This window comes from Thioclava nitratireducens, assembly GCF_001940525.2.
In the GTDB taxonomy this organism is placed as follows: domain Bacteria; phylum Pseudomonadota; class Alphaproteobacteria; order Rhodobacterales; family Rhodobacteraceae; genus Thioclava; species Thioclava nitratireducens.
The window spans coordinates 700,071-924,432 of record NZ_CP019437.1 but is presented as its reverse complement, the minus strand read 5'-3'; the positions used below and the strand labels follow the sequence as shown (position 1 = coordinate 924,432).

At 63.7% G+C, this 224,362-nt stretch carries 218 protein-coding genes, 2 tRNA genes, 1 pseudogene and 1 riboswitch (2 of these 222 only partly in view); of the genes and pseudogenes, 85 read left to right on the top strand and 136 right to left on the bottom strand.

Going from position 1 to position 224,362, the window contains the following annotated elements:
• The 13 genes from BMG03_RS04635 to BMG03_RS04580 form a co-directional block, all read right to left on the bottom strand.
• Positions 1–268: the start of a DUF6639 family protein gene (locus BMG03_RS04635; protein WP_157771549.1), read on the bottom strand. 404 nt of this gene lie to the left of the window's left edge; the window shows 268 of its 672 coding nt (coding positions 1–268); its start codon is at positions 266–268; its stop codon lies off the left edge, out of view.
• Between the two features lie 349 nt (positions 269–617).
• Positions 618–1,550 (bottom strand): TQO small subunit DoxD, encoded by a 933-nt coding sequence (locus BMG03_RS04630; protein ID WP_075777419.1) that lies wholly within the window; start codon positions 1,548–1,550, stop codon positions 618–620.
• Positions 1,551–2,024: 474 nt separating this feature from the next.
• Positions 2,025–2,462, bottom strand: coding sequence for a carboxyltransferase domain-containing protein (locus BMG03_RS04625; protein WP_077701111.1), 438 nt, complete (start codon positions 2,460–2,462; stop codon positions 2,025–2,027).
• Positions 2,443–2,598, bottom strand: coding sequence for a 5-oxoprolinase subunit B family protein (locus tag BMG03_RS20640; RefSeq protein ID WP_157771548.1), 156 nt, complete (start codon positions 2,596–2,598; stop codon positions 2,443–2,445). The genes BMG03_RS04625 and BMG03_RS20640 overlap by 20 nt, the downstream gene beginning before the upstream one ends.
• Positions 2,599–2,601: 3 nt before the next feature.
• On the bottom strand, positions 2,602–3,864 hold the full coding sequence (locus BMG03_RS04620; RefSeq protein ID WP_075777417.1) for an amidase family protein: 1,263 nt from the start codon (positions 3,862–3,864) through the stop codon (positions 2,602–2,604).
• Positions 3,861–4,535: a DUF2848 domain-containing protein gene (locus BMG03_RS04615; protein WP_075777416.1), complete on the bottom strand. Its 675-nt coding sequence runs from the start codon at positions 4,533–4,535 to the stop codon at positions 3,861–3,863. The genes BMG03_RS04620 and BMG03_RS04615 overlap by 4 nt, the downstream gene beginning before the upstream one ends.
• 11 nt (positions 4,536–4,546) lie before the next feature.
• Positions 4,547–5,830 carry a TRAP transporter large permease gene (locus BMG03_RS04610; protein ID WP_075777415.1) on the bottom strand — a complete coding sequence of 428 codons (1,284 nt, stop codon included), beginning with the start codon at positions 5,828–5,830 and terminating at the stop codon, positions 4,547–4,549.
• Positions 5,827–6,378 carry a TRAP transporter small permease subunit gene (locus BMG03_RS04605; RefSeq protein ID WP_075777414.1) on the bottom strand — a complete coding sequence of 184 codons (552 nt, stop codon included), beginning with the start codon at positions 6,376–6,378 and terminating at the stop codon, positions 5,827–5,829. The genes BMG03_RS04610 and BMG03_RS04605 overlap by 4 nt, the downstream gene beginning before the upstream one ends.
• 11 nt (positions 6,379–6,389) lie before the next feature.
• Positions 6,390–7,433: a TRAP transporter substrate-binding protein gene (locus tag BMG03_RS04600; protein ID WP_075777413.1), complete on the bottom strand. Its 1,044-nt coding sequence runs from the start codon at positions 7,431–7,433 to the stop codon at positions 6,390–6,392.
• Positions 7,434–7,477: 44 nt separating this feature from the next.
• Positions 7,478–8,293, bottom strand: coding sequence for a putative hydro-lyase (locus tag BMG03_RS04595; RefSeq protein WP_075777412.1), 816 nt, complete (start codon positions 8,291–8,293; stop codon positions 7,478–7,480).
• Positions 8,294–8,380: 87 nt separating this feature from the next.
• Positions 8,381–9,262 carry a LysR family transcriptional regulator gene (locus BMG03_RS04590; RefSeq protein WP_075777411.1) on the bottom strand — a complete coding sequence of 294 codons (882 nt, stop codon included), beginning with the start codon at positions 9,260–9,262 and terminating at the stop codon, positions 8,381–8,383.
• Positions 9,263–9,672: 410 nt separating this feature from the next.
• The gene (locus tag BMG03_RS04585) at positions 9,673–11,010 is read right to left on the bottom strand and encodes a serine hydrolase domain-containing protein (protein WP_075777410.1); all 1,338 of its coding nucleotides are present in this window, start codon (positions 11,008–11,010) and stop codon (positions 9,673–9,675) included.
• Positions 10,991–12,385 (bottom strand): alginate export family protein, encoded by a 1,395-nt coding sequence (locus BMG03_RS04580; protein ID WP_244270992.1) that lies wholly within the window; start codon positions 12,383–12,385, stop codon positions 10,991–10,993. Before BMG03_RS04580 ends, BMG03_RS04585 begins: the two co-directional genes overlap by 20 nt.
• Before the next feature lie 201 nt (positions 12,386–12,586).
• Here BMG03_RS04580 and BMG03_RS04575 point away from each other — a divergent pair, with 201 nt between their 5' ends.
• Positions 12,587–13,075: a helix-turn-helix domain-containing protein gene (locus BMG03_RS04575; RefSeq protein WP_075777408.1), complete on the top strand. Its 489-nt coding sequence runs from the start codon at positions 12,587–12,589 to the stop codon at positions 13,073–13,075.
• A 243-nt stretch (positions 13,076–13,318) separates the two neighbouring features.
• On the opposite strand, the gene BMG03_RS04570 is transcribed toward BMG03_RS04575, so the two are convergent.
• Both BMG03_RS04570 and BMG03_RS04565 read right to left on the bottom strand, forming a co-directional pair.
• Positions 13,319–14,398, bottom strand: coding sequence for a sensor histidine kinase (locus tag BMG03_RS04570; RefSeq protein ID WP_157771547.1), 1,080 nt, complete (start codon positions 14,396–14,398; stop codon positions 13,319–13,321).
• A gap of 4 nt (positions 14,399–14,402) precedes the next feature.
• Positions 14,403–15,845 (bottom strand): DUF7125 family protein, encoded by a 1,443-nt coding sequence (locus BMG03_RS04565; protein ID WP_075777406.1) that lies wholly within the window; start codon positions 15,843–15,845, stop codon positions 14,403–14,405.
• 579 nt (positions 15,846–16,424) lie between these two features.
• On the opposite strand from BMG03_RS04565, the gene BMG03_RS04555 reads away from it, so the two are divergent.
• On the top strand, positions 16,425–16,967 hold the full coding sequence (locus BMG03_RS04555; protein WP_075777404.1) for a phosphatase PAP2 family protein: 543 nt from the start codon (positions 16,425–16,427) through the stop codon (positions 16,965–16,967).
• A 144-nt stretch (positions 16,968–17,111) separates the two neighbouring features.
• Here the strand turns inward: BMG03_RS04555 and BMG03_RS04550 are convergent, their stop codons facing one another.
• A complete protein-coding gene (locus BMG03_RS04550; RefSeq protein ID WP_075777403.1) occupies positions 17,112–18,173 on the bottom strand; it encodes a dipeptidase in 1,062 nt (353 codons plus the stop codon).
• A 201-nt stretch (positions 18,174–18,374) separates the two neighbouring features.
• Here BMG03_RS04550 and BMG03_RS20635 point away from each other — a divergent pair, with 201 nt between their 5' ends.
• The gene (locus BMG03_RS20635; protein WP_157771546.1) at positions 18,375–18,626 is read left to right on the top strand and encodes an amidohydrolase family protein; all 252 of its coding nucleotides are present in this window, start codon (positions 18,375–18,377) and stop codon (positions 18,624–18,626) included.
• A 169-nt stretch (positions 18,627–18,795) separates the two neighbouring features.
• Here BMG03_RS20635 and BMG03_RS04545 read toward each other — a convergent pair whose 3' ends face one another.
• Together BMG03_RS04545 and BMG03_RS04540 are read right to left on the bottom strand one after the other, a co-directional pair.
• Positions 18,796–19,200, bottom strand: coding sequence for an amidase family protein (locus tag BMG03_RS04545; protein ID WP_077701110.1), 405 nt, complete (start codon positions 19,198–19,200; stop codon positions 18,796–18,798).
• A gap of 63 nt (positions 19,201–19,263) precedes the next feature.
• On the bottom strand, positions 19,264–20,163 hold the full coding sequence (locus tag BMG03_RS04540) for a LysR family transcriptional regulator (RefSeq protein WP_075777402.1): 900 nt from the start codon (positions 20,161–20,163) through the stop codon (positions 19,264–19,266).
• 104 nt (positions 20,164–20,267) lie between these two features.
• Between BMG03_RS04540 and BMG03_RS04535 the strand changes: the two genes are divergently transcribed.
• From BMG03_RS04535 to BMG03_RS04495, 9 genes are all read left to right on the top strand, one after another.
• Positions 20,268–21,443, top strand: a complete 1,176-nt coding sequence (locus tag BMG03_RS04535) for a cytochrome P450 (RefSeq protein WP_075777401.1) — start codon at positions 20,268–20,270, stop codon at positions 21,441–21,443.
• A 37-nt stretch (positions 21,444–21,480) separates the two neighbouring features.
• Entirely contained in the window at positions 21,481–21,804 is a 324-nt protein-coding gene (locus BMG03_RS04530; RefSeq protein ID WP_075777400.1) for a 2Fe-2S iron-sulfur cluster-binding protein, read from the top strand.
• On the top strand, positions 21,801–22,976 hold the full coding sequence (locus BMG03_RS04525; protein WP_075777399.1) for an NAD(P)/FAD-dependent oxidoreductase: 1,176 nt from the start codon (positions 21,801–21,803) through the stop codon (positions 22,974–22,976). Before BMG03_RS04530 ends, BMG03_RS04525 begins: the two co-directional genes overlap by 4 nt.
• A 63-nt stretch (positions 22,977–23,039) precedes the next feature.
• Complete coding sequence (locus BMG03_RS04520) at positions 23,040–24,029, top strand: TRAP transporter substrate-binding protein (RefSeq protein ID WP_075777398.1); 990 nt, start codon at positions 23,040–23,042, stop codon at positions 24,027–24,029.
• On the top strand, positions 24,029–24,541 hold the full coding sequence (locus tag BMG03_RS04515; RefSeq protein WP_075777397.1) for a TRAP transporter small permease: 513 nt from the start codon (positions 24,029–24,031) through the stop codon (positions 24,539–24,541). Before BMG03_RS04520 ends, BMG03_RS04515 begins: the two co-directional genes overlap by 1 nt.
• Entirely contained in the window at positions 24,538–25,836 is a 1,299-nt protein-coding gene (locus tag BMG03_RS04510) for a TRAP transporter large permease (RefSeq protein WP_075777396.1), read from the top strand. Before BMG03_RS04515 ends, BMG03_RS04510 begins: the two co-directional genes overlap by 4 nt.
• An 81-nt stretch (positions 25,837–25,917) precedes the next feature.
• A complete protein-coding gene (locus tag BMG03_RS04505; RefSeq protein ID WP_075777395.1) occupies positions 25,918–27,366 on the top strand; it encodes an aldehyde dehydrogenase in 1,449 nt (482 codons plus the stop codon).
• Between the two features lie 308 nt (positions 27,367–27,674).
• On the top strand, positions 27,675–28,394 hold the full coding sequence (locus BMG03_RS04500; RefSeq protein ID WP_075777394.1) for a response regulator transcription factor: 720 nt from the start codon (positions 27,675–27,677) through the stop codon (positions 28,392–28,394).
• A gap of 265 nt (positions 28,395–28,659) precedes the next feature.
• A complete protein-coding gene (locus BMG03_RS04495) occupies positions 28,660–31,110 on the top strand; it encodes a PAS domain-containing sensor histidine kinase (protein ID WP_075777393.1) in 2,451 nt (816 codons plus the stop codon).
• A 19-nt stretch (positions 31,111–31,129) separates the two neighbouring features.
• On the opposite strand, the gene BMG03_RS04490 is transcribed toward BMG03_RS04495, so the two are convergent.
• A complete protein-coding gene (locus tag BMG03_RS04490; RefSeq protein WP_075777392.1) occupies positions 31,130–31,555 on the bottom strand; it encodes a BLUF domain-containing protein in 426 nt (141 codons plus the stop codon).
• 131 nt (positions 31,556–31,686) lie between these two features.
• Positions 31,687–32,943 (bottom strand): RNA-guided endonuclease InsQ/TnpB family protein, encoded by a 1,257-nt coding sequence (locus BMG03_RS04485; RefSeq protein ID WP_075777391.1) that lies wholly within the window; start codon positions 32,941–32,943, stop codon positions 31,687–31,689.
• Between the two features lie 26 nt (positions 32,944–32,969).
• Here BMG03_RS04485 and tnpA point away from each other — a divergent pair, with 26 nt between their 5' ends.
• Entirely contained in the window at positions 32,970–33,374 is a 405-nt protein-coding gene (tnpA, locus tag BMG03_RS04480) for an IS200/IS605 family transposase (RefSeq protein WP_075777424.1), read from the top strand.
• Positions 33,375–33,443: 69 nt separating this feature from the next.
• On the opposite strand, the gene BMG03_RS04475 is transcribed toward tnpA, so the two are convergent.
• Both BMG03_RS04475 and BMG03_RS20515 read right to left on the bottom strand, forming a co-directional pair.
• A complete protein-coding gene (locus BMG03_RS04475; RefSeq protein ID WP_075777390.1) occupies positions 33,444–33,674 on the bottom strand; it encodes a hypothetical protein in 231 nt (76 codons plus the stop codon).
• Positions 33,674–34,462, bottom strand: a complete 789-nt coding sequence (locus BMG03_RS20515) for a peroxiredoxin (RefSeq protein WP_167733385.1) — start codon at positions 34,460–34,462, stop codon at positions 33,674–33,676. Before BMG03_RS20515 ends, BMG03_RS04475 begins: the two co-directional genes overlap by 1 nt.
• A 359-nt stretch (positions 34,463–34,821) precedes the next feature.
• Between BMG03_RS20515 and BMG03_RS04465 the strand changes: the two genes are divergently transcribed.
• On the top strand, positions 34,822–35,103 hold the full coding sequence (locus tag BMG03_RS04465; protein WP_075777389.1) for a glycine zipper 2TM domain-containing protein: 282 nt from the start codon (positions 34,822–34,824) through the stop codon (positions 35,101–35,103).
• Between the two features lie 42 nt (positions 35,104–35,145).
• Here the strand turns inward: BMG03_RS04465 and BMG03_RS04460 are convergent, their stop codons facing one another.
• The 6 genes from BMG03_RS04460 to BMG03_RS04435 form a co-directional block, all read right to left on the bottom strand.
• Positions 35,146–35,565, bottom strand: a complete 420-nt coding sequence (locus tag BMG03_RS04460) for a CBS domain-containing protein (protein WP_075777388.1) — start codon at positions 35,563–35,565, stop codon at positions 35,146–35,148.
• A gap of 392 nt (positions 35,566–35,957) precedes the next feature.
• On the bottom strand, positions 35,958–36,614 hold the full coding sequence (fsa, locus tag BMG03_RS04455) for a fructose-6-phosphate aldolase (RefSeq protein ID WP_075777387.1): 657 nt from the start codon (positions 36,612–36,614) through the stop codon (positions 35,958–35,960).
• A gap of 35 nt (positions 36,615–36,649) precedes the next feature.
• A complete protein-coding gene (locus BMG03_RS04450) occupies positions 36,650–37,294 on the bottom strand; it encodes a nucleoside/nucleotide kinase family protein (protein WP_077701106.1) in 645 nt (214 codons plus the stop codon).
• A gap of 3 nt (positions 37,295–37,297) precedes the next feature.
• Complete coding sequence (locus BMG03_RS04445) at positions 37,298–38,080, bottom strand: ATP-binding cassette domain-containing protein (RefSeq protein ID WP_075777669.1); 783 nt, start codon at positions 38,078–38,080, stop codon at positions 37,298–37,300.
• Positions 38,077–39,153, bottom strand: coding sequence for an ABC transporter permease (locus BMG03_RS04440; protein ID WP_075777671.1), 1,077 nt, complete (start codon positions 39,151–39,153; stop codon positions 38,077–38,079). The genes BMG03_RS04445 and BMG03_RS04440 overlap by 4 nt, the downstream gene beginning before the upstream one ends.
• Before the next feature lie 101 nt (positions 39,154–39,254).
• Positions 39,255–40,268 (bottom strand): sugar ABC transporter substrate-binding protein, encoded by a 1,014-nt coding sequence (locus BMG03_RS04435; RefSeq protein WP_077701105.1) that lies wholly within the window; start codon positions 40,266–40,268, stop codon positions 39,255–39,257.
• Between the two features lie 317 nt (positions 40,269–40,585).
• Between BMG03_RS04435 and BMG03_RS04430 the strand changes: the two genes are divergently transcribed.
• A complete protein-coding gene (locus tag BMG03_RS04430; protein ID WP_075777289.1) occupies positions 40,586–41,815 on the top strand; it encodes an ROK family transcriptional regulator in 1,230 nt (409 codons plus the stop codon).
• A gap of 219 nt (positions 41,816–42,034) precedes the next feature.
• Positions 42,035–43,129 carry an HPP family protein gene (locus BMG03_RS04425; RefSeq protein ID WP_075777288.1) on the top strand — a complete coding sequence of 365 codons (1,095 nt, stop codon included), beginning with the start codon at positions 42,035–42,037 and terminating at the stop codon, positions 43,127–43,129.
• A 67-nt stretch (positions 43,130–43,196) separates the two neighbouring features.
• On the opposite strand, the gene BMG03_RS04420 is transcribed toward BMG03_RS04425, so the two are convergent.
• Both BMG03_RS04420 and BMG03_RS04415 read right to left on the bottom strand, forming a co-directional pair.
• The gene (locus tag BMG03_RS04420; RefSeq protein ID WP_075777287.1) at positions 43,197–43,571 is read right to left on the bottom strand and encodes a group I truncated hemoglobin; all 375 of its coding nucleotides are present in this window, start codon (positions 43,569–43,571) and stop codon (positions 43,197–43,199) included.
• A 66-nt stretch (positions 43,572–43,637) separates the two neighbouring features.
• Positions 43,638–45,083, bottom strand: coding sequence for an FAD-binding oxidoreductase (locus BMG03_RS04415; protein ID WP_075777286.1), 1,446 nt, complete (start codon positions 45,081–45,083; stop codon positions 43,638–43,640).
• Positions 45,084–45,304: 221 nt separating this feature from the next.
• Here BMG03_RS04415 and BMG03_RS04410 point away from each other — a divergent pair, with 221 nt between their 5' ends.
• Positions 45,305–45,994 carry a winged helix-turn-helix transcriptional regulator gene (locus BMG03_RS04410; RefSeq protein WP_075777285.1) on the top strand — a complete coding sequence of 230 codons (690 nt, stop codon included), beginning with the start codon at positions 45,305–45,307 and terminating at the stop codon, positions 45,992–45,994.
• Between the two features lie 200 nt (positions 45,995–46,194).
• Positions 46,195–46,710 (top strand): plastocyanin/azurin family copper-binding protein, encoded by a 516-nt coding sequence (locus BMG03_RS04405; protein WP_077701104.1) that lies wholly within the window; start codon positions 46,195–46,197, stop codon positions 46,708–46,710.
• A gap of 88 nt (positions 46,711–46,798) precedes the next feature.
• Here the strand turns inward: BMG03_RS04405 and queF are convergent, their stop codons facing one another.
• Genes queF through queC form a run of 4 tightly spaced genes read right to left on the bottom strand, consistent with a single transcriptional unit; the run spans position 46,799 to position 49,041 of the window.
• On the bottom strand, positions 46,799–47,263 hold the full coding sequence (gene queF / locus BMG03_RS04400; RefSeq protein ID WP_075777284.1) for a preQ(1) synthase: 465 nt from the start codon (positions 47,261–47,263) through the stop codon (positions 46,799–46,801).
• Between the two features lie 16 nt (positions 47,264–47,279).
• Positions 47,280–47,990 carry a 7-carboxy-7-deazaguanine synthase QueE gene (gene queE, locus BMG03_RS04395; protein WP_075777283.1) on the bottom strand — a complete coding sequence of 237 codons (711 nt, stop codon included), beginning with the start codon at positions 47,988–47,990 and terminating at the stop codon, positions 47,280–47,282.
• Positions 47,987–48,340, bottom strand: coding sequence for a 6-carboxytetrahydropterin synthase QueD (gene queD / locus BMG03_RS04390; RefSeq protein ID WP_075777282.1), 354 nt, complete (start codon positions 48,338–48,340; stop codon positions 47,987–47,989). Before queD ends, queE begins: the two co-directional genes overlap by 4 nt.
• On the bottom strand, positions 48,340–49,041 hold the full coding sequence (queC, locus tag BMG03_RS04385) for a 7-cyano-7-deazaguanine synthase QueC (RefSeq protein ID WP_075777281.1): 702 nt from the start codon (positions 49,039–49,041) through the stop codon (positions 48,340–48,342). The genes queD and queC overlap by 1 nt, the downstream gene beginning before the upstream one ends.
• Before the next feature lie 878 nt (positions 49,042–49,919).
• On the opposite strand from queC, the gene bioB reads away from it, so the two are divergent.
• The 7 genes from bioB to BMG03_RS04350 are packed head-to-tail and all read left to right on the top strand — an operon-like array spanning position 49,920 to position 55,839.
• The gene (gene bioB / locus BMG03_RS04380; RefSeq protein WP_075777280.1) at positions 49,920–50,867 is read left to right on the top strand and encodes a biotin synthase BioB; all 948 of its coding nucleotides are present in this window, start codon (positions 49,920–49,922) and stop codon (positions 50,865–50,867) included.
• Positions 50,864–51,997: an 8-amino-7-oxononanoate synthase gene (locus BMG03_RS04375; RefSeq protein WP_075777279.1), complete on the top strand. Its 1,134-nt coding sequence runs from the start codon at positions 50,864–50,866 to the stop codon at positions 51,995–51,997. The genes bioB and BMG03_RS04375 overlap by 4 nt, the downstream gene beginning before the upstream one ends.
• On the top strand, positions 51,994–52,611 hold the full coding sequence (bioD, locus tag BMG03_RS04370; RefSeq protein ID WP_075777278.1) for a dethiobiotin synthase: 618 nt from the start codon (positions 51,994–51,996) through the stop codon (positions 52,609–52,611). Before BMG03_RS04375 ends, bioD begins: the two co-directional genes overlap by 4 nt.
• Positions 52,611–53,879 (top strand): adenosylmethionine--8-amino-7-oxononanoate transaminase, encoded by a 1,269-nt coding sequence (bioA, locus tag BMG03_RS04365; protein WP_075777277.1) that lies wholly within the window; start codon positions 52,611–52,613, stop codon positions 53,877–53,879. The genes bioD and bioA overlap by 1 nt, the downstream gene beginning before the upstream one ends.
• Positions 53,879–54,475 (top strand): pimeloyl-ACP methyl esterase BioG family protein, encoded by a 597-nt coding sequence (locus BMG03_RS04360; protein WP_075777276.1) that lies wholly within the window; start codon positions 53,879–53,881, stop codon positions 54,473–54,475. The genes bioA and BMG03_RS04360 overlap by 1 nt, the downstream gene beginning before the upstream one ends.
• Positions 54,472–55,200 carry a methyltransferase domain-containing protein gene (locus tag BMG03_RS04355; RefSeq protein ID WP_075777275.1) on the top strand — a complete coding sequence of 243 codons (729 nt, stop codon included), beginning with the start codon at positions 54,472–54,474 and terminating at the stop codon, positions 55,198–55,200. Before BMG03_RS04360 ends, BMG03_RS04355 begins: the two co-directional genes overlap by 4 nt.
• A gap of 36 nt (positions 55,201–55,236) precedes the next feature.
• A complete protein-coding gene (locus tag BMG03_RS04350) occupies positions 55,237–55,839 on the top strand; it encodes a GntR family transcriptional regulator (protein WP_075777274.1) in 603 nt (200 codons plus the stop codon).
• Positions 55,840–55,887: 48 nt separating this feature from the next.
• Here BMG03_RS04350 and BMG03_RS04345 read toward each other — a convergent pair whose 3' ends face one another.
• The 7 genes from BMG03_RS04345 to BMG03_RS04315 all read right to left on the bottom strand — a co-directional run bounded on the left by BMG03_RS04345 (position 55,888) and on the right by BMG03_RS04315 (position 63,827).
• On the bottom strand, positions 55,888–56,856 hold the full coding sequence (locus tag BMG03_RS04345) for a HesA/MoeB/ThiF family protein (RefSeq protein WP_075777273.1): 969 nt from the start codon (positions 56,854–56,856) through the stop codon (positions 55,888–55,890).
• Positions 56,853–57,446, bottom strand: a complete 594-nt coding sequence (locus BMG03_RS04340) for a thiamine phosphate synthase (protein ID WP_075777272.1) — start codon at positions 57,444–57,446, stop codon at positions 56,853–56,855. The genes BMG03_RS04345 and BMG03_RS04340 overlap by 4 nt, the downstream gene beginning before the upstream one ends.
• Positions 57,446–58,213 (bottom strand): thiazole synthase, encoded by a 768-nt coding sequence (locus BMG03_RS04335; protein WP_075777271.1) that lies wholly within the window; start codon positions 58,211–58,213, stop codon positions 57,446–57,448. The genes BMG03_RS04340 and BMG03_RS04335 overlap by 1 nt, the downstream gene beginning before the upstream one ends.
• Before the next feature lies 1 nt (position 58,214).
• Entirely contained in the window at positions 58,215–58,412 is a 198-nt protein-coding gene (gene thiS / locus BMG03_RS04330) for a sulfur carrier protein ThiS (RefSeq protein ID WP_075777270.1), read from the bottom strand.
• Positions 58,381–59,349, bottom strand: a complete 969-nt coding sequence (locus BMG03_RS04325) for an FAD-dependent oxidoreductase (RefSeq protein ID WP_075777269.1) — start codon at positions 59,347–59,349, stop codon at positions 58,381–58,383. The genes thiS and BMG03_RS04325 overlap by 32 nt, the downstream gene beginning before the upstream one ends.
• Positions 59,346–61,142, bottom strand: a complete 1,797-nt coding sequence (gene thiC / locus BMG03_RS04320) for a phosphomethylpyrimidine synthase ThiC (RefSeq protein ID WP_075777268.1) — start codon at positions 61,140–61,142, stop codon at positions 59,346–59,348. Before thiC ends, BMG03_RS04325 begins: the two co-directional genes overlap by 4 nt.
• Positions 61,143–61,256: 114 nt before the next feature.
• A riboswitch (TPP riboswitch) is annotated at positions 61,257–61,377 on the bottom strand.
• 83 nt (positions 61,378–61,460) lie between these two features.
• Positions 61,461–63,827: a S8 family peptidase gene (locus BMG03_RS04315; RefSeq protein WP_075777267.1), complete on the bottom strand. Its 2,367-nt coding sequence runs from the start codon at positions 63,825–63,827 to the stop codon at positions 61,461–61,463.
• Positions 63,828–64,260: 433 nt separating this feature from the next.
• Between BMG03_RS04315 and BMG03_RS04310 the strand changes: the two genes are divergently transcribed.
• The 4 genes from BMG03_RS04310 to BMG03_RS04295 all read left to right on the top strand — a co-directional run bounded on the left by BMG03_RS04310 (position 64,261) and on the right by BMG03_RS04295 (position 67,504).
• Positions 64,261–64,908 (top strand): 5-formyltetrahydrofolate cyclo-ligase, encoded by a 648-nt coding sequence (locus BMG03_RS04310; protein ID WP_075777266.1) that lies wholly within the window; start codon positions 64,261–64,263, stop codon positions 64,906–64,908.
• A gap of 175 nt (positions 64,909–65,083) precedes the next feature.
• Positions 65,084–65,509, top strand: a complete 426-nt coding sequence (locus BMG03_RS04305; protein ID WP_157771545.1) for a BLUF domain-containing protein — start codon at positions 65,084–65,086, stop codon at positions 65,507–65,509.
• A gap of 335 nt (positions 65,510–65,844) precedes the next feature.
• Positions 65,845–66,708 carry a glutathione-dependent disulfide-bond oxidoreductase gene (yghU, locus tag BMG03_RS04300; RefSeq protein WP_075777265.1) on the top strand — a complete coding sequence of 288 codons (864 nt, stop codon included), beginning with the start codon at positions 65,845–65,847 and terminating at the stop codon, positions 66,706–66,708.
• Between the two features lie 148 nt (positions 66,709–66,856).
• Positions 66,857–67,504, top strand: coding sequence for an exopolysaccharide biosynthesis protein (locus tag BMG03_RS04295; protein WP_077701101.1), 648 nt, complete (start codon positions 66,857–66,859; stop codon positions 67,502–67,504).
• Between the two features lie 61 nt (positions 67,505–67,565).
• On the opposite strand, the gene BMG03_RS04290 is transcribed toward BMG03_RS04295, so the two are convergent.
• The 3 genes from BMG03_RS04290 to BMG03_RS04280 form a co-directional block, all read right to left on the bottom strand.
• Positions 67,566–68,504, bottom strand: coding sequence for a cation diffusion facilitator family transporter (locus tag BMG03_RS04290; protein WP_075777264.1), 939 nt, complete (start codon positions 68,502–68,504; stop codon positions 67,566–67,568).
• A 287-nt stretch (positions 68,505–68,791) separates the two neighbouring features.
• Positions 68,792–71,158 (bottom strand): Tex family protein, encoded by a 2,367-nt coding sequence (locus BMG03_RS04285; protein WP_075777263.1) that lies wholly within the window; start codon positions 71,156–71,158, stop codon positions 68,792–68,794.
• 200 nt (positions 71,159–71,358) lie between these two features.
• Positions 71,359–72,579, bottom strand: a complete 1,221-nt coding sequence (locus BMG03_RS04280) for a M20 family metallo-hydrolase (protein WP_075777262.1) — start codon at positions 72,577–72,579, stop codon at positions 71,359–71,361.
• A 96-nt stretch (positions 72,580–72,675) separates the two neighbouring features.
• Between BMG03_RS04280 and BMG03_RS04275 the strand changes: the two genes are divergently transcribed.
• On the top strand, positions 72,676–73,431 hold the full coding sequence (locus BMG03_RS04275; RefSeq protein ID WP_075777261.1) for a FadR/GntR family transcriptional regulator: 756 nt from the start codon (positions 72,676–72,678) through the stop codon (positions 73,429–73,431).
• Positions 73,432–73,614: 183 nt separating this feature from the next.
• Here BMG03_RS04275 and BMG03_RS04270 read toward each other — a convergent pair whose 3' ends face one another.
• The gene (locus BMG03_RS04270) at positions 73,615–74,376 is read right to left on the bottom strand and encodes a DUF1028 domain-containing protein (protein ID WP_279627830.1); all 762 of its coding nucleotides are present in this window, start codon (positions 74,374–74,376) and stop codon (positions 73,615–73,617) included.
• A 47-nt stretch (positions 74,377–74,423) separates the two neighbouring features.
• Here BMG03_RS04270 and BMG03_RS04265 point away from each other — a divergent pair, with 47 nt between their 5' ends.
• The 4 genes from BMG03_RS04265 to BMG03_RS04250 all read left to right on the top strand — a co-directional run bounded on the left by BMG03_RS04265 (position 74,424) and on the right by BMG03_RS04250 (position 79,890).
• A complete protein-coding gene (locus BMG03_RS04265; RefSeq protein WP_075777259.1) occupies positions 74,424–76,013 on the top strand; it encodes an ABC transporter substrate-binding protein in 1,590 nt (529 codons plus the stop codon).
• Between the two features lie 78 nt (positions 76,014–76,091).
• Positions 76,092–77,039, top strand: coding sequence for an ABC transporter permease (locus BMG03_RS04260; protein WP_075777258.1), 948 nt, complete (start codon positions 76,092–76,094; stop codon positions 77,037–77,039).
• On the top strand, positions 77,036–78,922 hold the full coding sequence (locus BMG03_RS04255) for a dipeptide/oligopeptide/nickel ABC transporter permease/ATP-binding protein (RefSeq protein WP_075777257.1): 1,887 nt from the start codon (positions 77,036–77,038) through the stop codon (positions 78,920–78,922). The genes BMG03_RS04260 and BMG03_RS04255 overlap by 4 nt, the downstream gene beginning before the upstream one ends.
• The gene (locus BMG03_RS04250; protein ID WP_075777256.1) at positions 78,919–79,890 is read left to right on the top strand and encodes an ABC transporter ATP-binding protein; all 972 of its coding nucleotides are present in this window, start codon (positions 78,919–78,921) and stop codon (positions 79,888–79,890) included. Before BMG03_RS04255 ends, BMG03_RS04250 begins: the two co-directional genes overlap by 4 nt.
• Before the next feature lie 2 nt (positions 79,891–79,892).
• On the opposite strand, the gene BMG03_RS04245 is transcribed toward BMG03_RS04250, so the two are convergent.
• The 4 genes from BMG03_RS04245 to BMG03_RS04230 form a co-directional block, all read right to left on the bottom strand.
• Positions 79,893–80,984 (bottom strand): cellulase family glycosylhydrolase, encoded by a 1,092-nt coding sequence (locus tag BMG03_RS04245; protein ID WP_208858031.1) that lies wholly within the window; start codon positions 80,982–80,984, stop codon positions 79,893–79,895.
• A 72-nt stretch (positions 80,985–81,056) separates the two neighbouring features.
• On the bottom strand, positions 81,057–82,343 hold the full coding sequence (locus BMG03_RS04240; protein ID WP_075777255.1) for an extracellular solute-binding protein: 1,287 nt from the start codon (positions 82,341–82,343) through the stop codon (positions 81,057–81,059).
• A gap of 37 nt (positions 82,344–82,380) precedes the next feature.
• A complete protein-coding gene (locus tag BMG03_RS04235; protein WP_075777254.1) occupies positions 82,381–83,220 on the bottom strand; it encodes a carbohydrate ABC transporter permease in 840 nt (279 codons plus the stop codon).
• Positions 83,217–84,320, bottom strand: coding sequence for a carbohydrate ABC transporter permease (locus BMG03_RS04230; RefSeq protein ID WP_075777253.1), 1,104 nt, complete (start codon positions 84,318–84,320; stop codon positions 83,217–83,219). Before BMG03_RS04230 ends, BMG03_RS04235 begins: the two co-directional genes overlap by 4 nt.
• A gap of 152 nt (positions 84,321–84,472) precedes the next feature.
• Between BMG03_RS04230 and BMG03_RS04225 the strand changes: the two genes are divergently transcribed.
• The gene (locus BMG03_RS04225; protein WP_167733384.1) at positions 84,473–85,474 is read left to right on the top strand and encodes a LacI family DNA-binding transcriptional regulator; all 1,002 of its coding nucleotides are present in this window, start codon (positions 84,473–84,475) and stop codon (positions 85,472–85,474) included.
• A 199-nt stretch (positions 85,475–85,673) separates the two neighbouring features.
• Here BMG03_RS04225 and BMG03_RS04220 read toward each other — a convergent pair whose 3' ends face one another.
• The 8 genes from BMG03_RS04220 to BMG03_RS04185 all read right to left on the bottom strand — a co-directional run bounded on the left by BMG03_RS04220 (position 85,674) and on the right by BMG03_RS04185 (position 97,196).
• Entirely contained in the window at positions 85,674–85,877 is a 204-nt protein-coding gene (locus tag BMG03_RS04220; RefSeq protein WP_075777290.1) for a formate dehydrogenase subunit delta, read from the bottom strand.
• Positions 85,878–86,069: 192 nt separating this feature from the next.
• Complete coding sequence (gene fdhF / locus BMG03_RS04215) at positions 86,070–88,964, bottom strand: formate dehydrogenase subunit alpha (protein WP_075777251.1); 2,895 nt, start codon at positions 88,962–88,964, stop codon at positions 86,070–86,072.
• On the bottom strand, positions 88,961–90,469 hold the full coding sequence (locus tag BMG03_RS04210) for a formate dehydrogenase beta subunit (RefSeq protein ID WP_075777250.1): 1,509 nt from the start codon (positions 90,467–90,469) through the stop codon (positions 88,961–88,963). Before BMG03_RS04210 ends, fdhF begins: the two co-directional genes overlap by 4 nt.
• Positions 90,466–90,942, bottom strand: coding sequence for a formate dehydrogenase subunit gamma (locus BMG03_RS04205; RefSeq protein WP_075777249.1), 477 nt, complete (start codon positions 90,940–90,942; stop codon positions 90,466–90,468). The genes BMG03_RS04210 and BMG03_RS04205 overlap by 4 nt, the downstream gene beginning before the upstream one ends.
• An 89-nt stretch (positions 90,943–91,031) precedes the next feature.
• Positions 91,032–91,916, bottom strand: coding sequence for a LysR family transcriptional regulator (locus BMG03_RS04200; protein ID WP_075777248.1), 885 nt, complete (start codon positions 91,914–91,916; stop codon positions 91,032–91,034).
• Positions 91,917–91,984: 68 nt separating this feature from the next.
• A complete protein-coding gene (locus BMG03_RS04195; RefSeq protein WP_075777247.1) occupies positions 91,985–93,706 on the bottom strand; it encodes an OFA family MFS transporter in 1,722 nt (573 codons plus the stop codon).
• Positions 93,707–93,953: 247 nt separating this feature from the next.
• Positions 93,954–95,894, bottom strand: coding sequence for a sensor histidine kinase (locus BMG03_RS04190; protein ID WP_075777246.1), 1,941 nt, complete (start codon positions 95,892–95,894; stop codon positions 93,954–93,956).
• A gap of 3 nt (positions 95,895–95,897) precedes the next feature.
• Complete coding sequence (locus tag BMG03_RS04185; protein WP_244271022.1) at positions 95,898–97,196, bottom strand: sigma-54-dependent transcriptional regulator; 1,299 nt, start codon at positions 97,194–97,196, stop codon at positions 95,898–95,900.
• On the opposite strand from BMG03_RS04185, the gene BMG03_RS04180 reads away from it, so the two are divergent.
• Complete coding sequence (locus tag BMG03_RS04180; protein ID WP_244271036.1) at positions 97,077–98,081, top strand: hypothetical protein; 1,005 nt, start codon at positions 97,077–97,079, stop codon at positions 98,079–98,081. The genes BMG03_RS04185 and BMG03_RS04180 overlap by 120 nt on opposite strands.
• A gap of 1,010 nt (positions 98,082–99,091) precedes the next feature.
• A protein-coding gene (locus BMG03_RS04170; RefSeq protein ID WP_244270937.1) for an IS3 family transposase occupies positions 99,092–100,251 on the top strand; the annotation gives its coding sequence in 2 pieces (ribosomal slippage) (positions 99,092–99,341 and positions 99,341–100,251; 1,161 coding nt in all).
• A gap of 356 nt (positions 100,252–100,607) precedes the next feature.
• On the opposite strand, the gene BMG03_RS04165 is transcribed toward BMG03_RS04170, so the two are convergent.
• The 15 genes from BMG03_RS04165 to BMG03_RS20855 form a co-directional block, all read right to left on the bottom strand.
• On the bottom strand, positions 100,608–101,786 hold the full coding sequence (locus BMG03_RS04165; protein ID WP_075775997.1) for a DUF6538 domain-containing protein: 1,179 nt from the start codon (positions 101,784–101,786) through the stop codon (positions 100,608–100,610).
• Positions 101,787–101,847: 61 nt separating this feature from the next.
• Positions 101,848–101,923 (bottom strand) — tRNA-Phe (locus BMG03_RS04160).
• 99 nt (positions 101,924–102,022) lie between these two features.
• Positions 102,023–102,214 carry a DNA gyrase inhibitor YacG gene (locus BMG03_RS04155; RefSeq protein ID WP_075775996.1) on the bottom strand — a complete coding sequence of 64 codons (192 nt, stop codon included), beginning with the start codon at positions 102,212–102,214 and terminating at the stop codon, positions 102,023–102,025.
• Complete coding sequence (locus BMG03_RS04150) at positions 102,211–103,263, bottom strand: ribonuclease E/G (protein WP_075775995.1); 1,053 nt, start codon at positions 103,261–103,263, stop codon at positions 102,211–102,213. Before BMG03_RS04150 ends, BMG03_RS04155 begins: the two co-directional genes overlap by 4 nt.
• A complete protein-coding gene (locus BMG03_RS04145; protein ID WP_075775994.1) occupies positions 103,263–103,832 on the bottom strand; it encodes a Maf family protein in 570 nt (189 codons plus the stop codon). Before BMG03_RS04145 ends, BMG03_RS04150 begins: the two co-directional genes overlap by 1 nt.
• The gene (gene infA, locus BMG03_RS04140) at positions 103,829–104,047 is read right to left on the bottom strand and encodes a translation initiation factor IF-1 (RefSeq protein WP_010397442.1); all 219 of its coding nucleotides are present in this window, start codon (positions 104,045–104,047) and stop codon (positions 103,829–103,831) included. Before infA ends, BMG03_RS04145 begins: the two co-directional genes overlap by 4 nt.
• Before the next feature lie 82 nt (positions 104,048–104,129).
• Entirely contained in the window at positions 104,130–105,023 is an 894-nt protein-coding gene (locus BMG03_RS04135) for a carbon-nitrogen hydrolase family protein (RefSeq protein WP_075776028.1), read from the bottom strand.
• Between the two features lie 8 nt (positions 105,024–105,031).
• Positions 105,032–105,625, bottom strand: coding sequence for a GNAT family N-acetyltransferase (locus BMG03_RS04130; RefSeq protein ID WP_075775993.1), 594 nt, complete (start codon positions 105,623–105,625; stop codon positions 105,032–105,034).
• A complete protein-coding gene (locus tag BMG03_RS04125) occupies positions 105,625–106,032 on the bottom strand; it encodes a ketosteroid isomerase-related protein (RefSeq protein WP_075775992.1) in 408 nt (135 codons plus the stop codon). The genes BMG03_RS04130 and BMG03_RS04125 overlap by 1 nt, the downstream gene beginning before the upstream one ends.
• Positions 106,033–106,036: 4 nt before the next feature.
• Entirely contained in the window at positions 106,037–106,489 is a 453-nt protein-coding gene (locus BMG03_RS04120) for an arsenate-mycothiol transferase ArsC (protein ID WP_075775991.1), read from the bottom strand.
• 5 nt (positions 106,490–106,494) lie between these two features.
• Positions 106,495–106,971 (bottom strand): UPF0262 family protein, encoded by a 477-nt coding sequence (locus BMG03_RS04115; protein ID WP_075775990.1) that lies wholly within the window; start codon positions 106,969–106,971, stop codon positions 106,495–106,497.
• Positions 106,971–108,284: a histidinol dehydrogenase gene (gene hisD, locus BMG03_RS04110; RefSeq protein ID WP_075775989.1), complete on the bottom strand. Its 1,314-nt coding sequence runs from the start codon at positions 108,282–108,284 to the stop codon at positions 106,971–106,973. Before hisD ends, BMG03_RS04115 begins: the two co-directional genes overlap by 1 nt.
• Before the next feature lie 137 nt (positions 108,285–108,421).
• On the bottom strand, positions 108,422–108,901 hold the full coding sequence (locus BMG03_RS04105) for a DUF2948 family protein (protein ID WP_075775988.1): 480 nt from the start codon (positions 108,899–108,901) through the stop codon (positions 108,422–108,424).
• Between the two features lie 51 nt (positions 108,902–108,952).
• On the bottom strand, positions 108,953–110,221 hold the full coding sequence (gene murA, locus BMG03_RS04100) for a UDP-N-acetylglucosamine 1-carboxyvinyltransferase (protein WP_075775987.1): 1,269 nt from the start codon (positions 110,219–110,221) through the stop codon (positions 108,953–108,955).
• Position 110,222: 1 nt separating this feature from the next.
• The gene (locus tag BMG03_RS20855; RefSeq protein WP_167733383.1) at positions 110,223–110,393 is read right to left on the bottom strand and encodes a hypothetical protein; all 171 of its coding nucleotides are present in this window, start codon (positions 110,391–110,393) and stop codon (positions 110,223–110,225) included.
• Positions 110,394–110,511: 118 nt separating this feature from the next.
• Here BMG03_RS20855 and BMG03_RS04095 point away from each other — a divergent pair.
• Positions 110,512–110,586, top strand: a tRNA-Thr gene (locus tag BMG03_RS04095).
• A 78-nt stretch (positions 110,587–110,664) separates the two neighbouring features.
• Complete coding sequence (locus BMG03_RS04090; protein ID WP_075775986.1) at positions 110,665–112,200, top strand: DUF6538 domain-containing protein; 1,536 nt, start codon at positions 110,665–110,667, stop codon at positions 112,198–112,200.
• 77 nt (positions 112,201–112,277) lie between these two features.
• Here BMG03_RS04090 and BMG03_RS04085 read toward each other — a convergent pair whose 3' ends face one another.
• From BMG03_RS04085 to BMG03_RS04070, 4 genes are all read right to left on the bottom strand, one after another.
• Positions 112,278–112,877, bottom strand: a complete 600-nt coding sequence (locus BMG03_RS04085) for a recombination protein NinG (protein ID WP_075775985.1) — start codon at positions 112,875–112,877, stop codon at positions 112,278–112,280.
• 56 nt (positions 112,878–112,933) lie between these two features.
• Positions 112,934–113,461 (bottom strand): ribonuclease H family protein, encoded by a 528-nt coding sequence (locus tag BMG03_RS04080; protein ID WP_157771544.1) that lies wholly within the window; start codon positions 113,459–113,461, stop codon positions 112,934–112,936.
• 10 nt (positions 113,462–113,471) lie between these two features.
• Positions 113,472–113,927: a hypothetical protein gene (locus BMG03_RS04075; RefSeq protein WP_077701097.1), complete on the bottom strand. Its 456-nt coding sequence runs from the start codon at positions 113,925–113,927 to the stop codon at positions 113,472–113,474.
• 955 nt (positions 113,928–114,882) lie between these two features.
• A complete protein-coding gene (locus tag BMG03_RS04070; protein WP_075775983.1) occupies positions 114,883–115,464 on the bottom strand; it encodes a recombinase family protein in 582 nt (193 codons plus the stop codon).
• A gap of 406 nt (positions 115,465–115,870) precedes the next feature.
• Between BMG03_RS04070 and BMG03_RS04065 the strand changes: the two genes are divergently transcribed.
• The 4 genes from BMG03_RS04065 to BMG03_RS04050 all read left to right on the top strand — a co-directional run bounded on the left by BMG03_RS04065 (position 115,871) and on the right by BMG03_RS04050 (position 120,052).
• Positions 115,871–116,788: an STM4504/CBY_0614 family protein gene (locus BMG03_RS04065; protein WP_075775982.1), complete on the top strand. Its 918-nt coding sequence runs from the start codon at positions 115,871–115,873 to the stop codon at positions 116,786–116,788.
• A 576-nt stretch (positions 116,789–117,364) separates the two neighbouring features.
• On the top strand, positions 117,365–117,775 hold the full coding sequence (locus BMG03_RS04060) for an FMN-binding protein (RefSeq protein WP_075775981.1): 411 nt from the start codon (positions 117,365–117,367) through the stop codon (positions 117,773–117,775).
• A 31-nt stretch (positions 117,776–117,806) separates the two neighbouring features.
• A complete protein-coding gene (locus BMG03_RS04055) occupies positions 117,807–118,529 on the top strand; it encodes an FAD:protein FMN transferase (RefSeq protein ID WP_208858030.1) in 723 nt (240 codons plus the stop codon).
• On the top strand, positions 118,526–120,052 hold the full coding sequence (locus tag BMG03_RS04050; RefSeq protein WP_075775979.1) for a ferredoxin--NADP reductase: 1,527 nt from the start codon (positions 118,526–118,528) through the stop codon (positions 120,050–120,052). The genes BMG03_RS04055 and BMG03_RS04050 overlap by 4 nt, the downstream gene beginning before the upstream one ends.
• Here BMG03_RS04050 and BMG03_RS20630 read toward each other — a convergent pair.
• The 4 genes from BMG03_RS20630 to BMG03_RS04035 form a co-directional block, all read right to left on the bottom strand.
• Positions 120,025–120,342: a hypothetical protein gene (locus BMG03_RS20630; protein ID WP_157771543.1), complete on the bottom strand. Its 318-nt coding sequence runs from the start codon at positions 120,340–120,342 to the stop codon at positions 120,025–120,027. The genes BMG03_RS04050 and BMG03_RS20630 overlap by 28 nt on opposite strands.
• Positions 120,343–120,479: 137 nt before the next feature.
• Positions 120,480–120,845: a DUF1850 domain-containing protein gene (locus BMG03_RS04045; protein WP_075775978.1), complete on the bottom strand. Its 366-nt coding sequence runs from the start codon at positions 120,843–120,845 to the stop codon at positions 120,480–120,482.
• A complete protein-coding gene (locus BMG03_RS04040) occupies positions 120,842–122,923 on the bottom strand; it encodes a TRAP transporter permease (RefSeq protein WP_075775977.1) in 2,082 nt (693 codons plus the stop codon). The genes BMG03_RS04045 and BMG03_RS04040 overlap by 4 nt, the downstream gene beginning before the upstream one ends.
• 90 nt (positions 122,924–123,013) lie before the next feature.
• Complete coding sequence (locus tag BMG03_RS04035; RefSeq protein ID WP_075775976.1) at positions 123,014–123,964, bottom strand: TAXI family TRAP transporter solute-binding subunit; 951 nt, start codon at positions 123,962–123,964, stop codon at positions 123,014–123,016.
• Between the two features lie 312 nt (positions 123,965–124,276).
• Here BMG03_RS04035 and BMG03_RS04030 point away from each other — a divergent pair, with 312 nt between their 5' ends.
• Positions 124,277–125,299 carry an AbrB family transcriptional regulator gene (locus tag BMG03_RS04030; protein WP_244270988.1) on the top strand — a complete coding sequence of 341 codons (1,023 nt, stop codon included), beginning with the start codon at positions 124,277–124,279 and terminating at the stop codon, positions 125,297–125,299.
• Between the two features lie 5 nt (positions 125,300–125,304).
• Here BMG03_RS04030 and BMG03_RS04025 read toward each other — a convergent pair whose 3' ends face one another.
• The 5 genes from BMG03_RS04025 to BMG03_RS04005 all read right to left on the bottom strand — a co-directional run bounded on the left by BMG03_RS04025 (position 125,305) and on the right by BMG03_RS04005 (position 129,415).
• Complete coding sequence (locus tag BMG03_RS04025; protein WP_240504148.1) at positions 125,305–125,940, bottom strand: hypothetical protein; 636 nt, start codon at positions 125,938–125,940, stop codon at positions 125,305–125,307.
• A 46-nt stretch (positions 125,941–125,986) separates the two neighbouring features.
• The gene (locus tag BMG03_RS04020) at positions 125,987–126,121 is read right to left on the bottom strand and encodes an aa3-type cytochrome c oxidase subunit IV (RefSeq protein WP_075775975.1); all 135 of its coding nucleotides are present in this window, start codon (positions 126,119–126,121) and stop codon (positions 125,987–125,989) included.
• 62 nt (positions 126,122–126,183) lie between these two features.
• Positions 126,184–126,678: a DUF6173 family protein gene (locus tag BMG03_RS04015; RefSeq protein ID WP_075775974.1), complete on the bottom strand. Its 495-nt coding sequence runs from the start codon at positions 126,676–126,678 to the stop codon at positions 126,184–126,186.
• Positions 126,675–127,727 (bottom strand): MBL fold metallo-hydrolase, encoded by a 1,053-nt coding sequence (locus BMG03_RS04010; RefSeq protein ID WP_075775973.1) that lies wholly within the window; start codon positions 127,725–127,727, stop codon positions 126,675–126,677. Before BMG03_RS04010 ends, BMG03_RS04015 begins: the two co-directional genes overlap by 4 nt.
• On the bottom strand, positions 127,724–129,415 hold the full coding sequence (locus BMG03_RS04005) for an acyl-CoA dehydrogenase (protein WP_075775972.1): 1,692 nt from the start codon (positions 129,413–129,415) through the stop codon (positions 127,724–127,726). Before BMG03_RS04005 ends, BMG03_RS04010 begins: the two co-directional genes overlap by 4 nt.
• 114 nt (positions 129,416–129,529) lie before the next feature.
• Between BMG03_RS04005 and BMG03_RS04000 the strand changes: the two genes are divergently transcribed.
• The gene (locus tag BMG03_RS04000) at positions 129,530–130,492 is read left to right on the top strand and encodes an L-threonylcarbamoyladenylate synthase (protein WP_075775971.1); all 963 of its coding nucleotides are present in this window, start codon (positions 129,530–129,532) and stop codon (positions 130,490–130,492) included.
• A 76-nt stretch (positions 130,493–130,568) separates the two neighbouring features.
• On the opposite strand, the gene BMG03_RS03995 is transcribed toward BMG03_RS04000, so the two are convergent.
• On the bottom strand, positions 130,569–131,129 hold the full coding sequence (locus tag BMG03_RS03995; protein WP_075776024.1) for a YqgE/AlgH family protein: 561 nt from the start codon (positions 131,127–131,129) through the stop codon (positions 130,569–130,571).
• A gap of 174 nt (positions 131,130–131,303) precedes the next feature.
• Here BMG03_RS03995 and BMG03_RS03990 point away from each other — a divergent pair, with 174 nt between their 5' ends.
• Entirely contained in the window at positions 131,304–132,161 is an 858-nt protein-coding gene (locus tag BMG03_RS03990) for a protein-disulfide reductase DsbD domain-containing protein (protein ID WP_077701095.1), read from the top strand.
• A gap of 24 nt (positions 132,162–132,185) precedes the next feature.
• On the opposite strand, the gene BMG03_RS03985 is transcribed toward BMG03_RS03990, so the two are convergent.
• The 3 genes from BMG03_RS03985 to BMG03_RS03975 form a co-directional block, all read right to left on the bottom strand.
• Complete coding sequence (locus BMG03_RS03985; protein WP_075775970.1) at positions 132,186–135,554, bottom strand: efflux RND transporter permease subunit; 3,369 nt, start codon at positions 135,552–135,554, stop codon at positions 132,186–132,188.
• Between the two features lies 1 nt (position 135,555).
• Entirely contained in the window at positions 135,556–137,016 is a 1,461-nt protein-coding gene (locus BMG03_RS03980) for an efflux RND transporter periplasmic adaptor subunit (protein ID WP_075775969.1), read from the bottom strand.
• A gap of 163 nt (positions 137,017–137,179) precedes the next feature.
• Positions 137,180–138,004 carry a uracil-DNA glycosylase gene (locus BMG03_RS03975; protein WP_075775968.1) on the bottom strand — a complete coding sequence of 275 codons (825 nt, stop codon included), beginning with the start codon at positions 138,002–138,004 and terminating at the stop codon, positions 137,180–137,182.
• 98 nt (positions 138,005–138,102) lie between these two features.
• On the opposite strand from BMG03_RS03975, the gene BMG03_RS03970 reads away from it, so the two are divergent.
• From BMG03_RS03970 to plsY, 4 genes are read left to right on the top strand one after another with little or no spacing between them, the layout of a single operon-like run.
• Positions 138,103–139,068, top strand: a complete 966-nt coding sequence (locus tag BMG03_RS03970) for an aspartate carbamoyltransferase catalytic subunit (RefSeq protein WP_075775967.1) — start codon at positions 138,103–138,105, stop codon at positions 139,066–139,068.
• Complete coding sequence (locus tag BMG03_RS03965) at positions 139,061–139,546, top strand: hypothetical protein (RefSeq protein ID WP_077701094.1); 486 nt, start codon at positions 139,061–139,063, stop codon at positions 139,544–139,546. Before BMG03_RS03970 ends, BMG03_RS03965 begins: the two co-directional genes overlap by 8 nt.
• A gap of 10 nt (positions 139,547–139,556) precedes the next feature.
• Positions 139,557–140,837 (top strand): dihydroorotase, encoded by a 1,281-nt coding sequence (pyrC, locus tag BMG03_RS03960; protein ID WP_075775966.1) that lies wholly within the window; start codon positions 139,557–139,559, stop codon positions 140,835–140,837.
• A gap of 19 nt (positions 140,838–140,856) precedes the next feature.
• Positions 140,857–141,465, top strand: coding sequence for a glycerol-3-phosphate 1-O-acyltransferase PlsY (gene plsY, locus BMG03_RS03955; protein ID WP_075775965.1), 609 nt, complete (start codon positions 140,857–140,859; stop codon positions 141,463–141,465).
• Positions 141,466–141,471: 6 nt separating this feature from the next.
• Here the strand turns inward: plsY and BMG03_RS03950 are convergent, their stop codons facing one another.
• Complete coding sequence (locus BMG03_RS03950; protein ID WP_075775964.1) at positions 141,472–142,203, bottom strand: SDR family NAD(P)-dependent oxidoreductase; 732 nt, start codon at positions 142,201–142,203, stop codon at positions 141,472–141,474.
• A gap of 149 nt (positions 142,204–142,352) precedes the next feature.
• On the opposite strand from BMG03_RS03950, the gene argB reads away from it, so the two are divergent.
• The 4 genes from argB to BMG03_RS03930 all read left to right on the top strand — a co-directional run bounded on the left by argB (position 142,353) and on the right by BMG03_RS03930 (position 145,479).
• On the top strand, positions 142,353–143,231 hold the full coding sequence (gene argB / locus BMG03_RS03945; RefSeq protein ID WP_075775963.1) for an acetylglutamate kinase: 879 nt from the start codon (positions 142,353–142,355) through the stop codon (positions 143,229–143,231).
• The gene (locus BMG03_RS03940; protein WP_233243099.1) at positions 143,224–143,874 is read left to right on the top strand and encodes a ferredoxin; all 651 of its coding nucleotides are present in this window, start codon (positions 143,224–143,226) and stop codon (positions 143,872–143,874) included. The genes argB and BMG03_RS03940 overlap by 8 nt, the downstream gene beginning before the upstream one ends.
• Positions 143,871–144,389 carry a SixA phosphatase family protein gene (locus tag BMG03_RS03935; protein WP_075775961.1) on the top strand — a complete coding sequence of 173 codons (519 nt, stop codon included), beginning with the start codon at positions 143,871–143,873 and terminating at the stop codon, positions 144,387–144,389. The genes BMG03_RS03940 and BMG03_RS03935 overlap by 4 nt, the downstream gene beginning before the upstream one ends.
• Positions 144,390–144,495: 106 nt before the next feature.
• On the top strand, positions 144,496–145,479 hold the full coding sequence (locus BMG03_RS03930) for a malate dehydrogenase (RefSeq protein ID WP_075775960.1): 984 nt from the start codon (positions 144,496–144,498) through the stop codon (positions 145,477–145,479).
• Between the two features lie 131 nt (positions 145,480–145,610).
• Here BMG03_RS03930 and BMG03_RS03925 read toward each other — a convergent pair whose 3' ends face one another.
• The 18 genes from BMG03_RS03925 to rplO all read right to left on the bottom strand — a co-directional run bounded on the left by BMG03_RS03925 (position 145,611) and on the right by rplO (position 161,385).
• Complete coding sequence (locus BMG03_RS03925; protein ID WP_075775959.1) at positions 145,611–146,402, bottom strand: amino acid ABC transporter ATP-binding protein; 792 nt, start codon at positions 146,400–146,402, stop codon at positions 145,611–145,613.
• Between the two features lie 16 nt (positions 146,403–146,418).
• Positions 146,419–147,738, bottom strand: a complete 1,320-nt coding sequence (locus BMG03_RS03920; RefSeq protein ID WP_075775958.1) for an amino acid ABC transporter permease — start codon at positions 147,736–147,738, stop codon at positions 146,419–146,421.
• Position 147,739: 1 nt separating this feature from the next.
• A complete protein-coding gene (locus tag BMG03_RS03915) occupies positions 147,740–149,002 on the bottom strand; it encodes an amino acid ABC transporter permease (RefSeq protein ID WP_075775957.1) in 1,263 nt (420 codons plus the stop codon).
• A 137-nt stretch (positions 149,003–149,139) separates the two neighbouring features.
• Positions 149,140–150,156 carry an amino acid ABC transporter substrate-binding protein gene (locus BMG03_RS03910; protein WP_075775956.1) on the bottom strand — a complete coding sequence of 339 codons (1,017 nt, stop codon included), beginning with the start codon at positions 150,154–150,156 and terminating at the stop codon, positions 149,140–149,142.
• A gap of 218 nt (positions 150,157–150,374) precedes the next feature.
• The gene (locus BMG03_RS03905) at positions 150,375–151,085 is read right to left on the bottom strand and encodes an ATP12 family chaperone protein (protein WP_075775955.1); all 711 of its coding nucleotides are present in this window, start codon (positions 151,083–151,085) and stop codon (positions 150,375–150,377) included.
• Positions 151,082–151,747, bottom strand: coding sequence for an HAD-IA family hydrolase (locus BMG03_RS03900; RefSeq protein WP_075775954.1), 666 nt, complete (start codon positions 151,745–151,747; stop codon positions 151,082–151,084). The genes BMG03_RS03905 and BMG03_RS03900 overlap by 4 nt, the downstream gene beginning before the upstream one ends.
• Positions 151,744–152,784 (bottom strand): RluA family pseudouridine synthase, encoded by a 1,041-nt coding sequence (locus tag BMG03_RS03895; protein WP_075775953.1) that lies wholly within the window; start codon positions 152,782–152,784, stop codon positions 151,744–151,746. The genes BMG03_RS03900 and BMG03_RS03895 overlap by 4 nt, the downstream gene beginning before the upstream one ends.
• Positions 152,781–153,158, bottom strand: coding sequence for a fluoride efflux transporter CrcB (crcB, locus tag BMG03_RS03890; RefSeq protein ID WP_075775952.1), 378 nt, complete (start codon positions 153,156–153,158; stop codon positions 152,781–152,783). The genes BMG03_RS03895 and crcB overlap by 4 nt, the downstream gene beginning before the upstream one ends.
• Before the next feature lie 44 nt (positions 153,159–153,202).
• Entirely contained in the window at positions 153,203–154,519 is a 1,317-nt protein-coding gene (locus BMG03_RS03885; RefSeq protein ID WP_075775951.1) for a replication-associated recombination protein A, read from the bottom strand.
• 87 nt (positions 154,520–154,606) lie between these two features.
• Complete coding sequence (locus BMG03_RS03880; protein WP_075775950.1) at positions 154,607–155,197, bottom strand: acyl-homoserine-lactone synthase; 591 nt, start codon at positions 155,195–155,197, stop codon at positions 154,607–154,609.
• Between the two features lie 52 nt (positions 155,198–155,249).
• Positions 155,250–155,861, bottom strand: a complete 612-nt coding sequence (locus tag BMG03_RS03875; RefSeq protein ID WP_075775949.1) for a helix-turn-helix transcriptional regulator — start codon at positions 155,859–155,861, stop codon at positions 155,250–155,252.
• A gap of 245 nt (positions 155,862–156,106) precedes the next feature.
• Positions 156,107–156,526: a 50S ribosomal protein L17 gene (gene rplQ, locus BMG03_RS03870; RefSeq protein WP_075776021.1), complete on the bottom strand. Its 420-nt coding sequence runs from the start codon at positions 156,524–156,526 to the stop codon at positions 156,107–156,109.
• A 140-nt stretch (positions 156,527–156,666) separates the two neighbouring features.
• A complete protein-coding gene (locus BMG03_RS03865) occupies positions 156,667–157,683 on the bottom strand; it encodes a DNA-directed RNA polymerase subunit alpha (protein ID WP_075775948.1) in 1,017 nt (338 codons plus the stop codon).
• A gap of 120 nt (positions 157,684–157,803) precedes the next feature.
• Positions 157,804–158,193: a 30S ribosomal protein S11 gene (rpsK, locus tag BMG03_RS03860; protein WP_038076914.1), complete on the bottom strand. Its 390-nt coding sequence runs from the start codon at positions 158,191–158,193 to the stop codon at positions 157,804–157,806.
• A 15-nt stretch (positions 158,194–158,208) separates the two neighbouring features.
• Entirely contained in the window at positions 158,209–158,577 is a 369-nt protein-coding gene (gene rpsM / locus BMG03_RS03855; protein WP_075775947.1) for a 30S ribosomal protein S13, read from the bottom strand.
• Between the two features lie 185 nt (positions 158,578–158,762).
• A complete protein-coding gene (locus BMG03_RS03850) occupies positions 158,763–159,413 on the bottom strand; it encodes an adenylate kinase (protein WP_075775946.1) in 651 nt (216 codons plus the stop codon).
• A gap of 30 nt (positions 159,414–159,443) precedes the next feature.
• Complete coding sequence (gene secY / locus BMG03_RS03845) at positions 159,444–160,814, bottom strand: preprotein translocase subunit SecY (RefSeq protein ID WP_075775945.1); 1,371 nt, start codon at positions 160,812–160,814, stop codon at positions 159,444–159,446.
• Positions 160,815–160,917: 103 nt separating this feature from the next.
• Positions 160,918–161,385, bottom strand: a complete 468-nt coding sequence (gene rplO, locus BMG03_RS03840; protein ID WP_075775944.1) for a 50S ribosomal protein L15 — start codon at positions 161,383–161,385, stop codon at positions 160,918–160,920.
• Positions 161,386–161,643: 258 nt separating this feature from the next.
• On the opposite strand from rplO, the gene BMG03_RS03835 reads away from it, so the two are divergent.
• Both BMG03_RS03835 and BMG03_RS03830 read left to right on the top strand, forming a co-directional pair.
• A complete protein-coding gene (locus tag BMG03_RS03835) occupies positions 161,644–162,657 on the top strand; it encodes an SDR family NAD(P)-dependent oxidoreductase (protein ID WP_075775943.1) in 1,014 nt (337 codons plus the stop codon).
• Between the two features lie 84 nt (positions 162,658–162,741).
• Positions 162,742–163,920 carry an MFS transporter gene (locus tag BMG03_RS03830; protein ID WP_075775942.1) on the top strand — a complete coding sequence of 393 codons (1,179 nt, stop codon included), beginning with the start codon at positions 162,742–162,744 and terminating at the stop codon, positions 163,918–163,920.
• Here BMG03_RS03830 and BMG03_RS03825 read toward each other — a convergent pair.
• The 7 genes from BMG03_RS03825 to ectA all read right to left on the bottom strand — a co-directional run bounded on the left by BMG03_RS03825 (position 163,917) and on the right by ectA (position 172,754).
• Positions 163,917–166,202 carry an FdhF/YdeP family oxidoreductase gene (locus BMG03_RS03825; RefSeq protein WP_075775941.1) on the bottom strand — a complete coding sequence of 762 codons (2,286 nt, stop codon included), beginning with the start codon at positions 166,200–166,202 and terminating at the stop codon, positions 163,917–163,919. The two genes, BMG03_RS03830 and BMG03_RS03825, sit on opposite strands and share 4 nt — an antisense overlap.
• Before the next feature lie 192 nt (positions 166,203–166,394).
• Positions 166,395–167,408, bottom strand: coding sequence for a cytochrome d ubiquinol oxidase subunit II (gene cydB, locus BMG03_RS03820; protein WP_075775940.1), 1,014 nt, complete (start codon positions 167,406–167,408; stop codon positions 166,395–166,397).
• A complete protein-coding gene (locus BMG03_RS03815) occupies positions 167,405–168,823 on the bottom strand; it encodes a cytochrome ubiquinol oxidase subunit I (RefSeq protein WP_075775939.1) in 1,419 nt (472 codons plus the stop codon). Before BMG03_RS03815 ends, cydB begins: the two co-directional genes overlap by 4 nt.
• Before the next feature lie 170 nt (positions 168,824–168,993).
• On the bottom strand, positions 168,994–170,424 hold the full coding sequence (locus BMG03_RS03810; protein ID WP_075775938.1) for an aspartate kinase: 1,431 nt from the start codon (positions 170,422–170,424) through the stop codon (positions 168,994–168,996).
• Between the two features lie 10 nt (positions 170,425–170,434).
• Positions 170,435–170,836, bottom strand: a complete 402-nt coding sequence (locus tag BMG03_RS03805; protein WP_075775937.1) for an ectoine synthase — start codon at positions 170,834–170,836, stop codon at positions 170,435–170,437.
• A gap of 52 nt (positions 170,837–170,888) precedes the next feature.
• A complete protein-coding gene (gene ectB, locus BMG03_RS03800; RefSeq protein ID WP_075775936.1) occupies positions 170,889–172,175 on the bottom strand; it encodes a diaminobutyrate--2-oxoglutarate transaminase in 1,287 nt (428 codons plus the stop codon).
• A 48-nt stretch (positions 172,176–172,223) separates the two neighbouring features.
• Entirely contained in the window at positions 172,224–172,754 is a 531-nt protein-coding gene (ectA, locus tag BMG03_RS03795) for a diaminobutyrate acetyltransferase (RefSeq protein WP_075775935.1), read from the bottom strand.
• 253 nt (positions 172,755–173,007) lie between these two features.
• Here ectA and BMG03_RS03790 point away from each other — a divergent pair, with 253 nt between their 5' ends.
• Positions 173,008–173,487, top strand: coding sequence for a MarR family winged helix-turn-helix transcriptional regulator (locus BMG03_RS03790; protein ID WP_075775934.1), 480 nt, complete (start codon positions 173,008–173,010; stop codon positions 173,485–173,487).
• Here BMG03_RS03790 and BMG03_RS03785 read toward each other — a convergent pair whose 3' ends face one another.
• Together BMG03_RS03785 and BMG03_RS03780 are read right to left on the bottom strand one after the other, a co-directional pair.
• Positions 173,488–174,273, bottom strand: a complete 786-nt coding sequence (locus tag BMG03_RS03785) for a metallophosphoesterase family protein (protein WP_075775933.1) — start codon at positions 174,271–174,273, stop codon at positions 173,488–173,490.
• Positions 174,270–175,367, bottom strand: a complete 1,098-nt coding sequence (locus BMG03_RS03780) for a diacylglycerol/lipid kinase family protein (RefSeq protein WP_077701092.1) — start codon at positions 175,365–175,367, stop codon at positions 174,270–174,272. Before BMG03_RS03780 ends, BMG03_RS03785 begins: the two co-directional genes overlap by 4 nt.
• A 250-nt stretch (positions 175,368–175,617) precedes the next feature.
• Here BMG03_RS03780 and BMG03_RS03775 point away from each other — a divergent pair, with 250 nt between their 5' ends.
• The 3 genes from BMG03_RS03775 (at position 175,618) to BMG03_RS03765 (ending at position 178,722) form a co-directional block, all read left to right on the top strand.
• Complete coding sequence (locus BMG03_RS03775; protein WP_075775932.1) at positions 175,618–176,625, top strand: ABC transporter substrate-binding protein; 1,008 nt, start codon at positions 175,618–175,620, stop codon at positions 176,623–176,625.
• A 92-nt stretch (positions 176,626–176,717) separates the two neighbouring features.
• On the top strand, positions 176,718–177,629 hold the full coding sequence (locus BMG03_RS03770) for an ABC transporter permease (RefSeq protein ID WP_075775931.1): 912 nt from the start codon (positions 176,718–176,720) through the stop codon (positions 177,627–177,629).
• Positions 177,622–178,722: a quaternary amine ABC transporter ATP-binding protein gene (locus tag BMG03_RS03765; RefSeq protein WP_075775930.1), complete on the top strand. Its 1,101-nt coding sequence runs from the start codon at positions 177,622–177,624 to the stop codon at positions 178,720–178,722. Before BMG03_RS03770 ends, BMG03_RS03765 begins: the two co-directional genes overlap by 8 nt.
• Before the next feature lie 50 nt (positions 178,723–178,772).
• Here the strand turns inward: BMG03_RS03765 and BMG03_RS03760 are convergent, their stop codons facing one another.
• Complete coding sequence (locus tag BMG03_RS03760) at positions 178,773–179,075, bottom strand: hypothetical protein (RefSeq protein ID WP_075775929.1); 303 nt, start codon at positions 179,073–179,075, stop codon at positions 178,773–178,775.
• A 318-nt stretch (positions 179,076–179,393) separates the two neighbouring features.
• Between BMG03_RS03760 and BMG03_RS03755 the strand changes: the two genes are divergently transcribed.
• From BMG03_RS03755 to BMG03_RS03750, 3 genes are read left to right on the top strand one after another with little or no spacing between them, the layout of a single operon-like run.
• Positions 179,394–180,443: an efflux RND transporter periplasmic adaptor subunit gene (locus BMG03_RS03755; protein ID WP_244270987.1), complete on the top strand. Its 1,050-nt coding sequence runs from the start codon at positions 179,394–179,396 to the stop codon at positions 180,441–180,443.
• Positions 180,413–180,661 carry a hypothetical protein gene (locus BMG03_RS20975; RefSeq protein WP_244270986.1) on the top strand — a complete coding sequence of 83 codons (249 nt, stop codon included), beginning with the start codon at positions 180,413–180,415 and terminating at the stop codon, positions 180,659–180,661. The genes BMG03_RS03755 and BMG03_RS20975 overlap by 31 nt, the downstream gene beginning before the upstream one ends.
• 10 nt (positions 180,662–180,671) lie before the next feature.
• Positions 180,672–183,740, top strand: coding sequence for an efflux RND transporter permease subunit (locus tag BMG03_RS03750; protein WP_075775927.1), 3,069 nt, complete (start codon positions 180,672–180,674; stop codon positions 183,738–183,740).
• Between the two features lie 168 nt (positions 183,741–183,908).
• Here the strand turns inward: BMG03_RS03750 and ptsP are convergent, their stop codons facing one another.
• The 4 genes from ptsP to BMG03_RS03730 form a co-directional block, all read right to left on the bottom strand.
• Positions 183,909–186,152, bottom strand: coding sequence for a phosphoenolpyruvate--protein phosphotransferase (gene ptsP, locus BMG03_RS03745; RefSeq protein ID WP_075775926.1), 2,244 nt, complete (start codon positions 186,150–186,152; stop codon positions 183,909–183,911).
• Between the two features lie 40 nt (positions 186,153–186,192).
• Complete coding sequence (locus BMG03_RS03740) at positions 186,193–187,446, bottom strand: aspartate kinase (RefSeq protein WP_075775925.1); 1,254 nt, start codon at positions 187,444–187,446, stop codon at positions 186,193–186,195.
• A 156-nt stretch (positions 187,447–187,602) separates the two neighbouring features.
• Entirely contained in the window at positions 187,603–188,037 is a 435-nt protein-coding gene (locus tag BMG03_RS03735) for a DUF1178 family protein (protein WP_075775924.1), read from the bottom strand.
• Positions 188,038–188,104: 67 nt separating this feature from the next.
• Entirely contained in the window at positions 188,105–189,313 is a 1,209-nt protein-coding gene (locus BMG03_RS03730; protein WP_075776019.1) for a 3-deoxy-D-manno-octulosonic acid transferase, read from the bottom strand.
• A gap of 168 nt (positions 189,314–189,481) precedes the next feature.
• Here BMG03_RS03730 and BMG03_RS03725 point away from each other — a divergent pair, with 168 nt between their 5' ends.
• Entirely contained in the window at positions 189,482–191,077 is a 1,596-nt protein-coding gene (locus tag BMG03_RS03725; RefSeq protein WP_075775923.1) for a GMC family oxidoreductase, read from the top strand.
• A gap of 157 nt (positions 191,078–191,234) precedes the next feature.
• Here the strand turns inward: BMG03_RS03725 and BMG03_RS03720 are convergent, their stop codons facing one another.
• Together BMG03_RS03720 and BMG03_RS03715 are read right to left on the bottom strand one after the other, a co-directional pair.
• Positions 191,235–191,990: an EcsC family protein gene (locus tag BMG03_RS03720; protein ID WP_075775922.1), complete on the bottom strand. Its 756-nt coding sequence runs from the start codon at positions 191,988–191,990 to the stop codon at positions 191,235–191,237.
• Between the two features lie 48 nt (positions 191,991–192,038).
• On the bottom strand, positions 192,039–192,521 hold the full coding sequence (locus tag BMG03_RS03715) for a GNAT family N-acetyltransferase (RefSeq protein WP_075775921.1): 483 nt from the start codon (positions 192,519–192,521) through the stop codon (positions 192,039–192,041).
• Positions 192,522–192,593: 72 nt separating this feature from the next.
• Between BMG03_RS03715 and BMG03_RS03710 the strand changes: the two genes are divergently transcribed.
• Positions 192,594–193,193, top strand: coding sequence for a flavin reductase family protein (locus BMG03_RS03710; RefSeq protein ID WP_075775920.1), 600 nt, complete (start codon positions 192,594–192,596; stop codon positions 193,191–193,193).
• Here the strand turns inward: BMG03_RS03710 and BMG03_RS03705 are convergent.
• Positions 193,183–194,061, bottom strand: a complete 879-nt coding sequence (locus tag BMG03_RS03705) for a DMT family transporter (protein ID WP_075775919.1) — start codon at positions 194,059–194,061, stop codon at positions 193,183–193,185. The genes BMG03_RS03710 and BMG03_RS03705 overlap by 11 nt on opposite strands.
• A gap of 143 nt (positions 194,062–194,204) precedes the next feature.
• On the opposite strand from BMG03_RS03705, the gene BMG03_RS03700 reads away from it, so the two are divergent.
• Genes BMG03_RS03700 through BMG03_RS03690 form a run of 3 tightly spaced genes read left to right on the top strand, consistent with a single transcriptional unit; the run spans position 194,205 to position 196,031 of the window.
• Positions 194,205–195,077 (top strand): S-methyl-5'-thioadenosine phosphorylase, encoded by an 873-nt coding sequence (locus BMG03_RS03700; RefSeq protein ID WP_075775918.1) that lies wholly within the window; start codon positions 194,205–194,207, stop codon positions 195,075–195,077.
• A 7-nt stretch (positions 195,078–195,084) separates the two neighbouring features.
• Positions 195,085–195,612, top strand: coding sequence for an adenine phosphoribosyltransferase (locus tag BMG03_RS03695; protein WP_075775917.1), 528 nt, complete (start codon positions 195,085–195,087; stop codon positions 195,610–195,612).
• Positions 195,609–196,031, top strand: coding sequence for an NUDIX hydrolase (locus tag BMG03_RS03690; RefSeq protein WP_075775916.1), 423 nt, complete (start codon positions 195,609–195,611; stop codon positions 196,029–196,031). The genes BMG03_RS03695 and BMG03_RS03690 overlap by 4 nt, the downstream gene beginning before the upstream one ends.
• Positions 196,032–196,154: 123 nt before the next feature.
• Here BMG03_RS03690 and BMG03_RS03685 read toward each other — a convergent pair whose 3' ends face one another.
• The 10 genes from BMG03_RS03685 to coxB all read right to left on the bottom strand — a co-directional run bounded on the left by BMG03_RS03685 (position 196,155) and on the right by coxB (position 205,127).
• Positions 196,155–197,558: an FAD-binding oxidoreductase gene (locus tag BMG03_RS03685; protein ID WP_075775915.1), complete on the bottom strand. Its 1,404-nt coding sequence runs from the start codon at positions 197,556–197,558 to the stop codon at positions 196,155–196,157.
• 110 nt (positions 197,559–197,668) lie between these two features.
• Positions 197,669–198,253, bottom strand: coding sequence for a GNAT family N-acetyltransferase (locus BMG03_RS03680; protein WP_075775914.1), 585 nt, complete (start codon positions 198,251–198,253; stop codon positions 197,669–197,671).
• Positions 198,253–199,512 carry a M16 family metallopeptidase gene (locus BMG03_RS03675; RefSeq protein WP_075775913.1) on the bottom strand — a complete coding sequence of 420 codons (1,260 nt, stop codon included), beginning with the start codon at positions 199,510–199,512 and terminating at the stop codon, positions 198,253–198,255. The genes BMG03_RS03680 and BMG03_RS03675 overlap by 1 nt, the downstream gene beginning before the upstream one ends.
• Entirely contained in the window at positions 199,509–200,906 is a 1,398-nt protein-coding gene (gene thrC, locus BMG03_RS03670) for a threonine synthase (RefSeq protein WP_075775912.1), read from the bottom strand. Before thrC ends, BMG03_RS03675 begins: the two co-directional genes overlap by 4 nt.
• Before the next feature lie 9 nt (positions 200,907–200,915).
• Positions 200,916–201,596: an SURF1 family protein gene (locus tag BMG03_RS03665; RefSeq protein WP_075775911.1), complete on the bottom strand. Its 681-nt coding sequence runs from the start codon at positions 201,594–201,596 to the stop codon at positions 200,916–200,918.
• A gap of 73 nt (positions 201,597–201,669) precedes the next feature.
• Entirely contained in the window at positions 201,670–202,473 is an 804-nt protein-coding gene (locus BMG03_RS03660; RefSeq protein ID WP_075775910.1) for a cytochrome c oxidase subunit 3, read from the bottom strand.
• 17 nt (positions 202,474–202,490) lie between these two features.
• The gene (locus tag BMG03_RS03655) at positions 202,491–203,084 is read right to left on the bottom strand and encodes a cytochrome c oxidase assembly protein (protein WP_075775909.1); all 594 of its coding nucleotides are present in this window, start codon (positions 203,082–203,084) and stop codon (positions 202,491–202,493) included.
• Positions 203,081–203,275, bottom strand: coding sequence for a hypothetical protein (locus BMG03_RS03650; protein WP_075775908.1), 195 nt, complete (start codon positions 203,273–203,275; stop codon positions 203,081–203,083). The genes BMG03_RS03655 and BMG03_RS03650 overlap by 4 nt, the downstream gene beginning before the upstream one ends.
• 3 nt (positions 203,276–203,278) lie before the next feature.
• The gene (gene cyoE, locus BMG03_RS03645) at positions 203,279–204,214 is read right to left on the bottom strand and encodes a heme o synthase (RefSeq protein WP_075775907.1); all 936 of its coding nucleotides are present in this window, start codon (positions 204,212–204,214) and stop codon (positions 203,279–203,281) included.
• Positions 204,215–204,248: 34 nt separating this feature from the next.
• A complete protein-coding gene (gene coxB / locus BMG03_RS03640; RefSeq protein ID WP_088720363.1) occupies positions 204,249–205,127 on the bottom strand; it encodes a cytochrome c oxidase subunit II in 879 nt (292 codons plus the stop codon).
• A 168-nt stretch (positions 205,128–205,295) separates the two neighbouring features.
• On the opposite strand from coxB, the gene tldD reads away from it, so the two are divergent.
• From tldD to BMG03_RS03615, 5 genes are all read left to right on the top strand, one after another.
• Positions 205,296–206,720, top strand: coding sequence for a metalloprotease TldD (gene tldD, locus BMG03_RS03635; RefSeq protein WP_075775905.1), 1,425 nt, complete (start codon positions 205,296–205,298; stop codon positions 206,718–206,720).
• 198 nt (positions 206,721–206,918) lie between these two features.
• Positions 206,919–208,058, top strand: coding sequence for a DNA-processing protein DprA (gene dprA / locus BMG03_RS03630; protein ID WP_075775904.1), 1,140 nt, complete (start codon positions 206,919–206,921; stop codon positions 208,056–208,058).
• 101 nt (positions 208,059–208,159) lie between these two features.
• Entirely contained in the window at positions 208,160–210,763 is a 2,604-nt protein-coding gene (gene topA, locus BMG03_RS03625; protein ID WP_075775903.1) for a type I DNA topoisomerase, read from the top strand.
• A gap of 185 nt (positions 210,764–210,948) precedes the next feature.
• The gene (locus BMG03_RS03620) at positions 210,949–211,653 is read left to right on the top strand and encodes a CoA transferase subunit A (protein ID WP_075775902.1); all 705 of its coding nucleotides are present in this window, start codon (positions 210,949–210,951) and stop codon (positions 211,651–211,653) included.
• A gap of 3 nt (positions 211,654–211,656) precedes the next feature.
• Positions 211,657–212,286, top strand: a complete 630-nt coding sequence (locus BMG03_RS03615) for a CoA transferase subunit B (protein WP_075775901.1) — start codon at positions 211,657–211,659, stop codon at positions 212,284–212,286.
• Positions 212,287–212,321: 35 nt separating this feature from the next.
• On the opposite strand, the gene BMG03_RS03610 is transcribed toward BMG03_RS03615, so the two are convergent.
• Positions 212,322–213,212: a lytic transglycosylase domain-containing protein gene (locus tag BMG03_RS03610; protein ID WP_075776018.1), complete on the bottom strand. Its 891-nt coding sequence runs from the start codon at positions 213,210–213,212 to the stop codon at positions 212,322–212,324.
• A gap of 356 nt (positions 213,213–213,568) precedes the next feature.
• Between BMG03_RS03610 and BMG03_RS03605 the strand changes: the two genes are divergently transcribed.
• The 12 genes and pseudogenes from BMG03_RS03605 to BMG03_RS03550 all read left to right on the top strand — a co-directional run.
• Positions 213,569–213,820, top strand: a complete 252-nt coding sequence (locus BMG03_RS03605) for a hypothetical protein (protein ID WP_099049349.1) — start codon at positions 213,569–213,571, stop codon at positions 213,818–213,820.
• Between the two features lie 205 nt (positions 213,821–214,025).
• Positions 214,026–214,247 (top strand): hypothetical protein, encoded by a 222-nt coding sequence (locus tag BMG03_RS03600; protein WP_075775900.1) that lies wholly within the window; start codon positions 214,026–214,028, stop codon positions 214,245–214,247.
• A gap of 103 nt (positions 214,248–214,350) precedes the next feature.
• A complete protein-coding gene (gene cpaB / locus BMG03_RS03595; RefSeq protein ID WP_075775899.1) occupies positions 214,351–215,220 on the top strand; it encodes a Flp pilus assembly protein CpaB in 870 nt (289 codons plus the stop codon).
• A gap of 210 nt (positions 215,221–215,430) precedes the next feature.
• Positions 215,431–216,821 (top strand): annotated as a pseudogene (locus BMG03_RS03590) (type II and III secretion system protein family protein).
• A 17-nt stretch (positions 216,822–216,838) separates the two neighbouring features.
• Complete coding sequence (locus BMG03_RS03585; protein ID WP_075776016.1) at positions 216,839–217,486, top strand: OmpA family protein; 648 nt, start codon at positions 216,839–216,841, stop codon at positions 217,484–217,486.
• Between the two features lie 262 nt (positions 217,487–217,748).
• Positions 217,749–219,017, top strand: coding sequence for a CpaE/TadZ family protein (locus tag BMG03_RS03580; protein WP_075775897.1), 1,269 nt, complete (start codon positions 217,749–217,751; stop codon positions 219,015–219,017).
• A 150-nt stretch (positions 219,018–219,167) separates the two neighbouring features.
• A complete protein-coding gene (locus tag BMG03_RS03575) occupies positions 219,168–220,493 on the top strand; it encodes a TadA family conjugal transfer-associated ATPase (protein WP_244271021.1) in 1,326 nt (441 codons plus the stop codon).
• A gap of 12 nt (positions 220,494–220,505) precedes the next feature.
• Positions 220,506–221,465: a type II secretion system F family protein gene (locus BMG03_RS03570; RefSeq protein ID WP_075775895.1), complete on the top strand. Its 960-nt coding sequence runs from the start codon at positions 220,506–220,508 to the stop codon at positions 221,463–221,465.
• A 10-nt stretch (positions 221,466–221,475) separates the two neighbouring features.
• Positions 221,476–222,483: a type II secretion system F family protein gene (locus tag BMG03_RS03565; RefSeq protein WP_075775894.1), complete on the top strand. Its 1,008-nt coding sequence runs from the start codon at positions 221,476–221,478 to the stop codon at positions 222,481–222,483.
• Positions 222,484–222,487: 4 nt separating this feature from the next.
• The gene (locus tag BMG03_RS03560) at positions 222,488–223,057 is read left to right on the top strand and encodes a tetratricopeptide repeat protein (RefSeq protein ID WP_075775893.1); all 570 of its coding nucleotides are present in this window, start codon (positions 222,488–222,490) and stop codon (positions 223,055–223,057) included.
• Positions 223,058–223,084: 27 nt separating this feature from the next.
• A complete protein-coding gene (locus BMG03_RS03555) occupies positions 223,085–223,957 on the top strand; it encodes a tetratricopeptide repeat protein (RefSeq protein ID WP_075775892.1) in 873 nt (290 codons plus the stop codon).
• Positions 223,958–223,961: 4 nt separating this feature from the next.
• A protein-coding gene (locus BMG03_RS03550) for a prepilin peptidase (RefSeq protein WP_075775891.1) crosses the window boundary here: on the top strand, positions 223,962–224,362 show its 5' portion. The gene runs 100 nt beyond the window's last position; 401 of the gene's 501 nt are visible here — the first part of the coding sequence; the start codon lies at positions 223,962–223,964; the stop codon falls past the right edge of the window.

Genomic DNA, 224,362 nt, shown 5'->3' with positions numbered 1-224,362 from the left:
GGACGAACGCTTCGCCGCAATGGAATAGGCCGATGCAATCCTCGGGTAGGGTCTCATCGAACCGGATTGTCAGACCCTCGGGCACCATGACGTTGCAGGCGGCAAGCTTTGGGATCTCACGCGCGGCAATCCGGCAGATGCGATCCCGAGCCACTGGCGTCCCTCCTTCGACTGTCAGAGCCGCCGTCTGGCAAAGGGTGTTTTCCGCGCCAGCAATGCTTGCCGTGGCCACCAAAAGCCCGGCGATCAAACCGACAGACCTGTACACGTCGCCCTCCTTTGGTGACCCGTTGAAAGGGTATCACATCAGGCGCGCGACGGTTACCTCCCGATCCTAGTCTGCATTCACCGACGCCAGCGGAGGACAACTCCTTTTACCGGATACAGCGTTTCTGAGCTTTCGGCGCTGCGTATTCGCGATGTCGGAGATATCGGAGGTTGGAGCAACGCACCGTATAAAAGCCCGGAGCCCGATCGGTGTTGCTGTGCCTCGTTCATTATCGCCACACGGGGGTGATGCGGCTCGCCCCGGTTCGATGCGGCGAGAGCACACCGCGAATAGGAAGGCCGGTCCCAATCTCATGGGACCGGCAAGACAGGTTTTGAGGGCCACCAAGCTATTCGAACCGGACCATTGAAGGTTTGTTGTCGATCATGTTGATGACCGCCGTCTCAGCGCCATCAGGAAGGCGAATGTCGACCATCGCTCCGAGACGCATCTTAAGAACCCCATCAACGATACTTCCCGAGTTATGTGCCCAAGGTTCAAAATGGCTCTTTGCCACTTGTATCTGCTCCGGCGTTTCGACGACTTTCGTGCCATCCGCCTTGGTGAAAACGACAGAAGTCACGTAGGCCGCAGCGGGAGAGGGGCCCGCATCAACGTATAGTCGCGCTTGATCGGGCTTGCCGGGCACCTTGAGGGCCGAGATATGATAGACCTTGTCGCTCGTGCGCTTCTGGAGCTCGGAAATCCCAAAAAAGTAGCTATAGAAGCCGACCGTGAAGATAACCGAAAAGACGGTCAGTCCGATATTTAGCGAACGGCCGAAATATCGAGCGAAATCATCTCGTTTCAGCAAGCTGTCGAGCGAGTAAAGTCCCGTTCCGTAGATCATTACGCTGACAGAGATCGCGAGACCGAGGGCTGCCATCGTCCATTCGTCGAGGCATTCATACCCCATCCACCCGAAGATGAGCATCAGGGCCATATTGAGCAGGGCCGACCCCGTCGCCGCAACCCTGGTAAAGAGGCCGAAAATTAGCCCGAGGCCAACGAGAACTTCTGCCGTGGACATCATGTAAATCGACCATTCCGCGATCATCGGATGGTTCAATACCCAGTGTATCACAGGCTCAAGCGGTGAGCCGGGGGCGGCTTCAACCAGTTTGCTAGCGAGAGATGCAGGGCTCGTGATGTCATGCTTGGCTGGGACATTGATGAAGCGGCGCCATCCCCCCATCAGAAAGACAAACCCCATTGAGATCATCGCGGCGCGAAGGGCAAAGTCTCTGGCGAATTCTGACCTTGCTATCGGCTTCTTTTCCATCTCGTTTCCTACTCATTTGCGTGACCGCGGGTGGCGATCGGTTCTCTTATTTTTTTGCTCGCATAGGGCCGTCTATGGCTTCGCGTATACAGCCCGAAGTCGAAAAGGCCCTCGCATCGCCATCCCTACTCCAATGAAATTTCGCAGCGTTGACGCAGATCAAATCATGATCGTTTTCAATTATTTGCGCCTTCTTCCTTCTTGCCCCGTCACAAGATGAACCGTATGAAAACCGGGGTTCGGCTGTTTCGGCATGGGCGGACGAGTTTCGCGCTGAAAAATATGCCGATGGCCTGCCCGCGCACAAGAACAGCTCCGCAACGCTGGCGATTTAGCTCGCCGTAGAGGGCATCGGACTGGATGCATGTATGGGGCTATAGGTGAATAGCCTCGCGTTTCTTGGGGCGGATCAGTGAGATAGCCATAGACGCCCGCACGCAGCCCCCCCGATGCGCAGCAGCTGACCGGGCGTGATCAGGTGGGTTGCGCTCCAGCGCAGCAGCTCCTGATCAACGCTCGCGGCCGTCGGCGCGGATAATCTTGAGATTGCTCATCGCTGGATCTCGAATAGCGCGCCGCCCATCGCATCGCGGCATCTTCCAGCACCGCGACAAAAAGCGCACCAGCGGGCACCTGCGGGTTCAACTCGCTCATACGCGGCAGATCCCACGCCCCCCCCCGGACAAGCACCCCGATATACGGCTGCCCGGTAGCAAAACCGATGGTGAGAACCCTCAGGTCGCTGTCGCAGTTCTCGCGGATCGTCGCAGCTTCGCTCTGGCCCGTCGCCCTTGCGACATCTCTTAGTTGCCGGCAGTCGTCGCCACCAAAAGCGACCGGGATCGTCCCACGCCGCGCAGGGTCTGGCATTTCCAGCGGACCCTGCGCGATCTCATCGGCGAGCCGCTTCAACGCCCCCCAGCTGCTCGCGGTCTACACCCAGCGGATCGAAGCGCAGCAGCACCGAGACCAGCTTCGGAGCAATTTCCACGACCCCCGAGGGCGGGTCAGCCTCCAGCCGGTCCGCGAAACGACGCGTGGAGCGCATCACTCATCCCGCCACCTTCTCCGCGATGGCAAGCACACGCGCATCCGCCCCTTTCGGTGCTGCCAGCATCGTCATCGAATAGGCCGGATCCAAGCCTGGCGTCGGCATCGCGATCGCGCAGCCATCCACGAGGTTGATCAACGAGGTGTTACGCAGCATCTCGACATTGAGGCGATCGAATTCGGCTTCGACATCGGCAATGCTGGGCGGCAGGCGCATCAGTGTGGGCGCGAGCAGCGCATCGAAAGGCTCCATCAGCCGTTCGAAAAGCGTGACGATATCAGCGCGCGCGGCATAGGCTTTCTCGATTTGCTCAGGCGTAAGCGTGAGCGCGAAACGGATGCGCGACAGCACGCGCGGATCACCCACCACTTCGAGCTTTTCCAAATCGTCGCGGTAAATCTCGAGCGCTTCGACGGCGACGATAATCTTGTTGAGCACGACCGCCTTTGCGATTTCCGTCATGTCGACCGGCACGATCTCATGGCCGAGACCTGCGATCCGGGCTTTCTCCGCCTCGAACAGCGCCGCGACCTCGTCGGACAGACCATTGGTGAAGGCGCCTTCGGGCACCACGAAGCGCAGCGGGCCGTCTTCTGCCGCGGGAAGCGGCGCGCCTGCCATCACATCCATCATCTGCCGCAGCAAGCCAAGATCGCGCGCCATCGGCCCCGCCACGTCATAGGTCGGGGCGAGCGGATGCACCCCGGTATCGTCGATGAGCCCTTGGCTGGGCTTATAGCCCCAGATACCGTTCGCCGCCGCCGGGATGCGCAGCGAGCCGCCGGTATCCGTGCCGATCGCAGCATCGGTGATCCCGAGGCCCACGCAGACCGCCGCGCCCGAGCTTGAGCCTCCGGGCATCCCGCCCGCCACCAGCGCGCCCGAGGGGGTGCCGTGATGCGGGTTGAGACCCACCCCGGAATAGGCGAATTCGGACATCGAAGACCGCCCGAACATCAGCGCCCCCGCCGCCTTGAGCCGCGCGACCGAGACCGCATCCGCCTCTGCCGGCGCGCGGTCCTGCATCAGACGCGAGCCTGCGCTCGTGACCTGCCCGGCCTCGTCATAGAGATCTTTCACCGAAACCAGCGTGCCAAAAAGCGGCATCTCCTCGCCCGCTTCGTGACGCGCCTCTAGCGCCTCCGCCTCGGCACGGATTCGCGCCGGGGCGAACTCAGTGAAGATCGCGCGTCGCTCCGACTCTGGCAAAGCCTCGACCTTGGAGATGGCAGTTTCGACCTTGATGAGAAATGGTGATGTCATGCGACCTCCGGCAGATTGCGCGTCTCGTATTCATGGGTGATCGCGCGCCCGTTGCGCGGATCTTCCATCTGCATACGAAAACGGGTCGCCGGACGCACCCCTCCCTTCGCGCCGAACGTGCCGCAGAGCATCGCGACAGGGCCGTCATCGGCCAGATCGGCAAGACCGGCACCCGCAATCAGATCGGTCAGAGGGCGGATCGCGGCGAGCGTGCCTTCCTGATACGGCACCCACTCGCCCCCCTCTTCGATCCAGCTGCGCAGCACGATCTCTTCGAGGTGGTCGGAGACACTCTTCCACGACCACAGCTCGGACGCGCAGGGCTTGGCGCAGACCTGTTTCGACAGCGCTACCGAATGCGCTTCAAGCGCGCGGTCAGTATGGTCCGAGGCCAGCCCGAGATAGGTGCGGCCCTCGACAGCGACGATCAGCGGTTCGACCTCGCCCGAAGTCTCGTTCCCTACCGCCTCAAGCACCGGGGCTTGCGTCAGAAGCTGCGCCGCCACGCGATAGTAAAGCGGTGTGGCCGAAGGCGCGGGGACCCCAAGCGCCGCCAGTTCCTCGATGTGGTGGGCGATGGCATCGGCGTCGCGCCCGGTCCAGCCAGCGACGATGAGATGCGAGAGGTCCAGCGAAAGCGGCGCGCCTTCAGCGCGAAAATTGAGGGTCATGGGAACTCCTGTCAGAGAATGGACGGCAGCCAGAGCGCGAGCCCGGGAACCGCAATCAGCAATGCAATCATCGCGAGCATCACCAGCACGTAAGGAATGACGCCGAGGATCACCTCGTTCATCGAGCCCTTGCCGCGTGTGCTCTGCACCACGAAGAGGTTGAGACCGACCGGCGGCGTGATCAGCGCCATCTCGATCAGCACGATCATCAGCACACCGAACCAGACCTTGTCATAGCCCAGACCCGCGATGATCGGCACGATGATCGGGATCGTCGCGACCATCAGGGAAAGCGTCTCGATGAAGAAGCCCAGCACGAGATAGAGCAGAACAACCAGCAACAGCGTGCCAAGCGGCGGCAGACCGGTGTTTTCCAGCAGGTCGGTCAGTTGTCGCCCCAGCCCCGCCGAGGTCATCGCGAAGTTCAGGAAATAGGCGCCGGTGATCACCAGCATGATCATCGCCGAAATCCGGATTGTGCCATGCAGGGCCTCGCCGATGGTCGCGAGTCCCAGCCCGTTGCCCAGCGTGATTGCGATGAGGCTCGCGATCACCACGCCGATGGCCGCGGATTCCGTGGGCGTCGCCCAGCCCGCGTAGATCGAGCCGATGACGACGGTGAAGAGAATGATGATCGGGATCAGCTGGATCAGGCTGCGAAGGCGCTCACCCCAGGTGAAACTGCGCGACGGGCCGCCAAGCGCGGGGCGCGCCCGGCAGATCAGCGCCGTGACGACGACGAATGCAAGCGCCATCAGGAGGCCCGGCAGAAGCCCGGCGGAAAAAAGCTGCGGGATCGAGGTCTCGGTAAGGAAGCCGTAGACGATCAGGTTGATCGAGGGCGGGATCAGAATGCCCAAGGTGCCGCCCGCGGCGATCGCGCCTGAAAACAGCTTCGGATCATAGCCCAGCTTGTCGGCCTGCGGCATGGCGACGGTCGCCACTGTGGCGGCGGTTGCGACCGATGAGCCCGAGGTGGCCGAGAACATCGTCGCGGTGGCGATATTGGCGTGGATCAGCCCGCCGGGCAGCCAGCTCAGCCATTTGTCGAGCGCGGCATAGGTGCGCGCGGCCACGCCGCCCCGCACCAAGATTTCGCCTAGCAGGACAAACAGCGGAATCGCGATCAGGGTCGAGGAGGAAGAGGCCGACCAGATCACCTGCCCCAGCCCGCGCAGGAGCGGGAATGCGGAATAGAACTCACCCACGCCGATGCCGAGGATGAACAGCACGATACCAACGGGGATCGAGAGGGCCATCAGCCCCAGAAGAGAGAAAGCGACGGTCCAGATCATTGGTCGAGCTCCGATCCGAGGCCGATCGCATTGGCCAGCTCCGTGCGGTGCCCGGAGGCGAGATAGGCAATGCCGATCAGGCTCAGGGCGGTGGCGCTGAGCGCGAACCACGCCCAGCCCGCGAACCAGATGCCCTGCGGAATCCACAGCGGGGTTTCGAGGGGCGTATTGGCGCGCGAGCCGCGCTCGATCGTCTTTTGCAGGACCGGCCAACAATACCAGGCGATCAGCAGGACGACCCCGTTGGTGACGATCATCGCGAACAGGTCCATCAGTCCTTGCCCCACCGGCGCAAGACGTTGGCGGATCAGGTCGATGCGCACATGGGCGCGGTCGAGAAGCGCGCAGCCAAGCCCCCAGCTGGCGACCGCGGCCATCACGTAGCCGGAAATCTCGTCGGAGCCGCCCAGGCTGCCCCAGCCAGTCTTGCGACCGACCACGTCGACCAGCACGAAGAGCACGGTCGCCACCAGCGCCGCACCAAGGATCAGCGCGACGAGGCGGTTGGCGCGCCTGAGCGCGCCTTCCAATGTTGTGAGGAATTTCACGTCGGGCGCTCTCAGTTCGCGACCGGGACGGTCACGCCCACGGTCTTGCCGACGGTATCGTTCCAGCGCTTGGCCCATTCCGGACCGGCACGCTCGGCCCAATCGGGCAACACCTGCTTCTCGAGCGCGTCACGGGCGGTCTTCATGTCGGCATCGGTCGCCTCGACCAGCGTCATCGACGCCGGATCGCCCGATTTGCATTCACCGTCGCCCGTGAGGCAGGCGATGTCATTGGCGAGACCGCCTTCCGCCGCGGCCCAGGCCTTGTCTTCCAGACCGGTTTTCACCGCATCCTTCAGCTCGGTCCGCATCTCAGGCGACAGTTCGTCGTAACGATCCTTGTTCATCGCGATCACGACCGGATCCCAACCACCCAGCGGCAAGGTCATGAGATGGTCGGACACTTCCCACCAGCCGGCGGAATAGCCCGAACCTGCTCCGGTGACGGCACAATCGATCACGCCACGCTGCAACGAACCGGGAACTTCGGAGAAGGCGATGTTAACGCCCTCTGCACCAAGCGCCTCGAGAAGCTTGGTGGTCATCCGACCCGAGCCGCGCACCTTCTTGCCCTTGAGATCGGCGAGCGAATTGATCTCGCCTTTGCAGAACACGACCTGCGGCGGATAGGGCGCGATGCCCAGAAGCTCGGAGTTGAAGCGGTCATGCATGATGTCGACGACCATCGGGCGGGCCGCATCGACCATCGCCTTGGCCTCGTCGGCGGTCGTTGCGACCAGCGGCACGTCGAGCCCTTCCAGCTCGGGCGCATCGCCCACGGTGTAATCGGCGACCGTCTGGCCCACGTCGAACACGCCATCGCCCAGCATCCGGTAGACGTCGCCGCCGGCGATCCCCATCTGGTCGAAGCTGGTCAGCTGGGCCGAGAAATCGCCATTGGTCAGCTTCGGCAGTTCCTCGGTCCAGAACGGCGTGGTGAACTGCTTGTAGAGCGGCAGGCTCGACCAGCTCCCGACCACGGCAAGCTGTTCCTCGGCGAGGGCGGGCCCGGCCAGCAGCGCGGCCGTCATCGCGGTCATCATGATCTTTTTCATTGTTTAACTCCTGTTGGGTTTTCTTTTGGTTTTCGGTCGGCGCGTCAGACCGGATGGACTCCCGTCAGACGCCGTTCCGCGTGGCTTGCAGGGATGTCCGTGACCAGCATGTGGCCCGGCGCGTGGGTGATCGCGAGCCCCGGTTTCGCGGTCACGATCGCGGCTTGCGGGGTAACGCCACAGGCCCAGAAGACGGGGATATCGCCGGGCTCGATAACAGGCGGATCACCATAATCGGGCGCGTCGATATCCGCGATCCCGATTTGGCTCGGATCGCCCAGATGCACCGGCGCGCCATGGGCGAGCGGGAACCGCTGGCAGATCGAGATCGCCTCGATCGCGTCCGCCGCAGGCATCGCCCGCATGCTCACGACCAGCGGTCCCGAGAACTGCCCCGCGGGGCGCGTGGGCAACGAGGTGCGATACATCGGCACGTTACGATCGGCGGTGATGTGGCGCACCGGAAGCCCCGCGCGGATCAGCGCATCCTCGAAACTGAACGAGCAGCCAAGCGCGAAGGAGACCATGTCCTCGGTCCACAGATCGGCAATGTCGCTCGGCTCGTCCACCAATTCGCCGTCGCGCCAGACCCGGTAGCGCGGCACATCATGGCGCAGATCGATATCGCCGAGGCTGGGGAGCGACGGATCGCCCGGCTCGCCCACAGCCAGCAGAGGACAGGGGCGCGGGTTGGCCTGACAGTAGCGAAGGAATTCCGCCGCATCGGTTCCGCGCAGCATGACCAGGTTCGCCTGCAGCGCCTCGCCCCCCTGTCCCGCCGTCGGCGCGGTGAACCGCCCAGCGCGAATTTCGGCACGCAAAGCGGCTGGCGAAGCGATCACGGATTTCGGTGCGTTCATCTGGTCCTCCGGTTTGGATGATGATCCCGCGCCACGACCGATTAGATCAATAGTTCAATTTTCTTCATTATTGATGCTCTCACAGGATCATTCCCGCCCAGCTGCTACCGCCGCCTGCGTCACGGCACGACCGATTTCCTCATTGCGTTCAGCATCATAGCAGATCACGAACTCCAATGACGGCAGGCGCGCCTCGGGGGTGACGTCGATCTCACGCAGCATCGCGTGCGGCCAAGCCTCGACGATGGAGTGCGGAATCGTGCCAATCCCGAATCCCTGTTGCACCAAGTGCAGCACCGTCGCCAGCGAGGCCGATCCATGCACAGTCGCGGGCTTGCGCCGCCCGGGGCTGAGGGTCTCGATCACCTGCCGGTGCGGGCTCGTCGTCTTCGGGAAGGACACGATCGGCAAGGCGGTCAGGTCATCGATCTCCGCGGGCTGCGGCAGGGTGAAATGCGCAGGAGAGACGAACCAGCCCATCGTCACCGGCGGCAGCGGCGTCAGCGCGATCCCCCGGGGCGCCTGATCGCGCAGCATGATCACCACGTCGAGCGCATCGTCGCGCAGCGCCTGCCCCATCTGGTCCGATGTATCGACCGAAATCTCGAAGCGCAGCAGCGGGTGATCCTGCCGCAACGACGTCAGCATCCGGGGCAGGATCGTATGGGTCATCGTCTCCGCTACGCCGAGTCGCACGACCCCCGCCATCACGCCATGGGTCAGCTCACTCAGGATCCGATCGCGCTGCGCAATCAGAACCTCCGCCTCGTCGACAAGCCGCCGCCCCGTCGCGCTGAGCCGCACACCGCGTCCGTCGCGCTCGAAGATGGTGATCCCCATTCGGTCCTCGAGATGCCGGATCCGCCGCGAAATCGCCGATTGCGCGAGTCCCGTTGCATCGGACGCCGCGCGGAAGCCGCCGTAGCGCACCACGGAGCGGATGATCTCGATGTCGCGAAAACCGAACATGACGCGATGCTAAGCGGTGCCATGGCGCGACTGTCAAGCGCATCGGTCGAACGCGTGTCAGCAGGCGACCCGCTGATCTCGCGGATTTCGGTCAGTGGTGAGGGCGGCTCGCGATAAATCTCGGTGGTGCATTGGCAGCGCTCTGGAAGGGCGTAGCCTTCCGCGGCCACAACGGATCGTGCAGTTCCGCCTATCCTTGTTCGGGATCCGAGAGCGCACGACCCACCACCGGCGCACTTTCAACCAGCAGCGCGGTGTCACGCGCACTAGCAGTCCGCTGATCGAGCTGGTGGCTAAATCGGCTGACATGCCGCTTATTGGGCGGCTAGCCGTCATTCGTTGCGCGAGCTGCGAAGGTCCGCAGCGCGAAGAGTGCGCTCGATCCTGTGTCGTCAGCGCGACGAGCGGCGTCACCGTGTCATCAGATACTCCGCGACGGCCTGGTAGGCGGGAAGCGATGTGGGGTCGATGAAGCCGTTCTGGGCCTGCGGATAGGAGGCAAACCGCACCAGGACCATTTTGGCCGTCGGATCGACATAGATCGTCTGGCCATGAACCCCTCGCGCCGCAAACGCGCCGTGATCGTTGTGAAAGACCCACCATTGGCTCGTGTAGCTGCCATTCGGGATCGTCGGGAAGCCGCTGAACTTCGCGGGGTCTCCGCCCATGCGAATATGCTCCACCACCGAAGCGGGGAAGAGCCGTTTGCCGTTGAACTCGCCCGCGTCGAGCATGACCTGCCCGAGCCGGCCTAAGTCGCGCAAGCTTGCCGAAATGCCGCCCCCCGCGAAAGGCACGCCCTTGGCGTCGACCGTCTGATAGGCGTCCTGTTCCGCACCCATGGGCTGCCAGAGTCGTTCCGAGGCAAGCTCCGTCACCGACGTGTTCGTAACCCGGCTGATGATCCAGCCCAGCATGTCGGAATTGATCGTCTTGTAGTGGAACGCCGCACCATGTTCGCCGTCGGGCTTCACCTGCTGGAGATATTCCCAGTAGCCGTTGGGGCCGGTGTAGCCCTCGGGTTTGGGCAGCGGGCTCGCCGCGGCGGAGTATTGCCAGATATCGGCATTCGGATCGGAGTAATCCTCGGAGTATTTCACCCCGGTCGTCATATCCATCACCTGCCGGACGGTGGCGGTGGCAAAGGCGCTGTCACCGATCTCGGGGATGATGTCGCGCACCAGCAGCGTATCGTCGAGCTTGCCCTCGGCCACCAGAATTTCGCCCAGAAGCCCAGTGACGGATTTCGTCATCGACATCGCCGCGTGTTTCCCGGTCTCGTCGAGGCAGCCGAAATACCGTTCGTAGACGACCTCCCCTTCATGAAGGATCAAAATCCCGTCGGTGTAATTGGCATAGAGCGATTGCTCCCATGTCATCGCCGTGTCTGAGTTCAGGGGCGTGAAGCTCAGTGCGTCGATCTCCTGGCGCAGATCGGCGAAACGGGGCGGCGAGGGATAGCGCAGGGTGGACGGCGCCCCGAGGCCGCGGCTGATCTCCTCGGTCGGAAGAAATTCCCGTAGATGGCAGACCGACCAGCGCAGTTTCGGAAAGCTGAAGAAGTTGGAATCCGGCTGGGTGATCAGCTTGTCGGCGGGCGGCGGAAAGCCCTGCATCCAGCCCATGACCCGCGGGTCGGAATCCTGCGCGGAAAGCGGCGTCGATTGGGCGAAGACCGCAGATCCCAGACAGAGCGTCGTGACCAGGGTGGCAGTCTGCACGATCCGTTTAGAAATTGACGACGACATTGAGGAAGCCTCCGATCCAATTGGGCACCTTCCCCGGAACGGCGTTCTTGATCCCCTTGCCCGGGATCGAGACGCTGACCCCTGCGGTCAGGAAGGTGTTTCGGTTGATGATGCGGCTGTATTCGAGAAAGACGTCATCGGAGAGATGCGCGTTCGTGACGCCCGAGAGCACATTCGCCGTCGCACCTGTCGTATCGAGCCGGGTCGCCTGTCCGAACTGGATCGGGCTGTTCAACTCGTTCGCCCGGATATGTGCATAGCGGAGCGTCACGCTGTCCTGACGGGTCGGCTGAAGCTTCAGCGAGAGCCCATGCGCCTGAACGTTGGAATTAATGAACACCATCGAGGATTTCGACCCGGTCGCCCAGGCGCTTGGAGAGCCCTCGTAATAAAGCGGATCGAAGCGTTCGAGCCGGGCCGTGTTCGGATCGTCCCCGGAGAAACTCTGGTAGGAATAGGTCAGCGTCGGCGACCAGGACAAATCCGCGAAGGTATAGCCAAGCTGGACGCGCCCGGCCCAGGCGGCCAGATCAATCCGGTCATTCCACTCATAGGCAAAATCCGCCGAGGCGACCCAGTTCTCGAAAGCACCGGAAAACGGATTGGTGCGTGCATACAGGTTGAGAGCATTCGTTCCGTCGCGGGCGCCGGGCAGGATCACCGGCGCGCCAAGACCTCCGGGGGCCGCCTGGATATAGGCGGAGTCGGAATTGACCACATTGACATAGGTAAGCCCGAGATACCCCCCGCGCGGATCGTCAAAGCGCATATCCAGACCGGCGAGCCTGTTATGCCCGTCACTCGCGGGGCGCTCGTTCGGGTCGATATAGAACGCGGTTGCCGCGAACGCGCCTTGCGTGATCTCTCCGATCGCGGCCATTTCCCAGGCCTTGCGCGGCCCGAACTTCAGTGCACCACGCTCGAAACCGCTCGAGCCGCCGTTGGCGATCAGCATGCCGGTGCCGAGCTTCAATTCACGCGGGCCAAGCGAAAAATCGAAGCCCATACCCTCGGTTTGCTGCATACGCAGGCCGAGATAGGCTTCCTCGATCGTCGTGCGCCCGGTATCTCCATAGTCATAGGCGTCGGTGCCGAGAGTGTAAGACGCGACCGCCGAGAGCTTTCCGTAGAAGACTTGTCCGGAGTCGAGCGTCTTTTCAAAGCTCACACCGGGCTTGATGTAGAACTCGAGCCAATTCTTGTCCGCGTTGAAACCTGCACCAGGCGCGAAGCTGTCGGCGAAATCCCAGAAAAGGTTCTGCTCGCTGACCGCGTTCACACCTGCTTGCAGATGTGTGCGCACCGTTGTGCCGTTACCCTCGTAGAGTATCGTCGGATCTCGATCCTGTGCGCTGGCTGCTGTGATGGACGCCAAGGCGATAGATGTCGCCGTCAGGGCCGACGCAACTCCGCGTCGAGCACGAGCAGAAGAGACCTGGATATCAGCCTTCATTGCGCACCAACTCATACCCGCGGAACAAAGATCACACCGCTCAGTATTCACGCTACCGTGATCGCGTTATCCTTCAAGGGGAACAGCGCCCAAAATGGGCGAGGCAGCGATGAGGATGCGCAGATGCAGACCGGATCACGCAAGGAACGCGATTTCATTCGGGAGAATTTCGGGGAAATCTGGCCGGTGCATGTCTCAGCCTTCACACGTCTTCTGACGCAGTTTCGCGCACGTTTCGATGGCGATCTCGATCTGCTCCTCGTGCTGGCGGTCATCGGAGAGCGGACCCGGCCCGAGAACTGGAATCCGCAACTCGTGTCTTTGGAAGATCTCGCGACGCGCGCTGAGGATCGGCGATCTCAATATGCAATCAACATCCAGTCTATCGCGGATTACAGCGGCATCCCAAGAGAAACCGTGCGCCGAAAAGTTCTCGTCTTGCAGAGGAAGGGGTGGGTGCATCGGAGCGACGGCGGGAAACTATCGATTTCAGCGGATGCCGCCCCGGACCTCGCGGTTGCCACCGGGGATACGATCGCCTATCTCCAAAAAATCTTCTGCGCATTCGAAAACGCGCGCGATACTGGGAATGGAGCGGCCGCTATCGAGTGAGCCCCGCTGCACAGGGGTGACGCGAGTGGCCTCCGACCGCACGCAAGCGCCGACCTGACCGTCGTAGCGGCATGGTAGATCAGATTTCGACGGCTTCAGAGGTTTGTATGGTGGGTCTCCCAGTCCAACACGCCTACCTCGTCACCCTCCCGACCTTGGCGTCTCGACCGTGCGATCGCCGGATGCGGTCGTTACGAGGTGCGAACGGGGGCAAGGCCGTCGAAAGGACAACGGGCGCTCTCCCTAGTCGTCAACCCGAACGGTTTCGCTCAAAAGCGTGAAGTGGCGGGGGCTGAGTTTGGCATGCCAAGTGACCCCGTCGGGATCGTGACGCAGTTCGGTCTCTGCCTCACCGCGCAGGAAATTTTCGATGACCTGGGTGCCGAGCCCCTGACGCGAGGGCGGCTCGACCGGCGGACCATCGCGCTCCTCCCAGGAGAACGCGAGCGCTCCGCTGTCCGGAACCACGCGCCAGCGCACCGCGACCCAGCCGTCGGGAATCGAGAGCGCACCGTATTTAGCCGCATTGGTGGCCAGTTCATGGATCACCAGCGCAAGGTCGAAGGAGGGCTTTTCAGCCACGAGCACCGGAGGCCCCTCGGTCACGAGTTGTCCGGCAGCGCTGGTGTAGGGCGTCACGTGATCTCTGACCAAGGCATCGAGCGGACGGGCCGTGGTCCCTTCCTGCGCGAGTTTGACATGCGCATCGGTGAGCGCGCGGAGCCGACCCGAAAAGGTCTTAGAGAAACTTTCGAGATCGGCGGCGCGGCGCACCGTCATCGAGAATAGCGACTGCAGAACCGACAGGCTGTTACGCGTTCGGTGGCGTAGCTCGCTGAGCAGAAAGCGGCCCCGTTCCTCTTCCTGATAAAGCCGATCGATCAGGTCGCGGGTCTCGAACTGCCGCTGACGCGCTTCGGCCTGAGCTTCGAATACGCTTTGCAACACGGCGGCCTTGACCGGGCGCTCGAGAAGTATCGGCGGAGGCGCGTTTTCCTTGCGGTTGATGATCTGAATCGCGGGCGGAAGGCGGCTGATCTGACTGAGAAGAAACACCGACGGCAGCCGCGCCCACGCGGGTTCGGCCGCGAAAGTGGCGTTCAGAGCCTCACCGGTCTCACGGCCCGCGCCCTCCTGGCTAATGACGACAAAAAGAACGCCATCAGGGCCCTGCGCATTTAAGGCGGCGGCGAAGGCGCGCGCGGTGATGCAGGTCCGGGCGGTAAAGCCGCACCGCTCGACAACCCGCGCCAAGGCTCGGGCGTCGTCCTTGAGCGGCGCGAGGATCAGGACCGGCGGCATCTCGGAACAGGGCTCGGACATCGCTTCACTCTGCGCTGAGATCGGATGCATCTCTGGCACGCTGCTCGGCTTCCTCGGAAAGGGGAATGATTTCCACAGCGCCGGACCGGATGATCAGCTGTTCGATATTGCGCCGGTGTTCGCTGTGACGTTTCTTGAGCACGGCGATGGACCGTCGGATTTCCGAGTGCGCCTCGTATTGGCGCAGAAGGATAATGGAATCGGCGAGAAAACTGGCATCGATGGTCGTCCTAGGCGGCTCGCCCAAGAGGCCGTGCTGGGTCATGGTGATGATGACCAGAACTTCACGGCGGGTAAGATGCTGCAGCAGCGCCTGCATATGCGTCATCACATGGCTGCGCTCCGGCAGTGCCTCGAGGTAACCGCTGAGACTATCGATGACCACGACGCGGGCGCCGTCATCCACAGCGCTCAGCACCGCATTGGCGAACTCGCCCGGTGAGACCTCGGCGGGATCGAAGTGGCGTAACCTGAGGTGGTCGGTGTCCTCGTAACCCTCCACCTCAAGCCCGACGCCTGCGGAGCGGTTGCGCAGCACTTCGGGGCGCTCCTCGAAAAGGAACATGGCCGCAAGCAGTCCACGCTCGGATGCCGCGCGCGCCAACAGGGTAGCGATGGTCGACTTGCCGGTGCCGGACTGGCCCGAGATCAGCGTGGTGGTGCCGAATTCCAGCCCGCCGCCCAGAAGCTGAGCGAGCGGTTCGTGCGGCGGCTCAAGCCGGTCCTCAAGGGTGGCAGGTTGCGCCTCATGCGGGATGACACGCGGGAAAACCTCGAGCCCGCCAGTGTTAATGCGGAAATCATGCCATCCCTCCCGGAACGGGGCGCCGCGCAGCTTGACGATTGTCAGCCGCCGCTGCGTGATCCCGATGGGCGGCGTCGTGCTGTCGAGTTTGATGACGCCGTGGACCACGCCCTCGGCGTGACGTTCCCCATCCGGATGATCGAGATGGTCAATCAGCAACGCCGTGCAACCGCGCTCGCGCAAGTCGCTGCGGAGCGTGAGAAGCTCGCGCCGGTAAGCTGAATCGGTCGAGGAAAGCATTCGCAACTCCAGCAGGGAGTCGAACACGACAATTTCGGGGTCGGAGTTTTCAAGTTCGCCGCGCACCCCCTCCATCAATTCGACAAGATCGACCTCGTCGCTCTCGACCGAGATGCTCCGCTCGCCTCCGCCGAGTTCGGGCGTGTAGACCTTGACGCCGGACAGATCGAACCCGTGGGACTTCGCGATCATCTCGATTTCAGGCCGGGATTGCGCCACGCTGATAAAGAGCGCGCGCTTCCCGTCGGCAATCCCTTGGGCAAGGAAATGTAGCGCAAGGGTGGTCTTGCCGGTGCCGGGAGCCCCCTCGACGAGCATGATCCGCCCAGCGGGGTAGCCTCCCCTCAGAACTTCGTCGAGGCCGACAACCCCCGTGGACACTCTGCCGTCTTGATCAACCACTTTACCCCCTAACCCGCAGATCCAACGCCAATTCAGGTGGGCCGGCCAAGGCCGACGTCGCCTGATATAAATTGTTTCAAGACATTAAGGTTTCCATGCTGGATCAAAAAATCGCGTTTGGCAATGAAACGGCCCCGTTTGGCGTCCGGGGCTCGCCCTCCGAGACTCCTGCGCAGCCCGACGGAGACCAGCCTGATGCCGGAGCTTCATTCAGCCGCAACTGACGGCCGGTTGCTGCTGCGGTCCCGCCCACCTCGGAGGTTCGGTCCACAGCCATACGTCCTCAGCCGCCGCCCTTCGTGCCAGAGGAGGACGATCGTGATGAGGTTAACCACCGTCAGCAAGATCAGCCCGAGGAGGTGCGTTGACACCCACGGCGCTTCCTTGATCTCTTCTCGGGCCAGCATTTCGACCCAATTGAGGTTGGCCGTCCCCGAGACAAGGTAGAACACAAGTTCGCCAGCCATCTCGGTCAGCGCGTGCAATCCTCAGAGCGTGGCACTAAGCCTGAATGCTTGATGAACGCGGCGTCACGGACTTGCGGACCCGCGACCTGACCTTTTCGATGAAAGGCACGCAATGGACGCAGCGATTACTCACTGGATCAATTCCTTCGCGGGCCACAACGCCTTTGTCGATCAAGCAATGATCGCAATCACTCAAGCGGGTGTGCCGTTCATCGTGCTTGTGGTCGTCCTGCAATGGTGGAGCCGGGAAAACCGACAGCACCTGCGTCACGTAGCGATCTGCGCCGGGCTTGCTTTCCTTTTGGGCCTTGCGATCAATCAGGGCATCCTGCTCTTCCTCCACCGAGTGCGCCCATATGACGCCGGTGTCTCCAACCTTCTTATCGCCAAGAGCGCCGACTGGTCGTTTCCGTCCGACCACGCCACGGCCTCGATGTCAGTCGCCATGGCATTTGCGCTTCAGAGGCTTCCGCGGCGGGCGCTGGCATTCTTCGCGATGGCTTTCCTCATCTGTCTGTCGCGCATTTACGTCGGCACCCACTACGTCACCGACGTTCTGGGAGGCGCCGCCACCGGAATCGTGGCGGCAATCGTCGTCCGGGCGCTTTATCGAGAAAACAGCAAATTCGATCGTTTTGCGAAAAGCATCCTTTAGCGGGAAACACTGCTTTCTGCAGAGAAGTCGTTCACCTGTGGCGAAGCGAAAGCCCGCTTTCCGCCCGGTAGCGGCTTTCTCCGTATTGTTCTCTAATGTCGGTTCTCGTCTGCCGAAATTTCCACGCGTGGATAAAGTCAGCTCTCAGCCGCCCCAGGTTCTCTCGAGCAGCGCCAGCCAGTTGCCATGGGCGAGCCTCTCGATCAGCGGCGCGTCATAGCCATGCGCGCGCATCGCTTCGATCAAGCGCGGCAGCCCTTCCGCATCGCCCAGATCGGGCGGAATCGCCGCTCCGTCGAAATCCGAACCGAGCCCGACGCGGCTCTCGCCCAAGGTCTCGATCAGGTGATCGAGATGGCGCAGCATCGGGTCGAACCCCGCGAAAGGCTCACCCTTGCCGTCTTCGCGCAGAAACCCCAGCGCGTAGTTGAGGCCGACAATGCCGTCGCTCTCGCGGATCATGGCAAGCTGTCGGTCCGTAAGGTTGCGCGACGAGGGACAGATCGCATGCGCATTGGAATGGGTCGCGACCAGGGGCGCATCGGAAAGCGCTGCGACATCGTCGAAGCCTTTCTCGTTCAGATGGCTCAGGTCGATCATGATCTTCAGCCGGTTGCATTCCGTCACCAGCCGTTTGCCCGCCTCGGTCAGCCCGTCCCCGGTATCGGGCGAGGACGGAAACGCAAAGGGCACACCGTTGCCGAAGGCGGTCGGGCGCGACCAGACCGGGCCAAGCGAGCGCAGCCCCATCGCGTGCCAGACATGCAGCAGATCGAGATCGGGCCCGATCGCCTCCGCGCCTTCGAAATGCAGGATCGCGACGATCTTCTTTGCGGCCATCGCGTTGCGGATATCGGCGACAGAACGGCAGATTTTCAGGCTCCCCTCCCGCTCCATCCACATGAGGTGGCCGACCATCTTCATCGCAACGGGCAGTGCGTCCTCGAGCGGAATCTCCTTCGGCAAAGGCAGCGAAAAGGGGGGATTTCGCATGATGGCGTCCAAATCGGGATCGTCATGGGCGACTGGCGACGGAATGTAGACCGCGAAGAACCCGCCCGCGAAACCACCCGCACGCATCCGCGGCAGGTCGAGATGGCCCTCTCCGGTATCGCTTAGCCAAGTCGTCTCGCGGGCCTCCGGGGCGCGCAGCAGGCGCAGAAGGAAATCGTTATGGCCGTCGAAGACCGGAACCGGGGCGCTCATGTGAACTCATCCTCTTTCATTTGGCCTGTGAACGCTTCCGGTGGTTCACAGTGGCATATTTTGCGGCACGGAGGCTGCGAAGATCGGCACCTGGGAGTTCTTCCTCGACGCCCATGTTGATCCGCCGCCGGCCAGTTCTCCATTCATGGGAGATGTAAGCAAGTCGAATTGTTATCCGAAAGCGCAAGCTTGCACGCCGCGATGCCGGGAATTGATCAGGGTCCATTCCAAGAGGCGATCCGGCTGGGCGAGAACGCGCATATCTGGCTGAAGGACTCCGGCTCCGAGCGCAGTTCCGAGCTTGATCCGCCTTACGCGGATCCGGCGCCCTTCGCCGCCGAACTGGTCGAGCTTTACCCGAACCGAACGACCTCGGGCTCTGACTGGCGGCACCCGAGTTTCCGCGCAGCCCCACCCGATGATAGGTCTTGGTCGATACCCTTACCGATATAACCGCTAATGCCGCGCTCTTCCTCGCCTCCGACAAGGCGCGCTTCGTCACCGGCACCGAGATCGCGACCTATCAGCTTGGTGTGCTCGGCGCCGGGGTCATGAAGATCGAGGACCGAACGACCCCGATCAGGCGCGGATGCAAGGCAGCGATCCTCTCAAGGGGCGCTACTCAGCTGAAGGCGGGCGTATTGGAGCGCCCGAGGCTGACCGCCCCCGCGCCCAGCAGGTTCGCGACCACCGGGTTGTCGGTCTTCGCGATCAGGTCCTTCTGCGAGGTCAGCCCGTTCGTCGTCGCATAGCCGCGCTGGTCCACGATCACTTTGATCGTCACCGGCACCCCGGCCAGCGGCCCCGGATCCTCGCCGCGCGCGATGCGGGCATCGACCGCCTCCGCCGCGGCCAGCGTCTCCTCGGGCCGGCACTCGACAACCGCGTTGATCGCAGGGTTCACCGCCTCGAGCCGCGAAAGCCCCGCCTGCGCCACCTCGCGCGCGCTCACCTGACGCGACCGCACGAGCGCCGCGATTTGCGTGGCCCCCAAGGACCAGAGAGCGGGTTCTGCGGTGTCGTTCATGTCGGTAACTCCATCGTGGAAATTGAGGTTGTGCCGACCGATCCGGGCGCGCGCCCTTCGGGCCTAGCCGCGGCAGGTCTCCACGATCACCTCGCGCAGCCAGCGATGCATCGCGGAGTCGTTCTTGCGGGCGGTCCAGACGACCGACAGGTCGAACGGGCCGCGGAACGGGCTTTCGTTGAGAACCAGCCCCTCCATCGTGCGCCCCAATCGACTTGGCATCGTCGCCACGAGGTCGGACTGTCCGAGAAGCGAGGCGAGCCCTGCCGGGCTCGGCACCGTGATCGTGGGTCGCAGAGAATGGCCCGCTGCTTCGATCTCGTTGACATAGGCCGATTTCCAGCCGCCGCCGTAATTGATGTAGACATGGTTGAGCGCCAGATAGCTGTCGACATCGAGCGACCGCCCCGCCATCGGATGCCGCGGGTCCATGAAACAGGCATACTCTTCGGTATAAAGGCGGCGCGAATGAAAGCCGGATTCGCTGCGCGCGAAAGGGCCGACAAGAACGTCGGCTTCCCGGCGCAGAAGGCGCAAATGGCCGTCGCCCAACGCATTCACCACCTCGACCTCGAGATGCGGGGCCTGTTTGCGCAGCTCGGAGACGATCTTCGGGATCATCAGGATGCGCTCGTAATAGTTGCAGGCGATGGTGACCTTGGCGCGAGACTGCGCGGGATCGAACTCTTCAGGCTGCGCAACGTCGTCGAGCTTCTCGAGGATCTCGATTACTTGCTGGAGGATATGTTCGCAGCGCTCCGTCGAGACCTGCCGCCCGCCTTCGCGCACGAAAAGCGGATCCTGAAAATAGGCGCGCAGCTTGGCGATCGTGTAGCTCACCGCCGACTGGTTCACGTCGAGCTTTTCGGCCGCCGCCGTGAAGGAGCCCAGTTCATGGACCAGCCGCAGCGTCTCGAGCGCGGCGATGTCGAGCTTGCCGGGGGATGCGGTCGATTGCGGCATGATGTTCCATCAAATTATTTGATGGTATATACAAGATTCATCTTATTGTTATAAGAAAGACCGCGCCTTACGCATGTCCCCGGAGGAGATTTCGGGAGGACATCATGGCGCTCGCACCGCTGGACGAGGAGATTACGCTCGCGCAACTGACGACGGATCCCTATCCGATCTATCGCCGATTGCGCGCCGAGAGCCCGGTTCTGCGGGTCGCCTCGGCGGGTCGCACGTTCCTGACGACGGCGGAGCTGACCAAGAAGGTGAAGGACAATCCGGAGCTGTTCAGCAGCGACGATCCCAACACCCCGATGAAGCCCGCATTCCGCGCACATACCCTGATGCGCAAGGACGGCGAGGAGCATCTGCGCGAACGCATGGCGATGGCCCCGGCGCTCACGCCGAAGCGGATCCAGACCGATTGGGGGCCGCTCTACGAGAAATTCGCCGAGGAATATGTCGGTCGGTTGCCGCGCGGCGAGACGGTCGATCTGTTCTCCGAGCTATGCGGACCGCTGGCCGCGCGCATCCTCGCCCATGTGCTGGGCATCCCGGAGGCGAGCGACGCGCAGATGCAGCGCTGGTCGCAGCACCTGATAGACGGAGCGGGGAATTTCGGCTGGCAGCCCGAGCCTTTCGCCATCTCGGACAAAGCCAATGACGAGATGGACGCGCTGTTCACCGAGCTGCGCGAAAAGCGGATCGCGGAGCCGGACGGCTCGGCCTATTCGGTGATGCTCAACGCCGAAAACCCGATCCCGATGAGTCAGATCTGGGCCAATATCAAGATCGCGATCGGCGGCGGAATCAACGAGCCGCGCGACGCGCTGGCCACCATCATTTACGGGTTGCTGACCAATCCCGACCAGCTGGAGCAGGTTCGCGCCGAGGGCGCGTGGAGTAAGGCCTTCGAGGAAGGCGTGCGCTGGGTCGCCCCGATTCAGGTCAGTTCGCGGCTCGTGACGGAGGATACCGAGCTTGGCGGCTTCGAGATCCCGAAGGGCGACACGGTGATGACGATCCAGGCCTCGGCCAATCGCGACGAGAGCATCTACGAGAATGGCGAGGAGTATTTCGTCTTTCGCGACAAGAACCCCCATCAGGCTTTCGGCAACGGCCCTCATCACTGCGCAGGCGCCCATATCGCGCGGCGCACGGTGGGCAAGATCATCCTGCCGCTGCTGTTCGACCGCTTCCCCGACATGCGCCTGCCCGATCCCGACGCGGTGATCTGGCGCGGCTTCGGGTTCCGCGGCCCGATCAACCTGCCGGTGGAGCTGAACTGATCCGCGGTTGCGCGGACCGGAGAGAGGAGGAATTCCAATGATTAAAGTGACTTACGTCGCACAGGACGGCACGCGAACCAATATCGACGCCGATGAGGGCGATAGCGTGATGCATGCGGCGGTCTCGAACGATGTCGACGGGATCGTCGGCGAATGCGGCGGCTCGATGATGTGCGCGACCTGCCATTGCTATGTCGACGACGCATGGGCGGAGAAGGTCGGACCGCGCAGCGCGGGGGAGGACGACATGCTCGAAGGCGCGGCATCCGAAGTGACCGAGCGTTCGCGTCTGTCGTGCCAGATCAAGCTGACGCCCGAGCTCGACGGGCTCGTGGTCCATCTGCCCGAGGAACAGTTTTGACCCCCGGGACCGTCACCATAATCGGCGCGGGCCAAGGCGGCTTCCAAGCTGCGATCAGCCTGCGGCAGAACGGCTTCGAGGGCGCGATCACGCTGATCGGCGACGAGCCGGGCTTGCCCTATCAGCGTCCCCCGCTCTCGAAGGTCTATCTGCAGGACGGCAAGGCAGAGGCGCTCTACCTGCGCCCCGAAAGCTTCTTCGAGGCCAAGCGCATCGACTACCTCCCCGGAACGCGCGTGGAGGCCATCGACCGCGCGGCGCAGCGCCTCACTGTCCTGCGCGACGGGGCCGAGAAATCCCTGCCCTATGACCATCTGATCCTCGCCACCGGCACCCGCAATCTGCGCCCGCCGATCGAGGGGATCGCACATGCCTGCGATCTGCGCACGCTGACCGACGCGCAGCGTCTGCGCGAGAAGCTGGACCAACCGGCCCGGATCGCGGTGATCGGCGGCGGCTTCATCGGGCTGGAATTCGCGGCCGTGGCGCGCAAGCTCGGCCATGAGGTCGCGGTCATCGAGGCCGCTCCGCGCCTGATGGCCCGCGCGGTCTCGCAGCGGATGTCGGACCATTTCGCCGACCTGCATCGCGGCTGGGGCACTGCGCTTCATCTGGGCCAGCCTGCCGTGGCGGTGGAGCCCGCGGGCGTGACGCTGGCCGATGGCACGGGGGTCACCGCGGATTTCGTGCTGGTCGCGGCGGGCGTTCGCCCGAACGTGGAGCTGGCCGAGGCGGCGGGGCTCGCCATCGACAATGGCGTGAAAACCGATGCCCGGCTGCAGACCTCGGATCCCGCGATTTCGGCGCTCGGCGACTGCGCGAGCTTCCCCGATCCGCGGGGCCGCGGGCATATCCGGCTCGAGAGCGTGCAGGCCGCCACCGATCACGCGCGGCTGATCGCGAAACGCCTCGCGAAGGGCGACACCGATCCCTATGGCGCGCTGCCGTGGTTCTGGTCGGATCAGGGCGCGTGCAAGCTGCAGATCGCGGGCTACGCGACACCCGACGCGGCGGAGGAGGAGATCGCCGCGGGGATCGTGGGCCGTTTCGACGAACGCGGGCTTGCCGCGATCGAGACCATCGACAACGCGCGGGCCCATATGCGGGCACGCAAGCTCATCGCGTCGCCCGAGCCGGTGACGCGCGCGGATCTGGAGGAGATCGCCGCCTAGCGCGGCACATGAACAACAGGCCCCGGGAGGAGGGGCTCAAACGGTCCAACGGGAGGAGAGACCATGAAACACACGACCCTTAGCGTCGCCACCGCCATCGCGGTCGGGGCAACCATCAGCATCGCGACCGCCGCCGGCGCGCAGGAGCTGAAATACGCGAACTGGGCGCCGCCGACCCATACGATCAACGCAGCCCAGATCGAGCCCCTGGCCAAGGCGCTCTCGGAAGGCACCGACGGGGCGGTAACGCTGCGCGGCTATCACGGCGGCGAACTGGGCGCGGGCCCGGCCGATCAATACGTGCGCGTGCTGCAGGGCACCGCCGATATGGGCTGGGGGCTGCAGGGCTATACCTCGTCGCAATTCCCCAAGAGCCTGATCGCGGAACTGCCGGGTGCGCTGCCGCTCGACGCGCCGGGCTACAAGGCGCTGTGGCAGGCCTTCGACACGATCAAGGGCGAATATCCGCAGACCGAGGTGATCGCGCTCTGGGGGTCGGAGCCCAACATCCTGATGATGCACGACAAGGACGTGCGCACGCCCGCCGATCTCAAGGGTCTGAAGATCCGCGTCGCGGGGTCGATTTCGGCTGCCGCGATGGAAGCGCTCGGCGCGACGCCGGTGCAGATTCCGATGACGCAGGTCTATAACGGGCTACAGACCGGGCTGATCGACGGCGTGGTCAGCGGCGCCTCGGTGCTGTCGGATTTCAAGCTCAACGAGGTCGTGGGCAGCGTGACGACCGGTCCGAACCTCGGACGCCTCGCCTTCTACACGGTGATGAACAAGGCGGCCTATGACGGGCTCTCGCCCGAAGCGAAATCCGCGCTCGACGCGATGAAGGGCGAGAAGATCTCGAAGATGACCGAAGAGGCGTGGATTGCCACAGCGAACAAGGCGCTGGAAGCCGCGCGCGCCTCCGACGCCACCACGGTGATCGACCTCGACGCCGACGGCTCGAAAGCCTTCAACGACGCGCTCGCCGACGTGACCGACACCTACGTGAGCAAGGTCGGCGGCGAGGACACGCTCGCGGCGATGCGGAGCGAGTGATGCTCGCACGCGCGCAGAAACTGGTGGACAGGCTGATCGGCCTGTCCGCGATCATCGGCACGACGGGGTTGATCTTCGTCGTGGCCGTGATCGTCATCGACGTTATCGGGCGCAATTTCGGCATGCCGCTCTACGGCTCGCAGGACCTGATAACGATGACGATGGTGCTGATCGTCTTCGGCGGCATGGCGCTGTGCGACCGACGCGACGGCCATATCGTCGTCGACATCTTCGAGAGCGCCTTCCCCCCTGCCCTGAACCGCGCGATCGATATCTTCTCGGCGCTCCTCGGCGTCGCGATCTTCGTGCTGATCGCGGTGACGGTCTACAAGAGCGCGCAACTGAGCCAGATGCTCAACCTCTCGACCAATCTTCTGAACCTGCCCAATGCGTGGTTCCAATATGCGCTGGTCGCGCTGTCGCTGGTGGGCGCGCTGACAATGTGCCTGCGCGCGCTGCGGCTCATGTCGCGCCACGGCTATGAACATCATTCCGAAAGGGACGTGCTATGACCCCCGCGCTCACCGGATCGCTCGGGCTCGCGCTGTTGCTCGGCATGCTGCTGATGCGTGTGCCGGTGGCCTTCGCGATGTTCGCGGTGGGCTTCGTCGGCATCTGGATCCTGAACGGGCTGCAGGCCGCGACCGGGCTTCTGGCGTCGGAAACCTTCTCGCTGGCCTCCAATTCCGAGCTGATCGTGGTGCCACTCTTCATTCTGATGGGAAATGTCGCGAGCGTGACGGGTATGAGCCGCAAGCTCTATGACGCGGCCTACGCCACCGTCGGCCAGGTGCGCGGCGGTCTGGCGCTGGCGACGGTCGTGGGCTGCGGTGGGTTCGCGGCGCTGTCGGGCTCCTCGGTCGCGTCGGCGCTGACGATGGGCCGCACCGCGCTGGCAGAGATGGACCGCTACGCCTACAGCCCGCGCCTCTCGACCGGCGTCGTGGCCGCGGGCGGCACGCTGGGCATCCTGATCCCCCCCTCGACCGGCTTCGTGATCTACGCGATCCTCACGCAGCAAAGCATCGGACGGCTCTTCATGGCGGGCATCCTGCCCGGGCTTCTGTTGCTGAGCGCCTTCATCCTGACCATCGCGATCCTCTGCCTGCTGCGTGCCGAGATGGGACCGAAAGGCCCCGCGACCAGCGCCGCCGAGAAGGGCCGCGCCTTCCTCGGCGCGATCCCGATCCTGCTGGTGATCGTGCTGACCATCGGCGGCATCTATTCGGGCCTGTTCTCGCCCACCGAAGCGGCGGGCGTCGGCGCCGCCTTCGTGATCGCGATCGGGGCCTTCAGCGGCACGCTGAGCCTGCGCAGCTTCTGGCGCGCGGCGCAGGACAGCATCGTGACCACGGCCTCGGTGATGCTGATCCTGATCGCGGCGCATCTGATCAACCCCTTCGTCGCCCTGAGCCATCTGCCCGCCGAGGTGAGCGACCTTCTGGTCTCCCTCGATCTGGGCCGGGTCGGGACGCTGGTCCTGATCCTCGCGATCTACATGGTTCTGGGCTGCTTCCTCGAAGGACTCGCGATGCTGGTGCTGACCCTGCCGATCTTCCTGCCGGTTATCCTCGATCTCGGGATCGACCCGATCTGGTTCGGCGTGCTGGTGGTGCTGACGCTCGAGATGGGGCTGATCTCGCCCCCGGTGGGGATCAACGTCTTCATCGTGAAATCGGTCGCGCAAAACGTGCCGCTGATCGAGATCTTCCGCGGCGTGCTGCCCTTCTGGTTCGCGATGCTGGTGACCCTTGCAATCCTCGTCGCTGTGCCGGGAATATCGCTGTGGCTGCCCGGGATGATGTGAGGCACAAAGGTTTCAGAGGGCGCCGGTCCGACAATCGCCGCGCCGCGTGACGCAAGATCGAAGTCTCAAAGGGAGGACATTATGAAAGAGATCGGAATGCTGCTGGACGGGGTCTCCGCCCCAGCCGCCTCGGGCGCGACTTTCGACCGGATCGATCCCGTGACCGGAGAGGTCGCCACCCGCGCCGCCGCGGCGGGCCGCGACGATGTCGAGGCGGTGGTCGCGTCTGCCGCGCGCGCTTTTCCCGGCTGGTCCGCGACCGGGCCGAACGGGCGGCGCAAGATCCTGTCGAAAGCCGCCGACGTGATGGAAGCCCGCGCCGAGGACTTCATCCAGGCGGTGATCGCCGAGACCGGCGCGACCGGGCCTTGGGCCGGGTTCAACGTCCATCTCGCGGCAGGCATGATCCGCGAAGCGGCGGCGATGACGACACAGATCGGCGGCGAGATCATCCCCTCCGACAAGCCCGGCACGATGGCGATGGGCGTCGCGCGCGCCAAGGGTGTCTGCCTTGGCATCGCGCCGTGGAACGCGCCTGTCATCCTCGGCACCCGCGCGGTCGCAATGGCGCTCGCCTGCGGCAACACGGTGGTGCTGAAGGCGTCCGAGATGTGCCCCGCGACGCACCGCCTGATCGGCGAGTGTTTCGCCGAGGCCGGGCTCCCCGAAGGGGCGCTCAACGTGGTGACCAATGCCCCCGAGGACGCCGCCGATGTCGTCGAGGCGCTGATCGCGCATCCCGCAGTCAAGCATGTGAACTTCACCGGCTCCTCCGCCGTCGGCCGGATCATCGGGCGGCTCGCGGGCGAGCATCTGAAGCCCTCGCTGCTGGAGCTGGGCGGCAAGGCGCCGCTGATCGTGCTCGACGATGCCGATCTCGACGGTGCGGTGAACGCGGCGATCTTCGGCGCCTTCATGAACCAGGGCCAGATCTGCATGTCGACCGAGCGGATCATCGTCGACGAGAAAGTGGCCGATGCCTTCGTCGAGAAACTCGCCGCCCGCGCCAACGCTCTGCCCGCAGGCGATCCGCGCGGCGAAGTGGCGCTTGGCGCGCTTGTCTCTGAAGCCGCCGCAGAGAAGATGGACGCGCTGATCGCCGACGCCACCGAGAAAGGCGCAAAGCTGGTCGCCGGGGGCTCCCGCGAGGGGACCATCGTCGCGGCGACGCTGCTCGACGGCGTCGCGGAAGGCATGCGCATCTATGCCGAGGAAAGCTTCGGCCCGGTCAAATCGATCATCCGCGTGAAGGGCGACGAAGAGGCGCTGAAAGTCGCCAACGACACCGAATACGGCCTCTCGAGCGCGATCTTTAGCGCCGATGTCTCCCGCGCGATGGCGCTGGCGAACCGGCTCGAAACCGGGATCTGCCACATCAACGGCCCGACGGTCGGCGATGAGCCGCAGATGCCCTTCGGCGGGGTCAAGGCCTCGGGCTACGGGCGCTTCGGCGGACGCGCGGCGATCGCCGAATTCACCGACCTGCGCTGGATCACCGTGGAAGACCCGAAACAGCATTATCCAATCTGATCTGGATTCTGCGATACACGATGAGAGGGAGCCGCCCCCCGGGGCGGCTCCCTTGGCGTTCGACCCATCGGGCGGCTCATCCGAAGCGCCCCGAAACGCCAATCGCGCGAACGTGAACGTGCCGCCAATTATCCGATTGAAATTATCAGAAAAGCCCTTTAGGGAACCTGACGCGCAGTAAAACTGTCGGCACTGTGGTTGCCGCCCCACCTGACGCAGCCGTTTTTTCAACTCGATTAAGACCCCTCGGCCTCGAGTATCAGACCTTCCGCAATGATGATGCTGGCCACACCGGAGAGAGCAAGCTCTTGACCTCAAGTTCCGTCGTGATCCTTGAAGACGATGCCGATGTCCGAACCGTCATCGAACGGGCCATCGCCTCTGAAGGATACCCCTCGAAATCCTTCGGCACGCTTGGCGCGTTGTTCGCCGGAGACGCCCTGACGAGAGCCGATTGCTTTCTCGTCGACATAACCCTCCCCGACGGCTCCGGATTCGACGTCCTACGGGCGATCCGCAGCAAAAATCCCGGGGCGGGCATCATCGTTCTGAGCGGGCGCACCGACGAAATCGATACGGTTCTCGGCCTCGAGCTTGGCGCGGACGACTATGTCTGCAAACCCTTCCGGGCGCGGGAATTGCGCGCCCGGGTCAAGGCCGTGCTGCGACGGACGGCGGACCGTAAGTTTGCGCGAAAAGCGGCGCAGGACAGCCCGGCGGATGTCTTCGAAATCTCGGGCTTGCGGTTCAACCGCCGCGCGCGATGGGTGCGCACCCTTCAGGATTTTAAGATCCCGCTTACGACGCTGGAATACGATGTTCTCCTCGCACTCGCGACCCAGCCGGACACCGTGCTGTCTCGCGATCAGATCATGGACCGGGTCAGGGGGCCGGACTGGGCAGCCTTCGATCGCACCGTCGACGGGGTGATAAGCCGCATTCGCTCCAAGCTGGAGAAAGCCGACGTCTCGCATGGCGCGATCAAGACCATCCGCAACGTCGGCTACGTCTTCACCAGCGAGACCTGACCTGCGGCCCGGAAGCCGGTCGGGCGGCGTGGCCGGAACCCCTTAGCCAGGGAGACGTTTCAGAAGATGAAGCTAAAAAGGCAATCGACCGGCTTGGGAACGTCCCGCGCATCGTATTTTTGATTTCGGGCGTTGCTCTCCAGCAGGCGCCATGTTGCCGCGGAGACTCCGACGTTCGGCTCACCTGTGACACCTCGGCGCGCCAAACCTGGCGCCCCCGTCGATCTGAAATCGGGCACTCCACGCGCAATGCCGAAAGGAAGACATGGCCCGCTCGAATCTCGCCCTGCTCGAAACCCATCCCTGGCACGAGACGTCGCTGGGTCCGGTCGAGGATTGGCCGCCGGAGATGCGCGGGGTGATCGCGGCGATCATGGCGTCCGATTTTCCCGTCTGCACGGGCTGGGGCGACGACACGATCCAGATCTACAACGATGCCTACAACGCGATTTTCGGCGACAAGCATCCCGCCTCATTCGGGGCACCGCTCCGAGACACCTGGCCCGAAATCTGGCCATTCGTCCGCGACAATCTGGGCCACGTTCAAAGGAGCGGCGAGCCGCTTCTGTTTCAGGACACCATGTTGCCGCTGGCGAAGACGGGCCGCCCGGAGGAATGCTACTTCGATTTCTCCTACAGTGCGGTCAAGGATCTGGGCGGGCGGGTGCTCGGCGTCATGTCGATCGCTGTCGAGACCACGGACGCGGTCGTCGCGCGGCGGAGGCAAGTGGTGTCGGAGATCACCGCCACCTCCCATGCCGGCGGCGGCATCCCTGCCTTTTCCGGCGCGCTGCATGCGGTGCTGTCCGACAACGACATGGACTGCCGGGCCGGAATCCTGTTTCGCCTGTCGCCCGAGAACGGCATGCCGCTCGAGGCCGAATGGACCATTCGGGCGGATCCGCAATTCACGGGCGCCCTGCGCCCCGCCGTCGCCGCCGCGCTGTCGGGGAAAAGCGAGCGGATCTTCAACCTGCCGCGCGACGCGCGGAGGCCGGAACTCTCGGATCGGGGGATCGTGATCCCGATCGCGGATGGACGCGCGCAGCTCATCGCGGCGCTTGTGCTGGTGCCGCACGCCTTGGTGCCGATCGACCGGAGCCTCGCCCCCTTCGCGACCCAGCTGTCGCAACGCGTTCACGCCTCACTCCATTCGGCCGAGCTTCTGGAACAGGACCTGCTCCGGGCGCGCGAGCAGATGACCGAGCAGTCGGCGATGTATCAATTCCTTTTCGAAAACATCCGCGACGGGGCGATCTACACGGCGACGAGCGGGAGGCCGGAGGATGACGAATTCGTCCTCGCCCTCAACACCCGGGCTTGCGAAATGCTCGGCTACGACGCGGAAGAGGCGATCGGCATGCATCGCGACGCTTTCTTCTTTCCGGAGGATCGGGATCTGGCTCTGGCACTTCAGGAGAGGAACCGGAACGACGTCTTCGTCGGCGACCTGACTTTCCGGGCGAAGGACGGCAGCCCGGTTCCGGTGGAGGTCACGTCGAATATCGTCGAACTGGCGAAGGGCGAGCGGCGGTCCGTCACCATCATTCGCGATCTCGCCAATCGAACGTCACGGGACCGGGAGCGCGACGAGCGCATGCGCACGGAGGCCCTCGCCAGCTTGACCCGCGCGGTCGCGCATGACTTCAATAACCTGCTGACCGTCGTGCTTGGCAGCCTCGATGCGCTCGAGGAAGGTCTGCCCGAGCAGGACAGCAACCTCAATCTCGTCCAGAGCGCGGTGCGCGCCGCGGAGGAGGCGGGGCGCCTGACGAGCCAGCTCCTCGCCTATTCGCGCCGGACGCCGACGAAGCTGAGAATGCTCCAGATCGGGGCCTTCGTGCAGGAGATCAGACCGCTCCTGATCGCGGCTTTGGGCGACGCCAACCGGCTGGACATCGACATCGGGGAGGACGTGGCGAATTGCTGGGCCGACACCTCGGCCTTGACGTCGGCGCTGATCAACCTCGTCACCAATGCGCGCCACGCGATGACGGGAGATGGCACGCTGTCGATCACAGCGAACGTCGTTTCCGGGACGGGTTTCTATCCCTCGCATGACGGTTACGAACTTCCGCAGGAGGAATACGTGGCCGTGAACGTGCGCGATAACGGTCCCGGCGTTCCGGCCAGCCACCGGGAAAAGATATTCGAGCCGTTCTTCACCACGAAAGGCATCGGCGAGGGAACGGGTCTCGGCCTGCCGACCGTGCTCGATACGGTGCGCCAGATCGGCGGCGATCTAAGGCTCGGGCCCGGCGACGACGACGGGGCGGAGTTCCAGATCCTGCTGCCGCTTGCCACCGGGGCCGATGGCAAGGAGGCCGAGGCGGCCGCTCCGGCGGGGAATGATGAGGTCGTGCTCTACGTTGAGGATAACCTCCTCGTTCGCGAGAAAACGGTGCTGATGCTGCAAAATCTCGGGTTCTCGCCGCTTGTGGCTCGTCACGGGCGGGAGGCGCTGGACTATGCCCGGAGCGATCGGAGGATCGACATCGTGCTCACCGATCTTGTCATGCCGGGCCTATCGGGGCGGGCGCTGGTCAGAGAGCTGGCGCGGCTGCGCCCCGCGCTGCCGGTGGTCATAGCGACCGGCTACGACCCCGATGGCCCGGCCAGCGGGACGGACATGGGCTCGGTTCTGATGAAACCCTATTCGCGGGAAGAACTTGCCGACGCATTGGTGCGCAACTTGCCGTCACCCGGGACAGAGTGAAAGACGCGGGCGCCGGGTTTCAATGGAGCAGGTAGCTCTGCTCCGGCTCCGGCCGCGCGACCTGCTTTGCCGCCAGATGAATTTCGTCGAGGCGCTTATAAGCGAAATCCAAGCCGTCCATGTCGGGAACGATCCGGGCCGTCGCTGCAGGACCGATCAATTTCATCCGCCACGTGGGAAAGACGCGCTCCCGGATCAACCGAATTCTGAGCGGCGTGACGTCGGCATGACGCGCGTCCGAGACGATTTTCGTATAAACGCTTCGGGTTTCCGCCGAAGGGCCTTCGATGGTTTGCAGGAAGTAGGCCCCGTCGAACAGAAGCAGACCGGTGATGCCAAGTCTCTGGTTTCGATCAAGGCTTTCGGAAAGGATCGCGCTTATCCCCTCGATGGGCTTCCGAAGGCAGGAAAAGCTTCGATAGGTAATAGTTAACAGTTCTGTCATGACCAATCTCTTGCTCTTGTCTGGAGAGTTTTGGTCCCGCCTTTCTTCAGTCTGGAGACTGAGCTTGCACGGGAGACATGCATGTCTATGAACCTGCCCCACCAATCCCGTAGGTTGGAAGGGGTTTCGGATCAGGCGGCTGCCTGATCCCCGACCGTCCCGGCCGGGTTGCTCGTTTCCGCGTTCTGGCGACGTCGGCTCTCCTCAAGCCCCCAGTTCAGCAGGACGCGGGCCGCGGCTTCGTCTCGCCCGAGACGACAGCCACAGTCGCAATCATGATGGCGCTCCGCGAGCGTCTTCTTGCGCACCGCGCCGCAGTCCGGGCAGCGCTGTGACGGCTTCAGCTCTCGCGTCTTCGCCTCGAAGAACTCCGCACCAGCTTCTTCCGCTTTGTATCGGAGCATGTTCAAAAAACCGGCCGGAGCCGTGTCCAGGATCGATCGGTTCAGGCCCGCCTTCTGGGCCACATTCCGCCCCGGCGCCTCCGCGGTTCCGCGGGCCGAGCCGGTCATGTTGCGCACAGCCAGCGCCTCGGTCGCGATCAGGCGGTGCCGCCCGACGATCCGCGCGCTCGTCTTGTGCAGGAAGTCCTTCCGGCGCGCAGCGATCTTCGCATGACGACGCGCCAGAGCGCGGCGATGCTTCCGCAGCGCCCGTTGGGAGATCTTTCGCGCCCGGGCCGCGGCCGAGAGCCGGCGCTGCTCAGCCTTGAGGTCCTCGGCCTCGAGATCCCAGTGGCGCGGGTTCGGCAGTTCCTCGAAGGCGCCGTCTTCATGCGCGAGCGTGACAAAAGTCGAGACACCCCAGTCGAGCCCCACCGCCTGACCCTCGGCCGGCGCGCGCTCGGCGCAGCCGGTCTCGACGACCACGTTGAGCATCCAGCCATGGACTGTCCGGGTCACATCGGCCTTGAGCACGCGGCCCGGCGTGCGCGCGATGCCCCGCATCCGCATGCGCCCGATGCCAAACAGCGTGGCATGGCCATGCCGGCCGCCGTCGCGCATCTCGACCCTGAAGCCGTTGCCGTGCTCCTTGTAGCCCCAGCCACGGAAACGCTCGGCGCTCTTGAAGCGCGGGAAGCCCGGCGTTTCCCCCGCGCGCAAGCGGCGAAAGAAAGCCTGGAAGGCGAGATCCAGACGCTTCAGAACGACCTGGGCCTCATGAGTGTGGACGAGCCCGCACCAGCCCTCGAGGCCGAGGCGGATCTCCTTCAACGCCTTTTCCTGGTCGGAGCGCGAGACCCGGGTCTGGCTATGCCGCCAGGCGCCGATCCGCTCCTCGAGCGCGGCGTTCCACAGGTCTTTCAGCATCAGGTGCTTGCGCGCCAGCGCCGCCGCCTGGGCGGGCGACGGATAGAGCTTGAAGGAGAGGGATCGAGTTGCGGTCATGGCCTGAATATTATATTGGTTCCTACATGTCGGATCAATCCTATAGTCGCACAAACAATTGCGTTTTCAGTCTCCACTACCATATGGTTCTGGTGACGAAGCAGCGCCGCGCAGTGCTGACATCCGAAATGCTGAAGGCGGCAGAGGTCGCGATCCGGGAGCGCTGCGATGTTCGCGGCGGCGCGCTGGAGGAGTTCGGCGCGGAGGCCGATCACATCCACATCCTGTTCTCGTTGCCGCCCGCCGAGGCGGTCGCCGATTTTGCAAACGCGGTGAAGACCACCACCTCGCGGCGGCTCCGGAGGGACTTCCCGAGCCTGAAACGCCTTGGCGGTGCCCTCTGGTCTCCGAGCTACTTCGTCAGCAGCTGTGGCAGCGCCCCGCTGGAAGCGATCAAGGGATATGTCCGCTCGCAGGAGCGACCAGACTGACCTCACCAGCCCTGCGGGCTCCCCCACCAATCCCGTAGGTTGGAAGGGGCTTATGGGGAGATCTTCTGGTCAGTGCATGGTCTGACCGTCGCGACAAGCCGTTTTTGCTCTGCGCGCTCGCCTGCGTCGGTCTTGCCACCATCGTCGCGCCGATTGGGTGACTAACAGAAGAAGAACGGCCACCAGACCCGCGACGACGTCGACGAGCAGCGAGAGCCAGATCGAACCGCCCCGCAGAAGCGTGAGCACGAGGCAGACATGGCCCACCAAGCTGCCGATGAAGATATACCCCACCGGCATCAGAGCTCGCACCCCCGCGTTTGTTGTCGCGGATTTTCCAGCCGCGGCGCCACCCGGAGATAGGGCAGGACATATCCCCACCTGTTGCCGACGAGACGCTGGACCTCGGCTTCCTCCATTGTGTCGGGTATGATCACCGGGTCGCCCTCGAACCAGTCGGAGGGCGTCGCGAGCCCGGTCGAGCTATGGAGTTTCACGGCTTCGATCACGCGGAGCGTCTCCTCGACGCTTCTGCCGACATAGATCGGATATTCGAAAATCATCCGGATCTTCATTTGCGGATCCAACAGGAAGGATTTGCGGACCGGCCAGGATTGGTGCTCCTTTTCATGGACCATCCCGAAGAGCGACGCGAAATCTCCACCGATATCGGCAGCGGTCGGGAACCAGACCCGCGCGCCATACAGCTTTTCGATATCGGCGTGCCATGACAGTTGCTCGTCCACGCTCGATCCCGTCAGCCCGAGCACCTTCGCGCCGAGCCGTCTGAACGCTTTCTCGTTCTGCGCCAGCGCGCCGATTTCCGTGGTGCACACAGCCGTATTCGCAGCGGGATGGCCGAAGAGCAGCACCCAGTTGCCTTCCGCCCAGGGCCAGAAATCGATGTCTCCCTGCGTGCTCGGGAGCCTGAAATTCGGGAAGATGTCACCAATTTTGGGCAGCCATTTGACGGTTCTCCGATAGGCGACAGGCAGCCTGATCGGTCGTCCGGTGCTGTCCTTGGGGGCGAAGAATTGCTGACTCATCGAACCTCCTCCTCGTTCAACGTCGCAGCCGATCTTCGCCACGACGTAAACCGGTATCTCCGGTGGTTGAGGCCGGGGTTTGCGTCGCGTTTTCGGAAACTTGTGATTTTTTGCAGAATGTGGCGAAAATTTGGAAAACGTTCGCTTTTTCGACCCGCCGGGCGGTCGCGGCAGACGCTCAGGTGATCTTCGATCCCGTGAACGCCAGGGGCGGCCCACCGCGGACCGCTCGTGAAGGCTGCAACTTCCCATCTTGGCGGAGGGAGGCGTTGACGACGCCCGAGGAGCGGCTTTTCGACACGGGGCCCGCATCGCCCGCGAAGGCTTGACGCTCGACAATGACCGGCGTGCGGCGGCACGCGACCCTCGCGGGGCTTGTTTGCAACGAAAGGACATCTCCGATGACATGCCGTAGATTTCTGCCCGCCACGCTGGTCGTTCTGACGCTTTTGCCGGGCTGCGAAACCTTGACGCCGCAGCAGCGCACGGCGGTCGGGCTGACCGCGGGGGCCGCGGCCGGGTTGATCACCGCCGACGCGCTGGAGGCGAACCGGGACTGGCGGATCATCGCGGCGCTTGCGGGAGCCGCGGCCGGCGTTCTGGTGGCGCAGAACAGCATCACCGATCGCTGCGCCTATTCGAACGGCGACGGCACCTATTACGTCGCCGATTGCCCGCGCTGAGACAGGCCAAGGGGCGCGGCGTTCAGGCCGCCCCCGTCGCACTCACTTGTGGTGATTGGCGACGGCGCGGGCCATCTCGCCCACGATCTGCAACGACGTCCCGTGCGCCACGTCTCCGAGGCTCAACATCCCGACCAGCCGCTTCTTGTCGTCCAGCACCGGCAGCCTGCGGATCTTGCGCTGATCCATCAGGTGCACCGCGTCCTCGATCGTCTCGTCGGTGCGGCAATAGACGACCCCGGGCGTCATCACCTCTTCGGCGCGGGTCTTCGCCGGGTCGAGCCCCTTCGCCACCACGCGCAGCGCGAGATCCCGATCGGTAATCATGCCGATGAGCTTGTCGTTCTTGCCGATCGGCACGGCGCCGATATCGTCCTTCTCCATCTGCAGGGCGATTTCCTTGACCGGGGTGTCGGCATCGGCCCATGCGGCGGGCTCGTGCATCGCGTCACTGATTTTCATGGCATCCTCCTGAACCGAGTCAGACCCGCAGCTTGCCCCACCCAGGGCGGCGCGCATTGACCGCGATCAGCACTTCACAGCCCCGCGCCTTGTCGAGCGTCAATGCCGGGGCGCCGCGAATCCGAGAGAGTGAAGACATCGATGGGAGGAGTGGAAACGGAACGCCATCCGGGAGAGGCATCGAGAGATGCAAACCGCAGATGGTCGAGCCGTGGACACAAGGAGATCTGTCGATCGAAGGGCCATCTCGGCTATGCGAACTCAGGCGCCCACGTGCGGAGCTCGCAGTTTGCGGGATGGTCCTTCGTCATTGTCGGCGTGCGAAGCCGGGCGTCGCTCACGGGCGACGTCCGGTGGCAGCCGCGCTTGCGTCGCGATAACCCCGACCCGGATCAGAGGATGCTCTGCCCCGTCGCAGCCCAGTCCGCGGTGAAGGTTTCGAGCCCCTTGTCGGTCAGCGGATGCTTGACGAGCTCCCCTATCAAGCCGGGCGGCATCGTGCCGGCATCCGCCCCGGCCAGCAAGGCGCCGGTGACGTGGTTTGCGGATCGCAGGGACGCCGCCAGTATCTGCGTATCGAGCGTGGGGTAGGCATCGAAGACCTGCCGGATATCGCGCAGCAGCTGGGTGCCGTCGAGGTTGATGTCGTCGAGGCGCCCGACGAAGGGCGAGACATAGGTCGCGCCTGCCTTCGCCGCGAGGAGCGCCTGGTTCACCGAGAAGCACAGCGTCACGTTGGTCTCACGGCCCTCTTCCCGCAGCGTGCGGCAAGCCCGGAGCCCCGCCATTGTGAGCGGCACCTTGATGCAGACGTTGGGCGCGATCTTACCGAGTACTTCCGCCTCGCGCATCATCGTCTCGTAATCGGTGCCCGCGACTTCGGCGGAAACCGGGCCGTCGACCATTGCGGCGATCTCGGCGATCGCGTCGCGGATATGCGCACCACTCTTGGCGATCAGGCTCGGATTGGTGGTCACCCCGTCGATCAGATGCGCCTCCGCAAGCGCGCGGATCGCCTCGATATCGGCGGTGTCAGCGAAAATCTTCATGTCGTTTCCTTTCGTCGTCAACTCGGGTGGACGGTTCAGTGACCGGTGAGGATGAGGTCGGCCTCGACGCTCTGCTCAAGCACGCGGCGCGCGTTTTCGAGGTCGTTCCGGCTGGCCCGGGCAAGCGCGTCCTCGGGGGATAGCCCGTGCTCGATCCAACGCGCGACGAGCCGGGACTTGAGCACCTCCATGGGCGGCGCGAGCATCACCGTCGCGTCGAACAACGGCGCGAGCCCGGCCCAGTCGCCGCCGCCGAACAGCAGGTAATTCCCCTCGACGATCACGATCCGCCGGTCCGGGCTCAACACGCCGGCCTCCGGAAGCGTCCGGTCCTTCGCGCGGCTGAACAGCGGGTAGCGGATCTCCCTCCCGTCATCGCGCAACCGGCGCACCAATGCCTTGAACCCGGCGACGTCGAAGGTCTCGGGCGCGCCTTTCACCGCGCGCAAGTTCCGCCTGTCGAGTTCTTCATTGTCGAGATGGAACCCGTCCATCGGCACGAGCGCCGCCGCATCCGCCGCCCGCCCGCGGGCGTTCAGCGCCGCGGTCACGGCTTCGGCCATCGTCGATTTCCCCGACCCGGGCGGCCCCGCGATGCCAATCAGAACCCGCCCGTGGTCGCGGGGCTGCCTGTCCACCAGATCGAGAATGGCCTTCAGCTGTGCCTCGGTCGTGCTCATCGCTCAGGCCGCCTCTGTCGCGCCGTCGGGTGTTTTGGCGCCTGTCATGAAGGCGACGGCGTCCGACATCGAGTGTTGCTTCGGGTCGATGACGCAGAGCCGTTTGCCCAGCCGGTGGACGTGGATCCGGTCGGCGACCTCGAAGACATGGGGCATGTTGTGCGAGATCAGGATGATCGGCAGCCCTTTCGCCTTCAGATCGAGGATCAGGTTCAGCACCTGGCGGCTCTCCTTGACGCCGAGCGCCGCGGTGGGCTCATCCATGATGATCACCTTCGAGCCGAAGGCCGCCGCACGCGCGACCGCCACGCCCTGGCGCTGACCGCCCGAGAGGGTCTCCACCGCCTGATCGATATCCTGAATGGTCATCAGGCCCAGATCGTTCAGCTTCTGGCGGGCGAAGGCGCGCATCGCGGGCTTGTCGAGCATCCGCAGCCATTTGCCCATCGCGCCCGGCTTGCGCAGCTCGCGCCCGACGAACATGTTGTCGACGATCGAGAGCGCGGGCGACAGCGCGAGCGTCTGGTAGACCGTCGCGATCCCGGCATCCTGCGCCTCGAGCGGGCTGCGGAAGCTGATCGGCTTGCCTTCGAGACGGATCTCTCCCTCGTCGGCGGAAACCGCGCCGGAGATCGCCTTGATGAGCGAGGATTTCCCGGCCCCGTTATCCCCGATCACGGCGAGGATTTCGCCCGGATAGAGATCGAAGTCGCATTCGTCGAGGGCGGTGACGCGGCCATAGCGTTTGACCAGACCGCGCGCGGTGAGAATGGGCTCTTGCGTCATGCCGATACCTTTCTGATCCATTGGTCGATGGCGACCGCGATGATGATGAGCCAGCCGATCGCGAAGACCTGCCAGAGCACGTCCACATTCGCGAGCCGCAGACCGGACTGGAACACGCCCACGATCAGCGCGCCGAACAGCGCCCCGAGGATCGAACCGCGCCCGCCGAAGAGCGAGATCCCCCCGATCACCACGGCGGTGATGGAATGCAGGTTCGCCTCGTAGAAGGCCTGCGGCGAGATCGACCCGACCCGGCCGATCGAGGCCCAGGCGGCGATCGCACAGACGAGCCCGGCCATGCCGTAGACCGACAGCAGCGTGCGGTCGGTGCGGATGCCCGCAAGCTCCGCCGCCTCCTTGTCGTCGCCCACCGCGTAGACGTGGCGCCCCCAGGCGGTCTTGTTCAGCAGATACCAGAGCACCAGGAACACCGCGACCATCAGGATCGAGCCATAGGTCAGCCGGGCATTGCCCACCGCGATGGTGTTGCCGAAGAATTTCAGAAGCGGCGCGAACTTGTCGATATCCTGCGAGCGGATCGACTGCGCGCCCGACAGCCACAGGTTCAGCGCGTAGAAGATCGACCAGGTGCCCAGCGTGGTGATGAAGGGCGGCAGCTTCACCTTGGTCACCAGAAAGCCGTTCATCAGCCCCGCCCCGGTGCCGCCCGCGAAGGAGATCAGCAGCGCCAGCGGTGCCGGCACGCCCATATAGACAGCGAGGTTGCCCGCCACGACCGACATCAGCACCATGATCGCCGCGACCGACAGGTCGATCCCCGCGGTCAGGATGATCAGCGATTGCGCCGCGGCGAGAATGCCGATGATCGAGACCTGCTGCATGATCAGCGTCAGGTTGAAGGCCGAGAAGAACTTGCCCCCCGCCACAAGGCCGAACACGGCGATGGACAACAGCAGCACGATCACCGGCACCATCGTCGGGTTGCCGTGCAGCCCGTGCTGGATCGTGCCGAGAAGCCCGCGTTTCTTTCCCTTGAAGGCCGCGACGGTCTTGTCGCTCTTATCGAGCTCGTGCTCGAAGGACTGGCCGCGAGGCGGAGCGGTCTGGGTCATGTCCGTCATCCTCTTTGTGCAATATGGGGTGAGGGGCCGTGATCCGGCCCGAAGAGGACGGGCCGCCGCGCGGGCGGCCCCTCCGATCTGTCAGGCGGGGATCAGCCCCAGCACTGCTTGAGGCCTTCCTCCGACGAGATCGAGTCGACCCCGTCGACCGGCTGGTCGGTGATCAGCGTCACGCCGGTATTGTAGAAGTCGAGACCTTCGGAGTTCTGCGGCTTGGTGCCGTCCTTGGCGAAAGCCGCGATCGCCTCGATGCCCATCGAGGCCATCTTCAGCGGGAACTGCATCGAGGTCGCGCCGATGATACCTTCCTTGACGTTCTGCACGCCCGGGCAGCCGCCATCGATCGAGACGATGATCGCCTGATCCTGCATGCCGACCGATTTCAACGCCTCGTAGGCGCCGGCGGCGGCGGGCTCGTTGATCGTGTAGACCACGTTGATGCCCGGATCCTTCTGCAGAAGGTTCTCCATCGCCGTGCGGCCACCCTCTTCGTTGCCGTTGGTCACGTCATGGCCGACGATGCGCGGATCGTCTTCGTCGCCGATCTTCTTGGGGTCTTTGACGTCGATGCCGAAGCCCTTCATGAAACCCTGATCGCGCAGGTAATCGACCGAGACCTGGCTCGGGTTGAGGTCGAGGAAGGCGATCTTCGCGTCCTTGGCCTTGTCGCCCATCTTCGCATTGGCCCATTGCCCGATCAGCTCGCCCGCCTTGAAGTTGTCGGTGGCGAAGGTCGCATCGGCGGTGTCGGCGGGCTCGAACGGGGTGTCGAGCGCGATCACCAGCGCCCCCGCGTCGCGCGCTTTCGTCACCGCCGGCGCCAGCGCGCGGCTGTCGGACGGCGTGATCAGGATGCCCTTGGCGCCCGCCGCGATGCAGCTCTCGACCGCCGCGACCTGGCTTTCCACGTCGCCGTCGAGCTTGCCCGCATAGGTGTTGAGCTTGATGCCCATCTCCTCGGCTTTCGCCGTCGCGCCCTCCTTCATCTTCACGAAGAACGGGTTGGTGTCAGTCTTCGTGATCAGGCAGGCGGTCGTCTCCGCCCAGGCCCCGGTCGCCATCAGGCCAAGCGCCGTCGCTCCCAGAATCGCGGTTGTCTTCTTCATGTCAGGTCTCCTCCCTTGCTGAGATGCATTCAGTGCATCCATTGAAACTTCATGGAAAAGATTTCTCGCGCCCGATCGGGATGCGCGTCGCACCCGCATTCACGATGCCGCGGCACCGCCGGCGAAGCCTCCTCCCTTCCCCGAAGTCACCAAGAGCTAGCGCCCGAAGCTTCCGTCTGTCAATAAAAACTTCCAGATGAATTTTTATTTAGGTCAAATTTTCGATGTTGCTTGCGCCCCTCCGGGCCGCCGCGTAGCATCCGATCACCCACGAACCACGCAGGACTAAGCTGCGTGACCTTCCCCGCCGGTGAGAGATGACGACAGCACGCCCCGACAAAACCCTGAATGCCGTTCCGCTCATGGGCACCAACCAACTCACGGTAAGAGACCTTAACGAGCGTCTCGTGCTCCATCTGATCCGCCGCCACGGCACGCTGACGAAAGCCGAGGCGACCCGCGCAACCGGGCTGTCCGCCAACGCGGTCTCGGAGATATTCAAGGCGCTCGAGCAGGACGACCTGTTGCTGCGCGGCGATCCGGTCCGGGGCCGCGTGGGCCAGCCCTCCGTGCCGATGCGCCTCAACCCAGACGCGAAACACTACCTCGGCCTGAAGATCGGCCGAAGCAGCTTCGACATGGTCGTGGTCGACTTTACCGGCGCCGTCTTGGCCCGCCGCTCGGCGCGCCACGGCTTCCCGACCCGGACGGCGCTGGTCACCTTCATAAAGGACAATCTCCGCCCGCTGCTGCGCTCGGCAAAACTGAAGCGTGAGGACGTGGATGCCAGCGGAATCGCGATTCCCTCCGAGCTGTGGCACTGGGCCGAGGACTTCGACGCGCCGACCGACGAGCTGGAGAAATGGCGCAGTTTCGACGCCCGCACCGAGCTCGCATTGCTGCTTCCCGGGCCGATCTCGGTCGAGAATGACGGCACCGCGGCCTGTCGCGGAGAGCTGGTTTTCGGCCCGCCCACCGACAAGCAGGACTACATCTATTTCTTCGTCGGCACCTTCATCGGGGGCGGCGTCGTTCTCAATGGCAGCGTGTTTTCCGGGCGGTCGGGAAACTCCGGCGGCTTCGGGCCGCTGCGAATTCCCGACGAGCCCGGCGGCCATCGCCTGATCGACCATGCCTCGCTCTCTGTGCTCGAGCGCCTTCTGGCGGAACGGCAGACCGACCCCGAACGGATTCACGACGACCGTGCCGACTGGTCGCCTCTCGAGCCTGCGCTCTCGCTCTGGATCACGCGCGCGGCCAGAAGCCTCGCCCATGCGATCGTCTCCGCCCAGGCTGTGATCGATTTCGAAGCCGTCATCATCGACGGCGCGTTTCCGCAAGATATCCGCGACAGGCTGGTGGCGGAGGTCGACCGGCATTTCTCGCGCCTCGATCTGCAAGGAGTCTATCACCCCGAAATCCACGCAGGGCATTTCGGATCGGTCATCCGCGCCATGGGCGCCGCTGCTTACGCAATTTCGACCGAATTCATGATCGACCAGAATACCTTGCTCCGGAAGGCGCCTCCCGGGCAGTTGGCGCGGTAACCCCCCCATCGCATGACGCGGTCACCCGCGAGCCGGCACGAGCGGCCCCGGGCAAACATTGTTTGCCGCCGCAGACGCAACGCGGAACCGGCATCCCGAATTCTGCGTGGCGCGCGGATCAGCGTCCTTTTCCGCGGGCGCGCCCGTTCCCTTCCCGTCCATTTCTGACGCATACAAACGCGACTCGATTGATTTTCGGCCAGCTGGAAGGGCTTTCCCATGCGGGCATGGCATCATCTCGCTCCGGCGCTGCCGGCATTCCACGGGCGCGAACAGATCCGGGCTGGCCTCGGGGCGCTGCTCGGCATCAGCCTCTGCGCCCTCGTGGTGAGCCTCGGCGCACGGTTCGGGCTTTCCTCGCTCTATCTCGTGGCGCCTCTCGGGGCGACGGCGGTGCTAGTGTTCGGCGTTCCGAACTCGCCCCTTGCGCAGCCGTGGTCGGCGATCGTCGGCAACGTCACCTCGGCCTTGGTCGCGCTGCTCGTGGTCCGCAGCCTGCCCGGCTCATGGTCGGCGGGGATTGCCGTCGGCGCCGCGATCACCGCTATGATGTTCGTGCGCGCGCTGCACCCGCCGGGCGGCGCCGTCGCCTTGCTGACCGCGCTCGATCCGACACATGCGCTCGAGATCGGACCGCTCTTCGCGCTGGTGCCGGTCGGGCTGACGACCGCCACGCTGGTCCTTGCCGCGATCGTCTATAACCGGGCCACCGGGCGGGTCTACCCGTTCCGCCACCCCGAGACGGAGCCGGCGGCGGATGCGCCGCCGCGGCTGGGACTATCGAGCGCGCAGCTGGGCGAATTGCTCGACCGGTTCAATCAGTCAGCCAATCTCGGGGTGGCGGATCTCGGGCGGCTGCTGGCCGCCGCAGAGGCCGAGGCGGCGCAGCACCGCTTCGACGGCACGACCTGCGCCGACATCATGACCACCGATCTCATCACGGTGCGCCCTGACACACCGCTGCCGGAGGCCGCGCGCCTGTTTCGCGCCCATGCCATCAAGAGCCTTCCTGTCATCGACGCCGAGACCCGGCTCTGCGGCCTCGTGCTTCAGGCGGATCTTCTCGACGAAGTCGCCGCTCGGCCGCGCGCCCTGCCCCAGCGGGCGCGCCCCCGCACCGTCTCGGAGGTGATGCGTTCGCCCGACCGCGCGGTCGCCCATGACCTGCCCGTCGGCACCCTTCTCAACCGTCTCGCGGCGCAGGGAACCGAGGTCGTGCCGGTGACGCGGGAGGGCCGTCTCGCAGGTATCCTCACCCGCTCCGATATCATCCGTCTGCTGCTGGACGGGGCCGACGACCGCGCAGCGGCGTAGGCGCGCCTGAAAAGGCAGCGCGCGATCGCGCGGGAGCGGCGGAAATTCCCCCGCCCGTCCGACACGTTCATTGGTTGGTAATATCGCCCTTGAGCGAATAGCCGATCATCAGCACGTCCTTGCGGGTCGTCTCGTCGACCTCATGCGCCGCAAGGACCGACATGATGTCGTCGATTGCGGCCATGTATTCGCTCGTGCTGATATTCATGCCGCGATGCGCCGTCACCATGTCGCGTCCGCTATATGGCTCGGGGCCGCCGCTGCCCGCGCCGAAGAACGCACAGAGTTGCGCCTTGGCGTCGTTCAGGTCGTCCGGCCTTTCGCGGTATGGCAGGAAACGGGCGCTGATTGCGGGGTTTACCATATGCGCCTCGAGGACATCGTCGACGAGCGCCTTGATCCCGGGCTTTCCACCGAGCCGTTCGTAGAGAGTCTGTTCCATCGTTCTAGCTCCTTGCTGTCTGGAGGCCGTGGCCCCGGGGCGCATTCGCGTCCGGGGCGCGACGGCTCATTGCGCGGCCTGCCGCACCTGCTGCGGCTGGATGTTGTGATTCACCCGGAAGAGGTTCGTCGGGTCGTAGCGCGCCTTGATTTCCTGCAACCGGTTCAGGTTTCCGCCATAGGCCTCGGCGAGGCGACCCGCGTCATCCGCGGGCAGGAAATTCACATAGACGCTCGGCGCAGCATCCGCCGCCGTGGCGTCGAACAGGTCGCGCGCCCAGCCGATGCAGTCCGCATCCTTCGCCGGGTCGTCCCAGCGGGTGTGGACGTTCATGGTGAAGTGGCTGTCGCGCTGCGGATAGGCGGTCGCGTCCGACGGGACGCGGGCCATTGCGCCGCCGACATGGGCGATGAAGATCTCGCATTGCGGATCGGGAAGCTCCTCAACCGCGCCGAGTATCGCCTCGATCGTGCCGCGGCCGAGCTTCAGGAAGTCCCGGCTCTTCCAGTAATTGCGCGCGCCGGGCGTCAGCAGCGGATCGAAGGCCGCCTGCCATCCGGTAAAGGGATGCGGGCCGATCACGTCGACGATGGGCGTGCCGAGGGCGCGCAGGTCCCGCATCGCCTCTTCGCCCTTGGCCATATCACCCACGTAACAGGCCGCGAAGATCAGCACCTCGCGCCCGTGCCAGTCCTCCGGCAGGAACGGCAGCGGCGGCGCCTTGCGCAGGACCGACCAGACCGTCAGCTCGTCCGGCGCCTTGTCGCATATCTCCTGGAACTTCGGCAGCAGAGTGGCGGCCTCCGCGAAGGGATGGATCACGAGGCCCGACAGAACCTCGGTGCCGATGGCGTGAGCTTGGAATTCGAAGGAGGACACCACCCCGAAATTCCCGCCCCCGCCGCACAGCGCCCAGAAGAGGTCCGGATGCTCCGTCTTCGAGGCCCGGATGCAGCGCCCGTCGGCGAGCACCACATCAGCCGACAACAAATTGTCCACGGTCATCCCGTATTTCCGGGTGATCCAGCCGAAGCCACCGCCAAGCGTCAGCCCCGCGATCCCGGTGGTCGAATTCACGCCGACGGGCACGGCAAGCCCATGCACCTGCGACTCGCGATCGACGTCGCCCAGCGTCGCGCCCGGCTCGGCCCGGACGGTCCCAGCTTCGGGATCGACGTGAACCGAGCGCATGCCCGACAGGTCCAGCATCAGCGAGCCCTCCTCGACCGCGAGACCGGCGATCTGATGGCCACCGGACCGCACGGCCATCCGAAGTCCCTTTTCCTTGGCAAAGGCGACCGCGCTCTGGATGTCGCTGGCCCCCATCGCATGCACGACCAACCCCGGCTTGCGGTCGATCATCCCGTTCCAGATCGACCGCGCGGCGTCATAGCCTGCGTCTCCCTCGATCAGGGTTTCGCCGCGCAAGGCGGCGGCAAGGGCCTCTCGGTCCGCGCCGGTGATCTTCTTGCGCGTGCCGTCCAGCCCGTTCATTTCAATGATATCCGACATGTCTTCCTCCCTCTGAGACCATGGCGCACGGCGACGCGATCTACCCCTTGCGCGTCTGCCGCGTTTCGATTGCTTGCGGTTCTGAAAGGATGAGCGCGCGGCGTGTCTCAAACCAGTGGCGAAACTGGACCGGCCCGCCCGAGCAGAGAGCATGGGCACGAAGCCGAATAAAGGAATCGCAATTCGTGCTATGCTGGAAACAGCCATGGAGGAGATCTCCGATGTCCAACGCCAGCTACTTCCAGTTTTGCCCCGTCGCGATGGCGGCCGAAATCCTCTGCACCCGATGGACGATCGTCCTCGTGCGCGAGCTCGTGGCGGGATCGACGCGCTTCAATGATATCAGGCGCGGCGTTCCGCGGATGTCGCGCACCCTGCTCGCACAGCGCCTGCGGGAACTGGAAGCGGCCGGGATCGTCGAACGGCATCCTGTCGAAGGCTCTCAGGCTGTGGACTATCTTCTGACCGACGCAGGAAAGGACCTTCTGCCGGTTGTCGAGGCCTTCGGGATCTGGGGCCAGAAATGGGTGGAATCCGAGCCGTCCTTGGATCGGCTCGACGTGTCTTTGTTGATGTGGGACATGCGCCGCAATCTCGATCCGGCGCCGCTTCCGCCAGGGCGCACCGTCCTCAATTTCCGGTTCCCCGAGCTCGCGGCGTCGAAATCCTCATGGTGGCTGATCGTGGAGGCGAGCGGCGATGTCGATCTGTGTCAGGTCGATCCGGGCTTCGACGTGGATCTTTTCGTCACGACGGATCTGCGCACGATGACAGAGATCTGGATGGGCCTCACCACCGTGTCGAAAGCCGCCCGGAAACTCGATCTCGACGGGTCTCGAGACGTTGTGGCCTCGATGCAGAGCTGGCTGGGCCTCAGCCCCTTCGCGACCGAGCGAAAACTGGCCTCCTGAGCCGCGTCGCCCTGCGCGGGCATGCCCAGGGCGCGCGGCGCACCCTCGCTTGAGCGAAGCCATCTCGACAGCGCTCCACCGTTTTCGGCCCGGCCGTCACAGTGGCGTGAGACGTGATCTGGGTCAAAACGGGCCCTCCGCCAAACACGTTATCCCTCTTCTCGAAGGTCGAAACCTCAACACCGAGAAGGGAATAGAAGATGAAACTCACAAGACGCACCACCCTCGCACTCGCCCTCGCGGCTCTGCCGACGCTGACGATCACGCCCGCAATGGCCGCCGATCCCGCCACGGTGCAGGTCTCGCTCTGGGACAAGGGCGACAACGCGATGGACGATCTGGGACAATTGCCGCCCATGGGCTTCAACATGGCTGGCGCCGGCGAGCGGGTCTCGAAGGCGACGATGGGCGTCACCGCGACACCGGCGGTCGTGCCTGCGGGCAAGGTCACCTTCGAGGTCAAGAACGACTCTAAGGGCACCGTGCACGAGATGATCGTGGCCCCGGTCAAGAGCGCGACCGAGGAACTGCCCTATAACAAGGACGAAATGCGGGTCGACGAAGAGAAGGCCGGCCATCTCGGCGAGGTCTCCGAGCTCGATCCCGGTCAGAGCGGTTCGCTCACGGTGACGCTGAAACCGGGCGAATACATCCTCTACTGCAACATCCCCGGCCACTACGTCATGGGGATGTGGACGCTGGTCCGTGTAGAATAACTTCGACAGGTCCGGCGAGCGTCATGCAAAGGCACGGCCCCGGGGCGAGGCTCTAAGAATAAACCCCGAGGCCGGGACGCGGCGAAGGTCAGCCGCGCCCGCGATAGGGCGGAACACCCTGATCGGGAATCCAGACACCCTCGGGCATCGCCCCGGTTTGCCAGAATACGTCGATCGGGATACCGCCGCGCGGATACCAGTAGCCACCGATGCGCAGCCATTGCGGCTCGAGGAAATCCGCCAGCCGCCGCGCGATGGAGATCGTGCAATCCTCGTGGAACGCGCCGTGATTTCGGAACGACGTCAGATAGAGCTTCAGCGATTTCGACTCCACCAGCCACTGTCCGGGCACGTAGTCGATCACCAGATGCGCGAAGTCGGGCTGCCCCGTCATCGGGCAGAGCGAGGTGAACTCCGGCGCCGTGAAGCGGACGTTGTAGCTGATATCGGCCTGCGGGTTGCTCACCCGTTCGAGCTCGGCCTCCTCGGGGCTTGCCGGGATGCGGGTCGCGCCGCCGAGTTGCTTGAGATCGCTGTAGATCGAGTTGGTCATTTGGGTTTCCGATGGATCAGACGCCGCGCTTGTTGCCCCAGATCAGGACATGCAGCTGCGGCAAAATACGGGGGGCGAACCAGTTGTCCGCCATGGCGGTTTCCGTCAGCCAGCCCAGCCGGTCGGCAAGCGCCTGCGGATCGACCGGAACGTCCGGATCGACCTCGGGATTGCCCGGCTGAAGATAGAGCGGCAGATCGGGGTGACGGGCATGGGCGTCCTTGGCCCAATCATAATCCGCGCGGTCGAAGATCACGATCTTCATCACGGTGCTGCCGGCAGAGCGTCCGGCCGACACGCAATCGGCGAAGACGTCCCAATCGACCTGCTCCCCGCTCGAGGGCGGCTTCGGCGACAGCACCAGCGTATCCAGATCGCCGAGCCACGGTCGTGCGACAGAACCCTGCGTCTCGCAGGCGAAGCGGTAGCCGGCGGCTCGCCCAAGCGCGATCAGCGGTCCGAAATCCTGAATGGCCGGGTTGCCTCCGCTGAGCGAGATCGTCAGCGGGCGGTCACCCGACAGGCGGCGCAGCTCTGCCCAGACTTTCTCGGAACTCATCGGAGCCCATGTATGGCGATAGGCGCTCTCGACCGCGTGGAGACTGTCGCACCACGAACAGCGGTAGTCGCAGCCCCCCGCGCGCACGAAGAGTGTGGGCGCGCCAATCAGCGCGCCTTCGCCCTGAATGGTCGGGCCGAAAATCTCGGCGATGCGCAGCGTCGTCATGGACGGTATTCCGCCCAGGTCTTGGGCGTCTCGCTGACCAGCGCCGCGCTGGTCTCGGGCCACCGCGCCTTGCACCAGTCGTAGAAATGCTTGGCCATGTTCTCGGCGGTCGAAGGCACCTCCATCACATCGTTGAGGTGCCGATGATCGAAACTCTCGTCGATATAGGTCTTGAGCGGTTTCAGATCATGATAGTCGCGCACGAACCCGTTCGCATCGAGCGTCGCGGCAGCCAGCTCGACGACGACGATGTAATTATGCCCATGCAGCCGCGCGCATTGGTGATCGTCGGGCAGATGGGCAAGCTGGTGCGAGGCGGAGAAGTGGAATTCCTTGCGGATGCGAAACATCAGCGCGCCTCCTTGTCAGCGACGGCCTTGACCCAGAAACCGGGATCGGCATAGACGGTCGGATCTTCGACGCCCGCCAGATGGAACGCCTCTCGCCGCTCGACACAGGTGCCGCAGCGCCCGCAATGCACCTCGCCTCCCTTGTAGCAAGACCAGGTCTCGGCAAAGGGCGTGCCGTGTCTGGCGCCCTCCGCCACGATGTCGGCCTTGGAGCGATGCACGAAAGGCGTATCCAGCCGCACATCGGCATAACCGTCGAGCGCCATGCGCTGCATCGCATCGAAGGCTTCGGTGAAGGCAGGGCGGCAATCGGGGTAGATGAAGTGATCGCCCCCGTGGACCGCGGTCGCCACGGCTTCGTCGCCATTCGCCGCGGCTACGCCGAAGCCGATTGCCAGCATGATCGCGTTGCGGTTCGGGACGACGGTGATGCGCATCGTCTCTTCGGCGTAATGCCCGTCGGGCACGTCGATATCGTCCGTCAGCGCCGAACCTGTCAGCGCGGCCCCGATTGGGCGCATGTCGATAAGGTGATGCGGCACGCCAAGGCGGCGCGCGGCGGCGGCGGCGTAATCAAGCTCCTTGCGGTGCCGTTGGCCGTAGTCGAAGGAAACGAGCCGTGAGAGATTGCCCTCAGCGGCGACGATATGGGCGAGCGACACGGAGTCGAGGCCACCCGAGCAGATGACGAGAGTCTTCATTTTTGAACCCTTGTTTTGATGACCGGGTAGGCTGCGACCGGTTGAGCGGGCCTCTAAAGGAAGGACCGCTCCGACGCAAGGGCGCGCGCGTTGGTCCGTCAGATGGAAATCCGGGCGCACAAAGAGGGCAGCGCCCCGCAAACTGGGCAAATTTGAACCGGCGTTTTACCCCAATTTTTCTTGGCTTCGAGCGATGCGGAGGCGATTGGCGTTCCTCCTGAATCCGGGCGAATATCGCATCCCAGTCTCGACGCCTCGAGATCACGCAGGATCAACTTCTGGCGCGCGCTCGCAAGAGGGCAGGCAATCGCTTCCGTCGTTCAAAAGGAGGCGGTAGCGTTATCTTCATGCGCGCTCGAACAGACACATTCCCTGACTGGGTCGTCTCGAGGGGTGATCACATGGGCGTTGGGTAATGGCTGGGACGCGGTGGAAACGCATATGCGAGACGAGAACGAAGCCGCTCAGCGCCTGACCGATAAGCTCGGTGGCGAACAGGTCGCCAGAGAGAAATTCCCCGACGGTATCGAGAGAAGCGTGTATCGGTTTCCCCGGCCCCGCGCTTGAAGCCCGGGCTCCGTTGACCACCCGACCACGCGGCGAGGGGCCACTTTTTCCGAGCGATAGCAAAAGGCGCCGCGCACCAGAGGCCGCGAGGTGGTGCCCATCCGCACATCGCGGCACCGCCGGCCTGATTATAGATAATAGTTAGCGTTTACGCCTCCGTGCACCTCGACCGGGCAGAGGCTTCATTGATTTTTATTTTATTTCATACTCTTAGACGACCCCCAAAGCGCGCCGACAATAGATTTCTTTGCAAATTGAGATATGCCGCGCCGCGTCATCTTCTGACGACCACAGTCAAAAGATGGGTCGTCATGAAAGATCGCGCACATAAAATCTATAATCTTCCGCTGATGGACTTGCTGTCCCGCGCCCATGGCGTGCACAGGGCGAATTTCGATCCGAACAGGATCCAATGCGCCAAGCTGCTTTCGATCAAGACCGGAGGCTGCCCCGAGGATTGCGCCTATTGCGCACAGTCGGCGCGCAACGGCTCCGAGCTCAGCGCATCGAAATTGATGGAAGTGGAGAGGGTTCTTGCAGAAGCGCGCAAGGCCAAGGCGGCAGGCGCCACGCGCTACTGCATGGGGGCGGCGTGGCGCTCGCCAAAGCCACGCGACATGCCCGCGGTCATCGCCATGGTCGAGGGGGTCAAGGCGATGGGGCTGGAGACCTGCATGACCCTCGGGATGCTGGACGACGAACAGGTGGTACAGCTCAGGCAGGCGGGGCTCGATTACTACAACCACAACATCGACACCTCCGAGGAGTTCTATGCCTCCATCGTCTCGACCCGCAGCTTCGCCGACAGGATCGAGACGCTCGAGCGCGTGCGGCAGGCCGGGATCAATGTCTGCTCGGGCGGCATTCTGGGCATGGGCGAGACGGCGGAAGATCGCATCAGCATGATCCAGACCCTCGCCGATCTGCCGGAGCCGCCGAAATCCATCCCGATCAACCTCCTGATCCCGATGCCCGGCACCCCGATGGCCGACACGCCGCCGCTCGATCCGTTCGAGCTCGTGCGGGCCATCGCCACGACGCGGATACTCGCGCCGAGCTCCTATGTCCGTCTCTCTGCGGGGCGCAGCGCGATGTCCGATGAGCTGCAGGCGATGTGCTTCTTCGCGGGGGCGAACTCGATCTTCGTGGGCGACACGTTATTGACGGCTGACAACCCCGAGGACAGCAAGGACGCGTTGCTCTTCGCCCGTCTCGGACTGGTGCCCGAGGCGCTACCAGAGATTGCGGATCAGCCATGAACGCCTATCCTCGTCACGCCTCTCGCCTCGCGCAGCTCGAGGCGAGAGGGCGGCTTCGGGAGCTGATCCCCGGCATAGGTCTCGATTTCGCGTCTAACGACTATCTGGGACTGCGCGACTCCGCGGAACTCGCCCAAAGCATCACGGACGCGCTGGCACGAGGTATCCCGGTGGGATCGGGCGGCTCGCGGCTGCTGCGGGGCAATGACGCGGAGTTCGAGCGGCTCGAAACCGAAGCCGCCGCGTTCTTCGGGGCGGACGCCTGTCTCTACATGGGCGGTGGCTTTCAGGCCAATCAGGCGATCCTCACCTGTCTGCCGATGAGCGGCGATCTGGTGCTGCACGATGCGCTGGTCCACGCCAGCATGCACGAGGGCATGCGGCTCGGCGCGGCGGACCTGCGCAGCTTTCGCCACAACGACGCCCAGGACGCCGCGGCCCAGATCCAGAGCTGGCGTGAGCGTGGCGGCAAAGGCCGGGTCTGGCTGGCGCTGGAGACGCTCTACTCGATGGATGGCGACTTCGCGCCGCTGGCGGATTTCGTCGCGATCGCCCGGGACCATGACGCCACCCTGATCCTCGACGAAGCCCATGCGACGGGTCTCTACGGCGCCGATGGCCGGGGGCTCGCCCCGATGGGCTGCGACGTACCGATGATCGTGATCCACACCTGCGGCAAGGCGCTCGGCGCGAGCGGGGCGCTGATCTGCGCCGACAGCGTGATCATCCGAACCCTGATCAACCGGGCGCGGCCCTTCATCTATGCCACGGCGCCCTCGCCGCTGATGGCGGCGGCCGTCCGGCACTCGCTGCATATGCTGCAAACCCAGCCGCAATGGGGAAACCATGCCGCAGCGCTTCGCCAGCACGCCCATCGTGCGGCGGAGCGCTGCGGCCTGCACCATCACGGCAGCCAGATCATACCGCTGATCGTCGGCGAAGATCATGCCGCTATCCGTCTCGCGCAGGGGCTGCAGGCGGCGGGGCTCGACCTGCGGGCCGTGCGCCCGCCGACGGTCCCCAAAGGCACGGCACGGCTGCGCATCTCGCTTACGGGCGGGTTGCAGCCTCGCGACATCGACACCCTGTTCGGCACCCTGTCCACCCTTGCACCGGAGCTTACCCCATGACCTCACCCATCGTCGTCACCGGCACCGATACCGGCATCGGCAAGACCGTCTTCAGCGCGGCGCTGACACTCACGCTTCAGGCGAGCTATTGGAAGCCTGTGCAGGCCGGGCTGGACGAGGAAACCGACAGCGAAACCGTCGCGCGGCTCACGGGGCGGCCCACCCTGCCGGAGGCATGGCGCCTGCGGACCCCGGCCTCCCCCCATCTCGCGGCGAGGCTGGACCGGGTTGAGATCGGTTCTCTGGAGCTTCCCGAGGTGAAAGGCCCGCTCGTCATCGAAGGCGCAGGCGGTGCGCTGGTGCCCTTGAACGGCAACCGTCTCTATGCCGACCAGATGGCGGACTGGGGCGCGCCCGTGATCGTCGTCGCGCGGACCACGCTCGGCACGATCAATCACAGCCTGCTGACAATCGAAGCCCTGCGCGCCCGGGGCGTGCCGCTCGTCGGTATCGCCTTCGTCGGCGACGAGGTGGCCGACAGTCAGGACACCATCTGCCGCATCGCCGAGCTGCCGTCGCTGGGCCGCCTACCCGTCATGTCCGATCTGACGACACAAGGATTGCGCGATGCGGCCCGGCGGCTCGATCTCGATCGCATCCGGGGAGCACTGTGATGAAGGATATGGCTTTCGAACAGGCGCATGTCTGGCACCCCTATACCGAGCGCGCCCGCCCGCAGCGCCTGCACAGGATCGTTGCGGCGGAGGGAATCTGGCTGACCCGCGACGACGGGGGACGGATGATCGACGCCATGTCCTCGTGGTGGGCCGCGGCCTTTGGCCATGCGCCGGCGCCCCTCGTTCAGGCGCTGAAGGATCAGGCCGAGGTTCTCCCGCATGTGATGTTCGCAGGCCTCACCCATCAGCCCGTGATCGATCTCACCAGACAGCTCGTCGCGGTGATGCCCGCCGGGCTCGATCAGATCTTCTATTCCGACAGCGGGTCGGTCGCGGTCGAAGTGGCGGTGAAAATGGCCGCCCAGTCGCAGGTGAACCGAGGCCATCCCCAGCGCACGGATCTCGCGACCGCGCGGGGCGGCTATCATGGTGACACGTGGAAGGCGATGAGCCTGAGCGACCCCGAGACCGGCATGCACGCCCAGTTCGGACGCGCCCTCTCGGCGCAGCACTTCGTATCGCGCCCGCCGATCCCCTTCGACGCGCAGTGGAGCGAGGACCCCGTGCGCAACGGGCTGGCAGAAGTGGAGACGCTGTTCCGCACCCACGGCGACCGCATCGCGACCTTCATCATCGAACCCGTCGTTCAGGGAGCCGGCGGAATGCATTTCCATCACCCCGGCTACCTGCGCGGATTGCGCGCCCTGTGCGACCACTTCGGCATACACCTGATCTTCGACGAGATCGCCACAGGGTTCAGCCGCACGGGGGCCGATTTCGCGATAGAGACGGCAGGCGTCACCCCCGACATCCTCTGCCTCGGCAAGGCGCTCACCGGCGGCATGATGACCCTCGCCGCCACGATCACGACCAAGGAGCTGGCCGCGACTGTCGGCGCCCTGATGCACGGCCCGACCTTCATGGCCAATCCGCTGGCCTGCGCCGTGGCCTCGGCGGCCATGGATCTGTGGAAAGGCCGCGACTGGTCGGCCCGAGCCCGCGCCATCGAGACACAGCTCGCCGCCGAACTGGCCCCTGCCCGAGCCATGACGGGTGTTCGCGACCTGCGCACGCTCGGCGCGATCGGCGTCATCGAGATGGAGGCCCCGCTGCCCGTCGGTCGCGTGCACCGGTTCTGCATGGAAAGCGGTGTCTGGCTGCGTCCCTTGGGACGGCTCCTCTACGCCATGCCGCCCCTGAGCATCGAACCCGACGAGCTGAGCCGCGTCACCCATGCCATGCTCACCATTGCGAAGGGGCTTTGATGCGGGCGCGTTGGATCAGGCAGCGGGGGCATCCGCATCTGGTGATGTTCTATTCCGGCTGGGCCACTGAGACCGCCGAGATCGAACTTCTGGCAGGCGACAGTGACCTGTTGATCCTGAGCGATTACCGTAACGAAACCTTCGATCCCGCATGGATAGAGAGGCATGACCGGATCACGCTCGTCGCCTATTCGATGGGGGTGGCAGTGGCGGCGCGGCATCTGGGTGGTCTGCGCCCCGAGCGTGCCATCGCGATCTGCGGCGCGACCGACCCACGCCGCACCATCGGCGCGGACATTTATGACGGCACCCTCGCCGGCCTTGACCGCCAGAGCCTTGCCCGCTTCGCGCGCCGCGCGGGGCTGCCGCAACCGCAGGCGCCCGACCTTGCCGCATTGGGCGACGAGCTGCGCGCGCTCAGGGCTCGGCCCCCGGCGCCGGTCGGCGCGTTCGACCGGATCATCGCGGCGCGCAAGGATCGCATCTTCCCCGCCGACGCGATGACCGCTGCCTGGCCAGGCCAGCCGATCGACTGGGTCGACACGGGCCATTTCCCGTTCGCCCACTGGCGGAACTGGCAGGAGATCATCGGATGAAAGAGCGTATCGCCGCAGCCTTCTCGCGCCATTTGGCAAGCTATGACGGGGCAGCCTCGGTTCAGGCCCGGATCGCGGCACGGCTGAGCGAACGCCTGACCCCGATGATTCAACGCGGGGCGCGGGTTATCGAGCTTGGCCATGGCACCGGCCTTCTGACGCGCCACCTTCTGCAGCTGGAGCCACGGGAGATCTGGCTCAACGACCTCGCAGCGCCGCTGCCCGATCTGCACTGGCCAGAGCGGACCCGCGTCCACGCCCTCGGGGGGGATGCGACCGAAATCGATTTGCCGGATCGCCTCGATCTGGTCGCCTCGACGTCGATGCTGCAATGGCTGACCGCGCCGCGTGAACTCCTTCGCAGGGCGTCCGACACCCTCGTCCCCGGCGGGCTTCTCGCCGTCACCAGTTTCGGTCCCGGGAATTTCCCGGAACTCGCACGGCTGGGGCTTGCCGCGGGTGCCCCCTCCTATCGTGACGCGGACGGACTGTGCCACGACATGCCCCGGCACATGGAGGTGATCGCCGCGTGGGACGAGACCATCCGTCTGGATTTCCCCGATGCGCGGGCCCTGTTCGGCCATCTTCGCGCGACCGGGGTCAACGGGCTGATGGGCGGGCAACTGTCGGCGCCGCGCCTGCGCCACCTGATGAAGCGGATGGACCGAGACGGCGCTCTGACTTTGACCTACCATCCGTCCTGCTGTATTGCCCGCATGCCCTGACCTTCGGCCCACACGCCCCCTTGAAAGTCCGAGACCATTCCTGCCGCGCCCACCCCCGACCTGATCGCCGACGAACTGGCCCGCCGCATCATTCGCGGCGAATTGATCGCGGGCGAACGTCTCCGGCAGGATTATGTCGCCGCAGAGTTCAACGTGAGCCATGTGCCGGTCCGCGAAGCCCTGCTCAAGCTGTCCGCGCGCGGGCTGGTGGTGTCCCGGCCCAACAAGGGGGTTCACGTCGCGCCGCTGGATCCGCTGGCGCAGCGCGAGCTGAAACTCATGCGTCTGGCGCTCGAACCGCTCACGCTTCTGCACTCGGTGCCCAACCTGACGCCCGCACAGGTGCAACAGGCAGACGAGCTGCGTCAGGCCTGCGATCAGGCCTCCAACATCTACGACTGGGAAGAGCAGAATCGCGCGTTCCACATCAAGATCTACGAGGCTTGCGAGATGCCGCGCCTGCTGGAAACGGTCGAGAACATGCAGAACCTCGCGGCCCGCTATATCCTCGTCCATTACCGCGCGCGCTGGCGCCCGCGCATCGACAAGGATCACCACGGCATCATGAGCGCGATCCGGCGTCAGGACGCCAAGTCCGCCGCCGCAATTCTGACGCGCCATCTGCAGCGGCTGAACTGAACCGGCCGCGCCGCACGCGGCCTCGACGCGGAAACCTCCGGCGCTGCATCACCCATCCGCCTTGGCGGCAAGCAAGGCGAGCGCTTCGAAACCGCGTTCTTGAAGATCGCGCGCGGCCCGCCACGCCCGAAGGCCCGAGGCGCAGCACAGAACGACCCGCTGACCGGAGGCGGGCTCCAGCGCCGTCAGTTCCGAACCGGGCAGCCTGACGGCCCCGGCGGAAATCGGCGAGCGCGCTTCGTCTTCACCGCGCAGGTCGATCACAAGATCGCCTGCACACAGCATTTCGGCCGACACAAACCGCAGCGGCCTTTCCGGCTCGGGCGTGCCGAGAAAGCTGAACCCGCCGAAGCAAAGCTCCGCCAGATCGGCGGTGAGCATCCGGCCCAAGGCGGGCGCGTCGGTCCCGAGGAGCACGCGCAGCGCGATCTGCGCCTGCAGCGAGCCAATCACACCAACCACCGGGCCCAGCACGCCCGCGGTGGCACAGCTCGCGCCGGAAGCGGGAAGGTCCGGGAAGACCGCGCGCAGCGAGGGTGCCTCACCGCAAAAGCCGCCGACATAGCCGGTCTGGCCCAGAACGCTCGCGGAGATCAGCGGGGTCCGCGCCCTCAGGCAAGCATCGGAAAGGATGTAGGACACCGCGAAACTATCGGCGGCATCGATCACCAGATCTGCCTCCGCCGCGATCTTCTCTGCCCTTTGCGGCCCGAGCGCGGTAGCGCGCGCCTCGACCGCGATCTGCGGGTTGAGGGCGCGCAGCGCGTCGCGCGCGGCTTCGACCTTGGGGCGTCCGAGATCGGCCATCCGATAGAGCGGCTGGCGGTGCAGGTTGCTTTCCTCGACCCGATCGGGATCGAAGATCGTCAGCCGTCCCACGCCCGCCCCGACGAGATATTGCAGCACCGGACAGCCCAAGCCCCCGGCCCCGATGACGGCAACATGCGCGGCAGTTAGCTTCGCCTGCCCCGCCGCGCCGATCTCGGGCAGGATCATCTGGCGGGCATAGCGGCTCATGGTGCGCAGACCCTCAGCCACGCGCGCACGCGCGCCTCCGGGTCGGGCGCCTGCTGGATGTCGGTCACGACGGCAAGACTATCGGCGCCAGCCGCAAGCACACCGGGCGCGCGCTCTGGCGTCAGCCCCCCGATCGCGACGATCGGCACGTCCCCCGCATGGGCCTTCCAGCGGGTCACACGCTCCAGCCCCTGCGGCGCCCATTTCATCTTCTTCAGCTTCGTCGGATAGACTGGTCCGAGGGCCACATAGGCAGGGTCCTGCCCGAGCGCCCGGTCCAGCTCCGCCTCGTCATGGGTCGACAGGCCAAAGCGTATCCCGGCGCGGCGCAGCGCGGGCAAGTCCGCCATGTCCATGTCCTCCTGCCCGAGATGGACGAAGCTGCAGCGTAGGTCGAGCGCCTCTTGCCAATAGTCGTTCACAACAAGCTGCGCGCCGTGGCGGGCGCAGACATCCCGCGCCCGCGCGATCTGGCGGCGGGTCTCGGCGGGCGGGACGTCCTTGAGCCGCAGCTGCACCAGCCGGACGCCCTGCGGCACCAGACGCTCCAGCTGCGCGACATTCGAGGTGATCAGGTAGAACCGCTCCATCACATCAACTCCGCCAGCCCCAGAACCGGGGTCGAGGGCACGGCCATGTCGCGCCGCTCCATCGGATCGGCAAGATGCCCCGCGCGGCCCGCCTGCACCGCGAGCGCCATCGCGCGTGCCATACCAACCGGGTCGCCAGCCTTCGCCACGGCGGTGTTCAAGAGCACCCCGTCCATCCCCAGCTCCATTGCCTGCGCCGCATCCGAGGGCCGCCCGACCCCCGCATCGACGATCAGCGGCACGGTCGGGAAATGCGCCCGCATCGCGCGCAGCGCATCGGGGTTGCGCAGCCCCTGCCCCGAGCCGATCGGCGCGCCCCATGGCATCAGCACCTCGCAGCCGGCCTCCAGCAGCCGCTCTCCGACGATCAGATCGTCGGTCGTGTAGGGAAAGACCTTGAAGCCATCGCGCGCGAGGGCCCCCGCCGCCTCGACGAGCGCGAAGACATCGGGTTGCAGCGTGTCGGCATGGCCGATCACCTCCAGCTTGATCCAATCGGTGCCGAAGACCTCGCGCGCCATCCGCGCGGTGGTGACGGCCTCCTGCGCGGAATGGCAACCTGCGGTGTTGGGCAGCACCCGCATCCCGGTCTCGCGCAGCATGTCCCAGAACTGCGTGCCCGCGCCGTCCGTGGCCTCGCGGCGCAGGCTTACGGTGATGACCTCGCAGCCGCTGGCGCGGATCGCCTCGCACAGGATCGCGGGCGAGAGATATTGCGCCGTGCCCAGAAGCAGCGCCGAGGTGAGTTCGGTGTCATAGAGTTTCATCTCAGCCCCCCTGCATCGGCGCGAGCACTTCGAGCCGGTCGCCCTCGGCAAGCCGCGTGTCCGCGCGGTTGGCCCGGGGCACGAACTGTCCGTTCAGCGCGGTGGCGATGGCGGGATTGGCAAAGCCCAGCTCCGCCAGCGCGGCTGCGAGGTCCTGCGCGGCAATCTCATGCGGTTTCGCGTTGACGATGATCTGCATCGGAGCCCTCCGGAAAGAAATGTTGCGTGACACGGGCCGCCATCGCAGGCGCAAGCAGGAAACCGTGGCGATAAAGCCCGTTGAGATGAAGCGTCCCGCCGTGCCTCTCGAGGCGGGGCAGGTTGTCGGGATAGGCCGGGCGCAGCCCTGCCCCGGTCTCGATCACGCTCGCCTCGGCAAAGCCGGGATGCAGCGTGAAAGCGGCGCTGAGCATTTCGGTCAGCGAGCGCAGCGTGATCGGGCGCGTCGCGGCGCTTTCGATCATCGTCGCGCCGATCATGTAGACGCCCTGCCCGCGCGGCACGAGATAGAGCGGGATGCGCGGGTGCAGCAGGCGCAGGGTGCGGGTGATCTCGACCTCCGGGCAGTGCAGGATGGCCATCTCGCCGCGCACCGGGCGCAGGTCAGGCAGGTCGGCGGCAAAGCCGGTGCAATCGAGATCCACCTGCGCGGGGGCCGTGGTTCCCAACACGATCTCGACCCCAGCCTCACGCGCGGCCCGCGCCAGATCGCGCAGCGCGCGGCGCGGGTCGAGATGCGCCTCCTCCGCGAAATACAGCCCGCGTGCGAACCGCCCCGCGAGGGACGGCTCCATCTCGGTGATCGCCGCCTGATCGAGCGTGCGATGGCCCGAGGTGCGGCGGGCGAAGCGCGTCAGTTCCGCACTGTCGCGCGGTGGGGCGAGGACCAGCGTGCCGCGCCGCGTGACCGGCGTGATCTCGGCCCACCAGTCTGCCGCGCGCGCGCCCAGCGTGACCACTGCCTCCTCGGCGCTTTCGGCTTCGCACCACGGCGCCAGCATCCCGCCCGCATAGCGTGACACGCTGCCCGCCCCGATCTCCTCTGCCGCCTCGAAGACCCGCACCGCAGCCCCGGCGCGCGCCAGTTCGAGCGCCGAGGACAGCCCCGCGAGGCCGCCGCCTGCGATGGTGATCATTCGCCGGGCTCCTTGAGCGGCACATAAAGCTCCCCGCCTTCGCGGAACTTGGCGGCCATGCTCTCCATCCCCTCTTTCTGCGCCTCGGCGCGGATGTCGTGCGAAATCCGCATCGAGCAGAATTTCGGCCCGCACATGGAGCAGAAATGCGCGACCTTGTGGGCCTCTTTCGGCATCGTCTCGTCGTGGAATTCCCGCGCCGTATCGGGGTCGAGCGAGAGGTTGAACTGGTCTTCCCAGCGGAACTCGAAACGCGCGCGGCTCAGCGCATCGTCGCGCCGCTGCGCGCCGGGCAGCCCCTTGGCCAGATCGGCGGCATGGGCGGCGATCTTGTAGGTGATCACGCCGGTCTTCACGTCGTCGCGGTCGGGCAGGCCCAGATGTTCCTTCGGCGTGACGTAGCACAGCATCGCGCAGCCGAACCAACCGATCATCGCCGCCCCGATGCCCGAGGTGATGTGGTCGTAACCCGGCGCGATATCCGTGGTCAGCGGACCGAGCGTGTAGAACGGCGCTTCGTGGCAGCACTCCAGCTGCTTGTCCATGTTCTCCTTGATCTTGTGCATCGCGACGTGACCGGGGCCTTCGATCATCACCTGACAGTCCTTCGCCCAGGCGATCTTCGTCAGTTCGCCCAGCGTCTCCAGCTCGGCGAATTGCGCAGCGTCATTGGCATCCGCGATCGAGCCCGGCCGCAGCCCGTCGCCGAGGCTGAACGAGACGTCGTAGCGGCGGCAGATGTCGCAGATCTCTTCGAAATGCTCGTAGAGGAAGCTCTCCTTGTGGTGATGCAGGCACCATTTCGCCATGATCGAGCCGCCCCGGCTGACGATCCCGGTCACGCGCTCCACCGTCATTGGCACCATGTGCAGACGCACCCCTGCATGGATCGTGAAGTAGTCGACGCCCTGCTCGGCCTGTTCGATCAGCGTGTCGCGGAAGACCTCCCATGTCAGGTCCTCGGCGATCCCGTTCACCTTCTCCAGCGCCTGATAGATCGGCACGGTCCCGATCGGCACGGGGCTGTTTCGGATGATCCATTCGCGGGTGTTGTGGATGTTGCGCCCGGTCGAGAGGTCCATCACGGTGTCGGCGCCCCAGCGGATCGCCCAGACCAACTTGTCGACCTCTTCCTCCATCGAGGAGGTGACGGCCGAGGTGCCCATGTTGGCGTTGATCTTCACGAGGAAATTGCGCCCGATGATCATCGGCTCGGCTTCCGGGTGGTTGATATTGGCCGGGATGATCGCGCGGCCTGCGGCGATCTCGTCGCGCACGAAATCCGGCGTCACGTAATCGGGCAGGTTCGCGCCCCAGTCCTGCCCGTCGCGCGGTCCTACGGCCTCGCGCAGCTGGTTCTCGCGGATCGCGACGAACTCCATCTCGGGCGTGATGATGCCTGCGCGGGCATAGGCCAGCTGCGTTACCGCGCGGTCGCCCTTGGCCCGCATCGGTTGCCGCCTGACCGGGAATTCCGGCGTCAGCCGCGCCCCTTGGGCAAAGCCGTTATCCTCGGGTCGGACATCGCGCCCGGTATATCTCTCGACATCGCCGCGCGCCTCGATCCATGCCCGACGCAGCGGTGCGAGACCGGCATTGATATCGGTCGTGGCCTCGGGGTCGGTGTAAGGGCCCGAACTGTCATAGACCGGCAGCGGTGCTTCCCCGGCAGTGGGGTGCACGGCGATCTCGCGCATCGGCACGCGCAGACCTTCATGCAAAGCGCCCTCGACGTAGATCTTGCGCGACGCCGGCAGCGGACCGGTGGTGATCTTGGGGTTGGGAATGTTCATCGTTTCGGTGCTCCTCAAGCATTCGATCTCAAAGGACACCAATTGAGAGACGCTTGGGAAACCAAAGGCCGAACGGCCTTTTGTCATGGCCCGCAACGATAGAAAGACTCTTCCCGGTCTGCGCGCCTAGCTTCCTACGCCAGTATCAACTGGGTCAGGTTCAAAGGGTCGCGTCACCGGGTTTTCACCCTGTCAGCCTCTCAGTCCCCTAAGCGGGACTCCCCTGCGTGATCCTGTTGTAGGAGCGAAGTGCGAACCTGGCAAGGCGCGTCCGCGTGGCATCCGGCGGTCGTGATCGGCGCGCCCGGCGTCAGCGGTTCAAAAGCGCGCCGTCCATCCCAGCGAAACCCCCATCGCGGAACGCTTCCCGGGTTCGTAGACAAGCCCCGCGCCGAGACGACCGATCCCCGCCGTGCGCGAATAGCCGAACTGAAGGTCGGGCTGAGGTGCTGCGCTTTCGATATTCACCGAGGAGGTCGTCATCACCACCTTGTCGGAGCGCGTGTTTCCGACGGCGGCCCCGACGGCGGTCGGCACGCTCATCGTCATCTTGCCCGAGGCAAGCGAGATGGGCGTCGAAATCCCGATGGAGACACGATCATCGCCGGACAGAAACCCTGTCTTGCTCAGGCCCACGGCATAGGCGTTCGAGTGCAGCCCGCTGCCAGAGCGAAGCAAACCGTCTCCGGAGAAGTTCGAACTGCCATTGGCCGCGGTGAACGCGAGAGAGGTGCCGTCACCGAGGGCGACGTTCATGCCGAGCTGAACGAAGCGGGTATCGCTGGACAGGCCGCCACCGAACGCGCCGCCCACCGAGGTTCCCAGGAAGCCGCCGTCTTCATGCAGGCTGCCGACGGTCATCGAGAGCTCGCCGGTGCCAAACCGGGCACTGAGCGAGCCGGCGATGTAATGCGAGGTGATATCTCCAGCCCCGCCGCCTGCCTGCGAAATCGACGCCGACAGCCCGTCGCCGAGGCCGATTTCGTAATGCAGCGCGGATGTGGCATCGAAAGATTTCAGGTATGGCGCGGCCATCGCGGCGCTGTCGACCCAGCCTGTTCCGGCAATCGCGGAACCGTCGCCGCGCGACAGTGACAAGGTGCCGGTGCCCGCGCTCAGATTGATCGCATCCGTCCGTCCCATCGCAAAGGCTTCCGTCGCGGCTCGGGCGGCGCTGGCATCCGCGTAATCCGCCACGAAGCTGCTGGTCGGCACATGATAGCCCCGATCAAAGGCATCGGTGACGATCATTCGCTGGTTGGAGAGCGTCGCGCGCAGGGCCCCGGCCACGCCGCGGCTTGCGCTGATCGCGCTTAGGGCGGCGGGCACGGAGGGGCCGTCGAGAGAGCTGGTCGTCTCGACCTTCAGCGTCCCGGCAGGTGCCTGTGCCTGCCGCAGATTGAGCTCTCCCCAGCCATAAACCGGGTCGATGCCGACCGCGCCGAGATCGGTCGCGCTGGTCTCGAGGATCTGCACGATTTGCTGACCTGTCAGCTCGGGGAATTCGCTCTTGAGCACCGCGACCGCGCCGGTGACATAGGGCGTCGCCATGGAAGTCCCGCTCATGTAGGCGTAATCGCCGCCGAGATCGCTCGGATAGGTCGAGAGGATGTTCACGCCCGGCGCCGCGAGGCAGTAATTCATCGCCTCGCCGCAGCGGTTGGAAAAGCTCGCGATCTGATGGTTGCTGTCGACGGCCACGACGCCGAGGATCGAGCCGTCCATTTCCGGGAAGTATTCCGGCAGGCCGGCCATCACGCTGGGATTGGCGCCGCCGTCGTTACCCGCAGCGAACACGCTGACCATGCCCGCTTTCGCGGCTGCATCGAGCGCGTCGATCGTGGCCGACCCGAGCTGCAGACGGATCTGGTCGGCGCTCGAAAACTGGTCGATCGTAAGCGTCTTGTCCGTGCTGTCCACATAGGACCAGCTGTTGTTCATCGAGGCGGCCCCGGCCTTGACCGACCGCGTGATCGCATCCGCATAGCTGCCCGCAGGCACCGAGCCTCCGACGCCTTTCAGGATCATAAGCGTGGACCCCCAAGCGATCCCCTCGATCCCCTGCCCGTTCTGCACACCGGCGATGATCCCGGCCACGTGCGTGCCGTGCCCGTCCGTGTCGGTGACATCGGAACTGTTTTCGAAATAGCTGTAGGAGAGGGCACCATCGATATTGTCGGCGAGATCGGGATGGGTCACATCCGTCCCGGTGTCGTAGACCGACACGAGTGTGCCAAACCCGTAGGCCCCTTCAGCATAACGATACGCCGCCTCGGTCTGAGCGAGACCGCCGCTCGCGTAATATTCCTTGGTCTCGAAGCTGCTGACGCTGCCGCCGGTGCCAAGACGCGGCGCAATGCCCGGCGATGGCGGCTGTGTGTCGCTCGCGCCCGAAGAACCCGAGGAACCTCCGCCGCCCGCCCCCGCAGCCGCGGCCAGCCCCACCGCACCGAGACCCAAGAGAAGCAGCATGCTGTTGGAGCCGGTCACCGTAGTGGAATTCGCGGCGATTCCCTGCGAAGAGATGTCGGCCGCGCCGGGCGCCGCGGGACGGTCCTGCACCAGCCCGTAGGAGACCGTCGCACGGCCCGCCAGCCGGATGCGCTCGCTGAGGTCCCGCGCATGGGCCGCGGTCACGACAAGCGACGTCAAAGCCGTCGCCGCCAGCAAATATCCGCCTTTCATCAAAAGCCCTTTCGCTGAAAATTCAGCCCGTTGAGAGGATATTCCGGTCATCTTTGCCTGCATGGGAGCTGCGTTCCTGTACGTCCCCACGCGCGTCGACAGCGCCTGTTTCCGGTGCCAATCCAACACGTCGGGATTTGTTGACGGCGATCTATCGCGCCACCGAGAACTCGTAAGGGGGGTCACTTTGAGGCGAACGAGGTGCCGACGATCCTTCGCCGAACGTCCCGATATCGCCTTCGCGAACGCCTTATGACCGAAATCGCGAAAGGGTGCCTGTCGGAAAAACGCCGAACACGAATAATTGAAGCCCGTCGCCAGTGGTCAGCAGGTCTGAACGGTGCCCTTCCGGCGCGGTCGCCGCGAGGCGTGCTTGAAAATCCGGCGCGCGGGTCCGACTATCGAGGGCGCAGCACGCAGGGATGGCTTGACGATGGAAGAGGACAGCGCCGGAGGCAGCCCCGCCTGCTTCGCCCATCTGCTGGTCGACGGACACCCCGTCGATCCCGAGACCGCCCGCGACGTGGCGCGGTTCAGACGGGCCGAGCGCGCGCGGCTGCTCAAGTTACGCACCCTGTGCGCGGACGATCGAGAGCGCGCGACCGCCTGCCTGATCGAAGGTCTCGACCGGCTCGTCGCCCCCCGAGCGGGCCGGACCGTCGCCGTCTACTGGCCGATCAGGGGCGAGCCGGACCTGCGACCGTGGATGTGCAGGGTCCACGAGGCAGGGACGCAGATCCTGTTGCCCGTCGTCACCGCGAAAGATGCGCCGCTGGAATTCCACACTTGGAGCCCGGACTGCCGGATGGCGCGCGGCATCTGGAACATCCTCGTGCCGGCTTCTGGCGAACCCAGACGCCCGGACGTGGTGATCGCGCCGCTCGTGGGTGTCGACGAGACCCTTCACCGCCTCGGCAACGGCGGCGGCTATTACGACCGGACGCTGGCACGGATCGAGACGCCGCTGCGGACCATCGGCGTCGGGTTTGCGGGCTGCCAACTGCCCACGATCTATCCGATGCCCTGGGACGTGCCGATGGACGAGGCGCTCTTGTCGGACGGGACGCACCTGAAGAGGTAGCGCGCTGAAGTATCTGCCTGTCAGGTGCCCCCCCCCAACGTTCACCGATCGCCTCGATCGGCAGCCCGCGACATTCAGTGCGTTCAGCGGGGACGTGCGCAGCCATGGCGCTTGACAGCGTCGGCGCGCGCGAGCATTCGGTCTAAAAAAATGAAAATGCCGGAGGGTTTGCATCTTGCAGTTGACCAGACTTGTCTATTCATCCAGGCACCGCGATCTGCAGCCTGAAACCGTCGACGATATCCTCGAGAAATCCCGCATCAATAATTTGCGTGATGGCATCACGGGCGCCCTGATCGTCAGTGATCGCAGTTTCATGCAACTTCTCGAGGGTGAGCGGGACGCGGTCGCAAAATGTCTGCTCCGCCTGCTGGGCGATCCTCGGCACGACGATATCCGTATCTTATGTGCAGGGGACGCGGAACATCGCCTCTTCGCGGAATGGAGCATGCACCTGATCCAGACGTCCGGGATAAAACGGGAGATCCTGAGCCGCTACGAAATCGACGGCAGCTTCGCACCGGAAAAGATGACACAAGCGGCCATTGAGGATCTCTGCAAGGTTCTCTCGAAAGACGACTGGGAAGAAATCGCCGCCTAGCAGGAAACGACCTCGCCGATCGTTCCGAAGATACCAGCCTTCGTTGAGGCGTCCGCGCCTCCATCTCAAAAGGTTCGTCACCCCCCAGTGGGCGACATCCGCAGACCGGGGCCACCGCCCCGAGGAAGGTCATAGCGCCCGGATCACACGGATCTTCCCGGCTCTTTCCTTGGACAGCGCCAAAGTCCCGCTATGTCTACGAGGACTCTTCGAGGCGATGCGAAGGCGGAGAGACAAAAACGGGGCGCCGGTCGGAAGATCGTCGTGCCGATGGAATTGCGGCGTCCGGCTGTGCATTGCCGAGCCTGACGCACCAACAAGACGGAGATTTCAAGGTGAGTGATAGCGACGATTACGTGCCTCCCCGGGTATGGACTTGGTCTCAGGAAAGCGGCGGACGTTTCGCCAGCATCAACCGCCCCATTGCGGGGCCGACCCATGACAAGTCGCTGCCCGTGGGCGAGCATCCCTTCCAGCTCTATTCCCTCGCGACCCCCAACGGTCAGAAGGTGACGATCATGTTCGAGGAGCTTCTCGAACTTGGTCACGAGGACGCGGAATACGACGCCTGGCTGATCGATATCAGCAAGGGTGACCAGTTCGGCTCCGGCTTCGTCGAGATCAACCCGAACTCCAAGATCCCGGCCCTGATGGACCGCTCCGGCCCCGAGCCGATCCGGGTCTTCGAATCCGGTGCGATCCTGACCTATCTGGCCGAGAAATTCGGGGCGTTCCTGCCGACCGAGCCGGCCAAGCGCGCCGAATGCCTGTCCTGGCTGTTCTGGCAGATGGGCAGCGGGCCCTATCTGGGCGGAGGTTTCGGGCATTTCTACGCCTATGCGCCGACCAAGATGGAATACCCGATCAACCGCTTCGCGATGGAGGTCAAACGCCAGCTCGACGTTCTCGACCGCCGCCTCGCCGAAACGCCCTATCTGGCGGGCGACGAGTACACCATCGCCGATATCGCGGTCTTCCCGTGGTATGGCGGGCTGGTGAAGGGATGGCTCTATGACGCGGCGGAGTTCCTGTCGGTGCATGAATACAAGAACGTGCTACGTTGGGCCGACACGATTTTCGAACGTCCTGCGGTGAAGCGGGGCCGAATGGTCAACCGCACGAACGGCGATCCGGCGGAACAACTCCACGAACGCCATTCCGCGCGCGACTTCGAGACGAAGACCCAAGACAAGGTCTGAGCGACCGACCCGTTTTGGATGATTTGGCCCCGGCGCAACTGTCGCGCCGGGGCCTTTGCATGAAGCGATATGAACGCGATCGCGACGAAACCGACCGGCACGAGGCCTGTCTCCGGGAACACGCGGCCTCCGGACCTGTTGTTTCTGAATGAGCAAGAAGATCGAACCATCGGCAAGCCACGCGGGCGGGTCCGCTGCGACCTCGAATGACGCTCAAGCGGGGCCCGAAGCTGTCCCGACAATGATCGAGCGGCTGCAGCGGCTCACCGAGGGGCAAGAGACCATTACGCTCGGCGAACTGACCAAGGAAATCGGCTCGCAGGGCCATGCGCCGCTGCTGATGATCGCCGCGATCTTCATGATCCTCCCGGTCGGCATGATCCCCGGCATTGGCGGTGCGCTCGGGACTCTGGTCGCGCTTATCGGGTTCTACACGCTCCTCGGTCGAAACGGCATCTGGTTGCCGGGCTTCTTGGCCAAACGCGAGATCCCGGCGGACCGCGTTCGCAAGGCGGCCGAAAGACTGCGTCCGGCCGCTGACTGGCTGCGCAGGCATATGCATCGCAGATGGGAGCCCCTCGCCCGCGGCAACGTCTCGATCTCCGCGATCGCGGTGATCCTTATCGTGACCGGGGGATCCTTGCTTATCCTCGGGGCCATCCCGGTAACGGTTCCCTTGGTCGGGCTTCCGATCACGGCGTTTTCTCTTGGGATTCTGGCGCGTGACGGGGTGATCGTGGCCGTCGGTTACGCATTGCTACTGATCGCTGGCGGCGCCGTCTGGCTGATGCTCTGAGCCGCAATCGCAGCACCAGTTCGGGCCAAGGATCGCTTGATTCGGCCTCCCCCGCCTCCGCCTACACCACATCCTCGGGCGCAAGGCGACAGGCCTTGGCGGGGTCGGTCTCGACTTGCAAGGTAGCGTGTCCGATCCCGTGATGTTCGTGCAGCTCATCGGCCGCGTTCAGCAGGAAAGCGTCATCGGGCCGACCCTCCGGCATCACCAGGTGGCAGGTGAGGGCCGTGTCCGTCGTGCTCAGCGCCCAGACGTGCAGATCGTGCAGGCTGGCGACGCCGGGCAGGTTCTCCAGCCGGGCCCGCACGTCCTCCAGATCGATCCCCGGAGGCACGGTATCCATCGCCAGCTTCACGCTGTCGCGCAGCAGGCCCCATGTGCCCACCAGGATCACCGCAGCGATCACCAAGCTGAAAACCGGGTCCAGCCATTGCCAGCCGAACCACATGATCAGCAGCGCCGCAACGATCACACCTGCGGTGACGGCGGCGTCGGCGGCCATGTGCAGGAAGGCGCCCTTGATGTTGAGGTCGCTGTTGCGGCCGCGCATGAACAGAAGGGCGGTGCCGGTGTTGACGATCAGCCCCACCACGGCGACCCAGAGGATGGTGTCGCTGCCCACGGGCTGCGGGTCGAGCAGGCGGCGAACGGCCTCCCAGACGATGGCGCCGACCGCGACCAGAAGGATGACCGCATTCGCCAGGGAGGCGAGGATCGGCGCGCGTTTGTAGCCATAGGTCTTGCGTCCCGAGGGCGGCTTGCGCTCCAGCCAGGTCGCGAACCAGGCGATGGCGAGGCCGAACACGTCCGACAGGTTATGCCCGGCATCGGCCAGCAGCGCGAGCGAGCCCGAGATCAGACCGAAGGCGGCCTCAAGACAGACGTAGAGCGTATTCAGTGCAATGCCGATGGCAAACGCCTTGCCGAATGTCGCCGGCGCATGAGAATGCCCCGGTCCGCCATGTCCATGGTCGTGGCTGTGACTGTGGTCGTGTGCCATGTCGGCGCGTGTTCCGGCGTTGCTGCTGAGCTCGTGGAGGCAACGACGGAAGGGGCCGAAGGTTCCTTGGCCTGGGTCCGGCCCCGTGGCGCATCGGGCGCGGAGCCATGGCAAAGGTTCGCATAGCCTGGTGGAGACGGCGAGCGAAGCCTCGCGATGACGCCACTTTGCGAAAGGCGTGCTGCAGGCGGAGGCTCCGTGGTCATTTCGTCCCGCGGAGCCTTCCGCGAGCATAGCATAGACCCGCGAGACAGCCGCGCCTCACGCCCTGCCCCGCCTGCCCGGATTCAGCGCCGGTTCATCGCATCGCGCAGCGCCGCGCCGAAGGCACCATTGCCGCTGTCTTTTGCTGGCGCCTTGCCTTGCCCCTTGCCGGCCCCTTTGCCACGGGGGCCTTGCGGGCCGGGTTTACCCCGATCCTGCCCCTTGTCTTGCCGCGCCGGGCCGTTGCCCCGCGCAGGAGCGCCGCCCTCGGATTGCTTGCGCATCGACAGGCCGATCCGTTTGCGCGGGATGTCGACCTCGGTCACGCGCACGCGCACCACGTCGCCCGCCTTCACCACCTCATGCGGATCCTTCACGAAGCGATCGGCGAGCTGGCTGACATGCACCAGACCGTCCTGATGCACGCCGATATCCACGAAAGCGCCAAAGGCTGCGACGTTGGTCACGGTGCCCTCGAGGCTCATCCCCGGCTTGAGATCCTTGATGTCCTCGACCCCGTCGGTGAATTGCGCGGTCTTGAAGGTGGGGCGCGGATCGCGACCGGGTTTTTCCAGTTCCGCGAAGATATCGCGAATGGTGGGCAGGCCGAACTCGTCGGTCACGAACTGCTCTGCACGCAGGCCTTTCAACGCCGTCGGCTGGCCCATGATCTCGCGGATGTCGCGGCCGCAGCTTTGCACGATCTTGCGCGCGACCGCGTAGGCTTCGGGGTGGACGGACGAGGCATCGAGCGGCTCTTCGCCATCGCGGATACGCAGGAAGCCCGCGCATTGCTCGAAGGCCTTGGGGCCGAGCCCCGCCACTTCCATCAGCGCACGGCGCGAGGGGAAGGCGCCATGCGCGTCGCGATGCGCGACGATGGCCTGAGCCAGCGCGGGACCAAGCCCCGCCACCTGCGCCAGAAGCGGCGCGGAGGCCATGTTCAGGTCCACGCCCACCGCGTTCACCGCATCCTCGACGACCGCCTCCAGCGCCTGCGACAGGCGGCGCTGATCCACGTCGTGCTGATATTGCCCGACGCCGATGCTCTGCGGTTCGATCTTCACCAGTTCCGCCAGCGGGTCCTGCAGGCGCCGCGCGATCGAGACCGCGCCGCGCAAGCTGACATCCAGATCGGGGAATTCGCGCGCGGCCAGTTCCGAAGCCGAATAGACCGACGCCCCGGCTTCCGAGACCACCACTTTCGTCGGCGCGCGCACCCCCGGCGGCAGCAGCTTCAGGGTATCCGCGACCATCCGTTCGGTCTCGCGGCTGGCGGTGCCGTTGCCGATCGCGATCAGCTCGATCCCGTGGCGCTTGACCATGTCGATGATCTTCGCCTCGGCGCCGCGCAGGTCCATCTTCGGCTGGAACGGGTAGAGCGTCGCGGTCTCCAGAAGCTTGCCGGTCGCATCGACCACCGCCGCCTTCACCCCGGTGCGGATGCCCGGATCGAGGCCGAGCGTCGCGCGCGGACCGGCCGGGGCAGCCAGAAGCAGATCGTGCAGGTTGCGCGCGAAGACTTTGATCGCCTCGTCATGGGCGCGCTGACGCAGCTCACCCAGCAGATCCACATAGAGCGAAACCGAGAATTTCACCCGCCAGGCCCACCGCGCCACGTCGCGCAGCCACAGATCGCCCGGGCGTCCGGCCTGCGTGTCGAGGGTCGCTGCGATCTTGCCGATCGCGCGGTCTTCACCGGTCTCCGGATCGGGCGCGATCTCCATCGTCACGATCTCTTCCTTCGCGGCGCGCAGGATGGCAAGTGCCCGGTGGCCGGGAATGTCGGCCCATTTCTCGCGATGGTCGAAATAATCCGAGAACTTCGCGCCCGCCTCTTCCTTGCCCGGCACGACGCGCGCGGCGATGAAGGCCTCGGCGCGCATGAAATCGCGCAAATTGCCAAGCAGCTCGGCGTTTTCCGACAGTTCCTCGGTCAGGATGTCGCGCGCGCCGGTCAGGGCGTCCTTCGGCGTGGGCACGGCCTCGGTAACGTAATCCTCGGCCAGCACTTCAGGCGCGGCGTTCCGGTCTTCCTGAATGGCGCGCAACAGCGGCTCCAGCCCGTTCTCGCGCGCGATCATCGCCTTGGTGCGGCGCTTGGGCTTGAAGGGCAGGTAGATATCCTCGAGCGCCGCCTTGCTTTCGGCCCGCGCGATCGAGCGCGCCAGATCGTCGGTCAGCTTGCCCTGCTCGCGGATCGAGTTGAGGATCGTCTCGCGCCGCGCCTCCATCTCGCGCAGGTAACCCAGCCGTTCCGAGAGCGTCCGCAGCTGCGTATCGTCGAGCCCGCCCGTGACCTCCTTGCGGTAGCGCGCCACGAAGGGCACGGTCGCCCCGCCATCGAGAAGCCCGATCGCCGCGGTCACCTGCGCGGGCTGCGCCGCGATATCCGTGGCAATGGTCTGCGCGATGCGGGCTTGGACGGGGGCGGAATCGGTGTGGGCCAAGGCTGTCTCCTGAAAGTCGGGCCGCCAGCAATACCCGCCTCCTCGAGCGGGGAAAAGGGGCAAGGCCGGGGGCGGGCCGGATTGCGCTGGTCTGTTGACGGACGGATCGGTTCGATATTGGTGTTTGCAGGGAGATTGGCTGCGCCTCTTGTCGCGAAAGCTTTTCATCCGACGCAGTTAGCGTGGTTCGGGACTCCGTTTCAGGCCTTGAGACGAAAATCGGACAGGAAAGCGGCGAGCGCGGAGACCGCCTGCCCCATATCGCCGGCGCTCGCATATTCGGCCGGGTTATGGCTGATCCCGCCCTTGCAGCGCAAAAACAGCATCGTGATCGGGCAGAGATCGGCCATGGCGGAAGCGTCATGCGTGGCCCCCGAGGGCAGCTCCGGCGCGGCCTCTCCGGTCACGTTGCGCACAGCTGCGGCGAGCCCCTCTCGCAGCGCTGCATCGCAGGCTTGGGCGGGCTGCGCATAGGTCTTCTCGATCTCGATCTGCGTCGCCGTCGCCTCCGCGATCAGCGCGCAGAGCGGGCCAAGCGCCGCGCCCATTGCGGCACGGGCCGGGTCTTCGGCGGCGCGGATCTCAATGGTCAGATCGACCCGCGCGGGAATCGCGTTGACCACGTTGGGCGAGACATCGAGCTGCCCGACCGTCGCCCGGATACCGTGATCGCGCGCCATATCGTGCACGCCGCGCACCAGATCCGAGGCTGCCAGCAGCGCGTCGTGGCGCATCTCCATCGGCACGGTGCCCGCATGTCCCGCTTCGCCGGTGATCGTGACGCGATGCCGCTCGATCCCGGAAATCGCGGTGACGACGCCGAGCGGCTTGTCTTCGCCCTCAAGCACCGGGCCCTGTTCGATATGCAGCTCCACATAGCCCGCGACACTGACCGGATCGCGCGCCAGCGCCGCGGTGCCCTCCGGGTCTCCGCCAAAGGCCTCGAGCGCCGCGCCGAGGCTTACGCCCGTCTTGTCCACCATCGCGAAAACGGACGGATCGAGCGTGCCGGCCAAGGCGCGCGGTCCGATCAGCGCGGTCGGGAAACGCACGCCTTCCTCATCAGCGAAGGCCAGCACTTCCACGGAAAACGGCAGAGCGCGATCGCCAATCGCCTCGAGCGCCAGGCATCCCAGCGCCACCCCCATGATCCCGTCGAACGCACCACCGGCACGCACGCTGTCCTGATGAGAGCCGATCAGCAGCGTGGGTGCCCCCTCAGGCCCTTCCCTCCGCCCGATCAGCGTGCCCGCCGCATCGAGCGTGACCTTGCAGCGCGCTTTCTGCATCCAATCCGTGATGATCTCCAGCGCCGCCTCGTGCTCGGGACCGAAAGGCAGCCGGGTCACGCCGGGACCGGGCTCGGAGACTTTCGCGATCGTCTCCAGCCGCTCTTGCGCTACTGCACCCCAATCCTGCATGGCACCACCTCTATTTATCATGATAAATAGTTGTCTACTCTTTTGACGTGAATTGGTCTAGGAGAAACGCCAGTGTGTTTCCCCAACAGAGATCCGATGCCCCGCAAGCCCGCCACCGAACCGAGACGCTCTCGCCCCGCCCGCGTCGCCGATCAGATCAAGGACTGGGTTGTCGCGCAGCGCCTGAAGAAGGGCGATCGCCTGCCTGGCGAGACGGAGATGATCGAACGGTTCGGCATGGCCAAGGGCACGATCCGCGAGGCGATGCGACTGCTGGAGGCCCAGGGACTGGTGACCACGCGCACCGGGCCGGGCGGCGGTTCCTTCGTGGGGGAAGTCAGCGAAGAACGCGCCAGAGCGCTTCTCGGCAACTACTTCTATTTCAAGGATCTCACCGTCGCGGATATCTACCAGATTCGCCGTGCGCTGGAGCCCGAGGTGGCGGCGAGTCTTGCCGGCAGGCTGTCCCCCGACGATCTGGCCGAGCTGGAAGCGCTGGTCGCGCGCTACTCCGTCCCTGCATCCACGCCCGAGGAAGAACGCGAGCAGCATGTGCAATCTCTGCAGTTCCACGCAGCGCTGGCGCGGCATTCAGACAATCCGCTCCTGTCTTTCCTGATCCGCTTCATGGCGCAGATCCTGTCGGACCTGACGGTCTACAAAAAGCTATACGCCCCGCCCAATCGCGAGCTTTGGGAGAGCGGGCGCAACCACCAGATCGCCCTGATCGACGCCCTGCGCGAGGGCCGCGCCGAGGACGCCCGCAAGATCATGGCCGATCACATGGCCACCGCCCAGCGCTTCATGGAGGCGCAGGAGGCGGAGGTGATGAAACGGTTCATCGCCGAGTAACGCGGGTTTTCGCGCCGAGCGCCGCGCCCGAGCCTCGGGTGGCCGCTTTGTAACGCGTGTCGCTTAGTGACTTATTTCGCAAACCCTAAATGCGTTGATGCCTGCGCCGAGGCCGCCAATGCGCCCTTCCGGGGGGAGGGTTGGGCGCGGCCCCGGGCCGGTCACCCCGCGCCAAGTTCCGACCTATTCCGTCCCGGTCTCGGGCAGCGGGAGGGGTTCGGGCTCGACCAGATCGGGCGCGCGATAAGGGTCGTCGAGGGTCGGCACGACACGCGTCCAGCCGTGATAGGGCTCGGCCCGGGCGGCGGCGAGCAGGTCGGCCAGATCTTCGAGCGGTTTGGCGGAGCGGTCGATGCGCAGCGTCAGCGGCGTGGCTGCACGCGAGGCAACCAGCAACGCTGCCGAGAGCAAGCCGCGACTGTCGCCCCCTGCCCGCGCGCCCGCGACGAGGGCCGCCATCAGCCGGTCGGGCATCGCGCCCTTCGTTGACAGGTAGGTATCGCGCACCGCGGCGATTACCGACCAATCGGCGAGCATATTGCCCGAGACCACCACGCCCCGCCCTTCCAGCGCGCCACAGATCGGAACGGACATTTCCCCGGTAAAATGGCCCGTGTTCCCGTGCAGATCGATCGCGGCCAGTTGGCGGTGGGCGCGTCCGGTATCCGGGTCCGTCACCTGGGCCACGGCGTCGCCGGCGGACATCCCTGTCTTCATCTTCTCCAGCACATCCTCGCCCCAGAGTGTCGATGGCGCGGTACCTTGGCTTGCCGACAATCCCGATTCGGCCCCGCCGCGCAGCACCCAGCCGCCGACGCACAGGCTGCCCGTCATGGCCGCCCCGCCAAAGGTGCCTGTTTTTTCGTCATATGCCAGAATTGATACCGTCACGGCGGAACTCCGTTGATCTGCGCCCTTGCATTTATCATGATAATTTGCCCTCATGCAATCATCACCAATAAAAATCAGCCATGCTGAACAGGAGAGGTAACATGACGAAACTCACCCTTACGCGGCGCGGTCTTCTGATCTCGGGCGTGGCGACGGGCGTCCTGATGGGAACCGGTCTGCCCTCGATGGCGGCGACCCCGCCAGGCGTTCTGGTCGTCGGCCAGATCGCGGAACCCAAGGCGCTCGATCCGGCGGCGGTCACCGCTGTGAACGACTTCCGCATCCTGATGAATCTCTATGATGGGCTGGTGCGCTACAAATCCGGCACGCTCGAAGTCGAACCGGCCCTCGCCGAGAGCTGGGACATCTCCGACGATGGCAAAACCTACACGTTCCATCTGCGTCAGGGCGTGAAATTCCATGACGGGTCCGATTTCGACGCCGAGGCGGTGAAGTTCAACTTCGAGCGGATGCTCGACGAGAACCACCCCTATTACCACACCGGCCCCTTCCCGCTCGCCTTCTTCTTCTCGAGCGTGGACACGATCGACGCGAAAGACCCCCAAACCGTGGTGTTCACGCTGAAAGAGCCCTATGCGCCCTTCCTGTCGAACCTCGCCTATCCGACGGGGCTGATCGTCTCGCCGACGGCGGTGAAGAAATTCGACAAGGATTTCGGCCGCAACCCGGTCGGCACCGGACCCTTCACCTTCAAGGAATGGCGCCCCAACGAGGCCGTCGTGGTCGAGGGCAACCCCGACTACTGGGACACGCCCACCGCGCTCAAGGCGGTCATCTTCCGCCCGATCACGGATGCCAATACCCGCGTGGCCGAGATGCTGGCCGGCGGGATCGACCTGATGGTCGAGGTGCCGCCCGTGGCGCTCAAGGAGTTCCAGAACGACAAGTATCACCTTGTCGAGCAGGCGGGGCCGCATCTGTGGTTCCTGATCCTCGATTGCGCCAAGGGGCCGTTCAAGGACAAGAAAGCCCGTCAGGCCGCGAACTACGCGATCAACAAGGAAGCGATCGTCAACGACGTGCTCGAAGGCACGGCGACGGTCGCCAACGGCCCGACGCCCGCGGCCTTCGCGTGGGCGCATGACGACAGCCTCGACCCCTATCCCTACGATCCGGAGAAAGCCAAGGCGCTTCTGAAAGAGGCTGGCGTGGCCGAGGGCACGGAAGTGACCTTCTACGTCACCGATGGCGGCTCGGGGATGCTCGACCCGGTGGCGATGGGCACCGCGATCCAGGCCGACCTGAAGGCGGTGGGGCTGAACGCAAAGATCGAAACCTTCGAGTGGAACACCTTCCTCGGAAAGGTGAACCCGGGGCTCGACTCGAACGGGCAACATGTCGACATGGCCGAGATGGCATGGATGACGAACGACCCCGACACCCTGCCCTATCTTGCGCTGCGCACCGATGCCTGGCCCGACAAGGGCGGGTTCAACTCGGGCTATTACTCGAACCCCGAGGTCGACAAGCTGCTCGAAGAGGCGCGCACCGCAACCGATCAGTCCAAGCGCGCCGAGCTCTACAAGAAGATGCAGCAGATCGTGCATGACGACGCGCCTTGGGTCTTCGTGGCGAACTGGAAGCAGAACGCGGTGACCAACGACAAAGTGTCGGACTTCACGCTGCAGCCCTCGTTCTTCCTGCTCCTCAAGGACGTGACGAAGGCCTGATCTTTCCGGGGTGCGCGGGCCACGACAGGCCCGCGCACCCCTTTTTCCATCCTTTGCGCGTCACCCAAAGGGAGACCAATGGGCAGCTATATCCTCAAACGGCTCTTGCTGGCGGTGCCCGTGATCCTCGGGATCACGGTGATCGTTTTCCTGATCATGGCGATGATCCCAGGCGACCCGGCCACCGCGATCCTTGGAAGCTATGCCACCCCCGAGAACGTGGCGCGGCTGAACCGCGATCTGGGCCTCGATCAGCCCTTGGTGGCGCGCTATTTCATCTGGCTGGGGAACATGCTTCACGGCGATTTCGGGCAGAGCTTCTCGCTCAACCGTCCCGTTATCGACGAGGTGCTGGAGCGGTTCAACAACACGCTGATCCTTGCGGGCACCTCCTTCGTTCTATGCACGGTTTTCGGCATTCTCGCAGGCGTAATTTCGGCCGCGCGTCAGTATGGATTCGCCGACAAGGCAATCACCTTCGTGGTGCTTCTGGGCATCTCGATCCCGTCCTTCTTCCTCGGAATGATGATGATCCTGATCTTTGCGGTGGACCTGCAATGGCTGCCGGTCTCGGGGATGTATGCGATCTATGGCGGCGGCGACCTGCCCGACCTGATCCATCATCTCACGATGCCCGCGCTGGCACTTGCGGTAGTGGCGACCGGCGTGGTGGCGCGGCTGTCGCGCTCGGCCATGCTGGAGGTGCTGCGGCAGGATTTCATCCGCACCGCGCGCGCCAAGGGTGTGAAAGAGGGCCGCGTGATCTGGGGCCATGCGCTCCGTGCGGCGATGGTCTCGATCATTCCGGTGCTGGGCATTCAGGCGGGCTTCGTGCTGTCGGGCGCGGTCTATATCGAGATCGTCTTCCAGTGGCCCGGCATTGGGCGGATGCTGGTCGATGCGATCTTGCAGCGTGACATCCTGCTCGTCCAAGGCGGCGTCGTCTTCGTCGCCAGCTGCTATGTCATCTTCAACATCATCGTCGATGTCGCCCAGAGCCTTCTAGACCCGAGGATCAAGACATGAGCGCGTTCTTCAAACTTCTCGCGCGCAACCGTCTGGCGCTGGGGGGGCTGATCGTGATGGGACTGGTGGTTCTGATGGCGCTGATCACGCCGCTGCTGCCGCTCGCCGATCCGGATGCGACGAACACCGCGAACCGCTTCCTGCCGCCGTTTTCCGAGGGCGCGTTTCTGGGCACGGATGCATTGGGGCGCGATCTGCTCTCTCGGCTTCTCTGGGGCACGCGGTTGTCGCTGGCCGTGGGCTTTGCCGCCGCGCTTTTCGCGGCCGTCGCGGGCGCTGCGGTCGGCATCATCGCGGGCTTCTATGGCGGGCGGACCGACAACATCATCATGCGCGCCGTCGATATGCTGATGGCGTTCCCGTATATCCTGCTGGCGCTGGCGATCGTGGCCGCTCTCGGCCCCGGCCTCGTGAATGCGTTGATCGCGGTGGCGGTGGTCAATATCCCCTTCTTTGCGCGCAACATCCGCGGCATCACCGTGGGCCTCGCACATAAGGAATTCGTCGATGCGGCGAAGCTCGCGGGCATGTCCAATGCGCGCATCATCACCTCGGAGATTCTGCCCAACGTGGTGCCCGTCATCGTGATCGCGATGTCCACAACGATCGGCTGGATGATCCTCGAGACCGCCGGCCTGAGCTTCCTCGGCCTCGGCTCGCAGCCGCCGCAAGCCGATCTCGGGAGCATGCTGGGCGAGGCGCGCTCGGCGCTGATCACCAACCCGCATACCTCGGTCATTCCCGGCCTCATGATCCTGATCATCGTGATGAGCATCAACCTGCTGGGCGACGGCGTGCGCGACGCGCTCGACCCGCGGCTGAAATCGGGCGCGCTGAGCCGTCCGATGGCCGCGACCCGCGTTGAGCGCAAGGACCGTCCTGCGCCTGAACAGCCGACCGACGGCATCCTGAGCCTCGAGGACCTGCACACCCAGTTCCAAGTGAAGGACCGCATCTACAAGGCTGTTTCGGGCGTCTCGCTTTCGGTCAAACCTGGCGAATGTCTCGGGGTGATCGGCGAGAGCGGCTCGGGGAAATCGGTGACGGCACTGTCGATCATGGGGCTCGTGGCGTCACCGCCCGGCGTCATCACCGGGGGCGCTGCACGCCTTGAAGGCCGCGACATGATCGGCGCGCGCTATGGCGATCTGCGAAGTCTACGCGGTCGCCGCGTCGCCTATATCTTCCAAGACCCGCTGGCGACGCTCCACCCGCTCTACAAAGTTGGCGATCAACTGGTGGAAGCGATCTCGTGCCATCACCCGATCTCGAAATCCGAAGGGCGCGAAAAGGCGATCGAACTCCTGAAATCCGTGCGCATCCCCAATGCGGAGAGCCGCGTGGACAGCTATCCGCATGAGATGTCGGGCGGCATGCGTCAGCGCGTCGGCATCGCGATGGCGCTGGCCAACGACCCGGACGTGATCATCGCGGACGAGCCCACCACCGCGCTCGACGTGACGGTGCAGGCGCAGATCCTTTCGCTGCTCGACGATCTGCGGCGGGAACGCGGGCTCGCGATCATCTTCATTACCCATGATTTCGGCGTGGTGGCCCAGCTGTGCGACCGCGTGGCGGTGATGTATGCGGGCCGGATCGTCGAGGAAGGACCGACGATGGAGATCCTGCGCGCGCCCGCCCACCCCTACACGTCGCGCCTGATCGCCTGCGTGCCTGAACTGGGCGAGGGCAAACGCAAGCTCGAGGCGATCCCGGGCCTGCCGCCTTCGGTCGACAATCTGCCGGCAGGCTGTGCCTTTGCGGATCGCTGTCTGAAGGCGCAACCAGCCTGCAAAGAAGGCGAGATACTGCTCGAGGGGACCGGATCGCGCACCGTGCGCTGCCTCTATCCCGAGCCCAGTTTCGCGGAGGAGACCGCATGAGCATCGCCCTGCAGATCACCGACCTGTCGAAGACCTTCCCCGTCGGCAAGAAGCTGTTCGGCGGCACGAAAGGAGCCGTGAAAGCGGTCCACCCGATGACGCTGAGCGTGCAGACAGGCGAGACGCTCGGCATCGTGGGCGAGTCCGGCTGCGGCAAGTCCACGCTGGCGCGGATGTTGGTGGGCCTCCTGCCGCCGACCACCGGCACGATCGAAATCGAGGGCTCGGCCCTCGACAACGCGGACCCGGCCGAATTCGGCAAGCGCATCCAATATGTATTTCAGGACCCGATCAGCAGTCTCAACCCGCGCAAGACGATCCGGCAGATCATGGATGCGCCGCTGAAGCTGTTGCACGGAATGGACCGCGCCGCGCGCGAGAAACGTATTCTCGAGATTTTCGACAGCGTGAACCTGCGCGCCGATTTCCTCGATCGGTATCCGCATGAATTCTCCGGCGGTCAGGCGCAGCGCATCGGCATCGCACGCGCGCTTGCGGCGCAGGCCCGCATCCTGATCCTCGATGAACCCGTCTCCGCGCTCGATGTCTCGGTGCAGGCGCAGGTGCTGAACTTGCTGGCCGATCTGAAACGCGAATTCGGACTAACCTACCTGTTCATCAGCCACGATCTGGCAGTGGTCGAGGCGGTCAGCGACCGGATCGCGGTTCTCTATTTTGGCTCGGTGGTCGAGGAAGGCAGGGCCGAGGAGATTTTCGCCCATCCGCGCCACCCCTACACGAAGCTGCTGGCGGAAAGTGCGCCCGTAGTCGGTCGCGCGCTATCGGACCCGGAGCAGGGCCAAGCGGAACTGCCGAACCCGCTCAATCCGCCGAAGGGCTGCGCCTTCGCAAAACGCTGCCCTTATGCGAGCGAGCAATGTCTCGGCGCTCCCCCGCCCCTGACCGAAATAGGCGCCGATCAGAGGGTCGCCTGCTATCACCCCCTGCCGCCACCCGGGCACCTCTGACATTACCCTAATCGGGTGGCGGCGTTGATTTCTAGAATTTCCGCAGGCGAGTAGGGCTGTCCAGTCTGGTCCACGAGGTCGTGGAACCAAGCGCCGTCCTCGCCGATCTTGGTCGTGCCTGACACACCGTCGGGCCAAGGCAGCCAGGTTTGACTGCGGCCGCGCACGAAGCCCCATTGCAGCGCTCCGACGCCGGTTTCGCGAAACAGCGGGATCTGCTCGGCGATCGTGCTGTCGAGACTGCGTGCCATCCATTCAGTGCAGATCAAGGGCCGATTCAGCGCGCTGAGCGCCGTGATCGTCGCCTCCATTCTCGCGCGCGGCACATAGGCGTGGAAGGTCACGACATCGGAGAGCGCGAGCGCGGTTCGGTCAATCTCCGTCGCGTAGGATGTGCCCTCTCCAGGCACCGACCACGCGGCCACGGTAAGCGGCTGGCTCGGGGCGCACTCCCGCGCCCAGGCGAAGCAATCACGCATCAGCGACAGGCTCGCTTGCTCAAGCCTTTCTGAGTAGCTCTCATAGCGACCGGAGCGAAAAATCATCCGGTTTCCCGGCTCGTTATAGAGATCCCACAAGATGACGCGGGAATCTGCGCGGAACCGCATGACGATCGCGCGCAGATAGGTTTCCAGCTCGGGCCGACGGGACGGATCCTCGACGATCGCTCTGCCGGGGCTGCCCACGGCGCGACTGTTATGGACGGCGGGCACGGGGTCGGGCTGTGGCCCGGGCGTGGCCGGCTCGCCAGAGAATTCGCAATCGTCGAACGGGCAGAGAATGACGCCAAGACCGTGCGAAGCCGCGATGGCCAGAAAGCGGTCCACCCGGTCGAGCAGCCCGGTCCCCTCGGCCTGCCAGACGACGAAGGGCAGGTTGACGCGCACGACGTTGAACCCGATCTCGCGCGCCCAGCCCAGCTCGCGTTCGATGACCTCGGGGGCGAAATCCGCGCCGCGCCAGAACTCGACGAAGTTGACCGCGACGCTCGGCAGGTAGTTGAAGCCACAAAGCCATCCGATCTCGCGGCGCCATGCCCAGGCGCGTTCAACGCTCCACCGGTCTGCCTGCTCAAGCCTGTCGTCTTTCATCATATCCTCATGGGGCTGGGAGGTCCGGAGGCGTGCCGGTCGGACGCCTCCGGGGGTGACTGCGAACGCAGCCGGTTACTGGTCGAGGATGTCCTGCACCTCGTTCTGCGCTTCTGCGAGGGCCTTCTTCGGGTCCTTTCCTGTCAGCCAGATCGATTGCAGGTTGCGGTTCAGCGTGTCCTGAATCTTGCTGTATTCCGGCGACGCCGGCGTATCGCGCGCGATCTTCTCGGTGCCCACGTATTCGGCACGGTGCGGCAGATCGCGATAGGCCTTACTCTCGAGCACCGACTTACGCACCGCCATGTGGCCCGTGCGCGCCCAATCCGCGTCGTGATTGTAGATGAAGGCTGCGACCTGCAGCGCGGCCTTGTATTTCTCGGGGTTCCGATCCTTCAGCGTCGAGGGGATCGCCCAGGTGTGGTTGTCAGCCCAGGTGGCGGGCTGGTCGAAGAGCTGCGGGAAATCGGAGACGTAGTAGTCCTTCAGCCCGGTATCGGGGTTCTCAGCCTGCTTGGTATATTCGTTGACCACCCAAGTGCCGTTGACCAGCACCGCCGCATTGCCATTGAGGAATTCCTGCTGGCTGTCGGCATAGTTCAGCTTGGGGTTGGCATAGCCGCCATCGAAGAGCTGGGTGATCGCCTTGACCGCGTTGAGGGCCTCGGGCGTATCGATCGTCGCAGTATCGCCGTCGAAAATGTTCGAGCCCTGCTGCCAGATCAGAGACAGGACCAGCCGCACACCGATCGGGAATTGCGAGAAATCGGCGGCGAGATAGTCCTTGCCGGTCACTTCCTTCACCTTCTTGGCTTGGGCGAGCAGTTCCTCGGGGCTGTGGGGAAGGATCGGCTTGCCGTCCTTCACGAGGCCCGCCTTCTTCATGATGTCCATGTTCACGTGCCAGAGGTTGGCGTGGAAATCCATCGGCACGGCGACGATCTTGCCGTCATAGGTCACGGCCTTTTTCGCGCCCTCGGTCCAGTCGGACATGTCGATGCCCGCGGCTTCGAGGTCCGGCCCGATATCGGCCAGAGCGCCCAGCGAGGCGAATTCGGGGATTGAGGAGCGGTGAATGACGAAGATATCGGGCGGATCGCCCGCTGCAAACATCGCCTTCACGTGATCGTAGTAATTTCCCCAATCGGTCGGCAGGGTCTTCACCGTCACATCGGGAATTTCCTGGCTGGCCGCATTGATGATCGACTGGATGATGCAGGCTTCGCCGACGCTGGTATGCGTGTCGGTTCCCGCATCCTCGCAGGCGCCGAAGAACCGCGCGAGATTGACGGTGACGGGCTCGGCCGCAGCCGGGCTTGCCAGCCCCGCCGCAAGCGCCAGGCCCAGAGCAAGATGTTTCATGATTTCCTCCCGTTTGAATGGGGCAAGCGCGCCCCGGTTATCCCTTGCTTCCGCCTACGGTCATCGCTTGCACGACGTAGCGCGGGAAGATCAGGAAAAGGACGACGACCGGAAGCGAGGCGATCACGCCCGAGGCCATCACGCGGCCCAGCCCTTCCGATTGCGCGAAGTTCGATTGCAGGCTCGCAAGGCCCAGCGTGATGGTGAACATCTCCTTGTGGCTCGCCGAAACCAGCGGCCAGAGATAGTCGTTCCACGCGTAGAGAAACGTCAGGATCGCGAGCGTCATCATCGCGGGCCGCGCGAGGGGCAGCATCACGAACCAGAAGATTTGGAACGGCCCTACCCCGTCGATGCGCGCAGCATCCTCGATATCCTTCGGCGCGGCCTTGAAGAACTGCATCATCAGAAAGACGCCGATCGGCACTGCCACCCGCGGCAGGATCAGCGCGCCATAGCTGTTGTGCCAACCGAAATTGGCAAACATCGTATAGAGCGGAATGAAGATCGCCTGTTCCGGCACCATCAGACCGAGCAGGATGAAGATGGTGATGGCCGTCTTGAACCGAAATTGGAGCCGTGCGAGCGCATAACCTGCAGTCGTCGAGACGGCGAGCACCGCGAAGGTCATGCCCCCCGCTACGACGATCGAATTGAGAAACCAACGCGGCGTATCCCCGAAGGAAAAGAGCTTTGCGTAATTGTCCCACGTGAAGGGGATCGGAATCATCCCCAGCCAAGTCGAAGCGGTTGTTCGCGCCAGAACCTCGTTCGGCTGGAACGAGAGCGATACCATCCAGAGCGTCGGCACGAGCCAGATAAAGGCGGGAACGGCGAGCGCTATGCAAAGCCAGTAATAGCTACGTTTCGACGTCATTCGCTTTTCTCCCGACCGATGAGGAACTGGATTACGGCGAAGACGCTCATGATCGCGAAGAGAAAGACCGCCATGGCCGAGGCGCGTCCGATCTCGCTGTCGCGGAAAGCCGACTGGTAGATGTAGCGCACCAGCACCTGCGTGCGGTCATCCGGGCCGCCCTGCGTCATCAGGTGCGACTGCCCGAAGACCTGGAAATGCAGGATGATCTGCAAGACGACGACGAGCGTGATGGTCCGTTTGAGGTTCGGCAGGGTGATGAACCAGAACGATTTCCATCCTCGCGCATTGTCGAGGGCCGCCGCCTCGTAGATTTCGCGGTTGATGTCCTGCATCCCGGCGAGGAACAGGATCATGGCGATGCCGAGCGACCACCAGATCGTCGTGACCACGATCGCCAGCATCGCGAAATGCGGATCCGTGAGCCAGCTGACCGGAGACCCGCCGAATACCTGGATCACGTTGTCGATCAGCCCCTGCGTAGGCGAGAACATGATCTGCCAGATCAGGGTCACGACCGTCACCGAGAGAACCTGGCTCAAGAAGAACAAGGTGCGGAACACGGCCATCATCCGGGTCTCGCGATTGAGCGCTGCCGCCAGCAGAAGCGCCGCAATCGTGGTGCCGGGGGCTGCGAGCGCCACGAACAGCACCGTGTTGCCGACGGTCGGCCAGAACCTACGATCGAACCAGCGACCGCCTTCACCGGGCGTGAAGCCGAGGAGGAGAAAGATGAGTAGCGCCGCGATCGCGATCGGGATCGCGCTGCGGCCACTCAAACGACCCGCCCGGTGAAGTCCAAACGCACCGGCCAGAACGGCAAGCGCGAGAAGCTGAATGATTGGGTGCGAGACCGGCCCCCAGGTGATGTTTCGTCCCCACAGCATGTGAACGTAATTGTGCAGCCCGACCCATTTCGCCGCCGCGGGGTTCATCGCCACTGCGAGGAGGTTCCAGTCATACAGGCTGATCCAGACGCCTTTGAAGAAAGGGTAGACGAGAAAGGCGCAATAGGTGGCGAGAAATGGGGCCAGAAGCGCCCATGCCGCCTGCTGCTGCGAGAGCGTCCTTTTGCGTTTCCCGAGCGTTTGCCGTGCCATGCGCCTCCTCCCAAAGCTCGCATTAGCCCTTGTGCTAATAATATTAGCAATGTCAGATAGAGACCGTCGCCTGTCAACAAATTTTCCTCGGACCCTGGATTTCCCCGATGCAAGAGCCTGAAAAGAAAAAGCAAAAAAAAGCGAAAGTGACGATGAAAGACGTGGCTCTCGCAGCCGGGGTGTCGCAATCGACGGTATCGTTCGTGCTGAACGGGCAGGAAGACATGCGGATCGGCAAGGAGACTCGGGATCGGGTTCTCAAGGCCGCCGAGACATTGGATTACCGATACCGTTCTGCCGGGCGCCCGCCGTCGCGCAGCCGCCCGACAACTTACGGCTTCATGATCGACGAAATCGCGACGAGCCCCTTCGCGTCCATCTCCATCGAGGCGTTCCAGGAGCAGGCCTGGTCCGACGGCGCGCTCGTAGAGATCGCAATGACCGGTGGCGATCCGGGCTACGAGCAGCAGGTCCTGCAGAAATGGCAACGCGATGGGATCGACGGGGTGGTCTATGCCTCGATCCTGACGCGCGAGGTGTCACCACATCTCGCGCTTCGCAAGCATCGCGCTGTGCTGCTCAATTGCCATGACAAGGAAGGCCTGTTCCGCGCGGTGGTGCCTGCGGAGCGGCGCGGCGGCCACGCCGCGACCATGGCTCTGATCGGCGAGGGCTATCGACGGATCGCCTTCATCGCGGGCGAAGCCTGGATGGAGGCGTCCGAGCAGCGTCAGGAGGGTTTCATCCGCGCGATGCGCGAAAGCGGCCTGGAACCTGAACCCGAGTTGATCCGACAGGGGAATTTCATGCCGAGCGGCGGCTACCGCGAAACCCGCGAGTTGCTCTCCCTCGATGCGCCCCCCGAGGCGATTTTCTGCGCCAACGACCTGACCGCACTCGGGTGTTATGAAGCGCTGAAGGAACACGGCGTGCACGTCGGAGCGGATATCGCCGTGGTCGGTTATGACGACCAGGAGATTGCGCAGCACCTCTCGCCCGCGCTCTCGACGGTGCTTCTTCCGCATGGCGAGATGGGACGATGGTGCGCCCGGCAGCTGCGGGCGAAATCGACCCTGCTTCCGCGCGTCGAGCGCATGGCCTGTCCTTTCGTTGCGCGGCAGTCGCATTTGAGAGCGCCACTTACGACCGATTAAAGCCTCGCTTCGGCTGGCATCACGCTTCCATGGAGCCTTCCCTTCGGTCTGACCCTCTCGGCCACATCCCTCCGACGGTGGAAGCTGGCATTCAAGCACCGACCTCGGGCGCCTATTGACGGAGCGATATCAAAGGTGTGTCCGGCGTCCGCCGAGCCGGTGCAGGCCGGCTTTCGACGAAGACGCCATTCATGACCTTTCAGACCAGTGGAACCGCTTTCAAGACAATGCCGTCCAGCCCCTCGCCGCCAGCGGCTGCATAGTCCCGCAACTGCGCGCGCATGCGCGGCTCCCAGAAGTCGGTGATGTGCGCGGCAACTTTGGCGGGGGCATCGTCGCCCGGCTGGGTCTTGAAGAAGGTGGCGATCTGGTTCGCCATGCGGATCATCTTGTCAGGCGACATTTGCAGCCTCTTCATTGATACGATTTGGATGGGAATAAAGGCCAGCCACCGGCCGCGGGTGAACGCGGCAAGTGTGATCCCAGCCCGCTCGACAGAGAGCTGGGAGCTGATTGCAACCGCGCCGTGGCCCGCCTGGATCAGCGCCACTTTGCGCGGGCGCCCGGCCCGGCGCCCCGACATGCGTCCACATACTCATTCCGCCGCGGGCAGGATGCGGCGCGAGCGTTCGGCCTGTGCCGCGTAATCCTCCTGCCAGTCCGTCGGCCCGTTCGAGGGCGAGACCTGCACCGCCGTTACCTTGTATTCCGGGCAGTTGGTGGCCCAGTCGGAATAGTCGGTGGTGATGACGTTGGCCTGCGTATCGGGGTGGTGGAAGGTGGTGTAGACAACGCCAGGGCTGACGCGATCTGTCACCTTTGCCTTCAACGTCGTCTCGCCCGACCGCGAGGCCAGCTTTACCCAGTCACCATCGTTCAGGCCACGGTTTTCGGCGTCATGCGGGTGGATCTCCAGCACGTCGCCGTCATGCCACACCACGTTGTCGGTGCGCCGGGTCTGGGCCCCCACATTGTATTGCGACAGGATGCGCCCGGTGGTCAGCAGCAGCGGGAAGCGCGGGCCGGTCTTCTCGTCTGTGGCCACGTATTCGGTGACGATGAAACGCCCCTTACCCCGCACGAAGCCGTCGACATGCATCAACGGTGTGCCCTCCGGGTGGTCTTCGTTGCAGGGCCATTGGATGGAGCCCTTTTTCTCCAGAAGGGCGTAGTCCACACCCGCAAAAGAGGGCGTCGTCGCAGCGATCTCGTCCATGATTTGGCTGGGATGGGTATAAGACCACCCTGCCCCCATGGCATTCGCCAGGAGTTGCGTGACTTCCCAGTCAGCGTAGCCATTCTTGGGTGCCATGACCCGACGCACGCGATTGATGCGGCGTTCGGCGTTGGTGAAGGTTCCGTCCTTCTCGAGGAAGGTCGATCCCGGCAGGAAGACATGGGCGTAGTTCGCCGTCTCGTTCAGGAAGAGGTCATGCACGATAACGCAGTCCATAGCTGCCAGCCCGGCCGCCACATGTTTGGTGTCGGGGTCGGATTGCAAGATGTCCTCGCCCTGACAATAGAGCCCCTTGAAGCTGCCCTCGACTGCCGCATCCAGCATGTTGGGGATGCGCAGGCCGGGCTCCGGGTCGATCTGAACGCCCCAGGTGGTTTCGAAAATCTCGCGCACCTCGGGCAGTTTCACGTGGCGATAGCCCGGCAGCTCGTGCGGGAAGGACCCCATGTCGCACGAGCCCTGCACGTTGTTCTGCCCGCGCAGCGGATTCACGCCCACACCGGGACGGCCTATATTGCCGGTCAGCATTGCGAGGTTGGCAATCCCCATAACGGTGGTCGAACCCTGCGAATGCTCGGTCACGCCCAGCCCGTAATAGATCGCGCCGTTGCCGCCACGGGCAAAGGTACGGGCCGCAGCACGCAGTTCCTCGGCGGGAACGCCGGTCAGAAGCTGGGTCGCCTCGGGGCTGTGTCGGGCCTCCGAGACGAACTCGGCATAGACCTGGAATTCGTCCCAGTCACACCGTTCGCGGATGAACGCCTCGTCCATCAGGCCTTCGGTGACGATCACGTGTGCCAGGGCGGTGACGACGGCGACGTTGGTGCCCGGCGTCAGGGCCAGATGATGAGAGGCCTCGATATGCGCCGATTTCACAAGGTCGATGCGGCGTGGGTCGATCACGATCAGCTTGGCCCCGGCGCGCAGGCGCTTTTTCAGGCGGCTGGCGAAGACCGGATGGCCGTCGGTCGGGTTCGCGCCGATGACGATCACCACATCGGTTTGCTCGACGCTGTCGAAATCCTGTGTGCCAGCGCTGGTGCCAAAGGTCTGGCCCAGCCCGTAGCCGGTCGGCGAATGGCAGACTCGGGCGCAGGTGTCGGTGTTGTTGTTGCCGAACACCGCGCGGGTCAGTTTCTGCACGAGGAAGGTTTCCTCGTTGGTGCAGCGGCTGGAGGTGATCACTCCGATGGACTTCTTGCCATAGGTGTCCTGCAACGCGCGCAGGCGGTTCGCGGCAAAGGTCAGCGCCTCGTCCCAGCTGACTTCGCGCCACGGCTCGTCGATGGTGTCGCGGATCATCGGGTTGAGGATGCGGTCGCGGTGGTTGGCATAGCCATAGGCAAAGCGGCCCTTGACGCAGCTGTGCCCGCGATTGGCCTTGCCGTGCTTGTAGGGGACCATCCGGACCAGATCGTCACCCTGCATTTCCGCCTTGAACGAGCAGCCCACGCCGCAATAGGCGCAGGTGGTCACGACGGACCGATCCGGCGTGCCCATCTCGATGATGGATTTTTCCTGCAAGGTCGCGGTGGGGCAGGCCTGCACGCAGGCTCCGCAGGACACGCAATCCGACGACAGGAAGTCATCGCCGGCGCCACCCGCTGACACGCGGCTGTCAAACCCGCGCCCCGCGATGGTCAGAGCAAAGGTGCCCTGCACCTCTTCGCAGGCGCGGACGCAGCGGTTGCAGACGATGCACTTGGACGGATCGTAGCTGAAATAGGGGTTGGAGTCGTCCTTGGGCAGCCATTCGGGATTGGCCTCGCCGCTGGTGTTGCGGGCGGAGAAGTGATTGGCCAAGCCGCCGTTTTCCGGCGCCTTGTAGCGCACGTCGCGCAGCCCGACAGCGCCCGCCATGTCCTGCAACTCGCAGTCGCCATTGGCCGAGCAGGTCAGGCAGTCCAGCGGATGGTCGGAGATATAAAGCTCCATCACGCCCTTGCGGATCTTGCGCACCTTGGTCGAGTTGGTGTCCACCACCATGCCCGGCGCGACCGGCGTCGTGCAGGAGGCCGGGGTGCCCCGGCGGCCTTCGATTTCCACAGCGCAAAGGCGACAGGATCCGAACGCCTCAAGATTGTCCGAAGCACAGAGTTTTGGAATTTGGATGCCGATTTCGGCAGCGGCGCGCAGCACCGACGTGCCCTCGGGCACCGTGACCTCGAACCCGTCGATGGTCAGGGTGACGGGCTTGCCCTTCCTGGCGGGCGTGCCCATGTCGCGGTCGACTGGAATGATGAAATCCTTCATTCGGCGGCCTCCTTCAGGCGAGCGAAATCGTCGGGGAAATGGGTGACGGCGGACATGACCGGAAACGGCGTAAAGCCTCCCAGCGCGCAGAGCGAACCGTCCTTCATCGTCTCGCACAGGTCGGCCAGCAGCGGCAGCGCGTCGGCGTCGCCCTGTGCGATGCGGTCGATGGTTTCGACACCGCGCACCGCGCCGATCCGGCAGGGGGTGCATTTGCCACAGCTTTCGACGGCGCAGAACTCCATCGCGAAGCGCGCCATGCCCAGCATGTCGGTGGTGTCGTCAAAGACGGTCAGGCCCGCATGGCCGATCAACCCGCCCGCCGCGTCGAACTCCTCGTAGCCCAGCAGTGTGTCGAACTTGCTGAGCGGCATGTAGGCCCCCAGCGGCCCGCCAACCTGCACCGCCTTGACCGGACGGCCCGACAGAGTGCCGCCCCCGAGATCGTTGACCACCTCTCCGAGGCTGATACCGAAGGCGGTTTCGAACAGCCCGCCGCGCGCCACGTTGCCTGCGATCTGCAGCGTCACGGTCCCACGCGACCGGCCAAGGCCGAAATCGGCATAGGCCTGCGCGCCCTTTTCGAAGATTACCGGCACCGTAGCGAGGCTGATGACGTTGTTAACCACGGTCGGGCGTCCAAGGAACCCCTCGAGCGCGGGCAGCGGCGGCTTGGCACGGACCACGCCGCGCTTACCTTCGAGCGAGTTGAGCAATGACGTTTCCTCGCCGCAGACATAGGCGCCCGCGCCTTTGCGGATTTCCATGTCGAAGGCGCGGCCAGAGCCCAGAACGTCAGGGCCCAGCAGCCCTTCGGCCCGGGCGACCTCCACCGCACGGGTCATCACGGCAATCGCGTCAGGATATTCCGAGCGCAGGTAGACGTAGCCCTTGGTGGCACCGACGCCGATCCCGGCGATGGTCATGCCCTCGATCAGGGTAAAGGGGTCGCCTTCCATCAGCATGCGGTCGGCAAAGGTCGCGCTGTCGCCTTCGTCAGCGTTGCAGACGATGTATTTCTGCGGCGCGTCAGCATCGTGCACGGTCTGCCACTTGATGCCGGTCGGGAAGCCAGCGCCACCCCTTCCGCGCAGGCCGGACGTCTTGACTTCGTCAACGATCTCCTGCCCGGTCATCGCCAGCGCGCGGCGCAGCCCGGCAAGGCCACCATGCGCCCGATAATCGGCCAGCGACAGCGGATCGATCACGCCGACACGGGCAAAGGTGAAGCGGGTCTGGCGCTTCATCCAGTCAAGGTTTTCGACCGGGCCAAGCGCCTTGGCGCTGCTACCATCCAGAATACCCGCCACATCGGACGGCTCGGCAGGACCAAAACCGTGGCGCACGCCATCCACTTCGACCTCGACCAGCGGTTCCAGCCAGATCATCCCGCGTGAGCCGGTCCGCACGATCTGTGCCTCGGGGGCCGCAGCGCGCAGGGCGGAAACCACTTCCTCGGCCCCCAGTGCCTTGGCCGCGCTGTCCATCGGAACGTAAATTTTCATGCGTCCATCTCCGCCAGCAGCTTGTCCAGTTTCGCGGCATCGACGCGCCCCACCACCCGGTCATCCACCATCGCGGCGGGCGCACAGGCACACATCCCAAGGCAATAAACCGGCTCGATCGTCACCGCGCCATTGGCGGTGGTGTCGTGCCATTCGAGCCCCAGCTTGGCCAGCAGCGCATCGGCCACCGCCGCGCCGCCAACCGACTGGCAGGCCTCGGCGCGACAGATTTTCAGAACATGACGCCCGGCAGGCTTTTCGCGGAAGTCATGGTAAAAAGTGATCACGCCATGCAATTCGGCGCGGGTGATGTTCAGGGCATCACAGATCGGCCCGTGAGCCTGCGTCGGGATATACCCGAACGCCTCCTGCAAAGCATGCAGCATCGGCAGAAGCGGCCCTTCGAGGGCGCGGTGGGCGTCGACGATCCGAGCGATCTCGTCGCCGTCGATAACGGTGGCAGGCTGGGCCATGGCTGTCGTCCTCCAATTTGGCATACGTTGGCACACGGTAGGGAGCGCTGATCAATAACGGCGTTCCGTGGGGCGATAGGGATTTTGGATCAAGCGGCGGGCAGGCGCCGGGCTTCGGCTAGAAGCGCCGACAGAACGGGGGTTCGCGGGTCACGCTGCGGCAGGATCAGCGCGACCTTCTGTGGCCGCGACGCGCCTTCGAGCGGCACCAGCGCGACGTCTTTTCCGCCTGCGACGAACTCGGCCACGTCCTGGGGCAGCACGGTCATGCAGTGGCCCGACGCCACGCTCGCGACCAGCGCGATGATTGAATTCGCCTCGATACAGGTCGCCGGGGTCACGCCGCTTTCGGCAAAGAGCCGATTGATGATCCGCCGGTTCTGCATGTCAGGTGTCAGCAGTGCCAGCGTCTGCCCTTCCAGGTCGGACCAAGACATCTTGGGCTTATCCGCAAATGGAGAATTGCGGGCACAGACGACTATATAGCTTTCGTCATAGAGTTCTGCGGTATCGACCCGGCCGAGAGGCTCGTTTTCCAAGTAGGAAATCCCGGCATCGGCCTCGAAATCGTCGAGCATTTGCAGGATCTCGCGCGAGTTGCGCGACAGGATGGTGAAGCGCACGCCCGGATGACGCTTGGCGAAGGTGGTGCAAAGCCGCCCGGCCCAGGTCTGCGCTGTGGGGATCACCGCCAGCCGCACCTCGCCAGTCAAGCCGTGCCGACTGTTCCGCATCTCGTCTTGCAATTGCCGCGCGTCCTCGACGATGCGCTTGGCCCAGGACAAGGCGGTCTGGCCTTCAGGTGTCAGCCCCCCAAACCGCGAGCCACGATGCACCAGCTGCACGCCCAGCTGCGCTTCCAGCTGCTTGATCCCGGCGGACAGCGTCGGTTGCGCGATATTCATCCGCTCGGCCGCACGCCCGAAATGCCCCTCTTTGGCCAGCGCGATGAACATTTCCAGCTTGTCCAGCATCGGCGGTCTTTCCTGCGGCGCTCTCGTAGAAGGCCGGGGCGCGCAACGCACGCCCCGGCCCGATTTCATCATTCACCCGGAACGGCTTGCAGTTCCGGTTCGTCGTGGTGGTGGTGTTCCTTGACGGGCTTCATCATCAGGTTGGCAAAGAACGCCACGACCAACAGCGCCGCCATGCAATACATGGTGGTGTTATAGAGCGACGGGGTCGGGTCAATCGTGCCGGCGGGCGCGATTTCCATCAGCTTGGCGATAGTCACGGTCTTGGCCGCGGCCAGCTGATCCAATTGCGTCAACGGGGCGCCGAATTTCTCGGCAAAGGCCGCCGGATCGACCTTGGCGGCCAGATCCTGGATCGCGTTCGTCACCGACATCTGCCGCAGCGAGGTGATGGCCAGTGGCCCCAGCACGCCCGCGGTGGACCACGCCGTCAGCAGCCGCCCGTGGATGCCGCCCACATGCATGGTTCCGAACATGTCGGCAAGGTAGGCCGGGATCGTCGCGAACCCGCCGCCATACATCGAGAAGATGATCATCGTCGCGGCGTAGAAGCCGATCAGGTAGACGATCGACGGGTTGGTGGCCACGGCTGTGGCGAAATAGGGGATCGACAGATACAGGATCGTGCCCAAGACGAAGAAGCACATGTATGTCGCCTTGCGCCCGATGTAGTCCGAGGTCGACGCCCAGAAGAAACGCCCCACCATATTGAAGACCGAGATCATCAGCACGTAGGTCGAGGCGAACGCCGCCGTGACCACCAACGGCATCACCGTGCCGAAGATTTCCGACATCATGGTTTTGGCCACGCCGATCACGCCGATACCGGCGGTCACGTTGAAGCACAGCATGAGCCACATCTGCCAGAACTGCGGCGTCTTCAGTGATTGATCGATATGGACGTTGTTTTGAGACACCATGCCCGAGGCGACGGGCTTGGGCTGCCATCCGGCGGGCTTCCAGTCTTCGGCAGGCACGCGATACTGGAACGAGGCCAGGATCATGACGATGAAATAGACGATGCCCAGCGTCATGAAAGTCTGTGCCGCCCCCGTATTGCCGGTGCCCACGACATAGACACCCGCCTGGCCACCGAAATCCGCTGCTTGCGCGGCACTGGCCACCACAACCTCGACCTTGCCCGCGGCGGTTTCGGCAAAGACACGACCGTTCTCGACCACGGTCGCGACAGCGTCTCGCGCGCCGAGGAAGTCGGGGGCCTTCTGGAACACGCCCAACAGCCAGCCTTGCACCGGAGCCGCGATCATCGCGCCGCCGCCGAAGCCCATGATCGCCATGCCCGTCGCCATGCCCCGCCGGTCGGGGAACCAGCGGATCAGCGTCGACACCGGCGAGACATAGCCCAGCCCCAGCCCGCAACCGCCCAGCACGCCGTAACCCAGATAGATCAGCCAAAGCTGGTGCGCGGCGATGCCGAACGAGCCGATGATGAAACCGCCGCCCCAAAGGAACGCGGCCACCACGCCGACCATGCGCGGCCCGACGTCTTCCAGCCACTTGCCCGCGAAGGCCGCGGCGAGGCCCAGAAACACGATCGCGACCGAGAAGATCCAGACGACCGAGCTCAGCGACCAGTCTTCGGCGGCGGGCGCGACCACGCCCAACGCGCGGGTCAGCGCCGGGTTGAACACCGACCAGGCGTAGACGGAGCCGATGCACAGATGAATCGCGATGGATGCCGGCGGAACCCGCCAGCGGTTGAAACCGGGTTCGGCGACGATGTGGCTTTTGTGCAAAAAGCCCAGCGCCCCGCCAGAAGCGTTGCTCATGTAGTTTCCTCCCATGTTCTTGACGGAACGCCCCGGTCTCCTCCCCGGGCCGCTCCGGCGGCATGCAACGGCATGCGCGGACACAAGCAGGCAATTCAGCCCTTGCGTTGTCAAGAAAATTATTATTTGTTATCAATTACTTATACGGACACAATGTCCTGCCGCGCTCTCTCGCTTTCGAATAAGTTGGACATTTTGTCCCGCCCCACGCGACGCGGGTCCGCGAAATCTGGTCATTGTGTCCGGATCAGTCGGCAACAGCGGCGGGCAGGACGATTTCAAACCGGCTGCCACCTCCGGGCATCGAGCGCACGGAAATCCGTCCGCCGGCGCGACTCACGAGTTGCTGGCTGATCGACAGGCCCAGTCCCGTGCCCTGCGCCTGCTTGGTGGTGAAGAACGGGTCGAAGATGCGCGGTAGGACCGACGGGTCGATGCCGGTGCCGGTATCCTCTACGCTCAGAATGACCTCGCCGGCCTCCTCGGCCGTGGCCACGCGAAGTGTTCCGCCGCCGGGCATGGCTTGGACTGCGTTCAGAATCAGGTTGACGATGACCTGCTGCAATTCCGTCCGCGACATATGTACTTGCGACTTGCTCTCGGTCTCAACCACACTCGTGATGCCCGCCGCCTGAATCTGGTGCCGGGTCAAGACGAGGCAATCACGGGCTACTTGCGAGAGGTCCACCAGCCTGTCTGCGCCGGAATATTCCTCGGGGCGCGCGAAATGCAGCAGCTTCGAGACGATGACACCGATGCGGTAGACTTGGTCGTCGATCAGGCGGAACTCTTCTTCGGCCCGGCGGCCGTCCTCGCCAAGGTTGCTGCGCGCAAGGTCCAAATTGCCTTGGATCACCGCGACCGGATTGTTGATTTCATGCGCGACAGAAGCCGTGATCTCGCCCACGGCGGCCAGTTTCTCGGAGATGATCAGGCGTTCGGTAGTTCGCTCCAGCCGCTGGTTGGCCTCGTGCAACTCGCGGGTGCGCTCCTCCACGCGGTGCTCCAGCGTCTCACCCCATTGTCGCAGCTCGCGGTCGCGTTGTTGGAGCCGGTCTAGCAGGCTGTCGAAATGTCGTGCGACCTGTGCGATCTCACCATCCGTTTCGACCGGAGCGTTGCGTGCCCCCAGATCGCCGCTTTCCACCCGATCGATGGTGCGGGTCATCCCTTCGAGCGGGCGAAAGATACGCCGAGCCCATCGCAGGAAAACAGGAACCGACGCCAGTGCGATGAACAGGAACGCAAGGCTCAGCGTGATGACCGAATTGCGCTTGGCCGCGCTGAAAGGCGCTTCGAGAAAGCCGACATAAAGCATCCCGACCGGTGTGCCGAAACTGTCGAGAATGGGTTCGTAGGCCGAGATATACCAGTCATTGACGACAAAGGCGCGATCCAGCCAGATGTATCCTTCGCCCAGAACCCGTGCGCGGACCGCGGCAGAGACACGCGTTCCCAGCGCCCGCACATTCTCAAAGAGGCGGACATTGGTGGAAATACGCACGTCATCCAGAAACAGCGTCGCCGTGCCTTGGCTGCCCTCGGGCAGGCTTTCGGCGCGGTAGACGAGTGCGTTGATCGTGTCGATGAAACCGAGGTTTCGGTTCAGCAGGACGCCCCCCGCCAAGGCCACCCGCGTCCCGTCCGGAAGCGTCAGCGGGGCGGCTGAATGAATGACCATGCCGCGCGTCTCGACGGTGCGCTCCGTGGGCACCGCGCCGCGGGTGGGAACCAAGGGAATTTCCGCTTGCGCAGCCAGATCGGGGGATATCGCTGCCAAGGTATCTGCATCGAACACGTCGATCTTGCTTTGCCACTTCCCATCGAGCGCATCTTTCACGACGGGCCACGTCGTATCCCGCGTGATATGCAGGAAATCGAGCCCGAGCCGCGCACGCTCCTGCTCCAGGAAGGCGTCGGTCGTGCCGTTCTCGAGCGCGGTTTGCAGCGCCACAGACCGCGCGACGGCATCGATATGCTCACCAGAGGTCTCAACCAGCCGCCCGAGATATTGATCCGCGATGGTCAGGTCGCCGGTGACCTTGTTGAGCAGGATCGCGTCCACCTTGCCCGACCAGCGCCAGATGGTGCCGCCCAGCAAGACCGGCAAGAGCACAAGCATCGGCAGCAGCGCGATCACCAGCAAGCGCACGCGGACGGATCGCAAGGCTTTGGGCGCGCGCAGCATTACCTACAGGCCCCAGGCCGCGCATTTTCGGTCAATCGTCTTGCGCGAGACACCCAAACGCCGCGCGGCCTCGGCCCTGTTACCGCCAAGCGCCTCGAGGGCGCGAAGAATTTCGCGCTTTTCCATGTCCTCCAGTGGCGCAATTTCGCCCGGCGCAATGGCGTCCCCGAGCGTTTCCAGCGGGAACCGCCCAAAGATAAGCGCGCGCTCGACGAAATTGTGCAGCTCACGAATATTTCCAGGCCAGTCGTGGCGCAGCATGGCCGACCTGACTGCGGAGGTCATCTCGACCATCGGTAGGTTGAGCGCTGCCGCGATTTCGGTCTGGAACAGCTCGGCGAGGTCCAGAACATCGGTGCCGCGATCCTTGAGAGGGGGCATGGCCACCTCGATGACGTTGATGCGAAACAGCAGGTCCTCGCGGAAATGACCCTCATGGACAGCCTTTTGCAGCGACTTGCTGGACGCGATGACAAAACGCAGGTCCAGTTGCACGTCGCGGCCGGTGCCGATGGGTCGGATCATGCCGTCTTCAAGCACGCGCAGAAGCGCCGTCTGCGCGTTTGCGCTCAACTCGCTGACATCGTCAAGGAAAACGGTCCCTCCCGAGGCCTGAGCAAGCAATCCCTCACGTCCGGCCTGTGCGCCGTTAAAGGCTCCGGCGCCGTGACCGAACAATTCGTATTCGATCATGTCCGCCGGGATGGCGCCGCACTGGATCGCGACGAATGGGGACGCGCCGCGCCCGGACCGGCCATGCAGATGGCGCGCGGCGACTTCTTTGCCCGACCCGGACGGGCCGGTGATGAGCACCGGCGTCGACAAGGGTGCCACGCGCTCCAACAGCGCCCGGACCTCAGCAATTACAGGCGAGGCCCCGATCAGTTCCTTGCGGCGATTGCCGCTGGCGGCCGTCTCCAGTTCCCGCCGCAAAAGTGCATTTTCGCGTCTCAACTTCGCCAGTTCCAGACACTTGCGCAGCGCGTTCAGGATCTGGTTCGAGCGGAAAGGTTTGATCAGGAAGTCAGAGGCACCCGCACGCATGGCTTCGATCGCCGTCTGCAAATCGGCATAGGCCGTTATCAGGATCGTATCGGTAAAGCCGCCCTTGGAGCGCTGCGCCTGAAGCCAGTCGAGACCTTTCTGCCCCGGCATGATATTGTCGAGAACCATTATGTCATATTGGCGCACCGCGAGCATCGCTTCGGCGGCGCGGGTGTCTTCTGCGCTGTCCACATGGCGTGCGAGGGGATTCAGAGTGTTGACGAGGAAATGTCGCATCCCCGGCTCGTCATCGACGATGAGAATACGCGCCGCCCTGAGCGGATCGCTCCCGTCCTCGGGCGCTTGCAGCATGCATTCCTCCCAATTGCTGCGGCCAGAAGACTATGCAATTTCCTGCAAGTTTTCCCGCACACTATATCTCATGCGCCAAACGGTCAGAAATTCAAGGCTGGCATTCCTTTTTTCGGAAGCGCATTTATCGGCAAGATTTACCTTTCGCGGCGAATGTCGGCACACTACGGATATTTCATGACACGTATTCTCCTTCTTGCTGCGGCTTTGTCCGGCCTGCTGGCCGGACCGGCTGCGGCCGAAAAGCAAATCTACAATGTCACGCTGGGCCGCCGCCCCTTGGGCTCGCTGAAATTCGAAGGACAAGGCAGCAATGCGACGCTGCGGCTATCGCTCGACAACACGCCGTTCGGCTTGGACGACGGAACCTTCGAGGCGGTGACGCAGGCCAAAGGTAATGAGGTCGATTACCTTGGGACGAGCCGAGGCAGCGAAACACGCGATATCGCGATCGTCCGTAAAGCGGACACCGTGACGGCCGTGACGATCACCCCACACTCTGAAATGACCGAGATGACGGACGCCGGAAAAGTCCCCCCCGGTGTGATCTCCCCGACCGAATTCTTCGCAAAGCTGGCAAACGGTGAAACCTGTCCTTCGCCGATGGCCATGTATGATGGCCGACGCGTGGTTCAGATGGCCACGACGGCGAAGAAGCAAAACGATGACACGGTGATCTGCGACATGTCCTACAAAGTTGCCATGGGGCCTGGGTATGTCTTTCCGTTTTACTTCAAGTCGTTCGATGTGCAGCTTGCTTATACCGCCCGCAAGCTCGCCACATTCGCCATGAGTGCCGGTGGGTTCACGGTGCGCCTGATCCGGCAGTAGCCACAAGCCGCAGAAAGGTCAGCCCATAGAAACCTAGAAGTCTTCGGCGCATGGCAGCTGTGGGCGCTATGAACGGCAGCCCAAGTAATCAGATCGCTATAGCGTCGGAAATCGCGAGGTCTTCTTCGAGTTCGAAACCAGACTATCGAGTGCTGTCCATCTTCGTGCGACCGAGCAGTCGAACCGCGCGCTGATTTCCTGTCTTACGGTGGAACCGGGCAACTTTGGTCCGGCGGAAAGAATGCGTGCCGAATGAAGCAGGCGGCGCAGATCTGACAATCTTGCCTTCGACGTGCCGCACAAGGGAAGCGAACTCCTCAGAAGATTCGCTGCGCGGCCCGCATGACGTGTCGGATATCTGGTAGTTTTGGGGAAAGGAGCCCCGGCGGGGTCCCAGGCCGATTTCGACCGAAATGCCAGCAGACCCAACGCAAGATAAGGCAAAAGTTTCGCTAAATATCAGGTATTTAAATGGTGCCCGGAGGCTCCGTCTGTATTGGGTTGTGTTCCCGTTACAGGCATCGCGTCAGCTTCAAGCCTCAGCAAACACAAGGGTAATCGCATCTCTCAGTTGGGGTCAACAGGTGCCGCGTGTTCTACGGCTTGTTCTACGGCAGCGTAGAGCCGCTGAGACGAGCTGTGGTGGTCGACGTGGGAACCCCACTGTCGGGCGCAAGCTGACCCTGCGGTGTATCCCAGACGTTTCCGCAGTGTTCCTCCATAGTGGGCAGTAAGCATACCCCAAGGGGGGGAAACGCAAGAAGGGCCAACACTGTTAGACCGGTCTGATATGCGACCCCGAAAACATCCCGGTCATGCCGCAAGCCGAGGCTCATCGAGGATTTCTCCGGTTGGTGGCTCTGGCGCAATGCCCCTGACCACATCGACGACGCTGGCTTTCCAGAAGTGTCGGCAGTAGCGGTCTGCTGCTTGAGAGATGGTGTGACCTGCCCCCCGCGGGATCCCTCAACGTAGTGTAGAGTCTGCGCCAACTCTGAAGGAGCAGACGAATGCGAAAAAGCCGTTTCACCGAGGCGCAGATTATTGGGATGATCAAGGAGCAGGAGGCAGGCATGCCGACAGCTGATGTGTGCCGCAGGCATGGCCTCAGCCCGGCGACCTTTTACAAGTTCAAGGCCAAGTATGGTGGCATGGAGCTCTCCGAGGCAGCCAGGCTGAAGGCGCTCGAAGACGAAAACGCCAAGCTCAAACGTCTGTTGGCCGACACCATGCTCGACAACGTGGTTCTGAAGGATCTGCTGGGAAAGAACTGACGACATTGACCAGGCGGCGAGAGGCGGCGCTCAGGGCGATGCGGGATCATGACATCTCGCAGCGTCGGGCCTGCCAGCTTGTCGGTGTCGACCCCAAGACGGTCCGGCGCACACGCCCGCCGGACTGCCCCGAGATCCGCGAGGAGATGAAGGAGATCGCCGGGAAGCGGCGCCGGTTTGGCTATCGCCGGATCGGCATCCTGCTTGAGCGCAAGGGCATGACCATGAACCACAAGAAGCTGTATCGGCTCTATCGCGAGGAAGGGCTATCGGTGAAGCGACGGCGTGGACGCAAGCGGGCTCGCGGGTCACGCACGCCGATGCCTGCGGCGGCGCATCCCAATGCGCGCTGGTCGCTCGACTTCCTGGCGGACAGCTTCGGCGCCTCGCGCAAGTTCCGTATTTTGGCCGTGATCGACGATTGTTGCAGAGAGAACCTGTGCCTGGTCGCCGATACCAGTATATCGGGCAAGCGTGTTGCCCGTGAACTCGATGCGCTGGTGCGGATCTACGGAAAGCCTGCTTGCATTGTCAGCGACAACGGGACGGAGTTCACCAGCCGGGCCATCCTGAGATGGGCCGACCAGAACGCCATTCCCTGGCACTACATCGACCCCGGCAAGCCGCAGCAGAACGCGTTCATCGAGTCCTTCAACGGAAGCCTGCGCGACGAATTATTAAACGAGGAGATCTTCGACACACTGGACGATGCCCGGCGCAAGTTGGCGCTCTGGCGCTACGACTACAACGCCGTCAGACCGCACTCGTCTCTGGGAAACCAGACGCCGCTCGAAGCGCGCCGGACGCTTGAGCAATTTGAGGGCTCCGCGCCCGGCGCGCTTGCCCACAACAACCGATCCGACTACCAATCTCAAACCTGCAGACTCTCGTTATGAACGAGGGCCCCAAGGGGGGCAGGTCACCCACTATGGAGGAACACTGCGGAAACGTCTGGGATACACCGCAGGGTCAGCTTGCGCCCGACAGTGGGGTTCCCACGTCGACCACCACAGCTCGTCTCAGCGGCTCTACGCTGCCGTAGAACAAGCCGTAGAACACGCGGCACCTGTTGACCCCAACTGAGAGATGCGATTACCCTTGTGTTTGCTGAGGCTTGAAGCTGACGCGATGCCTGTAACGGGAGCACAACTGGGAAACCAGAACTGCCTCCGGGCACCATAGCATCCGCCAAGCTACTGTTTTGCCTCAGCTTTATCGCAAGATGGAGCTACCGTAGAACATGGCCCGTCGGCTATGCTGCAGCTCCCATCCATTTGGCCAGCACGTCGAGCGGGTAGCCTTTGCCGTAGCTGTGCCCAACACCCTCGGTCTGCCACCCTCCGATCTGATCCACGATGTCGGCGGGACACTCCACAGCCCGCAGCCGGTCACGCATCGAGTGACGGAAGCTGTGCATGGTCCCTTTCTCGCTGACGTATGGCTTCATCCATTTGTTCAGCGCAGCGCTCGCCGAGTTGGCATTGGTCTGGTCTCCCTTGTTGTATCGCGGGAAGGCGAACTCGCTGTCCTTGACGCTGTCGTGGACACGCTGAGCGGCCCAGAGCGCTGCGCCCACGAGCGGGACCTTCCGGTTGCTGCCTGCCGTCTTCAAGCGCCGCCACGGATGCTCTCGCACGACCACATGCGGGATTGGATCATGGAGCTTGAGATCCTCCCTCAACAGACCTGCCGCCTCAGCGAGGCGCATCCCGGTGTCGGACACCAAGGCAACCAGCCAGCGCAGATCATCGTCGAGCTTGCGGCACTCGCTCTGTAGGGCGCGAATGACGTCGAGCGGCAGCGGTTCCCGATCCTCAACACCTGCGTTGCGGTCGTAGTAGACCCTGCCGAATGGGTTCGTGATGTCGATGCCGATCTCGGCGGCAGCGAAGTTGATGACTGAGCGTACCGTTCCGAACACGCGCGTCATGCTGCTGCCTGCCAGTCCGCGCTTGATCAGATCGTCGCGGAAGGCGTTCGCGTCTGCTTTGGTGTAGGCAGTGATGTCCTTGTCGCCGCAAACGTCGATGACATACCCGCAGGACCGCTCAGCAGCGCGGTGGAAGGTGACCGGACGACCCTGACCCTTGAGCCGCAGGTAGATGCCCACGGCTTCCGAGAGCTTCACGGTTTCAGCTGTAGCGGCGGGCATGGCCATCATGGCAGGGACAGCGTTGGTGTTCTGCGCCAGGCGCAGCATGTGCTTCCCCGGTAGATCGCAGTCGTTGATCCTGAGGAAATACCAGTGCTCGTCGAGCCGCTGTGCTGCTCTCAAGGCGCGGGAGGTGGCGACGGATGCCGACCTCGTGCGTAACGAGAAAGAGATTTTCGGTGACGTGTAGTGGTGCAGCAGGTCCTTGGGGACGCGCCTCACGAAGTAGTAGACGCCATCTTTCACAAATGAGTGGGGTGCAGTTTTGTTCTCCGCCATGTTCTACGGTAGCTCCATCTTGCGATAAAGCTGAGGCAAAACAGTAGCTTGGCGGATGCTATGGTGCCCGGAGGCGGATTCGAACCACCGACACGCGGATTTTCAATCCGCTGCTCTACCAACTGAGCTATCCGGGCACTTCGACCTTTCGGTCTTGGTGGAGCGGTTACTAGACGAGGGCGCGGGGGGTGTCCAGAGGGATTTCGCAGAAATTTCCGCGATCTTGCGAAAGGTTTTCAGTGCGGCTTGCCGGGGGGCAAATCATCGCCCGCGGGGCCGGTCGGCGCGCGCTCTTCTTCCTCGGCGATATCGCCGGGAATGACGTAGGAGCCGTTCAGCCAGCGCGCCAGATCGACGTCGGCACAGCGCTTGGAACAGAAGGGGCGGTATTTCGGGTCGGCCTCCTTGCCGCAGATTGGGCAGCTCATATCGCCTCCGTCGTCTGGCCCCGCAAGAGACGTGCGAGCGGCACGCGGTCGCGCTTGCGTTGCATCTCGAAATTGCCCAGCGGCGTCCAGCCTGCGAGCGAGGTCTCTGGCTCGCCTTTTACGGCGCGGCGCAGCTGCTGCTCCAGCGCCTGACGGTCGCGCTTGGGCATCGGGGCAAAGTCGATCACGACCTGCCCCCCAAGGCCACGCAGACGCAGCTGACGCGGCAACTCTCGGGCCGCGGCGATATTCGCCTTCAGCGCCGCGGCGGGCGTCGTGTCGTTGCCGGTATTGACGTCGACCGAAATCAAGGCACGGGTCGGCTCGATCATCAGATGCGCCCCGCCCGGAAGGTCGACCCGCGGGTGTAGAAGCGCTCCGATCGCGTCGGTGACGCCGTGATCGTCGAACCCGCCTTCGATCACCTCGTCCGGCACCGGTTCGGCCCAGTCGCGCCAGGCTTCTTCATGCGGATCGGGCGCGTCGACGAGCAGCTCCGGCCCGCCTACAGTATCGTTAGTCACGGCCTCGGCCAGCTCGCGCATCGCGGCGACATCCTCGGCCACCTCTTCGAGCGACACATGGGCCGCGGCGGAGCGCAGGATCACGCCCATATCCGAGCCTTCCATCACCGCCTCGGCTGCTGCCTGCAGGTCGGCGCGCAGATTCTCTTCATGGATCCGCCGGGAGACGTTGATGCCGGGCGCGCCGGGGGTGACGATGGCGTAGCGCGACTTGAACAGCACCCGCAGCGTCACAGGCAGCGCCTTGCCGGGCTCGGTGCCGCCGGAGACCATGCAGATCACGGTCTGGCCGGGGGCGAGCCCCTTCACCTCTTTCAGAAAGCCGCGCGCGCCTTCGGGCAGATCGACGAAGACGCCGCCCTGCCCTTTCATCTGGCGACCGATCGTGCCGCGCAGAATCGCGCCGGGGGCAAAGCTGATCTCGTCGGAAGTGTCGATGATCAGGTCTTCGAGTTGCCCGTCGACCATCAGCGCCGCCGCTTCGCGACCGGCGATTTCGTCCAGCAGAACCACACGCCCCTGCATTACACTTCCCCTCGAATGCCCGCGCTTGCGAGCAGCGTTGCGGTTTCTGCGAGCGGCAACCCCACGACCGCGGTGAACGAGCCCTGGATCCACGGCACGAACGCGCCGCCGCGCCCCTGGATGGCGTAGCCACCCGCCTTGCCGTGCCACTCGCCCGAGGCGAGATAGCCGTTCACGTCCTCGTCGCTAAGCGGTTTGAACTTCACCACCGTATCGACGAGCCGCTCGCGCAGGCCCTGCGCCGTGCGGATCGCCACGGCGGTAAACACATGGTGCCGACGCCCGGAGAGCAGCCAGAGAAACTCCGCCGCCTCCTTCTCGTCTTCGGGTTTGCCCAAGATGCGGCGCCCGCAGGTCACCGTTGTATCGGCGCTCAACAGCACCTCGTCGTCGGCCACATCGAGCGCCATCGCTTTCTCGCGGGCCATGCGAGCGACATAGTCGCGCGCGGCCTCGCCTTTGAACGGCGTTTCGTCGATATCGGCGGGGCGCACGTCAAAAGGCTCCAGCCCGAGCTGGGCCAGAAGCTCTCGCCGCCGCGGGCTCGCCGAGCCGAGGATCAGCTTCACTTGAAGCGGTAGTTGATACGACCCTTCGTGAGGTCGTAGGTGTTCATTTCCACCTGAACCTTGTCGCCTGCCAGAACGCGGATGCGGTTCTTACGCATCTTGCCTGCCATATGCGCGATGATCTCATGGCCGTTCTCCAGCTCGACCCGAAATGTCGCGTTAGGCAGGAGTTCCTTCACGACACCGGGAAATTCGAGCATTTCTTCCTTGGCCATGGTCACTCCGTAAATGGTTTCCCGCGCAATTCGCGGGCGAGCGTTTAAATGCGCCCGTAAGCCGCGAAATTCAAGGGGAATGTCAAGGCTGGGCGGGGTTTTCCGAGGCGATCCGGATTATTTGGGCCGCCTCAGACTGCTCGGACCAATGTTTGTAGGGCAAAACAGCTCCTGCAGTCCGGCTTTGCGCGACGCGATCCAAGTCCACCGTCGCGAAGGTCCATCCGGGTGAGTCGGGGGCCCCTTCGGCCACGATCCCGTTTTCGGGCCAAAGCCCATCGGGCGGCGCGAAGATCGCAGCCGTGCCCCGGTTCTCGTCCACCGCCGGGCACCAAAGCGCATCGCCCACGGTCGGCGCCTGAACGGTCACGCATTGGTTTTCCAGCGCCCGCGCCATCGCACCTATCCGCACCCGGTTATAGCCCGCGACGGTGTCGGTGCAGGAGGGCACGAGGATGATCTCTGCCCCCGCCTCGGCCAGAGCGCGCGCCAGCAGGGGGAATTCGCTGTCGTAGCAGATGGTGACCCCGATCTTGCCGAGCGCGGTGTCGAAAAGCGCCAGCCCCTCGCCCGCATCGACATGCCAGATCTCGCGCTCGAACCGCGTCATGATCGCCTTATCCTGATGCCCGATCAGCCCGCCGGGACCGAACAGGCTCGCCCGGTTCACGCGCTTAGGCCCTTCGATGACGGGGCCGGAGGGGGCGAGGATATGCACGCCATGTTTTGCCGCGAGATTTGCGAACAGCGTCTCCATATCCGCGCGTAATCCGGCGACATGCGCCAGCGCGGCTTCCAGGTCAGCCGCGACCTCTGCACCGCCGAGGCTCGCCAACTCCATCGCGCCGTATTCGGGAAAAACCAGGAGCAGCGCGCCCTGCCCGGCAGCCTCGGCCACCCAAGTCGTAACCTTCGCCGCGTAGCCCGCCCAATCGTCGAACCAGTCGAGCGGATAGGCCGCCGCGGCTATCGTCACATCGCGGCTCACAGCGGGCGTCCCCAGAATTGCAGTGCCTTCTCCGTCTGCTGATCCTCACCTAGATCGGTCCATTTGAACCGCGCGATTACGCCCTCCATCGGCGCATAGCCCCGCTTACGCCAAAACCCGTCGAGCGGGCGGTAATCGGCGGGCTTCAAGGGATGATCGTCGGGCCGGATCACCGAGCAGAAGACCGAATGACAGCGCCCCAGCTGGCGCGCATGGGCCTCGCGGTGGTCGAAGAAGGCGTGACCGAGCCCCTGCCCGCGATAGTCGGGCAGCAGCACCGACTCGGCGCAGTAGAACACGTCTTCCAGCTGCAACCCGGTGCCTGCGAAAGGTGCCGCGAAATCATCGGCGTGATCTTCCAGCGGCGTGCCCGTGGCCGCTCCAACCAATGTCGTCCCGTCGAACGCGCCGACGACCACCGCCGCATCGCTCTCGCGGTAGCTCTGGATATAACGCCGCTCATACTCCAGCGAGCCGTCATAGATGTAGGGCCAGTCCCGGAAGACCGCGATCCGCAGCCGCGCCACGTCGTCAAGCGCCGCATCAAACGCCTCATCCAGCGCCTCACCGGTCAACCGCCGCACCTCCATCACGAGACCTGCGCGATCCAGTCGGCGAGGTTGTAATAGGTGACCACGCGCGTGATCTTGCCCTCGTCGAGCGTGAAGAACGCTCCCGCCGGCAGGACATAGCTTTGCCCATGCGCCTCGGGCAGCCCGTCATCGGTCTCCAGATAGACGCCGTTCACGATGAACTCTGCCGCACCGCGGGTGCCGGCATCGTTCGCCATGATCACCATGTCGGTCAGTTGCTCGCGATAGCAGCGGCTCATATGCGCGTTGAATTCGCGGAACGCCTCGATCCCGTGGCGGATTTTCCCCTCGTTCACATGATGCGCAAAGGGCTCGCCCAGCAGCCGCTCCATCGCCTTGGTATCGCCTTCGTTGAAGGCATCGTAGTAACGCGTGATCGTGTCGAGAGCGCGGGCGCGAGGCATGGTCTTACTCCTGAGGGGGGCCGAAACGGTCGATGAGATGACGACGGATCTGGTCGCGGGTATCGCGATAGGCGGCGAGTTTGGCCTCGCGCGTCTCACCAATCCCGGTCGGGTCGAGAATCGGCCAATATTCCACGTCGAGATGGAAAAACCGCGTCAGTTCCAACGCCTGACGCTGCGAGGCGGGCGAAAGTGCGATCACCAGATCGAAGGCCGACAGATCGTCGCCCCATTCCTGCAACTCGGTGAAAGAGCGCGCGCGGTGTCGCTCCAGATTGACGCCGATCTCCGCCATCACCGCGATGGTGAACCCGTCGATCTCCAGATCGGCCTTCACGCCCACTGACTGCACGTAACATTCGGTGCCGTAAAATTTCTTCATCATCCCCTCGGCCATCGGGGAGCGCGTGGAGTTATGATCGCACGCAAAAAGAACGGAGTTGGGGATCTCGCCCATTCCGATTACCTCGGGGCGAGAACGGCAACGAGGGTGAAGAGGCGCCGCGCCGTGTCGATGTCGATCTCGGCTTTGCCTTCAAGGCGTTCCTGCAGGATGCGCGCGCCTTCGTTGTGTATGCCGCGCCGCGCCATGTCGATAGCTTCGATCTGGCTGGGCGGCAGTTTCTTGACCGCCTCGAAATAGCTCTCGCAGATCTGGAAATAGTCCTTCACCGCCTGCCGGAACGGGCCGAAGGACAGATGGAACTCCGCCACTTTCGCGCCGCTCTCGGTTTCGGTGTCGAAGACCAGCCGCCGGTCGCGCACTGCCAGCGTCAACGTGAACGGCCCTTCCGGCGCGGGTTGGCCGTCACGACCCGGGATGTCGAAGCTGTTATCCTCGAGCAGGTCGTAGATCGCGACCTTGCGCTCCTGCTCGATCTCGGGCGAGGGCGCGGGAAGGCCGCTCGTGTCCAGCTGGATATGCGAAATCCGGGCCATCACCCCTCCCCTTCGTCATTGAGCGCATCGAGCCGCGCACGCACCGACAGCCCATGCGCCTCGAGGCTTTCCGATTTCGCCAGAATCTCCGCCGAAGGGCCGATCGCCTTCAGCGCGCCGGGCGTCATCTTCGCCATGGTCGTGCGCTTGATGAAATCCATCACCGAGAGGCCTGAGGAAAACCGCGCCGAGCGCGCCGTGGGCAGAACGTGGTTCGGCCCGCCAATATAGTCGCCGATCGCTTCGGGTGTGTAGGCACCAAGGAAAATGGCACCCGCGTGTGTGATCGCTTCCGCCAGCCAATCGGGATCGGCGACGCAAAGTTCCAGATGCTCGGGGGCTACCCGGTTCGACAGCTCGGCTGCCTCCATCAGATCCCGCGCGACGATCACCGCCCCGAAATCGCGCCAGCTGGCGCCCGCGATGGCGCGGCGCTCCAGCGTCTCGAGCCGTTTTTCGACCGCCGCCACAACCGCCTCGCCGAAGGCCTCGTCGGTGGTGATCAGGATCGCCTGCGCGCTCTCGTCATGCTCGGCCTGGCTCATCAGGTCGAGCGCGATCCAGTCCGGATCGCCCGTGCCGTCCGCGATCACGAGGATTTCGGACGGCCCCGCGATCATGTCGATGCCCACGCGCCCGAACACGCGGCGCTTTGCCGCCGCGACGAAAGCGTTGCCTGGCCCGGTGATCTTGTCGACGGCCGTGACCGTCTCGGTCCCGTAGGCCAGCGCTGCAATCGCCTGCGCGCCGCCCATCCGGTAAACCGTATCGACTCCCGCGAGTTGCGCCGCCAGCAGCACCAACGGGTTCACCGCCCCGCCCGGCGTCGGGCAGGCGACCACAAGCCGCTCTACGCCCGCGACCTTCGCCGGGATTGCGTTCATCAGCACCGAAGAGGGATAGCTCGCCAATCCGCCGGGTACATAGAGCCCCGCCGCCGAAACCGGTCCCCAGCGCCAGCCAAGCTCCGCCCCGCTCGCATCGATCCAGCGCGCGTCATGCGGCATCTGACGCTCGTGATAGGCGCGGATGCGCTCGGCCGCCAGTTCCAGCGCCGCGCGCTCCTCGGCAGGCACTTTCGCGACCTCGGCCTCGATCTCGTCGGGAGAGAAAGCCAGCGTCTCGGGCGTGAGCTCCAGCCGGTCGAATTTCGCGGTCAGCTCGATCAGCGCCGCATCGCCCCGCTTGCGGATATCTGCGATGATCTCGGCCACGACAGCATCCACATCGGGACTGTCCTCGCGCTTCATCCCCAGAAGTTCGACAAACCGGGCTTCAAACCCATCTTCGCGCGTGTCCAGAAAATGCGGCATCGACAGTCTCCTTTTCCGCTTTTCGGATTAGAGACTCCCGCCCTGCCCCGCAAGCACGACGCTGCCCGCAAAGGCAATTCCAATTCGACTTGGCGAAAATATCTCCGCCGGAGGCAACCCCGGCGGCAAAACTCGGCTCACTCGGGATGATGCGGCACCTTGCCGGAGGGGGCGCGATAAGGCCGCTCCACGTCGCGCAGATCGACATCGAGACATTCGACATCTGCCGCCAGCGCACCATCGCCCGCCAGCGTCAGGGTCACACGCCCCGCCCCGTCTTCCGCCTCCTCGAAGGCGACGTCGAGGATCGAGAGCACCACGTCGCGATCCGACCGATCGATGCCCATGCTCGCGACATGGGTGACGTCCGAGATCACCAGCAGAGAGCGCACGCGCTCGTAGGGCCGCTTCTCGGCCTCGGCCTGCGCCTTGTCTTCCCAGCGGAAGCGATTGATCAGCAGCGCGAGACGACGGGATTTCGCCTCCCACGCGATCTCGGTGATCGGCAGCACGGCGTCCTGCACCAGCGCCGCAATCACGGGCAGGTCGTCCTTGGTCTCGGCGCGCAGCGCGATCGCGCCTTCGCCACCCTCTTCGAATTTCGCGTCACGGGTCATTGGGTCACCTCTGCATTCGATATGGGGGAGATGGCGGGGATTGCCAGCCGATCAATTCGCTTTCACGCGCTCGATATGGGCGCCGACGCCCGCCAGCTTCTCCTCGACGCGCTCATAGCCGCGATCGAGGTGATAGACACGACTGACGACGGTCTCGCCCTCGGCGGCCAGCCCCGCGAGGATCAGCGACACGGAGGCCCGCAGATCGGTCGCCATCACCGGCGCGCCCTTGAGCTTGTCGACGCCATGGACCGTCGCATGGCCGCCATGGACCTCTATATTCGCGCCCATCCGCATAAGCTCGGGCGCGTGCATGAAGCGATTCTCGAAAATCTTCTCTTCCAGAACGCTGGTGCCCTCGGCGGTGCAAAGAAGCGCCATCATCTGCGCCTGAAGATCCGTCGGGAAGCCGGGGAAAGGCTCGGTCGTCACGTCGACGGCACGAATGCGGCCGTTCTTGCGCGCGACCTTGAGGCCGGTATGGGTCTGCTCGACCGAGATACCCGCCGCATCGAGCTTCTCGCAGAAGCTCTCCAGCAGATCGATTCGCCCCCCCAGACATTCCACCTCGCCGCCGCAGATCGCGGGCGCGAGCATGTAGGTGCCCAGTTCGATCCGGTCGGCGACCACCGGGTGCGTGGCGCCGTGCAGCCGATCCACGCCCTCGATCACGATCTCCGAGGTACCGTCACCCTCGATCTGCGCCCCCATTGCCCGCAGGCATTTCGCGAGATCGACGATCTCCGGCTCGCGCGCGGCGTTCTTCAGCACCGATGTGCCCTTGGCGAGCGAGGCTGCCATCAGGAAGTTCTCGGTAGCGCCGACCGAGGCGAAGCGCATCTCATGTGTCGCGCCTTTCAGTCCACCCTTCGCTTCGGCATGCAGATAGCCGTCCTTCAGCTCGATCTCCGCGCCGAGCGCCGCGAGCGCATCGACATGGATATCCATCGGACGCGCGCCAATCGCGCAACCGCCGGGCAGCGAGACGACCGCATGGCCCAGACGTGCCAGCAGCGGCCCCAGCACCAAATTCGACGCGCGCATCTTGCGCACGATTTCATAATCCGCGACCGGGTTGATCTCGCCATGGCACGAGGTTGCGAGCACCTTTCCCTCCTGCAGCGCGGTCACTTCCGCGCCGAGAGAGGCCAGCAATTCGGTCATCGTGCGGATGTCCGACAGGCGCGGCGCATTGGTCAGGGTCAGCGGCTCATCGCTCAGAAGCGTGGCCGGCATCAGCGCGAGACAGGCGTTCTTCGCCCCCGCGATCGGGATTTGGCCGGAAAGAGGCCCGTTGCCGCGTACGACGATGCTGTCCATTTCAACTGCCCTCGGATTCGTTGTTATTCGGCGGCTTGGATTCGGATTTGCGCGCGCGCGCCTGCGCCTTGCGCCGCTGCAGATTCGCCCGGAGCGCCTGCGCCCGACGCTCTTCGCGGCTCAACCCCGCCTCGCGGGACGTGCCCGATCCGTCTTTCTTACCGCCTGTCATGGCGCCCCGTTTAACCCGCCTGCGAAATCCTGTCGAGAGAGAGCAAGATTTGCCCTTGCACCCCCGCGCGATTGCGTCTAAATCCCCGCCACGGTCGAAGCGACGGACCGAAACCGGCGCTGCTGTAGCTCAGCGGTAGAGCACTCCCTTGGTAAGGGAGAGGTCGAGAGTTCAAGTCTCTCCAGCAGCACCACTTTTCTTCTTCAAGATCAGAAACTTGGCTGTTATCAGAGGCTTGATTGTCTTCGGTGCTACACCGGAGTGCTACACCATGGCCTTGCAGATGGCGCAACCTTACAAGCATCCCCGCAGCGGCGTTTACTATTTCCGCCAGCGTGTCCCGACCGATCTTCGCGGGATTCTCGGCGACAAGATCGTCAGCCGCTCCCTCCGCACCAAAGACCCGGCGACGGCAAAACTGCGGAACATTGAAGAAGTCCGGAAACAAGCTCTAATCTGGGCTCGGCATCGTCAGAAGCCCGAACCCCTACCCTTCCAGCAGATCGTTGCACTTTCGGGGGCACTCTATCGCGACCACATGGCGGCGATGGAACTGGAACCCGGAGAGTCCCAAGTCTGGAGCGAAACACTGTCCCTTCTCGACCGCGTAGCGGTTAGCCCTGAAAGGCTGACGGAGTGGTATGGACCCACCGTGGACAACCTCCTCTTAGAACGCGGGCTAGTCACCGATGAGATCAGCCGCCAACGCCTAATCCAAGAAGCTGACAGAACTTACCGGCAGGTGGCAGAGGAGCAGCTTAAGCGGTCTCAGGGGGATTTCAGCCCAGACCCAAGGGCGAACCGTTTCCCACTTTTAGAGACCACAGAAGGAGCCCCCATTCAGCAGACTGAGGGGCCAACGATTCGTGGCATATTCAAGCTCTGGGAGCGCGACCACATCGCGGAAGGCAAGGCCGCGAAGACAGTTGGCGATTTCCGGCAAAAGATCGAGTCCCTGATTGGGTATGTCGAACACGACGAGGCTCAGCGCGTCACACCTGAGAATATCGCTGATTGGTGTGAGCACCTGAAACACGACAAGGCCCTGTCAGCCCGGACAGTCAGCCAGAAGTATCTTGCTGCTGTGAAGATCGTCTTCGGCCTCGCAGTCGAGAAGCGGAAACTGAAAGCCAACCCCGCCGAGGACATAAGAGTGCGCTTCGGCAAGAAGGTGAAGACCCGCCCGTCGGGGTTCACTGATGCGGAAGCCAAGGCGATACTTGGAGCATCCCTCACCGCCCCCGAAACCCTCGGGACCAAACGCACTGAGGAGAACAAACGGGCGATACGGTGGGCACCTTGGATTTGTGCCTTCACGGGAGCGAGGATCACCGAAGCGACCCAGCTTCGCACTCAAGACCTTATCGAGGAAGACGGGGTGCTATGTCTGCGGATTACTCCCGACGCGGGCTCGGTGAAGACGGGGGTCTATCGGATGGTGCCGATCCATCCACAACTCCTAGAAATGGGCTTGCCCGACATGATACGAGCCCTTCCTCCGGGGCCGATCTTTTATAGCACCGCGTTCAGGAAGAAGGCTGCTGATCCTCTGGCCCGAGCCCGAAGTGCGGGGACCAAGGTCGGGAAGTGGGTACGAGACATTGTGAAGATCACTGACCCCAATTTGCAGCCCAACCATGCTTGGCGACACCGCTTCAAAACTGTCGCCAGAGAATGCAAGATTGACTTAGAGGTCCGGGATGCGATCCAAGGCCACGAGGACGGAAGGTCTGCAAGCGGCTACGGGGAAGTATCCATCAAGGCGAAGTGGGAAGCCGTGAAGCGGCTGCCTCGTTTCCAACTCTAGGGTTTCACCGAGCGTTGCTCCCAAAAAGTTCTTATTAGTGGTGGGAGGCGGATTTTTCCGCCCCCCCCCTGCAATCGTCATCTTCTCTGCTTCAGGCTGCCGTCTGCGTAAATAGGTGGGGCATCCGGCCCGAAATATTCCGCTGGGAAAGCAAGGACGCCATTACCGGGAAACTCCACCTTGTTCTCGACCACTTCGAAGGAGCGGAGGGCGTACACCTCCCGGCAATAGTGGTCGAGGACGTGAGCGATATGGAGACGTCCCGTGCCTTCGTCTCTGTCCCAGCTTCTCAGGTAGGCGCGGGCTGTAACCAAATCCCGAAGTTCTACATTGTTTCTGGCCTCGGCGATTAGCTCCTCCAAGAACGCCGCTCGGTAGGCCGGTGGCGTCTCGTAAAACGCATGTGAGAGGCCCTTGACGCGGCCAGTGCGTTCCTCCTGACGGCGTTTCTCTTCCCAGCTGTCGGCGACCTTGCGCGAACCTCGGGCTCGGTGATTAGTCGCCGCTTTCTGGCATTGGCGTGAGCAATACTTCTGCCCCTTGCGCTTTGGCTCGAAGACCTCGACGCAGTACGGGCAGAAAAGCTGTCGGTTAAGGGTTTCTACTGTTGTTGTGGCGGGTGGCACGGAGGCGACAGCCTCGGGACCATTTGTCGAGTAGCTTTGCGTCTCGATCATTCAGGGGTGTTGCAGAAGTTGGCGGAGGGAAGATCGCCCCCGCCGAGGTATTGAGATCAAGCGGCAGTGCAGAAACTTTCCTCGTCCGCCTTCTGGATCCAGATGGCGCACGTCTTCTCCGCGAGCTGGTGGGCCTCTTGCTTCATCGGATCGCCAGAGCGGCCACGCTCCCACCGGAAAGTGACGTCCAGCCCCTCGCACAACCGGGCGATTTCCTGCCAAAGATCGACATTCTCCACGCGCTTGCCTTTATTGTTGCGCCACCCTTTGGCGATCCAGCCGGGCAGCCAGTCGGTCATGCCTTTCACGATCATCTCGCTGTCGGTGAAGATGAAGATTGGAAGCGGTTCGTCGCGGCGGATCGGCTTGAGGGCGGCGACCACCGCACTCATTTTCATCCGAATGTTCGTGGTGCTCATTGCACCGCCGGAACGGGGCATACGGTTCATCAGTGCGCCGTCGATGTAGCGGCACAGAATGGCAGCATAGGCTCCCGGCCCGGGGTTCGGTTGGCACGAACCGTCGGTGTAAATTACGATGCAGTTTTGGCGAGGCAGCGCGGCCTCTGTCAGTACTTTTGTCAAAGTATCATCCTTAGTTGAGTTTGGAGATTGCGGTAGCGAGCCGCTGTTTCGCTTCGTGCGCGGCCTTGCGGTCGCGTTCATCCAGTTCTGCGAGTTGCAGCCCAACACCGCCGAAGGCAGTCATCAGTTTGCGCCCAAGCATGGCCGCTGCCTTGGGCGTTATCTCGCGATAGACCCGGACTTGCTTTGCTGTCCTGTGATTGTACCGCAGCCCGACATGGCGCTGCGACAGAGCTCGCACCCGACGAGCGATCTGAACCCGAAGCGACTCGTCAGATGCGAACCGAAGCGGCCTTTCGTGCCAGAACAAGACCATCCCGAGCACCGTCACGATCACTTTGCCGGGGTTACAGTCCTGAGCGATTGCCGCGATCTCGTTGGCGGCGCTGCGCTGGTATCGGTTTCCGACTCGGTGGTTCGCGGTGGATTGGGCATCAACGACGATGGCGGCCCATGCTTCCTCCATCAGGGGCCACGCTTCGCTGTCAGGATTTTTAGCGATACGAGCCTCGATACGGGCCGTGTATGGGGCAAGCTCTGCTTTGGTGACGCCACGCTGGTCGGGCGCGCCTTGCCGCCTCAGAACGCTCTTATGGCGTCTGCAATGAGGGGAGTAGCCGGATGCGGCAGGAGTGCCGCAGTTGGGGACGGCACAAAGACGGGCCGTCATGGTTGTGCAGATCCCATTGGGGAAACGCGGTTGAGTTCGTAGTTCAGGGAGTTCTCCTGGGTTTGTATCCGCCCTGAGACACACAGGCACAGCCTGAATGCGGGACGGGTCGAAGTGAAGGTTTCGCCCCTGCCTCGGGGCATCATCAGCGAGGCGGCATCAGCCCCGGACCTTCGCTGAAACCACTTTCGTGGCTTGCCCTTCACGCATTGGATTGCGACCATCAGGCCAGAGGCGTCCGCCTCCGTCTATCGTGCGTTGCCCCGTGGCGTGGGTCAGACGTGCCAGCCTTCCGAGCCAGCGACGGCCACCGAGAGGTGGAAAGAGCAGCGCCCCGAGCAGGAATGCCGATGGGGCTGATAGGTCGTCAGGAGAGTTTTGCCATGAGCCGCACACGTCGCACTGTTTGCCTGTGTTCTGCTGCGGGAAGCGCACCTACACTCCGTAGGGCGGATTGCGGATCAGTCTTGGCGGTCGGCCTGTTCTCGAAGGAAGGAGCCGGAAAGTTCACAAGGCTAAATGGCCTTGATGCGAAGAAATATGCGGCATGGCCCACCACATTTCAACGTATTTTTTTATATTTTTCATACACTTAGACGCAAAAAACAAAACATCCGATGCGGTTCATTGGAAAATAACAGAAAAACGCGCTCGCGGTGCCCATTTGTACCCAGCCTGAACCCATCAAGTGAGCTCTACCGAAGGCGCAATTGGCGATAACGGTCACGCTGGGTAAGGAAGGAAGAACCGATCAAGCCGAGGCGGCGGAGTTCCCCTCCTTTGCATCGTCCAGAATGCGGTAGACGCTTGCCCGACCGATGCCGAGGCGCTTGGCGATCTCGGTTCCGCCGACACCCTCGCCGTGAAGCCGCAACACTTCGTCGGCCTTGGCCCGCGCAGTCGGCGCGCGGCCCTTGTACTTGCCCGCAGCCTTCGCCTTTGCGATCCCTTCGCGCTGCCGTTCCAACATGATCTCGCGCTCAAACTCGGCGACGCCGCCAAGGATCGTAAGCATCAGCTTGCCGGTGGGCGTCGAAGTGTCGATCCCCATTGCAAGGATGCGCAGCGCTACACCTTTCGCCTCAAGGTGCCCGAGGATTTCCACCAGATGCGCCACGGAGCGAGCCAGACGGTCCAGCTTTGTCACAACGAGCGTGTCATCTTCACGAGCGAAGGCAAGCGCCTCAGTTAGCTTCTCCCGCTTCGCCACGTCCACCGAGGAGACTTGCTCCACGAAGACCCGCTCGCACCCGGCGGCGATTAGATCACGTTCCTGAGCCTCCAGCCCTGCTTTCTGGTCGAGGGTCGAGGTCCGCGCGTATCCTATCAGCATTTCAATGCAACTCCTGTCTCACTGGGTCTAAGACTTGATATGCCACCTTGCCCCAAATTGGAAGAACAATTCTTATGGGACACTCAAAGGTTCGAGTGAGACGTCTCAAACCGGCGTGCCCTGTGGAACAATAGGCGTTGCTAAGAAGGTGACGCCTGTAATTTGGAGCGCACCTCCTCTTGGAACCAGATGCTCACTTGCTTTTCTCAGCGTGCGATGAACCATGGCGTCAGCCATGGCTCCCACCGGGGGGATGAGCGACCAATCAATTGCGGATTTCAGTGCGTCGAATTTTTCTGCCCAAACTTTCGACGGCAATCGCCACCTGAAGAACAATTGACACCACTCACAGTCACAATCAGTATCGCCTACATCCCGGCGACAGCAATTTAACGAGAGAACCATAGTGGCGATTGTAAACCTATATTCAAAAAGAAAACGGGCAAAAAACCGTCCCGCCGACGACGTTTTTAGTTACGACGAAGCCTCAGATACATTGCGCACGCAAATTCTACAAATGTTTGAGGAAGCGGCTGAAAATTACGATCCTTACAGATCGCGCACCGACACCTTCGCGATTGACCCAGACCTTCTTGCAAATCTGGTTAAAGCACTGCGGCGCGAATACGGCTTGAGAAAGTTGACCCCTCGGGTTTACGATGGCGAATATCTTCTTGAGCTTGTTCAGTTTATTAGCGAATGCGACACAGACGAGTTTCTCGATTGTGTGGAGCTATTCTGTCGGATTGTCTCAAACGACAAAAGCGTGAACTCAGCGGTCAAAGAAGACTTGATCGCTGAAGTGAACCACAGGCTTCGAGAAGCGGGTCTTGGCTATGAGTACGACAAAGAAATTGTTCGGATCGACTCGAAGCTTGTACACGGCAGCGTTGTTAAGCCTGTGATACACCTACTCAGCTCCGATCCTTTTTTTGCAGGGGCTGAAAGCGAGTTTTTTTCCGCATTTTCTCACTTCAAGGACGGAAAGCATAAGGAAGCAATTGCAGATGCTCTGAAGTCTTTCGAGAGCACGATGAAATCTATTTTGACGAAGAGAAAATGGCAATTTGGCCCGAATGACACGGCTTCCAAACTACTTCAAGCGTGCTTCAATCATGGTCTAGTACCGACTTATTTGCAAACACAGTTCACCAGCTTGAAGAGTCTGCTAGAGTCCGGGGTACCGACTGTTCGAAACAAAACGTCGGGGCACGGGCAAGGGGTAAGTGTTCAAAACCCAGACGAACACCTCACGTCCTTTGCTTTGTACATGACCGCGATCAACATCAAGTTCCTGATCGAATGCGATGCTGCGCTACCATGAACAACGTTAGCAATTAATCGTGCTCCAGCCGATTTTCTAGATTCCAAAGCTCTACTGCTGGAGCCACTCCTCTCGACATTTATGGATCGCACCGTTCAGCGCGCTATCCTGAATGCCCTACGTCTGAACCTTTACGCTAGCACGAAAATTACGTAGTTAGTTAACCACACTGGAGTGCTACACTGGGCTTGACGCACACTTAGAAATAGTCAACAAAACAAGTGCTTTATGAGAAACGCACCCGAGTTCAAGTCTCTCCAGCAGCACCACTTCCCCTTCGAAAATCGAATTCCGTTAGCGTCCCGAGCGCTACATCGCGATCCTGACCCACATTAGGGCGAGGGTTTTCGAGAGGGTCCTTCTGTCTTCCACCACCTGATCGAAGGCGCCGCGTCTCAGCGCCCGTCGGTATGTCACATCACATTTTCACGCACGTTCGCCTCACGCAAAGGGGAACGGGCGCGACTTCAATATCGGGGTCGAGCACGTATCTTTACTACAGGCCACGGGTCACTTGAGCGACCGTCAGATCGAATTCACCGGGCCGGAAACGAAAGGTACGTCAGGAGGTCCAAAATGACGCGTTGGAAGTTACCAAATGCTCTTTCAGCCAGTATTCTCGCGGTGCTGCTAAGTTCGACCGCGGCATCGGCAGGTTTTTTCTCGAGCTTCTCGCAGCCTCAGGCGCTGCCTGACGGAGCGCAGTATCAGGATGGCACATGGACTGGTTCGCCCGTCCGTCAATACTATGGCTATGTGCAGGCCCAAGCCCATGTGAAAAACGGAAAAATTTCCTCCATCGACATCCTGAGGGCACCGACGGATCGCAGGACCAGCCGATATATCAACAGCAAGGCCCTGCCGATGCTCGAACGCGAGATCGTCATGGCGCAGAATACCAACGTCTCCTACATCTCCGGCGCTACGCTCACGAGCCAGGCTTTTCTGAACTCGGTCCATGATGCGCTGCGGAAATCCCTGAAATAGCCCGGCCATGACAGTCGAGACGCGGCTCATCATGGGAATGCCGATCACGCTCGACATCCCGAATTCAGGGCACACAGGCATTCACGAGCGCGTGTTCGATTTCTTCACCGACGTCGATATACGCTTCAGTCCGTTCCGGCCGGACAGCGAAGTGTCGCGCTTCAATGCGGGCGAGGTCGGGGAGTCCGCACTCAGTTCCCAAATGCGCGACGTGCTGGAAATTGCGCATCGCATGCGAGAGTTCACGGACGGGTATTTCGACATAAGGCGCAACGACGGGACCATCGATCCCTCGGGTGTCGTGAAAGGATGGGCGATCCTCGGCGCGGCCCAATTGATCGAGCGAGAGGGGTTCGCGGATTTCTGCATCGACGCCGGTGGCGATATACAAGTCGGCGGACGCGATGCGTCGCGACAGGAATGGTCGATCGGTATCCGCAATCCTTTCGCGCCGCAGGAGATCGTCAAAGCCGTCAAGCCGAGGGGACAAGGCGTTGCGACCTCGGGAAACTACATCCGTGGCGATCACATCTATGACCCGCATGATCGCGCCCGCCGGATCGAAGGCCCCGTCAGCATCACCGTAATCGGAAGGGACGTCCTCGTCGCGGACCTGCATGCCACGGCGGCCTTCGCGATGGGTGACGCGGGCATTTACTACATCGAAGACCTCGAGGGCGTCGAAGCCTACCAGATCCACCGCGATGGCACGGCCGTGCAAACGACCGGTTTCAAGGAGTTTGTCTTCTCATGATGAGGCTGATCAGACGTGCGTTGAATGGCGTCACCATGTATCGGTTGATGGTCTATTATCTCGGGCTCCTGTTCGTCGGCGGACTTGCCGCGGGGATGACTGGAGCGACATTCCTCGACCCTGCCGGTCTGCTTTTGTCGCTCGTGCTTGCGGTCGCGAGCGCATGGGTCACGAACCGGCTTTTCAGCATTGTGCTCAAGCTGCCGACGAATTCGGAATCCGTGCATATTACGGCCCTGATCCTCGCGCTCATCATGCCGCCAGCGGATATTGCCGACCCGACGACGCTCGCCGCGATCGTGCTCGCGTCGCTCGCAGCCATCGCCTCGAAATTCATCCTGACGATCGGGCACAAACACATCTTCAACCCGGTGGCGCTCGGTGCCGTCGTCGCGGGGATCGGGTTCAACACCCCGGCCTTGTGGTGGGTCGGCGGCACGCAGCAGCTGTTGCCTCTGGTGATCCTCGGCGGGCTGCTCGTCGGCTACAAGATAGAGCGCCTCGGCATGATCGCGGTCTACATCCTGTCGAACCTCGCGGCGGTCATCGCGACGACGCCCCCGGGCATGATGGGCATGGCGCTGCAACAAACGCTCCTCTACTCGCCGCTGTTCTTCGCCGGCTTCGCGATGCTCACCGAGCCCCTGACAGCCGCCCATGGCCGTTGGTCACGGCATGTCTATGCAGCCATCGTCGGTGTGTTGTCCTGCTCGAACATCCATATCGGGACGCTATATTTCTCTCCTGAAATGGCCTTCCTCGTGGCCAATATCTACGCCTGGGCCGCGAGTCCGAAGGGACGCTTCAAGATGAAGCTGATCGGTGTCGAGGAGATCGCAGCGAACTGCTACGAGTTCGTTTTTCAGTCGGACCGCGCCCTGAAATTCCGCGCGGGACAGTATCTCGACTGGACGCTGGGACTGCCGAAATCCGACACGCGCGGCAATCGCAGAACCTTCACCATCGCTTCAGCCCCCGGGGCGACTTCGGTGCGGGTCGGCGTCAAGTTCACCCCCGACGGCAGCGAGTTCAAGCGTGGGCTCCTGGAGATGCAGGAAGGCGACCCGATCTATGGCTCCCAGATCGCCGGCACCTTCGTCCTGCCCCGACAACGTGAGAAAAAGCTCCTCTTCATCGCGGGAGGGATCGGAATCACCCCGTTCCGGAGCATGATCGCCGATCTCCTCGAACGCGGCGAGAAACGCGATATCGTGCTGGTCTACGCGAACAGGTCGGCTGACGAGGTCGCATATCGAGAGCTGCTGACGCGCGCGCGAAGCGAACTCGGAATGAAAGTTGTCTACGCGGTTTCCGGAGCCCCCGGCGACGCCTCGACCCTCCCCGGCACGGTGGTCGAGGGCCGAATGGACGAGACGAAACTACGCGAATGCGTTCCCGATCTGGACGAACGGCGTGTCTACGTGTCCGGAGCGAGCGCGATGGTCGCCGGCTTCCGAAAGACACTTCGAAATTGCGGCGTCCGTCGCAGGCGGATTCACACGGATGCCTTTTCCGGACTTTGATCTCCGCGGAGTTGCCTCAGGTTCGGCAGGCGCTTGAAGCGAGGCCGGAGCACGGTGGCTTGCGCCGCCCAACGGGCGGTGGCCGAGAGGACCGGCGCGCGCAAGAGGCGTCCGCCCGGGACCATTGACAGGCTCAGAGGTTCACGTGCGGTGATGCCGAGGTCTCGTTTGAGGAAGGTTTGCATCGGCGCATTCGGCCCGGCGACTATCCCGGATGAAAAAATATCGCAGGCGGCCTCCAGCGCAGCGCACTGGCTAACCCCTGCGCCGTTTTGAAACGGATAGGTCATGAAATCTATGAATGAATACAATCATCTATATATGAATCATTCGTATCCGATTTCTGACGACGTTCACAATACGATTCACGCCAACTCACGAAAAAAGGGCGCGGTCGAGGCCGACCGGTCGCTACTCGGAGTTCCGGTCAGTCGCAGGGTGCGATGTGGATCGGGGCCTCGCGATCGGCACCTATGGTTTCGCATTTCTTCGAGCAGAGCGTCCACCCCGAGATCGTGGCACCGGAAGCCGCGAGGGTCAGCGTGGGCACATCCGGACCATCGGTCGTCCAAACCCACCAGCCATCCTCGAAATGACCGCCCGGGCCGGGCTCCATCCCAGCACCCGAGCCTTTCACCGCCGCGCCGACGAGGCGCAGCGTGTCATGGTCGGTCACCTGCCAATGTTCGCGCCAGCCCTCATGCTCGACCGAATGCATCCATTGGAGCGAGAACTGACCATCGCTCGCCAGCGCCACCATCGCGGCGCCGACCATCAGGCATGAGGCGCTCATGCCATCGCCCGCTTGCGGCCCAGCCAGAGCGCCGCGCCGAACGCGGCGACGAGCGCGAAGCCGATCTCGTCGGTCAGCGGCAACGCCGCGATCAGGGTGAAGCCCGCGACCATAGCCAGCGCGCGCTCCCAGATCGCCAGCGGGCGGCCCAGCCAGCCGATCACCGCAACACCCCAGAGCGACAGCGCCAGCAGCGCCTTGATCACGATGTAGGCGACCGCTGGCCAATAGCCGATCGCGGCGGCGAGTGGCCCACCATCCTGCAGCATCAGCGCGGGCGTGTAGACCGCCATGAAGGGCACGACGAAACCTGCGGCGGCGACCTTGATCGCTTCGAAGCTGATCTTCAGACCGCTCTCCTTCGCAATGGGGGCCGCCGCGAAACAGGCGAGCGCCACGGGGGGCGTCAGGTCCGCGAGAATCCCGAAATAGAAGACAAACATGTGGCTGACGATCAGCGGCACGCCGAGGTCCAGAAGCGCCGGGCCCGCGATCGAGGAGGTGATGATGTAATTCGGGATCGTGGGAATCCCCATGCCCAGCACGATGCAGGTGATCATGGTCAGGATCAGCGACAGGAACAGGCTCGATTTGCCGACGCCGACGATGAACTGCCCGAAAGTGGTCGCGGCCCCCGTCAGGGTCATCACGCCGATGATCACGCCGACGAGCGCGCAGGCAATGCCGACGGGAAGCGCGGTCCGCGCGCCATCGGCAAGACTGTCACGACAGAGCGCCAAGGTTTCGCGCCCGCCCTTCGAGAAGACGTTGATCGCGATCAGCACCGCGATGGCCAGCAGCACCGCCCAGATGCCGAATTCGAAGAAAGCCGCCGCGACCAGCGCCAGCACGATCCAGAAGATCACACGCAGCACCTGATTGGGCAGGCCGAGCGCGACCGACCCGCCGAGAATCAGGAGGCCCGTGAGCGACAGGCCCACGGTACCCGCGAAAAGCGGCGTGTAGCCGGTGAACAGCAGGTAGACGAGCACGGCCAGAGGCAGCAGCAGATACCACCCCTCTTTCAGCGCCTTGCGCGGGCTCGGCAGTTCGGATTTCGCAAGGCCCCGCAGATCGCGCTTTCCGGCCTCCAGATGGACCATCCAGAACGCCCCCGCGAAATAGAGGATCGCCGGGATCAGCGCGGCCTTGACGACCTCGACGTAATCGACGCCCAGCGTCTCTGCCATGATGAAGGCCACAGCGCCCATCACCGGCGGCATGATCTGCCCGCCCATCGAAGACGTGGCCTCGACGCCGCCCGCGAAGGCGGAGCGGTAGCCGAAGCTCTTCATCAGGGGGATCGTGAACTGCCCGGTGGTCACGACATTGGCGACGCCCGAGCCCGAGATCGTGCCCATCAGCCCCGAAGACAGGACCGAGACCTTCGCGGCCCCGCCCATCCTGTGCCCGACCATACCGAGCGAGACATCGGTGAACAGCTTGATCATCCCGGCTTTCTCGAGGAAGGCGCCAAAGAGGATGAACAGGAAGATATAAGTTGCCGACACATAGGTGGGGATGCCGTAGATGCCTTCGGTGCCGAAACTCATCTGTTCGATCACCTGCTCGAAGGCGTAGCCGCGATGGTTCAACGGTGACGGCAGGTGTTGGCCGAACATGGCATAGAGGAAGAACGTGCCCGCGATGATCGGCAGCGCCGGACCCATCAGCATCCAGGCGGCGACGAAGACGGTGATCAGAAGCACGCAGCCGACCACGAGGTCGAGCGTGTTCGGATCACCCGCGCGCAGCAGAAGCGGCGTGTATTCGATCCATTGATAGGCGGCGACAGCGACTCCGGCTGCGGCCAGGATATAGGCGATGGAGCGTCCGACCGGACCGAAGCCTCGGGCGATGGCAAGCAGCGGAAAGCCGAGCGCGAGCAGGAAGCCCACATGGACGGCCCGCGCAATCTGGCTCGAGGGGTTGATGACATGGGCGGCGAAGGCGATCTGCCAGACAGAGAAAGCGACCGCGAGCCAGAACAGCGCCCGCCCCTCGCGCGATTGCGGAAAGCCGCCAGCCAGCGGATCGTGCACCGCCGCGTCGACCGCTGCTTCTTCTTTGTTGTCCATGCCTGTCTCCTCCCCCGGTTTGGGCGCTTTGGCCCGAACGATCAGGGGCGACCCGAAAAGCGCGCCGCCCCTCACCTGAGCTCTAGCGGCTTATTTCAGCACGCCCTGCTCCTTGTAGTATTTCTCCGCACCCGGATGCAGCGGGATCGGAAGACCCTGCACCGCCGCCTCGAGCGAGATGCCGTTCGCGGCCGAATGCGCGGCCTTGAGCGTGTCGAGATGTTCGAAGAGTTGCTTCGTCATCTGGTAGGCCTCTTCATCCGAAACACCTTCGCGGGTGACGAGGATGTTGGTGATCGCCACCGTCGGCACATCCGCGTCCTGCCCCGGATAGGTACCTGCCGGGATCACGCCTGCCTTGTAGGGCGCACCGAGCTTTTCGGCGATGTCGGCGGGGATCTCGACGAAGGTCACGTCCTGCGTGGTCGACAGATCCTTCAGCGCCGCGTTGCCCAGACCCGAGGACTGGAAGGTCGCGTCGAGCTGGCGGTTCTTCATCAGTTCGACCGATTCCGAGAACGGAAGGTATTCGACCTTGCCCAGATCGTCATAGCTCATGCCCGCCGCGTCGAAGATCTTGCGCGCATTCAGCTCGGTGCCCGATTTCGCCGCGCCGACCGAAAGGCTCTTGCCCTTGAGATCGGTGATGGTGGTCGCGCCGGCATCCTTGAGTGCGGCGAGCTGGATGTAGTTCGGATAGATCGCGGCGATCGCGCGCAGCTTGCCGAGCTTGGCCTTGAAGCCCGCATCCGCATTGCCTTCCCACGCATCCTTTACCGAGTCGCCCAGTGCGAAGGCCAGCTCCCCCCGGCCCTGTTGCAGCAGGTTCAGGTTCTCGACCGACGCCTTGGTCGATTGCACCTGAACGCGCACGTCCTTCATGTTCTCGCCATAGACTTCGGACAGAGCCACACCGAGCGGATAATAAACGCCCGAGGTGCCCCCGGTCAGGATGTTGATGAAGCTTTCGGCCTTGGCCACGGGTGCGCTCAAAGCAATCGCCCCGGCGACGAGCGCGCCGAGCTTGATGTGTTGGAACATCGTAATCCTCCCATATGTCATTGCCCGCAGTGAAAAGCGGGACCGGCCCCAAAGTGACGGGTTTTGCGCGAGGATCAATTCAATTCACGTCGATGAAACCAGAAAGCGGAAAATTCTCCGCTTGACGTGAACGACGGCGCGCTCGATCGCAATTAGGGTTTCCGAGCGGAAGTTTCGAATTTCGCTATGCGCTTGACGCTACGAGCCCTATCTGCTCGGAAACAGATGATTTTCTTCTTCAAAGCCCCTATGCGCTCTTTGCCTCCCTTCCGATACTCCCCCGCCCGCTGGCCCGCAGCATTGCGTTGGGCCGTGCTGCTTGCGAGCTCCGCAGTTTTGGCCTTCGCGCTGAGCCTTGCGCATCTCTCGGCGGCGTTTCTGCTGGGTCCGATGGCGGCCGCGATCACGCTCGCCGCGAGCGGCGGGGCCGTGCGTTTGCCGCCTCTGGGCTTCGTTGCCGCGCAAGGTGTCGTGGGGGTGATGATCGCCTCGAAGCTTCCCGCCTCGATCCTGCCCGAGATCGCCCGCGACTGGCCGATCTTCGTTGCCGGGACACTCTCGACCGTGCTGGGGGCGAGCGCGCTCGGCTGGGTGATGGCGCGTGCGGGCGGGTTACCGGGGACGACGGCGATATGGGGTTCCTCGCCCGGTGCCGCGACGGCGATGACGCTGATGTCGGACGATTACGGCGCCGATATGCGCCTTGTCGCCGTCATGCAATATACCCGTGTCGCCTGCTGCGCGATCGCCGCAACTGCCGTCGTGCAGCTCTTCGGCGTGGCACAGGGCGACGAGGTTGGCACGGCAATGGCTCAGGAGGGTCCGACCGACTTCCTCGGCGCGGCGGAGTCGCTTGCGCTCGGGATCGGGGCGGGCTTTCTGGGGGTGCGGCTGCGCATTCCGGGCGGCGGGCTGCTGCTGCCGATGGCCTTCGGCTTGATCGCCAGCGCCACGGGCCTGCTGGAGATCACCCTGCCCCAGACCGTGCTCGCGATCAGCTACGCGGTCGTCGGCTGGGGCATCGGAATGCGCTTTACCCGTGCCGTGCTGGGCCATGCCGCACGGCTTCTGCCGCGCATCCTCGGCTCGATCATCGCGCTGATCGCGCTCTGCGCCGCTTTTGCCATGGGGCTGGTCTATTTCGCCGGGATCGAGCCGGTGACCGCCTATCTCGCCACCAGCCCGGGTGGCGCGGATTCGGTGGCGATCATCGCGGCGGGCACGCAGGTCGATGTGCCCTTCGTGATGGCGATGCAGATCGCCCGTTTCCTGCTGGTGCTGGTCGCGGGCCCCGCGCTCGCCCGCGCATTGTCACGCAGGCGAGGTGATGTGTAACCCGTTCACTCGTTGAACTGGGTGTCACCGTGATTGTAGGGCTGCTGCTGGATCATCAACACGCCCGAATTGTCATCGGGATCGTCGTCGTAATGATCCTTCTCGGTGACGCCCGGCAGTTCTCCGAACGCCCGCGACAGCTTCAGCGGCGAGAAGGTGAAGGGAATCTGATCGTGCAGCCACGGCATATCGCGCAGCGCGCTCGACACCGAATCCGCACACATCATCTTGTTGACCGAGCCGTTGCGCTCCACCCGCGCCATCAACTGATCGGCCTGCGCCATCGTCAGTGGCATTTTCTGCGCGCGCACGTACCAGCTCTTGCGGGCATGATAGTCGATGTAGAATTTCCGCATCTTCTCGGTGATGCCGAAATGCACGTCGTTGCGCTCGGGTGCCCAGGGATGGTTCCAGGTGCCCGCCGGATCGAAGATGATCCGCTCGCGCCCGTTGATCAGCAATGCCGAATGCCCGCCCGACCCGGTATTGGTCGAGATCACGGTATAAAGCGTGACCGAAGGCGGCTCGTCGGAAACATAGCGATATTTGGCGACCTCGGCATCCGAGGCGTAAATGTGGTCTGCACCGCAGCCGGCTAGGAAAAGCGGCAGCATCAGGCAGACAAGAAGCAGGCGCATCATCTACCTGATCTCCCGTTCTGAGTGTCTCTCAGCTGCGCCGGTCGCGTCAGCCATTCACCAATGCGAGAAACACCAGAAAACAGATGATCACAATCACCGAAACCGTGACGAAGCGAACAAATCCGTTGAATGTTCTCTCTTGGTCACGAATGTCCATGTTGCCCGGTTTGTACTCGGCCATTGCGCGTTCTCCCTATTGCGCTGATCTCCCAGAGGGAAAACTAGCCGAGCGGCGACAGGCTGTCACGTCTCGTCTTGCGGGTTCTTGGTCTCCGGCGCAATTTCTTCCTCCAGCGCACGGGCGAGCCGGAAGCCGATCCGCCGCGGCGCCTCGTCCTCGGCGGGTTTCGGTTGCGCGATCAGCATCACGTTGAGCTGGTTCACGTGCTGGATGAGCTGCGTGCGCGCGCCGTATTCGTCGGTGCCGTAGAAAGTGAGGATGTCGGGATCGAAAAAACCGATCCCCTCGATCTGCAGGACGCCCGCCTCGCCGCCGGTGAGGCCAAGCACGACTTCTTCGTCTTCCTGCAGCTGCTCTTCGAAGTTCTGGATATAGAGCAACACTCGCTCATAGGCCCATTGCGCCGGGCTCTTGTCCTCGGGCCGCGCCCGAGCCAGTTCGGGCGGAAGCGGTTTGACCTCGGCGGTCTTCGGCGCGTTCTCCGAGGTATGCACCACCTTCGCATTCGGAAGGGCAGCTTCCTCATGGGCTTCGGCGGTGGTGCGTATTTCGGTCATTTCAGGCTCCAGAGCCAGGCGCCGTCCTCTCGCAAGGTACGGCTCACCTCTCCTTTGTGCCAAAGATGGTTGAGATGCGCCATCGCTTCGACCATCGCAAGCCCGTGGGTACTCTCGTCGATCTGGCGCTTGAACAGCGGCGGGAAGCAATCGCAAGCGGTGCGCGGGGTGTCGAGATGCTTGCGCAGACGTTTCAGCGCACCCTCGTGGTTCTCGATCATCTGACGCAGCCGCAGCGGCAGCCCGGTGAAAGGCAGCTTGTGGCCGGGCAGCACGAGATGGCGATCCTCCGCGATCTCGGCAAACCGCGCGCAGGAGGTAAGCCAGTCCGCCAGCGGATCGGCCTCGGGTTCGGTCGCGTAAACACCGAGATTGGCCGAGATCGAGGGGAGCAGCTGATCGCCGCCCAGGACCAGATCGTCGTCCAAACTCCACAGCGTCGCGTGTTCGGGCGCGTGCCCGTCGCCCATCTTCACCGCCCAACGCCGCCCGCCGAGGGTGATCTCGTCGCCCTCCACGATCCGGGTGAAACCGAGCGGCATCGCATGAACGCAATCGGCGAAGTTGAAGGGGCGTTCATTGGCGCGTTTGTCCAGAAGCGCCGCGTCCATCCCGGCGCGGCGGTAATAGGTCAGGGTCTCGGCCACGGGCCGATCCTGCGGATCGAGTTGCAGCATCCGCGCAAACAGCCACGAGGTCCGCGTGGTTATCAGCTCCGCGCCCTGCTCCTGCAGCCAGCCTGCCAGCCCGATATGATCGGGGTGGTAATGGGTCACCAGAACCCTCGTGACCGGCTTACCACCCAGCGGTCCGTCCATCGCCGCCTGCAGCGCCGCGCGACATTTGCGCGTGTCGATGCCCGGATCGACCAGCGCCCAGCTATCGCCCTCGTCCAACGCAAAGCAATTTACGTGATCGAGCGCCATGGGCAGCGGCAGCCGGATCCACATCACGCCGGGTGCGACCTCGATCGCGCCGCCCGGATCTGGCGGCTCCGCCCAAGAATAGCGGATGCCGCTCGCCGACGCGGGGGTGTCCTCGCCCCTCATGCCTCGAGATCTTCGACGCTGAGCGCGTAGAGCCCCTCGGCCCCCTCCTTCGCCTCGGCCAACGAGGCCGCATAGGCCGGCATTAGGCGGCGGATATAGACGGCGGCCAGATGCCCGCGCGCGGAATCGCGACCCTCGGCCATGGCGGCGCGCAGGTGGTAATAGCCCCCCAGCACCCGCGCGAAGGCGTCGAGATAGGGCACGGCACCCGCGAAACGATCCTGCATGCCTTGGCGCACCATCCATTCCGTGTGCTCGCGCAATTCCTCGGCGGCCTGCCAGACGTCTTCGGCCAGTACCGGGAAATCGCCACGTGCGCCCTGCGCCTCGTCCTCGATCTCCTGCAGCAGACGGAAGGCGGCCTTGCCCTCGTCCATCATTTTGCGGCCCACGAGGTCCATCGCCTGAATGCCGTTGGTGCCTTCGTAGATCGTGGTGATCCGCACGTCGCGCAGATATTGCGCAGCGCCGGTCTCCTCGATGAAGCCCATGCCGCCATGGATCTGGATACCGGTCGAGGCAACGCGGATGCCCATATCGGTGCCATAGGCCTTCGCGATCGGCGTCAGCAGCGCCGCGCGGGCCTGCCAGTTCGCATCGCCGGTCGCACGCCCCATGTCGATCGCCACCGCACAGGCCAGCGCAATCGACCGCGCCGCGAAGATTTCGGCCTTCATGCCCGAGAGCATCCGGCGCACATCGGCATGCTCCACGATCGGCGCGAATTGCACCCGGTCCTTCGCATAGGCCAGCGCCTGCTGATAGGCCGCTTCGGCCACGCCGATGCCCTGCGCGCCGACGTTCAGACGCGCGTTGTTCATCATCGTGAACATCGCGGCCATGCCCTTGTTCTCTTCGCCGACGAGCCAGCCGGTCGCGCCCTCGTAGCTCATCACGCAGGTCGGCGAGCCATGGATACCCAGCTTGTGCTCCAGCGAAACCACTTTCAGCGAGTTCGCCACGCCCGGCTTGCCATCGGCATCCGGGATCAGCTTCGGCACCATGAACAGGCTGATGCCCTTCGTGCCGGGCGCCGCATCGGGCAGGCGCGCCAGCACGAGGTGGCAGGTATTCTCGACGCAATCATTGTCGCCCCAAGTGATGTAGATCTTCTGGCCCGAGATCGCATAGGTGCCGTCGTCATTCGGCACCGCCTTGGTCTTGAGCGCCCCCACGTCGGAGCCTGCCCCCGGCTCGGTCAGGTTCATCGTGCCCGACCATTCGCCCGAGATCAGCTTGGGCAGATACAGCGCCTTGATTTCGTCGGAGGCGTGATGCTCCAGCGCCTCGATCTGGCCCTGTGTCAGCAGCGGGCTGAGCTGCAGCGCGAGGTTCGCGCCCGATAGCATGTCGTTGAAGCCGACGTTGAGCGCCTGCGGCAGGCCCATCCCGCCATGTTCCGGGGTCGCCGCGATGCCAATCCAGCCGCCTTCTGCAAGCGCCGCGAAGGCCTCCTTGAACCCGGGCGACGAGCGCAGAACGCCGTTCTCCAGTTTCGCGGGCGTCAGGTCGCCGTCGCGATTGGTCGGCGCGATCACCTCGTCGCAGAGCTTGCCGCCTTCGGTGAGGATCGCCTCGACCATATCAGGGGTCGCCTCGGCGAACATCTCGGTGGCGGCGACGGGCGCGAGCGGCACGACGTGATCGAGGATGAAACGAATGTCGGTGACGGGGGAACGGTAAGTCATGGGTCTCCTCCGGGCAGCTTGGCAATTGCCGCGCGCGCGTCTATGTCCTGTCGGGTTGCCATCACCCTACCGCAAGGGCAGCCCCCTTCAACTCCAACGCTGCGTCACGACTGCATGAGCCAAGACACGAAACTCCTTTCCGCCGATGCCGACGGCTATGCGCAGGCAGCCGCTCTGCTGCGCGCAGGCGAGCTGGTCGCGATGCCGACCGAGACGGTCTACGGGCTTGCAGGCGATGCGCGCAACGACCGCGCGGTGGCGGCCATCTTCGCGGCGAAGGGACGTCCGAAATTCAATCCGCTGATCGTCCATCTGCCTTCGATCGAGGCGGCGGAAGAGATCGCCGTGGTCTCCGACGCCGCTCGAGAGATCGCCGCGCGCTACTGGCCGGGGCCGCTGACGCTGGTGCTGCCGCTGCGCCCCGATGCCGGGCTTTCCGATCTGGTGACCGCCGGGCATGACACGGTCGCGATCCGCCTGCCCGCGCATCCGGTCGCCCGCGCGCTGCTGACGGAATTCGGCGGGCCGCTCGCCGCGCCCTCTGCGAACCCCTCCGGCAAGATCAGCCCGACCACAGCGCAGCATGTGATTGACGGGCTGGACGGCAAAATCGCGGCGGTGATCGATGGCGGCCCCTGCGTGGTCGGGGTGGAATCCACCATTCTCGCGCTCGATCCGCCCGCGCTGCTGCGCCCCGGCGGGGTCGCGGCCGAAGAGATCGAGGCACTGATCGGCCAGCCACTGCCCACCGGCGGTGACGCATCCAAACCAAATGCACCGGGGCAGCTCAAATCGCATTATGCGCCGGGCGCGGCCGTGCTGCTGGACGTGACCGCCCCGCGCCCCGACGCGGTCTGGATCGGCTTCGGCGGCGATTGCCCGACCGCCGATCTGAACCTGTCGCCTTCAGGCGATCTGACCGAAGCCGCCGCAAATCTTTTCGCTATGCTGCGCAAAGGCGATGCGCTGGCGAAGACGCGCGGCCTTTCCACACTCGCCTTCGCCCCGGTCCCGGAAACCGGCCTCGGTCGCGCGATCAACGACCGCCTGCGCCGCGCGGCGGCGCCGCGCGACTGATTGCGTCTTCGTGTTGGCTTAAATATCCCGGGGGTGAGGCGCGGACGCGCCGAGAGGGCGGAGCCCCGTTCAGCCCTCAGGCATGACCCGCCGCAGCCGAAAGCGTCCGCGGGTCGATCCCCATGCCTTCCAGCGCGCGCACCCATTTCGTCTCATGATCGCTATCGAGCGCGAGATCGGCATCGCTGTCGGCGGTGAGCCAGCCATTGTCGAGGATTTCCTCTTCAAGCTGCCCCGGCCCCCAGCCCGCATACCCCAGCGCCATCAGCGCCTGGTTCGGGCCGCGCCCCCGCGCGATGTCTTCGAGAATGTCGCGCGTGCCGGTCATGCGCAGGCGATCGGTGACCTCCATCTGGCCCTCGCCGGTCGTCCAGTCGGGCGAATGCAGCACGAAGCCGCGCCCGGTCTCGACCGGGCCACCGAACAGGATCGGCTGATCGAGGCGGATATCCGCGCCGGGCCGGTCGATATCGAGGCTTTCGAGAAGGTCCGAGAAGGCCGGCGACGGCAAGGGCTTGTTGATGATCAAGCCCATCGCACCCTCATCGGAATGGGCGCATACGGCGATCACCGAATGCTCGAATCGCGGATCGCCCATGCCGGGCATCGCGATCAGAAACTTGCCTGTCAGGTCCATCTCGATCCCCTTCGCAAAATGCATCCCGTCTCTATTCAAGGTGGCGCGGGGAAGACGTCGATTCAAGCCGGACGCAGGAATTGTTTGGTATTGTGACGCGCCTGGACAAAATGTTGCACGCTTCTGTCGCGTTTGTGACTTCTGAACGTGCAGGGAAGCGACTAGGTAAAAGATATGACACGTTTGTTACCAGTGATGGGAATTCTGCTCGGTTGTTGCCCGCTTGGCGTGGCGGCGCAGGAAGCTGTTGCGCAGATCGCAGCGCAGGAGCAGGTCGCGCCGCAGGAGGCATCAATGCCCGCACTGCCGACGCCCCCGGGGCTGGAACAGGCGCAGCTGCGCACAGGCGGAAAAGGCGCGAATGGCGCCCGTATGGCGGCGCTGGAGATCGCGCTCGCTCCCGGTTGGAAGACCTATTGGCGCTCGCCGGGCGATGCAGGCATCCCGCCGCATATTCAGTTCACCGGGTCGAGCAATCTCGCCTCCGCCGTAGTCCACTGGCCCGCACCGGAAGTGTTCCTGTCCTCCGGGATGCGCACCGTCGGCTATCACGACGGCGTCGTGCTGCCGATCTCGGTGACGCCGAAAGACCCGGACAAGCCGGTGCAGTTGAAAGCCGATGTGATGATCGGGATCTGCGAGAATATCTGCGTGCCGGTCAGCCTGCAGCTGGAAACGGAGGTCACCGCCGACGGCACCACCGATCCGAAGATTCAGGCGGCGCTTGCACGCGAACCACGCCAGATCGACCCGCCGACGCGCTGCGAGACGGAGCCGAAGAAGGACGGGGTGCGACTCACGGCGCGGATCGACCTGCCGCCCGCTATCGGCAAGGAAAATACCCTTCTGGAACTGGCCTCGCGCCCGGTCTGGGTGTCCGAGGCCGACAGCCACCGCGAGGGCGACACCCTCGTGACGAGCGCCGACTTCGTGCCGCCCGACGCGAAGCCCTTCGACCTCGATCCGAGCGATATACGCATCACCGTGCTCTCCGATCGCGGCGCGGTCGAGATCATGGGCTGCACCGAGTAATCACCCCTTCAGGCGTCGGGCTTCTCAGACTTCGGGCGGCGGCCTGTGGCGGATATGGCCGCGCAAAAGCCGCGGCGCGATCAGCCCCGCCCCCATCGCCACCATCGCCGCGATCAGCGCGAAGCCTCCGAAGGCGGGCATCAGCGCCTCCCCCTCCCACATCGCGCGGCCCAGCGTGAGCGCGAAGCCCAACGCCATCAGCGCCGCAACCCCGGCCAGAACGCCGCGCAGCCGTACGACCCGCACGCCGTGACGCACCGCCTGCACCTGCCGCCCGAAATCGAGCTGCACCGCCAGCACCGCGGGCACGACCAGCAACACGATCACCATCCCGAAGCCCAGACCGTAGACCAGCGTGATGACGGTGGATTTCAGGAACAGCGCCGAACTCGACTGTTCGTAAAGTAGCGGCGCGAGGCCCAGAACCGTCGTCAGCGTCGTCAGCAGCACCGGGCGCAGACGATCCGAGACCGCGTCGACGATCGCGGGCACCATGCCGCGTCGTTCGGCATATTCGTCCACCGTTGAGATCAACACGATCGCGTCGTTGATGATGATCCCCACCATGCCGATTCCGCCTACAACGGCGAACATCGACATCGGCAGGTTCCAGATGTAGTGGCCCCAGATCGCGCCGACCGCGCCGAAGGGGATCACCGACATCACCACGATCGGCCGGGTCCAGCTCGCGAAAATCCACGCCAGCACGATGTAGATGCCGATCAGGCACATGATCAGGCCCATCATGGCGTCGCTCAGGAAGTCGCGCTCCTGCTCGGCCTGCCCGGTGAGCGTATAGGCCACGCCGCGCTCCTCGGCGATGCGGGGCAGGATGTCGTCGCTGATCCGCGCCATGATCTCGTTGGCCCGCGCCGGGTCGTCCTCGGAGACATCGCCGGTGACAGAGACCTGCCGCACGCCATCCTCGCGCCGGATCGTCGAGAAGCCCGTCTGGCTGCGCACCGAGACGATATCGGCCAGCGGCACCCATTCGCCGCCCGGTGCGCGCAACTGCATCCGGTCGATGAAATCCGCAGCTAGTTCCTGCTCGGGAAGCTCCACCCGGATCGTGGCCGAGCGCACCCCGTCGGGGAAGCTCGCAGCCTCGGTGCCGTTCAGGCGCGCGCGCAATTCTCGGCTCAGCGTCGCGATATCGAAGCCCAGCGCCTCGCCCTGCGGGGTGAGATCAAGGATCAACTCCTGCTTGTCATAGGCGAGATTGTCCTCCACCGCCGAGACTTCAGGGAATTGCGCAAGCTGCGTCTTCAGGTCTTCGGCGGCCTCCTTCAGGATGCGCGTCTCGCTACCCGAGAACTGGACCGCGATACCGTCCCCTGCCCCGCCGGAGCGGAAACGGCGGAAGCTGATCTCCTCGACCAGCGGCATGCGCGGCGTTTCGGCCTGCAGTCGCGAGACGAAGTCGAAGCTGGAATAGGGCCGGTAATCGGGGTCGATCACCTCGATGGAGATCGAGCCGAGAAGATCGGCATCCTTGGTATCGGCAGAGGCCAACCCGCGCCCCGACGCGCCACCGATCTGTCCCAGCGCGTATTCGACCGGGTTCACCCCGTACTCATCCTCGAACTCCTTCGCGACCTTGGTGACGGTCGCCTGCATCGCGCGCATCATCTCTTCGGTGTCGGCCCGCGTCGCGCCCTCGACCATCGAGAAGGCGCCGTTCACCGTCGATTGTTCCGGCGGGTTGAAGAAGCGCCACTGTACCTTGCCCGACATCACGAAGCTGACCTGCCACAGCAGAAGCGCAATTGCCGCCGCGATCACCGGGTAGCGCCCGATAACGATCAGCCGGGTCAACGGCTTCATCACCACGCGGCGGAACCAGTCGAGGCCGCGGTTCGCCTGCCGCGAAGGCCAATCGTACCATTTGCCCTCGGACGTATGCCGCAGCGCGTGGCTCATATGGTTGGGCAGGATCACGAAGCACTCGATCAACGAGGCAGCAAGCACCGCGATCACCGTGTAGGGAATATCGACGATCATATTACCCATGCGCCCGCCGATCACGGTCAGCCCGGCGAAGGCGATCACCGTGGTCAAGGTCGAGGCGAAGACCGGGGCGGCCATGCGCCGCGCGCCATTCTCGGCGGCGAGCGTGGGATGCTCTCCCAGATGGCGGGCGCGGAAATCGGCATGCTCGCCCACCACGATCGCATCGTCGACGACAATCCCCAGCGTCAGGATGAGCGCAAAGATCGAGATCATGTTGAGCGTCATCCCCGTGAAATACATCACCGCCAGAGCCGCAGCCATCGAGGTCGGGATCCCCATCGCCACCCAGAAAGCCGTGCGCGCATTGAGGAACAGGAACAGCAGCACCAGCACGAGGCCCAGCCCCAGTACCCCGTTGCCCACCAGCAGATCGAGGCGCTGCGTGATCGCGTCGGAGCGCGTGCGCACCAGATCCATCGAGGTGCCCGCCGGCAGCGTCGGCTGCATCTGGTCGATCACGCCTTCGACCTTGCGCTGGATCGCGATCGCATCGCCAGCCGCAGAGCGCGCGACATTGATCACCACCGCCGGATTGTCGCCGACGAAATAGGCCTGATTGCGGTCCCCGCCCTCGACCCGGATGTTTGCGACGTCGCCCACGGTCAGCTGCGAACCGTCCGGTTCGGTGCGGATCACGAGGTTCTCGATTTCGGGGGCGGAGCGGCGCTCTTCGCCCGTGCGTACCCGCGTGGCACCGCCCGCCACTTCGCCCGCCGGATCGGTATTCGCCTCGGCGGAGATCACATCGATGATCTGCGTCAGCGTCACGTCGTGGGCCATCATCGAGACGGTCGGCACTTCGACCACCGTCTCGGGCGCGGCGATCCCTGCGAGCGAGGTGCGCGTGACGCCTTGCTGGTAGAGCCGCACGACCGCCTCGTCGCCCAGTCGGCCCAACTGCTCGGGGGAGAGCGGTCCGGTGATCACCATGTCGGTCACCGTCTCGCGCCAGACGCCGCGTGCGACTTCCGGGTCTTCGGCCCCCTCGGGCAGATCGCCTGCCGAGGCCAAAGCGTTCTCGACATCGTTCACCGCGCGGGACATGTCCCAGCCGGGTTCGAAATCGAGACTGATCCGCGCCGAGCCTTCCGAGGCTCGGCTGTCCGAGGCTTCCACCCCCTCGACCGAGATCAGTGACGGCTCCAGCACCTGAACGATCGCCCGGTCGACCTCCTCCGCGCCAGCGCCGTCCCATTTCACCGAGACGGTGATCGATTCCTCGACCGAGTCCGGGAAGAACTGCGCGCGCATCCGCGGCAGGGCAACGAGCCCCGCGCAGATCATCACGACCAGCACGATATTCGCCAGCGTCGCGTGGCGGGTGAAGAGGCCGATCAGCCCGCGGGCGGGCGGCAATTCGCGCGGATCGAGGTCGGAGCGCATCTCAGCCTCCGATCCGGGATTCGAGCTTCTCGACGGTGGCGACGGGCACTTCGTCCTGCTTCAGCTCGGCAAGGAACCGCTGCTTGGCAGTATCGGGCATGACTTTGTTGGTTTCGACGAAGCTTACCAGCTTGGCGCGGCGCTCGGGATCGAGATTGATCGTCTCCGGTCCGGCGGCCGCCTGCGACTGACTGGGGCGCATCGGACGCAGCTTGATTCCACGGCCCAGAAGCGGCGTGCGCTCGGCGACGATCTCGGTGCCGGGCGCGAATTCAGCGCGGATGATGACGGCGTCGCCCTGCCGGCGCAGCACGGTGACATCGGCGGTTTCCAGACGGTCTTCCGGGCCGAGCACGAGAACCGTGCCATCCGCATCGACCGCCGCGGCGGGAATCTCGGCGACATTCTCGAGCGCGGGCTCCTCCAGCCGGACGGTCACGAAATCGCCCGGACGCAGATTGCCCAGACCGTCGGTGACACGCGCGAACAGCAGGCGCCCCGTCACCCCGTCATCGACCGCCGCCGACACGCGCGAAAGCTCTGCCTTGGCGGTCAGCGTCTCCTCGCCCGCGACCAGCTCCACCCCCACGGGCAGATCGCGCAGCGCGCCCCGCGCGTCGATCAGGCGCGCAAACTGCGCGGTGGAGACGCGGAAGGCGATTTCCAGCGCGTTGGGGTCGATCAGCTTGCCCAGCATCTCGTTATTCGACACCAGCCCACCAGCGACCGCGTTCACCTCGGCCAGTCGCCCGGAAAATTCGGCGCGAATCTCGGTATCGGTCAGTTTCCGGTCGGCTTCGGTCAGGCCGATCTTGGCGCGGGTCAGCGAGGTGCGCGCGGTATCGAGCTGCGCCTGCGCAGTCGACAATGCCGAGCGGCGGTTCAACACCGCCTGATCGGCCGCCGAGGCCGCCAGTTCCGAAGTCTCCAGATTGGCAGCAGAGCCGACGCCCCGCTCCGAGAGCGAGCGCTGCCGGTCGAGCGCCTTGAGCCGCAGATCGGCTTGCCGCTGCGCCGCCGTCACGTCGTCCCTCGCGATGGTCAAAGCGCGCTCGGCCTGCGCAAGCGCGGCTTCGGCCTCGGCCACGGTCGCCGCAGCGCTGTCGCGCGCCGCCTGCGCCTCCGCCGGGTCCAGCTTGACCAGAAGCGCGCCCTTCTCAACCTCCGCACCATCCTCGAAATCGGGGGCAAGCTCGACGATCGTGCCTGCCGTCGCGGCGCGCAGTTCCAGCTCGCGGGTCGAGCGCACCTCGCCATAGGCGGTCAGCACGGGCGACATCGTCTTGAAGGTGACCGGGATCACATTGGCAGCAAAAATCCTTTCGCGCGCGGTAGGGGCACGCCCGCTCTCGGCATTGCGGGCCTGCATCGCCTGAAAGATCGAGAAGCCGCCCATCGCCAGCAGGCCGACGGTCAGCGCCAGAAGAAACAGCCCCATCAGGGAGCGGGTGAGAAAGCGCATGGCATCTCCGATCAGTCGTCAGTGGCGCGGGCGCTCGCGATTGCCCACGGTCGCGCGATTTCCATGTTACCTTGCCGAAATAGGTGCAGGGAATGGTTATCTCTACGCGTCACGGGGCCGCGTCCGTCACTTTTTTCACGAAAACGCGACCGTTTGGCGCGGTTTACGCCTGATCAAGACGGGCGCGGATTTGCAGCAGATCCGCCCATGCCTCGCGCTTCGCCGCCGGATTGCGCAGCAGGTAGGCCGGGTGGGTCATCGGCAGCGCAGGCCGCCCGAAGGCCTCGGCCCATGTGCCCCGCAGCCGCAGAATGCCGCGTTTGCCTAGCGCCGCCGCACAGGACGCATTGCCCATCAGAACGATCAGATCAGGATCGGCCAGATCGACATGGCGGGCGAGGAATGGCAGCATCTGCGCGATCTCGGCAGGCGCGGGGTCGCGATTGCCCGGCGGACGCCAAGGCAGGACATTGGTGATGTAGAGCGCCGCCTCGGCATCGGGCGATTGCCGCGAGAGACCGATCGCGCCGAACATTTTGTCGAGCAGTTGACCGGCGCGTCCCACGAAAGGCAGACCCTTCTGATCCTCTTCGCGCCCCGGCGCCTCGCCGATGATCATCACCCGCGCGGCAGGTTTGCCATCGGCAAAGACCGTATTGCGCGCGCCGAGCTTCAGATCACACATCTCATAGGCGTCGATTGCGGCCCGCAGACCTTCGAGCGTCTCGGCCTTGCCCGCTGCATCACGCGCGACCACGACCGGATCGGGGCCCTCGATCTTTGCCATCTGCGCCACCGGCGGCAAATCCCGGTCCGCCACGGGCGCAGCCTCGGGCGCCTTCGCCTTGGCCTGCGCGGATTTATCGGGCAGCGCATAGCAGTCGACCGGCGTGTCACCGATGACGGTGTCGACGCCCATTTCCAGCTGCCATTCGAGGGCGGCCAGAGCTGCGTGATAGTCGATTTCCGGGGTCGGCTGAGTCTCCATTGCGCGACCCTACCCCATGGGCGCTGCGTCGGTAAAGCGGCTGGACGCCCGCCCCCCCGTTTGCCATAAGCGTCGCAGTCTAACCGGAGCATCGCGCAATGGCTTTTCGCCCAAGGCACCTGCTGGGGATCGAACATCTGAGCCCCGAGGATATCCTCACCGTTCTCGACCTCGCCGAACAATATGTGGATCTGAACCGTCGCACGGTGAAAAAGACCGACGCGTTGGCCGGGATGACCGCGATCAACATGTTCTTCGAGAATTCGACGCGGACCCAATCGAGTTTCGAGCTTGCGGGCAAGCGGCTCGGAGCGGACGTGATGAACATGTCGATGCAGACCTCTTCGGTGAAGAAGGGCGAAACCCTGATCGACACCGCGCTGACGCTGAACGCGATGCATCCCGATCTGCTGGTGGTGCGGCACGGCTCGTCCGGCGCGGTCGATCTGTTGGCGCAGAAGGTCGAATGCGCGGTGATCAATGCGGGCGACGGCAAGCATGAACACCCCACGCAGGCACTTCTGGATGCGCTGACGATCCGGCGCGAGAAGGGCCGGATCAAGCGCCTCACGGTCGCGATCTGCGGCGATGTCGCCCATAGCCGGGTGGCGCGCTCCAACCTGATCCTCCTGGGCAAGATGGAGAACCGCGTACGCCTCGTGGCGCCGCCGACGCTGATGCCCTCGGGCGTGGGCGAATTCGGCTGCGAAGTCTATCACGACATGCGCGAAGGCCTGCGCGACGCCGATGTGGTGATGATGCTGCGGCTTCAGAAAGAGCGGATGGATGGTGGCTTCATCCCGTCGGAGCGCGAATATTTCCACCGCTACGGGCTGGATGCCGAGAAGCTCGCCTATGCCAAGGAAGACGCGATCGTCATGCATCCGGGCCCGATGAACCGCGGCGTGGAGATCGACGGCACCATCGCCGACGACATCAACCGCTCGGTCATTCAGGAACAGGTCGAGATGGGCGTGGCGGTGCGCATGGCGGTGATGGATCTCTTGGCGCGCAACCTGCGGGCAGAGCGCGGGCGCGCTTTGACGGAGGGTACCTATGTCTGAGATCAAGCGCGACGAGGTTCTCAACTACCGCCCCGGCCCCGAAAGCGAATTGCCGCTGGAAGAGGGCGAGAAAGTTCTGGCCGTCTTCACGGCGGACAAGAAACGCTACTGGACCGACCATGCGGTTCTGGCGGTGATCGGTGCGGTGCTGGTCTCGGCGGTGCTGTTCTGGCTCGGCAAACCCGATCAGGTGGTGATCGCGAGCTTCGCCATCGTGGTCGGCATGGCTGCCCGCGGGCTCTATTTCCGCTCGGAGGCCTTCGCGCGGCGCTGGCAATTGACCGACCGCCGCCTGATCGGGCCACAGGGCAAACAGGTGATGCTGCTGCAGATTGACGCGGTGCGCTCGCTGATGGGCGACGTGCAGGTCGTGACGAAAAGCGGCGACAAGCATCTGATCCGCCACCTCGCCGATGCAGGCCCGGTGGTGCGCGAAATCGAGAGCGCGCGGGCCGCGCGCAAACTGGTGGCGAAGTGAGGCACGAAGCATGACCCTTTTCCTCGAAAACGCCCGCCTGATCGACCCCGAGGCACTGACCGAAACTACCGGAAACGTGGTGATCGACGGCGACCGGATCGCGGCGATCGGCGACATGTCCGCGCCCGCCGATGCCGAGGTGATCGATTGCCGCGGCAAATGCCTCGCGCCGGGGATCGTCGATCTGGGTGTGAAGATCGGTGAGCCGGGCGAGCGCCACATGGAAAGCTTCCGCACGGCGGCGCTGGCCGCCGCAGCCGGGGGCGTGACCACCATCATCGCCCGTCCCGACACGCAGCCCGCCATCGACAATCCCGAGACGCTGGAATTCGTCACACGCCGTGCAGCGGATGCGCCGGTGCGTATCCTCCATATGGCGGCGCTGACCAAGGGCCGCGACGGGCAGGAAATGACCGAGATCGGCTTTCTGAAAGATGCCGGCGCGGTGGCTTTCACAGATGTCACGCGCGTCTCGGATCAGACCAAGGTGCTGCAACGCGCCTTCACCTATGCGGCCCATCTGGGGGCTCTGGTGATCGGCCATCCGCAGGAACCGGTCCTGTCGAAAGGAGCGGCCGTCACCTCGGGCAAATTCGCCTCACTGCGCGGTCTTCCCGGCGTGTCCCCGATGGCCGAGCGGATGGGGCTCGACCGCGATCTGGCGCTGGTGGAGATGACGGGCCTCGCCTATCACGCCGACCAGATCACCACCGCGAAGGCCCTGCCCGCGCTGAGCCGTGCGAAGGCGGCGGGGCTTGATGTCACCGCCGGGGTCTCGATCCACCACCTGACGCTGAACGCGCTCGACGTGGGCGATTACCGAACCTTTTTCAAACTGACGCCGCCGCTGCGCGACGAGGAAGACCGGCTCGCGGTGATCGAGGCGGTGGCGGACGGAACGATCGACGTGATCTGCTCGCTCCACACGCCCGCCGACGAGGAATCCAAGCGCCTGCCCTTCGAGGAAGCGGCCTCTGGCGCGGTCGGGCTAGAGACGATCCTGCCTGCTGCGATGCGCCTGTATCATGCCGGTCAGCTGACCCTGCCGCAGCTGTTCCGGGCGATGTCGCTGAACCCGGCAAAGCGGCTCGGACTGCCGCAGGGGCGGCTTTCCGAGGGAGCTCCGGCAGACCTCGTGCTCTTCGATCCGGACGCGCCGTTCGTGCTCGACAGGTTTAAATTGCGCTCAAAATCGAAGAATACCCCCTTCGATACCGCTCGAATGGAAGGCAAAACGCTTGCCACATTCGTCGCAGGGGTGCAGGTTTATAACAACAATAACGACTCATAAATGAGGCGAGGGCAGGCACATGCCGGGAATTGAGAACGGGTCCGCATGGCTCGGGCTGGTGGCTGCACTGGGCTACCTGCTCGGATCCGTGCCCTTTGGGCTCGTTATCACCAAGCTTTTCAAACTGGGCGACCTGCGCAAGATCGGCTCCGGGAATATCGGCGCGACGAACGTCCTGCGCACCGGAAGCAAGAGCGCGGCGCTCGCGACCCTGCTCCTCGACAGCGGCAAAGGCGCGATCGCGGTTCTCATCGCGCGCTATGTGCTGGGAGAAACAGCCGCACAGGTGGCGGGCGCTGCGGCCTTCATCGGTCATATCTACCCGGTCTGGCTGCGCTTTCAGGGCGGCAAAGGGGTCGCGACCTTCCTCGGCACGATGATCGCGCTGGCCTGGCCTGTGGGTCTCGCGACCTGCGCCGTCTGGCTGGTGACCGCGGTGGTAACGCGGATTTCCTCGCTCGCAGCACTTGTTTCGGCGGCGGCGACGGTACCGTTGGCCTATTTCCTCGGCTATCGCGAATTGATGATGCTGGCGGCGGGCCTGTCGGTGCTGATCTTCTGGCGCCACCGCACCAATATCGCACGCCTTGCAATGGGCACGGAGCCGAAGATCGGCAAGAAGACCTGAGCCACCTCAGACGTGCTGGCCCGCGTTCACCTCGATCTCGGTGCCGGTGACGTAGCTCGACGCATCCGAGCACAGGAACCAGATCACATCCGCCACTTCCGACGGTTGGCCGAGCCTTCGCAACGGCAGGTTCTCGACGATCTTCTCGGTGCCGGGGCTGAGGATCGAGGTTTCGATCTCGCCCGGCGCGATCGCGTTCACGCGCACGCCGAGCGGCCCGAAATCATGCGCCATTTCGCGCGTCAGCGCCTTCAGTGCCGCCTTCGACGTGGAATAGGCCGCCCCCGCGAAAGGATGCACCCGCAGCCCGGCGATGGAGGTCACGTTGACCACAGCCCCCTGCGCCGCCGACAGTTCCTCGACCAACCCGCGCGCAAGCACGATGGAGGCGAAGAAATTGACGTGGAACACCTGCCCCCAGGTACGCAGATCGGTGTCGAGCGTATTGAGCCGCTCGCCCTCGGGCCCTTTGGGCGAAATCCCGGCATTGTTCACCAAGGCATGCAGCCGCCCGTCGATCCGGCTGCGAATATCTGCGATCGCGTCGATCACCTCGTCGGGCTTCGAGAGATCGACCTGAATGTGGTCTTCGCGGCCGCCGCCCCACGGGCATTGCTCGGGAAACGGTTGGCGCGAACAGGTAATCACGCGCCACCCCTCGGCTGCGAAACGTTTCACCGTGGCGTGGCCGATCCCGCGGCTCGCCCCTGTCAGCAGCATTACTTTGCGATCGTCCATCACTCGAACTCCCCGTCAGCGCGTTCCCGACCCTAGTCGGTTTTGGTCCGAGCGCAACGGCCCCGATTGCGCCCTTCCAAACCCGGCGCGAACGGTCTAGCAAGATGGGATCACCCTGCCCGAGGACCAGCCAGATGAGAAAGCAGACCATGGATCGTGACTGGATTGCCACCGCCCGCACCCTCTCCGAAGCCCTGCCCTACCTGCAACGCTATTCCGGCGCCGTGGTCGTGGTGAAATTCGGCGGAAACGCGATGGGCGACGAAGAGGCGATGGCCGATTTCGCCCGCGATATCGTGCTGATGCGCCAGGTCGGTATCTTCCCGGTCGTGGTGCATGGCGGCGGGCCGATGATCAACGAGATGCTGGGCAAGCTCGGCATCGAGAGCCAGTGGGTCCGCGGCAAGCGCGTCACCGACAAGGCGACCGTCGAGGTGGTCGAGATGATCCTCTCGGGCCTCGTCAACAAGCGCATCGTGCAGGCGATCAACGATCAGGGCGGTCGTGCGGTCGGTATCTCGGGCAAGGACGACGACCTGATGGTCTGCGAGGCGGACGACCCGGAACTCGGTTTCGTCGGTCGTCCGGTCGAGATGAACGTGCAGGTGATCCGCGACCTCTACAACGCGGGAATGATCCCGGTGATCGCCCCGGTCGCGACCGGTATGGCGGATAACGAGACATTCAATGTCAATGGCGACACTGCGGCTGGCGCCATCGCGGGCGCGTTGCGCGCCGATCGCCTGCTCCTGCTGACCGACGTAGCGGGCGTCAAGAACAAGGCGGGCGAAGTGGTGACGCAGCTGACGCCGGAAGACGTCACAGCGATGATCGCCGATGGCACCATCGCGGGCGGCATGATCCCCAAGGTCGAGACCGCGCTGAAAGCGGTCGAAGAGGGCGTGCGCGCGGTTGTCATCGTCGACGGGCGCGTGGCCAATGCCTGCCTGCTGGAACTGTTCACCGAACATGGGGCGGGCTCGATGATCCGCTCGACCGAGCCGCGCGTGAAACCGCGCGGTGAGTGAGACGCCGCCGGTGACTTTTCCGGCGATCGAGCCGCTCGCGGAGGCGCTCGCCCCGCATCGGCTGTTCGTATCGGGGCTGCTGCATGAGGGCAGCGAGACGATCGCGCTGATCTCCCCCGACGAGCCGGGGTTTTGGGCGCATGTCACCGCTCAGCCGGAATTCGCCGAGGACGTTCTCGATCCTCTGGATCGCTGGTCGGCACGGGTGATCGGCGCCATCGCACGGCAATTTGAAGCCCGCGCGCTTTTCCCCTTCACCGGTCCGCCCTGGCAGCCATTCGTAAGCTGGGCCTTGAAAAGCGGACAGAGCTTCGCCTCGCCGGTCCACCTGATGTGCCATATGCATATGGGCCTCTGGGCCTCGGTACGGGGCGCACTGGCCCTGCCCGGCTTGCTTCCGCTGCCCGCAGCCGCAGCCAATCCCTGCCTCGGTTGCCCCGCGCCCTGCGCCACCGCCTGCCCGGTCGACGCGCTCACGGCGGACGGTTACGACACGGCAAGCTGTCACGCGCATCTCGACCGCCCCGAGGGTGCGACCTGTCGCGATCTCGGCTGCCTTGCAAGACGCGCTTGCCCGGCAGGTGAAAGCTATGGCAGGCTGCCCCAGCAATCCGCATGGCATATGAGGCAGTTTCACCCATGACCCCGCTCGGCTATCGCCGCCTGATCCTGACCCGTCATGCGAAATCCAGCTGGGATGACCCGGCGATGGAGGATCGTGACCGCCCGCTGAATGGGCGTGGCCGAGCCGCCGCGCTGGAACTCGGCGATTTCCTCGCCTCGCGCGGGTTGGAGCCGGAAGAGGTGCTCTGCTCCTCGGCCACCCGCACCCGCGAGACGTGGGACCGGGTCGAACGCGCGGTGATCGAGACGCGGCCGCAGGTGAGCTATGTCGAAGACCTCTACCACGCCGCACCCGAGATGATGCTGCAGGTCCTGCGCACCGCCTCCGCGCCGACGGTGATGATGCTGGGCCACAACCCGGGCATCGCGGAATTCGCCCATCGCCTGCCCGCGCGCGCCCTGCACGACCCCGATTTCCGCCGTTTCCCCACCTGTGCCACGCTGATCGTCGATTTCCAGATCGACAGCTGGGACGAGGTGCAGCCGGGACAGGGATCGGTGCTCGATTTCTTCACGCCGACCCGGCGCGGCTGATCGCGGCATTTCTCTCCCATGATCGTGACGTCGGGACACGGTTTTCTGTGGCCAGTCGCGCGCCGGTGCCCTATCTCTCGGGCGTAATCATCACAGGAGGGTTTCCATGTCCGCTCAAACGCCGAAACGCATCGCCGTCACCGGGGCTGCCGGTCAGATCTGCTACGCGCTGCTGTTTCGCATCGCCAAGGGGGATGTCTACGGTCCCGATCAACCGGTGATCTTGCAGCTTCTCGACCTGCCGCAGGCGCTCGACGCGGTGCGCGGCGTCGTGATGGAACTGGAAGACTGCGCTTTCCCGCTGCTCGCAGGGACAGTCGTGACCGATGACCCGGTGACCGCCTTCACCGATATCGATGCCGCGTTCTTCGTGGGCTCGCGCCCCCGCACCAAAGGCATGGAGCGCCGCGACCTGCTGTCGGCCAATGCCGAGATCTTCCGCGTGCAGGGTGAAGCGCTCGACAAGGCTGCCAAGCGCGACGCGAAATGCGTGGTCGTCGGCAATCCGGCCAACACCAACGCGATGATCCTCGCGGCCAACGCGCCGAACTTCCCCACCGAGAACATCACGGCGATGATCCGGCTCGACCATAACCGCGCGCTGACCCAGTTCGCGTCGAAAGCCGATCTGCATGTCGACGACATCGAGCGCTTCGTGGTCTGGGGCAACCACTCGCCCACGATGTTCGCCGATTGGACCGAAGCCGAAGCGAAGGGCCGCAAGCTCTCCGAGATTATCGGCGACGAGACCTGGTATCGCGAAACGCTGATCCCGCAGGTCGCCACCCGTGGCGCGGCGATCATTGAAGCGCGCGGCGCCTCCTCGGCCGCCTCCGCCGCGAATGCCGCGATCGATCACATGCATGACTGGATCCACGGCACCGATGGCAAATGGGTGTCGATGGCCGTGCCGTCGACCGGCCTCTACGGCATCCCCGAGGGGCTGATGGTCGGTCTGCCGGTGATCTGCAAGGATGGCCATTACGAGCGCGTCGAAGGGCTCGAGTTCAACGACTTCCAGAAAGAGATGATGGCACGCACCGTCGGCGAACTGGAAGAAGAGCGTGAAGCGGTTTCCGACCTGCTTTAAATCAGACCCGAATATAGAACAGGGGCGGCACGAGTATTCGCGCCGCCCCCTTTTTAATTCTTCGCCTTGGCGGAAATATCCCATGGGGGTCTGGGGGTATGAAACCCCCAGCCTCTGCCCGCAGCCTTGGCTCAGTGCCCGAGGATCTGGCTCAGGAACTGCTGGGTCCGCTCGGATTTCGGGTTGTTGAAGAAGTCATGCGGGTTGTTCTGCTCGACGATCTGACCGTCGGCCATGAAGATCACCCGGTTCGCCACCGCCTGCGCGAAGCCCATCTCGTGGGTCACGCAGAGCATGGTCATCCCCTCTTCGGCCAGCTCGATCATCGTATCGAGCACTTCCTTGATCATCTCCGGATCGAGTGCCGAGGTCGGTTCGTCGAAGAGCATGATGCGCGGCTTCATGCACAGCGAACGCGCGATCGCCACACGCTGCTGCTGGCCGCCCGAGAGCTGGCCGGGATACTTGTCCGCCTGTTCGGGGATTTTCACCTTCTCGAGGTAATGCATCGCCGTCGCTTCGGCTTCCTTCTTGGGCGTCTTGCGCACCCAGATCGGGGCTAGCGTCAGATTCTCGAGGATCGTGAGATGCGGGAACAGGTTGAAGTGCTGGAACACCATGCCGACTTCCCGGCGGATCTTGTCGATGTTCTTCAGGTCGTTGGTCAGTTCGATTCCATCGACGATGATCTTGCCCTGCTGGTGTTCCTCGAGCCGGTTGATGCAGCGGATCAGCGTCGATTTCCCCGAGCCGGAGGGCCCGGCGATGACGATGCGCTCGCCGCGCTGCACGGTCAGATCGATGTCGCGCAGCACGTGAAACTGGCCATACCACTTGTTCATGTTCTCGATCTGGATCGCAACCTCGTCGGAGACCTGCATGTGGCTGCGGTCGACCTGACGTTCGAAATGCGGTTCGGTCATTGTGTCTAGTCCCCGATTAATGGTTATCACGCTGCAGTCGACGCTCGAGAGACATCGAGTAGCGCGACATTGCGAAGTTCAGGATAAAGAAGATGGCGCCGACGAAGATGAAGGGCTCCCAGTAGATGCCTTTCCAGTTGAAGTCGGCGCGGATGAAGTCCGGGATGCCCTTGAGCGGGTCGAAGAGACCCACGAACACGACCAGCGTCGTATCCTTGAACATGCCGATGAAGGTCGAGACGATGCCCGGGATCGATATCTTCAGCGCCTGCGGCAGAATGATCAGCCGCTGCGCCTTCCAGTAGTCGAGCCCCAGCGCATCCGCCGCTTCGTATTGGCCCCGCGGAAGCGCCGCGAGACCGCCGCGGATCACCTCGGCGATATAGGCCGCGGCGAAGAAGGTCACGAGGATCATCACCCGCAGGATGATGTCGAAATTCGTGCCCGGCGGCAGGAAGTAGTTCAGCAGCAGCGAGGCTACGAACAGCAGCGTGATCAGCGGGACGCCGCGGATGAACTCGATGAAGATCACCGAGAAGGCCTTGACCAGAGGCATGTCCGACTGACGCCCGAGTGCAAGGATGATCCCCAGCGGCAGCGACATCATGATGCCGCCTACGCCCAGCGTGATCGCCAGCAGGAAGCCCCCGAACTTGGCGGATTCCACCGGCTCGATTCCCCAGGGGAGGATCGCCTGCAGACCGCCGATCAGCGGGCCCACCACGAAGAGGAAATAGAGGATCGTCACGAAAGCACCGACCGAGAAGGCCGCGATGGAGCCGATGCGCGACGCGAGCAGCATCAAGATCGCCCCGCCCAGCAAGAAACCCGCGAACACCATGACCGGGGCCCAGCCGGTGCCGCCCCAGAGCAGCCAGACGGCGAGGAACGGGTAGACCGGCGTGAACCACGCCAGCGCACGCGGCACCCAAGTGAAGAGAAGCGGGCCGACCGCCACGAAGAGCAGCAGGAAGGCGAGAATCGGACGCCAGTAGAGCTCCGGCGGGTAGAAGCCGAAGATGAACTGGTGCCACCGCTCGCGGATCACCGCCCAACAGGCGCCGGTCGCGCCTTCGCCGTAACGGTCGGTGATGATCGTGCGGCACTCCTTGATCGAGTTGGCGTCCCAGACGCCATGCAGGAACCACGGCAGGAAATGCATGACCAGCGTGTAGATCACCGCCACGCCCACAAGGGTCAGCAGCGTATTCAGCCAGCCCGAGAACAGGTTCTCGCGCAGCCATTGGACCGCGCCGGACTGCCCCGCGGGGGCCGGCTGCTGCGGCAGCATCGAGTCGCGGACATAGGCGACGGAATGGGCTTCGGTATCGCTCATCTCACCGCTCCTTCAGCTTCACGCGATTGTTGTAGACGTTCATCACGCCCGAGATCGTCAGCGAGATCGCGAGGTAGATCAGCATCATCAGCGTGATCGCCTCGAGCTCGCGCCCGGTCTGGTTCAGGGTGATGCCGCCCAACGTGCCGCGCAGTTCCAGGTAGCCCACGGCGATCGCGAGCGAGGAGTTCTTCGTCAGGTTCAGATATTGCGAGATCAGCGGCGGGATGATGACCCGCAGCGCCTGCGGCAGGATCACGAGGCTCATCGTGCGATTGGCCCGCAGACCCAGCGCAAAGGCGGCCTCGGTCTGGCCTTTCGAGATGGCGAGAATACCGGCGCGAACAATCTCGGCGATGAAGGCCGCCGTATAGAGCGACAGGCCCAGCCAGAGCGCCACGAAGGAGTTCGACACGTTCGTGCCGCCGGTAAAGTTGAAGCCCTTGATCTGCGGCTCTTCGGGATTGATGCCGAGCGCGATTGCGAGGATCAGCACCGGCCCGAGAATGATGAGGATGCTCTTCCACCACGTGGTCGGCCTCTTCCCGGTCGCCTCCTGTACTTTGGCGGCATGGGTCATAAGCCGCTTGTTCACCCAGATCGAGGCGATCAGCACGATCACGAGCGCGAGGAAGTCGAGCGAGATCGGCGCGAGCGCCGTGTCGAGCGATCCAAGCGAGCGGTCGAAATGCACCGCGGGGATCGCGGTATAGCGGTTGGTGAAGGCGACGGAGTCGAGGATCATCGACGCCTGCGCCTCGCCGGTCTGCTGGTTCACCTTGTAGGCGTTGGGCGACGGGGCCACATCGGTCAGCAGCGCGATCGCCACGAGGATCCAGAGCAGCACCGGGATGTTGCGGAAGACTTCGACATAGACAGTCATCAGCCGCGCCACGAGCCAGTTCTTCGAGAGGCGCAGCACGCCCACGAAGATCCCGATGATCGTCGCCGCGACGCAGCCTAGGAAGGACACCCAGAGCGTGTTGATCAGACCGACCAGCAGCGCGCGGCCGTGGCTCATGTCGTTGTTATACGGGATGATGGCATTGCCGATATCGTAACCGGCCCTCTGCCCGAGGAAGGAGAAATTGAAATCCTTCCCGAGATCGTTGAGGTTCTGGATCACATTGTCCACCAGCCATGCCGCGCCGCCCATCACGAGGATGAAGACGACCACCTGGATCGTCAGGGAGCGATAACGCGTGTCATAGATAAGCTGGCTGAGCCGGAAGCCCTGCTCCGGCGCGTCGGGCGCGCTTGTCATTCTTATTTCCCCTGTTGCCGCGTCGCTGTTTTTGTCAGGCCATTCTTACGGGCCCTTGCGGGGATGTCTCCCCTACGCACGGTCTCTTGAAAACGGATCAGGGGCGCGGATTGAACCGCGCCCCTGCCGGGCCCTCCTTAGCGGAAAGGAGGAGCGTACATCAGACCGCCCTGGGTCCATTGTGCGTTCAGGCCACGGGCCAGACCGATCGGGGTCTGCTCGCCGATGGTCGCAGCGAAGATCTCGCCGTAGTTGCCGTTGGCCTTGATGGCGTTGACGGCCCAGGTCTTGTCGAGGCCGATCATCGCGCCGAGGTCACCCTCGGTGCCGAGCAGGCGGTTGACTTCCGGGTTGTCGGTGCCCTTGGCCAGTTCGTCGATATTGGCCGAGGTCACGCCGTATTCTTCGGCCGCGATCAGCGCGAAGACGGTCCAGCGGACGATGTCGGTCCACTGATCGTCGCCCTGACGGACGGCGGGAGCCAGCGGCTCTTTCGAGATGATTTCCGGCAGGATCACGTAATCCGACGGGTTCGCGAAAGCGGCGCGGGTGGCAGCGAGGCCGGACGCGTCGGTGGTGTAGGCGTCACAAGCGCCAGCGAGGAACTGTTGTTCGCCTTCGGCATTCGAATCAACCGTGATCGGCTGATAGGACATGTTGTTGGCCTTGAAGTAGTCGGCAAGGTTCAGCTCGGTCGTGGTGCCGGTCTGGATACAGATCGACGCGCCGTCGAGTTCCTTGGCCGAGGTCACGCCCGAGTCCTTGCGCACCATGAAGCCCTGACCGTCGTAGTAGTTGGTCGCGGTGAACTGGAGCTTGAGGTCGGTGTCGCGCGAGAAGGTCCAGGTGGTGTTACGTGCCAGCAGGTCCACTTCGCCCGAACCGAGCGCGGTGAAGCGCGTCTGGCCCGAGGTGGGAACATACTTAACCTTCGAGGGGTCGCCCAGCACAGCGGCGGCGACGGCCTGGCAGACCGCGACGTCGAAGCCGGACCAGTTACCGTTGGCATCCGGCGCGGCGAAGCCGACGAGACCGGTGTTCACGCCGCAGATCAGCTCTCCGCGCGATTTCACGTCATCGAGCGTGGCCGCGCCAGCCAGACCGGCAGTCAGCGTCGCAGCCGTCAGCGCGCCGAAAAAGACGGATTTCTTCATTTTTACCTCTTCCTGTTGTCGCCGCTCTGACAGAGCGGTTCTTGGTCCCTCACGGACCTGGTCGATCGTGTCCCATGACACGGAGTAACGAAAGTTTGGTCCATCCGATCAAAGAAGGTCAAGGCTAGTTTCCGGATTTCGTGAGGGTAGCTGCGCAAATCATCGGCAAGTGATGATGCTGTTGGCAGGTCCGTAAGCGGCGTAAGAATCCCGGGCGGTCACCTTTCGGCGAGCGACCAGATTCGAGCCGCGTCACACAGCGCCTCGCGCTTGTGTGCGGCGATCTCGGCCGCCTCTTCGTCCTCCCCCCATTGCGCGATCTGCCAATCCTCGTCGAGCCGCGAGAGCGCCCACGCCTCTTCCGCCGAGAGCCGACCGCGGGCTACCGCCAGCCCCAGAACGAGCGAGCCGGTGATGCCCACGAGATCGTGGAGCGCCGCGAGCGCGAACGGATCGAGGGCTGCGACTTCCGCTTCCAGCCGTGCCAGATGGTCCGCAGGCTGATCGACCGGCAGGATTCCCGTCGTGACCTTGAGCGCTGCGCCATAGGTCTGCGCCGCCCACTCCAACAACGGATCCCATTTCTCTGCCTGAAGATCGAACAGCTCCGCCGGCGCCTCGGCGCGGTAGCACAGAAGATCGGTGCCGCCGAATTCGCAGACATGGGCGACAACCTCGGAATGCTGGCGCGCGACCTTGTCGATCGCGGCGTTGGCCGAACGGGTGACCGGCATCTTGTGGGGCTGGATCGCGCCCTCTTGCGCGTCCCATTCGGCGGCGATCGCCTCGGCATAGGCACGGGTCGGCACGGTCAGCGCGGCTTTCGCCGGCGTCTTCACCGCACGCCCGTCAAGCGCCACGCCGAACCCTTCCGGACGCTCGGTGACGGTGGTTTCTTTCCAGAACCGTTTCGCCGCCCATTCGCTCATGCGCTCATCTCCCACAGGTCCAGAAGTGTCGTTTCCAGCGAGTCGAAATCATCGACCATCCAATGCGCGCCCGCAGCTTCGAGCAGGTGCGACGCGTGGTAGCCCCAGCGCACGCCGATCGTCGCGACGCCCGCGCTGCGGCCCATCGCCATGTCGAAGCTAGTATCGCCGATCATCACCGCGTCACGTGCGTCCACGCCGGTCTCGCTCAGCGCCGCGCCGATCATCGACGGGTGCGGCTTGGAGGGGTGATCGTCCGCCGTCTGCAGGCTGACGAACAGCCCTTCCAGCCCGTGATGCTCGATCAGCGCGCGCAACCCGCGGCGGGATTTCCCGGTGGCGACCGCCAGCAGCATGTCATCGCGCGCGGCGAGCTTGCGCAGGAGCGCCTCCGCCCCGGGATAGAGCGGTGCGGGAGAGGCGGCGCGCGTGGTCATGTAACTTTGCTTGTAGCCCTCGACGATGCGCGCCTGCGTCTCGGCATCGTGCTCGGGCGCGAGCCGTGCCACCGCGAGCGGCAGCGACAGGCCCACGATCTGGAGCACTTCGGACGCGGCCGGCGCGGGAAGGCCCGCCGCCTCGAACCCGAGCGTCATCGCGTGGGTGATATGATTCTGGCTGTCCGAGATCGTGCCGTCGACGTCGAAGATCGCAAGTTTCATGCCAGATCCTCGAACGGGTCGGCGGGCACGTCTTTCTCGTGCCAGTCCAGCAGGTCCCATGTCCGTTTCATATGTTCGGGCAGCGGCGCGGTCAGGGTGATCCGCTTGCCGCTGATCGGATGATCGAAGCTGATCTGGCGCGCATGCAAATGCAGCTTGCGGGAGATTTCTCCTCCCAGCTGCGCGCCCCAGCCATCGCCGAGATTCTCCTGACCCGAGCCGCCGTACTTGCCGTCACCGATGATCGGGTTGCCGATCTCGGCCATATGTGCGCGCAGCTGGTGGGTGCGCCCGGTGATCGGCACCAGCGCGACCCAGCTGACCCGCTGCCCGAGGATGTGCAGCGTGAAATAATCGGTAGTCGCGCGCTTGGCGCCCTCGGTCTTGTCGACCTTCGCGGGATGCACGCAGATCATCTTCTCGCCCTCGCCACCTCGGCCATGACCCGGCGCCTTCACGAGGCCGAAGCGGATCGTTCCGGTCTTCGGTTCGGGTGCGCCTGCGACGGCCGCCCAATAGATCTTGCGGGTGGTCTTACCGCGGAACGCCTCTGACAGGCGGCGCGCGACGCGGTCGGTGCGCGCGAGCAGCAGAACGCCGGAGGTGTCCTTGTCCAAGCGATGCACCAGCTTCGGCTTGTCCTTGTAGCCGAATTTCAGCGCCTCGCTCAGCCCGTCGACATGACGGTTGCCCTGCCCCGAGCCGCCCTGCGAGGGCAGCCCCGGCGGTTTGTTGAGCGCGATGATGTGTTCATCCTTCCACAGCACGCAGCTCTGGATGAATTTCGCATCCGCGTCCGAGATGCCCTCGGTCTTCGGCGCGGGCGCGGAATCGGGGATCGGCGGCACGCGGATTTCCTGCCCCGGCGCGACGCGCGAATTGGCCTTTACCCGGCCCTTGTCCACGCGCAGGTCGCCCTTGCGGCAAAACTTCTCGATCATGCCTTGGGACAGTTGCGGAAACCGCTTTTTCAGGAACCGGTCGAGGCGCTGTTCGCCCTCTTCCTCGGTGACGGTGATATGCTGGACGCCGCTCATAGCATGGCCCTCATAAGTAGAATGCCCGCGACGAGGCCTAGAAGCCCCGCGCCGACCGACAGTCCGATATAGCTGACTGCCAATGTGACGTCGCCCTTCTCGATCAAGCGATAGGCTTCGAGCGAGAAGGAGGAGAAGGTCGTAAAGCCCCCGAGGAAGCCGGTCGCTAGGAAGGCGTTCCAATGGGTCAGCTGCTTGTCACCAAGGAATACCACGAGCGCGCCCATCAGGAACGAGCCGAGGATGTTCACCGTGATCACGCCCAGCGGGAAGGGCTGCGGGCCGAAGCTGCGCATCATCCCGACGCCCACGAGGTAACGCCCCGATGCGCCCATCGCGCCGCCAAGCGCGACCTGCAAGATCGTAGAAAGCATCGCTGTCTCCTTTGGCGCCGTAAGAGCGGTCACGGGCCCGAATGTCAAGATTTGCGCTGTTCGCGCAGCTTGGCAAACCAGTCGACCCGCTTTTTCAACTCGCGCTCGAAGCCACGCTCAACCGGCTGGTAGAGGACCGGGCGCTTCATCGTGTCGGGGAAGTAGTTCTGCCCCGAGAAGCCATCCTCGGCGTCGTGGTCATAGGCGTAGCCCGCGCCGTAGCCCTGTTCCGACATCAGCTTGGTCGGGGCGTTCAGAATATGCTTCGGCGGCGGCTCCGAGCCGGTCTTCTGCGCCTGCGCCCGCGCGCCCTTGTAGGCGACGTAGCCCGCGTTGGATTTTGGCGCGAGTGCGAGATAGATCACCGTCTGCGCCAGCGCCAACTCCCCCTCGGGCGAGCCGATGCGCTCGTAGATTTCCCACGCGTGCAGCGCATGGGTCTGGGCCTGCGGATCGGCGAGCCCGATATCCTCCACCGCCATGCGCACGAAGCGCCGCGCGAGGTAGCGCGGATCCTCGCCGCCCTCCAGCATCCGCGCGAACCAATAGAGCGCGGCATCCGGGTCCGATCCGCGCACGGATTTATGGAGCGCCGAGATCAGGTTGTAATGCTCGTCGCCCGATTTGTCGTATTTCGCCGCGCGGCGCATCAGTCGGGTCGAGAGCGCGTCCGTGTCGAGATTGCCGGTCACTCTCCACGCCGCGACCTGCTCGATCAGGTTCAGAAGCGCGCGCCCGTCGCCATCGGCCATCTCCAGCAGCGCCTCGCGCGCCTTGCCGGTCAGCGGCAGGGGACGGCCGAGCGCCTTCTCGGCGCGCTGCGCGAGGCGTTCCAGGTCGGCGAGGTCGAGCCGCTCGAGTACCATGACCTGCGCCCGGCTCAGCACAGCGGCGTTCAGCTCGAAGCTCGGATTCTCGGTGGTGGCCCCCACCAGCATGATCGTGCCGTCTTCCATATGCGGCAGGAAGCTGTCCTGCTGCGCCTTGTTGAAACGGTGAATCTCGTCGACGAAGAGGAGCGTGCCCCTGCCCTGCCCGCGCCGAAGCTTGGCAGCTTCGAAGACTTTGCGCAGTTCCGGCACGCCGGTGAAGATCGCGGAAATCTGTACGAAGGCGCGGTCGGAGGCATCGGCCAGCAGTCGCGCGATGGTCGTCTTGCCGACGCCGGGCGGCCCCCAAAGGATCAGCGAGCCAAGCGAGCCCGCGGCCAGCATCGCACCCAGCGGCCCATCGGGGCCAAGCACCTGCTCCTGACCGATCACCTCACCCAGCGTTTTGGGACGGATGCGATCGGCGAGCGGGCGCGGCGCTTCGGGCGCAGGCGCGGAGGGATCGGGGGGCGTGTCGAATAGGTCGGCCATGATGGCGTGAACCTAGTGATTAGCTCGGCTCACGAAAAGCCCCCGTGCGTGTGGGGTCGCACGGGAGCCCTGATCTCCCCCACGCTTTCAATGAAGGTTCTGGGAAAAGTCCATCGACACGACCTGGTTCTTGATCCCGTCGATCTCCATGACCGGCCCCATCGCCGTCATGTCCACTCCAACCCGACCCGCCCAACGCGGCCAATTCGCGTTCAGAAGGGTAAGGGCGGAGCTTGCGCCGAGTTGCCGGGCAGAATTGCCGATTTCCTGCACGAGACGCGCATGGACCTTGCGGCGCAGCGCCATCGGAACGTCATGCGACACGAAGAGACGCGAGCTTTCCCACACGGTCTCGCTGACCGGAGCTTCGTCATAGAGAAGATCTGACGGGATCGTCGCGAGTAGCCCACGCTGCGCGTCGCGGATCATGTAGCTGTAGATCCCGCAGGTTGCCGTCGTGGGCGTGAGACGGTTGCCTGCCAGCACCTTGCCCAGTTCGTCATGGACCACCACCCAGCGGCTCGCCGGGGTGTCATACTGATCATATTCCATGCCCATCGCTTCAGGGAGGTCCCATTTGTTCTGGACGATGAAGAGCTCGCGACGTGCGCGCAGCATGTTTGCGAATAGCTCACCATGATTATGGAAATTGGTGAACGAAAGCGTAGTGGTCTGCATGTCTTCCTCCTGCAGGTTTAACACAGTACAGCCGTGCGGAGGGTCAACAACACTATAACAGGCGGAAATCCTTTGCGCGCTGAATAGCTTCGGCGGTCGTCCGAGCCATCAGTCTTGCGCGCGCAGAATTCAGCCGCGCCTTGAGCGCGCTTTCCGAAATTCCAAGTTTCGCGGCCGCCGCCGCGTGTCGGTCACCCCCAGCAACACAGCGCAGGGCTTCGATCTGAGCTCGCGTGAGTTCCTCAGGCGGTTGAGTCATATCGTGCATTTCACGCACGATAAGCTCGAAGGTCTCGATCTCGGTAAGGTCGAATTCCCGATCATCGCGCGCCATGCTTGCGATAGTACGGGACCGGATCGGGCCGCATGAGACTGTCGCCCCGTAAATAAGACCGTATTTCTTGGCCTCATCGAAGAGACGGAAAGGATCGGGTAGCCGCGGGTCGCTCCACCGGATTGCGCCGGTCTCGCTAAACCCCCAAGCAGTCATTGGGTCGCGGAGCACATAGCCGTTTGCGGTGTAATGATCGAGCCAAGCCTTGTCGTAAGTCTGGAACGTCATCAGCGGCGCCGTAAAACGAATATGCAGTCCAACAAAATAACCACCTGGAGCTAAACGATCCAAGTCACGGAGTTTCAAATCGATTCTGCTCTGTATCGACATATCTTTTTAGACAGTTTGGAATTAACCCGGTCAACTTAAAAGTGTTCGCGCCCTGCGGAGTTCGCTCCGACAGTGGCTTTACGTCCCCACTCGCCCTCGCGTTTACACTCGCGAAAGCTTCACACCTGCGCAATAACCTTTTGCGCGAGAATTGCGTGAAAATGCAGGCGGAAATAAGAAAATCCCGCCCAAAAGGCGGGATTTCCCAGTACTCGTTGATTTCGAAGGGAAATCATCTGCGAGGATCAATCCTCTGCAGCCTCTTCGGCTTCGACGCGTGCTTTATCTGCAGCACCTTTGGCGTCCAGATCGCGGTCGACGAATTCGATGATCGCCATCGGCGCCATGTCGCCGTAACGGAAACCGGCTTTCAAAATGCGAACGTAGCCGCCCTGACGCTCCTTGTAGCGCGGGCCGAGGATGTCGAACAGCTTCGCGACATACTGGTCCTGCTTGAGCTGCGAGGCCGCCTGACGGCGAGCGTGCAGATCGCCGCGCTTGGCGAGCGTGACCAGCTTCTCGATGACCGGGCGCAGTTCTTTCGCCTTCGGCAGGGTCGTCTTGATCTGCTCGTGCTCGATCAGCGAGCCAGCCATGTTGGCGAAGAGCGCCTTGCGGTGCTCATGGGTACGGTTGAGGCGGCGGTAGCCACGTGCGTGACGCATTGTCATTCTCCAATCTTGCGTTTTGCTTTGTCAGGCCGGCGATGCGTGTCACCGACTCACCTTGGGGTCTTGTGACCCAGATAGTCCCCGGCAGTCCGGGCATTGGAGGGGCGTTTAGCCAACGCCCCTCAATTCGTCAATCAGAACTGGTCTTCGAAACGCTTGGCCAGATCTTCGATGTTCTCCGGCGGCCAATCTTCGACTTCCATCCCGAGATGCAGCCCCATGCCCGAGAGCACTTCCTTGATCTCGTTCAGCGACTTGCGGCCGAAGTTCGGGGTGCGGAGCATCTCGGCTTCGGTTTTCTGGATCAGGTCGCCGATATAGACGATGTTGTCGTTCTTCAGGCAGTTCGCCGAACGCACGGACAGTTCCAGCTCGTCCACTTTCTTCAGCAGAAGCGGGTTGAACTCGAGACCGTCGTCCTGGTCCTGCTTGCCAGCCGATTCCGGCTCTTCGAAGTTGACGAAGATCGAAAGCTGGTCCTGCAGGATGCGGGCAGCGAAGGCCACCGCGTCCTCGGCCGACAGCGAACCGTCGGTCTCGACCTTCATGGTCAGCTTGTCATAGTCCAGAACCTGACCTTCACGGGTCGGCTGCACTTCGTAGGCGACTTTCTTGACCGGCGAATAGATCGCGTCGACGGGGATCAGGCCGATGGGCGCATCCTCGGGACGGTTCTTGTCGGCGGCGACGTAGCCCTTGCCGGTGTTAACGGTCAATTCCATGAACAGGTCGGCGCCATCGTCGAGGTGGCAGATCACGTGATCCTTGTTCAGGACCTCGATGCCCGCGGTCTCGGTAATGTCGCCAGCGGTCACGACGCCCGGGCCCTTGGCCGAGATCGAGAGGCGCTTCGGACCTTCAACGTCCATACGCAGAGCAACGCCCTTGAGGTTCAGGACGATATCGGTCACGTCTTCACGAACGCCCGCGACCGACGAGAACTCGTGCAGCACGTTGTCGATCTGGACGCTGGTGATCGCGGCGCCCTGAAGCGACGAGAGCAGTACGCGGCGCAGCGCGTTGCCGAGCGTCAGGCCAAAGCCACGCTCGAGCGGTTCGGCGACGATCGTCGCCTGACGCAGCGGGTCGTTGCCGGGCTTGATTTCAAGCTGCGTCGGCTTGATGAGTTCAGCCCAATTCTTGTGGATCATGCGTTTGCCTCCATACCTGTCCCAGACCCATGCCCAAAGTCGGGGACGCCCGAGGATAAAACCGAAAAATGCGGGCGGGCCGCACGGGAATCCCGCACGGCCCGACCGTCGTAATCTAGATTAGACGCGGCGACGCTTCGGCGGGCGGCAGCCGTTATGGGCGATCGGGGTCACGTCACGGATCGAGGTGACGGTCAGACCGACCGCAGCCAGCGCGCGCAGCGCCGATTCACGACCCGAACCCGGACCCTGAACTTCGACGTCCACGGTGCGCAGACCGTGTTCCTGAGCCTTCTTGGCCGCATCTTCCGCAGCCATCTGAGCGGCGTAGGGGGTCGACTTGCGCGAGCCCTTGAAGCCCATCGTGCCAGCCGACGACCACGAGATCGCGTTGCCCTGCACGTCAGAGATCAGGATTTTGGTGTTGTTGAACGAGGAGTTCACATGAACGACGCCAGCGGCGATGTTCTTGCGTTCCTTGCGCTTAGCGCGAACCTTATCACGAGCCATTTGTCCTGCCTCCCCTTACTTCTTCTTGCCAGCGATGGGTTTCGCCGGGCCTTTGCGCGTGCGCGCATTCGTATGGGTGCGCTGACCGCGCACGGGCAGGTTGCGACGATGACGCAGGCCACGGTAGCAGCCGAGATCCATCAGGCGCTTGACGTTCATCTGAACTTCACGGCGCAGGTCGCCCTCGACGGTGTAGTTGGCGTCGATATGTTCGCGGATCGCGAGCACTTCGGAGTCCGAAAGCTCGTTGACGCGACGGGTCACGTCGATACCCGTGGCTTCGCAAATCTGCTTAGCCGAATGGGGACCGATCCCGGTGATGTAGGTAAGTGCGATCGGGACGCGTTTCCCGGTCGGAATGTTGACGCCAGCAATACGAGCCAAAGCGTGTATCCTTTCGTTGCGAGCCCGTAACCCCAGGCCCTTTTTTCACAACACGAGGCCCGAAACTGGCGCTTCGGACCCCACGATTATTCCCCGAGGGAATCTCTCCCTTTTCGGAAACGATTCTCATCGGAGACGCCGTGACCTAGAGGTAAACGCCCTCCGGGTCAAGGCTTCTTTTACGATTACCCTTGCTGGTCGAGAATCCGCGCGATCGAGGTCGCTACGGTCTCGATTTCGGCCAGCCCGTCGATCGTAAACAGATCGCCCGCGTGGTAGTAGTAGCCGATCAGTGGAGAGGTCTTCTTGTAATACTCCATCAACCGGGTGCGCAGGCTTTCTTCGTTGTCATCCGCACGACGCTTCACGTCGGTGCCGCCGCACTTCTCGCATTTGCCATCCGCGGGCCAGGGCTTGGTCTGATCATGATAGACCTCGCCGCAACCACCGCAGGTCGAGCGGCCGGTGATGCGGGCGACAAGCGCCTCGTCATCGACCTGCATCTCAATCACCGCGTCGAGCTTGGTGCCCATCTTGGCGAGCAGCTTGCCCAGGGCGTCGGCCTGGCCCAGCGTCCGCGGGAAGCCGTCGAAAATGAAGCCTTCGCCACCAGCGGCGAGCTTTTCCTCGATCAGACCGATGACGATCTCGTCGGTCACCAGCTGGCCCTTGGCCATCACTTCGGCGACGACATTGCCCATCTCGGTGCCGGAGTCCTTCGCCTCTCGCAGCATGTCGCCGGTCGAGAGCTGGACCATGCCGCGCTCTTCGACGAGACGGCGGGCCTGGGTGCCCTTGCCCGCGCCAGGCGGGCCGAGAAGAATGATATTTGCCATGTCGGCTCCCCCTGAAAACGCTTGGCGGATTTAGCGGCGCGCGGGCGGCTTGCGCGGCCCCTTCTTCTTCTTGCCCGAACGGCCGCGAAGCTGCGAACGCTCGATCAGACCCTCGTATTGGTGGGCCAGAAGATGCGACTGAATTTGGTTGATGGTGTCCATCGAAACGGTGACCACGATCAGAACCGAGGTGCCGCCGAAGTAGAACGGGATGGACAGCTGCGAACGCAGGATCTCGGGCAGAAGGCAGACCGCAGCGAGATAGGCAGAGCCGATCACCAGAACGCGGCTGACAACGTAGTCGAGATATTCCTCGGTCTTCTTGCCGGGACGGATGCCGGGCACGAAGCCGCCCTGATTTTTCAGGTTATCCGCGACCTCGTCCGATTTGAACGACACGTTCGCGGTGTAGAAATAGGCGAAGAACACGATCATCGCGACGTAGAACAGCAGATACAGTGGCTGACCCGGGCCGAAATAGGCGAGGATCGTCGACATCACGGGACCGGTGTTCTGGCCCGAGAAGGTCGCGATGGTGGTCGGCAGCAGCAGGAGCGACGAGGCGAAGATCGCCGGGATGACGCCCGCCGGGTTCACCTTGATCGGCAGGTGGCTGGAGCCGCCGTCATAGACCTTCATCCCCACCTGACGGCGCGGATACTGGATATGGATCTTGCGCAGCGCGCGTTCCATGAAGACGACGAAGGTGATCACGATCGCGATCATCAGGATCACCCCGAGGATCACCGGAGTGGAGATCGCACCGGCGCGGCCCTGCTCGAGGAAGCGGGCCAGAGCCGCCGGGATTTCCGCGACGATACCGACGAAGATGATGAGCGAGATGCCGTTGCCGATGCCGCGTGCGGTGATCTGCTCACCCAGCCACATCAGGAACATTGTGCCGCCGACGAGCGTGATGACCACGGCTGCGACGAAGAACAGGCCCGGATCGTGTGCCAGATCGCCCTTCTCGAGCGAGACGGCCAGCCCCCATGCCTGGAAGGTCGCCAGGGCCACGGTCGCATAGCGCGTGATCTGGTTGATCTTCTTGCGGCCCTGCTCGCCTTCCTTCTTCATCTGCTCGAGTGCGGGCACCAGAGCGGTCAGAAGCTGGATGATGATCGAGGCCGAGATATAGGGCATGATGCCGAGTGCGAAGACACCCATCCGACCGAGCGCGCCGCCCGTGAACATCGACAACACGCCGCCAAGGCCGGAGCCCGCGCTTTGCATGAATTCGCGCAGTGCCTGCGCGTCGATGCCCGGAACCGGAATATAGGTGCCAAGGCGGTAGATGATCAGCAAACCAATGGTGAAGAAGATGCGCTGGCGCAGCTCGGTGGCTTTGCCCAGGGCGTCCCAGCTGAGGTTCGCCGCCATTTGCTCTGCAGCAGATGCCATATGCTCGTCTCTTTCATGTAAAGCGCCGCCCAACCGGTTCCCGGTCGGCGGCGCCTAGAAAACCTTCGCCTATGTAATCGGGCCGGGGCCCGCTCACAACAGCTTATTCAGCGGCCTGCGCCACCGTGACCGAGCCGCCAGCCTTCTCGACAGCCTCGATGGCCGATTTCGAAGCGCCGGTGACCTTCAGAGCCACTTTCGACTTGATGTCGCCCTTGGCGAGAACACGCACGCCATCGAGCTTGCGGCGCACGACACCGGCCGCGACCAGAGCGTCTTCGGTGATGTCCGATTTCGCGTCGAGCTTGCCGGCTTCGATGAATTTCTCGATCTGGCCGAGGTTCACGACGTTGAACTTCTTCGCGTTCGGCTTGGTGAAGCCACGCTTCGGAAGACGACGATAGAGCGGCATCTGGCCGCCTTCGTAACCGTTCAGGGCCACACCCGAACGCGACTTCTGACCTTTGATACCACGGCCAGCCATCTTGCCCTTGCCCGAGCCGGGACCGCGGGCGACGCGCTTTTTCTTCTGGGCCGCGCCTTCGTTGTCGCGCAGTTCATTGAGTTTCATATCGCTTCTCCTTGCCGGAACACCTTCCCGAAGCGAGTGCGGAAGGGACACGGCTTTTTGCGTTGATTCTGATGCGGCCGTCGGGCCACCGGGGGCGTATAGTGCGTTTGCCCCGCGCACGCAACTCCCGCGTTCGCGCTTTGGGCGGTGGCTTGGGCTGCCGTTCCCCCTCCTCTGCCCGGGGACATTTTCTCCGCCTCGCTTGACCTTCCCACCCCCCTCTCGCTACTGCAGATGCAGTATTTGCGGGGGACATTCATGACGCGCATCCTGATCACCGGCACCGCCGGCTTCATCGGTTACCATCTGGCGAAGCTGCTGCTCGACGAAGGTTACCGGGTGCATGGCTATGACGGGATGACCGACTATTATGATGTCGCCCTCAAACAGCGCCGTCACGCGATGCTGCTGCAGAACCCGAATTTCTCCGCGACCGAGGGGATGCTCGAAGACCTCGAGACCTTCGACGCGATGGCGGATGAGTTCAAACCCGAGATCATCGTCCATCTCGCAGCTCAAGCCGGCGTGCGCTACAGCCTCGAACAGCCCCGCGCTTATATCGATGCCAATATCGTCGGCACCTTCAACGTGATGGAGGCCGCGCGCCGCCACGAGGTTAAGCACCTGCTGATGGCCTCGACCTCGTCGGTCTACGGCGCGAACGAGGACATGCCCTATGCCGAGACCGACAAGGCAGACACGCAGCTGACGATCTATGCGGCGACGAAGAAGGCGACCGAGTCGATGGGCCATTCCTATGCTCATCTGTGGAACCTGCCGACGACCATGTTCCGCTTCTTCACGGTCTACGGGCCGTGGGGCCGTCCCGACATGGCGCTGTTCAAGTTCACCGATGCGATCCTGAACGACCGCCCGATCGACATCTATAACCATGGCGAGATGTACCGCGACTTCACCTATGTCGAAGACCTCGTGCGCGGCATCCGCCTGTTGATCGATGCAGTCCCCGAGCGCCCCGCCTCGCGCGACGAGATCGCCGAGGGCGACAGCCTTTCGCCCGTGGCCCCCTACCGGATCGTCAATATCGGCAATTCCGACAAGGTGAAGCTTCTGGATTTCGTCGATGCGCTGGAGGCCGAGCTGGGCCGCCCCGCAAAGCGCAATTACATGGAGATGCAGAAAGGCGACGTGCCCGCGACATGGGCCGATGCCTCGCTTCTGCAAAGCCTTACCGGATACCGTCCGCAGACGAATGTCCGCGAGGGGATCGCGAAATTCGTGGCGTGGTTCCGCGACTATTACGGGAAATAACCGGGCCGCCCCTTGCCGCAGCGCAGCAATCGCCTAAGTCACGGGGCTGATACTCGCGCTACACGCCTATTTTCGGAGACTACCATGACGCTCGAACCCCGCCACGCGCGGGCCGTGATCCTGTCGCTGGCCCTTGGCACTTTCGGTATCGGCGTGATCGAATTCGCGTCCATGGGGCTGCTGCCCTATTACGCGGCCGATTTCGGGATCACCGAGGCGCGGGCCGGTCATGCGATCTCGGCCTATGCGCTTGGCGTCGTGATCGGCGCGCCGCTTCTGGCGGTGATCGGCGCGAAAATCCCGCGCAAGCAGTTCCTGATCGGGCTGATGGGGTTCTATGCGGTGGCGAACCTGCTGGCCGGGTTCGCACCGAATATGGATAGCTTCATGGCGGCGCGCTTTGCCTCGGGCCTGCCGCATGGGGCCTATTTCGGGATGGCGATGCTGTTCGCCGCTGACCTGATGCCCGTAGGCAAACGCGCGCAGGGCATCGCGATGGTGATCTCGGGCCTGACGATCGCGAATATCGTGGGCGTGCCGCTGGCGGGGGCGATCGGCCAGAATTTCGGCTGGCGCTGGGGCTTTGCTATCGTGGCGGTGATCTGCGCGGCTTCGGCCCTGATGATCGCGCGCGTCGCCCCTGCGACACCGCGCGATCCGAACGCCAGCCCGATGCGCGAGCTCGGTGCTCTGGCCAATCGCTCGGTCTGGCTGACGCTTCTTGTAGGCTCGATCGGCTTCGGCGGCATCTTCGCGGTCTATTCCTACTTGTCAGCGGCGATGATCGACACGCAGGCAGGCCCCGCCTGGACGATCCCTGTGGCACTGTCCGCCTTCGGCGTGGGCGGCACGCTGGGCAACTGGATTTCGGGCAAGCTCTCTGATTGGTCGCGCTTCGGCGCGGGGGTGATCCTGCTTTGCGGGATGATGGTGATGTCGATCCTCTACACCTTCACCATTGGCAACTGGGTCGCGATGTCGGTGGCGATGGTCGCGCTCGGCTCGACCGCCGGGATGGTGATCCCGATGCAGATGCGGCTGATGGAAGTCGCGGGCGAGGCTCAGACGCTCGCCGCTGCCCTCAATCACGCGGCCTTCAATCTCGCCAACGCGATCGGGCCGTTTCTTGCCGGGATCGCGCTGGCGGAAGGCTATGGCTGGACCGCCACAGGTTATGTCGGTGCGGGGCTGGCAGCGGCGGGGCTTGTCTTCCTCGCCATCGCGTGGATCGACTGCCGTCGCCCCGCCGCCGTTCCCGCTTAGGCTTTCTCGATACGCACCGGGACGCCCTTGGAGCCGGGCGTCTTCGACAGCTCGTCATTGAGCCCCACCGGCACCAGCACGTTGCACTCGGGGTAATAGCCCCCGACCGTGCCGCGCGGCAGCTCGAAGGTGACGACCTTGAGCCCGGTCTTGCTGCGTGCGACCCCATCATCCATGTCGCCATGGACAACCACAGGGTCGCCGTGCTCGAGCCCCAGATCGGCCATGTCGATCTTGTTCATCAAGAGCACGTCACGCGTCCCCTCGATCCCGCGGAAGCGGTCCGAATAGCCGTAGATCGTGGTGTTGAACTGGTCGTTGGAGCGCATCGTGATCATCCGGTAGCGGCCCGGTTTGTCGTCGAACCCCAGCGCGTTGAGCTTGGACGGCGTCGTGAACTCCAGCTTGCCACTCTCGGTCTTCCAGATGCGATCATGCGCCGGATTGCCGCGCCAGAACCCGCCCGGCTCGTTCAGCCGCTCGTTGAAGCCGCGGAAGTCGTCCGGGTAGGTCGCCTCGATCAGGTCTCGGACCTTGGAGTAGTCCTTCACCCACTCGTCCCATTTCAGCTTCGGGTTAGGCTCGCAGGTCGCCTTCGCGATGCTACAGGTGATCGCTAGCTCGGATTTCAGCTTGTCCGACGCGGGCGCACCCTTGCCGAGCGAGCCATGGATCATCGAAAAGCTGTCCTCGACCGAGACGTATTGGTTACCCGTTTCCTGCTCGTCCTTTTCCGACCGGCTCAGACAGGGGAGGATATAAGCCACCTCGCCCGGATAGAGATGGGAACGGTTGAGCTTCGTCGAGATCATCACCGTGAGCTTCTGCTTCGGCCACGCCTCTTCTATCCGGTCGCTATCGGGTAGCGCCCGAACCAAGTTGCCGCCGAGCGAGAAGGTAGCCGAGACCTTGCCCTCCAGCATGGCCTGCGCGGCGTCGACGATGTGGAAACCGTCTTCCTGCGGCGGCTCGAAATCGTAGAGCTCGCGCAGCTTGTCCATCGGGATCAGCTTCGCCTTTTCGGCGATGCCCACCGTACGCTGGCCCTGAACGTTGGAGTGGCCGCGCACCGGGCAGCACCCCGCGCCCTTGCGCCCGATATTTCCGCGCAGCGCGAGGAAGTTCACCAGCATCCCGATATTGGTCGCCCCATGCGCGTGCTGAGTAAGCCCCATGCCATAGACGCCGATGACCTTCTGGGCGTGGATGTAGACATCCGCCGCCTGCCGCAGCTCGGCCTCGGACAGCCCGCATTCCTCGGTGATTTGTTCCCACGACGTCGTGCGGCAGAAGGTCAGGAACTCGTCGTAATTGATCGCGTGCTCTTTCAGGAACTCCCAGTCGACGACCGCTGGGCGACCCTGCGCCTGGGCTTTCTCGTCCTCTTCCAGCACCGCCTTGCACAGGCCGGTCAGCGCCGCGATGTCCGAGCCTGCCTTCAACTGGTGATACTGGTCGGAGATCTTCGTCTCGTGACCCCGTGCCATGTCGTAGAGGTTCTGCGGATCGACGAAGCTGACGAGCCCCTGTTCCTTCACCGGATTGAAAGTGACGATCTTCGCCCCGCGATCCTTCGCCGCCTTCAGCGGATGCAGGAAACGCGGCGAGTTGGTGCCGGGGTTCTGACCGAAGAAGAAGAAGCAGTCGGTCTCTTCGAGATCTTCCCAGAGAATGGTGCCGACCGGCGAGCCGATCACCTTCTTGAGGCCGACCGAAGTCGTCTCGTGGCACATGTTGGAGCTTTGCGGCAGGTTGTTGTTGCCGTAGGCGCGCGCCATCAGAGCCCAGAGATAGCTCGCTTCCAGCCCGGCATGGCCCGAGGAATAGAATACGACCTCTTTCTTCGGCAGCCCCTTCAGGATCGTCCCGATCTCTGAGAAAGCCTCGTCCCAGCTGACCTCGATATAGCGGTCGGAGGCGCGATCGTAGCGCATCGGCGCGGTCAGGCGGCCGGTCTTTTCCAGCTCGTGATCGGGCCAGTCCTTGAGTTCCGCAACCGTATGATCATCCCAGAACTCGGGCGTGTGGCGCGATTTCGTCATCTCCCACAGCGTCGCCTTCGCCCCGTTTTCGCAGAATTCGAACGGGTGGTAATTGGCAGGTTTCGGGAAGGCGCAGGAGGCGCACATGAAGCCGCCCGGCTTGTTCTGCCGCTCGAGTTCGCGCAGCACGTCAGGCGAAGAAGGCCAGGATTCACCGAAGATCCGGGCGATACCCTTCAACGAGCCCCACCCGCCCGACGGGCCGCTTTCTTCGGGAAGTTTTTCTAGCTTGTCAGACATGGCGCGCAGCTCCTCCGGTTTTGGTCCGCGCAGATACGAGCACGCGCGCCCCGAGGGACGCGCGTAGGCCGGACTTACCGGCTGAAGGCGACATATGGAAAACGTCGGGCATGAAATCTGTACGCGGGATATGGATCACGCAGACCCAACCAAGCGTTTGCGCCCCCGGTTCCAGCGGTTCTCGCGCCTCACTCAGTAGTGATGTTCATGCTCGGACGTCTTGCCGCGGAACACCCAGTAGGCATAGGCCGTATAAGCAAGGATGATCGGCAGGAAAATCGCCGCGCCGACGAGGATGAAGCCCTGCGACATCGCCGGTGTGGAGGCCTCGCGGATGGTGATCGAGGCGGGCACGATATAGGGGAAGATCGACAGTCCCAGTCCCGCGAAACAAAGCACGAAGATAGCGATCCCCGACAGGTAGGCGACGACGCCTCGGTCCGAGCGGATCGCCGTCCAGTAGCCGAAGCCCGCCACGAGCAGCAGAAGCGGCACCACCGCGCTCCAGATCACGCCCGGCCATTGGAACCAGCGGTGATAATATTCCGGATGCAGGAACGGGGTGGCGAGCGAAGCGAGGCCGATGAACCCCAGCGTCGCGATCAGCGCGCGCTCCCCGATCCGGCGCGCCAGATCATAGAGCCCGTGCGAAGTCTTGATGACCAGCCAGGCCGCCCCCAGCATCACGTAGCCCGCCACCAGCGCCAGCGCGGTGCCGAGCGAGAAGAAGCTCACCCAGTCGAACGGGCCGCCGGTAAAGGTCCGGTCGGTCACTTCGGGGCCGCGCAGCAGCCCGCCGAGGATCGCGCCCTGCGCCAGCGTCGCGACGAGCGATCCGCCGAAGAACGCCCGGTCCCACAGCCGCTGCCAGCGCCGGGTCTTGCCGCGAAACTCGAAGGCCACCCCCCGGAAAGCGAGCGCGAGCAGCATTATGACGATTGGGATATAAAGTGCGTTCAGGATGATCCCGTAGGCCAGTGGAAAGACGGCAAGCAGACCGCCGCCGCCCATCACCAGCCATGTCTCGTTGCCGTCCCAGACCGGGGCGACCGAGTTCATCGCGCGGGTGCGGTTCTCCTCGGAGCCGAGGAACGGAAACAGGATGCCGATGCCGAGATCGAACCCGTCGAGCACCACGTAGGTCAGGATCGCGAAGGCGATGATCGCGGCCCAGATGTCGGGCAGGTAATGCACAAATCCGGTCATGCGTGGGCCCCCTCTTTCTCGGTCGTCACATCATTGGCGAGCATCGCGCCCGCCACGCCGCCTGCGCGCTGCGGCGTGTTCTCCACCGGCTCGGCACCTTCCGGTCCGCGCCGCATCAGCCGCAGCAGGTAGAAGGTGCCCGAACCGAAGAGGAAGGCATAGACCACGACGAACCCGATCAGCGCGGCCCAGGCCTGCCCCGCCGTCAGCGAGGACACGGACTCCGCCGTCGTGAAGTGACCGTAGATGGTGTAGGGCTGGCGGCCGAATTCGGTGGTGAACCAGCCCATGATGATCGCGAGGAAGCCGCCCGGCGCGAAGACCAGCGCCACCTTATGGAACAGGCCCGGCTCGTGCAGGCGCTTGCGCCACATCAGCCAGCCGCCCCAGAGCCCGATCGCGGCGAAGGCGAAGCCGAGCCCCACCATGATCCGGAAGGTGAAGAAGACGATCGTCATCGGCGGGCGCTCATTCGGCGGGAAGTCCCCGAGGCCCGGCACCTCGCCATCGAGCGAGTGGGTCAGGATCAGCGAGGACGCATAGGGCACCTCGATCTTGTAATCGGTGCGCTCCTTGCTCGGGTTCGGGATGCCGAAGAGGATCAGCCCGGCACCCTTGCTGGTCTCCCAATGCCCTTCCATCGCCGCGATCTTGGCAGGCTGATGTTCGAGCGTATTGAGCCCGTGCTGGTCGCCGGCGAAGATCTGGATCGGTGCGGTCACGAGGATCATCCCGATCGCCATGCGGAACATGGTGCGCACGGCATCGTCCGCATTGCCCCGGATGTGATGCCACGCGCCGACACCCGCCACGACGAGCGCGGTCGTGAGATAGGCCGCCAGCACCATGTGCACGAAACGATAGGGCAGCGAGGGATTGAAGATCACCTCGAGCCAGCTGGTCGGAATGAATTGGCCGACATCGTTGATCTTGAAGCCCTGCGGCGTCTGCATCCAGCTGTTCACAGAGAGAATCCAGAAGGCCGAGATCAAGGTGCCGACCGCGACCATCGTGACCGCGAACATGTAGATCCACTTGTTCACCCGGTTGCGGCCAAACAGCATGATCCCGAGGAAACCGGCCTCGAGGAAGAAGGCCGTCATCACCTCGTAGCCCATCAGCGGCCCGATCACCGGGCCCGCCTTGTCGGAAAAATGCGCGAAGTTCAGGCCGAACTCGTAGGACATCACGACGCCCGAGACGACACCCATCCCGAAGACCACCGCGAAGATGTGTTTCCAGAACTCGAAAATTCGCTGGTAGACCTGTTTGCCGGTGATCATCCGCAGGGCTTCCAGCACCATCAGGTAGCTCGCCGTGCCGATCGAGAAGGCCGGGAAGACGATGTGTGCCGCGACGACGAAGGCGAATTGCGCCCGCGCCAGATCGAGTGTCGGTATGTCGAATATGCTCATGGTCGTCCGCGTTTCTGCACGTTACGTGATAAGAACTAGACTTACCCGAGGGTACGGCAACCGCCGGGCCATGGTTCAAACGTCGCAGCGTGGCGGGATGTCGCAGGCTCAATGAAAAAAGCCCGCGCGGAGTTCCGCACGGGCTTTATACAAAGTTGGCGTCACGTCTTTCACGCAACTTGCTTGAGGGCGCTTTCTTCCGGGATGAACTCCTCGTGGAGCGCCTTGATCACGGGCTTAAGATCGTCCCGTTCGAGGACGAATTGCACATCCACATTCCGCGGGCCCTGCGTGGCGCCGAGGCTTTCCATATCCGCTTTCGCGATCGCCTGCAGGCCACGGGTCAGTACCGAGAGACCGCTCAGGTCACGCCCGATGACCGAGGCCATCGAGAGCATCCGGGCCGAGATTTCCGCCGAGGGATAAATCTCGCAGAGATCCTTCTCGACGCGCTGCAGCACACGGATCGGGGCATCGACGTAATGGGTGATCGTGTTCGCATTCGAGGCCTTGGACACGATACGAACGTCGTGGCGCGTCAGCACCTCGAGGATCTTGGCGTCGTAGCCCTTCACGCCGACCATGTCCTGTTCGAACACTTCGAGCGCGATGATATCGAGGCCGGTCACCATTTCGACCGCCGCTTCCTTGGCGGGCTTGTCGTCGATCAGCGTGCCCGGATCGCCCGGGTCGAACGCGTTGGTGACACGCAGCGGAACGTCCGCCTGGCGCAGGGTCTTGGCTGCCTTCGGGTGGATCGCCTCCATGCCCATGTTCGACATCTGGTCGGCCACGTCATAGTTCGTGTGACCCAGCTTGCGCACCTTGCCCTCGCCCACCAGCTTCGGGTCGGCGGAAGACAGGTGGAATTCCTTGTGAATGATCGCCTCGCGCGCGCCGGTGAGGGCTGCGAGCTTGGAGAAGGTCACTTCGGAGTAGCCACGGTCGAATTCCCGCATCAGGCCTTCGGCACATTGCGCATAGCCCGTCACGATCGGAAGCTCGGATTTCGGATCGATGTCCTTCATCGCACCCATGATCCGGCCTTCTAGGTCGTGATCGGTCTCGTCGCGCCAACCGGACAGGTCGACGAGACGTGCGTTCACGCCGTTGCGCTGCAACAGGAGCGTCGTGACGAAAGCGGAGTGCGCCTCGCCCAGACCCGACAGCAATTCGCGAATCTGCAGCATATGCTGCGAGAGCCGGAAGTGCCCGTAGGAGCACAGACGCTGCAGGTCGATCAGGCAGTTGCGCGCGCCTTCGGTGCGCTCGCGGACGAACTCGGTCGCCTGCGCGATGTCGCCGGGATGCTTGAGCACATTCTCATGGGCTTCGATCATCGCGGTGGACACGCGGCTCAGCGCCTCGTGCCAGCCATGTTCGCTGTCGGCCTTTGCGAATTGCGCATAGACACCCGCCTCGCCCGATTTCTTGTGTTCGAGCAGCAGATCGGTGATGCCACCGAACGCCGAGACGACGAAAATGCGGTTATAGAGATCGGCGCCCTTGCGGTCTCCGATGAACAGCGTGTCGAGCAACTCGTCCACGCGGCTCATGGAGGTGCCGCCAATCTTTTCGACCGTGTGATTCTGGTGGGTCAATTTGGCCCCCTTACGAATTTTCCAGTTCTTCGGCCGGCGCGTACGACCCGTCTTCACGGTGAACCTCGTTACCGGTCACCGGCGGGTTGAAGCAGCAAGCCATGACGAGGTCTTCGTCCCCCGCGACGAGGCGGTGATGGTCATGCAGGTTAAGCGCATACATCACGCCCGGTTTGATTTCGTGGCGCGTGCCGTTGTCGAGCTCGGTGATGTGGCCGTTGCCCGAGATGCAGTAGACGCTCTCGAAATGGTGCTTGTAGTGGAACGTGTGATCCGAACCGGCCTTCAGCGTGGTGATGTGAAAGCTGAAGCCCATCTTGTCGTCGGCCAGCAGCATGCGAACGCTGCTCCAGTCGGCATCGGACACGTCGCGGTCTGTGTTCTTGAGCTTGTTGAAATCACGAACGATCATGATCGTTTCTCCGTATTTGAATTCGTTGGATCGCCGGGGAGGGGGCGGCGGATTATTCCGCCGCGATGTCCGTGCGTTCGCCGGTCACCTCGGTGGCGGCTTCACGCAGGATTTCCAGCCCCTTGCGGAATTGTTCCATCGGCGTGGTCAGCGGTGCGAGAACCTTCACGACCTGGTCGTCATTGCCCGAGGTTTCGATCACGAGACCTTTCTCGAAGCAGCGACCGCAGATCGCCGAGGCAAGCTCGCCGGTGCCGACATCGACACCCTGCATCAGGCCCCGGCCCTTGAGGAAGGCACCCGGCACGAGATCGGCCACGGCGGCCAGACCTTCACGCAGGACGTCCGATTTCACGGCCAGTTCCTTCTGGAACTTGTCGTCGGCCCAGAACTTCTCGATCGCCACGGTGGCGGTCACGAAGGCATGGGTGTTGCCGCGGAAGGTACCGTTATGCTCGGCCGGGCCGAACACGTCGTAGTCGGGACGCACCAGAACCAGCGCCATCGGCATGCCGAAGCCGGAGATCGACTTCGCTTGGGTCACGACGTCCGGCATCACGTCCATCTCCTCGAAGGAGAAGAAGGTGCCGGTGCGGCCGCAGCCTGCCTGAATGTCGTCGATGATGAACAGCGCACCGTGCTTGCGGGCGACTTGTTCGACGCCTTTCACGAATTCCGGGCTTGCGGCGTTGAGGCCGCCCTCGCCCTGAACCGTCTCCAGCATGATCGCCGCCGGAGCGTCGATCCCGCCCGAGGCGTCCGAGAGCATCTGGTCGAGCAGCGCGACCGAATCGACGCCATCGGCATAGGCGTCATAGGGCATGCGGGTCACGCCATGCGTGTCCATACCGGCGCCGCCACGGTGATAGCCGTTACCGGTCGCCGCCAGAGCGCCCATGGTCACGCCATGGAAGCCGTTGGTAAAGGTGATGATGTTGGTGCGGCCAGTCGCCTTGCGCGCGATCTTCATCGCGGCTTCGACGGCGTTCGCACCGGTCGGACCGACGAACATCAGCTTGTGGTCCATGCCGCGCGGCGCGAGGATATGCTCCTCGAAGGCGCGCAGGAACTTGCCCTTGCTGTCGGTGTGCAGGTCTAGCGCGTGGCCCATCTTGTTCTCGGTCAGGTGCTCGATCAGCGCCTGCTTCATGTCCGGGTCGTTATGCCCGTAGTTCAGCGACGAGCAACCGGCGAGGAAGTCAATATAGGTGTTGCCCTCGGCGTCGGTCAGCTCCGAGCCTTGCGCGCTGGTGAAAACGGTATCGAAGCCGCGGCAGTAGGAGCGGGCTTCAGACTCGCGTTGTGTAAAGATCGTCTTATCCGTCGAATGAACGGTCATGGGGGACTCCGTAGAATTGGGGGAAAGAGGAGGGTGCGCGGCCTGAGATCAGGCGGCAGCACGCGCCTCCTCGGGGAAGGTGATGGTGACCATATGTTCGGTCGAGGCGTGGCCGTCGAAATGGTCTTCTTCGTGGAAGTGCGCCTCATCGGTCAGCTCGCCGCCCATCGAACGGGCGAAGGAACGGAAGAGCGCCCAGCTGGCTTCATTGCTCTTAGTGATGGTCGTCTTCAACTTTGTGCAGTCTTCGGCGACGTCGCGCTGGATGAGGTGGCGCAGCATACGCTTGCCAAGACCCAGCCCCCGCGCGTCGGGGGAAACAGCCACTTGCCACACGAAGAACGTGTCCGGCTCGGACGGGGCGATGTAGCCCGAAATCCAGCCGACGACCTCGCCTTCGCGCTCCACGAGGACACAGGTGTCCCCGAAGTGATCGCACTGCAGAAGGTTGCAATACATCGAATTTTCATCAAGCGGCTTGCAGCGGCGGATCAGCTTCCAGATTTCGCTGCCGTCTTCGGACTCCGGCTTACGGAAGACCAGTTCAGAACCCTTCTTGATCGACTCGACTTGCGGCACAGCTCTTTCCTCTCGTTTGCTTCGGTAGCCTAAGTAGTTCATGCAGTCGAAAATTTCAACCACCTAACTAATGGAACCCGGAAAAGTTCCGCTTATAGCCTTATATTCTTGCTTATAAGCCCTAAATACCGTTAGTATGACAAAGCAAATGAGTAGAAGCGAACGAAATAAGCTTAGCAAAGCCAAGCAATTGCAGAACACGGAACTCTCTGCGATACTGGGTCGTCTTGATAAAAAAGGGGCCCGCCGCCTGATGGAGCGTGTCGATACGAGCCTGATCGCTTTGCGTAGAATCCTGCGCGCGACCGAAATGTTCGGCCGCGACCTGGCGAAGGCTGCTGGGCTGACGCCTGCGCAGTTCCGCGTGCTTCAGGTGATTTCCGAAAAAGGCTGGTCGACCCCCAAGGCCATCGCACAGCGCATGGGCGTGAGCCAGGCGACGATGACAGCGCTGATCGACAAACTCGAGCGCAAGGGCATGGTGACCCGTCAGCGCTCCGAACGGGACCGCCGTCAGACCGACATCGTGATTACGGAGCTCGGCGCGAGCGCGATCGACGAGGCACCCGACGCCCTGCAGCAAATCTTCGTCCGCCGATTCGAGGCACTGGAAGATTGGGAGCAGGCGCAGATCATCGCCTCGCTCGAGCGCGTCGCCTCGATGCTCGACGCGCATGAGATCGACGCCGCCCCCGTTCTCGATTGGGGCGACATTTCCGGCAAGCCGAACTGATCAGGCCCGGATCCACGTCCCGTCCGGGGCGCGGATGAACCTCTCGTTCTCGATCGGCTCGAAGCTCATGTCCCGCGCCCCGTAAAGCGTGATCGACAGAGCGTCGCGCCCCCCTTCGATCACGTTGAACGTATTCGGCTCGCCGCGCAGGCGCGAGGACAGGCCCGTCCCCGCCTGCACGAACAGTATGCCCGGCACAGCCGAGAAGGGGGCCACCAACCCGGTGTGCAGATGCCCCGACAGCACGAGATCCGCACCGCATTCCGACATGCCCTGCAGCGCGTCCCCTGCCCCCTCCATGAGAGCCTTGTCGACCTCGGGGCCGTGTTCGAGCGGATGGTGCATCACTGCGACTCGCAATCTCTCGCCCGCTTCTTCGAATTCCTGACACAGACGGGAGATCGTGCGGTCGGGCACCTTCCCGCGCTGCCACGCGAAGCGGTTGACCGTGTTCACGCCCACCACCTTGAAGCCGTCGGTCTCGTAGACTGGTTCGAGATCGTGATTGATAGCGGATTTGTAGCGCCCGAAGGGCTTGAGCATCCGAAGAACGATATTGTCGAGTGGCGTGTCGTGATTGCCGGGCACCGATAGCGTCTCACTCTCGATCTGCTCGAGGAACATCCGAGCTTGCATGAACTGACCGCGCCGGGCGCGCTGCGTGAAATCCCCCGAGATCACCGTCAGATCGGGTTCGAGCTGGTTCAGTGCCGTAAGAAGCGGCATCTCGAGTTCGGGCAGGCTGCGCCCGAAATGCAGGTCGGAAAGGTGAACGATACGTGTCATGCAGTTGCGTCTTGGGGTTCGGTCTCGCCATGCGTCGCGGGCAGCACGATCCAGAGCGGCTCGTCGGACATCTTGAAGCGGAATGGGCTCTCAGCGCGGCATTTCTCACCGTCATAGGCCAGAAGGCCTCGCCGGCGCGCGGTTTCGATCTCGAAGGACTTCGCCCGGATCAACTCGTAATCCTCGCCCTGCTTTGTCTTGCGGCGCACAAGGCGCATGGAGAGACGGAAGAGATCCCGGCGGGTCTGCGCCTTTGCCACGAGCACCGCGAAGGCGTCGTCGCTGATCACGGTCGCCCCGTCGAGCCCGAAGAAATCGAGCTGATAGGCGGAGCGGGCGATGAAGACGAGCGCCGTGCGTCGACTCAGCTTTTTTCCGTCAGCCGTAATCTTCAGCTGCATCGGGCGCTGGAACCGAAGGAAGGTCTTGAACACCGACCAATGCGCGACGATCCGGCGGCGCCCCCAGCGCGCATAGATGTCCTCGCGCGCCTTCAAGATCGACGGGTAGATGCCGAGCGAGGCATTGTTCAGAAACACCTGCCCGTTCACTTCGCCGACGCGGATCGAGTGCGCCTTGCCTTCGCGGATCGCGCGCGCCGCCTCTTCCGGATCCTCGGAGAGACGCAGGCCTCGGGCGAAGAAGTTGAAGGTGCCGAGCGGCAGTACGGCCATCGGCACATCCTGCCCTAACAGCGCACCCGCGACAGCCATCGCGGTGCCGTCACCACCCGCCGCCACGATCATCTCCGCGCCCTCGTCGAGCGCTTTACGCACGGTCGCCACGATGTCGCTTTCCGGCGACCATCGATAAAGCGACGCACCGTCACCAAGCGCCTCCATCGCGCGGCTGATCGCTTCCTCGTCCTTGGCATTGCCCCCCGAAGAGGGGTTCGCAATCAGCGCTACCGCTTCGCGACGCAGCGCGGCGCTCGGCTGCGGCGGGGCGCCGGAATCGGGGTCAGAATCGGAATTTCCGACGTCTTTCCCGTGACTTATACCGGACGGAAGCGCGGAGTCCGCACCGGGGGTCACGGCGGCGGAAAACCCCGTGCTATTCTCCGACGAAACGGAGTCCTTGGGCTCGGTTGTCATGCTTTCACCTCTTCGTGCGGCTGTAACGCCGCACGGAGCCGGAAAGGTCCGTGAAAAGGTTGCGCGCCTCGACTTGGTTATTTACGACATAGAAGTGTCGGAATTTGGCAAGTCCTGCGCGCGTTCTCACGTGAGCGTGACTTCATGAGGATTCCAACCCGGGAAAATCCGGGACTTATCGCGACCGGTATCACGGCGGCAGCCCGCGCGGATCGCTTCAAATCAAAGCTGCCACAACAGGAGGACCTGTATGAACAAGAAAGCGCTTGCCGCGCTACTGACGGCGCTGCCGCTGGCGACCTTCTCGGCGCCTGCCTTCGCCGCCGACGGCGAATGTGGTTCCGTCACCGAAGCGGAAATGAACTGGGCTTCGGCCGGTGTCGCCGCTTGGGTCGACAAGATCATTCTCGAAAACGGCTACGGCTGTGACGTGACGCTGGTGACCGGCGACACGATGCCCACCTTCACCTCGATGAACGAGAAGGGCGAGCCCGATATCGCGCCCGAGCTTTGGGTGAACGCGGTGAAGGTCGCGCTCGACAAGGCCGTCAGCGAGGACCGCCTCGTGATCGCCGCCGAAATCCTCAAGGATGGCGGCGAAGAAGGCTGGTGGATTCCGAAATACGTCGCCGACGAGCACCCCGAGATCAAGACGGTCGACGATGCGCTGAAGCATCCCGAGCTGTTCCCCGATCCCGAAGAGCCGTCGATCGGTGGCGTCTACAACTGCCCGTCGGGATGGAACTGCCAGATCTCGACCGCGAACCGCTTCAAGGCCCACAAGGCCGAGGAGAAGGGCTTCAAGCTGGTCGACACCGGTTCGGCTGCGGGCCTCGACGGCTCGATCGCCAATGCCTACGAGTCCAAAAAGGGCTGGCTGGGTTACTACTGGGCACCGACGGCGATCCTCGGCAAATACCCGATGGTCAAGCTCGACGCAGGTGTTCCGAACGACAAGAAAGCCTGGGACGAGTGCAACTCGCAGGCCGATTGCGTCGATCCCAAGCCCAACGCCTACCCGACGTCGGACGTGTTTACGGTCGTGACCAAGGAGTTCGCCCAGAACAACGCGGTGGCCATGGACTACCTTGGCAAGCGTGAATGGTCGAACAAGATAGTGGGCGAGTTCCTCGCTTGGCAGGCCGACAACCAAGGCACCAACGAGGACACCGCTTACTACTTCCTCGAGAACTATCCGGATGTCTGGAAAGCGTGGCTTTCCGACGACGTGATCAAGAAGGTCGAGGACGCGCTCTGAGCGGGCGACCCGAGATTTTGGCGCGCGTAAGGGGAGCCTTGCGCGCGCTTTCTTTTAACCGGCGCAAATAATCGACCGGAGGACATAACAAGATGGCATCTTCATGCTGGGGCTTGCCGGAACTGCTCTGTGAGTTCCCTTCCCTTCCCAACTCCACCCTACGCCACATGCGCATGGGCATCGACGACGGGTTCCGCGGCATCGTCCGCGCCTATTCCGATCAAATCGACGCGGCCACGCGGCCGCTTCAATGGTTTCTCAACACTCTCGAACACGCCTTCGTGGACACGCCGTGGTTCATAATCTTCGCGCTGATCCTCGTCGTGGTATGGTTCGCCTCGCGCAATCCGAAGATCGTGATGGGCTCGGCCATGGGCCTTGCCTTCATCGGCATTTTCGGCCTGTGGGAGGACACCATGACCACCCTCGCGATGGTCACCGTGGCGACGCTGATCGCGATCATCCTCGGACTGCCGATCGGCATCCTGATGGCGCGCTCGGACCGGATGCAGCAAATCCTGACGCCGGTGCTCGACGTCATGCAGACCATGCCATCCTTCGTCTATCTGATCCCGGTCGTCGTGATCTTCGGTATCGGCAAGGTGCCCGGCGTGATCGCGGTGGTGATCTACGCGATCCCGCCGATGATCCGTCTGACCAATCTGGGCATCCGCCTCGTGGACAAGGAAGTCATCGAAGCCGCGGACGCCTTCGGCGCCAACCCGCGTCAGAAACTCTGGGGCGTCCAGCTTCCGCTGTCGCTGCCGACGATCATGGCGGGCGTCAACCAGACCATCATGATGGCGCTGGCGATGGTCGTCGTCGCCTCGATGGTCGGTGTCGGCGGCCTCGGTAAAAACGTGCTGCAGGCGATCAACAACCAGTTCTTCACCATCGGCTTCCTGAACGGCTTCGCGCTCGTCGCGATCGCGATCATCTTCGACCGCGCAAGCCAGGCGTTCGGCAAGCGGCTGCAGAAACATTCGGAGGCTGGCCATGACTGATGCGACGACAAACGCAGCGGACGAGACCCGCTCGGGCATCGAAATCCGAAATCTCTACAAGATCTTCGGGGCGCGCCCAAAAGATTACGTGGAGGTCGTGCAGGGCGGCATGGGCAAGGAAGAACTCAACGACAAGCACAACCATGTGCTCGGTCTGCAGAACATCAACCTCGACCTGCCGCCGGGCAAGATCTCGGTGATCATGGGCCTCTCGGGCTCGGGCAAGTCGACGCTCATCCGCCATATCAACGGGCTGATCATGCCCACGGCCGGGGAAATCCTCTATAATGGCCGCGATGTGGTAAAGATGAACGAAGAGGAGCTTCGTGAATTCCGCCGCCACGAGACCGCGATGGTGTTCCAGAAATTCGCGCTTCTGCCGCACCGGACCGTGCTGGAAAACACCTGCTACGGCCTCGATATCCAGGGTATCGACCGCAAGGTGTCCGAGCCGATCGCGAAGAAATGGATCTCGCGCGTTGGTCTTGCGGGCTACGAGGACAACTACCCGAACCAACTCTCGGGGGGCATGCAACAGCGGGTGGGTCTAGCCCGCGCGCTGGCCAACGATGCCGACATCCTGTTGATGGATGAGGCGTTCTCCGCGCTCGATCCGTTGATCCGGATGGACATGCAGAAGGTACTTCTTGACCTGCAGGCGGAGCTGAAGAAGACGATCGTCTTCATCACCCACGACCTCGACGAGGCGCTGCGGCTAGGAGACAAGATCGCGATCCTGCGCGACGGTGCGCTAAATCAGGTGGGCACTGGGCAGGAAATCGTGCTGCGCCCGGCGAATGAATACATCGCCGAGTTCGTCCGCGAGGTGAACCGGGGTCGCGTGATCCGGGCGGAGACCATCGCGATGCCATTGCCGGAAGGCGAGCTGCCGAAGATGAAGGTAAAAGCCAGCTCGGTGCTCGAGAAGATCGCGCGCCGGATGGCCGATGCCGAGGTGCGCATGGCGACTGTTGTCGACAAGGCGAACAAGCCGATCGGCGTGGTCGACATGCCGACGATCCTGACGGCCATGGTCACGCCCGCAAGCGTCGAAGAAGGCGATGACGCGGTCGAGGAAGACAGCGCCGCCTGAAGACTACGGGGCCGCCGCGCCAGCGTGGCGGCCCTGCCCGGCTCAACCCATCAGAACCAGCTGGGTCCGCGGCGCGACAATCGTATCATGTTGGCGCTGGTGTGGTTTCCGATCTGCGTCATCGAAGCCGAAATCGCCCGATCTGCCGTCTGTCCGCGCATCAGCGCGAAAGCTGCAGCCTCTGCCGCCGCCGCAACCGCCACTGGCTTTTCCTGCATCATCTGGAACGATTCGAGCGGGGAAACATCCCAAAGCCCCATCATCCCCGCGACTCGCATCGAGATCACCGCTTGCGCCTCGACGCCGATCCGCGCGGCCTCGAAACCGATGCGCAAAAAAGAAAGGGGATCCATGCAAACTCCTAGAACCAGACACCGCTGCAAAGCGACGCGGGGCCGTCAGGATCGCAGGTACAAGTAAAGATAATGCACGTTTCTTGGCGGTCGAGGCGGAAAAAATCAGATTTCCGCGATCTTGACGTTACAAAACGCCAAGTATTGCTTGGCCGCACCGGTTTTCCACCTTGCCTTCACGGCACTGTGACCCATCCTTTTAGCGTCGCTCGCGTATTGACAGGGCGCAGACGTGAACCAAATGGTTCAAAAATCGCGCGCGGGCCGGTCGGCGGGGCCGAAACCATGCGCAAACAGGGATTTTGACGGGACATCCAAATGATCAAACGCCTCCTCATCGCTCTCGTCGCCCTCATCCTCGTGGTGGGTGGCGTCGTCGGCTACAATCTTTTCCGCTCCAAGATGATCGCGCAGTTCTTCGCGAATATGAAGCAGCCCCCCGTGGCGGTTTCGGTCAGCGAGGTGAAGCCCATCACCTGGGAGCCGGGCCTCGAGGCGATCGGGACCGCCGCCGCCGTGCAAGGGACCGAACTTGCCGTCGAAATGGGCGGCACGGTGCAGGCGATTCATTTCGAAGCGAACGACAAGGTCGAGAAGGGCGAGGTGCTCTTGCAGATCGACGACAGCTCCGAGCGCGCCGATCTGGCCTCGGCCAAGGCCGCTCAGGACCTCGCCGAGACCAATCTCAAGCGCGCGCGTCAGCTTGCCGACCGGGGCGTGTCCGCCACCTCCAATCTCGATCAGGCCGAAGCAAGCGCACAGGAAGCGCGCGCAAGCGTCGCGAAGCTCCAGGCCTTGCTCGAGAAGAAGCGCCTGACAGCGCCGTTTGCGGGCATCATCGGCATTCCGCGGGTGGAGGTCGGCCAATATGTCGGAACCGGCACCACTTATGCGACGCTGCAGGATCGCGATCATATGCGGGTCGACTTCACCCTGTCCGAGCAGCAGGCGCGGCTGGCCGAAGCGGGCCAGACCGTCAAGGTGCAAACCGAGGACGGCTCCGTCGACCTGAAAGGCGAGATCACCGGGATCGAGCCCAAGATCGACCCGAATTCGCGCCTCGTGACGCTGCGCGCCGAGGTTCCCAATGGCGAAGGCAAGCTGACGCCCGGCCAGTTCGTGCATGTCACTGTCGTGCTGCCCGCAGAGGATAACGTGATCGCCCTGCCGCAGACCGTGGTCAGCTCCAACCTCTACGGCGATTCCGTCTACGTGGTGCGCAAGGAGACCCCGAAGGCGCGGATAAGCCGCAGTTGGTCGCCAAGCAGGTCTTCATCACGCTCGGACGCCGCTCCGGCCAACTCATCGAAGTCACCAAGGGTCTCAAAGCGGGCGACATGGTCGTCAACGCGGGTCAGAACAAGCTGAACTCCGGCGCGACGGTGAGCATCGACAACGCGATTTCGCCCGATCCCGATGCGCCCTCGACCGAAGAGGTGATGAAAACCTTCGGCATGGAGGGCAACGCCGCGGCAAACTCCGAGGCGTCTTCGGACGGCAACTCGAGCGCCAGCGCGGAGGGGGACTCGGACACCACGTCGGACGCCTCATCGGACACGACCTCAGACGGCGCGAAGGCGCAGTAAGGCCAAGCCCATGAATATCTCCGAGATCTTCATCCGCCGCCCCGTCCTGTCGATGGTTCTGGGCGCGTTCATGCTCCTGCTGGGGGCGCAGGCCTATTTTAACCTGCCCGTCCGCCAATATCCGGAAGTCGAGGAAACGGTGGTCACCATCACCACCGCCTATCCCGGCGCCTCGCCCGAACTGATCCAGGGCTTCATCACCTCGCCGCTCGCTGCTGCCGTGGCGACCACTGAAAACGTCGATTACGTCACCACCCAGTCGCGACCCTCGGCCTCGGTTATCTCGGTGCATATGAAGCTCGGGTCCAATTCCGACGCGGCGATGACCGAGGTGCTCTCGAAAGTGCAGCAGGTGAAGGGCCAACTGCCGTCGGCCGCGAAGGACCCGGTGATCCAGAAGGGCACCGGCCAGACCTTCGCGCTGATGTATCTCGCGGCGCTCAACCCCAACATGACGCCCGAGCAGCTGACCGAATATCTGCGCAGGGTGATCCGTCCGCGCATGTCCACGATTCCGGGCGTCGCGCAGACCCAGATCATCGGCGCCTCCGATTACGCGATGCGGGTCTGGATCGATCCGGACAAGCTGGCTGCGCGCGGCGTCACGGCGTCGGAAGTGGTGGGCGCCATCCAGGCGTCGAACTTCCTCTCGGCCCCGGGCAAGACGAAAAACGAATACGTCGCCCAGTCGATCACGTTGCAATCCACGCTGCAGACGCCCGAAGCCTTCGGCAAGCTGCCGATCACCGGCAAGGGCGATGACGTGGTGCGCCTCCGCGATGTCGCGAAGATCGAGCTCGCCAAGGCCTCCGAGAACGAGATCGTCACCTTCGAAGGCAAAGAGGGCACGTTCCTCGGCGTCTACCCGACGCCGGCTGCCAACCCGCTCGATACGGCGGCGGCGGTGCGCAAGGCGCTGCCCGATATCAACGCAACGCTTCCCGAAGGCATGAAGATCGAGCTGGTCTACGACTCGACCGAGACGATCTCGGCCTCGATCCACGAGGTGTTCAAGACCATCGGCGAGGCGGTCGCGATCGTGACCGTGGTGATCCTTCTGTTCCTCGGCTCGCTGCGCTCCGTGGCGATGCCCATCGTGACCATTCCGCTCTCGCTGATCGGGGTGCTCGCAGTGCTTCTGGCGCTGGGATACTCGATCAACCTTCTCACACTGCTGGCAATGGTGCTGGCGATCGGCCTCGTCGTCGATGACGCGATCGTGGTGGTGGAGAATATCCACCGACATATCGAAGAGGGGATGAAACCGATCCCCGCCGCCGTGCGGGGCATGAAGGAGATCACCGGACCGGTCATCGCGATGACGATCACGCTGGCCGCCGTGCTCGCGCCCCTGGGCTTCACCGGCGGGTTGACCGGACAGCTGTTCCGTGAATTCGCCTTCGCACTCGCTGGGTCGGTGATCCTGTCAGGGATCATCGCGCTGACGATCACGCCGATGATGTCGGGCCGCCTGCTGAAACATGGCGAGTCCAAGGGCTTCCAAGCGTTCGTCGACCGCAATTTCGATCGGCTCTCGGGCTGGTACGGGCGGCGTGTCGACGGCTCGCTCGACCTGCGCGGGATCACGCTGCTCATCGTCGTTTCGCTGGTGGGCGTGACCGGGTTCATGCTGATGAACACCAATTCCGAGCTTGCCCCGGACGAGGATAACGGCGCGCTCTTCGCGATCCTGAACGGGCCACGCTACGCGACCAGCGACTACACGCAGAAATATATCGACCAGGTCGGACGCGACACTGCCGACATCCCCGAAGTGCGCACCGATTTCTCGATCGCGGGCTTCGGCGGCGACAGCTCTCAGGGTATCTATATCTGGGCGCTCAAGGACTGGGCGGATCGCACCCGCAGCCAGAAGGAAATCCAGCAGGAGATCCAGAGCGATCTGGGCAAATCGACCGGCCTGAAGGGCTTCGCTTTTGCGCCGCCGTCGCTGCCGGGCACCGGGGGCGGCCTGCCGATATCGGTGGTGATCCAGTCGATCCACTCCGCCAAACGCGTCGCCGAGGTGGCCGAGGAGATCAAGAACAAGGCGCAGGCCACGGGCAAGTTCATCGTCGTACAGAACTCACTCAACTTCGACAGCCCGCAGGTCAATGTCACGATCGACCGCGACCGGGCGGCGGCGCTGAACGTGCCGGTCTCGGATATCGGTTCGACGCTGGGGCTGTTGGTCGGCGAAGCGTCGGTGGCGCAGTTCGACCGCGACTCCAACAGCTACGACATCATCCCGCAGGTGCCTCAGGAATTCCGCGCGAATCCCGAGGAGCTGGGCCGCTACTTCGTCCGCTCCGCCTCGGGTGCGATGATCCCGCTGTCATCGCTCGTGAAGATCGACACCGGCGTGAACGCCGCCTCGATCGAACAGTTCGACCAGTTGAACGCGGCGACGATCACGGCGCTCCCCCTGCCCGGCGGCTCCACCGGCGAGGGCGTGCAGACGATCGTGGACATCGCCAATCAGGTGATGCCCGACGGCTTCTTCGTGAACTATTCGGGCCAATCTCGGATCGAGACTCAGCAAGGCAATACCATCGTGATCGCCTTCGCGGCGGCCGTGCTGGTGATCTATCTGGTGCTCGCCGCCCAGTTCGAGAGCTTCCGCGACCCCTTCATCATCATGATGACGGTGCCGCTGACGATCTTCGGCGCGGTGCTGCCGCTGAACCTCGGCTTGGGCACGCTCAACATCTATTCCGAGGTGGGGCTGATCACGCTGGTGGGGCTGATCACGAAACACGGGATCCTGATGGTCGAGTTTGCCAACCAGCAGCGCGAGCAATCGGGCCTCACCCGCCGGCAGGCGATCGTGAAGGCCGCGCAGACCCGTCTGCGTCCGATCCTGATGACCACCGCCGCAATGGCGCTGGCGGTGGTGCCGCTGATCCTCGCGCAAGGCGCGGGCGCAGAGGCACGCAAGGCGATGGGCCTCGTGATCTTTTCGGGGATCCTGATCGGGACGATGTTCACGCTGTTCGTGGTGCCGATGTTCTACACCTTCATCGCGCCTTCGGACAAAGCCTACAAAGCGGCCGAGGAAAAACGTCTGGCCGCCGGCTGAGACGGAAGGCAAAGTCTGGGGGCTTCGCGCCCCCAGCCCCCCGCGGAAAATGTGTGCCAAGGCGAAGGCTTACCTCTTTCGCCTTGGCGTATATCCCGGGGTGAATTTCCGAAGGACAGAGGGGGCAGCGCCCCTTTTTTATTGCGACCTCAGAGGCCCCCGCCCCTGTCAGAGATGCGCGAGGTAGCTCGTTACCGCAGGGCGCACAGTGGATTGCCCTGCATTGCGCGCCTGCTGGATCACCTGCCGCAGTTCCCCCAGATCGGCGCGGCGGATCAGATGTTTGACCGGACCGATCGAAGCGGGTCGCATCGAAAGCGTACGAATGCCGAGCGCCGCGAATGTCAGCGCCTCGATCGGGCGCCCCGCATCCTCGCCGCAGAAGCTGAGGCTCGTGTTCGAAACCGCGCAGCGTGCGATGATCCGCTCAAGGAAGTTCAGGAAGGACCCGTCAAGTGTATCGTAGCGGCGACGCACCCGTTCGTTCTCGCGGTCGGCGGCGAAGAAGAACTGCTTCAGATCGTTGCCGCCGATCGAGATGAAATCGCAATCGCGATAGAAGCTGTCCGGCGCGAAGCCGAGGCTCGGGGTTTCCAGCATCGCGCCGATGCGCAACTCTTCGGGCACGGTGCGGCCCAACTGGGCCTCGCGATCGCGGACCCGCAGCAAGGTATCGCGCGCGGCGTAGAATTCCTCGGGGAGCGCGATGAAGGGAAACATGATCGACGTCGGGCGTCCGTCGGCTGCGCGCAAGAGCGCCTGCAGCTGCATTCGCAGGATACCCGGCTTGTCGAGCCCCACCCGCAGCGCGCGCCAGCCCATCGCCGGGTTCGGCTCGTCCTGCGGCTTCATGTAGGGAACAACCTTGTCGGAGCCGATATCAAGCGTGCGGAAATTCACCCGTCGGCCGTCGGCCGCGTCCATCACCCGCTTGTAGAGCTGAACCAACTCGTCGCGGCGTGGCACCTTTGTGCGGGTCAGGAATTGCAGTTCAGTGCGGAACAGCCCCACCCCATCAGCGCCGGAGCCCTTCAGGGAGGGCAGATCCGCCATCAGCCCAGCATTCATCATCAGCGAGACAATCTGGCCCGATCGATCGACCGCAGGTTGGTCGCGCAGCGAGGCATAGCGTTTCTGCGCCTCGGCCTGCATCGCGATCTTGTCGCGGAATGCATGCGCTACACTTTCCTCTGGCCGCAGGTGCACCACGCCCTGATCACCGTCGACGAGGATCGGGTCACCGTTCAGTGCCTCCGCCGTAATCCGGCCCGCATGGATCACCAGCGGAATCGAGAGCGCGCGGGTGACGATCGCGGCATGCGAGCCGACGGACCCCTCCTCCAGCACCACGCCCTTGAGTTTGCGATCATAGTCGAGAAGTTCCGCCGGGCCGATATTGCGCGCCACGAGCACCGGGTTTTCGGGCATCTCGGCACCGGTATCGCTGCCCTGCCCCGTCAGCTGCCGCAGCAGGCGGTTCGACAGGTCGTCGAGATCGTTGAGCCGTTCGCGCAGGTACGGATCGGGCGCCTTGCGCATCCGGTCGCGCGCGGCGTTCTGCTCCTTCTCGACCGCAGCTTCGGCAGAGAGGCCCGCTGCGATGTCTTCGAGCATCCGCCGTTTCCAGCCCTTGGAGGCGGCGAGCATCTTGAAGGTTTCCAGCACCTGCCGCTGATCCTTGTCGATCAGGGTCGGGCTGGCGAGCATCTCGTCGATCTTGCCGCGCAGTTCGGTGATGGCCTCCTCGAGGCGCGCGGCCTCTGCCTCGGGATCTTCGGCGACCGGGTTCGTCACGACGACGCGCGGCTCGTGCAGCCAGACGCGGCCCTCGGCGGCCCCCTCTTGGCCCGTCGCACCGCGGAACATGACCGGGAAGCGGTGTGTCGCGCCGATCTCGGAATTCTCGCCGCCGGTGAAGGCGCCAAGCTCGGTCATTTCGGCCAGCACCATCGCGACCACCTCGAGCCCATAAAGTTCGTCATCCGAGAAGCTGCGCTCGTCCTTCGACTGCACGACCAGAACGCCCAGCTTTTCGCCCACGCGCTGGATCGGCACGCCGACGAAGCTGGAGTAAATCTCTTCGCCCGTCTCCGGCATGTAGCGGAAGCCCGGCTCGGAGGGCGCATCGGCGGAGTTGATCGGGCGGCCCGACCGCGCCACGCGGCCCACGAGACCTTCGCCCAGACGCATCCGCGTGTGGTGGACAGCCTCTGCCTTCAGACCTTCGGTCGCGCAAAGCTCTAGCGTTTCGGGATCGCGGAACAGATAGATGGAGCACACTTCGGTGCCCATCGAATCCGCGATGATCTGGGTGATGTGGTTGAGCCGGTCCTGCCCGTCGCCCTCCGTGGCCAGCGTATCGCGCAGGCGTCGCAACAGCGTGCGACTATCACTTTCGCTCAGTTCCACCATCCGCGCAGGTCGTCCCTGTTGCTGCGGCCCTTCGGGTTACTCAGGCCTTGTCGAGTTCGAAGGCATCATGCAGGGCCTGAACCGCCAGTTCCAGATATTTGCGGTCGACCAGCACCGAAATCTTGATTTCCGACGTGGAGATAACCTTGATGTTGACGTTTTCGGCGGCCAGCGCCTTGAACATCTTCGCGGCGACCCCCGCGTGGGAACGCATGCCGATCCCGACGACGGAGATTTTCGCCACGTCCTCGTCGGCGACCAGCTCGTCGAACTGGATCAGACCGGCGTCGCGGGCATCTTCCATCGCCTTGCGGGCGCGGGCCACCTGATTGACCGGGCAGGAGAAGGTCATGTCGGTGACCTTGACCTCATGCTCGGCCTGACGCTCGGAGATGTTCTGGACGATCATGTCGACATTCACACCGGCATCCGCGAGCGGCCCGAAGATCGCGCTGGCGATACCGGGGCGGTCTTCGACCGTCACGAGGGTCATTTTCGCTTCGTCGCGGGAAAAGGCGACGCCGGAGACAACTTTCGATTCCATGATTTTATCCTCGTCGCAGACCAGAGTGCCCGAATTCTCCGTGGTTTCCTCGAAGGAGCTTAGCACGCGCAGCGGCACCTTGTAGCGCATCGCGAGCTCGACCGAGCGGGTTTGCAGAACCTTCGCCCCGAGGCTCGCGAGTTCCAGCATCTCCTCGAAGGCGATGCGGTCGAGCTTGCGCGCCTTGGAGGAGACGCGCGGGTCGGTGGTGTAAATGCCGTCGACATCGGTGTAGATGTCGCATCGCTCCGCGCCGAACGCAGCGGCGAAAGCCACAGCGGTCGTGTCCGAGCCGCCCCGGCCGAGCGTCGTGATCCGGTTCTCCGGCGACAGCCCCTGGAAGCCGGCGATCACCGCGACCTTGAAGCCTTCGGAGAATTTCTGGTCAAGATTTTCGCGCGGGATCGACACGAAGCGCGCCGCGCCATGCGCAGAGGTCGTGTTGATCGGCACCTGCCAGCCCTGCCAGCTGCGCGCGGAGACGCCCATCTCCTGCAGACGCAGCGACATCAGGCCGGCGGTGATATTCTCACCCGAGGAGACCACGGCGTCGTATTCGCGCGCATCGTAGAGCGGCGACGTGGTCTCGACCCAGTTGACGAGTTCGTTGGTCTTGCCCGACATCGCGGAGACGATCACGATGACATCGTAACCGCGCTCGACTTCACGCTTCACCTTTTCGGCGGCGTTTGCGATCCGGTCGAGATCGGCGACGGAAGTGCCGCCGAATTTCATCACCAGAATGGGCATGGAAATCCCCCTTGGGCAGAGTCGCGCCTCTGCTAGCTCAAGCCGTTGGGGCACGCAAGAGATTTGGCGTTTCCGGGCCTGCAGATCGGCTCGGGGGCGCTGCCCCTCTTCGCGTTCGCGAACTCACCCCGGGATATTTGGAAAGAGCGAAAAGGGTCAGTTCGTCTTGCGAGTCGACAGGAAGGGCAGCGGCAGAACCGGGAGCCCGTCCTCGAGCATCTTGCGCGCGTCGTCGAGTTTCGCCTCTCCGTGGATCGCGCGTTTCTTGGCGGTGCCCTCGTGCATCGCGCGCGCTTCGGTAGCGAAGTTCATGCCGACGTAATCGGAGTTCTTCTCGATCTCGCGACGCATCGCGGCAAGAGCCTGCTCGGCCTCGGAATGCGGCTGCGAGAGGGGGCGCTCAGGCACGCCCTCCTGCGCTTTGCGTGTCTGCGCGACGGGCGGCGCCATCAGCGATTTCTCGACGTTTTTCGAGCCGCAAACCGCACATTCCAGCTGGCCTGCGGATTTGAGCGCCTCGAACCCGGAGGCCGAGGGAAACCAACTGTCGAAGCGGTGCTCATTCTCGCATTGCAGCGTATAACGGATCATCTCTGCATCTCCCGAATGGGTAAGCAAATAGGCTATTTAACCCGCGATGCAAGCATATTGGCGCAGGTCATAGACGCGCGATGAGCGCGGTTGCGATGCTTTCGACATCGGCTGGCGGCCCAAGCGCCGCCCGCGCGGCGCGCGCCATTTCCGCCTGTTCGTCGGCGTCGAGCGTGGCGAACGCAGCGGCGAGATCCGACTCGGTCGCGCAAAGCCGCGCGCCGCCTGCCGCGTCGAGTGCGGCATAGGCTGCGGCGAAATTCGCGACATCCGGACCATGCAGCAAAGCGCAGTCGAAGCTCGCCGGTTCATAGGGGGTATGACCGCCCTTTTCGACAAGCGAGCCGCCCACGAAGCACAGGCCCGCGCTCGCATACCAGCGGCCCATTTCGCCCAGCGTATCGGCCAGATAGACCTCCGCGGTCGGGGGCCCGTCCTTCGAGCGGGTGGTATGACGCAGCCCGGCCTTGGCGATCAGAGCTGCGATCTGGGGCGCACGGCGGGGATGGCGCGGGGCGAGGATCAGGCGCAGGCCCGGTCGGTGCGTGCGCGCCTTCGCAAAGGCGGCGAGGATCGTCGCGTCTTCCCCCTCATGGGTCGACGCGGCCAACACCGTGTCGCTGCGCGGCCAGTCGAGCGGCACGCCCGGTGCGACGGTTATCGAGGTCTTGAGGTTGGCGGGGGGCATCAGCCGCTCTTGCGGCAGGCCAAGGTCGAGGAACCGCGCCTCGGACCCCGCATCCTGCGCCGAGAGCGCGGTGATCTGCGACATCATCGGCTGCGCGATGCCAATCTTCGCCCAGCGCGCCGCAGAGCGGGCCGACATCCGCGCACCGATAACGAAGAGCGGCCGTTTCGCCTGCGCGAGCAGCGCCATGCGGTTCGGCCACAGCTCGTTCTCGATCACGACCAGCGCGCGGGGGGCATGGCGCGACAGGAACCGCCGCAGCACCGCACGATGGTCGAGCGGCGCCATACGGATCGCGATGCGGGCATCGTTCCAGCCCTGCCCCAGCGCGCGCGCCGTCACCGTGTTCACCGTCACCAACAGCTGCAACGCAGGATCGGCGGCCAGCAGCGCTTCGATCAAAGGCTTGGCGGAGGTCAGTTCACCATTCGAGGCCGCGTGCAGCCACAATCGTCCCGGCGCGGCCTCCCCACCGCCCAACCGCTCCAACAAAGCGACCCGGCTTTCGCGTCCGCGCAGAACGCGCCAGAGCAACGCCGCCAGAACAGGCAGGCTCGCGATACTGACGAGAAGGCGGTAAAGGACCATGAAAGGCTCCGGCGAGATTTGCGCCATAGAACGGATCACCCCCCTCACAGGCAAGCCCCTCCTTGCGTTTTCGCAAAGCGACTTTGCGCGAATGAACGGTCCATGGCCTTGTTTCCCGGACGGCAGCTTGCGAAAGTCCTGCCCGGAGGCGCAGTTCGGGAGGGGCTTATGGAGCAATACGATTACATCGTGGTCGGGGGCGGCAGCGCAGGCTGCGTTCTGGCCAACCGACTGTCGGAGAACCCCAAGCACAAGGTGCTGCTGCTGGAGGCCGGCGGGCGTGACAACTACCACTGGGTCCACATCCCCGTCGGTTATCTCTATTGCATCGGCAACCCGCGCACCGACTGGGGTTTCAAGTCGAAAGCCGAAGCCGGACTGAACGGGCGCGAACTGCTCTATCCACGCGGGCGCATCCTCGGCGGCTGCTCCTCGATCAACGGCATGATCTACATGCGCGGCCAGGCCCGCGATTACGACATGTGGGCGCAGGCGGGTAATCCCGGCTGGGGCTGGGACGAGGTGCTGCCGCTGTTCAAGAAGCAGGAAGATTTCTATCGCGGCGAGAGCGACCTGCATGGCGCTGGCGGCGAATTGCGGGTCGAAGAGGCCCGCGTGCGCTGGGAGATGCTCGATACTTTTCTCGAGGCCGCCGAAGAGGCCGGGTTCCCACGCACCGACGATTTCAACACCGGCACCAATGAGGGCGGCGGCTATTTCCACGTCACTCAGAAATCCGGCTGGCGCTGGAGCGCGGTGAAAGCCTTCCTGAAACCCGCGATGCAACGCCAGAACCTGCGGATCGAAACCAATGCGCAGGTCGAGAAGCTCCTGATCGAAGAGGGGCGCGTAATCGGCATCCGCTACAACCAGAACGGACAGAGCCACGATGTGAAGGCGGGCGAGACGGTGCTCTCGGCGGGCTCGATCGGCTCGGTCCAAATCCTCGAGCTCTCGGGAATCGGGCGCGGCGACGTGCTGTCCCAGCACGGCATCACCCCGGTGGCCGAAGTGAACGGTGTGGGCGAGAACCTGCAGGACCACCTGCAACTGCGCGTGATCTACAAGGTCTCGGGCGTCAAGAGTCTCAACACCATGGCCTCGACGCTCTGGGGCAAGGCGAAGATCGGGATGGAATATGCGCTGTTCCGCTCAGGGCCGATGTCGATGTCGCCGTCGCAGGTGGGCATCTTCACCCGCAGCTTCCCCGAGAAGGAGACGCCCGATCTGGAGTATCACGTCCAGCCGGTCAGCCTCGACAAGTTCGGCGACGCGGTCCACGCTTTCCCCGGCATGACGGCGAGCGTGTGCAACCTGCGCCCCGAGAGCCGCGGCCATGTGCATATCACCTCTCCCGATTTCCGCGCCCATCCCGAAATCGCGCCGAATTACCTCTCGACCGAGGGCGACCGCCGCGTCGCCGCCGAAGCGATCCGGCAGGTCCGCCGTGTCGCCTCGCAACCGGCCTTCGCGAAATACAAGCCCGAGGAATATAAGCCCGGCCCGGACTATCAGACCGAAGCTGAGCTGGTGAAAGCCGCGGGCGATATCGGCACCACGATCTTCCATCCCGTCGGCACTTGCCGGATGGGGCCTGATGACGGTGCCGTGGTCGATCCGCGGCTACGGCTGAAAGCGCTGAAAGGGCTGCGCATCGCGGATGCCTCGGTGATGCCGACGATCACCTCGGGCAACACCAACGCACCGACGATGATGATCGCCGAAAAGGCGGCGCAGATGATCCTTGAGGACGCGAAGGGCTGAGAAGCTGCTCTCGCCTAGTGGTACGTAGGGGGCGCTGCCCCCGCTCCTTCGGAGCCCCCCGGGATATTTTCGACAAGAGAAAGCGAAGCTACCTTCCTCTTGGTCCAAATATCCCCGCCGGAGGCATTCGACGGAAAACAGGGGCGCGGCGTCGCGATCACTTGGCGATGCGGGCGACAAGCTCCTCGCGCAGAACGCCCTCATCGGTGCCGGTGTCCCGGGCAAGGCGCTTAAGCCCGAAATGGACGCGGGCGATTTCCTGATAATAGCTGGTGAAGGCGTAGTTCACCGCAGCGCCCGCGACTGCGCCCAGAAGCGGCGCGGCCTGGGCGGCGAGCTTCTGACCCAGCACGATCGACAGGCGAGGCGCGACCTTTGCGATCAGCGACTTCATGCTCGACCCGGTGATCGTCGCGCGCGCGGCGAGGAAGCTCAGATCCATCCCGTCATCATCCTCGAGCGGCCCGGCAGATGCGAAGACCCGCAGACATTCGAGCCGCACTTCCTCGGAGGCCGGGTCAAAGCCGTGTTCGGCGGCGATGCCCTGTATGGCGCGCAGTAGCATCGTGACCGTGAAGGGCAACTCGGCGAGCGAACTGCCCAGACCGCCGACGCCGCCTGCGGCCCCCATTGCGGTGGTCAGCGTGCGGTTCATCCAGTCGGGCCGGTCCGCGACGATTCCGCGCGAGCGCTCGGCGGCTGTCATCGCGCCCGAAAGCGCGCGCTCGGTCGCCCCATCCAGACCGTTGCGCACGGGCCCCGGCAATTTGCTCAGAAGCCCTTCGGCGGAACCTCCGACATAGCCGATCAGCTGCATCACCACGCCGCCCGCTGCGCGGTGGCGTTTCGCGAGGGTGTCGAGCTGGCCCAGAATCGCAGGGTCGCTTACGGGGGGAAGAATATCTGCCATCATCGCCTCCTTGCCTTTTCCAGATATGGGGCGGCGGGAGCGCTTCGGCAATCAGTCGTCTTTCTCGACCTGACCGTGCACGCCCTCCCAGGCACCGGGCACCAGTTCGAGCCCCAGAACGCGGTCGGGATTGGTTGGCGGCGGCATCTCGACATCTTCGAGCTTTGAAAAGCCAAAGCGCTGGTAATAGGGCGCGTCGCCCACCAGCAGCACACGCTCCCAGCCGAGATCGGCGGCGCGCGAGAGGCTTTCGTGCATCAGAATTCCGCCCAGGCCTTCGCCCTGCCGCGTCGGGTGGACCGCGATCGGCCCGAGCAGCAGGACGCGCTTGCCGCCGACCCGCACCGGCCAGTAGCGGATTACGGCGGCAAGGATGCCGTCCTGACGCAGCGTGAGGCAAAGCTCCCGGACCGGATCGACGCCGTCGCGAAGGCGATAGGAGGACAGCGCCGTGCGGCCCGGCGCGAAGCAGAGGTCGTAGAGCGCCTCAACCTCCCACCAGTCCTCTGCCGTCTCTTGCGCGAGCTCGTGCATCGCCGCCCCTTTCAGGCTGCCCCTTTCCTGCGCGGTAGCATGCGCTAAGTTCGGGATCAAACAGGAGAAAGCATGTTCTATCGCACCTCGGATGGCCACCCGCTCGCGCATAACCCGTTCAACTCCATCGTCGCCCCACGCCCGATCGGCTGGATTTCGACGCGCAGCGAGATGGGCGACAATCTCGCGCCCTATTCCTTCTTCAACGCGGTCGCCTACACGCCGCCGCAGGTGATCTTCGCCTCGACCGGGGTGAAGCCCGATCGCGACGGCACGAAGGACAGCGTCTCGCAACTGCGCGAGGCGGGGGTGTTCTGCGCCAATCTCGTGACCTATGCGCTGAAGGACCAGATGAACGCCTCCTGCGCCAACTATCCCGCGGGCACCGACGAATTCGCCGAATGCGGGATCGAGAAAGCGGAATGCGAGACCATCGACTGCCCGCGCGTGGCGGCGGCGCCCGCCTCGCTCGAATGTCGCGTCGTGCAGGTGATCAAGCTGCTGGGCGAGGGTAATTACCTCGTTCATGGCGAAGTGACCGGCATCCATATCGCCGATGATTGTCTGAAGGACGGGCTCTATTCGCCGCCCGACCGTCTGGTGCGGCTCGGCAATCGCGGCGATTACGCGGCCGTGTCGGAAACCTTCGAGATGCTGCGGCCTAAGCTCTGACCCGCGCGCGGATCCGGCTGCGGCGGCCTTCGACCAGCGTGTAGAGGCCGCTCGCCACGATCAGCGCCGCGCCGAGGATCATCGCCGCGTCGGGCCGCTCGCCGAACACGACCGCCCCGAGGATCAGCGCGAAGATCAGGCGGGTGTAGCGGAAGGGCGTGATGACCGAAACCTCGCCCATACGCATCGCCTTCGTCAGCGACCAATAGGCGAGGCTGCCGAAGGCCACCGCGCCGGCCACATCGCGCAGCGAAACAAGATCGGGCGTCGTGACGCCGCCGAAGATCAGAAGGATCAGTACGCCGGTCGGGATCAGCATCATGAAGCCGTAGAAGCTGAGCTGGAAATTCGACAGGACCGGCGGGCAGGCGCGCGTCGCCAGATCGCGCCCCGCAAAGCCCAGCATGCCCAGAACGGTCCAAAGGGCAGCCGGAACGAAACCGTCGAGGCCGGGGCGCAGCACGATCAGCACGCCGATGAACCCGATCCCCACTGCGACCCAGCGCCGGATGCCGACACGCTCGGAAAACACCACCGCCGCGCCCGCGACGACGACGAGCGGTGTCGCCTGCAGGATGGCGGAGGCGTTCGAGAGCGGCGTCAGCGCGATCCCCAGCGTATAGCCGAGACGCCCGATCACTTCGAGCGCGAGCTTGATCAGCAGCGGCTTCGAGGCGAGCGCCGGGTGCAGCAGCCGCTGACCGCGCGCCATGATGAGGGTTGCGAAGACTGCCATGCCGCCAATGCCGAACAGCATCAGCACCACGCCCACCGCGAGATGGCTCGAGGCGGATTTGACGAACATGTCTTCCATCGCGAAGGCCGCCATCGCGACGACCATCAGCACCGAGCCGCGGATATTTTCCATAGATCCTCTCCCGTGAGGGCTCCCATTTCCCTCGCCCATCGGCGATAGACCGCGCGGCAAGTGGCTGCAATCCCTCTTTCCTCCCGCGCGCGCGGGCCTTAGGCTCGCCGCGACGCGGAAAAGACAGCCGGAGGATGCGCGGAATGGACAGGATGATCGGGGTGATCGGCGGCTCGGGCGTCTATCAGATCAACGGGCTGGAGGCGGCCGAGTGGGTCACCGTCGAGACACCCTTCGGCGCGCCCTCCGATCAGGTACTGACCGGCAGCCTCGATGGCGTGAAGATGGCTTTCCTGCCCCGCCACGGGCGCGGCCATGTCGAGACGCCGACCACCGTCCCCTACCGCGCCAATATCGCCGCGATGAAGCAGCTGGGCGTGACCGATCTCGTCGCCGTCTCCGCCGTGGGTTCGCTGAAAGAGGCCTATGCGCCGGGCGATTTCCTGATTGTGGACCAGTATATCGACCGCACCTTCGCCCGCGAAAAGACCTTCTTCGGTCCCGGCATGGTCGGTCATGTCTCGGTGGCCCATCCCGTCTGTGCGGAGCTTTCGACCGCCTGCGCCGAGGCCGCGCGCAAGACCGGCGTCACCGTCCACGAGGGGGGCACCTATGTCGCGATGGAAGGCCCGCAATTCTCCACCAAAGCCGAGAGCGAGCTTTACCGCCAATGGGGCGCTGATGTGATCGGCATGACCGGCATGCCCGAGGCCAAGCTCGCCCGCGAGGCGGAACTGCATTACGCCTGCGTCGCGATGATCACCGATTACGACTGCTGGCACCCCGATCACGATGCCGTGGACGTAGCGCAGGTCGTTGCCGTGGCGATGAAGAATGCCGATAAGGCGCGCGCTCTGGTCGCGGCCCTGCCGGGTCTGCTGAAAGGGACAGCGGGCGATTGCGCCACCGGCTGCACCCGTGCCCTCGACAGCGCGATCATGACCGCCCCCGACAAGCGCGACCCCGAGATGACGCGCAAACTGAAGACCATCGCGGGCCGCGTGCTCGAGCTCTGAGGATCCCATGAACGTCAAAGACTATATCCGCACCATCGCCGACTTCCCGCATGAAGGGATCATGTTCCGCGATGTGACCACGCTTTTCGCCGATCCGCGCGGCTTCCGCATGGCGATCGACCAGATGCTTCACCCGTGGGCGGGCCAGCAGATCGACAAGGTCGTGGGGCTGGAGGCGCGCGGCTTCATCATCGGCGGCGCGATCGCGCATCAGCTGTCGAAAGGCTTCGTGCCGATCCGCAAGAAGGGCAAGTTGCCCGGCCAGACGATTTCGCAGGCTTACCAGCTGGAATATGGCGAGGCGGTGATGGAGATGCATGAGGATGCGATCAAGCCCGGCGAGAAGGTTCTGGTCGTCGACGACCTTCTGGCCACCGGCGGCACCGCGCAGGCGGGCATCCGGCTGATCGAACGCGTGGGCGGCGAGATCGTGGGCCTCTCCTTCATCGTCGACCTGCCGGAACTGGGCGGGCGCAAACTGCTCGAAGACCGCGGCATGAATGTAAGCGTGCTCTGCGAATTCGAGGGGGCGTGAGCCCCCGTCCGGTCCCCGCCATTCTCGCCGTCGTGATCCGCGACGGACAGGCCCTGCTGGTGCAACGGGCCAACCCGCCCGATGCCGGGCTATGGGGCTTTCCCGGCGGCAAGGTCGAGCTTGGCGAAACGCTTCTCGCGGCGGCAGAGCGCGAATTGCTGGAGGAAACCGGCGTGCAGGCGCGGGCCACCCATGCCTTCAACGCGCTCGATGTGCTTGCCCATGACGATGCGGGCGCGCTGGAGCATCACTTCGTGCTGATCGCGGTCGAATGTCAGTGGCAGGCCGGAGAGCCGGTCGCCGCCGATGACGCTCTGGATGCGCGCTGGGTCGATGTAGACCGGATGGGGAACGACCTTCCCCTAAGCCGCGATGTAGCACGGATCGCGCGGCAGGCCGCCGCGCTGGGGCCGCGTTAACGTCTTTCTTACGCAAATCGACCTAACCTGACCGGGCCAGATGGTTCGGCTGCTTGCAATGACACGTGAACCAGAACGCCGCGCTCCGCCTGCTCTCCTGGCGGGGCGCGTTTCTCTTGGCCCTCAGCGCTCCGCCAGCACCGCGCCGGGGTTCAGGATGCCCTTGGGATCAAGCGCCGCCTTGATCGCGCGCATCGCGGCCAGCTTGCCCGGATCGCCGTAGCGCTCCAGATCGCCCACCTTGAGCCGCCCGATCCCATGCTCGGCCGAGATCGAGCCGCCGAAACGGTCGACCAGATCGTAGACCGTCTCGGGGATCGCACGGCGCAGGTTCTCGTATTCCTTGCGGTCGCGCCCCTCGGCGGGGAAGGCGTTGAAATGCAGATTGCCGTCGCCGACATGGCCGAAGCAGTTGATCCGGATATTGCCGAGGTCGAGAAGAGCGCCACGCGCCTCTTCGATGAAAACGGCCAGTTTCGGCAGCGGCAGCGAGATGTCGTGGCTCGATATCGACCCGATCCGCTTGTTCGCTTCCGGCAGGCTCTCGCGCAGCGACCACATCTGGGCGCGCTGGCTCTCGGAGCTTGCGATCACCCCGTCGCTGACCAGCCCCTCGGCGGCCTCGAACAGCTCCGCAAGCGCCTCTTCCGGGGTGAGCCCCTCGGGCAGACCGATCTCGATCAGCACCGACCAGTCGGGGCGCGCCTCGAAAGGTTGATGTACCTCCGGTCCGACCTCGTCGAGGAAACGCAGCCCCTGCCCCGAGATCAACTCGAAGGCCGAGACACAGCCCGGCATCCGGGCCTCGGCCAGTTCCAGAAGTTCCAGCGCTGCGGCGGGGCTTTCAACAGCCATCATCGCCGTGCCGACCGCCGCCGGGCGCGGGAAGAGCCGCAGCGTCGCGGCCGTGATGATCCCGAGCGTGCCCTCGGACCCGATCAGCAGGTCCTTCAGATCGTAGCCGGTATTGTCCTTGCGCAGATGCTTGAGGCCGGAGATCACCGTGCCATCGGCCAGCACCGCCTCGACGCCCAGACACAGCTCGCGCGCGTTGCCATAGCGCAGTACGTTCACCCCGCCCGCATTGGTCGCCAGCACACCGCCGATCCGGGCGGAGCCCTGGCTCGCGATGGTCAGCGGAAACAGCCGCTCCACGCCTTCCGCCGCCTGCTGCGCCTCAAGCAGAGTCGCGCCTGCCTCGATCTCCAGCACATGGCCGCTGACCGCGCGAACCGCGTTCATTTTCTCGAGGCTCAGGATCACCGGCGCGGGGCCGTCCTCGGTAATCTGGCCGCCAACCAGCCCGGTGCCGCCGCCATAGGGCATCACAGCGACGCCCGCCGCGTGGCAGTGCCTCAGCACCGCAGCGACCTCTTCGGTCGACGTCGGCTTCACCAGCACCCCGCCGATACCGTGATAGCGCCCGCGCGGCTCTTCGAGATAGGACGCCCCCGGCGCGCCGAGGCTCAGGCGCGGCACCGCCTCCCGCAGCGTCTCGACGAAACTTTCATCAGCGGCGGTACGCATCTCTGGCTCCTTCGGCTTGGCTTAAGTATCCTGGGGGGCTGGCTGCGCCAGCGGGGGCAGCGCCCCCTCTGCCGTTCGCCCCGCAACATGTCGCGCGAGCGCAGGCGCCCCTATCGGACATCCGTCCGTCCCCGGCGATCCGAGCGCAGGTTGGAATAGAGGACGTGATTGCGCCAGCGCCCGTTGATCTGCAGGTAGCTCTGCGCGACTCCCTCGTATTTGAAACCGGATTTCTCCAGAACCCCGCGCGAGGCCGCATTCTCGGGCAGGCAGGCCGCCTCAATCCGGCTGAGGTCGAGCTTGGTGAAGGCGTAATGCACGACGGCCTCGATCGCCTCGCGCATGTAACCCTGACGCGCGTGACGCTGGCCGATCCAATAGCCCAGCGTGCCCGCCTGCGCCGGTCCGCGCCGGATATTGTCGAGCGTGATCGCCCCGAGGAACGTCTCATCGCGGCGCGAGAACAGGAAGACGGGGACCGCGGTGCCATTCGCGATCGCGCGCGCGGCCCAGTAGACCCGGTTGGAGAAGGCCTTGCGCCCGAGATGGTCGGAGGACCAGCTCGGCTCCCACGGGGTCAGGAAGGCGCGGCTGTCCTCACGCAGGCTGGCCCACGGGCGATAATCCCCATGCTGCGGCGGACGAAGGATCATCCGATCCGTATCGATCCGCAGCTGACGACGGCGCGCGAACATCAGGCGGCGAGCCTTTCCCGCAATGCGCCCAGTTCGGGAGCATCCTTGACCGGACCGTAAAGCGCCATCGCGGTGCGACCACCGATCGCGAGCCGTTCCCCGAAATCGCGCACCGCGTCACGGGTGACGCTGTCGATCCGGGCCGAGGCCTCGTCGATCCCGGGCACCCGGCCCCAGATATAGAGGCTGCGCGCCATGCGTTCTGCGCGCGCCGAAGCGCTTTCCAGCCCCATCAGCAGCCCCGCCTTGATCTGGGCGCGGGCGCGGGCGATCTCGACCTCGGTCATGTCTTCGGCCGCGCGTTTCAACTCGTCGATGGTCAGCTCGGCCAGACCGCGAATCTCGTCGCCCGACGTGCCCGCGTAGACGGTGAACATGCCGGTGTCCTCGTAGGCGCCGGCCTGCGAGAAGATCGTGTAGCACAGGCCCCGTTCTTCGCGGATCTTCTGGAACAGGCGCGAGGACATGCCCCCCCCCATCGCGACCGAATAGACTTGCGCGGTATATAGATCGGCGTCGCGATAGCTGGGCGCTTCGATGCCAAGCGCGAAATGCGCCTGTTCGAGCTGTTTGATCTCGCGCCGCTCGTTGCCAACCCATTTCGCCGGATAAGGCGCGGGGTTCAGCGCGGGGCGCAGATCACCGAAGATATCCTCGGCGCGTTTCACGATCTCCGCGTGATCGACATTACCGGCCGCCGAGAGGATCATCTGATCCGGGCCGTAATGCTCGGACACGAAGCCGGACAGATCGTCGCGCGCGAAGCTGCGGACCTTCTCCGCCGGGCCGAGGATGGTGCGGCCCATCGGCTGATCAGGGTAAGCTGCCTCTTGCAGCCAGTCGAAAATCACGTCGTCGGGCGTGTCGAGCGATTGGCCGATCTCTTGCAGGATCACGCCGCGCTCCACCTCGATCTCACGCTGATCGAAGACCGGGTTAAGCAGGATGTCCGAAATAACGTCGAGTGCGAGCGGCACGTCTTCGGCCAGCACGCGGGCGTAATAGGCGGTCATCTCGCGCGAAGTATAGGCGTTGATATAGCCGCCCACATCCTCGATCGCTTCCGCGATCTGCAGCGCCGAGCGGGTCTTGGTGCCCTTGAACGCCATATGTTCGAGGAAATGTGCGATGCCGTTCTGCTCGGGGCGTTCGTGGCGGCCACCGGCAGTGATCCAGACGCCGATCGCGGCGGAGGCAAGGCCCGGCATCGTCTCGGTGATGATACGCAAGCCGTTCTTCAGGGTGGTCATTTCGATCATGTGCGGCGACGCTCCCGGATCAGCGCTTCAAGGTCGGCGAGGTCGTTCGGCACCCGGGTCACACGCTCCTCGCGGGTGAACAGGTCGGCCATGCGGGGCGGCAGATCGGGGCGGATGCCCGTCGCCTCTTCCACGGCATCGGGGAACTTCGCGGGATGCGCGGTCGCGAGCGTGATCATCGGCGTGGCCGGGTCACGCGCGACGGCAGCTTTGCCCACGTTCACGCCGACCGCCGAATGCGGGCAAAGCAATTCGCCGGTTTCCTTGAGCGTATCGCCGATCTCCTCCATCGTGCGCGCCTCGCCGACCGAGCCGCTGTCGTAGATATCGCGCAGCGCACCGATGGCGTTTTCGGAGACGGTGAAGGAGCCGTCGGTTTTCAGCTCGTCCATCAGCTTCTCGATCGCGGCCCCGTCCTTGCCGTAGGCCCAGAACAGTGCGCGCTCGAAGTTCGAACTCACCTCGATATCCATCGACGGCGAGATCGAGGGCGTGACGCCCTGCTTGGTGTAATCGCCCTTCTCGAGGCAGCGATGCAGGATGTCGTTCTGGTTCGTCGCGATCACCAGACGCTCGACCGGCAAACCCATTTCCTTTGCGAGAAAGCCCGCGAAGATATCACCGAAATTGCCGGTGGGCACGGTGAAGGACACCTTGCGATGCGGCGCGCCGAGCGCCACGGCGGAGGAGAAGAAATACACGATCTGCGCCAGCACGCGGGCGAAGTTGATCGAGTTCACGCCCGCCAGACCGACCTCGTCGCGGAAGTCGAAATCGTTGAACATGTCCTTCAGCTTCGCCTGACAATCGTCGAAATCGCCATCGAGCGCGAGCGCGTGGACGTTGCCCTCGACGGGCGTCGTCATCTGGCGGCGCTGGACCTCGGACACACGGCCATGCGGGAAGAGGATGAACACATCGACATTGTCGAGCCCGCGGAACGCCTCGATCGCGGCCGAGCCGGTATCGCCCGAGGTGGCGCCGACGATGGTGATCTTCTGATTGCGCTTTTGCAGCTCGATCTGGAACAGCTGTCCGATCACCTGCATCGCGAAATCCTTGAACGCGAGCGTTGGGCCGTGGAACAGCTCCAGCAGGAAGTGGTTCGGCGCCAACTGCACCATCGGCGCGCGGGCGACATGGCCGAAGCCGGAATAGGCGCGGGAAATGGCGCCGCGCAGCTCCTCGTCCGAGAAGGTCTCGGAGACGAAGGGCTTCATCACGCGGAAGGCGATTTCCTCGTAGGGCTGCCCTGCGAGCGCGGCGATCTCGTCGGCGGAAAACTGCGGCACGGTCTCGGGCACGTAGAGCCCGCCGTCACGGGCAAGCCCCGTCAGCATCGCATCGCCGAAATTCAGAACCGGGGCTTTGCCCCGAGTGGAAACATAACGCATCGTCAATCCTCAGGCCTGTTGCCGCCTGATACGCCAGAGAAGAAAGATTGTCATCCCGGCCCAGACGATTGCGAGCAAAAACCAGGTGATCGCGTAGCCGAGGTGATCGTTGGGGATGCCGGTGATCGTGACGGGGACCGGCGTTATGCCCTGCGCCGCGCCTTGGACGGTGCGGGCAACGATCAGGATCGGCTCGGTGCCGAGCTTCGCGGCCATCGCAGGCACGTCGCGGGCGAACCAGATGCCAGACTTCGCGTCGGGCTTGGGCGTGTAGCTGTCGGCTTCTTCGGGCCAGTGCAGGTTTCCGGTGACGGTCAGATCCGTTGCGGGGCGGTCGGTGCCTTTCTCGCCCTCGGGGATGAAGCCATGATCGAGCAGGATCTTGCGGCCCTGATCGGTCTCGAAAGCGTCGATGACCCGGTAGCCCGCGCCGACGCCCTTCTGGCCCGAAAGCACGAGAATCTCCTGCCCCGTCGTGCGCCCGCTTACCGTGACGGGTTCGTATTTCAGCGGCTTGGTGTCGGTGCCTTCAGGCGGCAGCGCCTGCGGCTGGCCTTCGATCTTGGCGGAAATCTCGGCCAGCATCGCCTCTTTCCAGCCAAGGCGCTGCACCTGCCAGATGCCGAGCGAGATCAGGATCGCGCAGCCGACGACGCCCAGCAGCAGCGGAAAGATATAGCGTTTCATCAAGCCTCCAAGAAAGCGGCGCGAGGGTCGCCCCCCGCGCCGATCTGCGCATTTTGCGTGTGATGGCCGGGGGCGCTTACGCGCTGCCCCAGATATAGATCGACGCGAACAGGAAGAGCCAGACAACATCGACGAAGTGCCAGTACCAGGCGGCGGCCTCGAAGCCGACATGCTCGTTCTGGGTCATCTGGCCGCGCATGATACGCAGCAGGCAGACCAGCAGGAAGATCGTCCCGATGATCACGTGCGCGCCGTGGAAGCCCGTCGCCATGAAGAAGTTGGCGCCGTAGATATTGCCCGCCAAACCGAAGGCCGCGTGGCTGTATTCGTAGGCCTGCAGCACCGTGAAGGACGCGCCGAGGATCACCGTGAGGATCAGCCCCTGCTTGACCTGGCTGCGGTCGTTCTCATGGACCAGAGCGTGGTGCGCCCAGGTTAGCGTCACGCCCGAAAGCAGCAGGATTACGGTGTTGATCAGCGGCAGGTGCCACGGATCGAAGGTAACGATGCCCTCGGGCGGCCAGACGCCATCCTTGAGCGGGCTCATCGGGCCCATCGGGTACATGGCGTGCTTGAAGAAGCTCCAGAACCAGGCCGCGAAGAACATCACTTCGGACATGATGAACAGGATGAATCCATAGCGCAGGCCGATCCGGACGACGGGCGTGTGATCGCCGGTCTCGCCTTCGTGGACTACGTCCGACCACCAGCCATACATGGTATAAAGCACCACGAGCAGGCCGCCGAAGAAGACGTAATGGGTGATGCTCTGCATCCAGAGCACCGCCCCGAAGAGCATGATGAAGCCACCAACGGCACCGAGGAAGGGCCAGATCGAGGGCGGTAGGATGTGGTAGTCGTGGTTCTTTGCGTGGGCCATGCGTCTCCCTCCGATGGCTAGTTGACCGTCTCCGTCTCCCTTTGACGGACCGAGGCGGTGTCTTCCGGCTCGGGAAGGTCGGTTTGATAGAAAGTGTAGCTCAACGTGATCGCGTGAATCCGCTTCGCATCCGCATCATCGACGATGCCGGGATCGACGAAGAAGCTCACCGGCATCTGCACCCTCTCCCCGGGTTGCAGCACCTGTTCGGTGAAGCAGAAACACTGGATCTTGTCGAAATAGTAGCCGGCCACATCGGGCGAGACGTTGTAGCTCGCCGTGCCCGCGATGACGTGATCGGTCGGGTTGTAGGCCTCGTAGAAGGCCAGCCCGTTCTGGCCGATCTTCAGCTTCATCTCGGTCTGGACCGGCTTGAATTTCCACGGCATGCCCGGTGCCACGTTGGCGTCGAAACGCACGAGAATCTCGCGGTCGAGAACCTTGTCGGGCAGCACCTCGGCAGTGTTGGTCGTGCCGCCATATCCGGTGGTCTTGCAGAACCAGTTGTAGAACGGCACCGCAGCCCAAGCCCCTGCCCCCATCACGACGATCACCGCGAGCAGCGAGAGCAGCACGCGCGTATTCGACCGATCTGTGGGGCGCTGGGTCATTTCGAGGCGCCCTCCGCCGGCAGCACCGAGGCGCGCGGCTGGTGGTCGTAGGCTTCCATCTTCGAGCCGTTCTCGACCTTGACCACGGTCAGGCCGAAGACGATCGCGACGAACCCGAGAAGAACCGCTCCAAGCCCCACATTGCGGGTGAACCGGCGGATATGGAGGTCACTGTCCCGGGTGATTGCCATCGCTTACCAAGCTCCCAAACCGATATAGCTCAGCCCCGCTTCGGCCAGCAAAGCCGCGAAATGCGCGAAGAGGTAGATGAGCGAGAAATAGAAGAAGCGCTTTTCGACCGCGTATTTGTCGGCCTCCGCCTGCGCCTCGGTGCGGGCGTGAATCTCGATCGCGCCCTTGATGAAGAGCGCATTCATGATCAGCGCCGTCGCGAAATAGACCGGGCCGCCGATCGAGGTGAAACCGGTGCCGACAGCGATGGGGGCGAGAATGAAGGCGTAGAACAGGATGTTCTTGCGCGTCACCACCCGACCATGGGTCGAGGTCAGCATCGGCACTTTCGCCTCGTCGTAATCGGACTTCATGAACAGCGCGAGCGACCAGAAATGCGGCGGCGTCCAGAGGAAAACCAGCAGGAACATCGCCACGGATTCGATCGAGATGCCACCCGTCGACACGGCCCAGCCGATCATCGGAGGGAAGGCGCCCGCAGCGCCACCGATCACGATGTTCTGCGGCGTCGCGCGCTTCAGCCACATCGTGTAGACGACGACATAGAAGAAGATGGTGAAAGCAAGGAACAGGCCCGAGAAGATATTCGTGGCCAGCGCCAGCATCACGCAGGAGATGCCCGAGAGCGCCAGCCCGAAGCCCAGCGCCTCGCGCTCAGAGATGCGGCCCGCCGGGATGGGACGACCGCGAGTGCGGCGCATGATCCGGTCGATATCCGCGTCATACCACATATTCAGTGCGCCCGAGGCGCCACCGCCCAGCGCGATGAACAGGATCGCGACGAAGCCCACGAAGGGATGCACCGGATTCGGCGCCACCACGAGACCGACGAAAGCGGTGAAGACCACCAGCGACATCACGCGCGGCTTCAGAAGCGCGATGTAGTCGCCGAGCCGCGCCTCGTTGTCCTGTTGGCGAATATAGCTGATGTCACTCATGAAAGCGTTCCTCGGGTGTTATCGCACGATGTATTCAGTTCTGTGCGACCCGAACCGCCCCATCCGTCTCGACCGAGGCGAAGTCATTCTTCGCACGCTCGAGCCAGTTAGCGTAAACTTCCGGTGAGACAACTTTGACCACAATGGGCATGTAAGCGTGGTTGGTGCCGCAAAGCTCCGAACACTGGCCGAAATACACACCTTCTTGATCGGCCTTAAACCACAATTGCGCGATCCGGCCCGGCACGGCGTCCTGCTTCACCGCGAAGGCCGGCACGGTCCAGCTGTGAATCACGTCCGCGCCAGTGACTTGCACGACGATCGTCTTGCCTTTCGGCACCACCATCGCGTTGTCAGCTGCCAGCAGGTATTCGTCAGGTGCATAGCCATGCTCTTCGAGGTCTTCCTTCGCGAGCAGAAGCGAATCGAACGAAATGCCCTCATCGGGGTATTCGTAGCCCCAGTACCACTGGTAACCGGTGACCTTCACGGTGATGTCGCCCTCGGGAATTTCCTGCTGGTTCCACAGCGCGGGCAACGAGAAGGCCCCGATCGCCACGAGGATCACGATCGGCACGAAGGTCCAGGTGATCTCGAGAGGCGTGTTATGGGTGAAGCTGCGCGGCGTCGGGTTGGCGCGGCTGTTGAAGCGCAGCAGCGAATAGATGATCAGGGCGAAGACCAGAACGCAGATCGCGGCGATGATGACCAAAAGCATATGGTCGAGCCATTGCTGGTCTTCCGCGAGGTTGGACGACGCTGGCTGGAACCCCGTCCCGCCCAGATGCGGCTTACCGATTACCGGCAGCCCCTTGATCATGTCCTGAGCCGAGGCCTGCCCGGCGACGAGCGTCGACAGAACAGCCGACGTGACAGCGGCCGCGATACCGCGGCCCTTGCTTGCAAAGCGCATAAGTCCCATGTCTCCCTTTTGGCGGCGTTTCTCCCTGCCGCCCGACGGCGTCCGGCTCTCCCAAACCGTTCACCGTTGCGTGTTCTCACTTTAAAATCATATTGGGAGGATGGCGCAAGCAAAAGCTGCGACATTTTGGCAATTTTGATCGCTATCCGAGGAGAGACGATGACCCAGCCCGACCGTTTCGCGCCATTCGAGGACAAGCTCGACAAGGACCGCGCCCTGCAATTGCTGCGCGAGGCGACCGCGGGGGCCGAGGATGGCGAGTTGTTTCTAGAACAGCGCCGATCCGAGGCGCTCGTGTTCGATGACGGGCGGGTCAAGACCGCCTCTTACGACGCCTCCGAAGGATTCGGCCTGCGGGCGGTGAAGGGCGATGTCGCGGGCTATGCCCATTCGACCGAGATTTCCGAAGCCGCGCTGAAGCGGGCGACCGAAACTGCGCGGCTGGCCGTGGGCGACGGCGGCGGCACGATGGCGCCTCCGCCCAAAGGCACGAACCTGCATCTATATAGTGATACCGATCCGGTCTCCGACACGCCCTTCGCGGCGAAGATCGACATACTGCGCGAGATCGACGCCTTCGCCCGCGACCTCGACCCGCGCGTCGTGCAGGTCTCGGCCTCGATGGCGGCGAGCCTGCAGGAGGTCTTCATTCTTCGGCCCGAGGGCGGGTTGGTCTCGGATATCCGCCCGATGGCGCGGATCAACATCTCGGTGATCGTGGAAGAGAACGGGAGGCGCGAGTCCGGCGGTCATGGCGGCGGCGGACGCTTCGGACTGTCGGGCCTGATCGAACCCGCGCATTGGCAACCCGTCGCGCGTGAGGCGCTGCGGATTGCGCTGGTGAACCTGCGCGCCGAGCCCGCGCCCGCCGGGGTGATGGACGTCGTGCTTGGTCCGGGCTGGCCGGGTGTGCTGTTGCACGAAGCAGTCGGGCACGGGTTGGAAGGCGACTTCAACCGCAAGAAATCTTCGGCCTTCGCCGGGCTGATGGGCCAGCAGGTCGCCGCGAAAGGGGTCACCGTGCTTGATGACGGCACGATCCCCGATCGGCGCGGTTCGATCACGATCGACGACGAGGGCACGCCCTCGGGCAAGAACGTGCTGATCGAGGACGGCGTGCTCGTAGGCTACATGCAGGACCGCCAGAACGCGCGGCTGATGGGCGTCGAGGCCACCGGCAACGGGCGGCGCGAGAGCTTCGCCCATGCCCCGATGCCGCGGATGACCAATACTTATATGCTCGGCGGCGATGCCGATCCGGGCGAGATCCTCGCCGATCTGAAGGACGGCATCTATGCGGTCGGCTTCGGCGGCGGTCAGGTCGACATCACCAATGGCAAGTTCGTCTTCAACTGCACCGAAGCCTATCGCGTGAAGAACGGTGTCGTAGGCGCACCAGTAAGAGGTGCGACGCTGATCGGCGACGGGCCGACCGCGATGCAGCATATCCGCGCCATCGGCAACGACCTCGCCCTCGACCCCGGCATCGGCAATTGCGGCAAGGCGGGGCAATGGGTACCGGTCGGCGTCGGCCAGCCGACCCTGATGATCGGCGGCCTCACGGTGGGCGGCTCGGCGGCGTAATCGTTTCCGACAGATACGGGCGGAACGGTCCATGAAGACCGCTTCGCCCGCGCGATCAGAAGCTACAAATCGGCGACGCCGAAAATTTGCAGTCAAAACGCAGAAAATTCCTTCCAAACGCCGCGCACACCGAGTTTTGGTAACAACTTATTAAGAATAACACGGCAAGAAGGGTGGGCGATTGAGGCGGAGGGCCGGATGGAAACAGATTTGTTTTCTTACCCCACCCCCTTCACCCCACCCACCACGGAAGAAGACGAACTATCTGCTCTTCGCCTCATTCGCTCCCGACGTGTCGGGCCCACAACTTTCCACAGATTGATCGGCGAACATGGCTCCGCGACGGCAGCGCTCGCGGCCCTGCCAGAGGTCGCACGCGCGGCGGGCGTCACCGATTACACCCCTTTCCCCGAGAAACAGGCCCGCGCAGAGATCAAGGCGGGCAAGGCCGCAGGGGCGCTGCTCCTGATTCATGGAGGGCCTGACTATCCCCCCGCGCTTGCGCAGATCGACGATGCGCCACCCGTGCTCTGGGCGCTTGGCCAGCCGGAGCTGCTCACCCGCCCGATGATCGCGCTAGTCGGTGCGCGCAACGCGTCCTCGCTGGGGCTGCGCATGGCGAAGCGGTTGAGCGAAGGTCTGGGCGAGGCGGGCATCTGCGTGGTCTCCGGGCTGGCGCGCGGGATCGATGCCGCCGCCCATGAGGCCGCCCTGCTCACCGGGACGATCGCGGTGCAGGCGGGTGGAATCGACGTGATCTACCCGCAGGAGAACACGACGCTTGCCCGACAGATCGCGGAGACCGGGCTGCGGCTGACCGAAGCCCCGCCCGGCACGCAGCCGCAGGCGCGCCACTTCCCTGCGCGCAACCGGATTATCTCGGGGCTCAGCGCCGGCGTCGTCGTGGTCGAAGCGGCCCTGAAATCCGGCAGCCTGATCACCGCGCGCGATGCGCTCGATCAGGGGCGCGAGGTAATGGCCGTCCCGGGACACCCGATGGACGGGCGCGCGGGCGGCTGCAACGCGCTGCTCCGCGACGGCGCGACATTGGTGCGCGGGCCCGAGGACGTGCTGGCCGCGCTCAATGCGCGGAGAGCGACCGTCGCCCGGACCGCACCCGAACCCAGCCCCCGGCGTTCGTCCGGAAAGCCAGCTCCGGAACCTGCCGATCTGGGCACGAAGATCCTCGAACGGCTCGGCCCCTCCCCCACCGCCGAGGATCAGGTGATCCGCGATCTCGACGTGCCGGCGGCGGCCTTTTCACAGGCCCTCACCGCACTCGAAATCGAGGGCCGAATAGAGCGCCATCGCGGCGGGCTGATCAGCCGCCCGGTTTAAGGCCTGCGGGATTTCCTCAGCGCCAGGGTGCATTGACAATCCCCACCAAACCCCCACATGTTCCGCGCCCAGACCCTTTAGCGCTGAATAGTGAGGACCTTATGGCCGTTGTCGTCGTCGAATCCCCTGCCAAGGCCAAGACGATCAACAAGTATCTAGGGTCCGATTACACCGTTCTTGCCTCCTTCGGTCACGTCCGCGATCTGCCTCCGAAAGACGGTTCGGTCGATCCCGAGCACGATTTCGAGATGAAATGGGAAGTCGCTAGCGACTCGAAAAAGCACATCAAGGCGATCACCGACGCGCTGAAAGATGACGACACGCTGATCCTCGCAACCGACCCCGATCGCGAAGGCGAAGCCATCTCGTGGCACCTGCAGGAAGCGCTGGAGAAGAAGCTCAAGGGCAAGAACGTCTCCCGCGTCACCTTCAACGCGATCACCAAGACCGCAATCCAAGAAGCGATGAAGCATCCGCGCGATGTCGATGCCCCGCTGGTGGAGGCCTATCTCGCCCGCCGCGCACTCGATTACCTCGTGGGCTTCAACCTCTCGCCGGTTCTCTGGCGCAAGCTGCCTGGCGCGAAATCGGCGGGCCGTGTCCAGTCGGTTTGCCTGCGCCTCATCGTCGAGCGCGAGATGGAGATCGAAGCCTTCAAACCGCGTGAATACTGGACGGTGAAGGTGATCCTGACGACGCCGCGCGGTCAGGAATACGAAGCGCGCCTGTCGGTTCTCGGCGGCAAGAAGCTCGAGAAATATGACCTCGAGAACGAGACCGCAGCCGAGATGGCGGTGCAGGCGATCACCTCGCGCGATCTCAGTGTGACCTCGGTCGAGGCGAAGCCCGCCAACCGCAACCCCTACCCGCCCTTCATGACCTCGACGCTGCAGCAGGAAGCCAGCCGCAAGTTCGGCTTCGGTGCGCGCGCCACGATGTCGGCGGCGCAGCGTCTCTACGAGGCGGGGCACATCACCTATATGCGGACCGACGGCATCGACATGGCCCCCGAGGCGGTGATGCAGGCGCGCGATGCGATCAAGGACAAGTTCGGCGACAGCTACGTCCCGAAAAGCCCGCGCATGTACAAGAACAAGGCGAAGAACGCGCAGGAAGCGCACGAATGTATCCGCCCCACGGATATGTCGAAATCGCCCGACAAGCTGAAGCTCTCCGACGATCAGTGGAAGCTGTATGATCTGATCTGGAAACGCACGATCGCGTCGCAGATGGAAGCGGCCCGGTTCGAGCGGACGACCGTTCTCGTCGGCTCCGGCGACGAACAGGTGGAACTGCGCGCGACCGGCTCCGTCGTTGTGTTCGACGGCTTCCTGAAAGTCTACGATCAGGGCCGCGACGACGATGAGGGCGAGGACAGCAACCGTCTGCCGCAGATCCACGAGGGCGAAGAGGCGAAGAAGGGCGACATCACGCCCGAGCAGCACTTCACCCAACCGCCGCCGCGCTACACCGAGGCGACCTTGGTCAAGCGGATGGAAGAGCTCGGCATCGGGCGCCCCTCCACCTATGCCTCGATTGTCACGACGATTCAGGATCGCGGCTATGTCCGCAAGGACAAGAACCGCCTGATCCCGGAAGATACCGGGCGCTTGGTGACGGCCTTCCTGTCGAACTACTTCAAGCGCTACGTGGAATACGATTTCACCGCCGATCTGGAAGATCAGCTCGACGATATCTCCGCAGGCGATCGCGACTATAAGGAAGTGCTCAAGCGCTTCTGGCGCGATTTCTCGGCAGCGTTGGAAGAGACGTCGGAGCTGCGGATCTCGGAAGTGCTCGACAAGATCGACGAGGTTCTGGCGCCGCATCTCTATCCGCCGCGCCCCGACGGGTCGGACCCGCGCATCTGCCCGCTTTGCGGCAGTGGCAAGCTGCACCTGAAGACCGCGCGCTCCGGCGGGGCCTTTATCGGCTGCGGCAACTATCCCGAATGTCGTTTCACCCGGCCTCTGTCGGCGCCCGATGGCGACGATGAGGTTCAGGCACTCGACGGCAAGGTGCTGGGCTATGACGAGGAGCAGGCGATCACGCTGCGTGTCGGACGTTTCGGCCCTTACGTCCAGAAGGGCGAGCCGACCGAGGATGTGCCGAAACCCCCTCGCGCTTCGCTGCCCAAGGGTTGGAAACCCGAAGAAATCGACCTCGAAAAGGCGCTGCTGCTCTTGAGCCTGCCGCGCGAGATCGGCCCGCACCCCGAGGACGGCGAGTTGGTCGAAGCCGGGATCGGCCGCTACGGGCCCTACGTTAAGAAAGGCCGGATCTACGCGAACCTGCCGGAAGTGGACGAGGTCTTCACCATCGGCATGAACCGCGCCGTGGAAGTGATCGCCCAGAAAGCCGCCAAAGGCGGGCGCGGTGCCGCCGCGAAACCGCTCAAGGAGTTGGGCGAACACCCCGAGGGCGGCCCGATCACGGTCATGCCGGGGCGCTACGGTCCCTACGTCAAATGGGGCAAGATCAACGCGACCCTGCCGAAAGAGCTTGAACCGGAAGCCGTTACGCTCGAAGACGCGCTTCCGCTGATCGAGGCGAAGGCGGCCAAGAAGGGCGGCACGAAGAAGAAAGCCGCGCCTAAAAAAACGACCGCGAAGAAGCCTGCGGCCAAGAAACCGGCCGCCAAGAAGACCGCCGCGAAGAAACCCGCGGCGAAAAAGACGGCGGCCAAGAAGACCGACGAGGAGTGAGGCGCCCGCGCCCACGTCGTCTTTATAAAAATATCCCGGGGAAGCGCGACAGCGCGGGGGCAGAGCCCCCTCCCGGCGCGCTCGCGCGCGAAGTTGAACCCAACACACCACCCTCGCCGCATCGCAGCAATTGACTCCCCTCCGCCCCGGCGTCATCTTCACGCGCATATGAGCGGAGGATATCCATGAACAAGATTTACGGTTCCGCGAAGGAGGCTCTCGACGGGCTTCTCTTCGACGGAATGCTGATCGCGGCAGGCGGCTTCGGCCTCTGCGGCATCCCTGAAATGCTGATCGACGCGCTGGTCGAGAGCAAGGTCAAGGACATCACCGTCGCGTCGAACAATTGCGGCGTGGACGGGTTCGGCCTCGGCAAGCTGCTCGACACGAAGCAGATCAAGAAGATGATGTCGTCTTACGTGGGCGAGAACGCCGAGTTCATGCGCCAGTATCTGAGCGGCGAACTCGAGCTGGAATTCAACCCGCAGGGCACTCTGGCAGAGCGCATGCGCGCCGCCGGCCACGGCATCCCCGGCTTCTACACCAAGACCGGCTACGGCACCCAGATCGCCGAAGGCAAAGAGGTGAAGGTGTTCAACGGCGAGCACTACATCCTCGAAGAGGGCATCTTCGCTGACGTCTCCATTGTGAAGGCGTGGAAAGCGGATGAGACCGGCAACGCTGTGTTCCGCAAGACGGCCCGCAACTTCAACCCACCGGCGGCGATGTGCGGCAGGGTCTGCGTGATGGAAGTCGAAGAGATCGTGCCCGTGGGCTCGCTCGACCCTGACTGCATCCACCTGCCCGGCATCTACGTCCACCGCCTGATCCAGGGGGAACATGAGAAGCGCATCGAGAAAGTCACCACCCGCGAAAAGAAGGAGGCCTGACCCATGGCATGGGATAGAAATCAGATGGCCGCCCGCGCGGCGCAGGAGCTTGAAGACGGCACCTATGTGAACCTCGGAATCGGCATCCCGACGCTGGTCCCGAACTTCATCCCCGAGGGCGTGCACGTCACGCTGCAATCGGAGAACGGCATGCTGGGCATGGGCCCCTTCCCCTATGAGGGCGAAGAGGATCCCGACCTGATCAACGCTGGCAAGCAGACGATCACCGAACTGCCCAACACGGTCTATTTCGACAGCGCGATGAGCTTTGGGATGATCCGTGGCGGCAAGATCGCGATGGCGATCCTCGGCGCGATGGAAGTGGCCGAGAATGGCGATCTGGCGAACTGGATGATCCCCGGCAAGCTGGTGAAGGGCATGGGCGGCGCGATGGACCTCGTGGCGGGCGTGAAGCGCGTCATCGTCGTAATGGATCACACCAACAAGCATGGCGACAGCAAACTGCTGAAGGAATGCACCCTGCCGCTGACCGGCACCGGCGTCGTCAACCGCATCATCACCAATCTCGGTGTCCTCGATGTCGTCGAGGGCGGGCTAAAGATCGTCGAATGCGCCGAGGGCGTCACCGAGGACGAGATCCGCGAAGCGACCGAGGCGACGATCGTCAACTGATCGCCTCCATAGGTTTGTTACGGAAAGAGCGGCCTTCAGGGGCCGCTCTTTGCCATTTGGGTGACCCGGAAAACGCAACCGTCGCTCACCAGCTGCGGGCGCGTCGCACAGAGCCCCCGCGCCACGTTCCACGCCGCCAGCACCTTGGGCACGTAGTCGCGCGTCTCCGCATAGGGCGGCACGCCGTCATTGCGCTTCACCGCGTTCTCGCCCGCGTTGTAGGCGGCGATGACCATCAGCGGATCGCGGTCGAATTCCTTCATCAGCCAGTCGAGATAGCTCACCCCGCCCGCGATGTTCTGCGCCGGGTCCTTGCTGTCTTCGACGTCGAACCGCTCGGCGGTCGCTGGGATCAGCTGCATCAGCCCCACGGCCCCTGCATGGCTTTGTGCGTCATGCCGCCCGCCCGATTCCACCGCGATCATCGCCAGCACCAGCGCTGGCGAGACCTCGGTCCCGATGGTCGAACGCAGGATATCGGTGCCATGCGCCCGTGCGATCTTCGCCAGATCGTTGAGCCGCGGCTCGCGCACCCGCGTACCTTTCGGCCCTTGCGAAAGAGCGGAAATCGCCTGATCGAACCGCCCCGCTCGCTCGCCCAGACGCGGCGAGACCTTGTTCCAATACCACGCGTAATGCGCCGGCACGCGCGGCGTCGGCGTAGAGGCCGGAGCATCGCCCGTCGCGCTGTCGTCCGCGGGAGGCGCCGTTTCCGGCTCCCAGGGCTGCTTCGCCATCGCGGCAAGCTGGCGCTTCTGTTCCTCGGGATCGATCTGGATGGTGATGAAGCGTTTGGTGCCCGGCGCGGGCGGTTTGACCGTCTTGGGCTTCACGCTCTTGAAGAGGGGGGCTGCGGGCTCGGCCCCCACGGGCGCGACCACGGCCACCATCGCACTGCAGAGAATCCCTGCGAAAACCTTGCGCATCTGCGCCACCTGCTCACTGCCTCGCGCGGCTCTCAAGGGCCGCTTTGGCCCGACTATCCCCGAAATCCTGAAAAAATTCCAGAAAATCCGCCCCTTTGGGTCCCGCGAATCGCGGTGTGATGACCGGAATCCTGACGCAAAATGCAAATGTTCCAAAAAATTTGGATTTTTATTTCCTTATTTCACAATGGGTTAGATTTCGCGTCAGCCTGAATTTCCATTTTCGCGAAATCGCCTGCGATGCGCCCAAATCGCGCCACGTTCCGGAGGCCATATGTCCCCATACCGCGAGACGGAAACCGGCACGGACGCCAACCGGGACCGCGGGGCAGAGACAAAACCTTAGGAGAGACACCATGATGAAATTCTTCAAACTCAAGAAGTTCCACGACGAAGAAGACGGCGCTGTGACCGTTGACTGGGTTGTGCTGACCGCTGCCGTCGTCGGCCTCGGCGCCGCCGCGCTGGCCCTGGTCCGCACCCAGACCGCTGGCCTGTCGGGCAAGATCGCGACCTACCTCGACGGCGCGGAAGTGACCGGGAGCTTCTCGGGCGACGAAGTCACCGCGGGTATGACCAACGGCGATATCACGACGTACACGCCGTAAGAAACCGCTGAGCGTTTAGCGTATTCCTTGATGCTACAGGTCGCCAAAGGGCGGCCTGTTTCACATTCTGGCCTTTTCAAACCAGCTTTCGCTGCGTTTTTTGGCTCGCGTCATTCTCGAAAATTTCCCGCTACCGCCCGATTTCCGCCATGCACGTCGAGCACCTTCACCGAAAGCAACGCCCCAATTCACAGATGAGGCAATAATGAACAAAGTTTTCAAAAGAATTCGGCAAACGCTACGATGTGAAGACGGCGCGGTGACGGTCGACTGGGTCGTGTTGACCGCCTCTCTCGTTGGACTCGGGTTTATGGCGACCGCGATCATATGGACCCAAACCGCCGGAGTGTCTGGAAAAATCGCGACTTATATCGATACGCAAGAAGTAACTCCACTCTTCTCGGAAGACGAAATTCCGAAAGAGTAAGTCGCAACATATCCGATGTTCGGCCACGGAATCGCCCGAATTTTATGATTATACGCTCTAAACACGGCGATTGTCGCCGATAGACAGACGAAAGGTTGAAAACATGCGACTGATCTTCGTTCTATTCTTGGTTGCAGGCGTCGGTCTCGCGGGCGTTGCCGTCATGATGGCCCAGGGTCAGATTTCTCAGTTTCAGGCCGAGCGTGACCAGCTGGCCGCGATGCAAAAAAACGCACCGAAACTCGGCGACGTGGTCATCGCGCGGCACCCGATGAAATACGGCGAGCACTTCAACGCTGAGGATTTGGCTGTGATAAAGATGCAGGCCAACGCAATCCCGCCGACGGCCTTCCGTACAGTGATTGCGAAAGCCGGAACACCGGAAGCAGAACACGCCGTATTCCTCGAGGGTGAAACGAAAAGCCGTGCGTCAATGCGGACGGTGACCGGACGCGAAGTAATCTTGGCGGACCGTGTCACCCAACCGGGCGAGAACGCGGGCATCATGGCGAGCCTCGCCGATGGTCGCCGCGCGTTCACGATCCAAGTTTCGTCGACTTCGGCAGTTTCGGGCTTCCTGCGTCCGGGAGATTTTGTCGATGTCTACTGGTCCGGCTCAATCAACGGCGAACCCGTCACGAAGTTGATCGACAGCAACCTGAAACTGATCGCGATCGACCAGAGCACCGATCCCGACCGCACCAGTGCGACCCAGATCGCGCGCTCGGTCACGGCAGAAGTCAGCCCCGAGCAGGTCGCGGCCCTGACGCTCGCGCAGAACACCGGTCGCCTGACCCTTTCGCTCGTCGGTTTGGAGAACAGCGCGCAACTCGGCCAGATCGAAATCAACCGCGATGAGCTACTTGGCATCAAGAAAGAAGAAGTCAAACAGGTCGAAAAAGCGCAGGTTTGCACGATCAAGACCCGCAAGGGCACGGAAGTCATCGAGACGCCGATCCCCTGCACGAATTAAATAAATGACAAATATCAGTCGCTTGCGCGGGGCTCTACGGGGCCCCGCTTTCATATGTGACACGTTTTCCACATCAAGAACGACGCTCAATCCATTGATTCTTGCAAAAAAACAGGTCTTGCCGCATTCTTTCCCGCAATAATGGACCATAACAGTCCCTAAGCAGGCAGAAGATTTGCGAGTGGCGTGATCGGAGAGGCAGGGTCACAGATGAAATTTAGAACTTTGATGCAGGCCTGCCTATGTGGCATGGCGTTGAGCATCGCGGCGATTGGCCCGGTGCAGGCAGACACGTTGCGGATCATGTCCGGCGCCACTCAAGCGCCGCTGACCGTTCCGCTCAACCGTGCGGTGGTCGTGGAAAGCGACACGCCGTTCTCGGAACTCTCGATCGCCAACCCTGGCATCGCGGACATCCAGACCCTTTCGGACCGCTCGATCTATGTGCTCGGCAAGGTTCCGGGCCGGACAACGCTGACGATTCTCGGCGCTGACGGCAAGCTGATCTCCAATGTCGACGTTCAGGTGACCCCGGACCTCGCGGAGTTCAAGGAACGCCTCAAGCAGATCCTGCCCGGCGAAAACATCCAGGTCCGCACCGCGAATGACGGTATCGTGCTGTCGGGCACTGTCTCCTCGGCACAGAAACTCAGTCGCGCGCTGGAACTGGCCAATCGCTACGCGCCCGACCGCGTATCGAACCTGATGATGGTGGGCGGGACGCAGCAGGTGATGCTGAAAGTGCGCTTCGCAGAGATGCAGCGCTCGGTCGCGAAAAGCCTCAGCTCCTCGATCAATGCCAGCCTCGGTCCGAACGGCGGCTTGGGCGCGGGGGCTGGCTTCGGGGGCACCACAACGACCGCCTCGAACGCTGCCTCGCAGAGCTACGAGAACGGGATCGGCATCGGCCTGACCCGAGGGACCTTCCAGCTGGGCGTTCTCATTCAAGCGCTTGAGAACAAAGGCGTGGTTCGCACTCTTGCGGAACCCAACCTCACCGCGCTTTCCGGTCAGTCCGCGGATTTCCTCGCCGGTGGCGAATACCCGATCCCGGTGCTCAACAACGGTGACGTCTCGATCCAGTACAAGCCCTTCGGCGTCGAGATGTCCTTCACCCGCGCGTCGTCGATGGTGACGTTATCAACCTCGAAATCGCCGCCTCTGTCTCCTCGATCGACACGGCGAACGGTTACACGAGCGGGACCTTCAACGTCAGCGCCTTCAAGAAGCGCTCGACCTCGACCACCGTCGAGATGCGTGATGGCGAGAGTTTCGCGATCGCGGGTCTGCTGCAGGACGACTTCAACGATTCCGTGGGGCAGATCCCGTGGCTCGGCGATGTGCCGGTGCTCGGCGCGCTGTTCCGTTCGACCGAGTTCGAACGCAAGCAGTCCGAACTGGTGATCATCGTCACGCCGCATCTGGTCTCGCCCGTGAAGGGCGACACGCTGGTGCTGCCGACGGATCGCCTGAAGCCGCCAACCGAGTCCGAGCTGTTCCTCAACGGCAGAACCTCGGGCGGTCGAGTACCGCAGAAGGGTCCTGCCGCGGAAGTCGCCAAGCAGGACTTCTCCGGGTCCTATGGCTATGTGATGGAGTGAGCGAGATGGCTGGGAACATGAAACTGCGCACCCTCGCGATCACCGTCGGAACCGTGGCTCTGCTGGCGGGCTGTTCCGAAGGCACCAAGGTCTTCAACTCCGAGGTCGGCTCGACCACGGAAGGCTCCCTCGGATTCGGCTCCGCGATCGCGCAGAACCAGGCGATGATGAGCGGCAATCAAAGCTACGTCATCAACATGACGCGCAAATTCGCCGCCGACGTGCCGAACACGGTGCATTTCGCCTTCAACTCCTCGGTGCTCGATGCGCAGGCGCGCAATGCGCTGCTGATGCAGGCGAACTGGATCCGACAGAACCCGGAGGTACGCTTCCGGGTCTATGGGCATACCGACCTCGTAGGCTCCGACGCCTATAACAAGGCCTTGGGGATGCGACGCGCCCGCGCGGTGGTGAATTTCCTCGTGTCGCAAGGCATCTCCCGCGCGCGGCTGGAGGCGGTCGTTTCCTTCGGCGAAACGCATCCGCTTGTCTACACGCAGGCTCCGAACGCGCAGAATCGCCGCACCGTCACCGAGGTCTCCGGCTTCGTGACCAAGGGCCGGCCTATGCTGCTCGACGGAAAATACGCGGCGGTAATCTATCGCGACTATATCGCCTCGGCGACAGCCGGCGGCGGCAACAACAATAGCGGCGGCGGCAACTAAGCCACTGAATTCGCTAACCTTGTCGCAACATCGCGGCAAAGGAGACCCAAAGACGGCGGGCGCTTTCAACAAAGCCCGCCGTTTTTCTTTATCGTCTCTCAATATCCCACAATTGAAACAGTCTGGCCCCAATGTCGCCCAGATTAGAAACGAGATTGAGCCTCGACGGAATAGACGCGTCCAGCGAGTCGCGTCCGGTCCGCGGCGTATGAACAGAGTTAACCGAACCGCGCCACGGGTCACGAAAAAGAGGACAGAGGCAATGACTGCAGCAGCTATCATGACTTCGGAGCCGGCCCCGATCCAGGCGTGCACCGTGTCCCGCGATGTGTCGAATTTCGATCTGCTGATCGAGGATATGGAAACCGAGCTCGGCGAAAGCTGGGGCGATCTGACCTTCGATGAAGCGGTCATCTTCCTCGGCCAGCCCGACGCGGAACAGCTCGAGTTCATCGCGATCGCCGTCAATGGCGAAGACGAGGACGAGCTGACCAAGATTTCCGGCATCATCACCGAGGCGAAGGACCGCAACATCCGCGTCATCCTGATCGCCGATGAGGTCAGCCCGATCGCGCTGCATCAACTGTTGCGGCTCGGCGCGGATGATTTCGTCCCCTACCCGCTTCCCGAAGGCGCGCTGCACGACGCGATCGAGCGTCTTGGCCAAGCCGCCCCGCCGGTCGAAGCCGCGCCCCCCGTCCACGCGCCGACCTTTGCGGCGACCGGCAACCACGATGGTGTCGTCCTCCCGGTTCACGGCCTGTCCGGTGGCGTCGGTGCAAGCACCTTCGCGGTGAACCTCGCCTGGGAAATGGCGACGATCCACGACGGTAAAAAGAAGAAGAAAGCCCCGTCGACCTCGCCGAAAGTCTGCCTGCTCGATCTCGACCTGCAATTCGGCGCCGCCGCGACCTATCTCGACCTGCCGCGCCGCGAGGTGATCTACGAAATGCTCGCCGATACCGAGCATATGGACAAAGAGACCTTCCGACAGGCGATGCTCAGCTTCAACGACAAGCTCGACGTGCTGACCGCGCCGACCGACATGCTGCCGCTGGACCTTCTGAGCGGCGACGATCTGGAGCGCCTGATCGACATGGCGCGGGCACATTACGATTTCGTCGTGATCGACATGCCCTCGACCGTGGTCAGCTGGACCGAGACGGTGCTGAACAAGGCCCATCTCTACTTCGCGCTGATCGAGCTGGACATGCGCTCGGCCCAGAACGTGCTGCGGATGCAGCGGGCGCTGAAGTCCGAGGGGCTGCCGACCGAGAAGCTGCGTTACGTGCTCAATCGCGCGCCGAAATTCACCGATCTCAACGGCAAGGCCCGCGTGAAGCGACTGGCCGAGAGCCTCGATATCTCGCTCGAGCTGCTGATGAGCGATGGCGGCAAGCAGATCACTCAGGCCAACGATCACGGGCTGCCACTGGCGCTCTCGGCACCGAAAGTGCCGCTACGCAAGGAATTCCAGAAGCTCGCCGGCTCGCTGGTGGAGCTGAACGAAGCCGTCGAAGCAGCCGCCTGACCCGAAAGGACACGTCCAGATGTTTTCGCGCTACAAGAAAGACGGGGCAAAGCCCACCAACGGCAAGGCCGCCCCCCGCCGCCCGTGCCCGGTGCCGCCAAGCCGCCGCCGATCGACGCTGCGCCGAAGACGCAGGTGGTCCATCGCAAGATGGGCCCAGCGAAGGTTGCTGCCGACCCGGTGGCCGTCGACAAGGAAAAGAAACGCAAACAGCGCCTTCAGGAACTCAAGGTGGAGCTGCACAAGCGGCTGCTGGAGAACCTGAACCTCGCCGCACTTGAGCACGCCTCCGAACGCGAGCTGCGCGCCGAGATCGCCGACATCACCGCCGAGGCGATGACCGAGCTTTCGGTCGCGCTTAACGCGCAGGACCGCCAGGCGCTGCAACAAGAGCTTTACGACGAGGTCATGGGGCTCGGTCCGCTCGAGCCGCTTCTGAAGGACGACACCGTCAACGATATTCTCGTGAACGGCCCGCAGCAGATCTTCATCGAGCGCAATGGCAAGCTCGAACTGAGCGACATCACCTTCAAGGACGAACGCCACCTGCTGCGCATCATCGACAAGATCGTGTCGGCCGTGGGCCGTCGCGTCGATGAATCGAACCCTTATGTGGACGCGCGTCTCGCCGATGGCTCGCGCTTCAACGCGATGGTGCCGCCGATCGCGGTGGACGGCTCGCTCGTCTCCATTCGTAAGTTCAAGAAGGACAAGCTGGGGATTGACGATCTCGTCAGTTACGGCGCCTTCACCGAGGAAATCGCGGCCTATCTGCAAGCCGCCGTCGCGACCCGTCTCAACGTGATCGTCTCGGGCGGGACGGGTTCAGGTAAAACGACGACCCTGAACGCGCTTTCCTCATTCATCGACAACTCCGAGCGCATCCTGACGATCGAGGATACGGCGGAACTTCAGCTGCAACAGACCCATGTGGGCCGGATGGAAAGCCGCCCGCCGAACGTCGAAGGCAAGGGTGCGGTCACCCAGCGCGACTGTCTCAGGAACGCGCTGCGGATGCGTCCCGACCGGATCATCGTCGGCGAAACGCGCGGCGAGGAAGTCATCGACATGCTGCAGGCCATGAACACGGGCCACGACGGCTCGATGACCACAATTCACGCGAACTCCGCCCGCGATGGCGTGGCGCGTCTGGAGAACATGATCTCGATGTCGGGCATCGAGATGCCGATGAAGGCGATGCGCAGCCAGATCGCTTCGGCTGTGAACCTGATCGTGCAGGCCTCGCGTCTGCAGGACGGCTCGCGCCGCATGGTTTCGGTCACCGAAATCACCGGCATGGAAGGCGACGTGATCTCGATGCAGGAAGTCTTCCGCTACGAGCGTCTCGGGCTTGCCCCCGACGGCAAGATCATCGGCCGCTTCACCGCGACCGGCGTGCGCTCTCATTATTCCGATCGGTTCCGGCAATGGGGCTACGACCTGCCGGCGTCGATCTACGAACCCGTGCAGGACTAAGGACACTCCGCCATGGCGACCCCCATTATCTACCTGCTGATCTTCGTCGCGGTTCTGCTGCTCGTCGAAGGCGTCTACCTGCTGGTCTTCGGCAAATCGATCTCGCTCAACAAGCGGGTCAATCGCCGCCTCGAGATGCTCAACAAGGGCGAACGGCGCGAAGAGGTGCTGGAGCGTCTGCGCAAGGAAGCGTCGCAGCATAGCGACGCGCGCTCGATCCCGCTCTATTCGCTGCTGGCAGACAAGGCGCAGAAGGGCAACATCGCGTTCTCGCCGATGGCGCTGATCGGCATCATGGCCTTCGCCTGCTTCGCCGCTTTCATGGCACTCACGCTGAGCTCGGATGCCGGCATCTTCATCCGCATCTTCCTCGCGCTGTTCATGGGCGTGGGCGGCGTTTATTTCTGGGTCAACTCGAAGGCCAAGAAACGCATGGCCCTGATGGAGGAGCAGCTACCCGACGCGGTGGAACTGATGGTGCGCTCGCTTCGCGTCGGCCACCCCCTGCCCTCCGCGATCCAGGCGGTCGCGCGCGAGATCCCGGATCCGCTGGGCACCGAATTCGGCATCATCGCCGACGAGGCGGCCTACGGTCGCAACGTGGCCGAGGCGATCTCGGAAATGGCGGAACGGCTCGACATGCAGGATCTGCGCTTCCTCGCGGTCGCCGTGTCGATCCAGCAGACCTCGGGCGGGAACCTCGCAGAGGTTCTCGACGGTCTGTCCAAGGTGATCCGCTCACGCTTCCGGCTGTTCCGCAGGGTGAAAGCGATTACCGCGGAGCCGCGCTGGTCGGGCATCTTCCTCTCGGCCTTCCCCGTCGTGGTGATGGTGATCATTCAGGTCGTCTCGCCCGACTATTACGACGAGGTCAAAACGACCGCCGCCTTCATTCCGGCCGCGATCGTGGTGTTCCTGCTGCTCGGCGCCAACGTGATCTTCATGAAGGTCATGACAACCATCAAGGTCTGAGGAGAGCCCAATGGATTTCGCTGCCATCAACCAGATGCTGATCGATGCGCTCGGGCCGATGGGTCCGATGATGGCGCTCGCAGGTCTTGGCGGGCTTCTCGTGCTCGCTGCAGTCCCCGCGCTCCTGAAGAAGCGCGAAGACCCCTTTGACAAGATCCGTGGCAATGCCCCGCGCCCGCCGCGTCAGGCACCCAGCACGAACAACGACAGCCCCAGCCAGAAGCTGCGCGACACGCAAAACGACAAACTGCAGAAATACGCGGCCTTCCTCGAACCGCAAAATGCCGAGGAACTGTCGGAGTCGCGCAAATGGCTGCAATCGGCCGGCTATCGCGGTCCGAATGCAGTGCGCACCTTCCACGCGGTTCAGTTCGCGGCTGGCATTGGCCTGCTCGCGCTCGGCTCGCTCTATGTCGTGCTCTACAACTCCAGCGCGCCCGAAGGGCAGGCGATGGGGATGCTGGGCACCGTGCTCTGGGTGCTCGGGCCCGGCGGCGTGGGCTATTACGGGCCGAAATACTGGGTGAACAAGCGCGTGGCAGCGCGCACCGACGAGATGCAGAACGGCTTCCCCGATGCGCTCGACATGCTCCTCGTCTGCGTCGAGGCGGGCCAGTCCCTCGATCAGGGGATCATCCGCGTCTCGAAAGAGCTGAACAAATCCTACCCGGCACTGTCGGAAGAATTCGCGATGGTCGCGCACGAGATCAAGGCCGGTCTCGACAAGGCGACCGTGCTGCGCAATTTCGGCGAACGCTCGGGCGTGCCGGATATCGCGAGCTTCGTGACCGTGATGATTCAGTCGCAGCAATTCGGCACCTCGATCGCAGAGGCCCTGCGCCTCTATGCCGCCGACATGCGCGACAAGCGGATCATGCGCGCCGAGGAAGCCGCCAACAAGATCCCGACCAAGATGACGCTGGGCACGATGATGTTCACCGTGCCGCCGCTTCTGATCATTCTTGTTGGCCCGTCGATCCATGATATGCTTGAGAACTTCAAGAATATGGGCATTTGACGGCATGATCCCGAAGCGCCGCGGCCTGATACTGGCCGCGCTGACAGTAACCGCACTGGCCGCCTGCAACCCGGGCGGCCTTTCGGCTGAGAAACGGGGCGCTTTCGCCCCCGGCACCAACCCCGGAGCGGAGGCGGTCGACGGGCTTCTGGTCGGCCACCGGCTGATGGAAGCGGGTGAATACGAGCTTGCCCTGAAAGCCTATTACCGCGCGGCAGGCCAGCATGGCGCCACGGCGGAAATCCTCTCGGGCGTGGGCTCGGCCGACCTGAAGCTCGGGCGTCTCAACCAGGCGGAACAGATGCTGCGCCGGGCGACCGAAGCCGATCGGACCTTCGTGCCGGCGTGGAACAACCTCGGCGTCGTTCTGATGGAGCGCGGCAAATACGCCGAAGCCGCCCGCGTCTTCAAACTGGCCTTCGCGCTGGACAGTGGCCAATCGGACGCGATCAAGCAAAACCTCACGCGGGCGCTCGCAAAAATCGAGGAGCCGGGTTACGCTGCGCCACAGGACAAGCAGTTCACGCTCGTCAGGAAAGGGGTCGGTGACTACCTGCTGCTGACGAAGCACTGAGGCTCGAGCAAAAAGGACGCAGGTAACATGCGCCACCCGATCTTTCTGGCAGCCTTGGCTGGCTGTGCGATGACTCTCTCTGGCTGTATGGGCAATAACAGCGACGCCGAAGTCGCGCGCGCGATGAAAAGCGTGAATGCCGTCGACGAGACCAACCTCACCGACATCATGCTGACGGTCGCCGACCCGAACGAGGCCGTAACCTATTTCACCCGGCTGTCCAACGACCACCCCGACCGGATCGACGCCAAGCGCGGCCTCGCGAAATCGCTCGTGCGCGCTCAGAAGCCGGTGCAGGCCGTGAAGGTCTGGCAGGAGGTCATCGCCATGCCGGGCGCGACCAATGACGACCGCGTGTCGATGGCCGAGGCGCAGATCCGCTCCAATGACTGGTCCGGAGCGAAGGCGACGCTGGACACCGTGCCGCCGACCCACGAGACCTACGACCGCTACCGGCTTGAGGCGATGGTCGCCGATAGCGAGAAAAAGTGGAAGAAGGCCGACAGCTTCTACGAGACCGCGGCGGGCCTGACCACGAAGCCCGCGGGCATCTACAACAACTGGGGCTTTTCCAAGCTCAGCCGCGGCGATGCGGCGGGGGCCGAGAAACTGTTCAAGGAAGCGCTCACCTACGACCCGACGCGCTTCACCACGAAGAACAACCTCGTACTCGCCCGTGCGAGCCAAGGCAAATACGACCTGCCCGTGATCGACATGACCCAGACCGAGAGGGCGCAATTGCTCTATACGGCGGGTCTCGCGGCGGTGAAGCGCGGCGACGTCAATATCGGCAAGACGCTTCTGCAAGACGCGATCGACACCAATCCGCAATATTTCGCGGAGGCCGACCGGGCGCTGAAGGCGCTCGATCAGGGATCCTCGAGCGCGCTGAAGGGCTGACGGAATGCTCGGTCTTGCTCCGCCTCTGTCGGCGCTGATCTTTCTGGTGCTGATCACCCCGGTTTGCGCCTGGGTGGTCTTTACCGACCTCAAATACATGAAGATCCGCAACAAGGCGGTACTGGCGCTGCTGTTGATCTTTGCGGTGGCGGGGCCGCTCCTGCTGCCGCTCGACGTCTATGGATGGCGTTGGACCCATGCGCTCGTCGTCTTCGCGATCGGCTATATCCTGAACCAGATCGCGCATTTCGGCGCGGGAGACGCGAAATTCGCCGCCGTCGCCGCGCCATTCTTCTCGCATGACCTGTTCGACGTGCAACTGACGATGTTCCTGCTCTGCGCCTTCCTGTTGGCCGCCTTCGCTGCGCATCGCATCTTTCGTGCAATCCCGGCAGTGGTGAACGC

What these genes read in the sequence shown, in the direction of transcription:
- BMG03_RS04585 (WP_075777410.1), bottom strand. Translation starts at nt 11,010, where the DNA reads ATGTCGTCGTCAATTTCTAAACGGATCGTGCAGACTGCCACCCTGGTC.
- BMG03_RS04325 (WP_075777269.1), bottom strand. Translation starts at nt 59,349, where the DNA reads ATGATCACCATCGCAGGCGGCGGCCTCGCGGGGCTGTCCTCGGCGCTC.
- BMG03_RS04280 (WP_075777262.1), bottom strand. Translation starts at nt 72,579, where the DNA reads ATGCAGGATTGGGGTGCAGTAGCGCAAGAGCGGCTGGAGACGATCGCG.
- BMG03_RS03615 (WP_075775901.1), top strand. Translation starts at nt 211,657, where the DNA reads ATGGCATGGGATAGAAATCAGATGGCCGCCCGCGCGGCGCAGGAGCTT.
- fsa (WP_075777387.1), bottom strand. Translation starts at nt 36,614, where the DNA reads ATGAAGATTTTCGCTGACACCGCCGATATCGAGGCGATCCGCGCGCTT.
- BMG03_RS03990 (WP_077701095.1), top strand. Translation starts at nt 131,304, where the DNA reads ATGACACGTTTGTTACCAGTGATGGGAATTCTGCTCGGTTGTTGCCCG.
- queE (WP_075777283.1), bottom strand. Translation starts at nt 47,990, where the DNA reads ATGACGACGCTGCGCATCGCCGAGATTTTCGGCCCGACCATTCAGGGC.
- BMG03_RS03985 (WP_075775970.1), bottom strand. Translation starts at nt 135,554, where the DNA reads ATGCGCTCCGACCTCGATCCGCGCGAATTGCCGCCCGCCCGCGGGCTG.
- BMG03_RS03725 (WP_075775923.1), top strand. Translation starts at nt 189,482, where the DNA reads ATGGAGCAATACGATTACATCGTGGTCGGGGGCGGCAGCGCAGGCTGC.
- BMG03_RS04520 (WP_075777398.1), top strand. Translation starts at nt 23,040, where the DNA reads ATGAAACACACGACCCTTAGCGTCGCCACCGCCATCGCGGTCGGGGCA.
- BMG03_RS04270 (WP_279627830.1), bottom strand. Translation starts at nt 74,376, where the DNA reads ATGAGGGCAAATTATCATGATAAATGCAAGGGCGCAGATCAACGGAGT.
- BMG03_RS04465 (WP_075777389.1), top strand. Translation starts at nt 34,822, where the DNA reads ATGACATGCCGTAGATTTCTGCCCGCCACGCTGGTCGTTCTGACGCTT.
- BMG03_RS04460 (WP_075777388.1), bottom strand. Translation starts at nt 35,565, where the DNA reads ATGAAAATCAGTGACGCGATGCACGAGCCCGCCGCATGGGCCGATGCC.
- BMG03_RS03620 (WP_075775902.1), top strand. Translation starts at nt 210,949, where the DNA reads ATGAACAAGATTTACGGTTCCGCGAAGGAGGCTCTCGACGGGCTTCTC.
- BMG03_RS03720 (WP_075775922.1), bottom strand. Translation starts at nt 191,990, where the DNA reads ATGATGGCAGATATTCTTCCCCCCGTAAGCGACCCTGCGATTCTGGGC.
- BMG03_RS03970 (WP_075775967.1), top strand. Translation starts at nt 138,103, where the DNA reads ATGGCTTTTCGCCCAAGGCACCTGCTGGGGATCGAACATCTGAGCCCC.
- tldD (WP_075775905.1), top strand. Translation starts at nt 205,296, where the DNA reads ATGACCCAGCCCGACCGTTTCGCGCCATTCGAGGACAAGCTCGACAAG.
- queD (WP_075777282.1), bottom strand. Translation starts at nt 48,340, where the DNA reads ATGTTTCGCATCCGCAAGGAATTCCACTTCTCCGCCTCGCACCAGCTT.
- BMG03_RS04550 (WP_075777403.1), bottom strand. Translation starts at nt 18,173, where the DNA reads ATGAGCGCCCCGGTTCCGGTCTTCGACGGCCATAACGATTTCCTTCTG.
- BMG03_RS04165 (WP_075775997.1), bottom strand. Translation starts at nt 101,786, where the DNA reads ATGGCGGAGAACAAAACTGCACCCCACTCATTTGTGAAAGATGGCGTC.
- BMG03_RS03825 (WP_075775941.1), bottom strand. Translation starts at nt 166,202, where the DNA reads ATGTCTGACAAGCTAGAAAAACTTCCCGAAGAAAGCGGCCCGTCGGGC.
- BMG03_RS03700 (WP_075775918.1), top strand. Translation starts at nt 194,205, where the DNA reads ATGGACAGGATGATCGGGGTGATCGGCGGCTCGGGCGTCTATCAGATC.
- BMG03_RS03755 (WP_244270987.1), top strand. Translation starts at nt 179,394, where the DNA reads ATGATCAAACGCCTCCTCATCGCTCTCGTCGCCCTCATCCTCGTGGTG.
- BMG03_RS04430 (WP_075777289.1), top strand. Translation starts at nt 40,586, where the DNA reads ATGACGACAGCACGCCCCGACAAAACCCTGAATGCCGTTCCGCTCATG.
- BMG03_RS03880 (WP_075775950.1), bottom strand. Translation starts at nt 155,197, where the DNA reads ATGCAGACCACTACGCTTTCGTTCACCAATTTCCATAATCATGGTGAG.
- BMG03_RS04555 (WP_075777404.1), top strand. Translation starts at nt 16,425, where the DNA reads ATGGACGCAGCGATTACTCACTGGATCAATTCCTTCGCGGGCCACAAC.
- BMG03_RS03705 (WP_075775919.1), bottom strand. Translation starts at nt 194,061, where the DNA reads ATGGAAAATATCCGCGGCTCGGTGCTGATGGTCGTCGCGATGGCGGCC.
- BMG03_RS03765 (WP_075775930.1), top strand. Translation starts at nt 177,622, where the DNA reads ATGACTGATGCGACGACAAACGCAGCGGACGAGACCCGCTCGGGCATC.
- BMG03_RS04020 (WP_075775975.1), bottom strand. Translation starts at nt 126,121, where the DNA reads ATGGCCGAGTACAAACCGGGCAACATGGACATTCGTGACCAAGAGAGA.
- dprA (WP_075775904.1), top strand. Translation starts at nt 206,919, where the DNA reads ATGGAAACAGATTTGTTTTCTTACCCCACCCCCTTCACCCCACCCACC.
- BMG03_RS04035 (WP_075775976.1), bottom strand. Translation starts at nt 123,964, where the DNA reads ATGTTCCAACACATCAAGCTCGGCGCGCTCGTCGCCGGGGCGATTGCT.
- BMG03_RS03565 (WP_075775894.1), top strand. Translation starts at nt 221,476, where the DNA reads ATGGATTTCGCTGCCATCAACCAGATGCTGATCGATGCGCTCGGGCCG.
- BMG03_RS04355 (WP_075777275.1), top strand. Translation starts at nt 54,472, where the DNA reads ATGAAAGAGCGTATCGCCGCAGCCTTCTCGCGCCATTTGGCAAGCTAT.
- BMG03_RS03580 (WP_075775897.1), top strand. Translation starts at nt 217,749, where the DNA reads ATGACTGCAGCAGCTATCATGACTTCGGAGCCGGCCCCGATCCAGGCG.
- BMG03_RS03560 (WP_075775893.1), top strand. Translation starts at nt 222,488, where the DNA reads ATGATCCCGAAGCGCCGCGGCCTGATACTGGCCGCGCTGACAGTAACC.
- BMG03_RS04010 (WP_075775973.1), bottom strand. Translation starts at nt 127,727, where the DNA reads ATGAGGGGCGAGGACACCCCCGCGTCGGCGAGCGGCATCCGCTATTCT.
- infA (WP_010397442.1), bottom strand. Translation starts at nt 104,047, where the DNA reads ATGGCCAAGGAAGAAATGCTCGAATTTCCCGGTGTCGTGAAGGAACTC.
- BMG03_RS03910 (WP_075775956.1), bottom strand. Translation starts at nt 150,156, where the DNA reads ATGAAGAAATCCGTCTTTTTCGGCGCGCTGACGGCTGCGACGCTGACT.
- BMG03_RS04490 (WP_075777392.1), bottom strand. Translation starts at nt 31,555, where the DNA reads ATGACAGAACTGTTAACTATTACCTATCGAAGCTTTTCCTGCCTTCGG.
- BMG03_RS03675 (WP_075775913.1), bottom strand. Translation starts at nt 199,512, where the DNA reads ATGATCGAAATGACCACCCTGAAGAACGGCTTGCGTATCATCACCGAG.
- BMG03_RS04070 (WP_075775983.1), bottom strand. Translation starts at nt 115,464, where the DNA reads ATGCTGATAGGATACGCGCGGACCTCGACCCTCGACCAGAAAGCAGGG.
- BMG03_RS04290 (WP_075777264.1), bottom strand. Translation starts at nt 68,504, where the DNA reads ATGGCACACGACCACAGTCACAGCCACGACCATGGACATGGCGGACCG.
- BMG03_RS04120 (WP_075775991.1), bottom strand. Translation starts at nt 106,489, where the DNA reads ATGGGCGAGATCCCCAACTCCGTTCTTTTTGCGTGCGATCATAACTCC.
- BMG03_RS04085 (WP_075775985.1), bottom strand. Translation starts at nt 112,877, where the DNA reads ATGATCGAGACGCAAAGCTACTCGACAAATGGTCCCGAGGCTGTCGCC.
- BMG03_RS03610 (WP_075776018.1), bottom strand. Translation starts at nt 213,212, where the DNA reads ATGCGCAAGGTTTTCGCAGGGATTCTCTGCAGTGCGATGGTGGCCGTG.
- BMG03_RS03785 (WP_075775933.1), bottom strand. Translation starts at nt 174,273, where the DNA reads ATGACACGTATCGTTCACCTTTCCGACCTGCATTTCGGGCGCAGCCTG.
- BMG03_RS03850 (WP_075775946.1), bottom strand. Translation starts at nt 159,413, where the DNA reads ATGGCAAATATCATTCTTCTCGGCCCGCCTGGCGCGGGCAAGGGCACC.
- BMG03_RS04310 (WP_075777266.1), top strand. Translation starts at nt 64,261, where the DNA reads ATGGAAGAGGACAGCGCCGGAGGCAGCCCCGCCTGCTTCGCCCATCTG.
- BMG03_RS04265 (WP_075777259.1), top strand. Translation starts at nt 74,424, where the DNA reads ATGACGAAACTCACCCTTACGCGGCGCGGTCTTCTGATCTCGGGCGTG.
- BMG03_RS04005 (WP_075775972.1), bottom strand. Translation starts at nt 129,415, where the DNA reads ATGACTTACCGTTCCCCCGTCACCGACATTCGTTTCATCCTCGATCAC.
- thiS (WP_075777270.1), bottom strand. Translation starts at nt 58,412, where the DNA reads ATGCAGATCATCGTCAACGCGAAACCGCATGAGATTGCCGCGCAGGAC.
- BMG03_RS03935 (WP_075775961.1), top strand. Translation starts at nt 143,871, where the DNA reads ATGACCCCGCTCGGCTATCGCCGCCTGATCCTGACCCGTCATGCGAAA.
- BMG03_RS04090 (WP_075775986.1), top strand. Translation starts at nt 110,665, where the DNA reads ATGGCCTTGCAGATGGCGCAACCTTACAAGCATCCCCGCAGCGGCGTT.
- BMG03_RS04055 (WP_208858030.1), top strand. Translation starts at nt 117,807, where the DNA reads ATGGGAATGCCGATCACGCTCGACATCCCGAATTCAGGGCACACAGGC.
- BMG03_RS04235 (WP_075777254.1), bottom strand. Translation starts at nt 83,220, where the DNA reads ATGACGTCGAAACGTAGCTATTACTGGCTTTGCATAGCGCTCGCCGTT.
- BMG03_RS03710 (WP_075775920.1), top strand. Translation starts at nt 192,594, where the DNA reads ATGTTCTATCGCACCTCGGATGGCCACCCGCTCGCGCATAACCCGTTC.
- BMG03_RS03585 (WP_075776016.1), top strand. Translation starts at nt 216,839, where the DNA reads ATGAAACTGCGCACCCTCGCGATCACCGTCGGAACCGTGGCTCTGCTG.
- BMG03_RS03685 (WP_075775915.1), bottom strand. Translation starts at nt 197,558, where the DNA reads ATGCGTACCGCCGCTGATGAAAGTTTCGTCGAGACGCTGCGGGAGGCG.
- BMG03_RS03600 (WP_075775900.1), top strand. Translation starts at nt 214,026, where the DNA reads ATGAACAAAGTTTTCAAAAGAATTCGGCAAACGCTACGATGTGAAGAC.
- BMG03_RS04255 (WP_075777257.1), top strand. Translation starts at nt 77,036, where the DNA reads ATGAGCGCGTTCTTCAAACTTCTCGCGCGCAACCGTCTGGCGCTGGGG.
- BMG03_RS03835 (WP_075775943.1), top strand. Translation starts at nt 161,644, where the DNA reads ATGACGCGCATCCTGATCACCGGCACCGCCGGCTTCATCGGTTACCAT.
- BMG03_RS03980 (WP_075775969.1), bottom strand. Translation starts at nt 137,016, where the DNA reads ATGCGCTTTCTCACCCGCTCCCTGATGGGGCTGTTTCTTCTGGCGCTG.
- BMG03_RS04620 (WP_075777417.1), bottom strand. Translation starts at nt 3,864, where the DNA reads ATGACATCACCATTTCTCATCAAGGTCGAAACTGCCATCTCCAAGGTC.
- bioB (WP_075777280.1), top strand. Translation starts at nt 49,920, where the DNA reads ATGAAAGATCGCGCACATAAAATCTATAATCTTCCGCTGATGGACTTG.
- BMG03_RS04630 (WP_075777419.1), bottom strand. Translation starts at nt 1,550, where the DNA reads ATGGAAAAGAAGCCGATAGCAAGGTCAGAATTCGCCAGAGACTTTGCC.
- BMG03_RS04045 (WP_075775978.1), bottom strand. Translation starts at nt 120,845, where the DNA reads ATGAGCGCCTCATGCCTGATGGTCGGCGCCGCGATGGTGGCGCTGGCG.
- BMG03_RS04200 (WP_075777248.1), bottom strand. Translation starts at nt 91,916, where the DNA reads ATGCTGGACAAGCTGGAAATGTTCATCGCGCTGGCCAAAGAGGGGCAT.
- BMG03_RS03730 (WP_075776019.1), bottom strand. Translation starts at nt 189,313, where the DNA reads ATGGTCCTTTACCGCCTTCTCGTCAGTATCGCGAGCCTGCCTGTTCTG.
- BMG03_RS03900 (WP_075775954.1), bottom strand. Translation starts at nt 151,747, where the DNA reads ATGAAACTTGCGATCTTCGACGTCGACGGCACGATCTCGGACAGCCAG.
- BMG03_RS03750 (WP_075775927.1), top strand. Translation starts at nt 180,672, where the DNA reads ATGAATATCTCCGAGATCTTCATCCGCCGCCCCGTCCTGTCGATGGTT.
- BMG03_RS04600 (WP_075777413.1), bottom strand. Translation starts at nt 7,433, where the DNA reads ATGAAAAAGATCATGATGACCGCGATGACGGCCGCGCTGCTGGCCGGG.
- BMG03_RS20635 (WP_157771546.1), top strand. Translation starts at nt 18,375, where the DNA reads ATGCCGGGAATTGATCAGGGTCCATTCCAAGAGGCGATCCGGCTGGGC.
- BMG03_RS03895 (WP_075775953.1), bottom strand. Translation starts at nt 152,784, where the DNA reads ATGAGCGGCGTCCAGCATATCACCGTCACCGAGGAAGAGGGCGAACAG.
- cydB (WP_075775940.1), bottom strand. Translation starts at nt 167,408, where the DNA reads ATGACCGGATTTGTGCATTACCTGCCCGACATCTGGGCCGCGATCATC.
- BMG03_RS04615 (WP_075777416.1), bottom strand. Translation starts at nt 4,535, where the DNA reads ATGACCCTCAATTTTCGCGCTGAAGGCGCGCCGCTTTCGCTGGACCTC.
- BMG03_RS04125 (WP_075775992.1), bottom strand. Translation starts at nt 106,032, where the DNA reads ATGCCTCGCGCCCGCGCTCTCGACACGATCACGCGTTACTACGATGCC.
- rpsK (WP_038076914.1), bottom strand. Translation starts at nt 158,193, where the DNA reads ATGGCTCGTGATAAGGTTCGCGCTAAGCGCAAGGAACGCAAGAACATC.
- BMG03_RS03555 (WP_075775892.1), top strand. Translation starts at nt 223,085, where the DNA reads ATGCGCCACCCGATCTTTCTGGCAGCCTTGGCTGGCTGTGCGATGACT.
- BMG03_RS03950 (WP_075775964.1), bottom strand. Translation starts at nt 142,203, where the DNA reads ATGGACGATCGCAAAGTAATGCTGCTGACAGGGGCGAGCCGCGGGATC.
- BMG03_RS04105 (WP_075775988.1), bottom strand. Translation starts at nt 108,901, where the DNA reads ATGACCCGTGACGCGAAATTCGAAGAGGGTGGCGAAGGCGCGATCGCG.
- BMG03_RS03875 (WP_075775949.1), bottom strand. Translation starts at nt 155,861, where the DNA reads ATGTCGATACAGAGCAGAATCGATTTGAAACTCCGTGACTTGGATCGT.
- BMG03_RS04295 (WP_077701101.1), top strand. Translation starts at nt 66,857, where the DNA reads ATGAGCAAGAAGATCGAACCATCGGCAAGCCACGCGGGCGGGTCCGCT.
- BMG03_RS03805 (WP_075775937.1), bottom strand. Translation starts at nt 170,836, where the DNA reads ATGATCGTTCGTGATTTCAACAAGCTCAAGAACACAGACCGCGACGTG.
- BMG03_RS03905 (WP_075775955.1), bottom strand. Translation starts at nt 151,085, where the DNA reads ATGAGCGAATGGGCGGCGAAACGGTTCTGGAAAGAAACCACCGTCACC.
- rplO (WP_075775944.1), bottom strand. Translation starts at nt 161,385, where the DNA reads ATGAAACTCAATGAACTGCGCGACAACGAAGGCGCGGCCCAGAAGAAA.
- BMG03_RS03655 (WP_075775909.1), bottom strand. Translation starts at nt 203,084, where the DNA reads ATGACCCAGCGCCCCACAGATCGGTCGAATACGCGCGTGCTGCTCTCG.
- BMG03_RS04505 (WP_075777395.1), top strand. Translation starts at nt 25,918, where the DNA reads ATGAAAGAGATCGGAATGCTGCTGGACGGGGTCTCCGCCCCAGCCGCC.
- BMG03_RS04445 (WP_075777669.1), bottom strand. Translation starts at nt 38,080, where the DNA reads ATGACGCAAGAGCCCATTCTCACCGCGCGCGGTCTGGTCAAACGCTAT.
- bioD (WP_075777278.1), top strand. Translation starts at nt 51,994, where the DNA reads ATGACCTCACCCATCGTCGTCACCGGCACCGATACCGGCATCGGCAAG.
- BMG03_RS04000 (WP_075775971.1), top strand. Translation starts at nt 129,530, where the DNA reads ATGAGCCAAGACACGAAACTCCTTTCCGCCGATGCCGACGGCTATGCG.
- BMG03_RS04540 (WP_075777402.1), bottom strand. Translation starts at nt 20,163, where the DNA reads ATGCCGCAATCGACCGCATCCCCCGGCAAGCTCGACATCGCCGCGCTC.
- BMG03_RS04240 (WP_075777255.1), bottom strand. Translation starts at nt 82,343, where the DNA reads ATGAAACATCTTGCTCTGGGCCTGGCGCTTGCGGCGGGGCTGGCAAGC.
- BMG03_RS04510 (WP_075777396.1), top strand. Translation starts at nt 24,538, where the DNA reads ATGACCCCCGCGCTCACCGGATCGCTCGGGCTCGCGCTGTTGCTCGGC.
- BMG03_RS03680 (WP_075775914.1), bottom strand. Translation starts at nt 198,253, where the DNA reads ATGTTCGCGCGCCGTCGTCAGCTGCGGATCGATACGGATCGGATGATC.
- BMG03_RS04230 (WP_075777253.1), bottom strand. Translation starts at nt 84,320, where the DNA reads ATGGCACGGCAAACGCTCGGGAAACGCAAAAGGACGCTCTCGCAGCAG.
- BMG03_RS03965 (WP_077701094.1), top strand. Translation starts at nt 139,061, where the DNA reads ATGTCTGAGATCAAGCGCGACGAGGTTCTCAACTACCGCCCCGGCCCC.
- BMG03_RS03780 (WP_077701092.1), bottom strand. Translation starts at nt 175,367, where the DNA reads ATGACAACCGAGCCCAAGGACTCCGTTTCGTCGGAGAATAGCACGGGG.
- BMG03_RS04250 (WP_075777256.1), top strand. Translation starts at nt 78,919, where the DNA reads ATGAGCATCGCCCTGCAGATCACCGACCTGTCGAAGACCTTCCCCGTC.
- thiC (WP_075777268.1), bottom strand. Translation starts at nt 61,142, where the DNA reads ATGAACATTCCCAACCCCAAGATCACCACCGGTCCGCTGCCGGCGTCG.
- queF (WP_075777284.1), bottom strand. Translation starts at nt 47,263, where the DNA reads ATGACCAACTCGATCTACAGCGATCTCAAGCAACTCGGCGGCGCGACC.
- hisD (WP_075775989.1), bottom strand. Translation starts at nt 108,284, where the DNA reads ATGCCGCATTTTCTGGACACGCGCGAAGATGGGTTTGAAGCCCGGTTT.
- thrC (WP_075775912.1), bottom strand. Translation starts at nt 200,906, where the DNA reads ATGCGTTATGTTTCCACTCGGGGCAAAGCCCCGGTTCTGAATTTCGGC.
- BMG03_RS04420 (WP_075777287.1), bottom strand. Translation starts at nt 43,571, where the DNA reads ATGGAACAGACTCTCTACGAACGGCTCGGTGGAAAGCCCGGGATCAAG.
- BMG03_RS04260 (WP_075777258.1), top strand. Translation starts at nt 76,092, where the DNA reads ATGGGCAGCTATATCCTCAAACGGCTCTTGCTGGCGGTGCCCGTGATC.
- BMG03_RS04545 (WP_077701110.1), bottom strand. Translation starts at nt 19,200, where the DNA reads ATGAACGACACCGCAGAACCCGCTCTCTGGTCCTTGGGGGCCACGCAA.
- BMG03_RS03975 (WP_075775968.1), bottom strand. Translation starts at nt 138,004, where the DNA reads ATGGAGACTCAGCCGACCCCGGAAATCGACTATCACGCAGCTCTGGCC.
- BMG03_RS03815 (WP_075775939.1), bottom strand. Translation starts at nt 168,823, where the DNA reads ATGAGCATATTCGACATACCGACACTCGATCTGGCGCGGGCGCAATTC.
- BMG03_RS03650 (WP_075775908.1), bottom strand. Translation starts at nt 203,275, where the DNA reads ATGGCAATCACCCGGGACAGTGACCTCCATATCCGCCGGTTCACCCGC.
- argB (WP_075775963.1), top strand. Translation starts at nt 142,353, where the DNA reads ATGGATCGTGACTGGATTGCCACCGCCCGCACCCTCTCCGAAGCCCTG.
- rplQ (WP_075776021.1), bottom strand. Translation starts at nt 156,526, where the DNA reads ATGCGTCACGCACGTGGCTACCGCCGCCTCAACCGTACCCATGAGCAC.
- BMG03_RS04130 (WP_075775993.1), bottom strand. Translation starts at nt 105,625, where the DNA reads ATGGAGGTGCGGCGGTTGACCGGTGAGGCGCTGGATGAGGCGTTTGAT.
- BMG03_RS04115 (WP_075775990.1), bottom strand. Translation starts at nt 106,971, where the DNA reads ATGGCCCGGATTTCGCATATCCAGCTGGACACGAGCGGCCTTCCCGCG.
- BMG03_RS04015 (WP_075775974.1), bottom strand. Translation starts at nt 126,678, where the DNA reads ATGACCGAAATACGCACCACCGCCGAAGCCCATGAGGAAGCTGCCCTT.
- ptsP (WP_075775926.1), bottom strand. Translation starts at nt 186,152, where the DNA reads ATGGTGGAACTGAGCGAAAGTGATAGTCGCACGCTGTTGCGACGCCTG.
- BMG03_RS03885 (WP_075775951.1), bottom strand. Translation starts at nt 154,519, where the DNA reads ATGGCCGACCTATTCGACACGCCCCCCGATCCCTCCGCGCCTGCGCCC.
- BMG03_RS03865 (WP_075775948.1), bottom strand. Translation starts at nt 157,683, where the DNA reads ATGATCCACAAGAATTGGGCTGAACTCATCAAGCCGACGCAGCTTGAA.
- BMG03_RS04590 (WP_075777411.1), bottom strand. Translation starts at nt 9,262, where the DNA reads ATGTTCGGTTTTCGCGACATCGAGATCATCCGCTCCGTGGTGCGCTAC.
- pyrC (WP_075775966.1), top strand. Translation starts at nt 139,557, where the DNA reads ATGACCCTTTTCCTCGAAAACGCCCGCCTGATCGACCCCGAGGCACTG.
- BMG03_RS20630 (WP_157771543.1), bottom strand. Translation starts at nt 120,342, where the DNA reads ATGACCTATCCGTTTCAAAACGGCGCAGGGGTTAGCCAGTGCGCTGCG.
- BMG03_RS03790 (WP_075775934.1), top strand. Translation starts at nt 173,008, where the DNA reads ATGGAGCGTGTCGATACGAGCCTGATCGCTTTGCGTAGAATCCTGCGC.
- BMG03_RS03740 (WP_075775925.1), bottom strand. Translation starts at nt 187,446, where the DNA reads ATGCCCATTCTGGTGATGAAATTCGGCGGCACTTCCGTCGCCGATCTC.
- BMG03_RS04440 (WP_075777671.1), bottom strand. Translation starts at nt 39,153, where the DNA reads ATGACCCAGACCGCTCCGCCTCGCGGCCAGTCCTTCGAGCACGAGCTC.
- BMG03_RS04375 (WP_075777279.1), top strand. Translation starts at nt 50,864, where the DNA reads ATGAACGCCTATCCTCGTCACGCCTCTCGCCTCGCGCAGCTCGAGGCG.
- BMG03_RS03920 (WP_075775958.1), bottom strand. Translation starts at nt 147,738, where the DNA reads ATGAGCGATACCGAAGCCCATTCCGTCGCCTATGTCCGCGACTCGATG.
- queC (WP_075777281.1), bottom strand. Translation starts at nt 49,041, where the DNA reads ATGAAGACTCTCGTCATCTGCTCGGGTGGCCTCGACTCCGTGTCGCTC.
- BMG03_RS04475 (WP_075777390.1), bottom strand. Translation starts at nt 33,674, where the DNA reads ATGCCGGTGGGGTATATCTTCATCGGCAGCTTGGTGGGCCATGTCTGC.
- BMG03_RS04315 (WP_075777267.1), bottom strand. Translation starts at nt 63,827, where the DNA reads ATGAAAGGCGGATATTTGCTGGCGGCGACGGCTTTGACGTCGCTTGTC.
- cyoE (WP_075775907.1), bottom strand. Translation starts at nt 204,214, where the DNA reads ATGAGTGACATCAGCTATATTCGCCAACAGGACAACGAGGCGCGGCTC.
- BMG03_RS04275 (WP_075777261.1), top strand. Translation starts at nt 72,676, where the DNA reads ATGCCCCGCAAGCCCGCCACCGAACCGAGACGCTCTCGCCCCGCCCGC.
- BMG03_RS04225 (WP_167733384.1), top strand. Translation starts at nt 84,473, where the DNA reads ATGAAAGACGTGGCTCTCGCAGCCGGGGTGTCGCAATCGACGGTATCG.
- BMG03_RS04595 (WP_075777412.1), bottom strand. Translation starts at nt 8,293, where the DNA reads ATGAACGCACCGAAATCCGTGATCGCTTCGCCAGCCGCTTTGCGTGCC.
- BMG03_RS04245 (WP_208858031.1), bottom strand. Translation starts at nt 80,984, where the DNA reads ATGATGAAAGACGACAGGCTTGAGCAGGCAGACCGGTGGAGCGTTGAA.
- BMG03_RS04195 (WP_075777247.1), bottom strand. Translation starts at nt 93,706, where the DNA reads ATGAGCAACGCTTCTGGCGGGGCGCTGGGCTTTTTGCACAAAAGCCAC.
- BMG03_RS04575 (WP_075777408.1), top strand. Translation starts at nt 12,587, where the DNA reads ATGCAGACCGGATCACGCAAGGAACGCGATTTCATTCGGGAGAATTTC.
- BMG03_RS04530 (WP_075777400.1), top strand. Translation starts at nt 21,481, where the DNA reads ATGATTAAAGTGACTTACGTCGCACAGGACGGCACGCGAACCAATATC.
- BMG03_RS04570 (WP_157771547.1), bottom strand. Translation starts at nt 14,398, where the DNA reads ATGTCCGAGCCCTGTTCCGAGATGCCGCCGGTCCTGATCCTCGCGCCG.
- BMG03_RS03760 (WP_075775929.1), bottom strand. Translation starts at nt 179,075, where the DNA reads ATGGATCCCCTTTCTTTTTTGCGCATCGGTTTCGAGGCCGCGCGGATC.
- BMG03_RS03915 (WP_075775957.1), bottom strand. Translation starts at nt 149,002, where the DNA reads ATGACAAGCGCGCCCGACGCGCCGGAGCAGGGCTTCCGGCTCAGCCAG.
- BMG03_RS03605 (WP_099049349.1), top strand. Translation starts at nt 213,569, where the DNA reads ATGATGAAATTCTTCAAACTCAAGAAGTTCCACGACGAAGAAGACGGC.
- BMG03_RS20640 (WP_157771548.1), bottom strand. Translation starts at nt 2,598, where the DNA reads ATGCGCTCCACGCGTCGTTTCGCGGACCGGCTGGAGGCTGACCCGCCC.
- BMG03_RS03770 (WP_075775931.1), top strand. Translation starts at nt 176,718, where the DNA reads ATGGCATCTTCATGCTGGGGCTTGCCGGAACTGCTCTGTGAGTTCCCT.
- crcB (WP_075775952.1), bottom strand. Translation starts at nt 153,158, where the DNA reads ATGCTTTCTACGATCTTGCAGGTCGCGCTTGGCGGCGCGATGGGCGCA.
- murA (WP_075775987.1), bottom strand. Translation starts at nt 110,221, where the DNA reads ATGGACAGCATCGTCGTACGCGGCAACGGGCCTCTTTCCGGCCAAATC.
- BMG03_RS04345 (WP_075777273.1), bottom strand. Translation starts at nt 56,856, where the DNA reads ATGAGCCGCTATGCCCGCCAGATGATCCTGCCCGAGATCGGCGCGGCG.
- BMG03_RS03995 (WP_075776024.1), bottom strand. Translation starts at nt 131,129, where the DNA reads ATGGACCTGACAGGCAAGTTTCTGATCGCGATGCCCGGCATGGGCGAT.
- BMG03_RS04190 (WP_075777246.1), bottom strand. Translation starts at nt 95,894, where the DNA reads ATGCTGCGCGCGCCCAAAGCCTTGCGATCCGTCCGCGTGCGCTTGCTG.
- BMG03_RS04220 (WP_075777290.1), bottom strand. Translation starts at nt 85,877, where the DNA reads ATGTCGCCTGACAAGATGATCCGCATGGCGAACCAGATCGCCACCTTC.
- BMG03_RS03735 (WP_075775924.1), bottom strand. Translation starts at nt 188,037, where the DNA reads ATGATCCGTTATACGCTGCAATGCGAGAATGAGCACCGCTTCGACAGT.
- BMG03_RS04050 (WP_075775979.1), top strand. Translation starts at nt 118,526, where the DNA reads ATGATGAGGCTGATCAGACGTGCGTTGAATGGCGTCACCATGTATCGG.
- BMG03_RS04025 (WP_240504148.1), bottom strand. Translation starts at nt 125,940, where the DNA reads ATGATGCGCCTGCTTCTTGTCTGCCTGATGCTGCCGCTTTTCCTAGCC.
- BMG03_RS04450 (WP_077701106.1), bottom strand. Translation starts at nt 37,294, where the DNA reads ATGAGCACGACCGAGGCACAGCTGAAGGCCATTCTCGATCTGGTGGAC.
- plsY (WP_075775965.1), top strand. Translation starts at nt 140,857, where the DNA reads ATGCCGGGAATTGAGAACGGGTCCGCATGGCTCGGGCTGGTGGCTGCA.
- BMG03_RS04205 (WP_075777249.1), bottom strand. Translation starts at nt 90,942, where the DNA reads ATGGCCCAGCCTGCCACCGTTATCGACGGCGACGAGATCGCTCGGATC.
- BMG03_RS03930 (WP_075775960.1), top strand. Translation starts at nt 144,496, where the DNA reads ATGTCCGCTCAAACGCCGAAACGCATCGCCGTCACCGGGGCTGCCGGT.
- BMG03_RS20975 (WP_244270986.1), top strand. Translation starts at nt 180,413, where the DNA reads ATGGTCGTCAACGCGGGTCAGAACAAGCTGAACTCCGGCGCGACGGTG.
- BMG03_RS04610 (WP_075777415.1), bottom strand. Translation starts at nt 5,830, where the DNA reads ATGATCTGGACCGTCGCTTTCTCTCTTCTGGGGCTGATGGCCCTCTCG.
- BMG03_RS04210 (WP_075777250.1), bottom strand. Translation starts at nt 90,469, where the DNA reads ATGAAAATTTACGTTCCGATGGACAGCGCGGCCAAGGCACTGGGGGCC.
- BMG03_RS04425 (WP_075777288.1), top strand. Translation starts at nt 42,035, where the DNA reads ATGCGGGCATGGCATCATCTCGCTCCGGCGCTGCCGGCATTCCACGGG.
- secY (WP_075775945.1), bottom strand. Translation starts at nt 160,814, where the DNA reads ATGGCATCTGCTGCAGAGCAAATGGCGGCGAACCTCAGCTGGGACGCC.
- BMG03_RS03830 (WP_075775942.1), top strand. Translation starts at nt 162,742, where the DNA reads ATGACGCTCGAACCCCGCCACGCGCGGGCCGTGATCCTGTCGCTGGCC.
- BMG03_RS04150 (WP_075775995.1), bottom strand. Translation starts at nt 103,263, where the DNA reads ATGCAGGGGCGTGTGGTTCTGCTGGACGAAATCGCCGGTCGCGAAGCG.
- BMG03_RS04495 (WP_075777393.1), top strand. Translation starts at nt 28,660, where the DNA reads ATGGCCCGCTCGAATCTCGCCCTGCTCGAAACCCATCCCTGGCACGAG.
- BMG03_RS04340 (WP_075777272.1), bottom strand. Translation starts at nt 57,446, where the DNA reads ATGGAGCGGTTCTACCTGATCACCTCGAATGTCGCGCAGCTGGAGCGT.
- BMG03_RS03575 (WP_244271021.1), top strand. Translation starts at nt 219,168, where the DNA reads ATGGGCCCAGCGAAGGTTGCTGCCGACCCGGTGGCCGTCGACAAGGAA.
- BMG03_RS03695 (WP_075775917.1), top strand. Translation starts at nt 195,085, where the DNA reads ATGAACGTCAAAGACTATATCCGCACCATCGCCGACTTCCCGCATGAA.
- coxB (WP_088720363.1), bottom strand. Translation starts at nt 205,127, where the DNA reads ATGCGCTTTGCAAGCAAGGGCCGCGGTATCGCGGCCGCTGTCACGTCG.
- BMG03_RS04405 (WP_077701104.1), top strand. Translation starts at nt 46,195, where the DNA reads ATGAAACTCACAAGACGCACCACCCTCGCACTCGCCCTCGCGGCTCTG.
- cpaB (WP_075775899.1), top strand. Translation starts at nt 214,351, where the DNA reads ATGCGACTGATCTTCGTTCTATTCTTGGTTGCAGGCGTCGGTCTCGCG.
- BMG03_RS04410 (WP_075777285.1), top strand. Translation starts at nt 45,305, where the DNA reads ATGTCCAACGCCAGCTACTTCCAGTTTTGCCCCGTCGCGATGGCGGCC.
- BMG03_RS04415 (WP_075777286.1), bottom strand. Translation starts at nt 45,083, where the DNA reads ATGTCGGATATCATTGAAATGAACGGGCTGGACGGCACGCGCAAGAAG.
- BMG03_RS04535 (WP_075777401.1), top strand. Translation starts at nt 20,268, where the DNA reads ATGGCGCTCGCACCGCTGGACGAGGAGATTACGCTCGCGCAACTGACG.
- BMG03_RS04435 (WP_077701105.1), bottom strand. Translation starts at nt 40,268, where the DNA reads ATGAAGAAGACAACCGCGATTCTGGGAGCGACGGCGCTTGGCCTGATG.
- BMG03_RS03925 (WP_075775959.1), bottom strand. Translation starts at nt 146,402, where the DNA reads ATGACCGAACCGCATTTCGAACGTCAGGTCGACCGCAGCCACATGCAG.
- BMG03_RS04335 (WP_075777271.1), bottom strand. Translation starts at nt 58,213, where the DNA reads ATGAAACTCTATGACACCGAACTCACCTCGGCGCTGCTTCTGGGCACG.
- tnpA (WP_075777424.1), top strand. Translation starts at nt 32,970, where the DNA reads ATGTCGGATCAATCCTATAGTCGCACAAACAATTGCGTTTTCAGTCTC.
- BMG03_RS03660 (WP_075775910.1), bottom strand. Translation starts at nt 202,473, where the DNA reads ATGGCCCACGCAAAGAACCACGACTACCACATCCTACCGCCCTCGATC.
- ectB (WP_075775936.1), bottom strand. Translation starts at nt 172,175, where the DNA reads ATGACCGTTCATTCGACGGATAAGACGATCTTTACACAACGCGAGTCT.
- BMG03_RS04155 (WP_075775996.1), bottom strand. Translation starts at nt 102,214, where the DNA reads ATGAGCTGCCCAATCTGCGGCAAGGAGGCCGACCCGAAATACCGCCCC.
- BMG03_RS03775 (WP_075775932.1), top strand. Translation starts at nt 175,618, where the DNA reads ATGAACAAGAAAGCGCTTGCCGCGCTACTGACGGCGCTGCCGCTGGCG.
- bioA (WP_075777277.1), top strand. Translation starts at nt 52,611, where the DNA reads ATGAAGGATATGGCTTTCGAACAGGCGCATGTCTGGCACCCCTATACC.
- BMG03_RS04515 (WP_075777397.1), top strand. Translation starts at nt 24,029, where the DNA reads ATGCTCGCACGCGCGCAGAAACTGGTGGACAGGCTGATCGGCCTGTCC.
- BMG03_RS04040 (WP_075775977.1), bottom strand. Translation starts at nt 122,923, where the DNA reads ATGGACAACAAAGAAGAAGCAGCGGTCGACGCGGCGGTGCACGATCCG.
- BMG03_RS04360 (WP_075777276.1), top strand. Translation starts at nt 53,879, where the DNA reads ATGCGGGCGCGTTGGATCAGGCAGCGGGGGCATCCGCATCTGGTGATG.
- fdhF (WP_075777251.1), bottom strand. Translation starts at nt 88,964, where the DNA reads ATGAAGGATTTCATCATTCCAGTCGACCGCGACATGGGCACGCCCGCC.
- topA (WP_075775903.1), top strand. Translation starts at nt 208,160, where the DNA reads ATGGCCGTTGTCGTCGTCGAATCCCCTGCCAAGGCCAAGACGATCAAC.
- BMG03_RS04485 (WP_075777391.1), bottom strand. Translation starts at nt 32,943, where the DNA reads ATGACCGCAACTCGATCCCTCTCCTTCAAGCTCTATCCGTCGCCCGCC.
- BMG03_RS04060 (WP_075775981.1), top strand. Translation starts at nt 117,365, where the DNA reads ATGACGCGTTGGAAGTTACCAAATGCTCTTTCAGCCAGTATTCTCGCG.
- BMG03_RS04075 (WP_077701097.1), bottom strand. Translation starts at nt 113,927, where the DNA reads ATGGAGGAAGCATGGGCCGCCATCGTCGTTGATGCCCAATCCACCGCG.
- BMG03_RS03570 (WP_075775895.1), top strand. Translation starts at nt 220,506, where the DNA reads ATGGCGACCCCCATTATCTACCTGCTGATCTTCGTCGCGGTTCTGCTG.
- BMG03_RS03715 (WP_075775921.1), bottom strand. Translation starts at nt 192,521, where the DNA reads ATGCACGAGCTCGCGCAAGAGACGGCAGAGGACTGGTGGGAGGTTGAG.
- BMG03_RS20855 (WP_167733383.1), bottom strand. Translation starts at nt 110,393, where the DNA reads ATGACAGGCGGTAAGAAAGACGGATCGGGCACGTCCCGCGAGGCGGGG.